This is a genomic window from Rhodanobacter ginsengisoli (assembly GCF_042657065.1).
Lineage (GTDB): Bacteria > Pseudomonadota > Gammaproteobacteria > Xanthomonadales > Rhodanobacteraceae > Rhodanobacter > Rhodanobacter ginsengisoli.
This window is the reverse complement of sequence record NZ_JBHSNF010000001.1, coordinates 1,729,507-1,953,626: the sequence shown is the minus strand read 5'-3', so window position 1 is coordinate 1,953,626 and position 224,120 is coordinate 1,729,507. Positions and strand designations below refer to the sequence as shown.

208 protein-coding genes, 6 tRNA genes, 1 other RNA gene, 1 pseudogene and 2 riboswitches are annotated in these 224,120 nt (G+C 65.7%); of the genes and pseudogenes, 104 read left to right on the top strand and 112 right to left on the bottom strand.

The annotated features are described in order from the left end of the window. Nucleotides 1-71: 71 nt before the first annotated feature. Together ACFPPA_RS09060 and ACFPPA_RS09055 are read right to left on the bottom strand one after the other, a co-directional pair. On the bottom strand, nucleotides 72-2,459 hold the full coding sequence (locus ACFPPA_RS09060) for a 3-hydroxyacyl-CoA dehydrogenase/enoyl-CoA hydratase family protein (protein WP_377319385.1): 2,388 nt from the start codon (nucleotides 2,457-2,459) through the stop codon (nucleotides 72-74). 72 nt (nucleotides 2,460-2,531) lie between these two features. Further along, nucleotides 2,532-3,146 (bottom strand): TetR/AcrR family transcriptional regulator, encoded by a 615-nt coding sequence (locus ACFPPA_RS09055; protein ID WP_377319384.1) that lies wholly within the window; start codon nucleotides 3,144-3,146, stop codon nucleotides 2,532-2,534. Between the two features lie 235 nt (nucleotides 3,147-3,381). Here ACFPPA_RS09055 and ndk point away from each other — a divergent pair, with 235 nt between their 5' ends. From ndk to der, 7 genes are all read left to right on the top strand, one after another. Continuing rightward, nucleotides 3,382-3,807, top strand: coding sequence for a nucleoside-diphosphate kinase (gene ndk, locus ACFPPA_RS09050; RefSeq protein ID WP_377319383.1), 426 nt, complete (start codon nucleotides 3,382-3,384; stop codon nucleotides 3,805-3,807). A 28-nt stretch (nucleotides 3,808-3,835) separates the two neighbouring features. Further along, a complete protein-coding gene (gene rlmN / locus ACFPPA_RS09045; RefSeq protein WP_377319470.1) occupies nucleotides 3,836-4,966 on the top strand; it encodes a dual-specificity RNA methyltransferase RlmN in 1,131 nt (376 codons plus the stop codon). Further along, complete coding sequence (pilW, locus tag ACFPPA_RS09040) at nucleotides 4,956-5,744, top strand: type IV pilus biogenesis/stability protein PilW (protein ID WP_377319382.1); 789 nt, start codon at nucleotides 4,956-4,958, stop codon at nucleotides 5,742-5,744. Before rlmN ends, pilW begins: the two co-directional genes overlap by 11 nt. Next, complete coding sequence (locus tag ACFPPA_RS09035) at nucleotides 5,741-6,739, top strand: helix-turn-helix domain-containing protein (RefSeq protein ID WP_377319381.1); 999 nt, start codon at nucleotides 5,741-5,743, stop codon at nucleotides 6,737-6,739. Before pilW ends, ACFPPA_RS09035 begins: the two co-directional genes overlap by 4 nt. A gap of 152 nt (nucleotides 6,740-6,891) precedes the next feature. Next, nucleotides 6,892-7,542, top strand: a complete 651-nt coding sequence (locus ACFPPA_RS09030) for a YfgM family protein (RefSeq protein WP_377319380.1) — start codon at nucleotides 6,892-6,894, stop codon at nucleotides 7,540-7,542. Next, nucleotides 7,539-8,735 carry an outer membrane protein assembly factor BamB gene (bamB, locus tag ACFPPA_RS09025; protein WP_377319379.1) on the top strand — a complete coding sequence of 399 codons (1,197 nt, stop codon included), beginning with the start codon at nucleotides 7,539-7,541 and terminating at the stop codon, nucleotides 8,733-8,735. Before ACFPPA_RS09030 ends, bamB begins: the two co-directional genes overlap by 4 nt. A gap of 22 nt (nucleotides 8,736-8,757) precedes the next feature. Beyond that, a complete protein-coding gene (gene der, locus ACFPPA_RS09020; protein WP_377319378.1) occupies nucleotides 8,758-10,161 on the top strand; it encodes a ribosome biogenesis GTPase Der in 1,404 nt (467 codons plus the stop codon). A gap of 25 nt (nucleotides 10,162-10,186) precedes the next feature. Here der and ACFPPA_RS09015 read toward each other — a convergent pair whose 3' ends face one another. Further along, nucleotides 10,187-10,756: a GNAT family N-acetyltransferase gene (locus ACFPPA_RS09015; RefSeq protein ID WP_377319377.1), complete on the bottom strand. Its 570-nt coding sequence runs from the start codon at nucleotides 10,754-10,756 to the stop codon at nucleotides 10,187-10,189. Nucleotides 10,757-10,824: 68 nt separating this feature from the next. On the opposite strand from ACFPPA_RS09015, the gene folD reads away from it, so the two are divergent. From folD to tadA, 4 genes are all read left to right on the top strand, one after another. Then, nucleotides 10,825-11,694 (top strand): bifunctional methylenetetrahydrofolate dehydrogenase/methenyltetrahydrofolate cyclohydrolase FolD, encoded by an 870-nt coding sequence (gene folD / locus ACFPPA_RS09010; protein ID WP_377319376.1) that lies wholly within the window; start codon nucleotides 10,825-10,827, stop codon nucleotides 11,692-11,694. Nucleotides 11,695-11,777: 83 nt separating this feature from the next. Then, nucleotides 11,778-13,235 (top strand): IMP dehydrogenase, encoded by a 1,458-nt coding sequence (guaB, locus tag ACFPPA_RS09005; RefSeq protein ID WP_377319375.1) that lies wholly within the window; start codon nucleotides 11,778-11,780, stop codon nucleotides 13,233-13,235. Nucleotides 13,236-13,341: 106 nt separating this feature from the next. Then, the gene (gene guaA, locus ACFPPA_RS09000; protein ID WP_377319374.1) at nucleotides 13,342-14,934 is read left to right on the top strand and encodes a glutamine-hydrolyzing GMP synthase; all 1,593 of its coding nucleotides are present in this window, start codon (nucleotides 13,342-13,344) and stop codon (nucleotides 14,932-14,934) included. Nucleotides 14,935-15,012: 78 nt separating this feature from the next. Beyond that, nucleotides 15,013-15,501: a tRNA adenosine(34) deaminase TadA gene (tadA, locus tag ACFPPA_RS08995; RefSeq protein ID WP_377319373.1), complete on the top strand. Its 489-nt coding sequence runs from the start codon at nucleotides 15,013-15,015 to the stop codon at nucleotides 15,499-15,501. A 12-nt stretch (nucleotides 15,502-15,513) separates the two neighbouring features. On the opposite strand, the gene ACFPPA_RS08990 is transcribed toward tadA, so the two are convergent. After that, nucleotides 15,514-16,011, bottom strand: a complete 498-nt coding sequence (locus tag ACFPPA_RS08990) for a VOC family protein (RefSeq protein WP_377319371.1) — start codon at nucleotides 16,009-16,011, stop codon at nucleotides 15,514-15,516. Between the two features lie 283 nt (nucleotides 16,012-16,294). Between ACFPPA_RS08990 and ACFPPA_RS08985 the strand changes: the two genes are divergently transcribed. The 6 genes from ACFPPA_RS08985 to ACFPPA_RS08960 all read left to right on the top strand — a co-directional run bounded on the left by ACFPPA_RS08985 (nucleotide 16,295) and on the right by ACFPPA_RS08960 (nucleotide 22,301). Next, on the top strand, nucleotides 16,295-16,495 hold the full coding sequence (locus ACFPPA_RS08985; protein ID WP_377319369.1) for a hypothetical protein: 201 nt from the start codon (nucleotides 16,295-16,297) through the stop codon (nucleotides 16,493-16,495). Between the two features lie 532 nt (nucleotides 16,496-17,027). Next, nucleotides 17,028-17,486: a MarR family winged helix-turn-helix transcriptional regulator gene (locus tag ACFPPA_RS08980; protein WP_377319367.1), complete on the top strand. Its 459-nt coding sequence runs from the start codon at nucleotides 17,028-17,030 to the stop codon at nucleotides 17,484-17,486. 76 nt (nucleotides 17,487-17,562) lie between these two features. Beyond that, entirely contained in the window at nucleotides 17,563-19,074 is a 1,512-nt protein-coding gene (locus ACFPPA_RS08975) for an efflux transporter outer membrane subunit (RefSeq protein WP_377319365.1), read from the top strand. Next, nucleotides 19,071-20,255: an HlyD family secretion protein gene (locus ACFPPA_RS08970; protein WP_377319363.1), complete on the top strand. Its 1,185-nt coding sequence runs from the start codon at nucleotides 19,071-19,073 to the stop codon at nucleotides 20,253-20,255. The genes ACFPPA_RS08975 and ACFPPA_RS08970 overlap by 4 nt, the downstream gene beginning before the upstream one ends. Before the next feature lie 19 nt (nucleotides 20,256-20,274). Beyond that, complete coding sequence (locus ACFPPA_RS08965) at nucleotides 20,275-21,804, top strand: MFS transporter (RefSeq protein ID WP_377319361.1); 1,530 nt, start codon at nucleotides 20,275-20,277, stop codon at nucleotides 21,802-21,804. Continuing rightward, complete coding sequence (locus ACFPPA_RS08960; protein WP_377319359.1) at nucleotides 21,801-22,301, top strand: MarR family winged helix-turn-helix transcriptional regulator; 501 nt, start codon at nucleotides 21,801-21,803, stop codon at nucleotides 22,299-22,301. The genes ACFPPA_RS08965 and ACFPPA_RS08960 overlap by 4 nt, the downstream gene beginning before the upstream one ends. Nucleotides 22,302-22,323: 22 nt before the next feature. On the opposite strand, the gene ACFPPA_RS08955 is transcribed toward ACFPPA_RS08960, so the two are convergent. Beyond that, nucleotides 22,324-22,761, bottom strand: a complete 438-nt coding sequence (locus ACFPPA_RS08955; protein WP_377319357.1) for a carboxymuconolactone decarboxylase family protein — start codon at nucleotides 22,759-22,761, stop codon at nucleotides 22,324-22,326. A gap of 301 nt (nucleotides 22,762-23,062) precedes the next feature. On the opposite strand from ACFPPA_RS08955, the gene ACFPPA_RS08950 reads away from it, so the two are divergent. After that, entirely contained in the window at nucleotides 23,063-23,857 is a 795-nt protein-coding gene (locus tag ACFPPA_RS08950; protein ID WP_377319355.1) for an SDR family NAD(P)-dependent oxidoreductase, read from the top strand. Nucleotides 23,858-23,996: 139 nt separating this feature from the next. On the opposite strand, the gene ACFPPA_RS08945 is transcribed toward ACFPPA_RS08950, so the two are convergent. The 3 genes from ACFPPA_RS08945 to ACFPPA_RS08935 are packed head-to-tail and all read right to left on the bottom strand — an operon-like array spanning nucleotide 23,997 to nucleotide 27,239. Then, nucleotides 23,997-25,031: a helix-turn-helix transcriptional regulator gene (locus tag ACFPPA_RS08945; RefSeq protein WP_377319353.1), complete on the bottom strand. Its 1,035-nt coding sequence runs from the start codon at nucleotides 25,029-25,031 to the stop codon at nucleotides 23,997-23,999. A 32-nt stretch (nucleotides 25,032-25,063) separates the two neighbouring features. Beyond that, nucleotides 25,064-26,323: a patatin-like phospholipase family protein gene (locus ACFPPA_RS08940; RefSeq protein WP_377319351.1), complete on the bottom strand. Its 1,260-nt coding sequence runs from the start codon at nucleotides 26,321-26,323 to the stop codon at nucleotides 25,064-25,066. 10 nt (nucleotides 26,324-26,333) lie between these two features. Further along, entirely contained in the window at nucleotides 26,334-27,239 is a 906-nt protein-coding gene (locus ACFPPA_RS08935) for a LysR family transcriptional regulator (protein ID WP_377319349.1), read from the bottom strand. Nucleotides 27,240-27,346: 107 nt separating this feature from the next. On the opposite strand from ACFPPA_RS08935, the gene ACFPPA_RS08930 reads away from it, so the two are divergent. Further along, on the top strand, nucleotides 27,347-28,096 hold the full coding sequence (locus ACFPPA_RS08930) for an SDR family oxidoreductase (protein WP_377319347.1): 750 nt from the start codon (nucleotides 27,347-27,349) through the stop codon (nucleotides 28,094-28,096). 129 nt (nucleotides 28,097-28,225) lie between these two features. Here ACFPPA_RS08930 and ACFPPA_RS08925 read toward each other — a convergent pair whose 3' ends face one another. Next, nucleotides 28,226-29,077: a LysR family transcriptional regulator gene (locus ACFPPA_RS08925; RefSeq protein WP_377319345.1), complete on the bottom strand. Its 852-nt coding sequence runs from the start codon at nucleotides 29,075-29,077 to the stop codon at nucleotides 28,226-28,228. 128 nt (nucleotides 29,078-29,205) lie between these two features. Here ACFPPA_RS08925 and ACFPPA_RS08920 point away from each other — a divergent pair, with 128 nt between their 5' ends. From ACFPPA_RS08920 to ACFPPA_RS08910, 3 genes are all read left to right on the top strand, one after another. Next, nucleotides 29,206-30,204 carry a zinc-dependent alcohol dehydrogenase family protein gene (locus tag ACFPPA_RS08920; protein ID WP_377319343.1) on the top strand — a complete coding sequence of 333 codons (999 nt, stop codon included), beginning with the start codon at nucleotides 29,206-29,208 and terminating at the stop codon, nucleotides 30,202-30,204. Between the two features lie 175 nt (nucleotides 30,205-30,379). Beyond that, nucleotides 30,380-30,826 (top strand): Hsp20/alpha crystallin family protein, encoded by a 447-nt coding sequence (locus tag ACFPPA_RS08915; protein ID WP_377319341.1) that lies wholly within the window; start codon nucleotides 30,380-30,382, stop codon nucleotides 30,824-30,826. 35 nt (nucleotides 30,827-30,861) lie between these two features. After that, nucleotides 30,862-32,256 carry an erythromycin esterase family protein gene (locus tag ACFPPA_RS08910; RefSeq protein WP_377319339.1) on the top strand — a complete coding sequence of 465 codons (1,395 nt, stop codon included), beginning with the start codon at nucleotides 30,862-30,864 and terminating at the stop codon, nucleotides 32,254-32,256. A 21-nt stretch (nucleotides 32,257-32,277) separates the two neighbouring features. Here the strand turns inward: ACFPPA_RS08910 and ACFPPA_RS08905 are convergent, their stop codons facing one another. Further along, nucleotides 32,278-32,739 (bottom strand): host attachment protein, encoded by a 462-nt coding sequence (locus ACFPPA_RS08905; protein WP_377319337.1) that lies wholly within the window; start codon nucleotides 32,737-32,739, stop codon nucleotides 32,278-32,280. Between the two features lie 465 nt (nucleotides 32,740-33,204). Here ACFPPA_RS08905 and ACFPPA_RS08900 point away from each other — a divergent pair, with 465 nt between their 5' ends. Continuing rightward, nucleotides 33,205-33,501, top strand: a complete 297-nt coding sequence (locus ACFPPA_RS08900) for an ElaB/YgaM/YqjD family protein (protein WP_377319335.1) — start codon at nucleotides 33,205-33,207, stop codon at nucleotides 33,499-33,501. Nucleotides 33,502-33,507: 6 nt separating this feature from the next. On the opposite strand, the gene ACFPPA_RS08895 is transcribed toward ACFPPA_RS08900, so the two are convergent. Together ACFPPA_RS08895 and polX are read right to left on the bottom strand one after the other, a co-directional pair. Continuing rightward, a complete protein-coding gene (locus tag ACFPPA_RS08895; protein ID WP_377319333.1) occupies nucleotides 33,508-34,269 on the bottom strand; it encodes a phosphoribosyltransferase in 762 nt (253 codons plus the stop codon). Between the two features lie 86 nt (nucleotides 34,270-34,355). After that, entirely contained in the window at nucleotides 34,356-36,089 is a 1,734-nt protein-coding gene (polX, locus tag ACFPPA_RS08890) for a DNA polymerase/3'-5' exonuclease PolX (RefSeq protein ID WP_377319331.1), read from the bottom strand. Between the two features lie 269 nt (nucleotides 36,090-36,358). Between polX and ACFPPA_RS08885 the strand changes: the two genes are divergently transcribed. The 10 genes from ACFPPA_RS08885 to ACFPPA_RS08840 all read left to right on the top strand — a co-directional run bounded on the left by ACFPPA_RS08885 (nucleotide 36,359) and on the right by ACFPPA_RS08840 (nucleotide 45,702). Then, on the top strand, nucleotides 36,359-36,946 hold the full coding sequence (locus ACFPPA_RS08885; protein ID WP_377319329.1) for a dienelactone hydrolase family protein: 588 nt from the start codon (nucleotides 36,359-36,361) through the stop codon (nucleotides 36,944-36,946). A 293-nt stretch (nucleotides 36,947-37,239) separates the two neighbouring features. Continuing rightward, a complete protein-coding gene (locus ACFPPA_RS08880) occupies nucleotides 37,240-37,461 on the top strand; it encodes a hypothetical protein (protein WP_377319327.1) in 222 nt (73 codons plus the stop codon). A 2-nt stretch (nucleotides 37,462-37,463) separates the two neighbouring features. Beyond that, the gene (locus ACFPPA_RS08875; RefSeq protein ID WP_377319325.1) at nucleotides 37,464-38,543 is read left to right on the top strand and encodes an NAD(P)H-dependent flavin oxidoreductase; all 1,080 of its coding nucleotides are present in this window, start codon (nucleotides 37,464-37,466) and stop codon (nucleotides 38,541-38,543) included. A 53-nt stretch (nucleotides 38,544-38,596) separates the two neighbouring features. Beyond that, complete coding sequence (locus ACFPPA_RS08870) at nucleotides 38,597-39,640, top strand: LysR family transcriptional regulator (protein WP_377319323.1); 1,044 nt, start codon at nucleotides 38,597-38,599, stop codon at nucleotides 39,638-39,640. Between the two features lie 106 nt (nucleotides 39,641-39,746). After that, the gene (locus ACFPPA_RS08865) at nucleotides 39,747-40,457 is read left to right on the top strand and encodes an SDR family NAD(P)-dependent oxidoreductase (RefSeq protein WP_377319321.1); all 711 of its coding nucleotides are present in this window, start codon (nucleotides 39,747-39,749) and stop codon (nucleotides 40,455-40,457) included. A 65-nt stretch (nucleotides 40,458-40,522) separates the two neighbouring features. Continuing rightward, nucleotides 40,523-40,759: a tautomerase family protein gene (locus ACFPPA_RS08860; protein WP_377319319.1), complete on the top strand. Its 237-nt coding sequence runs from the start codon at nucleotides 40,523-40,525 to the stop codon at nucleotides 40,757-40,759. A gap of 86 nt (nucleotides 40,760-40,845) precedes the next feature. Beyond that, on the top strand, nucleotides 40,846-42,048 hold the full coding sequence (locus tag ACFPPA_RS08855) for a YbfB/YjiJ family MFS transporter (RefSeq protein ID WP_377319317.1): 1,203 nt from the start codon (nucleotides 40,846-40,848) through the stop codon (nucleotides 42,046-42,048). 140 nt (nucleotides 42,049-42,188) lie between these two features. After that, a complete protein-coding gene (locus tag ACFPPA_RS08850) occupies nucleotides 42,189-42,590 on the top strand; it encodes a VOC family protein (RefSeq protein WP_377319316.1) in 402 nt (133 codons plus the stop codon). 71 nt (nucleotides 42,591-42,661) lie between these two features. Then, nucleotides 42,662-44,308 (top strand): acetolactate synthase large subunit, encoded by a 1,647-nt coding sequence (locus tag ACFPPA_RS08845; protein WP_377319314.1) that lies wholly within the window; start codon nucleotides 42,662-42,664, stop codon nucleotides 44,306-44,308. Between the two features lie 2 nt (nucleotides 44,309-44,310). Beyond that, entirely contained in the window at nucleotides 44,311-45,702 is a 1,392-nt protein-coding gene (locus ACFPPA_RS08840) for an aldehyde dehydrogenase family protein (protein WP_377319312.1), read from the top strand. A 153-nt stretch (nucleotides 45,703-45,855) separates the two neighbouring features. Here the strand turns inward: ACFPPA_RS08840 and ACFPPA_RS08835 are convergent, their stop codons facing one another. Genes ACFPPA_RS08835 through ACFPPA_RS08820 form a run of 4 tightly spaced genes read right to left on the bottom strand, consistent with a single transcriptional unit; the run spans nucleotide 45,856 to nucleotide 50,951 of the window. Next, nucleotides 45,856-46,797 (bottom strand): aldo/keto reductase, encoded by a 942-nt coding sequence (locus tag ACFPPA_RS08835; RefSeq protein WP_377319310.1) that lies wholly within the window; start codon nucleotides 46,795-46,797, stop codon nucleotides 45,856-45,858. Between the two features lie 17 nt (nucleotides 46,798-46,814). Beyond that, the gene (locus tag ACFPPA_RS08830) at nucleotides 46,815-48,269 is read right to left on the bottom strand and encodes an efflux transporter outer membrane subunit (protein WP_377319308.1); all 1,455 of its coding nucleotides are present in this window, start codon (nucleotides 48,267-48,269) and stop codon (nucleotides 46,815-46,817) included. 16 nt (nucleotides 48,270-48,285) lie between these two features. Continuing rightward, a complete protein-coding gene (locus ACFPPA_RS08825) occupies nucleotides 48,286-49,782 on the bottom strand; it encodes a DHA2 family efflux MFS transporter permease subunit (protein WP_377319306.1) in 1,497 nt (498 codons plus the stop codon). After that, nucleotides 49,779-50,951 carry an HlyD family secretion protein gene (locus ACFPPA_RS08820; RefSeq protein ID WP_377319469.1) on the bottom strand — a complete coding sequence of 391 codons (1,173 nt, stop codon included), beginning with the start codon at nucleotides 50,949-50,951 and terminating at the stop codon, nucleotides 49,779-49,781. Before ACFPPA_RS08820 ends, ACFPPA_RS08825 begins: the two co-directional genes overlap by 4 nt. Nucleotides 50,952-51,117: 166 nt before the next feature. Between ACFPPA_RS08820 and ACFPPA_RS08815 the strand changes: the two genes are divergently transcribed. Together ACFPPA_RS08815 and mug are read left to right on the top strand one after the other, a co-directional pair. Beyond that, the gene (locus ACFPPA_RS08815) at nucleotides 51,118-51,747 is read left to right on the top strand and encodes a TetR/AcrR family transcriptional regulator (protein WP_377319304.1); all 630 of its coding nucleotides are present in this window, start codon (nucleotides 51,118-51,120) and stop codon (nucleotides 51,745-51,747) included. 59 nt (nucleotides 51,748-51,806) lie between these two features. Continuing rightward, entirely contained in the window at nucleotides 51,807-52,340 is a 534-nt protein-coding gene (gene mug, locus ACFPPA_RS08810) for a G/U mismatch-specific DNA glycosylase (RefSeq protein WP_377319302.1), read from the top strand. A 120-nt stretch (nucleotides 52,341-52,460) separates the two neighbouring features. Here mug and ACFPPA_RS08805 read toward each other — a convergent pair whose 3' ends face one another. From ACFPPA_RS08805 to ACFPPA_RS08795, 3 genes are all read right to left on the bottom strand, one after another. Beyond that, entirely contained in the window at nucleotides 52,461-52,709 is a 249-nt protein-coding gene (locus tag ACFPPA_RS08805; protein WP_377319300.1) for a hypothetical protein, read from the bottom strand. Nucleotides 52,710-53,063: 354 nt separating this feature from the next. Further along, nucleotides 53,064-54,104: an AraC family transcriptional regulator gene (locus ACFPPA_RS08800; protein ID WP_377319298.1), complete on the bottom strand. Its 1,041-nt coding sequence runs from the start codon at nucleotides 54,102-54,104 to the stop codon at nucleotides 53,064-53,066. A gap of 152 nt (nucleotides 54,105-54,256) precedes the next feature. Then, a complete protein-coding gene (locus tag ACFPPA_RS08795; protein ID WP_377319296.1) occupies nucleotides 54,257-55,174 on the bottom strand; it encodes an NADP-dependent oxidoreductase in 918 nt (305 codons plus the stop codon). A gap of 549 nt (nucleotides 55,175-55,723) precedes the next feature. Here ACFPPA_RS08795 and ACFPPA_RS08790 point away from each other — a divergent pair. The 10 genes and pseudogenes from ACFPPA_RS08790 (at nucleotide 55,724) to ACFPPA_RS08745 (ending at nucleotide 60,748) form a co-directional block, all read left to right on the top strand. Continuing rightward, complete coding sequence (locus ACFPPA_RS08790; RefSeq protein ID WP_377319294.1) at nucleotides 55,724-56,401, top strand: hypothetical protein; 678 nt, start codon at nucleotides 55,724-55,726, stop codon at nucleotides 56,399-56,401. A 43-nt stretch (nucleotides 56,402-56,444) separates the two neighbouring features. After that, nucleotides 56,445-56,969, top strand: coding sequence for a DUF2975 domain-containing protein (locus tag ACFPPA_RS08785; protein WP_377319292.1), 525 nt, complete (start codon nucleotides 56,445-56,447; stop codon nucleotides 56,967-56,969). Between the two features lies 1 nt (nucleotide 56,970). Continuing rightward, nucleotides 56,971-57,231 (top strand): helix-turn-helix domain-containing protein, encoded by a 261-nt coding sequence (locus ACFPPA_RS08780; RefSeq protein WP_377319290.1) that lies wholly within the window; start codon nucleotides 56,971-56,973, stop codon nucleotides 57,229-57,231. Beyond that, nucleotides 57,228-57,677 carry a hypothetical protein gene (locus ACFPPA_RS08775; RefSeq protein ID WP_377319288.1) on the top strand — a complete coding sequence of 150 codons (450 nt, stop codon included), beginning with the start codon at nucleotides 57,228-57,230 and terminating at the stop codon, nucleotides 57,675-57,677. Before ACFPPA_RS08780 ends, ACFPPA_RS08775 begins: the two co-directional genes overlap by 4 nt. A 169-nt stretch (nucleotides 57,678-57,846) precedes the next feature. Beyond that, nucleotides 57,847-58,206, top strand: a pseudogene (locus tag ACFPPA_RS08770) (VC1465 family Xer recombination activation factor); the annotation flags it as partial. A 364-nt stretch (nucleotides 58,207-58,570) separates the two neighbouring features. Beyond that, entirely contained in the window at nucleotides 58,571-58,867 is a 297-nt protein-coding gene (locus ACFPPA_RS08765) for a YlcI/YnfO family protein (RefSeq protein ID WP_377319286.1), read from the top strand. A gap of 85 nt (nucleotides 58,868-58,952) precedes the next feature. Continuing rightward, a complete protein-coding gene (locus tag ACFPPA_RS08760; RefSeq protein WP_377319284.1) occupies nucleotides 58,953-59,231 on the top strand; it encodes a hypothetical protein in 279 nt (92 codons plus the stop codon). After that, nucleotides 59,228-60,079: a VC1465 family Xer recombination activation factor gene (locus tag ACFPPA_RS08755; protein ID WP_377319468.1), complete on the top strand. Its 852-nt coding sequence runs from the start codon at nucleotides 59,228-59,230 to the stop codon at nucleotides 60,077-60,079. Before ACFPPA_RS08760 ends, ACFPPA_RS08755 begins: the two co-directional genes overlap by 4 nt. After that, a complete protein-coding gene (locus tag ACFPPA_RS08750) occupies nucleotides 60,076-60,387 on the top strand; it encodes an SEC-C metal-binding domain-containing protein (RefSeq protein WP_377319282.1) in 312 nt (103 codons plus the stop codon). Before ACFPPA_RS08755 ends, ACFPPA_RS08750 begins: the two co-directional genes overlap by 4 nt. 88 nt (nucleotides 60,388-60,475) lie before the next feature. Beyond that, complete coding sequence (locus tag ACFPPA_RS08745) at nucleotides 60,476-60,748, top strand: hypothetical protein (RefSeq protein ID WP_377319280.1); 273 nt, start codon at nucleotides 60,476-60,478, stop codon at nucleotides 60,746-60,748. A 174-nt stretch (nucleotides 60,749-60,922) separates the two neighbouring features. On the opposite strand, the gene ACFPPA_RS08740 is transcribed toward ACFPPA_RS08745, so the two are convergent. From ACFPPA_RS08740 to soxR, 20 genes are all read right to left on the bottom strand, one after another. Then, nucleotides 60,923-61,183 (bottom strand): acyl carrier protein, encoded by a 261-nt coding sequence (locus ACFPPA_RS08740; RefSeq protein ID WP_377319278.1) that lies wholly within the window; start codon nucleotides 61,181-61,183, stop codon nucleotides 60,923-60,925. Then, entirely contained in the window at nucleotides 61,180-62,364 is a 1,185-nt protein-coding gene (locus ACFPPA_RS08735) for a dihydrolipoamide acetyltransferase family protein (protein WP_377319276.1), read from the bottom strand. Before ACFPPA_RS08735 ends, ACFPPA_RS08740 begins: the two co-directional genes overlap by 4 nt. An 11-nt stretch (nucleotides 62,365-62,375) precedes the next feature. Next, the gene (gene pdhA / locus ACFPPA_RS08730) at nucleotides 62,376-64,469 is read right to left on the bottom strand and encodes a pyruvate dehydrogenase (acetyl-transferring) E1 component subunit alpha (RefSeq protein WP_377319274.1); all 2,094 of its coding nucleotides are present in this window, start codon (nucleotides 64,467-64,469) and stop codon (nucleotides 62,376-62,378) included. Beyond that, the gene (locus ACFPPA_RS08725; RefSeq protein WP_377319272.1) at nucleotides 64,466-66,301 is read right to left on the bottom strand and encodes an AMP-binding protein; all 1,836 of its coding nucleotides are present in this window, start codon (nucleotides 66,299-66,301) and stop codon (nucleotides 64,466-64,468) included. The genes pdhA and ACFPPA_RS08725 overlap by 4 nt, the downstream gene beginning before the upstream one ends. 123 nt (nucleotides 66,302-66,424) lie before the next feature. Continuing rightward, entirely contained in the window at nucleotides 66,425-67,474 is a 1,050-nt protein-coding gene (gene hypE / locus ACFPPA_RS08720) for a hydrogenase expression/formation protein HypE (protein ID WP_377319270.1), read from the bottom strand. Continuing rightward, complete coding sequence (gene hypD / locus ACFPPA_RS08715) at nucleotides 67,471-68,592, bottom strand: hydrogenase formation protein HypD (protein ID WP_377319268.1); 1,122 nt, start codon at nucleotides 68,590-68,592, stop codon at nucleotides 67,471-67,473. Before hypD ends, hypE begins: the two co-directional genes overlap by 4 nt. Further along, complete coding sequence (locus ACFPPA_RS08710) at nucleotides 68,589-68,828, bottom strand: HypC/HybG/HupF family hydrogenase formation chaperone (protein WP_377319266.1); 240 nt, start codon at nucleotides 68,826-68,828, stop codon at nucleotides 68,589-68,591. Before ACFPPA_RS08710 ends, hypD begins: the two co-directional genes overlap by 4 nt. Further along, nucleotides 68,828-71,149 (bottom strand): carbamoyltransferase HypF, encoded by a 2,322-nt coding sequence (hypF, locus tag ACFPPA_RS08705; RefSeq protein WP_377319264.1) that lies wholly within the window; start codon nucleotides 71,147-71,149, stop codon nucleotides 68,828-68,830. The genes ACFPPA_RS08710 and hypF overlap by 1 nt, the downstream gene beginning before the upstream one ends. Nucleotide 71,150: 1 nt before the next feature. Then, nucleotides 71,151-71,429: a hydrogenase maturation nickel metallochaperone HypA/HybF gene (locus tag ACFPPA_RS08700; RefSeq protein WP_377319262.1), complete on the bottom strand. Its 279-nt coding sequence runs from the start codon at nucleotides 71,427-71,429 to the stop codon at nucleotides 71,151-71,153. A 198-nt stretch (nucleotides 71,430-71,627) separates the two neighbouring features. Continuing rightward, complete coding sequence (locus ACFPPA_RS08695) at nucleotides 71,628-72,137, bottom strand: hydrogenase maturation protease (RefSeq protein WP_377319260.1); 510 nt, start codon at nucleotides 72,135-72,137, stop codon at nucleotides 71,628-71,630. Beyond that, nucleotides 72,134-73,423, bottom strand: coding sequence for a Ni/Fe hydrogenase subunit alpha (locus ACFPPA_RS08690; protein ID WP_377319258.1), 1,290 nt, complete (start codon nucleotides 73,421-73,423; stop codon nucleotides 72,134-72,136). Before ACFPPA_RS08690 ends, ACFPPA_RS08695 begins: the two co-directional genes overlap by 4 nt. Beyond that, a complete protein-coding gene (locus tag ACFPPA_RS08685) occupies nucleotides 73,413-74,189 on the bottom strand; it encodes an NADH-quinone oxidoreductase subunit B family protein (protein WP_377319256.1) in 777 nt (258 codons plus the stop codon). Before ACFPPA_RS08685 ends, ACFPPA_RS08690 begins: the two co-directional genes overlap by 11 nt. A 1-nt stretch (nucleotide 74,190) precedes the next feature. Beyond that, on the bottom strand, nucleotides 74,191-75,018 hold the full coding sequence (locus ACFPPA_RS08680) for an FAD/NAD(P)-binding protein (protein WP_377319254.1): 828 nt from the start codon (nucleotides 75,016-75,018) through the stop codon (nucleotides 74,191-74,193). Nucleotide 75,019: 1 nt separating this feature from the next. Next, nucleotides 75,020-75,478: a cyclic nucleotide-binding domain-containing protein gene (locus tag ACFPPA_RS08675; RefSeq protein ID WP_377319252.1), complete on the bottom strand. Its 459-nt coding sequence runs from the start codon at nucleotides 75,476-75,478 to the stop codon at nucleotides 75,020-75,022. Then, nucleotides 75,465-76,625: a 4Fe-4S dicluster domain-containing protein gene (locus tag ACFPPA_RS08670; RefSeq protein WP_377319250.1), complete on the bottom strand. Its 1,161-nt coding sequence runs from the start codon at nucleotides 76,623-76,625 to the stop codon at nucleotides 75,465-75,467. The genes ACFPPA_RS08675 and ACFPPA_RS08670 overlap by 14 nt, the downstream gene beginning before the upstream one ends. A gap of 102 nt (nucleotides 76,626-76,727) precedes the next feature. Next, on the bottom strand, nucleotides 76,728-77,093 hold the full coding sequence (locus tag ACFPPA_RS08665) for a SpoIIAA family protein (protein ID WP_377319248.1): 366 nt from the start codon (nucleotides 77,091-77,093) through the stop codon (nucleotides 76,728-76,730). Between the two features lie 55 nt (nucleotides 77,094-77,148). After that, complete coding sequence (gene ppsA, locus ACFPPA_RS08660) at nucleotides 77,149-79,563, bottom strand: phosphoenolpyruvate synthase (RefSeq protein WP_377319246.1); 2,415 nt, start codon at nucleotides 79,561-79,563, stop codon at nucleotides 77,149-77,151. Between the two features lie 558 nt (nucleotides 79,564-80,121). Beyond that, nucleotides 80,122-80,337, bottom strand: a complete 216-nt coding sequence (locus ACFPPA_RS08655) for a hypothetical protein (protein ID WP_377319244.1) — start codon at nucleotides 80,335-80,337, stop codon at nucleotides 80,122-80,124. A 12-nt stretch (nucleotides 80,338-80,349) separates the two neighbouring features. After that, entirely contained in the window at nucleotides 80,350-81,243 is an 894-nt protein-coding gene (locus tag ACFPPA_RS08650; protein ID WP_377319242.1) for an alpha/beta hydrolase, read from the bottom strand. 84 nt (nucleotides 81,244-81,327) lie between these two features. Further along, nucleotides 81,328-81,816, bottom strand: coding sequence for a redox-sensitive transcriptional activator SoxR (gene soxR / locus ACFPPA_RS08645; protein WP_377319240.1), 489 nt, complete (start codon nucleotides 81,814-81,816; stop codon nucleotides 81,328-81,330). 87 nt (nucleotides 81,817-81,903) lie between these two features. Between soxR and ACFPPA_RS08640 the strand changes: the two genes are divergently transcribed. Beyond that, nucleotides 81,904-82,242, top strand: a complete 339-nt coding sequence (locus ACFPPA_RS08640) for an antibiotic biosynthesis monooxygenase family protein (RefSeq protein ID WP_377319238.1) — start codon at nucleotides 81,904-81,906, stop codon at nucleotides 82,240-82,242. Between the two features lie 175 nt (nucleotides 82,243-82,417). On the opposite strand, the gene ACFPPA_RS08635 is transcribed toward ACFPPA_RS08640, so the two are convergent. Together ACFPPA_RS08635 and ACFPPA_RS08630 are read right to left on the bottom strand one after the other, a co-directional pair. Continuing rightward, on the bottom strand, nucleotides 82,418-82,666 hold the full coding sequence (locus tag ACFPPA_RS08635; protein ID WP_377319236.1) for a SemiSWEET transporter: 249 nt from the start codon (nucleotides 82,664-82,666) through the stop codon (nucleotides 82,418-82,420). Beyond that, nucleotides 82,666-83,109 carry a cupin domain-containing protein gene (locus tag ACFPPA_RS08630; protein ID WP_377319234.1) on the bottom strand — a complete coding sequence of 148 codons (444 nt, stop codon included), beginning with the start codon at nucleotides 83,107-83,109 and terminating at the stop codon, nucleotides 82,666-82,668. Before ACFPPA_RS08630 ends, ACFPPA_RS08635 begins: the two co-directional genes overlap by 1 nt. Before the next feature lie 302 nt (nucleotides 83,110-83,411). Here ACFPPA_RS08630 and ACFPPA_RS08625 point away from each other — a divergent pair, with 302 nt between their 5' ends. After that, nucleotides 83,412-84,317, top strand: a complete 906-nt coding sequence (locus tag ACFPPA_RS08625; protein WP_377319232.1) for a LysR family transcriptional regulator — start codon at nucleotides 83,412-83,414, stop codon at nucleotides 84,315-84,317. A gap of 237 nt (nucleotides 84,318-84,554) precedes the next feature. On the opposite strand, the gene ACFPPA_RS08620 is transcribed toward ACFPPA_RS08625, so the two are convergent. Further along, nucleotides 84,555-85,538: a zinc-dependent alcohol dehydrogenase family protein gene (locus tag ACFPPA_RS08620; RefSeq protein ID WP_377319230.1), complete on the bottom strand. Its 984-nt coding sequence runs from the start codon at nucleotides 85,536-85,538 to the stop codon at nucleotides 84,555-84,557. Nucleotides 85,539-85,606: 68 nt separating this feature from the next. Next, complete coding sequence (phbB, locus tag ACFPPA_RS08615; RefSeq protein ID WP_377319467.1) at nucleotides 85,607-86,335, bottom strand: acetoacetyl-CoA reductase; 729 nt, start codon at nucleotides 86,333-86,335, stop codon at nucleotides 85,607-85,609. A 336-nt stretch (nucleotides 86,336-86,671) separates the two neighbouring features. On the opposite strand from phbB, the gene ACFPPA_RS08610 reads away from it, so the two are divergent. Continuing rightward, on the top strand, nucleotides 86,672-87,796 hold the full coding sequence (locus ACFPPA_RS08610; protein WP_377319228.1) for an alpha/beta fold hydrolase: 1,125 nt from the start codon (nucleotides 86,672-86,674) through the stop codon (nucleotides 87,794-87,796). Between the two features lie 15 nt (nucleotides 87,797-87,811). On the opposite strand, the gene ACFPPA_RS08605 is transcribed toward ACFPPA_RS08610, so the two are convergent. The 3 genes from ACFPPA_RS08605 to ACFPPA_RS08595 form a co-directional block, all read right to left on the bottom strand. Beyond that, nucleotides 87,812-88,078 (bottom strand): DUF2249 domain-containing protein, encoded by a 267-nt coding sequence (locus tag ACFPPA_RS08605; protein WP_377319226.1) that lies wholly within the window; start codon nucleotides 88,076-88,078, stop codon nucleotides 87,812-87,814. Nucleotides 88,079-88,176: 98 nt separating this feature from the next. Beyond that, nucleotides 88,177-88,962, bottom strand: coding sequence for a hypothetical protein (locus ACFPPA_RS08600; protein ID WP_377319224.1), 786 nt, complete (start codon nucleotides 88,960-88,962; stop codon nucleotides 88,177-88,179). Further along, entirely contained in the window at nucleotides 88,946-89,173 is a 228-nt protein-coding gene (locus tag ACFPPA_RS08595) for a ribbon-helix-helix protein, CopG family (protein WP_377319222.1), read from the bottom strand. The genes ACFPPA_RS08600 and ACFPPA_RS08595 overlap by 17 nt, the downstream gene beginning before the upstream one ends. Before the next feature lie 127 nt (nucleotides 89,174-89,300). Between ACFPPA_RS08595 and hyfB the strand changes: the two genes are divergently transcribed. The 7 genes from hyfB to ACFPPA_RS08560 all read left to right on the top strand — a co-directional run bounded on the left by hyfB (nucleotide 89,301) and on the right by ACFPPA_RS08560 (nucleotide 96,918). Further along, entirely contained in the window at nucleotides 89,301-91,295 is a 1,995-nt protein-coding gene (gene hyfB / locus ACFPPA_RS08590; protein ID WP_377319220.1) for a hydrogenase 4 subunit B, read from the top strand. Further along, nucleotides 91,292-92,245, top strand: a complete 954-nt coding sequence (locus ACFPPA_RS08585; protein ID WP_377319218.1) for a respiratory chain complex I subunit 1 family protein — start codon at nucleotides 91,292-91,294, stop codon at nucleotides 92,243-92,245. Before hyfB ends, ACFPPA_RS08585 begins: the two co-directional genes overlap by 4 nt. Nucleotides 92,246-92,248: 3 nt before the next feature. Next, the gene (locus tag ACFPPA_RS08580) at nucleotides 92,249-92,914 is read left to right on the top strand and encodes a formate hydrogenlyase (protein ID WP_377319216.1); all 666 of its coding nucleotides are present in this window, start codon (nucleotides 92,249-92,251) and stop codon (nucleotides 92,912-92,914) included. A gap of 1 nt (nucleotide 92,915) precedes the next feature. Beyond that, a complete protein-coding gene (locus ACFPPA_RS08575; RefSeq protein ID WP_377319214.1) occupies nucleotides 92,916-94,367 on the top strand; it encodes a hydrogenase 4 subunit F in 1,452 nt (483 codons plus the stop codon). After that, nucleotides 94,364-95,917: a hydrogenase large subunit gene (locus ACFPPA_RS08570; RefSeq protein WP_377319212.1), complete on the top strand. Its 1,554-nt coding sequence runs from the start codon at nucleotides 94,364-94,366 to the stop codon at nucleotides 95,915-95,917. Before ACFPPA_RS08575 ends, ACFPPA_RS08570 begins: the two co-directional genes overlap by 4 nt. 6 nt (nucleotides 95,918-95,923) lie before the next feature. Next, a complete protein-coding gene (locus ACFPPA_RS08565; RefSeq protein ID WP_377319210.1) occupies nucleotides 95,924-96,436 on the top strand; it encodes an NADH-quinone oxidoreductase subunit B family protein in 513 nt (170 codons plus the stop codon). Between the two features lie 128 nt (nucleotides 96,437-96,564). Further along, complete coding sequence (locus ACFPPA_RS08560) at nucleotides 96,565-96,918, top strand: YkgJ family cysteine cluster protein (RefSeq protein WP_377319208.1); 354 nt, start codon at nucleotides 96,565-96,567, stop codon at nucleotides 96,916-96,918. 42 nt (nucleotides 96,919-96,960) lie between these two features. On the opposite strand, the gene zipA is transcribed toward ACFPPA_RS08560, so the two are convergent. From zipA to ACFPPA_RS08500, 12 genes are all read right to left on the bottom strand, one after another. Further along, nucleotides 96,961-97,935: a cell division protein ZipA gene (gene zipA, locus ACFPPA_RS08555; protein ID WP_377319206.1), complete on the bottom strand. Its 975-nt coding sequence runs from the start codon at nucleotides 97,933-97,935 to the stop codon at nucleotides 96,961-96,963. 10 nt (nucleotides 97,936-97,945) lie between these two features. Then, nucleotides 97,946-101,455, bottom strand: a complete 3,510-nt coding sequence (smc, locus tag ACFPPA_RS08550) for a chromosome segregation protein SMC (RefSeq protein ID WP_377319204.1) — start codon at nucleotides 101,453-101,455, stop codon at nucleotides 97,946-97,948. Nucleotides 101,456-101,593: 138 nt separating this feature from the next. Beyond that, nucleotides 101,594-101,857, bottom strand: coding sequence for a BolA family protein (locus ACFPPA_RS08545; RefSeq protein WP_377319202.1), 264 nt, complete (start codon nucleotides 101,855-101,857; stop codon nucleotides 101,594-101,596). A gap of 8 nt (nucleotides 101,858-101,865) precedes the next feature. After that, on the bottom strand, nucleotides 101,866-102,171 hold the full coding sequence (locus ACFPPA_RS08540) for a YciI family protein (RefSeq protein ID WP_377319200.1): 306 nt from the start codon (nucleotides 102,169-102,171) through the stop codon (nucleotides 101,866-101,868). Between the two features lie 3 nt (nucleotides 102,172-102,174). Next, complete coding sequence (lysS, locus tag ACFPPA_RS08535) at nucleotides 102,175-103,692, bottom strand: lysine--tRNA ligase (RefSeq protein WP_377319198.1); 1,518 nt, start codon at nucleotides 103,690-103,692, stop codon at nucleotides 102,175-102,177. A 106-nt stretch (nucleotides 103,693-103,798) separates the two neighbouring features. Continuing rightward, nucleotides 103,799-104,125: a hypothetical protein gene (locus ACFPPA_RS08530; protein WP_377319196.1), complete on the bottom strand. Its 327-nt coding sequence runs from the start codon at nucleotides 104,123-104,125 to the stop codon at nucleotides 103,799-103,801. 46 nt (nucleotides 104,126-104,171) lie between these two features. Beyond that, nucleotides 104,172-105,297 (bottom strand): peptide chain release factor 2 gene (prfB, locus tag ACFPPA_RS08525; RefSeq protein ID WP_377319194.1). Its coding sequence is split into 2 segments (ribosomal slippage): nucleotides 104,172-105,221 and nucleotides 105,223-105,297, totalling 1,125 coding nucleotides; the frame shifts between segments, so codons are not numbered across the junction. Between the two features lie 69 nt (nucleotides 105,298-105,366). Continuing rightward, nucleotides 105,367-107,049: an asparagine synthase B gene (asnB, locus tag ACFPPA_RS08520; RefSeq protein ID WP_377319192.1), complete on the bottom strand. Its 1,683-nt coding sequence runs from the start codon at nucleotides 107,047-107,049 to the stop codon at nucleotides 105,367-105,369. 357 nt (nucleotides 107,050-107,406) lie between these two features. Beyond that, nucleotides 107,407-107,772, bottom strand: coding sequence for a SpoIIAA family protein (locus ACFPPA_RS08515; protein ID WP_377319190.1), 366 nt, complete (start codon nucleotides 107,770-107,772; stop codon nucleotides 107,407-107,409). A gap of 65 nt (nucleotides 107,773-107,837) precedes the next feature. Next, nucleotides 107,838-109,580, bottom strand: coding sequence for a single-stranded-DNA-specific exonuclease RecJ (gene recJ / locus ACFPPA_RS08510; protein ID WP_377319188.1), 1,743 nt, complete (start codon nucleotides 109,578-109,580; stop codon nucleotides 107,838-107,840). Continuing rightward, nucleotides 109,577-110,494 (bottom strand): phosphoglycerate mutase, encoded by a 918-nt coding sequence (locus ACFPPA_RS08505; protein WP_377319186.1) that lies wholly within the window; start codon nucleotides 110,492-110,494, stop codon nucleotides 109,577-109,579. The genes recJ and ACFPPA_RS08505 overlap by 4 nt, the downstream gene beginning before the upstream one ends. An 11-nt stretch (nucleotides 110,495-110,505) precedes the next feature. Then, complete coding sequence (locus tag ACFPPA_RS08500) at nucleotides 110,506-112,455, bottom strand: ABC-F family ATP-binding cassette domain-containing protein (RefSeq protein WP_377319184.1); 1,950 nt, start codon at nucleotides 112,453-112,455, stop codon at nucleotides 110,506-110,508. Between the two features lie 204 nt (nucleotides 112,456-112,659). Between ACFPPA_RS08500 and ACFPPA_RS08495 the strand changes: the two genes are divergently transcribed. From ACFPPA_RS08495 to ACFPPA_RS08475, 5 genes are all read left to right on the top strand, one after another. Next, nucleotides 112,660-113,022, top strand: coding sequence for a hypothetical protein (locus ACFPPA_RS08495; protein ID WP_377319182.1), 363 nt, complete (start codon nucleotides 112,660-112,662; stop codon nucleotides 113,020-113,022). A 187-nt stretch (nucleotides 113,023-113,209) separates the two neighbouring features. Continuing rightward, nucleotides 113,210-114,244, top strand: coding sequence for an agmatine deiminase family protein (locus tag ACFPPA_RS08490; protein WP_377319180.1), 1,035 nt, complete (start codon nucleotides 113,210-113,212; stop codon nucleotides 114,242-114,244). 65 nt (nucleotides 114,245-114,309) lie between these two features. Beyond that, complete coding sequence (locus ACFPPA_RS08485) at nucleotides 114,310-115,200, top strand: carbon-nitrogen hydrolase (protein WP_377319178.1); 891 nt, start codon at nucleotides 114,310-114,312, stop codon at nucleotides 115,198-115,200. Nucleotides 115,201-115,278: 78 nt separating this feature from the next. Next, the gene (locus ACFPPA_RS08480; protein WP_377319176.1) at nucleotides 115,279-116,514 is read left to right on the top strand and encodes a TraB/GumN family protein; all 1,236 of its coding nucleotides are present in this window, start codon (nucleotides 115,279-115,281) and stop codon (nucleotides 116,512-116,514) included. A gap of 97 nt (nucleotides 116,515-116,611) precedes the next feature. Then, a tRNA-Leu gene (locus tag ACFPPA_RS08475) sits at nucleotides 116,612-116,698 on the top strand. A 2-nt stretch (nucleotides 116,699-116,700) separates the two neighbouring features. Here ACFPPA_RS08475 and ACFPPA_RS08470 read toward each other — a convergent pair. The 11 genes from ACFPPA_RS08470 to ACFPPA_RS08420 all read right to left on the bottom strand — a co-directional run bounded on the left by ACFPPA_RS08470 (nucleotide 116,701) and on the right by ACFPPA_RS08420 (nucleotide 128,231). Then, entirely contained in the window at nucleotides 116,701-119,568 is a 2,868-nt protein-coding gene (locus ACFPPA_RS08470) for a sensor domain-containing phosphodiesterase (RefSeq protein ID WP_377319174.1), read from the bottom strand. A gap of 280 nt (nucleotides 119,569-119,848) precedes the next feature. After that, a tRNA-Cys gene (locus tag ACFPPA_RS08465) sits at nucleotides 119,849-119,922 on the bottom strand. Nucleotides 119,923-120,003: 81 nt separating this feature from the next. Further along, a tRNA-Gly gene (locus ACFPPA_RS08460) sits at nucleotides 120,004-120,079 on the bottom strand. Nucleotides 120,080-120,224: 145 nt separating this feature from the next. Continuing rightward, nucleotides 120,225-120,300 (bottom strand) — tRNA-Gly (locus ACFPPA_RS08455). A 72-nt stretch (nucleotides 120,301-120,372) separates the two neighbouring features. Continuing rightward, nucleotides 120,373-120,984 carry a CDP-diacylglycerol--glycerol-3-phosphate 3-phosphatidyltransferase gene (gene pgsA / locus ACFPPA_RS08450; RefSeq protein WP_377319172.1) on the bottom strand — a complete coding sequence of 204 codons (612 nt, stop codon included), beginning with the start codon at nucleotides 120,982-120,984 and terminating at the stop codon, nucleotides 120,373-120,375. Nucleotides 120,985-121,056: 72 nt separating this feature from the next. Continuing rightward, nucleotides 121,057-122,898 (bottom strand): excinuclease ABC subunit UvrC, encoded by a 1,842-nt coding sequence (gene uvrC / locus ACFPPA_RS08445; protein WP_377319170.1) that lies wholly within the window; start codon nucleotides 122,896-122,898, stop codon nucleotides 121,057-121,059. 50 nt (nucleotides 122,899-122,948) lie between these two features. Then, nucleotides 122,949-123,725 carry a 3-deoxy-manno-octulosonate cytidylyltransferase gene (gene kdsB, locus ACFPPA_RS08440; protein ID WP_377319168.1) on the bottom strand — a complete coding sequence of 259 codons (777 nt, stop codon included), beginning with the start codon at nucleotides 123,723-123,725 and terminating at the stop codon, nucleotides 122,949-122,951. 63 nt (nucleotides 123,726-123,788) lie between these two features. Continuing rightward, a complete protein-coding gene (gene aroA, locus ACFPPA_RS08435; RefSeq protein ID WP_377319166.1) occupies nucleotides 123,789-125,096 on the bottom strand; it encodes a 3-phosphoshikimate 1-carboxyvinyltransferase in 1,308 nt (435 codons plus the stop codon). Between the two features lie 35 nt (nucleotides 125,097-125,131). Beyond that, entirely contained in the window at nucleotides 125,132-126,220 is a 1,089-nt protein-coding gene (pheA, locus tag ACFPPA_RS08430; protein ID WP_377319164.1) for a prephenate dehydratase, read from the bottom strand. A 74-nt stretch (nucleotides 126,221-126,294) separates the two neighbouring features. Beyond that, nucleotides 126,295-127,380, bottom strand: coding sequence for a 3-phosphoserine/phosphohydroxythreonine transaminase (gene serC, locus ACFPPA_RS08425; RefSeq protein ID WP_377319162.1), 1,086 nt, complete (start codon nucleotides 127,378-127,380; stop codon nucleotides 126,295-126,297). 83 nt (nucleotides 127,381-127,463) lie between these two features. Further along, the gene (locus tag ACFPPA_RS08420; RefSeq protein WP_377319160.1) at nucleotides 127,464-128,231 is read right to left on the bottom strand and encodes an FHA domain-containing protein; all 768 of its coding nucleotides are present in this window, start codon (nucleotides 128,229-128,231) and stop codon (nucleotides 127,464-127,466) included. Between the two features lie 262 nt (nucleotides 128,232-128,493). On the opposite strand from ACFPPA_RS08420, the gene ACFPPA_RS08415 reads away from it, so the two are divergent. Both ACFPPA_RS08415 and infA read left to right on the top strand, forming a co-directional pair. Then, nucleotides 128,494-128,769 (top strand): polyhydroxyalkanoic acid system family protein, encoded by a 276-nt coding sequence (locus ACFPPA_RS08415; RefSeq protein WP_377319158.1) that lies wholly within the window; start codon nucleotides 128,494-128,496, stop codon nucleotides 128,767-128,769. 103 nt (nucleotides 128,770-128,872) lie between these two features. After that, entirely contained in the window at nucleotides 128,873-129,091 is a 219-nt protein-coding gene (infA, locus tag ACFPPA_RS08410; protein ID WP_007081871.1) for a translation initiation factor IF-1, read from the top strand. A 112-nt stretch (nucleotides 129,092-129,203) separates the two neighbouring features. On the opposite strand, the gene clpA is transcribed toward infA, so the two are convergent. Both clpA and clpS read right to left on the bottom strand, forming a co-directional pair. After that, the gene (gene clpA / locus ACFPPA_RS08405; RefSeq protein ID WP_377319155.1) at nucleotides 129,204-131,474 is read right to left on the bottom strand and encodes an ATP-dependent Clp protease ATP-binding subunit ClpA; all 2,271 of its coding nucleotides are present in this window, start codon (nucleotides 131,472-131,474) and stop codon (nucleotides 129,204-129,206) included. Nucleotides 131,475-131,539: 65 nt separating this feature from the next. Then, nucleotides 131,540-131,872 carry an ATP-dependent Clp protease adapter ClpS gene (clpS, locus tag ACFPPA_RS08400; protein ID WP_377319153.1) on the bottom strand — a complete coding sequence of 111 codons (333 nt, stop codon included), beginning with the start codon at nucleotides 131,870-131,872 and terminating at the stop codon, nucleotides 131,540-131,542. Between the two features lie 118 nt (nucleotides 131,873-131,990). Here clpS and ACFPPA_RS08395 point away from each other — a divergent pair, with 118 nt between their 5' ends. The 3 genes from ACFPPA_RS08395 to hflD are packed head-to-tail and all read left to right on the top strand — an operon-like array spanning nucleotide 131,991 to nucleotide 134,255. Continuing rightward, nucleotides 131,991-132,482 (top strand): NUDIX hydrolase, encoded by a 492-nt coding sequence (locus tag ACFPPA_RS08395; RefSeq protein ID WP_377319151.1) that lies wholly within the window; start codon nucleotides 131,991-131,993, stop codon nucleotides 132,480-132,482. Beyond that, nucleotides 132,473-133,621, top strand: a complete 1,149-nt coding sequence (gene mnmA, locus ACFPPA_RS08390) for a tRNA 2-thiouridine(34) synthase MnmA (protein WP_377319149.1) — start codon at nucleotides 132,473-132,475, stop codon at nucleotides 133,619-133,621. The genes ACFPPA_RS08395 and mnmA overlap by 10 nt, the downstream gene beginning before the upstream one ends. Before the next feature lie 10 nt (nucleotides 133,622-133,631). After that, the gene (gene hflD, locus ACFPPA_RS08385) at nucleotides 133,632-134,255 is read left to right on the top strand and encodes a high frequency lysogenization protein HflD (RefSeq protein ID WP_377319147.1); all 624 of its coding nucleotides are present in this window, start codon (nucleotides 133,632-133,634) and stop codon (nucleotides 134,253-134,255) included. A gap of 157 nt (nucleotides 134,256-134,412) precedes the next feature. On the opposite strand, the gene ACFPPA_RS08380 is transcribed toward hflD, so the two are convergent. After that, entirely contained in the window at nucleotides 134,413-135,696 is a 1,284-nt protein-coding gene (locus ACFPPA_RS08380; RefSeq protein ID WP_377319145.1) for a porin, read from the bottom strand. A gap of 209 nt (nucleotides 135,697-135,905) precedes the next feature. Here ACFPPA_RS08380 and rnt point away from each other — a divergent pair, with 209 nt between their 5' ends. The 6 genes from rnt (at nucleotide 135,906) to phoU (ending at nucleotide 141,413) form a co-directional block, all read left to right on the top strand. After that, nucleotides 135,906-136,565 carry a ribonuclease T gene (rnt, locus tag ACFPPA_RS08375; RefSeq protein ID WP_377319143.1) on the top strand — a complete coding sequence of 220 codons (660 nt, stop codon included), beginning with the start codon at nucleotides 135,906-135,908 and terminating at the stop codon, nucleotides 136,563-136,565. 169 nt (nucleotides 136,566-136,734) lie between these two features. Beyond that, nucleotides 136,735-137,769: a phosphate ABC transporter substrate-binding protein PstS gene (gene pstS, locus ACFPPA_RS08370; RefSeq protein ID WP_377319466.1), complete on the top strand. Its 1,035-nt coding sequence runs from the start codon at nucleotides 136,735-136,737 to the stop codon at nucleotides 137,767-137,769. A gap of 156 nt (nucleotides 137,770-137,925) precedes the next feature. Then, the gene (gene pstC, locus ACFPPA_RS08365) at nucleotides 137,926-138,945 is read left to right on the top strand and encodes a phosphate ABC transporter permease subunit PstC (protein WP_377319141.1); all 1,020 of its coding nucleotides are present in this window, start codon (nucleotides 137,926-137,928) and stop codon (nucleotides 138,943-138,945) included. Beyond that, nucleotides 138,945-139,811, top strand: a complete 867-nt coding sequence (gene pstA / locus ACFPPA_RS08360) for a phosphate ABC transporter permease PstA (protein ID WP_377319139.1) — start codon at nucleotides 138,945-138,947, stop codon at nucleotides 139,809-139,811. Before pstC ends, pstA begins: the two co-directional genes overlap by 1 nt. Then, nucleotides 139,804-140,613 carry a phosphate ABC transporter ATP-binding protein PstB gene (gene pstB / locus ACFPPA_RS08355; RefSeq protein WP_377319137.1) on the top strand — a complete coding sequence of 270 codons (810 nt, stop codon included), beginning with the start codon at nucleotides 139,804-139,806 and terminating at the stop codon, nucleotides 140,611-140,613. Before pstA ends, pstB begins: the two co-directional genes overlap by 8 nt. Before the next feature lie 74 nt (nucleotides 140,614-140,687). Beyond that, a complete protein-coding gene (gene phoU, locus ACFPPA_RS08350; protein WP_377319135.1) occupies nucleotides 140,688-141,413 on the top strand; it encodes a phosphate signaling complex protein PhoU in 726 nt (241 codons plus the stop codon). A 22-nt stretch (nucleotides 141,414-141,435) separates the two neighbouring features. Here the strand turns inward: phoU and ACFPPA_RS08345 are convergent, their stop codons facing one another. From ACFPPA_RS08345 to rnr, 3 genes are read right to left on the bottom strand one after another with little or no spacing between them, the layout of a single operon-like run. Further along, a complete protein-coding gene (locus tag ACFPPA_RS08345) occupies nucleotides 141,436-141,723 on the bottom strand; it encodes a CBU_0592 family membrane protein (protein ID WP_377319133.1) in 288 nt (95 codons plus the stop codon). After that, nucleotides 141,720-142,469, bottom strand: a complete 750-nt coding sequence (rlmB, locus tag ACFPPA_RS08340) for a 23S rRNA (guanosine(2251)-2'-O)-methyltransferase RlmB (protein WP_377319131.1) — start codon at nucleotides 142,467-142,469, stop codon at nucleotides 141,720-141,722. The genes ACFPPA_RS08345 and rlmB overlap by 4 nt, the downstream gene beginning before the upstream one ends. Next, nucleotides 142,466-145,072: a ribonuclease R gene (gene rnr, locus ACFPPA_RS08335; protein ID WP_377319129.1), complete on the bottom strand. Its 2,607-nt coding sequence runs from the start codon at nucleotides 145,070-145,072 to the stop codon at nucleotides 142,466-142,468. The genes rlmB and rnr overlap by 4 nt, the downstream gene beginning before the upstream one ends. 258 nt (nucleotides 145,073-145,330) lie before the next feature. On the opposite strand from rnr, the gene ACFPPA_RS08330 reads away from it, so the two are divergent. Continuing rightward, nucleotides 145,331-145,417, top strand: a tRNA-Leu gene (locus ACFPPA_RS08330). Between the two features lie 145 nt (nucleotides 145,418-145,562). Here the strand turns inward: ACFPPA_RS08330 and ACFPPA_RS08325 are convergent. After that, nucleotides 145,563-145,970, bottom strand: a complete 408-nt coding sequence (locus ACFPPA_RS08325) for a VOC family protein (protein ID WP_377319127.1) — start codon at nucleotides 145,968-145,970, stop codon at nucleotides 145,563-145,565. Nucleotides 145,971-146,117: 147 nt separating this feature from the next. Continuing rightward, a riboswitch (glycine riboswitch) is annotated at nucleotides 146,118-146,217 on the top strand. Nucleotide 146,218: 1 nt separating this feature from the next. Then, a riboswitch (glycine riboswitch) is annotated at nucleotides 146,219-146,313 on the top strand. 46 nt (nucleotides 146,314-146,359) lie between these two features. On the opposite strand from ACFPPA_RS08325, the gene gcvP reads away from it, so the two are divergent. Both gcvP and ACFPPA_RS08315 read left to right on the top strand, forming a co-directional pair. Further along, nucleotides 146,360-149,251, top strand: coding sequence for an aminomethyl-transferring glycine dehydrogenase (gene gcvP / locus ACFPPA_RS08320; RefSeq protein WP_377319125.1), 2,892 nt, complete (start codon nucleotides 146,360-146,362; stop codon nucleotides 149,249-149,251). A 401-nt stretch (nucleotides 149,252-149,652) separates the two neighbouring features. Continuing rightward, complete coding sequence (locus tag ACFPPA_RS08315; RefSeq protein ID WP_377319123.1) at nucleotides 149,653-150,036, top strand: DUF302 domain-containing protein; 384 nt, start codon at nucleotides 149,653-149,655, stop codon at nucleotides 150,034-150,036. Between the two features lie 100 nt (nucleotides 150,037-150,136). Here ACFPPA_RS08315 and ssrA read toward each other — a convergent pair. Continuing rightward, nucleotides 150,137-150,491, bottom strand: a transfer-messenger RNA (tmRNA) gene (gene ssrA / locus ACFPPA_RS08310). A 255-nt stretch (nucleotides 150,492-150,746) separates the two neighbouring features. Between ssrA and ACFPPA_RS08305 the strand changes: the two genes are divergently transcribed. Next, on the top strand, nucleotides 150,747-151,073 hold the full coding sequence (locus ACFPPA_RS08305) for a c-type cytochrome (protein WP_377319121.1): 327 nt from the start codon (nucleotides 150,747-150,749) through the stop codon (nucleotides 151,071-151,073). A gap of 18 nt (nucleotides 151,074-151,091) precedes the next feature. Further along, nucleotides 151,092-151,445 (top strand): c-type cytochrome, encoded by a 354-nt coding sequence (locus ACFPPA_RS08300; protein WP_377319119.1) that lies wholly within the window; start codon nucleotides 151,092-151,094, stop codon nucleotides 151,443-151,445. Between the two features lie 78 nt (nucleotides 151,446-151,523). Here the strand turns inward: ACFPPA_RS08300 and ACFPPA_RS08295 are convergent, their stop codons facing one another. Continuing rightward, nucleotides 151,524-152,132: an NfuA family Fe-S biogenesis protein gene (locus ACFPPA_RS08295; RefSeq protein ID WP_377319117.1), complete on the bottom strand. Its 609-nt coding sequence runs from the start codon at nucleotides 152,130-152,132 to the stop codon at nucleotides 151,524-151,526. 164 nt (nucleotides 152,133-152,296) lie between these two features. Between ACFPPA_RS08295 and ACFPPA_RS08290 the strand changes: the two genes are divergently transcribed. After that, a complete protein-coding gene (locus ACFPPA_RS08290) occupies nucleotides 152,297-152,638 on the top strand; it encodes a 4a-hydroxytetrahydrobiopterin dehydratase (RefSeq protein ID WP_377319115.1) in 342 nt (113 codons plus the stop codon). Here ACFPPA_RS08290 and ACFPPA_RS08285 read toward each other — a convergent pair whose 3' ends face one another. After that, nucleotides 152,639-153,637, bottom strand: coding sequence for an RluA family pseudouridine synthase (locus tag ACFPPA_RS08285; protein ID WP_377319113.1), 999 nt, complete (start codon nucleotides 153,635-153,637; stop codon nucleotides 152,639-152,641). A 335-nt stretch (nucleotides 153,638-153,972) separates the two neighbouring features. On the opposite strand from ACFPPA_RS08285, the gene ACFPPA_RS08280 reads away from it, so the two are divergent. Further along, nucleotides 153,973-157,305 carry a ribonuclease E/G gene (locus ACFPPA_RS08280; protein ID WP_377319111.1) on the top strand — a complete coding sequence of 1,111 codons (3,333 nt, stop codon included), beginning with the start codon at nucleotides 153,973-153,975 and terminating at the stop codon, nucleotides 157,303-157,305. A gap of 83 nt (nucleotides 157,306-157,388) precedes the next feature. Here the strand turns inward: ACFPPA_RS08280 and ACFPPA_RS08275 are convergent, their stop codons facing one another. After that, complete coding sequence (locus ACFPPA_RS08275; protein WP_377319465.1) at nucleotides 157,389-158,042, bottom strand: response regulator; 654 nt, start codon at nucleotides 158,040-158,042, stop codon at nucleotides 157,389-157,391. Between the two features lie 180 nt (nucleotides 158,043-158,222). After that, nucleotides 158,223-158,486 (bottom strand): hypothetical protein, encoded by a 264-nt coding sequence (locus tag ACFPPA_RS08270; RefSeq protein ID WP_377319109.1) that lies wholly within the window; start codon nucleotides 158,484-158,486, stop codon nucleotides 158,223-158,225. Nucleotides 158,487-158,788: 302 nt separating this feature from the next. Between ACFPPA_RS08270 and ACFPPA_RS08265 the strand changes: the two genes are divergently transcribed. Continuing rightward, nucleotides 158,789-159,873 (top strand): IS3 family transposase gene (locus ACFPPA_RS08265; RefSeq protein ID WP_465269298.1). Its coding sequence is split into 2 segments (ribosomal slippage): nucleotides 158,789-159,047 and nucleotides 159,047-159,873, totalling 1,086 coding nucleotides; the frame shifts between segments, so codons are not numbered across the junction. A 78-nt stretch (nucleotides 159,874-159,951) separates the two neighbouring features. Then, nucleotides 159,952-161,667, top strand: a complete 1,716-nt coding sequence (locus tag ACFPPA_RS08260) for an asparagine synthase-related protein (protein ID WP_377319107.1) — start codon at nucleotides 159,952-159,954, stop codon at nucleotides 161,665-161,667. Nucleotides 161,668-161,784: 117 nt separating this feature from the next. Here ACFPPA_RS08260 and ACFPPA_RS08255 read toward each other — a convergent pair whose 3' ends face one another. The 5 genes from ACFPPA_RS08255 to ACFPPA_RS08235 form a co-directional block, all read right to left on the bottom strand. After that, complete coding sequence (locus tag ACFPPA_RS08255) at nucleotides 161,785-162,090, bottom strand: tyrosine-type recombinase/integrase (RefSeq protein ID WP_377319105.1); 306 nt, start codon at nucleotides 162,088-162,090, stop codon at nucleotides 161,785-161,787. Between the two features lie 463 nt (nucleotides 162,091-162,553). Next, nucleotides 162,554-162,802, bottom strand: coding sequence for a helix-turn-helix transcriptional regulator (locus ACFPPA_RS08250; protein ID WP_377319103.1), 249 nt, complete (start codon nucleotides 162,800-162,802; stop codon nucleotides 162,554-162,556). Between the two features lie 104 nt (nucleotides 162,803-162,906). After that, nucleotides 162,907-163,395 carry a hypothetical protein gene (locus ACFPPA_RS08245; RefSeq protein ID WP_377319101.1) on the bottom strand — a complete coding sequence of 163 codons (489 nt, stop codon included), beginning with the start codon at nucleotides 163,393-163,395 and terminating at the stop codon, nucleotides 162,907-162,909. A 245-nt stretch (nucleotides 163,396-163,640) separates the two neighbouring features. Next, the gene (locus ACFPPA_RS08240) at nucleotides 163,641-164,492 is read right to left on the bottom strand and encodes a ParB/RepB/Spo0J family partition protein (RefSeq protein ID WP_377319099.1); all 852 of its coding nucleotides are present in this window, start codon (nucleotides 164,490-164,492) and stop codon (nucleotides 163,641-163,643) included. Then, a complete protein-coding gene (locus ACFPPA_RS08235) occupies nucleotides 164,482-164,700 on the bottom strand; it encodes a hypothetical protein (RefSeq protein WP_377319097.1) in 219 nt (72 codons plus the stop codon). The genes ACFPPA_RS08240 and ACFPPA_RS08235 overlap by 11 nt, the downstream gene beginning before the upstream one ends. A 438-nt stretch (nucleotides 164,701-165,138) precedes the next feature. Here ACFPPA_RS08235 and ACFPPA_RS08230 point away from each other — a divergent pair, with 438 nt between their 5' ends. Both ACFPPA_RS08230 and ACFPPA_RS08225 read left to right on the top strand, forming a co-directional pair. Continuing rightward, nucleotides 165,139-167,928 carry a class I SAM-dependent DNA methyltransferase gene (locus tag ACFPPA_RS08230; protein ID WP_377319095.1) on the top strand — a complete coding sequence of 930 codons (2,790 nt, stop codon included), beginning with the start codon at nucleotides 165,139-165,141 and terminating at the stop codon, nucleotides 167,926-167,928. Between the two features lie 71 nt (nucleotides 167,929-167,999). After that, on the top strand, nucleotides 168,000-168,422 hold the full coding sequence (locus ACFPPA_RS08225; protein ID WP_377319093.1) for a DUF2188 domain-containing protein: 423 nt from the start codon (nucleotides 168,000-168,002) through the stop codon (nucleotides 168,420-168,422). A 122-nt stretch (nucleotides 168,423-168,544) separates the two neighbouring features. Here ACFPPA_RS08225 and ACFPPA_RS08220 read toward each other — a convergent pair whose 3' ends face one another. From ACFPPA_RS08220 to tpiA, 4 genes are all read right to left on the bottom strand, one after another. Further along, nucleotides 168,545-169,837 carry a tyrosine-type recombinase/integrase gene (locus ACFPPA_RS08220; RefSeq protein WP_377319091.1) on the bottom strand — a complete coding sequence of 431 codons (1,293 nt, stop codon included), beginning with the start codon at nucleotides 169,835-169,837 and terminating at the stop codon, nucleotides 168,545-168,547. Between the two features lie 177 nt (nucleotides 169,838-170,014). Next, nucleotides 170,015-170,099 (bottom strand) — tRNA-Leu (locus tag ACFPPA_RS08215). A gap of 12 nt (nucleotides 170,100-170,111) precedes the next feature. Beyond that, nucleotides 170,112-170,561: a preprotein translocase subunit SecG gene (gene secG, locus ACFPPA_RS08210; RefSeq protein ID WP_377319089.1), complete on the bottom strand. Its 450-nt coding sequence runs from the start codon at nucleotides 170,559-170,561 to the stop codon at nucleotides 170,112-170,114. Between the two features lie 7 nt (nucleotides 170,562-170,568). Beyond that, nucleotides 170,569-171,327 (bottom strand): triose-phosphate isomerase, encoded by a 759-nt coding sequence (tpiA, locus tag ACFPPA_RS08205; RefSeq protein WP_377319087.1) that lies wholly within the window; start codon nucleotides 171,325-171,327, stop codon nucleotides 170,569-170,571. A gap of 135 nt (nucleotides 171,328-171,462) precedes the next feature. On the opposite strand from tpiA, the gene ACFPPA_RS08200 reads away from it, so the two are divergent. Further along, on the top strand, nucleotides 171,463-172,272 hold the full coding sequence (locus ACFPPA_RS08200) for an SDR family NAD(P)-dependent oxidoreductase (RefSeq protein WP_377319085.1): 810 nt from the start codon (nucleotides 171,463-171,465) through the stop codon (nucleotides 172,270-172,272). Nucleotides 172,273-172,350: 78 nt separating this feature from the next. After that, nucleotides 172,351-173,022, top strand: a complete 672-nt coding sequence (locus tag ACFPPA_RS08195) for a DUF6445 family protein (RefSeq protein WP_377319083.1) — start codon at nucleotides 172,351-172,353, stop codon at nucleotides 173,020-173,022. Between the two features lie 5 nt (nucleotides 173,023-173,027). On the opposite strand, the gene ACFPPA_RS08190 is transcribed toward ACFPPA_RS08195, so the two are convergent. The 4 genes from ACFPPA_RS08190 to orn all read right to left on the bottom strand — a co-directional run bounded on the left by ACFPPA_RS08190 (nucleotide 173,028) and on the right by orn (nucleotide 177,015). Next, nucleotides 173,028-173,978, bottom strand: a complete 951-nt coding sequence (locus ACFPPA_RS08190; RefSeq protein WP_377319081.1) for an isopenicillin N synthase family dioxygenase — start codon at nucleotides 173,976-173,978, stop codon at nucleotides 173,028-173,030. A gap of 108 nt (nucleotides 173,979-174,086) precedes the next feature. After that, complete coding sequence (gene glmM, locus ACFPPA_RS08185) at nucleotides 174,087-175,439, bottom strand: phosphoglucosamine mutase (RefSeq protein ID WP_377319079.1); 1,353 nt, start codon at nucleotides 175,437-175,439, stop codon at nucleotides 174,087-174,089. A gap of 46 nt (nucleotides 175,440-175,485) precedes the next feature. After that, nucleotides 175,486-176,400, bottom strand: coding sequence for a dihydropteroate synthase (gene folP / locus ACFPPA_RS08180; RefSeq protein ID WP_377319077.1), 915 nt, complete (start codon nucleotides 176,398-176,400; stop codon nucleotides 175,486-175,488). Between the two features lie 48 nt (nucleotides 176,401-176,448). Next, the gene (gene orn, locus ACFPPA_RS08175) at nucleotides 176,449-177,015 is read right to left on the bottom strand and encodes an oligoribonuclease (protein ID WP_377319075.1); all 567 of its coding nucleotides are present in this window, start codon (nucleotides 177,013-177,015) and stop codon (nucleotides 176,449-176,451) included. Between the two features lie 83 nt (nucleotides 177,016-177,098). On the opposite strand from orn, the gene sbcB reads away from it, so the two are divergent. Together sbcB and ACFPPA_RS08165 are read left to right on the top strand one after the other, a co-directional pair. After that, a complete protein-coding gene (gene sbcB / locus ACFPPA_RS08170; protein ID WP_377319073.1) occupies nucleotides 177,099-178,544 on the top strand; it encodes an exodeoxyribonuclease I in 1,446 nt (481 codons plus the stop codon). A gap of 27 nt (nucleotides 178,545-178,571) precedes the next feature. Beyond that, nucleotides 178,572-179,258, top strand: coding sequence for a DUF2461 domain-containing protein (locus tag ACFPPA_RS08165; protein WP_377319071.1), 687 nt, complete (start codon nucleotides 178,572-178,574; stop codon nucleotides 179,256-179,258). Here ACFPPA_RS08165 and ACFPPA_RS08160 read toward each other — a convergent pair. Next, entirely contained in the window at nucleotides 179,255-180,556 is a 1,302-nt protein-coding gene (locus tag ACFPPA_RS08160) for an MFS transporter (protein WP_377319069.1), read from the bottom strand. The two genes, ACFPPA_RS08165 and ACFPPA_RS08160, sit on opposite strands and share 4 nt — an antisense overlap. A 309-nt stretch (nucleotides 180,557-180,865) precedes the next feature. Here ACFPPA_RS08160 and ACFPPA_RS08155 point away from each other — a divergent pair, with 309 nt between their 5' ends. Both ACFPPA_RS08155 and ACFPPA_RS08150 read left to right on the top strand, forming a co-directional pair. Then, entirely contained in the window at nucleotides 180,866-181,735 is an 870-nt protein-coding gene (locus ACFPPA_RS08155; RefSeq protein WP_377319067.1) for a hypothetical protein, read from the top strand. Between the two features lie 5 nt (nucleotides 181,736-181,740). After that, nucleotides 181,741-182,994 (top strand): DUF4785 domain-containing protein, encoded by a 1,254-nt coding sequence (locus ACFPPA_RS08150; RefSeq protein ID WP_377319065.1) that lies wholly within the window; start codon nucleotides 181,741-181,743, stop codon nucleotides 182,992-182,994. Nucleotides 182,995-183,044: 50 nt separating this feature from the next. On the opposite strand, the gene gloA2 is transcribed toward ACFPPA_RS08150, so the two are convergent. The 4 genes from gloA2 to ligA form a co-directional block, all read right to left on the bottom strand. Next, the gene (gene gloA2 / locus ACFPPA_RS08145) at nucleotides 183,045-183,443 is read right to left on the bottom strand and encodes an SMU1112c/YaeR family gloxylase I-like metalloprotein (RefSeq protein WP_377319063.1); all 399 of its coding nucleotides are present in this window, start codon (nucleotides 183,441-183,443) and stop codon (nucleotides 183,045-183,047) included. Nucleotides 183,444-183,451: 8 nt separating this feature from the next. Then, nucleotides 183,452-183,622: a LiaI-LiaF-like domain-containing protein gene (locus ACFPPA_RS08140; protein WP_377319061.1), complete on the bottom strand. Its 171-nt coding sequence runs from the start codon at nucleotides 183,620-183,622 to the stop codon at nucleotides 183,452-183,454. A 102-nt stretch (nucleotides 183,623-183,724) separates the two neighbouring features. Next, the gene (gene epmA / locus ACFPPA_RS08135) at nucleotides 183,725-184,681 is read right to left on the bottom strand and encodes an EF-P lysine aminoacylase EpmA (RefSeq protein WP_377319059.1); all 957 of its coding nucleotides are present in this window, start codon (nucleotides 184,679-184,681) and stop codon (nucleotides 183,725-183,727) included. After that, entirely contained in the window at nucleotides 184,681-187,071 is a 2,391-nt protein-coding gene (gene ligA, locus ACFPPA_RS08130; protein ID WP_377319057.1) for an NAD-dependent DNA ligase LigA, read from the bottom strand. The genes epmA and ligA overlap by 1 nt, the downstream gene beginning before the upstream one ends. Before the next feature lie 133 nt (nucleotides 187,072-187,204). Between ligA and ACFPPA_RS08125 the strand changes: the two genes are divergently transcribed. Next, on the top strand, nucleotides 187,205-187,831 hold the full coding sequence (locus ACFPPA_RS08125; protein ID WP_377319055.1) for a phosphatase PAP2 family protein: 627 nt from the start codon (nucleotides 187,205-187,207) through the stop codon (nucleotides 187,829-187,831). Between the two features lie 36 nt (nucleotides 187,832-187,867). On the opposite strand, the gene rnk is transcribed toward ACFPPA_RS08125, so the two are convergent. After that, complete coding sequence (gene rnk, locus ACFPPA_RS08120; protein ID WP_377319053.1) at nucleotides 187,868-188,278, bottom strand: nucleoside diphosphate kinase regulator; 411 nt, start codon at nucleotides 188,276-188,278, stop codon at nucleotides 187,868-187,870. A 316-nt stretch (nucleotides 188,279-188,594) separates the two neighbouring features. Between rnk and ACFPPA_RS08115 the strand changes: the two genes are divergently transcribed. From ACFPPA_RS08115 to ACFPPA_RS08100, 4 genes are all read left to right on the top strand, one after another. Next, the gene (locus ACFPPA_RS08115) at nucleotides 188,595-188,960 is read left to right on the top strand and encodes an MFS transporter (RefSeq protein ID WP_377319051.1); all 366 of its coding nucleotides are present in this window, start codon (nucleotides 188,595-188,597) and stop codon (nucleotides 188,958-188,960) included. Nucleotides 188,961-189,187: 227 nt separating this feature from the next. Next, nucleotides 189,188-190,582 (top strand): sodium:proton antiporter NhaD, encoded by a 1,395-nt coding sequence (gene nhaD, locus ACFPPA_RS08110; protein ID WP_377319049.1) that lies wholly within the window; start codon nucleotides 189,188-189,190, stop codon nucleotides 190,580-190,582. A 45-nt stretch (nucleotides 190,583-190,627) separates the two neighbouring features. Beyond that, on the top strand, nucleotides 190,628-191,836 hold the full coding sequence (locus ACFPPA_RS08105) for a cation:proton antiporter (RefSeq protein WP_377319047.1): 1,209 nt from the start codon (nucleotides 190,628-190,630) through the stop codon (nucleotides 191,834-191,836). A 117-nt stretch (nucleotides 191,837-191,953) separates the two neighbouring features. Continuing rightward, complete coding sequence (locus ACFPPA_RS08100; protein WP_377319045.1) at nucleotides 191,954-192,343, top strand: response regulator; 390 nt, start codon at nucleotides 191,954-191,956, stop codon at nucleotides 192,341-192,343. 82 nt (nucleotides 192,344-192,425) lie between these two features. Here ACFPPA_RS08100 and ACFPPA_RS08095 read toward each other — a convergent pair whose 3' ends face one another. From ACFPPA_RS08095 to ACFPPA_RS08085, 3 genes are all read right to left on the bottom strand, one after another. Beyond that, the gene (locus tag ACFPPA_RS08095) at nucleotides 192,426-193,268 is read right to left on the bottom strand and encodes a pilin (RefSeq protein ID WP_377319043.1); all 843 of its coding nucleotides are present in this window, start codon (nucleotides 193,266-193,268) and stop codon (nucleotides 192,426-192,428) included. A gap of 383 nt (nucleotides 193,269-193,651) precedes the next feature. Then, nucleotides 193,652-194,635, bottom strand: coding sequence for a malate dehydrogenase (locus ACFPPA_RS08090; protein ID WP_377319041.1), 984 nt, complete (start codon nucleotides 194,633-194,635; stop codon nucleotides 193,652-193,654). Between the two features lie 48 nt (nucleotides 194,636-194,683). Further along, the gene (locus ACFPPA_RS08085; protein ID WP_377319039.1) at nucleotides 194,684-195,883 is read right to left on the bottom strand and encodes an aminotransferase class I/II-fold pyridoxal phosphate-dependent enzyme; all 1,200 of its coding nucleotides are present in this window, start codon (nucleotides 195,881-195,883) and stop codon (nucleotides 194,684-194,686) included. 45 nt (nucleotides 195,884-195,928) lie between these two features. Between ACFPPA_RS08085 and ACFPPA_RS08080 the strand changes: the two genes are divergently transcribed. Further along, complete coding sequence (locus tag ACFPPA_RS08080; protein WP_377319037.1) at nucleotides 195,929-196,315, top strand: GlsB/YeaQ/YmgE family stress response membrane protein; 387 nt, start codon at nucleotides 195,929-195,931, stop codon at nucleotides 196,313-196,315. A gap of 64 nt (nucleotides 196,316-196,379) precedes the next feature. On the opposite strand, the gene ACFPPA_RS08075 is transcribed toward ACFPPA_RS08080, so the two are convergent. Then, a complete protein-coding gene (locus ACFPPA_RS08075) occupies nucleotides 196,380-196,889 on the bottom strand; it encodes a peptidylprolyl isomerase (RefSeq protein WP_377319035.1) in 510 nt (169 codons plus the stop codon). Between the two features lie 129 nt (nucleotides 196,890-197,018). Next, a complete protein-coding gene (locus ACFPPA_RS08070; protein WP_377319033.1) occupies nucleotides 197,019-198,869 on the bottom strand; it encodes a 3-hydroxybutyrate oligomer hydrolase family protein in 1,851 nt (616 codons plus the stop codon). 130 nt (nucleotides 198,870-198,999) lie between these two features. Between ACFPPA_RS08070 and ACFPPA_RS08065 the strand changes: the two genes are divergently transcribed. Beyond that, on the top strand, nucleotides 199,000-199,659 hold the full coding sequence (locus tag ACFPPA_RS08065; RefSeq protein WP_377319031.1) for a response regulator transcription factor: 660 nt from the start codon (nucleotides 199,000-199,002) through the stop codon (nucleotides 199,657-199,659). A gap of 48 nt (nucleotides 199,660-199,707) precedes the next feature. On the opposite strand, the gene ACFPPA_RS08060 is transcribed toward ACFPPA_RS08065, so the two are convergent. The 3 genes from ACFPPA_RS08060 to ACFPPA_RS08050 form a co-directional block, all read right to left on the bottom strand. After that, nucleotides 199,708-203,016: a hybrid sensor histidine kinase/response regulator gene (locus ACFPPA_RS08060; RefSeq protein WP_377319029.1), complete on the bottom strand. Its 3,309-nt coding sequence runs from the start codon at nucleotides 203,014-203,016 to the stop codon at nucleotides 199,708-199,710. A 214-nt stretch (nucleotides 203,017-203,230) separates the two neighbouring features. Then, complete coding sequence (locus ACFPPA_RS08055; protein ID WP_377319027.1) at nucleotides 203,231-204,271, bottom strand: extracellular catalytic domain type 2 short-chain-length polyhydroxyalkanoate depolymerase; 1,041 nt, start codon at nucleotides 204,269-204,271, stop codon at nucleotides 203,231-203,233. Between the two features lie 101 nt (nucleotides 204,272-204,372). Continuing rightward, complete coding sequence (locus tag ACFPPA_RS08050; protein WP_377319025.1) at nucleotides 204,373-206,604, bottom strand: TonB-dependent receptor; 2,232 nt, start codon at nucleotides 206,602-206,604, stop codon at nucleotides 204,373-204,375. 173 nt (nucleotides 206,605-206,777) lie between these two features. On the opposite strand from ACFPPA_RS08050, the gene ACFPPA_RS08045 reads away from it, so the two are divergent. The 3 genes from ACFPPA_RS08045 (at nucleotide 206,778) to typA (ending at nucleotide 211,121) form a co-directional block, all read left to right on the top strand. Then, nucleotides 206,778-208,175, top strand: coding sequence for a GntP family permease (locus ACFPPA_RS08045; protein WP_377319023.1), 1,398 nt, complete (start codon nucleotides 206,778-206,780; stop codon nucleotides 208,173-208,175). A 143-nt stretch (nucleotides 208,176-208,318) separates the two neighbouring features. Further along, nucleotides 208,319-209,017 carry an alpha/beta hydrolase family protein gene (locus tag ACFPPA_RS08040; protein ID WP_377319021.1) on the top strand — a complete coding sequence of 233 codons (699 nt, stop codon included), beginning with the start codon at nucleotides 208,319-208,321 and terminating at the stop codon, nucleotides 209,015-209,017. Nucleotides 209,018-209,291: 274 nt separating this feature from the next. Next, nucleotides 209,292-211,121 (top strand): translational GTPase TypA, encoded by a 1,830-nt coding sequence (typA, locus tag ACFPPA_RS08035; RefSeq protein ID WP_377319019.1) that lies wholly within the window; start codon nucleotides 209,292-209,294, stop codon nucleotides 211,119-211,121. Nucleotides 211,122-211,238: 117 nt separating this feature from the next. On the opposite strand, the gene ACFPPA_RS08030 is transcribed toward typA, so the two are convergent. Then, nucleotides 211,239-212,492: a carbohydrate porin gene (locus ACFPPA_RS08030; protein WP_377319017.1), complete on the bottom strand. Its 1,254-nt coding sequence runs from the start codon at nucleotides 212,490-212,492 to the stop codon at nucleotides 211,239-211,241. A gap of 90 nt (nucleotides 212,493-212,582) precedes the next feature. Then, nucleotides 212,583-213,527: a LysR family transcriptional regulator gene (locus ACFPPA_RS08025; RefSeq protein ID WP_377319015.1), complete on the bottom strand. Its 945-nt coding sequence runs from the start codon at nucleotides 213,525-213,527 to the stop codon at nucleotides 212,583-212,585. 240 nt (nucleotides 213,528-213,767) lie between these two features. Between ACFPPA_RS08025 and acnA the strand changes: the two genes are divergently transcribed. After that, complete coding sequence (acnA, locus tag ACFPPA_RS08020; RefSeq protein WP_377319013.1) at nucleotides 213,768-216,518, top strand: aconitate hydratase AcnA; 2,751 nt, start codon at nucleotides 213,768-213,770, stop codon at nucleotides 216,516-216,518. Between the two features lie 76 nt (nucleotides 216,519-216,594). Here acnA and ACFPPA_RS08015 read toward each other — a convergent pair whose 3' ends face one another. Beyond that, nucleotides 216,595-217,041 (bottom strand): hypothetical protein, encoded by a 447-nt coding sequence (locus tag ACFPPA_RS08015; protein WP_377319011.1) that lies wholly within the window; start codon nucleotides 217,039-217,041, stop codon nucleotides 216,595-216,597. Nucleotides 217,042-217,182: 141 nt separating this feature from the next. Here ACFPPA_RS08015 and ACFPPA_RS08010 point away from each other — a divergent pair, with 141 nt between their 5' ends. Beyond that, nucleotides 217,183-218,865, top strand: a complete 1,683-nt coding sequence (locus ACFPPA_RS08010) for an AMP-binding protein (RefSeq protein WP_377319009.1) — start codon at nucleotides 217,183-217,185, stop codon at nucleotides 218,863-218,865. A gap of 67 nt (nucleotides 218,866-218,932) precedes the next feature. Here the strand turns inward: ACFPPA_RS08010 and ACFPPA_RS08005 are convergent, their stop codons facing one another. Continuing rightward, complete coding sequence (locus ACFPPA_RS08005) at nucleotides 218,933-219,295, bottom strand: PilZ domain-containing protein (RefSeq protein WP_377319007.1); 363 nt, start codon at nucleotides 219,293-219,295, stop codon at nucleotides 218,933-218,935. Nucleotides 219,296-220,241: 946 nt separating this feature from the next. Between ACFPPA_RS08005 and ACFPPA_RS08000 the strand changes: the two genes are divergently transcribed. The 4 genes from ACFPPA_RS08000 to arsC are packed head-to-tail and all read left to right on the top strand — an operon-like array spanning nucleotide 220,242 to nucleotide 224,026. After that, nucleotides 220,242-221,177, top strand: coding sequence for a segregation and condensation protein A (locus ACFPPA_RS08000; protein WP_377319005.1), 936 nt, complete (start codon nucleotides 220,242-220,244; stop codon nucleotides 221,175-221,177). A 35-nt stretch (nucleotides 221,178-221,212) separates the two neighbouring features. Then, nucleotides 221,213-222,088 (top strand): SMC-Scp complex subunit ScpB, encoded by an 876-nt coding sequence (gene scpB, locus ACFPPA_RS07995; RefSeq protein WP_377319003.1) that lies wholly within the window; start codon nucleotides 221,213-221,215, stop codon nucleotides 222,086-222,088. Further along, complete coding sequence (locus tag ACFPPA_RS07990; protein ID WP_377319001.1) at nucleotides 222,085-223,644, top strand: pseudouridine synthase; 1,560 nt, start codon at nucleotides 222,085-222,087, stop codon at nucleotides 223,642-223,644. Before scpB ends, ACFPPA_RS07990 begins: the two co-directional genes overlap by 4 nt. 37 nt (nucleotides 223,645-223,681) lie before the next feature. Further along, nucleotides 223,682-224,026 carry an arsenate reductase (glutaredoxin) gene (gene arsC, locus ACFPPA_RS07985; protein ID WP_377318999.1) on the top strand — a complete coding sequence of 115 codons (345 nt, stop codon included), beginning with the start codon at nucleotides 223,682-223,684 and terminating at the stop codon, nucleotides 224,024-224,026. Nucleotides 224,027-224,120 lie beyond the last annotated feature (94 nt).

Below are 224,120 nucleotides of genomic sequence, written 5' to 3'. Positions count from 1 at the left end.
GAGAGTGGAGAGGAATGAGAAGTGAGTGGAGGCCACTCTGGTTTCTCACTCCTGCGCGCAGTGCGCGCTCACTAGTTCCTCAAAGGCTTGCCGGTGGTCATGGTGTGGGCGATGCGGGCCTGGGTCTTTTCGGTCTGCGCCAGCGCCACGAAATGCTTGCGCTCCAGCGCCAGCAGCCATTCCTCGTCGACGGTCGAGCCACGCTCGATCACGCCGCCGCAGAGGCAGTCGGCGATGCGGGTGGCGATGTCGATGTCGTGCGGCGAGGCGAAGTAGCCGGCCTGCAGGTTGGCCAGCGAGGCCTTGAAGGTGGCAGTGCCGACATCGCCGGCGACCGGGATGTTGCGGCCGGGCAGGGGCGGGCGATAGCCGCTCTCGGCCAGCGCGCGGGCGACCTGCTTGGCGATGTACAGCAGCTCGAAGCTGTTGAACACCACCACGTCGTTGTCGCGCAGCAGGCCCAGGTTCTTCGCCTCGAACGCACTGGCGGAAACCTTGGCCATGGCGACCGTCTCGAACACCTTCTTCAGTTCCTCGAACGGGTCGCCCGGGTTCGCCTTCGCGGCACGCACGGCCAGCTCGTGCAGGCCGCCACCGGCGGGCAGCAGACCGACGCCGGCCTCGACCAGGCCGATGTAGCTTTCCAGCGCCGCCACGGTGCGCGCCGAATGCATCTGGAACTCGCAGCCGCCGCCGAAGGCCATGCCGCGCACGGCGGAGACCACCGGCACCAGCGAGAACTTGATCGCCATGCTGGTAGCCTGGAAGTTCTCCACCATCTTCTCGAAGTCCGCGATCTTGCCTTCCTTGAGCAGGCCCAGCGCGCCCTTCAGGTCGGCGCCGGCGGAGAACGGTTCGCCGGTCTGCCAGATCACCACCGCCTTGAGCTGCTCTTCGGCGATCTTGATCGCGTGCTGGATACCGTCGAGCACGTGGTCGTTGACGGTGTTCATCTTGGTCTTGAACGACAGGATGCCGACGCCGTCGTCGCCCAGCGTCCACAACCGCACGCCTTCGTTCTCCCACACCGTGGTGCCCTGGTCGAACTTCTCGCCGATCAGCGGATCGGGGAACAGCTGGCGCTGGTACACAGGGTGCTGCGAGCGCGGCTTGTCGGTGTTGGCGCTGGCCGAGTACGAGCCGGCCTTGCCGTGCACGCCGCTGCGACCGTCGGTGACCCACGCCGGCAGCGGGGCGCTGCTCATCGCCTTGCCGCTGGCGATGTCCTCGTTGATCCAGCCGGCGACCTGCTGCCAGCCGGCGGCCTGCCAGGTCTCGAACGGACCGAGTTTCCAGCCGTAGCCCCAGCGGATCGCGAAGTCGACGTCGCGCGCGGTGTCGGCGATGTCGGCCAGGTGGTAGGCGGTGTAGTGGAACAGGTCGCGGAACGTAGCCCACAGGAACTGGGCCTGCGGGTCGCTCGACGCCCGCAGCTTGCCGAACTTCTCGGACGGGTCGCGGATCGCCAGGATCGCGGCGACCTCGTCGGACGGCTTTTGCTCGGACGGGCGGAAATCACCCTTGGCCACATCGAGTACCACGATGTCCTTGCCGACCTTCCTGTAGAAGCCACCACCGGTCTTCTGGCCCAGCGCACCCTTGTCGATCAGGCCCTGCAGCCACACCGGCGCCTTGAAGTACCGGTGCCACGGATCGTCGGGCAGGGTGTCGGCCATGGTCTTGATGACGTGCGCCATGGTGTCCAGGCCGACCACGTCGGCGGTGCGGTAGGTCGCACTCTTGGGACGGCCCAGGGCCGGACCGGTCAGCGCGTCGACGGTGTCGAAGCCGAGCTTGAACTGGTCGGTGTGGTACATCGCGGCCAGCATCGAGAACACGCCGATGCGGTTGCCGATGAAGTTCGGCGTGTCCTTGGCGATCACCACGCCCTTGCCCACGGTGGTGGTCAGGAACGCTTCCAGGCCATCGACCACGTTCCGGTCGGTGAGCCGGGTCGGGATCACCTCGACCAGGTGCATGTAGCGCGGCGGGTTGAAGAAGTGCACGCCGGTGAAGCGATGGCGCATTTCTTCCGGCAGCGCCTCGGCCAGCCCGTTGATCGACAGGCCGGAGGTGTTGGAGGCCAGTACCGCGGTGGCGGAGACGAACGGCGCGATCTTCTTGTACAGATCCAGCTTCCAGTCCATCCGCTCGGCGATCGCCTCGATCACCAGGTCGACATCCTTCAGGTGCGCGAGATCCTCGTCGTAGTTGGCCGGGATGATCGCGGCGGCCAGCGCCTTGTCGGCCAGCGGGGCCGGCGACAGCTTGGCGAGGTTGGCGATCGCCTTGAGCGCGATGCCGCTCTTCGGGCCTTCCTTCGCCGGCAGGTCGAACAGCACGGTTTCGACGCCGGCGTTGGTCAGGTGTGCGGCGATCTGCGCGCCCATGACACCGGCGCCCAGCACGGCGGCCTTGCGGATGCGTAGTGCGGGTGTAGGTGAGGATGCAGTGGTCATTGGCTTCTCCGATGATGCGATGACGAAAACGATGAACAGGACGGGACGGCCGTTACCGGCCAGTGACGAAAATCAGGGGTGACTGAGGCCGGCGACGGCGAAGCGGATCAGGTGCTGCGCGGTCTGCTCGCGGTGGGTTTCCTCGCTGACATCGCGCTTGCGCTGGATCATGCCGAAGCCGGACATCGCATGGGTCAGAGCGCCGGTGACCAGATCGATGCGCCAGTACAGCTCCTCCTTGCTCAACTGCGGCAGCAATCGGGCGAATTCGGCGGTGAACTGGCGCATCACGTGGCCGTAGTTCTCGGACAGGAACTGGCGCAGGGTGTCGTCGTGCTCGGCGAAGGCGCGGGCCAGCACGCGCATGAACAGGGCGCCGTTGCCTTCGTGGGAGAGCTCCAGCGCGGGCCGGATGTAGGCGGCCAGCACGTCTTCGAGCGTGCGGTTGCTGTCATCGGCGAGTTTCGCCAGCGCCGCCAGCCGTTGGGCGTTGAGCGCATCCAGCCGGCGCCGGAACACCTGTTCGATGAGCTTTTCCTTGGAGCCGAAGTGGTAGTTGACGGCGGCCAGGTTGACGCCGGCAGCGGCGGTCAGCTGCCGCAGCGAGGCGCCATCGAAACCACGCTGGGCGAACAGCAGCTCGGCCGCGCCGAGTATGCGTTCCTTGGTGGAGCCGGGGCTGTTCACGGGCTTGCTGATTCCCTCGGCCGGCCGGCCGGTTCAAACGATCGTTTGAGGATACGCGGACAGCTCGGCGCCCGTCAAACGATCGTTTGTTGCAAACTGCAGAATATTTGCGTATGAGTTAGAATCTGTCACACTTTCGTGAGCTAAATCCGCAATCTCTGTCAGATTTAGCCTTATTGTCCGCAAGCACCGACAAGCACTTTCCTTCAATCCGTTTTTTCCGGAGCAGACCCGTATGGCGCTGGAGCGCACCCTTTCGATCATCAAGCCCGACGCCGTCGCCAAGAACGTCATCGGTGAAATCTATGCACGTTTTGAAAAGGCCGGCCTGAAGGTCGTTGCCGCCAAGATGAAACAGCTGTCGCGCAAGGAGGCCGAAGGCTTCTATGCCGTGCATCGCGAGCGCCCGTTCTTCAACGCGCTGGTCGAGTTCATGATCTCCGGTCCGGTGATGATCTCCGCGCTGCAGGGTGAGAACGCCGTGCTGGCCCACCGTGACCTGATGGGTGCGACCAATCCGAAGGAAGCCGCTCCGGGCACGATCCGCGCCGACTTCGCCGAGTCGATCGACGCCAATGCCGTGCACGGCTCCGATGCCGTCGACACCGCCAGGGACGAGATCGCTTACTTCTTTGCCGCGACCGAAGTTCTTTCGCGCTGAGACCTGATGTTGTGAGGCACGAGTTGTGATCCAGGTTGTCAACAATCCACTAGCCAAGGTCAATCTGCTCGACTTCGATCGTCAGGGTCTGCGTGATTTCTTCACGCAGATCGGCGAGAAGCCGTATCGCGCCGAGCAGGTGATGAAGTGGATCTACCACGACCTGGAAGACAACTTCGAGAACATGACCGACGTGGGCAAGGCGCTGCGCGCCAAGCTCACCGAGGTCTGCTACATCGGCGCGCCGAAGACGCTGCTGGACAAGGCCGCCACCGACGGCACGCACAAGTGGCTGCTGGGCATGGACAGCGGCAACGCGATCGAGACGGTGTACATTCCCGAGCCGACCCGCGGCACCCTGTGCGTGTCCTCGCAGATCGGCTGCGCGTTGAACTGCAGCTTCTGCTCCACCGGCGCACAAGGCTTCAACCGCAATCTGTCCACCGCCGAGATCATCGGCCAGGTGTGGGTGGCGGCGAAATACCTGGGCAATGTCACCCATCAGAACCGTCGCATCACCAACGTGGTGATGATGGGCATGGGTGAGCCGCTGGCCAACTTCGACAACGTGGTTCGGGCGATGCGGCTGATGCGCGACGACCTGGGTTTCGGGCTGGCCGCCAAGCGCGTCACGCTGTCCACCGCCGGCATGGTGCCGCTGATCGACCAGCTGTCCGATGCCATCGACGTGTCGCTGGCCGTCTCGCTGCACGCGGCCAACGACGAGTTGCGCACCGAACTGGTGCCGATCAACAAGCGCTACCCGATTGCCGAATTGCTGGCCGCCTGCCAGCGCTGGGTCGCGCGCAAGCCGCGCACCTCGATCACCTTCGAATACACCTTGATGAAGGGCGTCAATGACCAGCCCGAGCATGCCCGTCAGCTGATCAAGCTGATGCGCAAGCTGCCAACCTGCAAGGTCAACCTGATTCCTTTCAACCCGTTCCCCGGCACCCGCTACGAGCGCTCCGACGCGAACGACATTCGCGATTTCCAGACGCAGCTGCTCAATGCCGGCGTGCTGACCATGTTGCGGCGTACCCGTGGCGACGACATCGATGCCGCCTGCGGTCAGCTGGCGGGGCAGGTGACGGATCGCACCCGGCGCAGCGCCGACCTCCGCAAACGCCAGGATGAGGAAGCATTGCATGCGATTTGACCGGGTACTGCTCTTCGGCCTGCTGCTGTCAGTGGCTGGCTGCGTCACCACGCACCATGACAGCAGTACGCTGGGCAAGCCGTTGCCGCAGACCAGCAAGGCCGACCAGGCGCAGGACGCGGCACGCATCCATACCGAGCTGGGCCAGCACTACATGGCTGCTGGCGATCTGCAGACGGCGCTGGCCAAATTGACCATGGCGCTGCAGTTCGACCCCAATTACGCACCGGCGCATACCGTCATCGCAGTGATCTACGAGCGCATCGGCGACCTGGCCAAAGCCGAGCAGCATTACCGCAAGGCGGTCGAGCTGGAGCCGTCGAAGGGTGCCTGGAACAACAATCTCGGCCAGTTCCTGTGTTCCGCCAACAAGTATGCGGAAGCGGACGTCTATTTCCGCAAGGCAGTGACCGACCCGTTCTATCCAACACCGGACTGGGCGCTGACCAATGCCGGCGTATGCCAGCTGCGCGCGCATGACAGCGCCCGCGCCGAAGCGGATTTCCGTGACGCCATCGCGCGAAATCCGAATAATCCGGAGGCACTCTTCCAACTGGCCAACTTGCTCTATCTGAACAAGGATGCGTTCCGTGCGCGGGCGTTCCTCCAGCGTTTCGATGCCTTGGGAAAGCCCACCGCCGCCTCACTCAAGCTCGGCCATGACATTGAATCCAGTATGGGCAACCGGGAAGGCGCCCTCACTTACAGCAAGCGACTGCAAAGCCAGTTCCCGGACTCGGAACAGGCGCACGCCCTCGATAACGCCGCCAGCCCATGACCTCGATCCAGCCAGAAGCGCCCACGCAAGGTTCGAATGATGCCGATCTGTTCGGGATCAATTTGCCCGAATTGGATGTGACGCCGACAGAGCCCCACGGCGCGAGTTTCGGTAGTCGGCTGCATGCGGCGCGTGAAGCTCGCGGACTGGATCTGGAGGCCTGTGCAAACACGCTGAAACTTCCTGCCCGCGTGCTGCGCCAGCTGGAACGTGACCAGTACGATGGCATTGATTCGAAGGTCTATCTGGGCAGCTACATAAGCAAATACGGGCGTTATCTCGGCATCGACCAGGCGTCGTTGCAAGTGGAGCTCGATCGCCTCAGGCAGATCGAGGCGCCACTGGTGGCGACGGGCGGTATCTCGCATTCGCGCTTCCTTCTGGATCGTTACGCTACGGCGGCCACCTACGTCGTGCTGACCCTCGTGATTGCGGTGCCGACGGTCTGGTTCGGCGTGCGCAGCACCCTGGACCGCGACCTGAGCCACCTGGCCCCGCTGGATGCAACCCCGGTAGCGCAATCGGACTCATCGGCGAGCAAGGTCGGCGAGAACATTGATCGCCAGAACGACAAGGTGGTTCCGCAGGAGTCGTCGAAGGCGGCCCCGGCTGCGGATCAGAATCAGCCGCTGATGGCCTCGATGGCACCGTTTCCGAGCATGGGCAACGACGTCGTGCCACCGTCGAAGCCTGTTGTGTCTCCTGCGACGGACAATGGCGCGGGCAATCACGCCCTGAGCCTGAGTCTCACTGCGGCCAGCTGGGTTGAAGTAACCGAAGCTGACGGTACGCGACTCGAATACGGTCTGCTGTCAGCCGGCAGCAACAAGACCTATCACAGCGACCAGCCGCTGGATGTGCGCATCGGCAATGTCAGCGGTGCGACCGTCAGCATCGATGGCCGACCGCAGGGGCTGGATGATTTCCGGCACGCCAACGTCGCGCATTTCCGCATGCAGATGCAGGACGGCAAGGCTTCCGCAGCCAGCCTCTGATCAGCATTTCCGGACGCTGCGGGAAGCCCATTTCGGTTATGCTTGCGCATTGTCCGCCCGGGAACGAGCGGGTCTGACCGATTTTCCCTTTTGTTTACCGCGCAGGGCTGTGCTTGCCCCTGCGGGTGCGCGGCCTTTTGAATGGTGACTGCATGGCATTTGAAGAATACGACAAGTACGAGCAGAGCGAACTGGTGCAGAAATGGCTGCGCGAGAATGGCGTGTCGATCGTCGTCGGCATCGCGATCGGCCTGGTCGGCATTTTCGGCTGGCAGCAGTGGCAGCGTCACCAGGCGCGCGATGAGGCCAACGCTTCACAGCTCTATCAGCAGGCGCGGATCGCACAGTTGTCCGGCAAGCCGGAGATCGCCAGCCAGCTGACCGACCAGCTGATGAAGGATTACGCCAAGTCCCCCTATGCCGTATTCGCGGTCAGCGATCGCGCCAGGCAGCAGGTACAGGACAAGCAGCTGGACAAGGCCGAAGCCTCCCTGGAATGGGCCGAAGGCCATGCCGCCGAGGCACCGCTGAAGTCACTGACCCTGTTGCGCATCGCGCAGGTGGAGCTGGCTCGCGACAACGGCAAGGCCGCACTCGCCACGCTGGATCGCATGCCGGCCGACAGCTATCAGGGGCTGACCCAGGAACTCCGCGGAGATGTGCTGGTCAAGCTTGGACGTTCAGACGACGCGCGCAAGGCCTATCAGACGGCCTTGTCGACGCTGGGCGAGGAAGCGCCGCAACGCGGCGCCTTGCAGATGAAACTCGATGATTTGGCCGCGGCCGGGAAGCAGGGTGCATGAAAAGATTTTTACTGATCACGCTGGCTTCATTGGTAACCCTTACCGGTTGCCACTCTTTCAAGAAAGATAACGTACAGCCGCCAACACCGCTGGCAAAGGACTTCAAGCCCACCGTGCAGGTCACCCGCCTGTGGCGCACCAGTGTGGGTGACGGTGCGGGTGTGAGCGGCGCACGTCTGCGCCCGACCGTGGTCGATGGCGTGCTCTACGCCGACAGTACCGATGGCAAGCTGGCCGCGATCGACGCGACCAGCGGCAAGACCCTGTGGTCGAAAAGTTCAAGCACCCATGGCTGGTTCGGCTGGGGCGACAAGCACCGCAAGGACGCCATGTATGCCGGCGGTCCCGTGGTCAAGGGAGACTTGCTGGCCGTGGGTACGCTGGACGGACACGTCTACGGCGTGAACGCGAAGGATGGCAGCCCGCTCTGGGAGACCGAGCTGGATACGGAAGTGCTGGTGTCGCCGCTGATTGTCGGCGACCTGGTGGTCGTGCGGGGTGCCGACGGTCGGATCTATGCACTGGACGCCACCACCGGCAAGCGCCACTGGGTCTATGACCAGAGTGAAGTACCGCTGTTGAGTCTGCGCGGCAACGGGCCGCTGCTGGCCGCCAATGGCGTGCTGTTCTTCGGCAGCGACGACGGCAAGTTGATCGCCTTGCGCCTGGACAACGGTGCCAAGCTGTGGGAACAGAAGCTGGCCAGTGGCGAAGGTCGCACCGAAATCGAGCGTCTGGACGATGCCGATGGCGCGATCCTGCTCGACGGCAGCACGCTCTACGCTGCTGCCTATCACGGCAATCTGATGGCGGTGGACGGTCCCAGCGGTCGTCCGCTCTGGTCGCACCCGTTCTCCAGCTACGGTTCGCTGGCGATCAACGGCAACGTGATCTTCGGGGTCGATGACGATTCGCAGGTGTGGGCGTTCGACAAGAGCGGCGGTGCCGACATGTGGAAGAACGCGGCCCTGAAATATCGCTGGCTCACCGGCCCGGCCGTGCAGGGCGATTACGTCGTGCTCGGTGACATGGAAGGCTATGTGCACTGGCTGCAGACTGGTGACGGCGCGCTGGCTGCACGCGAGCGACTGTCGAAGAAGGCGATCCGCGCCCAGCCGCTGGTGGTGGGTGACACCGTCTACGTCGAGGACGTCGATGGTCGCATCGGCGCCTATCGTCTTTCCTCGCACTGATTGCTGAAACGAAGTCCTTATCATGTTGCCCGTCGTCGCGCTGGTTGGTCGTCCGAATGTCGGTAAATCGACCCTTTTCAATGTCCTGACGCGCAGTCGCGACGCGCTGGTAGCCGACATGCCGGGCGTCACCCGTGATCGTCACTACGGCGTATGCCGCAGTGGCGAGCGGCCCTTCGTGGTGGTCGACACCGGCGGTCTGTCCGGGGTCGACGATGCGATGGACGTGCTGACCGCGAAACAGGTACGGCTGGCGATCGACGAGGCCAACGTGCTGGTGTTCGTGGTCGATGCCCGTGAAGGCCTGCTGCCGCAGGACTACGTCATTCTCAACGAGCTGCGGCGCAGCGGAAAAACCATCATTGCGGCAGTCAACAAGACTGACGGGCTGGAGGAAGACGCCGTGCTGGCGGAGTTCTCCGCCTTCGGTGTCGGAAAGATCCTGCCGCTGTCCGCGGCGCACAATCGCGGCACCGCCGATCTGATCGAGATGGTTCTGCCCCTGCTTCCGGCCGACGAAGCCAGCGCGACTGAGGCGGAAGGCGAGGACGGCAGCATCCGGGTGGCCATCGTCGGCCGTCCGAACGCGGGCAAATCGACCCTGATCAATCGCCTGCTGGGCGAGGATCGCCTGATCGTCTCCGATGTCGCCGGCACCACCCGCGATCCGATCCGGGTGCCGCTGGAGCGCGACGGCAAACGCTACACGCTGATCGACACGGCCGGCATCCGGCGCAAGGCGCGGGTCGAGGAGGCGGTCGAGAAATTCAGCGTCATCAAGACACTGCAGTCGATCGCCGCCGCCCAGGTCGTGGTGGTGATGATCGATGCCCGCGAGAATCTGGCCGATCAGGATCTCACCCTGATCGGCTATGCGATGGACGAGGGCAGGGCGCTGGTGATCGCCATCAACAAGTGGGACGGACTGGATCAATACCAGCGCGATGAATGCATGCGCGCACTCGATCGTCGGCTGGTCTTCGTCGAGTGGGCCAAGCAGGTGCATATCTCGGCGCTGCACGGTTCGGGTCTGCGCGAGCTGATGCGTGCGGTGGTGCGTGCCCATGCCTCGGCGACCAAGGTGCTGGTTTCGTCCGATCTCACCAAGACGCTGGAGAAAGCCTACGAGGGCTACCAGCCGCCACTGGTCCATGGCCACGCGCCGAAGTTGCGCTTTGCCCATCCCGGCGGCAACAACCCGCCGACCATCGTGATCCATGGCACCCGCACCAAGCACATCGCACCGGCCTATCAGCGCTACCTCGAGAACTTCTTCCGCAAGCGTTACAAGCTCGAAGGCACGCCGGTTCGCATCGCCTTCCGCGAAAGCGAGAACCCGTACGCCGGACGCAAGAAGGTGCTGACCAAGGAGCAGGAACAAAAAGCCCGGCGCCGGGTCAGCGACCTGATCAAGCGTACGCGTTGACTGCTGCCCCCGCCTGGCGGCAGGATCAGCGCAGGTCTTGCGGAACCAGGCCGTATACCGCCGCATCGTGGGCCTGCCCATGCATCCACAGACGATGGCGGGCGATGGCCTCGAACTTCGCCCCGGTCTTCTCGGCGGTTCGCCGACTGGACTGATTGTCGGGCAGCACGACGATCTCGATCCGCACCAGACCCAACTGTCCGAAGCCGAATTGGGCCAGCAGCCGTGCTGCCGCCACCGCCACGCCTTGCCGTTGGCATGACTGGCGCACCCAGTAACCGAGGTTGGCACTGCGCTGAAGCGGGTCGTACTGGCTGAAGCCGGCGCCGCCCAGCAGTTTTCCGGAGGCGACGTCGAAAATCGGGAAGGCGAAATGCTCACCGGATTGCCAGCCGGACCGGCAGTGCGCAATCCATGCGGTGGCATCCTCCGGCGCATAGTCCGCGTGGCACCACGGCAGCCATCGGCCCACGCTGGTCACCGACTCGCGCGCGGCCTCGAACAGCGCCATCGCGTCGTGATCCTGCCATGGCCGCAGGCGCAACCGGCCATCGGTCAGTTCCAGCGCCTCCCGGGGTATCGTGTCCGCAGTCATGCTTGCATGCCGTTTGTACGCATCGGGCTGAGCCGGGATAATGGTGGACTTTACAGTCAGGCATCAAGATGAGCGCACGCATCCTCGACGGCAAACGCATCGCACAGGAACTGCTGGAGCGGGTCGGCATGCGTGTGGCCGAACGGGTGGCCCTCGGCTTGCCCGCACCGGGACTGGCGGTGGTGCTGGTGGGCAGCGACGCGGCCTCTTCGGTCTATGTGCGAAACAAGCGCAAGGCCTGCCATCAGGTCGGTTTCCGTTCGTTCGATTACGACCTTCCTTCCAGCACGACCCAGGCCGAACTGTTTGCCTTGATCGATCAGCTGAATGCCGATCCGGACGTGCACGGCATCCTGGTGCAGTCGCCGCTGCCGGAATATATCGACGAGGACGCGCTGGTCGACCGCATCGATCCGGAAAAGGACGTGGACGGTTTCCAGGCGGTGAACGTGGGCCGCCTCGCGCTGCGCCGGTTCGGCCTGCGACCGTGCACACCGAAGGGCGTGATGACCCTGCTCGGCCACACCGATCGTCCGGTACGGGGCCAGCATGCGGTGGTGGTCGGCGTATCCAATCATGTCGGACGACCGTTGGCGCTCGAGCTGATGATCGCCGGTTGCACGACGACGTCGTGCCATCGCTTTACCCGTGATCTGGCCAGCTTCGTGAGTCAGGCCGACATCCTGATCGTTGCCGTCGGCAAGCCGGGGCTGGTCAGGGGTGAATGGATCAAGCCCGGCGCGGTCGTGATCGACGTCGGCATCAACCGGCTGGACGATGGCCGGCTGGTCGGCGACGTGATATTCGACACCGCGGCGGAGCGCGCCAGCTGGATCACTCCCGTGCCCGGCGGCGTCGGTCCGATGACGGTGGCCACGCTGATGGAAAACACGCTCGAGGCGGCCGAGGCGGATGCCGCGCGCCGCAAGAACGTCTGATTTTTTTCCGGCATTCAGCCGGACATCTGGCGAGCCTCACGGCAGGGCGCGTATAATTCCCTCTTTGCAGCGGGACTTATCGCATGCGTATCCTCGCCGAGGCCCTGACCTACGACGACGTCTACCTTGTTCCGGGCCACTCGATCGTGCTGCCGCGTGATGTGAATACATCGACACGGTTCACCCGCGACCTGCGCCTGAACATCCCCATCGTCTCCGCCGCGATGGACACCGTGACCGAAGCACGCCTCGCCATCACCATGGCGCAGAACGGCGGCATCGGCATCATCCACAAGAACATGACCGCCGAGCAGCAGGCGGCCGAAGTGCGCCTGGTGAAGAAGTTCGAGGCCGGCGTGATCCGCAGCCCGATCACGGTCGGTCCCGACACCTCGATCCGCGAGGTGCTGCGCCTGACCCACGCGCACAACATCTCCGGCGTGCCGGTGGTGGATGGTTCCCGGCTGGTCGGCATCGTCACCAGTCGCGACCTGCGCTTCGAGCGCAAGCTCGACGATCCGGTGCGCAACATCATGACCCGCCAGGACAAGCTGATCACGGTACGCGAGGGCGCCGGCCAGGACGACGTGCTGCAGCTGCTGCACACCCACCGGATCGAGAAGGTGCTGGTGGTCAACGACGATTTCCAGCTGCGCGGACTGATCACCGTGAAGGACATCCAGAAGGCGCGCGACAACCCGCATGCCGCCAAGGACAAGCAGGAAGCCCTGCTGGTCGGCGCCGCGGTAGGTGTCGGTGGCGATACCGAACAGCGCGTGGCTGCGCTGGTCAATGCCGGTGTCGACGTGCTGGTCGTGGATACCGCGCACGGTCATTCGCAAGGCGTGATCGATCGCGTGGCCTGGGTGAAGAAGCACTTTCCGCAGGTGCAGCTGATCGCCGGCAACATCGTCACCGGCGAGGCGGCACGGGCCCTGCTCGATGTCGGCGTGGATGCGGTCAAGGTCGGCGTGGGTCCGGGTTCGATCTGCACCACGCGCGTGGTGGCCGGTGTCGGCGTACCGCAGATCACCGCGATCGACATGGTAGCCACCGCGCTCAAGGACGAGATCCCGCTGATCGCCGACGGCGGCATCCGCTATTCCGGTGACATCCCCAAGGCGCTCGCCGCCGGCGCGTCCACCGTGATGCTGGGCTCGATGTTCGCCGGGACCGAGGAGTCGCCGGGCGAGGTCGAACTGTTCCAGGGTCGTTCGTACAAGAGCTACCGCGGCATGGGCTCGATCGGCGCGATGCAGCTCGGCTCGAAGGATCGCTATTTCCAGGAAGAGGCGGACGCAGACAAGCTGGTGCCCGAAGGCATCGAGGGCCGGGTGCCGTATCGGGGCCCGCTGCGCAACATCATCCACCAGCTGATCGGTGGTCTGCGCGCCTCGATGGGTTATCTGGGGGCGGCGACGATCGAGGACGTGCGGCACAAGGCGCAGTTCGTCAAGGTGACCTCGGCCGGCGTCACCGAAGCGCATCCGCACGACATCCAGATCACCAAGGAAGCGCCGAACTACCGGCTCAATTCGTGATCGGGGCAGGGAACGTGTGGCTCTTGACGAGCGCGATGTCAGCGCTTCGTCCATGCCGACATGCGCCCCCCGGTCACGTGTTCCCCGTTCTCCGCCCTGAGTCCCCATGACCAATATCCATAGCGACAAGATCCTGATCCTCGATTTCGGCGCGCAGTACACCCAGCTGATCGCACGCCGTATCCGCGAAATCGGCGTGTACTGCGAGATCTGGGCCTGGGATCACGACCCGGCCGAGATCGCCGCCTTCGGCGCAAAAGGCATCATCCTGTCCGGTGGCCCGGAGTCGACCACGCTGGCCGACGCGCCGGTAGCGCCGCAGCAGGTATTCGATGCCGGCGTACCGATACTCGGCATCTGCTACGGCATGCAGACCCTGGCCGCCCAGCTCGGTGGGGCCACCGAGGCCGCCGATGCACGTGAGTTCGGCCATGCCAGCGTCGATATCGTCGCGCCCAGCCGGCTGTTCGATGGCCTCAACGACCACCCCGGCGAGCACAAGCTCGATGTGTGGATGAGCCACGGCGATCACGTGGCCGCCGCACCACCGGGCTTCGTCGTCACCGGTTGTACCGCGCGCATTCCGGTCGCGGTGATGGAAAACGAGGACAAGCGCTGGTACGGCGTGCAGTTCCATCCCGAAGTGACCCACACCAAACAGGGCGGGGCGCTGCTCAAGCGCTTCATCACCGAGATATGCGGCTGCGCCACCTTGTGGACCGCGGCCAACATCATCGACGACCAGATCGCCCGGGTGCGCGAGCTGGTCGGGGACGATCACGTGCTGCTGGGCCTGTCCGGCGGTGTGGATTCGTCGGTGGTCGCGGCCTTGCTGCACCGGGCGATCGGCGACAAGCTGACTTGCGTCTTCGTCGACACCGGCCTGTTGCGCTGGAAGGAAGGCGATCAGGTGATGGCGACGATGGCCGACACCGACGAACACGGCATGGGCATCAAGGTCATCCGCGTCGACGCCGCCGAGCGCTACTTCGATGCACTTGCCGGCGTGGCCGATCCGGAAGCCAAGCGCAAGATCATCGGCGGGCTGTTCGTGGAGATCTTCGACGAGGAATCCTCGAAGCTCACCGCCGACGGCGCCGGCCACGTGAAGTGGCTGGCCCAGGGCACGATCTATCCCGACGTGATCGAGTCGGCCGGCAGCAAGACCGGCAAGGCCCACGTGATCAAGAGTCATCACAACGTCGGCGGCCTGCCGGCGCACATGAAGCTGAAGCTGGTCGAGCCGTTGCGCGAGCTGTTCAAGGACGAGGTGCGCCGGATCGGCGTGGAGCTCGGCCTGCCACGGGCGATGGTCTACCGTCATCCGTTCCCCGGGCCCGGCCTGGGCGTGCGCATCCTCGGCGAAGTGAAACGGGAATACGCCGAATTGCTGGCCAGGGCCGACGCGATCTTCATCGAGGAACTGCGCAAGGCGGACTTGTACGACAAGACCAGCCAGGCGTTCGCGGTGTTTCTGCCGGTGAAATCGGTCGGTGTCGTCGGCGATGCCCGGGCCTATGAATGGGTCATCGCACTGCGCGCGGTGGAGACCATCGATTTCATGACGGCGCATTGGGCGCATCTGCCTTACGAGTTTCTAGGCAACGTTTCCAACAGGATAATCAATGAATTACGTGGTGTTTCTCGCGTAGTTTATGATATCAGCGGCAAGCCGCCCGCCACGATCGAGTGGGAGTAACAAAATCAGGCACCTGGATGCCCCGAGCAAAGCCGGCGACTTGCCGGCTTTCTCATGTTCAGCACACACTGTATTGAAATGACTGAAGAAAATACCAAGTCGCCCGAACCGTTTTCAGCCGAAGACCAGCGGCACATGCGCCGTGCGCTGCAGCTGGCCGCGCACGCCCGCGACGCCGAGAACGAGGTGCCGGTCGGCGCCGTGCTGGTGCAGGAGGGCGAGATCGTCGGGCTGGGCTGGAATCGCAACATCACCCTGCATGACCCGACCGCCCACGCCGAGATCATGGCGTTGCGTGCGGCCGGCGAGAAGCTCGCCAACCATCGCCTTTCCGGCGCCACGCTCTACGTCACCCTGGAGCCCTGCTCGATGTGCGCGATGGCGATGATCCACGCGCGCCTGGGCCGCGTGGTCTATGCCGCGGCCGATCCCAAGACCGGCGCTGCCGGCAGCGTATTCGACACGCTTGTCGATGTGCGCCACAACCATCGCATCGAGGTCGCCGCCGGCCTGTTTGCCGAGGAGTCCGCCAACCTGTTGCGGGAGTTTTTCCGCGCCCGCCGCTGAACTTGGGCGTGCTCAGGGTCCGGCGGTGGTGACGTTGGTTTGCCAGCTGACCAGTTGCAGCCGCAGTCCCCATGGCGCGATGAAGTTCACCACGGTCTGGCCCGACTTCAAGGTCCGCGGTGCCCCGAGCACACGGACACCCTCACGCCGCAGCCACTGGGCGGCACCCGCCACGTCGTCCGAGATGAGCCGGATCGGTTCGCGGCGCCGACTCCCGCTGGAGGTGGCCGGGGCAGGGGCGGCGGACAGTTCGATGACGGAACCCGCGCCGCAGGACAGCAGCCTGGATTCGCGACTGCCCTGGTGCGAATCGCCGAGGCCCAGCCGCGGACTGATCAACTGGCAATCCAGCACGTCCCGGAAAAACGTCACCGCCTGTGCCATGTCCGGCACGACAATCCTCACGTAGTCGTCGTCCTGGATCACGGCCGCACGGCTGCTCGTGGCTGCCACGGCGGCAACCACGCCCAGCATGACAAAGGCCAGCAACGACAGGAACGACTTGTTCATGACTCGGTACCATGGATTCACTGGCGCCATGGATGGGGTTGCCGGAGTCCCGGGAAAAGTCCCCGTGGGTGACCAATAAGTTTCCCTGCGCGAACAATCGGTGCGGCCTGACGGCCATGCCGGCGGCGATCACGATCGTTCGCCCGGGGAAACGCACAGATCGCGCCAATGCCATTTACTCTCGACCCCGTGCCCCCACTCATGTGTGCTGTCAGCAGACCGGCAAGCCAGACGTGGGTCAGGCGATTGTCCCGGTCGCCCCTCATCGACCAGGATCAGCCGGATGAAACGCCATCACCATTCCCTGTTGCAACGCCGTCGCGTGGAGTTCGGAGGTGCCGACGCCGCGCGCCGCATCACGACTCCCGTTACCAGGGCCCAGCCGACCGGCCTGCAGGCCGGAGATGGCTACGACTGGTTGCGTCAGATCAAGCAATTCCAGGCAACCCGGCGCGTCATGCGCGCAAACCGCACAGGCAGCTGACCGGTCCCCGACCGACTCGCGCGAGCGCTCGTGCAGCGGCATCGACTCCAACTTCGCGTCCTCGCTTCCGCTTGGCCGCAGGACTCTTGCAGTCCCTTCATCGTCGCCGTGATATCGCGCAGGGCGATTGATCGCTCGGGCTGAATCGCTGCCGCATGTGGCGGCGGTGGCCCCCGATTTCCCGGCCATGGATCCCCTTCGACGAAAGGCCGGCAGACCATGCGAGACCGCCATGGCGCTGCCTCGGATCGCACGGCTCTTCGACGAAATGCGCTGTGCCCGGTGGCAATGCGACCCCGGCGGCACGGGCTCGTCTGGCTGGATCAATTTTGATCCATGCACGACAAATTCATGACAGACACAACAACTGTCCAGGCAGCAGGATGGGCGGCGGGCCCTTGATGGCCTTGCGTGAAGTACCGACTCCCGGACGCCATCGCGCGCAACGATTCGCTCTCCCGCACGGCAAATAAATCAGCCTTGACATATGCTGCCTAGGCAGTAATATATGCCACATCATCGGGAGATGGGCATGAAGAAATCGAAGAAAGGGACGATCGCCGTGCTGGCCACGGGTGAACTCGGCTTTCTGATCACCGGGGTGCGCAGCGCGATCCTGTCGGCGCTGGACAAGGCGCTGGAGCCGCTCGGCATTTCTGCCGCGCAGTTCGTCGTGTTCCGGAGCATTGCGGATGGGCGCGGCAGCACCATCGGTGAGCTCTGCCGCGTGCTCGGATATGACTCCGGAGCGATGACGCGGCTGCTCGATCGCATCGAGAAGAAAGATCTGATCCGTCGCGTGGCGAATCCGCAGGACCGCCGCAGCTTCCTGATCGAACTCACCGAGCGCAGCGCGCTGCTGGTGCCCCAGGCGCGGCGGCGGGTGCAGAAAGTGTTCGCACAGTTGCTCAACGGCTTTGACGAGAAGGAGGCCGCGGCGTTGAAGACGTCGCTCGAGCAGATTCTTCTCAACGCGGCGCGTATCGCCTGAGTACCCGTCATCCATTTATCAGCCCAGGCTGATTGTTCTGCGCTGATTTTTCCATCGACTCTGGAGAATCATTGCCATGCTCACCCGAGCCCACACCATGACCATGACCCTGACGCGGCATGCGCGGCACGCGGCCGGGGCACTCGCATTGACGATGCTGGCCGCCTGCGCGAGTACCGCCGGCCTGCATACGCACGCCACCGCGCTGGATGCAGATCGGCTGGAGGTTTCACGCAGCCTTTCGACGACCGCGTTGTCAGCGGAAGCATGGCCGAAGGAGGCCTGGTGGAGGGAGTTTGGCGATCCCCAGCTGGATGAGCTGATCGAGGCCGCGCTGGACGGCCAGCCGAGCCTGGGTGTCGCCGAAGCCCGGGTGCGGCAGGCACAGGCATTCGCGGGCGTGGCCGGTGCCGCGCTGTATCCGCAGGTCAATGCGAGCTTGAAGAGTACCCGCCAGCGCTTCAGCGAGCACGGCACCGTGCCTCCGCCCATCGCCGGAACCTGGCAGGACATCAACGAGATGTCACTGGGGTTGCACTACGAGCTGGACTTCTGGGGCAAGAACCGCGCGGCGGTCGATGCCGCCCTGGATCGAGCCCATGCCGCCGAAGTCGGCCTGCATGCGGCGCAACTGATGCTGACCACCTCGCTGGCGCGCACCTACCTGCGACTCGACCTTGCCTATGCCCAACGCGATCTGGCCGAGGACACGCTGAAGCTGCGCCAGCAGACGCTGGAGCTGACGCGCAGGCGGGTCGTGGCGCAGATCGATTCGCAACTCGAGCTGACCCAGGCCGAGGCAGCGTTGCCGGCGGTACGCGAGCGAATCGCCGCGATCGACGAGTCGATCGCATTGCTCGACAACCAGCTTGCGGCATTGCAGGGCAAGGGGCCGGATGCAGGACTGCTGATCAAGCGACCGCAACTGGCCGGGGTCGGTCCGGTGGCGGTGCCGGCCAATCTGCCGGCAGAACTGATCGGCCGCCGCCCCGACGTGGTGGCGAATCGCTGGCTCGTCGAGGCGGCCAGCCAGGACATCAAAGTCGCCAGGGCGCGGTTCTATCCCGACATCAGTCTCAACGCACTGGTCGGTTTGCAGAGGCTCGGCTTTGACAATTTCCTCGACGCCGGCAGCCGCGTCCTCGGTGTCGGGCCGGCGATCTCGCTGCCGATCTTCGACGGCGGCCGCCTGCGCGGCAACCTCGGCGTGCACCAGGCCGACTATGACGCGGCAGTGGAGCACTACAACGCCACTGTGATCGCGGCCGTCCATGACGTGGTCGATCAACTCGTCTCGCTGCGCTGGCTGCAGCAACGGGTGCACGAGCAGGATGAGGCGCTGCGGCTGAGCCAGCACGCCTACGACCTCGCCCGGGCACGCTATCGCAGTGGCCTGGCGAACTACCTGCAGGTGCTGTCGGCCGAGGGCCAGGTGCTGGCGGAGAAGCGACGGGTACTCGAGTCGCAGTCGCGTCAGCGCGAACTGCGACTGAACCTGATCCGCGCACTCGGCGGCGGCTATCGGCCGGCGTCGGGCCCGGCAGCCACCGCCGCCACCCGTGTACCTACTCGAGGAAGCAAGTCATGAACACCGAAACAGGCTCGCCGCAGGCGGGCACCGCACCCGTCGCAGCGACGGGGCCGCAGGCATCGCGTTCGCGCCTGGGCCAGATCCTGGGCGTGACCGTGGTGGTCATCGTGGTGATCGGTGTGGGGTTGTGGTGGCTGGTGGCCGGGCAATACCGCGAGACCACCGAAGACGCCTATGTCGACGGCAACGTGGTAGCCGTCACCGCCCAGGTCCCCGGCGTGGTCACTGCCATCGATGCGGACAATACCGATTACGTGAAGGCGGGCAGCAGCCTGGTCAAGCTCGATGACACCGATGCCCGGCTGGCCCTGGCGCGTGCCGAGGCACAGCTTGCCCGCACCGTGCGGCAGGTACGCGCGCAGTACGCCAACGTCGGACAGACCCGCGCCAACCTGCAACTGCGCGAGGTCGAGCTGTCCCGGGCGAAGGCCGATCTGGCGCGCCGGCGTGAACTCGTCTCCATCGGCGCGATCTCGGGCGAAGAGGTCAAGCATGCGGAGGAAGCAGTGCGTGCCGCCAGCGCCGCGCTCGGCATGGCCACCCAGCAGCTGGCCGGCAGCAGCGCGCTGATCGATCGCACCTCGATTGCGACCAACCCGGAGGTGCTGGCCGCATCCTCGCAGGTGCGTGATGCATGGATCGCCGTCTACCGCACCAACGTACCCGCCCCGGTCAGCGGCATGGTGACCAAGCGCAACGTGCAGTTGGGGCAGAAGATCAACCCGGGCATCTCGCTGATGTCGGTGGTGCCGCTGAATCACCTGTGGGTCGAGGCCAACTTCAAGGAATCGCAGCTGCGTCATATCCGTATCGGCCAGAAGGTGAATCTGGTGGCCGACGTCTACGGCGACGACGTGGTCTACCACGGCACCGTGGCGGGTCAGGAGGCGGGCACCGGCAGCGCGTTCTCGCTGTTGCCGGCGCAGAACGCCACCGGCAACTGGATCAAGGTGGTGCAGCGCGTGCCGATCCGCATCGCACTGGACCCGCGGCAGGTGGCGAAGCATCCGTTGCAGTTGGGCCTGTCGATGAAGGTTACCGTGTCCACCCGGCAGCGTGGCGGCAGCCGCCTGGTGACGCCGGGTTCGCAGGAACACGGCTATCGCACCGACGTGTTCGCCCACGAGCTGGCCAGCGCGGACGCCGTGGTCGACAAGATCATCGCGGCGAACCGATAGTAGCCGAGGGAGCCTTGCCATGAACACCCGCGCACCCGGCCCGTTGCTGTATGCCACGATCTTCGTGCTGACCGCGATCGAATTCCTGCAACTGAGCATGGTCGCGTTCGGCGCGGGTCCGATCATGGGCGAGGTCAGCATCACGCCGGAGGACTTCAGCCTGATCGCCGCGGTCTATGCCAGCGTGGCGATTCTGGTGATTTCGATGCAGCGCTGGTTCGTCACCCGCCTGGGCGGAAGACTTTTCATCCAGTGCGCCGCGGTGGTGTCGTTGCTCGGTGCGGTGCTGTGCGCCACCAGCCACGACTTCGCTTCGTTCCTGCTGGGCCGTGTGGTGATGGCGCTCGGCGGCGGTGCATTCTTCACGTCGGCGCGCATGATCATCCACCATGCGCTGGCCGGACCGCGCCGCTTCACCGGTATCAAGTCGCTGGCGTACGGCGTGGCGCTATGCATCGCCGCCGGGCCCTGGCTGGCGGCGCAGGCGGTGTCCAACGACACCTGGTCGGCGATCTTCTGGCTGCTGGCGATCCTCGACGGGCTGGCCTTCGTGCTCGCCAGCAGCAGCCTGACCAGTGATCTGCGCGGCTACGAGGAAGGCCGAAGCGACTGGAATCCGTGGTTGCAGGTCTTGCTGGTGGGTGGCAGTTTCGCGCTGCTCTATGCATTGCAGCGCTTCTACTACGACTTCTACGGCGATGTGCTCTACGTCGCCGCCACCCTGGTTGCCGCGCTGGTGGCGTTGCTGGCGTACGCGCATCACCAGCGAAAAAACGAGCGCCCGCTGCTGCATCTGCGCCCCATGCTGCACCTGCGTTACCTCGCCGGCGTCACGCTGTTCCTGTTCGCCTACCTGATGCTGGGCGCGAACAATTACGTGGTGCCGTCGATGCTGCTGCGGAGCCTGGGCTATTCGTGGGAAACGGTGGGCCACTTCGAAGCCCTGGGTGCGCTGGCGGCGGTTGCCACGTTCACCGTGGTCGCCCGCTTGCTGCCGAAGCACCCGGCCCCGAGGAAGTACTGGATCACCGGCTTCCTGGCGCTGGCCACTTTCGGCGTCCTGCTGGCGCGACTCGATCCGGCGGCCAGTCCGTGGCTGCACATCCTGCCGGCGCTGGCCTGCTACAACATCTTCCTGCTGACCGTGCTGCCGATCACCGCGATGCAGGCGTTCCGCCAGATGGAGGGCGACGAGACGCTGTTCTCCAATGCGCAGCAAGTGAAGAACATGCTGGCGCAGGCGGGTATCGCGCTGGGCATTTCCGTCGCCACGTTGGGACAGCAGTGGCGCGCCACCGTGCACTACAACGTGCTCAATGCGCAGGTGACGCCGGACAACCCGGTCTACCTCGCCACGATCCGGCACCTGCAGGGCGCTTTGACCCCCAGCGTCGGCCCCAGCGAAGCCGCGCGAATCGCAGTGGCCGAGGTGGCCCGGATGCTGGCCCGGCAATCGGCGCTGCTGGCGAACATCGACCACTTCCGCCTGATCGCCGTGCTGGGTGTCCTGGGCGTCGCGGTGACGCTGCTGCAGCGGGTGTTCCGATGAACCGCCGCGACGCCATCGGCAGCGACGATGAGGTGGTGCGCCATGCGCTGATCGCCGTCGAGCGGCTGCACCGGGCCTTGTGGCACTCAGTGGGACGGGAGCTTGCCGCCGACGATCTGAGCGTGGTGCAGTGGCTGCTGGTATCGGAAGTCGCGCGCGGCGAGGGCCGTACGCTGACCCATTTCGCGCGGGCCACCTCGCGCGACGCGGGCTCCTTGTCGCGCGCGATCCATCAACTGACCCAGCGAGGCCTGCTGGAGAACCGACGCAGCCATGCCGATCGCCGCAGCAGCATGATCAGCCTCACCTCGGCGGGCCGGGCCATGTACCGGCGGCTCGCGCCGCGCATCGAACGAATCGCGCAGGCGATGGACCTGGGCACGGAGGCCGCCCAACTGGACCGCATTGCCATGGCGCTGGCACATGCCGCCAGCCGCATCGGATGCGGCCAGCGGGGCGCACCTGCGACATCGTCACGCAAGGACATCTTCACCTGAGCCGCCGGCACCGCAGCCACGCTCAGGCCGGCATCTTGCGGAGGGCGATCGAGAAGCGGTTCCAGCCGTTGATCGCGACCACCAGCAGGGTCAGGTCGGTCATTTCCTCCGGGGTGAAATGCGGCTGTACCGATTCCCACACATCGTCGGGCACGTGCGTGCTGCTGACCAGGGTGACTGCTTCGGTCCATGCCAGCGCGGCACGTTCACGCTGGCTGAAGAAAGGCGTTTCGCGCCAGGCACCCACCGTGGCCAAGCGCCGCTCATCCTCGCCGGCCTTGCGCGCATCGGCGGAGTGCAGATCCATGCAGTAGGCACAACCGTTGATCTGCGAGGCACGCAGGCGCACCAGTTCGATCAGCGGTTTCTCCAGCGAACTGTTCCCGATGGGCTGCTCCAGCGCGATCATCGCCTTGATCGCTTCCGGGCTGGTCTTGCAGAAATCGAGACGGCTGTTCATGGCAGGACTCCTGCTGGCGGACCGTGGATGCACGTCAGCCTGATCGTGCCGGGCCTAGCCGGCTCGAACATTCGTGCCCCGGATGGATCGTTCGGCGCGGCAGCCATGGCGATGCCGAAGCGAAAAGCGCGAAAGGGACAAGTCAGCGCGTGTCGATGTGCCTGATCTTGGCTGCGCTGATGCAGAGGCACTCCGACGGCTGCGCCGAAGTCTCGACGCTTGAATCGTCGGCGTTGCGCCCACAGTCCTGTGAACTACTGCGCGCTCGGCGCGGGCGCGCTCCCCCTCCCAAGGAAATCCCATGCATATCGACTTGAACAGACGCCATGCGATCGTGACCGGCTCCACCGCCGGCATCGGTCTGGCGATCGCGCGCGGCCTGGCCGCTGCGGGCGCGCACGTGGTCATTACCGGCCGTACCCAGGCGCGTGTCGACGACGCCATCGCCGATATCGCCGGCCAGATCGACGGCGCGCAACTGAGCGGCGTGGCCGGTGATCTCGGTACGCGCGCGGGTGCCGAACAGCTGATTGCGGCGGTGCCGGATACCGACATCCTGGTCAACAACCTCGGCATCTTCGAGCCGAAGGGATTTTTCGATATCCCCGACGCGGACTGGCTGCGCTTCTTCGAGGTCAACGTGATGAGCGGCGTGCGGCTTGCCCGTCACTACGCGCAGGGCATGGCGAAGCGCGGCTGGGGTCGGGTGCAGTTCCTGTCCAGCGAGTCGGGTGTGCAGATTCCGGCCGAGATGGTGCACTACGGCGTGACCAAGACCGCCCAGCTCGCGGTGTCGCGCGGGCTGGCCGAGTCGCTGGCCGGCACCGGCGTCACGGTGAACGCGATCCTGCCCGGGCCGACCCGCTCCGAAGGCGTCGGCGACTTCTTCGGCAAGATCGCAGCGGAGCAGGGCGTTCCGGTGGAACAGGTCGAGCGCGAGTTCATCGCCACCCATCGGCCATCGTCGCTGATCAAGCGGCTGGCCACGGTCGACGAAGTGGCCCATATGGCCGTCTATCTCGCTTCCGAACAGGCCTCGGCCACCACCGGCGCCGCCGTGCGTGTCGACGGCGGTGTGGTGCGCTCGGTGATCTGAGGCCCGGTGATCCGGGTCCCGAGGATCTGGCGCGATCGTTCGATGCCGTCGAACATCTTCATCTCGCACGTTCGAGAAGCCCACCACCCGACCAGCCGTTGCAAGATCGCCGGATGGAAGTCGGGGAGGTTCGGCCCGCTCAGTGAGGCGGATCGTCCATCCCCGACGCGTTGAGTCCGCCATCGGTGCGCCTTGCCGGGCGAGGCTCGATCGCACCACGCCAGGCACCGGGACTCACCCCCATCTTGCAGGTGAACGTGCGCGTGAAATGGCTCTGATCGGCGAACCCCGCGGCCAGGGCTACGTCGGCCAGGGTCAGGCTGTGATCGTCACGCATCAGCTTCAGGGCCAGCTCGATACGCTGCGCAATCAGCCATTGGTGCGGCGACAGCCCGGTGCTCTTCTTGAAGGCGCGCACGAAAGCGCTGCACGACAGGTCGCAGGCCTTGGCCACCAACGCCAGGGGAATCCCGTCGACGAGATGTTCGCGCATCAATTCCGTCGCCTGGCGCTGTCTCCACGGGGCCAGGCCGCCCCGCATCGACGGACTGCGATGGCGCACGTCACCGTAGGCGCTCAACAAATGGGCGCGCAGCGCCAGCAGGACATGGTCGACGAACAGCTGGTGGTTCTCGCGCTGCGCATGCAGCGCCGGCAGCAGGCTGAGGCCGAGATGGCGGATGACCGGATCGTCGATGAACTCGCCGGGCCGATAGCGCAGATCGCTTGCCTCCCGGGTGCCCAGTTCCTCACTCAGTTCAGTCAGCGCGGTGCGCGGAACATAGAAGAAAAGCGGATGGAACGGGTCCTTTATGTACGCGATCGGGTGGCGCTCCAGATCGTAGAAGTGTGTGGTGCCCGGAACGATCGGCCGCACCGGAACCGGTCGTCCATCCAGCCACAGTGCGTGACGCTGCAAACCGCGCAATTGCAACCCGACGATATAGGACGATTCGGCGGCGATCGGTGCGGTGAAACCGTAGTCCGGGGTGTCGCAGAACACTTCGGTGACAGCCAGCGGCTGCTTGCCGGCAGTATGCGTCGTCAACGTGGGCGGATTGCTCATGCGGAACGATCGTCCCAGACGATTGCCGTAGGCTCCTTTTTGCATCGGAGATCCCTCCACGGACATTCGAGGTGTCTGCGGCGAAATATACGCCGCCGCGCTGGGCATGTTTAGCTGTCCATGCAAGTGGACAGGCAGGTTCAGCGGGCGGGATGAACGGCCGGCGCCGGGCAGGTTGGCGGTTGGTTTGCAATCGTCGGATGCACGCTCATGTTGCGCCGGATCGACTGTTCCGGTGTCAGCCAGAGCAGCCCTCGCGATGCACAATCCTCGGCATAGTCGAACAGCGTCTGCATGTGCTTCGAGTCGAAGTCGACGAAGCTTTCCTGCGGGTAGTCCACCGGAATTTCCGTCATGCGGAATTGCATGTGCATGCGCCGGGCCGCCGCGATGCTTTCCAGGATCGCGCCACGGGTCTTGTAGGTCATTTCCGCCTCGAAACTGTCCGACAGCACATCGACGGTATTGAATGGCGTCGTGCGTGGCTTCCGTGCCAACTGGCCGTTCACGATCAGGTAAAGATGGGCACCATGCAGCTCGGGGACGTCAAAGGCCCGGATCCCGACGATCAGCGGCATGGTGAATACCGACGTGGTCACGCTGCCGTCCACGTGCATCTCGTCATAGCGGGCATGGCCGTCGCTGACGTGGATGAGTACTGGAGGGAAGATCCCGGGTACGCTGGCCGACGCGATCAGCACGTCACGGAACAGCCTGCGCGCGGGCGGGCCACCCCGTTTGGCGATCTCACCCATGTCCCACAGCACGGTCTCGTGCTTGTCCAGGTCGGTCGTGGCCACGATCAGCCGGCGCCCCTTGGCGGCCTCGCTGGCGATCGCATCGATCATGGCCGGGGTAACGAAGCGATCGACCAGCTGGAACAACGGATTGCGGTGGAGCAGGCCACGCGGTGACAGCAGCCGGGCCAGGATGGTTCGGGTCGGCGAGCGCATCAGCCGGGCACTGCGCTTGCCGGTAAACGCCTGCTGCATGCGTGCATCCCAGTCCGGACCCAGAAACGCAAACGGGGCAAGCAGTGCACCGGCGCTCACCCCGGTCACCATCTCGAATTGGGGACGGGCATGGGCGCGGCTCAGCCCGGCCAGCGCACCGGCACCGTAGGCGCCGCCGGAACCGCCGCCCGATAGCGCGAGGATGTCCACCGTTCCGTCCGTCGCCGCGGCACGGATACCCTTGAAGAATGCGGTCGCCTGGGTGGTGAAGCCACGCAGGTCGGTGGTCACCAGTCTTACCGTGGGGGGAAAGCCATCCGGCGTGGCGCGGCTTATCAGCTCCGGGGGCGCGGCACGACGTGGCGCGGTCTGGCAACCGCCCAGCAGAAACAGCAGGCCGAGCAGAAGACATGCCGTCGGGCCCCGCATCGCCGATCGCCGGTTCATCGCTGTCTCCTCAACTCAGTCCTTCGACCAACCGCCTGGCCAGCCTTGGCTGGCGCAGTTGCTCCAGCCACCAGGCGAGGGCGCGACCATCGTGATCGCCGCGCCACGCGACATACAGGACATTGGGTTCGCGTGGATCGGCCATCTTCCGCTCCACCAGCTCGCCGCGCTTCAGCGAGGCTGCGATCCGCTTGCGCGGCAGCCAGCCCACGCCGAGGCCTTCGCATTGCGCGAGGATTTTCGCGCGCATGCTGGGCACGGCGAGGGTCGCCTGGCCACCGAGCAAACCATAGGCGCGACCGACGCTGCGGGAGGAGTCGGCGACGACCACCGCCCGATGGCGACTGACCACGTCCTGCGTCAGTGGCTCGCTGGCCCTGGCAAGCGGGTGGCGCGGAGAGATCGCGAATATCCAGTCCATCGCGCCCAGTTCCAGCCAGCGCAACTGCGGCATTGCCGGCGGCTCGTTGGTGGCTCCCACGACCAGGTCGGCGCGGCCCTCGCGCAGAGCCTCCCAGGTACCGCCCAGAACTTCGTGGGTGATGCGCAGGCTGACCCCGGATTGCAGCGCGTCGAAGCTGTGGATCACCGGCAGCAAGGTCTCGAATTCGAGGATTTCGTCGGTAACGATGTGCAGGCGATCTTCCCAGCCGTTGGCGACCTGCTTCACGCGCTGACTCAGTCGCGACACGTCCTGAATCAGCCGGGCGGCTTCCTGGGTCAGCAACTGGCCGGCCGGGGTGAGTTGCAGGCGATAGCGGCGGCGGTCGAACAGCAGGGCATCGAAACGCGTCTCCAGCTGACGCGCCGCATGCGAAATGGTCGAAGGTGCCTTGCCCAGCCGGGCCGCCGCGCGGGACAGGCTGCCGCTGTCCCGAATCGCTTCCAGCAAGGCCAATTCGTCATCGGACAACATGTTCGACCTCATCGTACGAGTCCGTCGAAACGATGGTACGGCAAACGGCGGGGAGGCGAGCAGGATGTCATCACTGTCTTGCATCACCCACCCATCTGGAGCACACCATGAATCGTTTCGAAGGAAAATCCGTACTCGTTACCGGCGGCAGCAGCGGCATCGGCCTGGCCGCCGCCAGGGCGTTCGCCGCCGAAGGCGCGCGCGTCGTCATCACCGGTCGCGACGGCGCGACGCTGGAACAGGCCCGGGCCAGCCTGGGGCCGAATGCCCTCGCGATACGCAACGACGCCGGCTCGGTGCCTGCCGCACGCGAGCTGGCCAAAGCGGTTGCCGCCGAAGGCATCAAGCTCGATGCCATCTTCATCAATGCCGGCTCGGCTCGTTTCGCGGCGTTCCCGGATGTCGACGAGGCGCTGTGGGACCAGGGCTTCGACACCAACGTGAAAGGTGCCTACTTCCAGTTGCAGTCGCTGCTGCCCCAGCTCAATCCCGGTGCATCGATCGTGATCAACGGTTCGATCAACGCCCATATCGGCATGCCGAACACATCCGTCTATGCGGCCAGCAAGGCCGCCCTGATCTCGCTGTCCCGCACGCTGTCGGCCGAGCTGCTGCCGCGCGGCGTGCGCGTCAACGTGGTCAGTCCCGGTCCGGTCCATACGCCGCTCTACGGCAAGCTCGGCATGGATGCGGCGACACTCGAGGCCACCGCAGCGCAGATCCAGGCACAGGTGCCGCTGGGTCGCTTCGGCACACCCGAGGAAATCGCGGCCACCGTGCTGCACCTGGCCTCGCCCGAGTCGGCTTTCATCGTCGGCACCGAAATCGTCATCGACGGTGGCATGAGCCAGCTTTGAGCCAGCCAATGCCGGGGCCGCGCAGGCGGGCACCTCGAGCCGCCACCAGCCCGGACCCCGGCAGCCGTTCATGCAGGCGCCAGCCACACAGGCTGATGGCACCGGCACAGGCCTGGGTCGGCGAATAAATCAGTTCGCGAGTCGGTCTACCAGCAGGTCCAGCAGCGCGCGCAGGCGGGCAAGTCGCTTCAGGTCGCGGTGATAACCGACCCAGGTATCGCGCGCGGGTGGCTCCTTGCCGAGGTCGATGCGCTCGAGGCCGGGGAAGCCATCGCCCAGCGATCGCGGCAGCACCGCGAGCCCGGCACCGTGAGCGCACATCTGCGCATGGATCGCCCGCGCATTGCTGCGAAAGGCCACACGGGCCTTCGGCAACGTCCGCTGCAGCCAGGCGACGTCGGGCATCTCGCTGAAGGCGGTGTCCATGGTGATCAACGCACAACCACTCCCGTCGCCGGCTTGCGGATGAGCCGAGCCTGCCTTCGTGTACAGGCCGTACGGCATGCGCAGCAGTTTGCGCGCGACCACGTCCGGCTCGTCGAATGGCTGGATGCGGAAGGCGAGGTCGGCCTCGCGACGCGACAGGCTGAAGAAGCGTGTATCGGTCAGCAGTTCGACGGTGACGCCCGGATGCATCCGGGCGAAATCCGCCAGCACCGGTGACAGGACGTAGGTGCCGAACCAGTCGGACGCGGTGAGTCGCAGCGGGCCTTCGAGATGCTGTTCCTGGCCATCCAGCTGTCGCTGGAATGCCAGCACCTCTTCCTCGATGCGCTCGGCATGACGCAGCACGGCGGCGCCTTCCTCGGTAAGCATGAAACCATCGGGAGTGCGCTGGAACAGGGTGTGGCCCACCGCCTGCTCCAGTGCGCGCAGGCGCCGGCCCATGGTCGGCTGGGTCTGCCCGACTCGACGGGCCGCCGCCCCCAGTGTTCCCTCGCGCGCGACGGCGAGGAAGACGCGCAGGTCACTCCATTCCATTCATCTCTCCGGTTGTCGAAGGGCTTGGTTGGGCCATGCATTTATGCATGAAAAACATGCATCAATTTTCATTTTCATGCAAATAGTTTTGGCCTAACGTGGCCTCCACGAATCCCGAGGAACCCACCATGAGCGCCCACCTTTCCATGCATGCCGCCGTACTCGAAAACCATGGCGAGGCCTTTCGCCTCGCCATCGTGGCCCGCCCCGTGCCGCAGGCGGGGCAGGTGCTGGTGAAGATCATGGCCAGCGCCGTCAATCCGCTGGACCTGAAGATCCGCAGTGGCGATGCCGCCCACGCCAGGCACCCGTTGCCGGCCATCCTGGGCATCGACATGGCGGGTATCGTCGAATCGGTGGGGCCGGGTGTCACGGCCTTCCGCACCGGCGACGAGGTGTATGGCATGACCGGCGGCGTGGGCGGCGTGCAGGGTTCGCTGGCCGAATACGCCGCGGTGGACGCCGCCCTGCTGGCACACAAGCCGTCCAACTTCAGCATGCGCGAAGCCGCTGCCGTGCCGCTGGCCTTCATCACGGCATGGGAGGGTCTGGTCGACCGCGTCCATCTGCACGCTGGCCAGACCGTGCTGGTGCAGGGCGCCGGCGGGGTGGGCCATATGGCCATCCAGATCGCCCGTGCGCTCGGCGCCACCGTGTTTGCCACCGACTCGGCGGCGAAAGCCCCATTCATCGCGCGACTGGGTGCCACGCCGATCGACTACAGGACCGCCACCGTCGAGGAATATGTCGCCGAGCACACCGCCGGTCGCGGCTTCGAGGTGGTCTACGACACCGCCGGCGGCGCCAGCCTGGATGCCTCGTTCAAGGCAGCCGCCCGTTTCGGCCACGTGGTCAGCGCGCTTGGCTGGGGCACGCATGCGCTGGCGCCGCTGTCCTTCCGTGCGGGCACCTATTCCGGCGTGTTCACACTGCTTCCGCTGCTCACCGGCGAAGGCCGGGCTCATCATGGGGAGATCATGCGCCACGCCGCCGAGATGGCCGAGTCGGGCCAGCTGATCCCGCAGGTGGATGATCGGCACTTCGACCTGGCCTCGGTCGGCGAGGCGCACTTGCTGCTCGGCCAGCGCGAAGCCCGCGGCAAGCTGGTGGTCGACATCAACGGTTGAGCTGGTCGGTCACCCGTCGCGGGGTTGATCTGCGTCAATAGCACGCCGGCACGCGCGAGTATGTTTTATCCAGGTCTCGCTCCCGCATCGGAGACTCGGTGTCGGTAGCGAGTTGGCGCAGCATCCCTGCCGCAAGTGGGGATGTGCGCGTGATAAGTGCTGGAGGAAATACCCCATGACCACGCTGACCCACTGGAATCCACTCAAGGCAACCTCTCGTTTCGACCCGCTGACCAGCTTCGAGGACATGTTCCGCAGCCTGGCTGCACGCCCGCAATGGCGCGATCTGGAGGCGGCGCCGGACATGCGCATCGACGTCTCCGAGGACGACAAGGCGTTCCACATCAAGGCGGAGATTCCCGGTGTCGACAAGAATGACATCGAGCTCTCGGTCGACGGCAATCAGGTATCGATCAGCGCCGAGGTCAAACGCGAAACCAGGAACAAGAAGGACGAAGCGGAAATCTATACCGAACGCTACTACGGCAAGGTCTATCGCTCCTTTACGCTGCCGGGCGAGTTCGACAGTGCGAAGGCCGAGGCCCGCTGTGACAACGGCGTGCTGTCCCTCGACCTGCCCAAGCGGCCCAACGGCAGCGCACGCAAGATCGCGGTCAGTTGAGCGGTCCGCAGTGACCCCGTCGCATTGTTCGGGTGATGGGGCGGGGTCACCAGCTTCCCCGATTACCAACGGCCACGCCACGCGGACGCCTCATGAGTGACGCATTCCTCAACCCGCTCGATGCGATCCGGTCGGAAGCCGTCCGGCTGGACGGCCTGGACCATGACTACGATGCGCTGATCGAGGCGGTCGGGGACCGTTCGTTCGTCCTGCTGGGCGAGGCGACGCATGGTACGCGCGAGTTCTATCGCATGCGGGCGCAGATCACGCGCCGGCTGATTATCGAGCGCGGTTTCGAAGCGGTGGCCGTGGAAGCGGACTGGCCCGATGCGTACCGGCTCAACCGGTTTGTACGGGGCGAGGGGCTTGAAGCCACCGCGCGGCAGGCGTTCGATGACTTCGAGCGCTTTCCGCGCTGGATGTGGTGCAATGAAGAGGTTCTGAGCTTCATCGAGTGGCTGCACGACCACAACATCGGACGGCCGGAAGATAGCCGCGTCGGCTTCTATGGCCTGGACATGTACAGCCTCTACCGCTCCGCCGAAGCGGTGATCGGCTATCTCGAAGGCGTGGATCAACAGCAGGCCTCGCTTGCGCGCAAACAATATGCCGCCCTCGACCACGTACGGGATCCACAGGGCTACGGCTATGAAGTAGCCGCGGGGCTCCGGCCCGATTGCCGGATGGCCGTGCAGGAGCGCCTGGTCCAACTGGTCCGGAATGCTCCCGAATATCTGACCCGGGACGGCCGGCGCGCTGCCGACGAGCAGTTTTTTGCGGAACGCAACGCCCATGTGGTGATGAGCGCCGAGGCCTACTATCGCGAAATGTTCGGTTCACGGGCGGACAGCTGGAACCGGCGCGACCAGCACATGACGCAGACACTGTTCTCCCTGCAGCATCACCTGCAGTCGCAGGGGCAGGCGGGCAAGATCGTCGTATGGGCGCACAACTCCCATCTCGGCGATGCCAGGGCGACGCAGATGGGGGAGGCGGGCGAATGGAATGTCGGGCAACTGGTTCGTCAGCGCGTCGGCTCGGCGGGATCGATGCTCGTCGGCTTCACCACCTACGCCGGCACCGTCACCGCGGCGCACGAATGGGATGGCCCGGCCGAGTGCCAGATCGTGCGGCCGGCACGCGCAGACAGTTACGAAGGCCTGTTCCATCGCAGCCGGCTCGATCGGTTCTATCTTTCCCTGGGCGATCCGGTGGCCCGCACGCTGCACTCGCCCATGCTCGAGCGGGCGATCGGCGTGCTCTACCGGCCGCATACCGAGTTTGCCAGTCACTATTTCGAGGCGATGTTGCCCGCGCAATTCGACGCCGTGTTCCACCTGGATGAAACCGAAGCGGTGGAACCCTTCGACGACGATAGCCACGCGCGGCATCGCGAAACGCTCTCCAGCCACCTTCCTGGCAACCCCTGAGGGCGTTCCGGCGCAACGACTTCATGACTCCGCGAGCCCCCGGGCCAGCAGGTCGCCTGGCAGTCGCGAATGCAGTTCGTGGAGCGGCAGCGCGGTCAGGTTGAGGCGGATCTCACCCACCACGCAGTCACTCAGATCCTTGCTGAAATTGCCGCGCAAGGCACCGAGAAAGCGATCCGGCGCGACCAGCACCAGTCGGTCGTACGAATGCTCCAGACGCCCACGTTCCAGGGTTTCGCCCAAGGTATGAGCAAAATGGTCGGTGCTCTTTTCGCGCAGGGAAGTGTGTGGCTCGATCGCGTGACGAACACTGCCCACGCTCTCGTTGACCCGGGGCAATCGATCCGTCGCTGCCTTGCGACCGGGCGCCCGACCATCGGGATTCGTATAGCAGGCCAGCTCACTCAGGGCCTTGTTCGCAGGCGCGACTTCGAACAGGCGCGCGCGGGTGCTGTCGGCAACCAGAACCCATGTACTCGACATGTCAACCTCCCACCCCGGATACGGGGCGTCACATGAATCGGATGGCAGCCGTGAGGCTGACGATCCGCACTCACGGTTGCAGCCGTCTCCGCGCATCATGTCCTTCCGCCCCGATCGAATCACTCGAGACACCTTCTACCTGACATGCGCGGAGGCCGGGTGCCGTGGGATCACGGCATGCCACCGGTGCATTTTCACTTTAGCGGGATCGCCGGATCCGCTGTTGATCTCCGTCAATGACATGGACGCTTGCAACCCACGCTCCGTGCGGACGGCAGGCCGTCGTGCAAGGCGGTTTCGACCCGGGGCCCGTGCCGTCGAAGACCGGCACCGGATGTTGACGTGGGTCAATGAGCGGCGTGGCTCGCGCGGCTATGTTTGCCATGGACCTGCGCCGCCTTGCATGCGGCAGCGCGGCGTGTGTGCATCGGGCTGGAACGATTCGTCCACTGGCAGGAGAAATGCATGAACCCCCTTTACAACGAGCAACTGAAAGAGGATCTGCGCGTGGTCGCGGAGGATATCGAGCAGCTTCTCGAAGATGTGGGAGAGGATGCCGGCGAGCGGAATGAAAGGCTTCGGCAGCGGCTGCATGCTGTCCGCGAGCGTCTGCAGCAAGTGCAGCAGGATGCCACTGATCGCCTGCGCCGGGCTTCGGCACAAGGCAACCGATACGTGCACGAAAATGCGTGGGGCGTCGTGGGCGTCGCGGCAACCGTGTCGTTCCTGCTGGGCATGCTGAGCACCCGGTCGCATCGCTGAAGAAAGTCACCCGGGCGATGGTGGCGCGCGTCCGGTGGCCTTGTCCCGGCGACGCAGCGCGGCGATGACTTCGGCATCCTCGACCTGCTGAAAACGCATGTAGTGGGCGCCGACGCTGGAGAAGTCGGCGGGTGCGGCGAGGCATACGACCTCATCCGCAAGCCTGGCCATTCTCGCCAGGGCGTCACCCGATGCCACGGGAACGGCACAGATCAGATGCGCCGGCGTCCGTTTGCGCACCCACGCCAGGGCGGCCGCCATCGTCGCCCCCGTGGCCAGCCCGTCGTCCACCACGATGACCACGCGGCCTTGCGGATCGATCGGCTCGCCGCCCTCGCCATACAGACGGCGCTGCTCGCGGATCCGCCTCAATTGCCGGGCAACCTCGCCGGCGAGATACGACTCGTCCGCTCCGACAGAATCGGCATACGGCGACAGTTGCACGTCGCCCGATTCATCAACGGCGCCCACCGCATACTCCGGGTTGAAGGGCGCACCGAGCTTGCGCACCAGCACCACGTCGAGGTCACCGTCCAGCGCATCGGCAAGCACGCGTCCGATGGGCACCGCACCACGAGGTATCGCCAGGATCAGCGGGTGGCGGCCACGCCAGCCACTCAGGCGATCTGCCAGAAACTGGCCTGCCTGGATACGATCGAGGAACGGCAGCAAGGACATCGGCGCACACTCCATCGAGCAATGGAAAACAGTCTGCTCCGGTCCCCGCAGGGCGTTTTGACGCAGATCAACTGAGCCGGCGCGAGTCATCGGCCACGTGCGGCACGAGGGGCGATCAGGTCAGGCCTTCCGCGACGCACCGCACGCGGGAGCTGTCGCCACCGATCGGCATCTCGTTACCGCGTACCCATGGTGCTCGCCAGTCGCTTGCGCAACTGCGGCAGGGGCAGGGCGTTGAGAACACCACCGGCCTCCAGCCATCCGCGCCGAGCCTGGTCGACGCCGAGCGACAGCCAGCGAAAGTCGTTGCGGTGATGGGCATCGCTGGAAATTGCGATCATCACGCCGGCGTTGCTGGCCTGGCGGCACTGGAAGTCGAACATGTCCAGCCGATCCGGCTGGCAGTTCAGCTCGAGGAAGCAACCACGCTCATGGGCGTGACGGATGATCCGGTCCATGTCCAGCTCGCAAGGGCCGCGCGTGCCGAACAGCCGTCCATTCGGATGGGCCAGGATGCTGAAATGAGGGTGATCCATCGCGCGCAGGATGCGTGCGGTCTGCTGCTCGCGCGGCAGGTCCAGGCGGCTGTGCACGGCACCGACCACGAGGTCCAGACGAGCCAGGGCGGCATCGGGCAGATCGAGCCGTCCGTCCGCCAGGATGTCCACCTCGATGCCCTTGAGCAGGACGATGCCGTCGAGCTTTTCGTTGAGCCGGTCGATCGCCTCGATGTGCGCCGCCAGCCGCCGTTCGTCCAGCCCATGCGCAATACCCAGGCTGTGTGAATGATCGGTAATGGCGAGGTAGCTCAGGCCTGCCGCCCGGGCGGCCACGGCCATCTGTTCGAGGCCTTCGCGACCGTCGCTGGCGGTGGTGTGGGCATGCAGGTCACCGCGAAGGTCCTTGCGCTCGACCAGCTTCGGCAGTTTCCCGTCGCGGGCAGCTTCGATCTCGCCCCGGTTTTCGCGCAGCTCCGGCGGGATGCCGGGGAGGCCGATGGAGGCATACACCGATGCCTCGGTGTCGCCGGCAATGCGCTTGCCGTCGCGGTACACGCCGTATTCGTTGATCTTCAGCTTGCGTGCCTGGGCGATCCGGCGCAGGGCCAGGTTGTGCGCCTTGGAGCCGGTGAAGTAGACCATCGCGGCGCCGAAGCTGGCGGCACCCACCACACGGAAGTCCACCTGCAGGCCGTCCTTCAGCACCACACTGGTTCGGGTGGGGCCCTGCGAAAGCACGTCGGCGACTTCCTCGAATGCGGTCAGGTAGCCGGCCAGCGCGGCCCCGGCGCCGGCCACGATCAGGATGTCCAGATCGCCGACCGTGTCGCGCCGACGGCGAAAGCTGCCGGCGACCACGACCCGGGAAACGCCCGGTGCCGCGCGCAGATAGGCTTGCAGCGCCTCGACGTGCGCGCTGACCCGTGCCAGCGGCCAGCGTCGGGCGCGCTCCAGATGCCCGGCGACGGCTTCGGCAATGCGCCGCTCACTGGCCACCCCAAAGCCGGGCAGGGCGCGGATACGCCCTTCGCGCGCGGCGCTGAGCAACTGGGTCGGCGTATGGATTCCCAGCTCGTGGTACAGCGCGTGCACCCGCTTGGGCCCCAGGCCGGAAATATGCAGCAGGTCGGTGATGCCCGGTGGAGACGTCGCACGCAGGCGATCGAGCTGGTCGCAACTGCCCCGCGCAAGGATCTCGCCGATCTTGCCAGCGAGGTCCTTGCCGATGCCCGGCAGGTCGTCCAGGTCACCACCCTGTGCCACCAGCTCGGCCATCTCCCGGGGCCAGGTGGAGACCGTGCGGGCGGCATTGCGGTAGGCACGCACGCGGAAGGTATTGGCCTGCTGCAATTCGAGCAGGTCGGCGATTTCCTCGAAAATGGCGGCGATATCGGCATTGCGACGAGTCATCGAGGGCGCTCCCGAGGCATGGATCGTCGACAGCGTATCGCCGCGCAGGAAAGGGGAGGCGATCTGGATCAAATTCCGCGCATGCGAGCAATGCAGGAACGTCGCCGGAAAATGCCCGATACTTGATCGGGGTCAGCATGCGTCATCGGGCATGCGCGATGCTTCAAGCGGTTCCGGCTTTTCGCATCTACCGGGGAGGTATCACCATGCGTGAGCATTCCAGGTCCCCATCGTCGGTCATCGAAGAGGTGCGAATACCACCGCTCGGGTTGCCGGGCCTGCTGCGCGTGCCGGCAAATGCATCCTGCATGGTGGCCTTTGCACACGGAAGCGACAGCAGCCGGCTCAGTCCGCGCAACAACTACGTCGCGGACGCGTTGGGTGAAGCGGGCATCGCCACCCTGCTTCTCGATCTTCTGACCAAGGGCGAGGCCACCAACCGGCGCAACGTCTTCGACATCGCGCTGCTGGCCGGGCGAATGGGGCTGGCGATCGACTGGTTGCTCGAACGAGGGGAAACCGGCCAACTCCCACTCGGCTTGTTCGGCGCCAGCACCGGTGCCGCGGCCGCCCTTGTGGCGGCTGCGGCGAGTTCCCAGGTCGCTGCCGTGGTTTCGCGGGGCGGCCGTCCGGACCTGGCCGGGGAGGCGCTGGTGCAAGTGCGCGCGCCGACCTTGCTGATCGTGGGCGGTCTCGACCTGGAGGTGATTGCGCTGAATCGGCAGGCGCAGGCACGCATGCATTGCGAAACAGAGCTGAGCATCGTGCCGGGGGCGACCCATCTTTTCGAGGAACCGGGAACGCTGGAGACCGTGGTGGATCTGAGCCGGGACTGGTTCCGCAGACATCTCGGATGAAGGCGCTCCGCGGTGGAGTGTTGATTCTTCCGCCTGGCGGAAGGCTGAGTGCCGTGCGGCAGGTCTTCGCCCCGGCACTCCGTGCGCCTAGAGTGGTTGCATTCGCCGCGTAGCGGCAAGTTGCTCCTAAGCTACAGGCCATCGAGCACGACGATGAACCAAGACAGCCCGAAGGTCTCGCTGATAACCGGTGTGCGTTCGGGCTTCGGGCGTGCATACTCCGATACCGCGCTCGCGGCCGGTCATCAGGTGATCGGCACGGTGCGCCGGGATGAGCACCAAACGCCGAGGCCATGGCTCCCGGACGCGCGCATACCGTGGTACACGACGTGACGGACGTCGAGGCGATCGATATCGAGGCCGAGCAGCCGCCGGTGCACCTGCGGCCTGGCAGCGCCGCACTCGACGTCGTGCGCAGGCATCTGGCCGACCTGGATGAGCAGATCACCGCCTGGGAGCCGCTCAGTCGATCCACCGACTTCCCGGCCCCCGCTTCCTTGCCGCAGGAGAGCTGATCATGGCGACACGCGACCACCCGGGATGGCTCGAGCTGCTCGGCATCCGGCTCCCGATCATCCAGGCGCCGATGGCCGGGGTGTCGTCGCCGGCCATGGCGGCCGTGGCGACCGAAAGCGGGGGCCTGGGCTCGCTCGGCGTCGGCGCCATGAACGCGGACGCGGCACGGAAGGAGCTTCACCGGTTTCGTGAACTGAGCGCCGGCCCGCTCAATGTGAATGTCTTTGTCCACCGGCCCGCACGGGTGGATCGGGCCAGGGAAGCAGGCTGGCTCGAACGGCTGCGTCCGGAGTTCGAGCGCTGGGGCGCCAGCGCGCCCGCAACGCTGCAGGAGCCGTACCGCTCCTTTCTGGTCGACGACGCCATGCTGGCCATGCTCGTCGAGGAGAAGCCGAAGGTGGTGAGCTTCCATTTCGGCCTGCCTCATCGACGCCAGGTCGACGCGCTGCACGACGCCGGCATCGTCTTGCTGGCGACGGCGACGAATGTGGCGGAGGCCGAGGCGATCGAGGCCGCGGGCATCGATGCCATCGTCGCCCAGGGCTACGAGGCCGGCGGTCATCGGGGTATGTTCGATCCCGACGCCGAAGACAGTCGCCTGGGCACCCTGGCCTTGACGCGCCTGCTGGTGCGAACCGTGGGCCTGCCGGTGATCGCCGCCGGAGGCATCATGGACGGCGCCGGTATCGCCGCCGCCCTGGCGCTCGGCGCCGGCGCGGCCCAATTGGGAACGGCCTTCATCGCCACTGACGAGTCACTGGCGGACGCCGGCTTTCGCGAGCGCCTGTTCAGCGATGCAGCCCGTTGCACCACGATGACGCGGGTGATCTCCGGGCGCCCGGCACGAAGCCTCGCCAGCGCGTTCACCCAATGGGGCGCGGACGTGCCCGATGACAACGTGCCCGATTATCCGATTGCCTACGACGCCGGCAAGGCGTTGAACCGGGCAGGGAAGGCCGCCGGGCAAACCGGCTACGGCGCGCACTGGGCCGGGCAGGGAGCGCCACTGGCGCGAGCCCTTTCCACCCGCACCTTGATGCAGGCACTGGAAGCCGAATTGATCGAGGCGTCGAAGCATTGAACAACGCCCGGAGAGACCGCGCGCAGACAGTGCCCCGATGAGGTGCTATCGACGTGATCTGCGGCCCGGTGGTCAAATTGACCATCGGTACTCACCGTCGACCGCTTACCCGCGAGGCATGCGCTATGGACCGTCTTGATGCCATGAAAGTCTTCATCGCGGCGCTCGATGAAGGCAGCCTCGCCGGCGCCAGTCGCAAGACCGGTCGCTCCGCCGCCGCGGTAAGCCGGGCCGTCGCCTTTCTGGAGGCCCGGGTAGGCGTGCCGCTGCTGCACCGGACCACCCGATCGATCAGGCTGAGCGAAGCAGGGGAGCGCTATGCACTGGCATGCAGGAAGATTCTGGCCGACCTGGAGGAAGCAGACCGGCAGGCCGCGGGCGAACGGTCGGTGCCGCGGGGCACGCTGACGATCACCTCGACCGTGTTCGCCGGGGTGGAGATCCTGCGACCGATCGTCGATGCCTTCATGGATGAATATCCGACGGTCACCGTGCGGATGCACATGCTGGAACGACCGGTCAACCTGATCGATGAAGGCATGGACCTGGCACTGCGCATTACCCATCTGGCCGATTCCACACTGGTCGCGCATCGCATCGGGGAAGTCCGCAAAGTCGTCGTGGCGTCGCCGAAGTACCTGGCGACGCAGCCGCGCATCGTGGAGCTCGCCGACCTGGCCAAGCAGCGGATCATCGCCATGGCACACATGGGACTGGACTCGTGGAGCTTTCCTCCGCTGGAAGGGTCATCGGTGCCGCGTTCCGTTTCGTTCACGCCGCGCCTGGTGATCGACAACATACAGGCTGCTGTGGCATCGGCGGTCGAAGGGCATGGCGTGACGCGGTTGTTTTCCTATCACGTCGCCCGGGAGATCGAGCAGGGATTGCTGCGCATCGTGCTTGCCGATGCGGAGCCCGCACCCACGCCGGTCCATCTGGTGTCGCCGTATGGCCGCCTCGCCGTGCCGAAGGTCCGCGCCTTCGTGGACTTCGCGCTGCCGCGCCTGCGCTCGCAGTTTGCGGACCTGGTGACGAATGCCGAGACGCCCGCCAATCCTCCGATTCCGTCGCCACGCGGAAGGATGTCTGCCGAATAGCAGGGATTCGCACATCCGCGATGCGCGCCTAGATTGTGGGCTGTCGGAGCCGCCGAACACTTCGGCGGTTCTCGGACTTCCCCCACATCTTCGAGGTATTCACATCATGAGCACTCAGCGGAAAGTTGCAATCATCACCGGCGCGTCCCAGGGCATCGGCGCGGGCCTGGTCAAGGCCTTCCTCGATCGCGATTATCGCGTTGTCGCCAACTCGCGCTCGATCCAGCCGTCGAACAACCCCGACGTGCTGACGGTCGCCGGCGACATTTCGGATCGCTCGGTAGCCGAGCGCATCGTCAAGGAGGCCGTTGCGCGCTTCGGCCGCGTCGATACGCTGGTGAACAACGCCGGCATCTTCACGGCCAAGCCGTTCACCGCCTTCACCGTCGAGGACTACGCCCAGAATCTGGCCGTCAACCTCAACGGCTTCTTCCACGTCACCCAGTTCGCGATCGCCGAGATGGAGAAGCAGGGCAGCGGCCACGTCGTCAGCATCACCACCACCCTGGCCGAGTACGCGATCGACGGCGTGCCGTCGGTGTTGGCGTCGCTGACCAAGGGCGGCCTGAACGCCGCCACCAAGTCACTGGCCATCGAGTACGCCAAGCGCGGCATCCGCGTCAACGCCGTGGCGCCGGGCGTGATCAAGACCCCGATGCACGGGCCGGAAACCCATGCCGCGCTTGCCTCGCTGCATCCGGTCGGCCGCATGGGCGAGATCAGCGACATCGTCGGCGGCGTGCTGTATCTGGAGTCCGCCGGTTTCGTGACGGGCGAGATCCTGCACGTCGATGGTGGCCAGATCGCCGGTCACTGAGTTCCCAAGCAAAGCCGAGGCGGGCGGCTCGCCGCTCGCCCTCGGCCCCCATCGAGGACACGATCATGCCTTACGTAAACATCCAGATTACCCGTGAGGGAACCGCTCCGGGCCGCGATGCGGCGACCGCCGAGGAGAAGGCCGCGCTCATCAAGGGCGTCAGCGAGCTCCTGCTGAACGTACTCAACAAACCCGTGACGTCGACCTTCGTGGTCATCGACGAAGTCGACACCGACAACTGGGGCTGGGGCGGGCTCCCCGCACTCGAATACCGCAGACAGCTGGCGGGCGCGAAGAAGTAGCGGCTCCAGCGTCGGCCGCCCCGCGGCCAGGTCCCATACCTCGACAGGCCCGGCAGGGTTCGCTCCGCCGGGCTGGGAGATCTCACGTGTCGACATCCATGGACATGCATCCGGTTTCGCCCTGGCGGGTCACCCTGGCAGGCTTCTGCGCGAGCCTGGTCGGCATCGGTTTCGCGCGCTTCGCCTATACCCCCTTGCTGCCCGCACTGGTGAGCGCCCACTGGTTCGCCGCCTCCAGCGCGGCCTATCTGGGAGCGGCGAACCTTGCCGGCTACCTGGCGGGAGCCGTGGCCGCCCGGCCTATGGCGCGAGCCACAAGTCCCCGCGCGGCGATCAACGGGATGATGCTGCTTGCCTCGCTTGCTCTGGCGGCCTGCGCGTGGCCGTTGTCGTTCGCCTGGTTCTTCGTATGGCGCTTCGCCTCCGGGCTGGCCGGTGGCGTGCTGATGGTGCTGGCGGCGACGACCGTGTTGCACCACATCCCACCGCACCGCCGCGGCCTGGCCAGCGGCGTCATCTTCATGGGGGTCGGTGCCGGCATCGCGGCCTCCGGCACGGTGGTGCCGCTGTTGATCCGCCAGGGCCTCGCGGCGACCTGGCTGGGACTCGGCGGCCTGTCGCTGGTGCTGACCGCGATGACGTGGAGAAGCTGGCCCCACGGCGCCGCACAGGAGACCTCTCTGGCCGACGCCGCTCCGGACGCAGCCGGCCAGTCCACGGCGCTTCGCGCGCTGTATGTCGAATACGCATTGAACGCGGTCGGACTGGTGCCACACATGCTGTTCCTGGTCGACTTCGTCGCACGAGGCCTGCATCAGGGCGTGCAGGTCGGGTCCGGCTACTGGGTGCTGTTCGGGTTGGGTGCGCTGATCGGGCCGGTGCTTGCCGGGCATCTGGCCGATCGCATCGGCTTCGGTCGTGCGCTGCGCCTGGCGTTCCTGGTCGAAGCGGCGGCCGTGGCGTTGCCGGCGCTGGGGCAGGGCGCGAGCGCACTGATGCTGTCCAGCGTCGTGGTGGGCGCCTTCACGCCGGGCATCGTGCCGCTCGCACTTGGCCGCATCCACGAGCTGCTGCCCCACCATCCCGCGCAGCAACGCGCCGCGTGGAGCCGGGCAACCACGAGCTTCGCCGTCCTGCAGGCCACGGCGGCCTACGGGATGTCCTACCTGTTCGGAAGGGATGGCAGCTACACGCTGCTGTTCACGCTTGGCAGTCTGGCGCTGGTGGCGGCATTTGCGGTGGACGCTGCGCGTGGATGGCGGTACCGCACAAAAGGCATCGCGCAGTAGCGCGGCATTCTTCCGGTATGCGCAACAGTGTCTGCCGGACGTCAGCTATTCGTTTGGTCTCACCGGCGGCGTAATGTTGTCGGCGATTCCGGCCGGGCATGCGGTCCGGTCATCATGCAGGAGTACGGTCCGTGGCAGACATGAATCCCTACACCCTCGGTGTCGACCACGTCGGCCTCACGGTGAGCGACATCGAGCGCTCCCGCCGCTTTTTCGTCGAGTGCCTGGGATGGAAGGTGGTGGGCGAGAATCCCGCGTACCCGGCCGTCTTCGTCTCCGACGGCACGACGCGGGTGACCCTGTGGCAGGCCGATGGCGACCACGTCGCGTTCGACCGGCGCCGGAACGTCGGTTTGCATCATCTGGCCCTGAAGATCGCAGACCTCGATGTGCTTTCGGAACTCCACGCGCGCGTCTCGGCCTGGCCGGATGTGGTGGTCGAGTTCGCGCCCGAGCCGGTGGGCAAGGGGCCCAGGGTGCACTGCATGGTTCGGGAGCCCGGCGGCGTCCGTATCGAGCTGGTCTGTACGCCCTCGGGCTGACGGTTCATGCCGGGATCACCGGCGGCTGGCATGAAGCATGCCGGGTCGCCTGGCTATGGTGGAGATAGGTCATGTTGAAAGCTTCGGATCTGTTCGTCGCCGCGCTCGAGAACGAGGGCGTGGAGCGCATCTTCGGCATCCCCGGCGAGGAAAACCTCGACCTGGTCGAGTCCATTCGCCGGTCGTCGATCCAGCTGGTGCTGACCCGGCACGAGCAGGCCGCAGCTTTCATGGCAGCGACCTACGGCCGGCTCACCGGCAAGCCGGGGGTGTGCATCACCACGCTCGGGCCCGGTGCGCTGAACCTGGCGACGGGGGCGGGATACGCGCTGCTCGGCGCCATGCCGATGATCATGATCACCGGCCAGAAGGCGATCCGCTCATCGAGGCAGGCGCGGTTCCAGATCGTCGACGTGATCGCCACGATGAAGCCGCTGACCAAGCTGTCGCGGCAGATCGTCTCGCCCACCATGATTCCCGCCATGGTGCGCGAGGCGTTCCGCGTCGCCGCGGAGGAGCGGCCCGGGCCGGTGCTGCTGGAACTGCCCGAAGACATCGCCGCGGAGTCCTGCGAAGAGACCGCGCTGATTCCCGCCCATCCCATCGAGCTCCCCGTCGCGAGCACGGAGTCCATCGAACGCGCGGCGCGGCTGATCATGCAGGCGCAGGCCCCGCTGCTGATGCTGGGCGCGGCAGCGTCGCGTCCGCGCTCCTCGTCCGATCTCGCCACGTTCGTCCTGCGCACCGGCATCCCGTACTTCACCACGCAGATGGGCAAGGGCACGGTACCCGGCGGCAGCGAGCTCTACATGGGCACCGCGGCGCTTTCCGAGCGGGACTATGTGCACGAGGCGATCGAGCGGGCGGACCTGATCGTCACCATCGGTCACGACACGGTCGAGAAGCCGCCGTTCCTGATGGGTGCCAAAGGGCCGAAGGTCGTGCACATCGGCTATGAGCCCGCGCATGTCGAGCAGGTCTATTTCCCCCAGGCCGAGGTGGTCGGCGACCTGGGGCCGTCGCTGCGGCAACTGGCCGATCGCGTCGAAGGAAACATCCCCAACGCGCAGGCGCTTCTGCCACTGCGCGAGGGCATCCTGAGCCGGATTGCTGCACGTGCCACCGAGGACCGCTTCACGCCGCAGCGCCTGGTGCACGACGTGCGCGAGGTCATGCCGGCCGACGGCATCCTCGCCCTCGACAACGGCATGTACAAGATCTGGTTCGCGCGCAACTACCGCACGCAGGTCGCCAACACGCTCCTGCTCGACAACGCACTGGCGACCATGGGCGCGGGCCTGCCCTCGGCCATCATGGCCGCGAATTTGTATCCGGGGCGCCGCGTCATGGCCGTCTGCGGCGACGGCGGATTCATGATGAACAGCCAGGAGCTGGAGACCGCCGTCCGGCTCAAGCTCGACCTGGTGGTGCTGATCATCGAGGACCGGGCGTTCGGCATGATCCGCTGGAAGCAGGCGGTCGATGCGTTTCCCGATTACGGCATGACCTTCGACAACCCGGACTTCGTGACCTATGCGAAGGCTTATGGCGCGACCGGGACCCGGGTGGAGTCGGTCGGCGAACTGCGCCCCACGCTGGAAAAGGCTTTCACCGATGGCGGTGTGCAGCTCGTCGTGGTGCCCATCGACTATTCGGAAAACAAGCGCGTGCTGGTCGACGAGTTGCAGCAGCGCTTGCCCATCCAGAAGGAGGCCTGACCATGACACGTCCACTGCAGGTAGTGCAGGCATTCGACCGCGCGGTCATGGCCGAGATAGCCGTCGACGATGCTGCCGCCCTCGAAGCCAGGCTCGCCACGGCCAGCCGCATGCTGCGCAACCGCGACGCATGGCTGAAACCCCATCAACGCAGTGCCGTGCTGCTGCGCACGGCCGGATTGCTGCAGGCACGGCAGGGCCATTTCGCCCGGCTGATCGCCCAGGAAGGCGGCAAGCCGCTGGCGGATGCGACGGTGGAGGTGATCCGGGCCGTCGACGGATTGCGCAATGCGGCCGAAGCAATCCGCACCTTCGCGGGTCGCGAGATTCCGATGGGCCTGACGCCCGCCAGCGAAGGACGCTGGGCATTCACCACCAAGGAACCGATCGGGGTGGTCGCCGCCATCTCCGCCTTCAATCATCCGCTGAACCTCATCGTTCACCAGGTGGCACCGGCGATCGCCGTCGGTTGTCCGGTCATCGTGAAGCCGGCCGCCGTCACCCCGTTGTCCTGCCTCGGTCTGGTGGATCTGCTGCGCGAGGCCGGGCTCGACGAGGCGTGGTGCCAGACCTTCATCACCGACGACAACGCGCTGGCCGAGCGTCTGGCCACCGATCCGAGGGTGGCCTTCCTGAGTTTCATCGGCTCGGCCAAGGTCGGCTGGTACCTGCGCAGCAGGCTGCCTGCCGGGACGCGCTGCGCGCTTGAGCATGGCGGCGCCGCGCCGGTCATCGTCGATCGCAGCGCGCCGCTCGATGCCATCATCGAGCCTATCGTGAAGGGCGGTTACTACCACGCCGGCCAGGTCTGCGTTTCCACCCAGCGCATCTTCGTTCACGCGGACATCGCGGACGGCTTCATCGAGCGACTGGCCGCCCGTGTCCAGGCGCTGCGGGTGGGCGATCCGTTGATCGAGCACACCGAGATGGGCCCGCTGATCGCTCCGCGCGAGGCAGATCGCGTGCTGTCGTGGACGGAGGAGGCGGTGTCTGCCGGCGCGAAGATCGTGGGCGGCGGACGCCTGTCCGAGACCACGCTCGCTCCCGCCGTGCTGCTCGATGCGCCGACGGAGGCGAAGGTGTCGCAGCTCGAGATATTCGGTCCGGTCACCTGCGTCTACCGCTACCGGGATCTCGACCAGGCGATCGACGCCGCCAACGCGCTGCCCTTCGCGTTCCAGGCCAGCGTGTTCTCCTCGGATATCGCCCCGGCGATGCGCGCCGCCCGGCGCCTGGATGCGTCCACGGTGCTGGTCAACGACCACACGGCGTTCCGCACCGACTGGATGCCGTTCGCCGGTCGCCGGCAATCGGGTTACGGCGTTGGCGGCATCCCGTATTCGATGGAAGACATGTCCCAGGACAAGATGGTCGTCCTGCGCTACGAGGGTTAGCCCACCGACTCCGCCTACCGTGGCGGTCCTTGCCCGACGGCTTGCCCGCGCGGCAGCCGGGGCGTTCAGCCCTTCTTCTGCCGGATGTGCAGTCCGGAACCTGACACCGATGCGGCCCCGATGGCCGCATCGGTGGCCGCATCGGTGGCCGCATCAGCCGGCCTTGGGAACGAATCCCGGTACGCCGGTATCGACCACGGCATTGAGCCGGAACGTCGTCTCGATGCCGCTGCGCATTTCCTGCATGGCGTCTTCGGGCAACGGCGAGATCGCGAAGTTCTCCCGGATGTGCTCGGGGTTGGTCGACGTGGTCAGGAAGGCACCGCCACGCTGCACGGCCCAGGCCAGGGCGACCTGGGCTGGCGTCCTGCCGAGCCGATGCGCGATGGCCTTGATCACCGGGTCGTCGGTGACGCGCGGTTCCATGCCGTGGCCCAGCGGGGCGAACGCGAGCAACACGATGCCGTGGGCCTGGCAGAACTCCAGCAGCTCCCACTCGGGCAGGTAGGGATGGCATTCCACCTGCACCACGGCAGGCATGATCCGGGCCACCGCCACGATCTCCTTCAGCCGCTCCAGGCGGATGTCGGAAAGACCGATGAAGCGACACTTGCCCTCGTCGACGAGCCGCTCCATCGCCCGCCATGTCTCCACCAGCGTCACTTCCCGGTCGTACGCGGGCTGGCCGTCCTCGTCGGTCGGATACTGTTCGTCGCCGGGCCGGAAGGCGTAGGGCGTGTGGACGAGGTAGCCATCCACGTAGTCGAGCTGCAGGCGCTTGAGGCTCGCCTCGAGCGCGGGGCCGACCCGCTCCGGCCGGTGATTGTTGTTCCACAGTTTGGTGGTGACGAACAGATCCTCGCGCTTCACCGTGCCGGCATCGAAGGCTTCGCGCATCGCCTGGCCGACGACGTCCTCGTTGCGATAGAGCTCGGCGCAGTCGAGATGGCGAAAGCCGGTCTCCAGCGCCACCCGGATCGCCTTTCGGGCAGCGACGGGGTCGCGGATCAGGGTGCCGAATCCGACCGCGGGCAGCGTTCCGGTTCCGTTGGCCAACGGGAGGGTGGTCTCATAAAGATGTTCTGCAGTTTGCATGTCGGTTCTCCAGGTCATCATTCGTTGCCACGGGCTATCTTGCGCGCAAAAGCGCCATCGGAATGGCCGCCCAGCGCGACGAAGAGCTGTGCCGTATCGAGGTACTGCGCCGTCTTTGCGCGGAGCTGCCCGATCAATGCGCGCTGGTAGGCTCGCTGGGCGTCGAGTACCTGCAACAGCCCGGTCTCGCCCGCCCGGTAGCCCGCCTGGCCGATCCCCAGGCCGGTTCCGGCGGCGTTCAATGCGCGCTGCTGCGCCGAGTATTCCTCGTTGTCGTGGTTGATCGCCTGCAACAGGTCGGCCACCTGACCCAGCGAGCGGATCACCGTTTGCCGGTAGATCGCGAAGCTGGCCTGGTAGGCGTCGACGGCGCCGCGGCGGTTCGCCTTGAGGGTACCGCCGTGGAAGAGCGGTGCGGTCAACGCCCCGGCGACACCCCAAAGCATGCCTGCGCCCGGTCCGGCCCGGCTCACCGACGCGGAGAGCTGCAGGTGCGGATAGAGGTCCGCGGTGGCCACGCCGATCGCGGCACTCGCCGCGTGGAGTTCGGCCTCGGCCTCGAGGATGTCCGGGCGTCGACGCGCGAGCTCGGAGGGCAAGGTGAGGGGAAGATCGGCCGGCAGCACGAAATCGGACAGTACGAAGTCCGGCGGCGTCCAGTCGGCGGGACCTTTCCCCGCAAGCACGGACAGCGCGTGCCGTGCCGTATCCCGCTGCTGCGCCAGCGGCGGCAGCAACGTCTGGTCCTGCGCGAGCTGATTCAGGACGAGCGCGACGTCCACCCGGGTCGCGCTGCCGTAGCGCTCGGCGGAGCGGACCAGCTCGAGGTTCCTGCGGTCGTCGGCCAGCAGCTCGTCCAGCGCGTCCATCTGCGCCCGCGCGGAGGCGAGCAGGATGGCTTGGCGGGCGACATCGCCGGTCACGGTCAGGTAGGCGGCATCGAATCGATGGCGCTGGAGCTCGGCCAGCGCAGCCTGCTCCTCGATCCGCCGCCGGTTACCTCCGAAGAGGTCGAAATCGAAGCTGACCTGCGGGCCGACCGCGTACTGGGTGGTGGTGGTTCCACGCCCTGTGCGTTGACGCCCGCCCTGGGCTGCGACATCCACCTGGGGCAGCAACGCACCACCGGCCGCGGCGACGGCTTCGTTCGCCTGGGCGATCGTCGCATCCGCAGCGTCGAGGTCCAGGTTGCCGGCGACCGCCTGGCGCATGACCTGGTCCAGCTTCGGCGAGCCGAACATCGCCCACCAATCGTCCGTGGGCGCGCGATCCGCGTCGATGCGCTGCGCGCTTTCCGGCACGCCGGGCGCGGTGAGCGCCCGCTCGGCCTGCAGGTCGTAGTGGCGCGAAGCGGGTGCGGCCGGTCGCGAGAAGTCGGGGCCGACCATGCAGGCTGACAGGAGCAGGGCCGGTGCGGCAAACAGGGCCGTCCGGGCGACGCGCCGGGAAAGGGATGATCCAAACGGTTTCATGCGCGGCTCCGGCCTGTCAGAGGCGTTGGCGGGGTTTGCGGAGGAACAGGACGAGCGGGCTGGCCGCGAGCATGACCAGCATCAGCAGCTTGAACTGGCCGATCACCGCGATCAGTGCCGCCTGGCCGGTGACCATCTCGTTGATCGCGCCGAGTGCCGGCCCCGCGAGCGGGCCGGTCGCCTGTGCGGCGACGCCGTAGGGCCGCAGATGCCTGGCGAGCGCCAGGTGCATGGCCTGGGTGTTGTTGTAGAAGTAGATCTGCACGATCGCGACGCCGATCGTGCTGCCATAGAGCCGCGACAGGTTGAACAGCACCGTGCCCTCGGCACGGAACGTCGGGTCCAGCGTGCCGAAGGCTTCCCGCGTGAGCGCGGGCATCATCATGCCCAGGCCCGCACCCTGCAGCGCACCTGCGACCATCACCGGCATGCCATCCATCAGCGGCGAGTAACCGAGCATGCGCCAGTTGGCATAGATCACCAGCGCCATGCCGACGGCCACCAGCAGCCGGTTGTCGATCACCCGCGGCGCACGCCAGGTCAGCATCAACGCGCCGATCAGCGCGGCACCGCGCGGAATCGTGAGGTAGCCGGCGGTGTCGGCGGGGTAGCCGAGCAGTTCCTCCAGCATCGGCGAGGTCAGCGCCAGCGTCGGCAGCAGCACGAAGCCGAACGCGAAGAAGATGATCGCGCTGAGCCCGAAATTGCGGTCCCGGAACAGCGCCTTGTTGAGGAAGTGCTCCCGCCGCGTCAGCGCGTGCACGATGTACAGGTAGAAGCCCAGCGCCGAGACGACGGCTTCCACCCGGATCTCGGTCGAGGCGAACCATTCCAGGCGCTCGCCGCGATCGAGCAGCATCTGCAGCCCCGCGACGCCCAGGGTGAAGGTCGCCAGGCCGAAGAAGTCGAATGGCGGCCCCTTGGCGAATTTCTTCTCGCGCAGGCACAGCCCCATGGCCGGCAGGATGAACGCGACCATCGGCAGGCTGAACCAGAACAGCGCATGCCAGCCGCAGGTCTCGCTGAGCCAGCCGCCGATGCCCGGCCCGCTGAGGATGCCGAGCAGCGAGGTCACGCTCCACACCATGCCGATCCGCCCGTGCCGCAATGGCGGCAGCTCGTCGAGCAGGATCGCCATGGACAGGGGCGCGAGCATTCCGCCCGCGGCCCCCTGGAAAATGCGCGCGGCCACGAATTGCAGCGGTGTCGTCGCCAGCGTGTCGAGCACCAGCGCCACGCCGAAGAGCGCAATGGACGTCTGGAACACGGTCTTGCGCCCGAACCGGGCGGCCAGCCAGTGCATCAGCGGCATGACGATGGCGCTGGCCGCGATGTAGGAGGTGAACACCCAGCCGATCTCGTCGTCGGTCATCGACAGGCCGCCCTGGATGTGCAGCACCGCGGCATTCGGCAGCGAAATGTTGACCGCCTGCATATAGGTCGAGAGCAGGGCGGCGGCGACGATGGCGCGATGGCCAACCGACGTCGTGCCCGGGGCAGGGGACGTGCTCACAGGCGTGCGTCCGCGACGGTCCCGACTGGAGTCCGTTGCGCCCCGGTATCCACCCGCGCGGTCACGCTGATGCCGGAATAGAGCGGCCAGCGCGCGTCGGGGGCATCGAGCTCGAGGCGGACCGGCAGGCGCTGGACCACCTTCACCCAGTTGCCGGTGGCGTTCTCCGGCGGCAGGACCGAGAGATCCGACCCGGTGCCGGGACTCATGCTGACCACATGGGCATGGAAGGGGTGCCCGGGATAGGCGTCCACGGCCACGGTCGCCGGCTGCCCCGGGCGCATCCGGGTCAGGCCGGTCTCGCGGAAATTGGCTTCGATCCAGACGTCGCGGCTGGAGATCATCGAAAACACCGGCGCCCCGCCGTGGACGAAGTCGCCCACCTGGAGGTCGTCGACCTTGGTCACGATGCCGTCATCGGGCGCGACGACGTTCGTGTAGGACAGGTCCAGTCGCGCGCGATCCAGCTGTGCCCGGGCTTCACGTACCGTCGGATGCTGATCCACGTCGATGTCCGGATCGCCATCCAGCCCGGCCACGGTCCGCGCGACTTGCTGCTGCACCGAGGCGAGGTGCTGCCGGGCGACCTTGAAGTCCGTCTCGGCGCGCTCATAGGCGGCGCGGGAGGCGAAGTTCGATGCGAGCAGTCCTTTCTTGCGCGCGAATTCGCGCCGGTCGAAATCGGCTGCATCGCGGGCGGAGAGGGAGTCGGCCAGTTGCTGCCGATAGGTCGCCTTCAGCGCGCGGATCTGCAGGCGCGCACTGGCCAGCCGCGCCTGGGCCTGGGCCACGGTGATCCGGTACGGTTGCGGATCGACGCGGAACAGCAATTGGCCTTTGCGGACCCGCTGGTTGTCCTTCACCCGGATCTCCACCACCTGGCCGGACACCCGGGCATTGATCGAATCCCTCGCCGCGCGAACGAACGCATCGTCCGTCGTGACGTAGCGTGCGCCGGCGAGGAACCAGATGGCACCGCCCAACGCCAGCACCACCGGCAGGGCAAGCATCAATGGCCGGCGCAGCCTTTCCCTTGCCGTGCGGGTCGCGGCCGCAGGCCCGTGCCCTGTGTCCGGGGCCTTCGTGTTGTCGTCGACTTCCTGATGCATGGTCTGAATCCGGTATCTCGAGTGAGTGACGCCGTCGCCGGCGCGGTTGTGGGGCGGCATCGCCACTGTGGGTGTCCTGCTTGCGCCGTGGCGCCTTGAACTGCGCGAGAGCCGGCGGCTTGCAGCGGCGCCTGGCGCGGGTGTCCTTCGTGCTGGACCGGGCGTCCGTTGAATTTTGTACTGTGTCGTATAATATTCACGTCATCGACGGTGTTCAAGGGTTTTTATGCAAAACGGAACAAAAAAAGACGAGAGCGCCCGCAAGCCCCGCGGGCGACCGCGTGCCTACGAGCCGGTGGCGGCGCTGCAACAGGCGACCGACGCTTTCTGGAAGACCGGCTATGCCGGCACCTCCCTCGACGACATCGCCGCGGCCACCGGCATGAACCGGCCCAGCCTGCGGGCCGCATTCGGCGACAAGCGCGCCATCTACCTGAAGGCGCTTAACGCCTACTGGGAGCACAAGCTCGCCGCGATGCGGGAGGTACTTGGGGGAGACTTGCCGCTCGACCAGGCGCTGATGAGCGTCTATGACGCTGCACTGTCAATCTATTTTTCCGGCCGCGGCCGGGCGCGTGGGTGCTTCGTGGTGGGAACCGCCGTCACCGAAGCAGTGCACGATGCGGAGACCCGCAAGGTGGTCAGCGAGGGGTTCCGCAAGCTCGATGCCGACTTCGCGGCGCGTCTGCGCCTTGCGCAGGAAACCGGCGAACTCAAGCGGTGCGCCGACCCGGAGGCACTGGCGATGCTTGCCACCGCCACGATGCAAACGATGGCCATCCGGGCGCGTGCCGGCAGCTCCCGTGAAGACCTGAGACGGTTCGCCGAAAAGGCCGTCGCCGTGATCTGCGGATAAGCGGGCCCGCCCCATGTCCGCAAGCGCTCCCGGAGCCGGCCACACCGCCACGTCGAGCCATGGCTGACGCGCTACCCGACCTCCTCGCCGAGGGCCTGGCCGTGGTGTTCTGCGGCATCAACCCGGGCCTGCAGGCGGCGGCCAGCGGGCACCACTTCGCGGGCCGCGGCAACCGCTTCTGGCAGACCCTGCATCTGGCCGGCTTTACCGACCGACGCCTGCGCCCCGAGGACGACCGCATGCTGCTGGACTACCGGTGTGGCCTGACCTCGGTGGTCGAGCGGCCCACGGCGCGCGCCGACGAACTGTCGTCCGCGGAATTTCTCGCCGCCGCCACCGTCCTCGAGCAGAAGATCGCCCGCTACCGCCCCGACTGCATCGCCTTTCTCGGCAAGGCTGCGTACGGCACGCTGTCCGGGCGAATGGCCGTTAGCTGGGGACGCCAGCCGGAAACGATCCAAGGCAGTTCGGTCTGGGTGCTGCCCAATCCGAGCGGGCGGAATCGCGCCTTCGCCCTGGCCGAGCTGGTCGGCGCCTACCGCGCGCTCCGCCTTGCCACATGCGTGTCTGTGGCGAGTTCTCCCGCCGCGTGAGCAGGAATGCCGGGCGCTGCCTCCGTCCCGTTCGGAACGTCAGGCCGGTGCAAGTGTGGACGGCAGGCCCGGATACCGCGGCGGGGCAGGGCTGCTGACATCGAACGATGGTGCCGCCGTTCAATACTTCAGGTTCAACTCCGGCACCCGCTTCCGGTGGATCTCATACAGCTCCAGGAACTCCTCTTCGGTCAGTTCGTCAGGGGCATACACCGCGACGGGGTCCCACTCATGGTCGGTCGGCTGCGGGCGCCGCGGGCCGCCACGCAGCGAGAACGGGCGGCCATCGTATTCGAGCAACTCGGGTGCTTCCTCGATGTGCTCGATCCTCGCATCATCCGGACTGACAAGAAATACGGTGAAGATCATCGGTGGCTCCCAGGGGGCTTCACGCAGGAGGGGCCGGCATCATGGGCTCGCGCGCGTTAGAAAAAAGTGCTTTCGGAGCCGCGCCGAACAAGGTGCGTGCCGCATCCGGCATCAGCCGCGCAAAGAGCGCCACGGGCGAGGCCCTCATGAGCACGCGGGCTACTGACGGGTTTGCTTTTCGAGGTGCGCCGGATAGCGTCAGCAGTGGCAGTCCGCCGTCGAATTCGCCGTGATCCTCCATCAGCGAACCGATCAGGTTGGACAGTCTTACTGGGGAACGGCTGCAGATCGCACTGGAAACCGCCGGAGTAGCACCCGTCGGACTGCAGGAAGGGGGTGGCAGCGGATGGTGAATCATGATTGACGATCGGCAGCGAGCGCCGTCGGTGGGCCGTTGGAGGTTGGGTCCGCTTTCTGCCGAGTTCGCTTGCGATACGCTGTGGGATCTTCGCCGTAGCGCTCGCGAAATCGCAAACTGAAATGGCTGCGACTGGCGAAGCCCACTGCTGTCGCGATCGATGCGATGGAACCCTTGGTCGCCGCAATCAGATCACGCGCCTTGGCAAGGCGCGCACGCGTCACGAATTCGATCGGTGTCGTGCCGGTGGTTTCCACGAACGCCTTCGCAAAAGCGGAACGACTCATACAGGCGGCGTTGGCCAATGAGGCCACCGTGTGCGTTGTCGAGGGTTGCGAGAGGATAGCGATGACGGACCGGCCCACGCCGGGCTTCAGGAGGATCGACGGTGTGCTACCTGGACGGTGCAATTGGTCGAGGTCGTGGCGAAGCAGCTCGACCAGACACGCCTTCATCAATGTATTCGCGAGAGCCTGGGATCCGGCTGTACGGAATCTGCTCTCATCGAGCATCGCTTCAAACGCGCTTCTGACAAAAACGTCATTGTCCGGCTTGGCACTTATGGGGCGAACGAGCCCATCGAACGTATCGAAGTCATTGGCAAAGCCGATCCGGATCCGGCCACACAACACGCGGATTTCGTATTCGCCTCCAGCGCATGCGTCGAGATACATGAGGTTATGGATCCCCATGTGCATGACCTCTTGGGCACTGTACGTCTGGCTGACGGACTCTTGTCCCGCCAACGTGCGCGCAAGATTCTTGGGCAGCAGGACAATACTGCCCGCCGGCGCTACCAGCGGCTCGTTGCCGTCAACGGAGAGATGCATCGTGCCCTCGAGCACATACATGATCTTCAGGTCTGAAATTGCCGGAATGACAAGTGCCGCATCCCGGGCGATCCGGCATATCGCGAAGGCCTCGGCCCGGACATCCATGGAATCAAGGAGCCGTTCTGCTAGCGACGCGGGTGGGTACGGCGAAGCCGACGAGGTCGGATCCCGCGTGAACAATTTGTCGAAATCGGAGCTTCTCATGAGAGCGCAATCATGTAGCGGGTTTCGTCGAGTGCCATTGGGTTACCACCAACCAAGGCATGACGCGACAAGAGCGATCCAAGCCGCGGATTGCGCCACTGTCAGGGCTATGTTTCGACAGGCTCGACGTCCTCGGCAAAGAACCCGATTTCTCAAGGACGAACGCGGATGACCGTCTTCCCCGCGTGCCGCTCGGTCGCGTTGAAGGTGGCGACGGCATCGTCGAGGGTCGCGATTTTGCCGATGTTCGTACGCAGCCGCCCGTCCCGCACCCGCTGGACGATCTCGGACAGTTGGGTCGGGTCGGCCTCGACGACGAAATCGATGGTGCGGCCGTCGGCGGGGCGAACATCCGTCGGTCCGACGACGGTCACGAGCGTTCCTCCGGCTCGAACCAGCGCAGCGGACCGCTTCTGGATGTCGCCGCCGATGACATCGAACACCAGATCGACTCCGCCGACGTCTTCCAGGACGTCGTTGTCAAGGTCGACGAACTCGTTCGCACCGAAGTCGAGCGCCTTCTGACGGTCGGCGGCGCGCCCGGTGCCGATGACGTAGGCGCCGGCCTCTCGTGCGAGTTGCGTCACCATCGAACCGACTGCGCCGGCTGCGCCGTGCGCCAGGACGCTCAGGCCCGCCTGAAGGCGGCCGTGCTGGAACAGCCCTTGCCACGCGGTCAGTCCCGAGATGGGCAGGCTCGCGCCCACCGTGAAGTCGACGTCACCCGGCAGCGGCGCGAGGTTGCGCGCCTCGATCGCCACATACTCGGCCAAGGTGCCGTCACGATACCAATCCGCGATGCCGAACACCCGCTGTCCCACCAACAGACCTGTCGTGCCATATCCGAGCGAAGTGACCACCCCGGCCAACTCGTGGCCGAGGACCGACGGTGTTCGATCACGATCGCGGCGATCGGTCCACGTGGAGGGCCACTCCAACTCAGTCCCAACGAATCCCGATGCGTGAATCTGAACGACAACGTCATTTATCGCTGCCTGCGGCTCGGGGCGCTCCATCAGCTTCATCCCGGCCGTTCCCGCGGCCTGGTCCGTCACCACGATCGCTTTCATTTGAAGTGTCTCCTCGCTGATTTGTCTCTTTGGTGGAGCTGTTGCAGGGATGGAAAGCCGGACGTCCGATGTCGGAAACAGAACGAATCTGTACACATGAGGCTGACCGGGCGGCCTTCCGCCGCGCGCGGGAAAAGGATGCTCCCGAGCGCGTTACCACAATATCAACGCGAACTGCTGCTTCGGCAAAGAGCCTCGAGGAGCGACCGTTGTATCCGCGATGCACGAACGGAAGGGCACGCGCTCGAAGCGAAGTGCTGCGCATGATGGCGCACGTCTGAAAGTCGTCGGGCAGGTAAGCGGAGATATTCGACATGGGTAGTCTCTCGTGGCCTCGTCCGCCAGACAACCCGACTCGATCGCATACGCGTGCGGCTTCGTCCAATTGCCGTGCGTCGTCGTCCAAAATTGCTCGCCAGGCTCCGAAGACCGCCAGGAAAGGACCATCCACCCGATCACACTGTCGATGATCTTCACCGGCACGCAAGCGCATTGATGAGCGCCGCGCGTGGGGTTTCCAATGTCAGAGACTCCATGAGGAGAAAGTCCATGCATGAGTCAAAGGGTGATCGGCGGAAGTTCCTCGCGCGAGCCGGCGTTGCGACACCTGGCGTCGGCACCGCGAGCCTGTTCGCCAGCAGAGCGATGTCGACCGCGATGGTTCGTCCGAACGACGTCGGCGTTATCCAGACCGCGCTTGCCCTAGAACACGAAGGCATCGCCGCTTACCGCATCGCGGGCAAGAGCGGATTGCTTTCGCCCGGGACCCGCAAGCTCGCGCTCGTATGGACCTGCTTCAAGTGTTTCGGCACGGTCCGTGCGGATACCGAAGCGGCTGGCCGGTTCCCCCGCCTGCGTCGCCGGAGCAACTCGGCCAACCTGGGCGATCAGGGTCGGTTATCGGGGGTAGGGGAGGGCTTCAGATCCACGCTGTGTGAAAGCAGACTTTTGCAGCGACAGATGACGTTTTACGTCTGCTGTTGGCGGGCTGACCTTGCGGTTCCGCTTGGTGCCCCGGCAAGCTGCGACAGGCAGAGACCCGACCTTGAACCGCCGTTCGCGAAACAACGTAAGGCGCTGTCGCGGGCATCTCTCCGACACGGGCTTCCAGCCATTTCAGGTACCCATTCCTTGGGCCTGGTTCCCAACCATGAGCGCGACGGCGGTCTACCGGCGCCCGCATGTTGGTTATTGATATGCGATAACTTACTTGCCGATTGGCGATAAATAAGGTATCGTTTATCAATATCTCTCATGGAGTGCACGATCGATGTCCCGGCCTTCATCTTCCGCACTGCAGATCGCCCATGTTGTCCTGCGCGCCCTGATCCTTCTGAACTGGATCTACGGGGCAATCGTCCTTGCGATCCTCGTAGGGATGTTTGCGGCCCCCCAATGGACTTTGACGGCCCTGGGCCTCCCACTCTCGGCACAATCCGGGCTGCTGCTCTTCGGCATGCGTGGGGTTGCAGCACTCGGACTCGCGGGCGTCCCGCTGAACCTCTCCATGCTCAAGCGCCTGGTGGCGATGGTCCAGACTGTTCGCGCCGGCGACCCTTTCATTGTGGCGAACGCATCCCGCCTGCAGGCGATCGCCTGGATTCTGCTCGCGCAGCAGATGCTCAGCCTCGTCATCGGCCTTGTCGGCAAAGCCGTTTCGACACCCAGACATCCGCTTCATCTCGATGCCGGATTCTCGCCCAGCGGATGGCTGGCGGTCATCCTGACCTTCGTCCTCGCGCGTGTCTTCGCGGAAGGCGCGTTGATGCGCCAGGACCTCGAAGGGACGGTGTGACATGGCCATCGCCATCAAGCTCGATGAGCTGCTCCACGAGCGGCGAATGACCCTGACCGAGCTGGCGGAGCGGGTCGACATCACGCTTGCCAACCTTTCAATTCTCAAAACCGGCAAGGCTCGCGCCATCCGCTTCTCAACACTTGAAGCCATCTGCGGCGCACTCGACTGTCAGCCCGGGGACATTCTGGAATTCGTCCCGGAGTCCATCTCCGGCTCCGAACAACTTCGCAAGGCTTCCCGGCAAAGGAGTTCAGCATGATCGCGACTGCACATGACCCCGCTACAAACGAAACTCGGCAGGCGAATGTCGCTGAAAAGGTTTCGCTTGTCCGCATCTATGTTCTGCGCGCGACCTATCTGCTGCTCGTGATAGGGCTCGGCGCGATGATCGTGCCCAACATCGTCAGCCACCCGGTGATCAGTCGGGGCGTCATCCCGAGCCTGCTCGGCGCCGTATGGGTACTGGCATTCGTCGGCATCAGATACCCTCTCGAAATGCTTCCGCTGTTGATGTTCGAGTTCGTGTGGAAGTCTCTCTGGATGCTGGCTTATGGCTTGCCGCAATGGTCTGCAGGAAAGCTGCCGCCGACTTTCACGGAGGATTTCTTCAACATCGGCATGGGCGTCATCCTTATGCCGCTCGTCATCCCATGGGGCTACGTCTACCGTCATTACGTAAAGCGGACCGGCGCACGCTGGCGCTGATCAAAGGCAGCGTCGCCTGAGCGTCAGGCCCATATGAAGCGAATTCTCGTGATTGACTCAGCGGCTCGGGAAGTCAACATTCGGCGTGAACTGAAGTGACTGACTTCCAGCCATTGCCAGGGCATGATTTAATTTTACATAATATACATTATGCGAAGTTGCCAAGGGGGTGCCGCGGGCCAGTAAGCGGCGCTCTCGCCGGGTCTGGCATGTCTCCCCGGAACAGTTCCGCGAGCTGCGGCATGCGTGCCTGCTGAGCCGCCAAGCCTGCGCCGCGTACCTCGGCGTCTCGCTGCGCACCGTCCGGTACTGGGATGCCGGCCACAACCGCGTGCCGTGGTCGGTCGTGCGCCTGCTGCGGCTGCGGCGTGCCGGGGAGCTGGGCGGTCTGCTGGACGGCTGGGAGGGCTGGACGATCTGGCGCGATCGGCTGGTCTCGCCGGATGGCCGGGTCTACGCGGAGCGCGACATGCGCCACCTGTGGTTGACCCTGACGCAAGCGGCCCTGTTCCGTGAGGGCTATGACCGGGCCACGCTCGGGGGTGTGGGGGCGCCAGCCCCTGCGGACGCCTGCGCAGCAGTGCCCTTGATCGAAGGGCCAGGGCGAAGCGCGGACACCCTGCCCGCGTCGTCGGCGATCCCTGCCCCGGCCCCTTCCTGCCAAACCGCTTTCCCCGTGGCCACCGTTTGCAGCAGCAGCAATCAGGGCGCGGGAGCCGTGTGTCCCGGCCGCGCAGCGGCCGGGGCGCGCGGTGGCCGTGCACTGGGGCTTGTCAGTAATGCAACAAGTGAGACGTCGGTACACGAAACGGCATCAGACGGCCGTCGCGCGGGGGTTGTGCTGACACCGGAAAGACACCAGAATGACGTCACTTTATCCAGTGGAGTGACCGATGGAAACGACGCGACTGACCCTGAGACTCCCCCCCGAGCTGGCCAGCCAAGCGGCGGACGTGGCCGCGCAGCAAGGGCTGACCATGAACGCGTTCATCGTGCAGGCGGTGCGGAACTGGGTGACCTATCAGGGCAAACGGCTCGGCTCCACCGGCCTGCCGTCGACTGGGCCTGTCCGGTCATCCGCCAGGGCGATCACGGCTCCACCGGTCCAGACCGTGCCCAAGGTGGGGGCGAACGATCCGTGTCCCTGCGGGAGCGGCCAGAAGTACAAGCGCTGCCACGGGCGGCCTTGAAGTGCGACACCCGGCCCGTTTCGAAGGCTGACCGGGTGCCGCGATTGCTCAACGCAACCGGGCCGAAGCCCGAAGGAATGATGCCATGAAAGGTCGCAGTGCGAAGCCATACAGCAGCAAGACCCTGCTCAACGCATGGAGGCAACTGCTGGAAGATATCAACCGGATCAAGGCCGATCCGGCATGTGATCTGGACCCCGAAGCGGTCGCCAACGTGACCGATTATCTGCTTGACAGAATCGACGCGTACAGGCCGGTTCAGCCGGCGCGCAGTACTGAAAAAGCGTGCCTGAAAATGCACCGTTTGCCACCCCGAGATAATCGGCCCGATAATCAGGCAGGATCAGGGGGCGGTAATGACTGAGACAACCGCCGGCAGTTATACATTATGCGAAATCAAGGAAGGCACGGCGCCGGGTCTGGCACATCTCCCCGGAGGGCTTCCGCGAGCTGCGTCATACCTGCCTGCTGAGTCGTCAGCGGGCCGCCGATTACCTCGGGGTCTCCGTGCGCACCATCCGGCACTGGGACGCTGGCCGTAACCGGGTGCCGTGGTCTGTCGTGCGGCTGCTGCGGATCGTGCGTTCCGGCGAGCTGGGCGGCCTTCATGATGCGTGGGACGGCTGGACGATCAACCGCCTCGGCCTTTGCTCACCCTGCGGGCGCTTGTTCACCGTCGAGTCGATGCGCCTGTGGTGGCTGACCGTCGAGCAGGCCCGGTTCTGGCGTCAGGGCTACGACGTTGCAACCCGGCCGTCGGCCGGCGAGTCAGTTCCAGCAGCCGCACCGGTGAGGGACGGCGACCCGCTCTTGATCGCGATGCCAGGTCGAAGAGCGGACACTCTGCCCGCGTCGACGGCGGTCCACGCCTCGGCCCATTCCTGCCAAACCGCTCTTGATCGCGGTGCGGACGAGCGGGCGAAAGCGGCCGCCTCCGGGCAAGCCGCAGGCGCCGGCGGCGGCCGTGCGATCCGCGAGCCTGCTTGCGCCAATGCGGTCGGACTGGCACAGTGGATCGGCGTCGATTCTGTTTCCGGGTGTACTCTTCCCCGTGACGTCATTCTGACGTCATCTTGCAGTCAGGAGACTGCGGAAACCGTCGCTAACTCCTTGATTTCTGGCTTTACACCACTCCAGCTGGGGGAAAGGTTGGTGGTGGTTGGCCCAGATACTAACAGGGGCCAAAAGCACCCCTACGGACCCCACACATGACCTCTTCGACCACCCTTCGGCTGCCCGATGGGCTCAAAAACGACGCTGAGACCTATGCCGCGGCGCTCGGTATTTCGCTCAATGCGCTGTGCTCCGTGGCGCTGCGTGACTACCTCGATGCGCGGCGGGTCGACCTGGCCTCGGTGTCTGCGGTGGCGGCCAGAGCCACCCCGGCGGCGGTGGGTCAAAAGCCTGTCTCGTCGATCGTGGCGGCTCCGGCTGTCTACGCGGAACCGGCAGGCGGGGTCTATGCACCCTGCCCCTGTCTGAGCGGCAAGAAGTGGAAGTTTTGCCACGGCGCTACCTGAGAAAAAGTGAGGCCCCCATCTGCTGGCGAGCGAGCCGGGGGCCTCGGGTGCAACAACAACCGGGGCCGAAGCCCCAAGGAATGATGACATGAAAGGTCGCAGTGCGAAGCCCTACACCAGCAAGACCCTGCTCAACGCGTGGCGGCAACTGCTCGAAGAGCTCAACCGGCAGAAGGCAGATCCGGCGTGTGATCTTGACCCTGCCGCGATGGCTGAGATAACGGATTACCTGCTTGACAGAATCGACGCCTACCGGCCTGCGGCGGGTCGAGATAATGCCGGAAAAGTTGTGCCTGAAAATGCACAGTTTGCCACCCCAGAAAATCGCCCACATAATGGCGTCACACTGGGGGCGAGATAATGGCGAGCCGAGCCGCGAAGGCTATACATTATGCGAAATATGGGATGCACCACGGTACTCGTCAGATTCGGCGAGACCGCCTTGCCACCAATACCGTTTTCAGTGGCATCGCATGCAAAGCCGCGACTTCCCCACCCGGGCCATGATCTCTCTATTCCTTCACCATGTGGTCGCTCAATGCGTGGAACCCGCTACCGATCGATCCGTGAGGTAGGCCACGGCACCGGCCAGGGTTTCGACCTTGGGATAGTCGCTCTCGGGAATCTCGACGCCGGTCAGGCGATGCAGCTCGATCACGTAGTGCAGGAAATCCATCGAGTCGAACTCGAACTGGTCACGGTAGCGGCGTGCCGGGTCGATCGGCTCGCCCTCCAGGTCCGGGGCGATCGCGTACAGCGCATCACGCACCGTTTTTTCGAAGTCCGCATTGCTCATAACTGCTCCGGTTGCTGCAGCAGGCCATCGAGGTGGTTGAGGAACTTCGCCGCGCTGCGGCCATCGCTGACGCGGTGGTCGCCACCGACGGCGACCGTCATCGTGCGGCATGCGCTCACCGTTCCCTGATGAGCCCACGCACGTTCGGCGATGCGGCCACAACCGATGATCGCGACCTGCGGCGGATAGATCACCGGTTGCAGGGCATCGGCCGTGTCGTCGCCGAGGTTGGACAGGGTTGCGGTTGCCGCTGTCATTTCCGAACTGCGCAGGCGTCCGCCACGGACCCTCGCCACCAGATCGTCGAGGCGTTCCATCACCTCGGTGAGCGTCAGCGTGTCCGCATCGAGGATCGCCGGCGCGATCAGGCCACCGCCACGCAGCGCGACGGCCACCCCGAGGTTCACTCGGGACGCCGGCTCGAACCCGTGCTCGCCATAGTGACCGTTGAGCGCCGGCACCGCCTTCAGTGCGAGGGCGCAGGCCTTGATCAGGGACGCCGCGTAGTGCACGCGCCCGGCGATCGGGCGTCGTGCATTTTCCTGCTCCAGCCAGGTCAGCAGCGGGGTCAAGTCGAGGGTCGAACTGACAAAGTAGTGCGGGATCTCCCGCCAGGAGCGTGCCATCGCCGCAGCGATGGCTTGACGCATCTGGTCCAGATCGAGGCCGGGTTTGCGGCCCGGCGCCGCGGCTCGCGACGGCGTGGCAGATGTCACCTGGACGGCCTCGACTTCACGCAGGCCGACCACACCCTCCGGCCCCGGCGTCACCGTCGCCACGTCGAGGCCGAGTTGCTGCGCACGCTTCCGGGCCGCCGGCGTGATCCGTGGCGTGGCCGGCTGTGGCGGTTCCGCTGCTGGTGTTGGTGCCGGTACGGATGCGGGAGGCGATCGCCGTGCCGGTGCGGCAGTTCCGGCCGCTGACGGCAAGGGCTTCGACGGCGCTGCACTCGGCCCCTGCCCGTCGCTGCGGATACGCGCCAGGACGGCACCCACGGGCACGCGCTGACCGACCTGCGCGTAGAGCTCGTCCAGCACGCCGTCTTCGTAGGTCTCGATTTCGATCACGCCCTTTTGCGTCTCGACCGCCGCGATCACGTCGCCGCGCCGCACCGGGTCACCCGGCTGCCTGAGCCATTCGACCAGCGTCGCCGCGTCCATGTCGGCACCCAGCGATGGCATGCGGAACTCGCTCATCGGCGTAACAGCCCGTGCACAGCGGCCACGATGCCCTCGACCTGCGGCGTGGCGGCCGTTTCCAGGTGATGGGGGTACGGGATCGGCACCTCGGCGCTGCACACGCGGGCGATCGGCGCATCCAGCTCGAAGAACGCCTGTTCACCGAGCTGGGCGGCAATCTCGCCGGCCAGGCTACCGGTGCGCCAGCCCTCGTCGACGATGACCGCACGATGCGTGCGGCGCACCGATTCGAGCAGGGTCGGCATGTCCAGCGGGCGCAGCGAGCGCAGGTCGATCACTTCGCAGTCGATGCCCTCCCCCGCCAATGCTTCGGCGGCTTCCAGGGTCTTCTTCAGGCTTCCGCCGTAGGTGATCAGGGTCGCGTCGCGGCCCGGCCGGCGTATCGCCGCATGATCGATATCGACGATCAGTGCATCTCCCGTGGGCAGCTCGTCCTGGTCGTTGTAGAGCGTGGCGTGCTCGAAGATCACCACCGGATTCGGGTCGAGCAGCGCACTGCGCAGCATGCTTCGGGCATCGGCCACGGTGGCCGGCGCCACCGCGCGGATGCCGGGCACATGTGCATACCAGCATTCCAGGCTGTGCGAATGCTGAGCGGCGAGCTGGCGGCCGGCGCCGGTGGCCATGCGGATCACCAGCGGCACCGAGAGCTGACCTCCGGACATGTGGCGCACCGTGGCCGCGTTGTTGACGATCTGGTCCAGCGCCAGCAGGCTGAAGTTGACCGTCATCACTTCGACGATCGGCCGCATGCCGCCCAGTGCCGCGCCGATGCCGGCCCCGACGAAACCGGATTCGCACAGCGGCGTATCGCGGATGCGCTGTTCGCCGAATTCGGCCAGCAGCCCCTTGGAGCAGGCATAGGCACCACCGTAGCGGCCCACGTCCTCGCCCATCAGGAACACACGCTCGTCGCGCAACAACGCCTCGCGCATGGCCTCGCGCACCGCATCGCGGTAACTGATGCGGGCATGCCCCGCTTCCGGCTCCAGCGCAAGCAGCGAACGGGACGGCGCCGCTGCGGCGTCGTTGACGCCGCCAACTGGCGGCGGTTCGGTCGCCTGCCCGTTCGGGAGCAGCCCCTCCGCCGAAAGCGAAGGGCTGGGGGCGTAGACATCATGCAGAAGCTCGCCCACCGGCTCCCACGGCGATTGCTCGGCGAAGGTGACGGCTTCGTCGATGACCCGGGCGACCTCGGCCTCGATCGCGTCCAGATCGTCCTGATGCAGCGTGCCGTTGGCGAGGGTCCATTCGGTGAAGCGCACGACCGGACCGCGTCGCTTCCATTCCTCGACCTCCGCCTTGTCGCGGTACAGCTCGGGGTCGAACATCGAGTGGGCGCGGAAGCGGTAGGTATGGCTCTCCAGGAAGCATGGCCCCTCGCCGGCACGGATGGCTTCGGCGGCCCGACGGGCGGCCACCTCGACGTCGACCACGTTCATGCCGTCGACGATCTCGGCGCGCATGCCGTAGGACTCGGCGTGGCGATGGATGTCGGTCACCGATTCGGAGCGCTCCAGTGCCGTACCCATCGCGTAGCGGTTGTTCTCGCAGACAAACAGCACCGGCAGCTTCCACAGTGCCGCCAGATTCAGCGATTCGTGGAACTCCCCTTCGGCCGCGGCCCCTTCGCCGAAGAAGCAGCAGGTCACGCGTGGCCGGCCGCTCAGCTTGTCGGCCAGGGCCAGCCCTACCGCCAGCGGCAGGCCACCGCCCACGATCGCATTGCCGCCGTAGAAGCGTTGCGCGGCGCTGAACAGGTGCATCGATCCGCCGTGGCCGCGACTGCATCCGGTGACCTTGCCATACATTTCGGCCATCACCGCCGATGCCGGCAGGCCGCGCACCAGCGCATGACCGTGTTCGCGATAGGTGGCGACGACGGCATCCTCGCTGGTCAGCGCCTGCATCACGCCGACCGCATTGGCCTCCTCGCCGATGTACAGATGCAGGAAGCCACGGATCTTCTCCTGCGTGTACAGCTCCGCGCATTTTTCCTCGAAGCGCCGGATCAGGATCATCTGCCGCATCAGTTCGCGCGCATGCTCGCGCGTCACGTGTACCTTGAGCGGTTTGGCGGTGCTCATGCGCCACCTTCCAGGGTCGACAAATCGCCTTCGGGCAGTCCCAGCTCGCGCGCCTTCAGCAGTCGCCGCATGATCTTGCCGGAACGGGTCCTGGGCAGGCTGTCGCGGAAGGCGATCTCGCGAGGTGCGACGGCCGGTCCCAGGCGCTTGCGGGCGTGTGCCAGCAGCTCCTTTCGCAGCGCCTCCCCGGCGGTATGACCGGGGCGCAGCGCGACAAACGCCTTGACCGCTTCCCGCGCGATCGGATCGGGCACACCGATCACCCCGGCCTCGATGACGGCCGGGTGCTCCATCAGCACGCTTTCCACTTCAAACGGGCCGATCAGGTGTCCCGCGGACTTGATCACATCATCGGCGCGGCCGACGAACCAGAAATAGCCGTCCTCGTCGCACCGGGCCAGGTCGCCGCTGAGGTACCAGCCACCGACGAAACACTTTGCATAGCGCTCGTCCTCCTTCAGGTAACCACGGAACATCGACGGCCAGCCCTGGCGAAGCGCCAGCTCGCCCTCGCGGCCGGCTTCCGTGATCACCTCGACGCCCTGCCCGGCACGGCGCACGACGGCCGCTTCGATGCCGGGCAACGGCCGTCCCATCGAGCCCGGCTTGATGTCCATCGAGGCGTAATTGGCGATCATGATGCCGCCGGTCTCGGTCTGCCACCAGTTGTCGTGGATTGCCAGGCCAAGCACCCGCTGGCCCCACACCACGGCCTCGGGGTTGAGCGGCTCGCCGACACTGGCAATGAAACGCAGCGCGGAGAGGTCATACCCTTTCACCAGCTCGTCGCCGGCCTTCATCAACATGCGGATCGCGGTCGGTGCGGTGTACCAGACGTCGACGTGCTGTTCCGCCAGCGTGCGATACCAGCGCTCGGCGTCGAACTCCTCCTCGTCGGCGATCAGCGTGCAGCCGACCGCGAGCGGGCCGATGATGCCGTAGGACGTCCCGGTGACCCAGCCCGGGTCGGCAGTGCACCAGTAGACGTCGTCGGGGCGAAGGTCCAGCGCCAGCATCGCGGTGGCGCGATGGGCGGTAACGCCTGCATGCACGTGCATCGCGGCCTTCGGCCGGCCGGTGGTGCCACTGGTGAAATGCAGCGTCGCGAGATCTTCCGGATCGGTGGGTCCGATGGTGTACTCGGGAGAGGCCGAGTCGAGCAGCTCCTGGAAATCCACGATGCGCCCGTCCGACGTCTCCGTTGTTTCCGGTGCGGACTGCGCCGCCGGCGCGGGCGATTCCCCCGCAGCGAGCGGCACCGCCGGCATCGGTGCGACCAGGCCATCGACCAGGATCACGTGCCGCAGGTACGGCAGCTGTCCCAGGATCGGCATGACCTTGCGCCGAAACAGCTGGGCGCTGGTCACCAGCACAGCCGGTTCGGCGATCGCCATGCGCGCGGCAATCGGCTCGGGACCGAACGCGGAAAACAACGGGCACAGCACCGCGCGATGCTTCCAGCTGCCGAACGCGGCGACGTACAACGCGGGGACGCGCCCGAGCAGCGTAAAAACGCGCTCGCCACGCTGTACGCCAAGATCGTTCAGCGCGCTGGCAAAACGGCTGCTGAGTTCGGCCAGCTCGGCATAGCTGAAGTCGCCGACGCCACCCTCCTTCGCCAGCCAGCGCAAGGCGACCCGCTCGCCGCGGCCCTCATGCACATGCCGGTCGAGCGCTTCGTACGCGATATTGATGCCGCCGCCCCCCGGCAGGCCAGCAAGCTCGTTGCGGGCCTGGTCCCAGGAGAAGGCTTTCCGCACCTGCTCGTAGTCACCGAGATTCGGTGCACCCGCCCCGCGATTCAAAACCTTGTGAATGACCGCCCATTCCACGGCAGGACTCCTGCGGGAAAGCGGCCTCCAACTTAGACCTGCGCCTGCCCGTCCGATTTGATCTCTATCAAGTCGGGCCCCGAATGGCACGGTTCCATGCAACGCGGCCACCTGATGAAGCGGCTAGCAGATCCTCGGCAACTGCTCCCCCGACAGCATGTCCAGTACCCGCGAGCCGCCGATGGTGCTCAGGCTGACCGTCGCTCCACGCGCGCCCTCCTCGACCGTTCCGATCACCGCCACCTGCTCGCCGAAGCGTCGCAGCACGTCGACGGCCTGCCCGGCAGCCGCGGCCGGCACGATGGCGACGAAACGGCCTTCGTTGGCGACATAGAGCGGATCGAGCCCGAGGATTTCGCAGGCGCCGCGTACCGGCTCCGCCACCGCGATGGCCGCCTCGTCCAGGCGGATGCCGACGCCGCCGGTGTCGGCGATCTCGATCAGCGCGGTGGCCAGGCCTCCGCGGGTCAGGTCGCGCAGGCAGTGCACCTCGATGCCGGCCTCGAACAACTGGCGCACGGCCAGCGCCACCGGCGCGCAGTCGCTGAGGATCGGCGTTTCGAAACCGAGCCCCTCGCGTGCAGCCATGACGGCCATGCCGTGGCGACCGATGTCGCCGCTCAGCACCACCACGTCGCCCGGGCGGACCCGGGTCGGGGCAACCCGCGCTGCTGCGAACAGACGCCCCACGCCCGAGGTGTTGATGTACAACCCATCGCCCTTGCCGTGTTCGACGACCTTGGTATCGCCGGTAACCAGCCGCACCCCCGCCGCCGTGGCGGCCTGCCGCATGGAGGCGATCACACGGCTCAGGTCGGCGATGGCAAAGCCCTCCTCGAGCACCAGCCCGACGCTCAGATAGAGCGGCTCGGCGCCGCACATCGCCAGGTCGTTCACCGTGCCGTTGACGGCCAGCGTGCCGATGTCGCCGCCGGGAAAGAACAGCGGCCGCACCACGTAGGAGTCGGTACTGAAAGCCAGCCGGGCACCGTCGATCTCGAACACCGCGCCGTCATGGGTGAGATCGTCCGCCGTTTCGGCGAAGGCCGGTCGGAACAGGCCGTCGATCAACCGCCGGGTCAGCAGGCCGCCACCGCCATGGGCCAGCTCGATCGCATCGCCGGTGGTCGCCGGGATCGGGCATTGCGGTGCGAACGGCGGCTTCCGGTTCATGGCGTGCCTCCCGTCGTCGTCGCCTGGAGCGCGTGCGGCCGACGGTAACGGTAATACGCCGCGCAGGCCCCCTCGGACGACACCATGGTCGCGCCCAGCGGATGCTCGGGCGTGCAGCGGGTGCCGAAGGCCGGGCAGTCCGTCGGTTTCTTCACGCCACGCAGGATCTCGCCGCTGATGCATTCGCCCACGCGTTCGGGCGGTACCGCGACGTCGGCGAAACGCCGCAATGCGTCGTAGCGCGCATACGTCGGCGCCAGGCCAAGGCCGCTGGCCGGGATGTCGCCGATGCCGCGCCAGCGCTGCGGCTGCACCGCGAACACCCGGGCGATCGCCTCGCGCGCCGCGCGATTGCCGTCGCGCCGCACCGAGCGGCTGTAGGGGTTCTCCACCTCGGCCCTGCCCTGCTCCAGCTGGCGAATGCACAGGTACAGGCCCTGCAGCAGGTCCAGCGGCTCGAAGCCGGTGACCACGATGGGGATGCCATGGCGACGCGCGATCGGTTCGTACTCGCGGTAGCCCATCACCGTGCAGACGTGCCCGGCAGCCAGGAAACCCTGCACCTGATTGTCGGGGTCACCGAGCAGGGCCTCGATCGCCGGCGGCACCAGCACATGCGAGACCAGCAGGGAAAAATTGGCCAGGCCCGCGCGTTCGGCCTGCAGCACCGCCATGGCCGTGGTCGGCGCGGTGGTCTCGAAGCCGATGGCGAGGAACACCACCTCGCGCCCGGGGTGCGCGCGTGCGATCGCCAGCGCGTCCAGCGGCGAATAGACCATGCGCACGTCGGCGCCGCGGGCCCTGGCCGCCAGCAGGCTGCCGCCCTCGCCCGGCACCCGCAGCATGTCGCCGAACGAGCAGAAGATCACCCCGGGTCGCGTCGCGATGGCGATGGCGGCATCGATGATGCCGGCCGGCGTCACGCACACCGGGCAGCCCGGTCCGTGCAGCAGCGCGATCCCGTCGGGAAGCATCTGGTCGATGCCGTGGCGCACGATCGCATGGGTCTGTCCGCCGCAGATCTCCATGATCGTCCACGGCCGCGTGGTGATGCGGGCGATCGCTTCGGCGTAGCGCCGCGCCGCGGCCGGGTCGCGGAATTCGTCGACGTATTTCACGGCAGTTCCTCCGGCACGAAGTCGGCAAGGTAGGCAAGCGTGCGCCGTGCTTCGGTTTCGTCGAGCACGGTGATCGCAAAGCCCGCGTGCACCAGTACGTAGTCGCCGGGCCGGGCCTCCGGGACGTAGGCCAGGCTGGCCACCTTGACCACGCCGGCGAAGCTGACACGGCCCTGCCGGGTCAGCGCGTCACCGTCGTCGACGCTCAGCAACTGTCCGGGCACGGCGAGGCACATCAGCGATTCTCCTCTTGCGGGAACCGGGCTGCGGCGACAGCCTGGCCGGCGGCGAGGCCGCCGTCGTTGGGCGGAATCCGGTGATGCCAGTACGGTGACAGATCCGCCTCGCGCAGCCGCGACACGGCCAGCTCGGTGAGTCGGGCATTCTGGAAACAGCCACCGGTCAGCAGCACCTGGTCGCAGCCGATCCGCGTGGCTACCGCGACGATGGCTTCGGCCAGCGCCTCGTGGAATGCCGCCGCCAGCGCCTCCACCGACACGCCTTCGCCACGGGCCGCCACTAGATCGGTCAGGGTCGGTCGCCAGTCGACCAGCAGCATGCCGTCGTTCTCGACCAGCCGCGGCAGCGCGACGGTCGCCGCGCGTTCGGCACGCGCCGCGGCGAACTCGACGGCCATCGCCGCCTCGCCCTCGAAGCTGGCCTGCTGACACAGATCGAGAATCGAGGCGACCGCATCGAACAGCCGGCCGGCACTGGAGGTCGAGGGTGCGTTGACCTTGCGCGCCAGCATCCGGGCCAGCAGCGGTCGTTCGGTCGGCGCAAACGCGGCGACCGGCGCCAGCGCGGTCATCGCCATCGCCGGCGCACCGAACAGCGCGTGCAGCACACCGAGTGCGGCACGCCGCGGCTCGCGCATCGCCGCCTCGCCGCCGGGCAGGCAGAACGGCCACAGACTGGCGACGCGGCGATGCTGCGCGCCGTCCACCCTCAGGAACTCGCCGCCCCACAACGTGCCGTCATCGCCGTAGCCGTTGCCGTCCCAGGCCACGCCGAGCACGGCACCGTCCAGGCCGTTGTCCAGCATCCCCGCCAGCACATGGGCCAGATGGTGCGGCACCCGCCGCACCGCCGGTCCCAGGCGATCGGCCAGGCGCGTGCTGTGGTAGTCGGGGTGGCGGTCGCAGGCAACGGCCTGCGCTTGCACGCGGTAGAGCCCGAGCAGGTCGTCGACGGATTGCCCGTAGGCTTCGCGGGTTTCCGCGCCGCCCAAATCGCCGATGTGCGGCCCGAGCACGATGCGCCCCTGCACGGCGACCGCGACGGCCGTTTTCTGATGCCCCCCGAGTGCCAGCAGCGGGGTGGTCGACGCGGGATCGTCGAGTGCCAGCGGTGCATGACCGCGTGCCCGCCGCAACACGCTCGGCTGGCCGGCGATGAGCCGCACCACCGAGTCGTCGACGCGGTGCCGGATCGGGCGATCGTGCACCAGGAAGCCGTCGGCGAGCCCATCGAGCCGCGCCAGCGCCTGCGTTTCGTCGACGACGATCGGCTCCTCGCCGCGGTTGCCGCTGGTGGCGACCAGCGGAAAGTCGAGTTCGTGCAGCAACAGGTGATGCAACGGCGTGTACGGCAACATGACGCCCCACTGCGGATTGCCCGGAGCGACCGCGGGCGCGATCGCGCTGGCGGTCGGTCGCGCGCGCAGCAGGACGATCGGCGCGGCGGCCGAACCCAGCAGGCGCGCCTCCTCGGCATCCACCTGCGCGATCGCCTGCGCATCGGCCAAGGTGCGCACCATCAGCGCAAACGGCTTGGCCGGACGCCGCTTGCGCTCGCGCAGCCGGCACACGGCATCGTCGTTGCGCGCATCGACCAGCAACTGGAAGCCACCCAGCCCCTTGAACGCCACGATCTCGCCGCGGCGCAAGGCATCGACGGCCTGCAGCAGCGCCCGATCCGCCATGGCCACGACGGCGCCGTGCCGGTCCCACCACGCGAGTCGTGGCCCGCAATCCGGACAGGCGTTGGTTTCGGCGTGGAAGCGGCGCGAAGCCGGATCGTCGTATTCCGCCTGACAGGCCGGGCACATGGCGAAGCGCCGCATCGTGGTGCGGTCGCGGTCGTAGGGAACCGCCTCGATGATGCTGTAGCGCGGCCCGCAGTGGGTGCAGGTGGTGAATGGGTAGCGGTAGCGGCGGTCGTCAGGATCGAGGATCTCGGCAAGACAGGCCGCACAGGTCGCCAGGTCGGGCAGGATCACCGCCGAGCATTCGCCATCGCTGGCGCTCGCGGCGATCACGAATTCGCGTTCGTCGCGCGGCGCCAGCCGGCGCAGCGCCCGTCGGTGGATCGCGGCGGGCGCAGTGATGTCGCGGTCGAGCCGGTCGAGGAAACGCTCGATCGCAGGCGCCGGCCCCTCGACCTCCAGCGTCACGCCGGCACCGGTATTGCGGACGAAACCACCCAGACCCTCCTCACGCGCCAGCCGATGCACGAACGGCCGGAATCCCACGCCCTGCACCGCGCCGCCCACGTCCAGCCGCAGCCGTTGCCGCTCTTCGGCAACCGCGGATGTCGGGTGGTGCAAGAGGTTCATCTCATCCCTCCTCGTCCGGCACGGAAAACTCCGCACTCTGCAGCATCACATGCTGGGCATGCGGGTCGGCGGGATCCCCCGAGGCGACGATGCTCAGCGCCGCCCCTTCGGCCAGCGTGCCGCGCGCCTCGTCATCGAAATGTTCGCGGAAATGCTCCGGCGAAAACTGGCTCAATGCGCCGAGCCAGACGACCACCGCACAGACGCGCCCGGCGCCCTGCTCCCGCGCCGCCTGCTCCAGGCGGCGGACCAGATCACGAACGATGCCTGTTTCATGCATGGGCGGTTGGCTCCCTGCAGTTGCGGGGCTGAATTACGCACCGGGCGTGGCGATGGCCGTGCAGTTCGCGGCACCCCCTGGCCCAGCGTCCGGTCCCCAATAACATGCCCTTGCGCATGCTGCGCAGTGCTGAGACCCCAGCCCCGGTCCGCGCGGCCGCGCTGGATCGACACCATCCGGCGGCAACGGTGCAGGCGGTCATGTGCTGGTCTCCTCGGCCACGTGCCGCCGAAGCCGTTCGACCTCGGCGACGATGTGTCTGGCTGCCTCGCCGACGGCATGCGCGACGGGCGCGCTCAACCCCGCCCCGTCATCGAAACTGGCGCCTTCGATCGCGTAGACGATGATGGTCGGCGGTGCGGTTCCCAGGGTGCGGGCCAGTTCGATCGCTTCGGCCAGGCCAAGCGCATGGCTCGAGGCGAAAGAGGCGTCGCATGGAAGGGTGTCCACCGCGGTGTCGATGCGATGAATTTTTCCGGGTGTACCCATCGGCGCGGCGGCATCCACGCAGATCAGCGCGTCGAAGCCCACGCAGTCGTCCAGCAGGGCCAGCATGTCACCACTGCGGGCGAGCACCCCGACGTCCGGCGGAAGCCGGCCGGCGAGGGCAGCGGCGACGGCCGCGCCGACACCGTCATCGCCGCGATCGGGGTGGCCGATCCCGGCGACCAGCACCTTGCACGCCCGCCTGTCGGTCGATGCGTTCATCGCCGGTGCACCGCCAGCTTGAGGAAATGGGCCGAGCAGGAAATGCACGGATCGTAGTTGCGGATGCTCTGCTCGCAGCGGTCGCGGATCACCTCGTCGGGCTGGTCCAGCACCGACGAGGCCACCGCGACCAGGTCCGCCTCGATGCTGGGCTGGTTCTGCGAGGTGGGTGGCACGATGCGCGCGGCACGGATGCTGCCGTCTGCCTCGAAATCGTAGCGATGCCAGCAGATGCCGCGCGGCGCCTCGGTGCAGCCGAAGCCGGTGCCGGCGCGGGGCTCCAACGGCACGGCGGCGAGCTCCGGCGGCTCGTAGGCGGCGATCAGGCGCAGCGCTTCCTCGCAGGCGTAGACGATCTCCAGCGCGCGCACCACGATGCTGCGGAACGGGTTGCGGCAAACCGGCCCGAGTCCCACCTCGCCGGCGAGTTGCCGCACCGCGTCCGGCAGGCGGTCGGCGTTGAGCGCATAGCGCGCCAACGGACCGACCAGGTAGGCACCGCGGCGCTTGAGCAACGAATGCAGCGCGGTCGAATGCGCCACATGGCGCTCCTCGAACTCGGTTTCGTAGTCGGCGATGTCGATGTCGATATCCCGATTCGAGACCAGCCGCCCTACGTTGAACGGGTATTCGTCGGGATGGCGCAGCGCCACGAACTCGTAGTCGCGTTCGAACTCCGGGAACGGGAACGTCGCCACCCAGCGCAGCAGGCGCTCGGCCAGGTCGCGGGCCCGCTTGAGGCTCTCGCTCACCGGCTCCAGTTCGGCACGGGAAGGCACCCGATGGAAGCCGCCGGGTTTGACGTTGACCGGGTGGATTTCGCGCCCACCCAGCACGCGCATCAGCTCGTTGCCGGCCTTCTTCAGGGCCAGGCCGTCGCGGACGATGTCGCCGTGTTCCTGCGCCATGCGGATGCCGTCGGGAAAGCCGAGGAAATCGGGAGCGTGCAGCATCACCACATGCAACGCGTGACTCTCGATCCACTCGCCGCAATAGATCAGCCGGCGCAGGTTGCGCAGCTGCCCGCCGACGCTGACGCCGAAGGCGTTCTCGATCGCGTGCACCGCGCTCATCTGGTAAGCGATCGGGCAGATCCCGCAGATGCGCGCGACGATGTCCGGCGTCTCGGCATAACCGCGGCCGCGCAGGAACGCCTCGAAGAAACGCGGCGGCTCGAAGATGCGCAGCTGTGCCGAGGTCACCCGGCCCTCGCCGATCTCCAGGTCCAGCGCGCCCTCCCCTTCGACGCGGGCAAGGTAGTCGACGCGGATCGTCTTAGTCGCCATGACGCTCGCTCTCCTTGCGGAAAGGTTCCGCCGCGGCGTTGAAGGTGCGCAGCGCAAGACGGATGTCCCGCGGCCGGGCGCCCAGTGCCTGCCACTCGCGTGCCAGCGCCGCGGTGTTGGGTGTCTCCATCGGTCCGTAGCAGCCGTAGCAGCCGCGGCGGAACGCCGGGCAGATCGCGCCGCAGCCGGCATGGGTCACCGGCCCCAGGCACGGTGTGCCCTGCACCATCACGCACACGGTGCCGCGGCGTTTGCACTCGATACATACGCTGTGCGCGGCCACCGCCGGCTTGCGCCCGGCCAGGAACGCCGAGATCACCTCCAGCAGCTGGAGCTTGTTGATCGGACAACCATGCAGCTCGAAGTCGACCGGCACGTGCGCGGAAATTGGCGTCGAGGTCGCCAACGTCTGGATATAGTCAGGCGAGGCGTAGACCGCGGCGACGAATTCGTCGACATCGGCAAAGTTGCGCAGCGCCTGGATGCCGCCCGCGGTGGCGCAGGCGCCGATCGTCACCAGGTGGCGGGACTGCCGGCGCACTTCCTGGATGCGCTCGGCATCGTGTGCCGTGGTGATCGAGCCTTCGACCAGCGACAGATCGTAGGGGCCGCTTTCGATGGCGCTCGACGCCTCGGGGAAATTGGCGATCTCGATCGCGTCGGCGAGCGCGAGCAGCTCGTCCTCGCAATCGAGCAGGGAAAGCTGGCAGCCGTCGCAGGAGGCGAATTTCCAGACCGCGAGGCGGGGGCGCTTTTGCACGGCCATCTCACACCTCCCGTGTGGCGAAGATGTCGGCGATGCGGTCGAAGCGCATCACCGGCCCGTCCTTGCAGATGAAGGTGGGACCGAACTGGCAGTGGCCGCACAAGCCGATGGCGCATTTCATATTGCGTTCCATCGATACGTGGATGCGCCCGGTGGGTACGCCGGCGTCACGCAGGGCGCTCACCGTGAAGCGCATCATCACTTCCGGTCCGCAGACCATGGCCACCGTTTCGTGCGGATCGAAAGTGGCCCGGGGGATCAGCGCCGGCACCACCCCGACGTGACCATGCCAGTCGGCATCGGCATGGTCGACGGTCACCTCGAGCTCCACGCCCGGATGCTGGCGCCAGTGCTCCAGCTCGTGCCTGTAGAGCATTTCCGCGGGATGGCGAGTGCCGAACAGGATCACGATCCGGCCATAGCGGTGGCGATGGGCCAGCACCCGCTGGATGGCCGGACGCAGCGGCGCCAGGCCCAGCCCGCCGGCCACGAAGACGATGTCGGCGCCCTCCGCCGCGGCCACCGGCCAGCCGGTGCCGAACGGGCCGCGCAGGCCGATCGACGCGCCCGGTTGAAGTCCGGCGATCGCGGCGCTGACCGCACCGACATCGCGCACGGTGTGCACAAACGCCGAAGGTTCGCCGCGATCGCTGCTGATGCTGATCGCCACCTCACCGACCCCGAACGCGTAGAGCATGTTGAACTGCCCCGGCTCGAACGGCGGACAGGCACCAGCCGGCGGCACCAGCTCCAGCGTGACCGTATCGGACAGCTCGCGCCGCACGCGTGCGACGCGATAGACCCGGGGCACGAAGCTCGCGACGCTCACCTCAGCGCTTCCCGTACACATCGAGGATCTGCAGCTGGGTGTCGTGTAGCCGCTTCACGAATACCGGCAGGAACCGTTTCATCATCTCGTAGCCGAGATGGTGGTCGGCCTCGCACTTTCCGCGCAGGCAGGCAGCGTCGATGCCCAACACCCGGGTCAGTTCCAACGCACGCGCATCGAACATCCACCGGTAGGGAGGAATCAGCCAGGATGCGCCGACGATCTCGCCCACGCCCAGGGTGGTGAAGATCATCGGCGCCCGCCCGGGCGCCGAGACTTCGAGAGCGATCCGGCCGTGGCGGATCAGGAAGAATTCGTCCGCGCTCTCACCCGCGCGAAACAGATACTGACCCGCCTCGAAACGGCGATTGCGGGCGCATCCCGCCACCAGTTGCGCATGCTCGGCAGCAAAGCCGGCAAAGAAGGGATGCTCTTTCAAGAGGGATTCAAGACTGTCCACCCTGCGCCTCCTTCCGGGTCTGGGGCGTTGCCCGGATCGCCGCCGCCTCTTCCGTGATGTCGATGCCCACCGGGCACCAGGTGATGCAGCGGCCGCAGCCGACGCATCCGGAGGTACCGAACTGGTCGATCCAGTGGGCCAGCTTGTGCGTCATCCACTGCCGATAGCGTGCACGAGGGGTGTGCCGCGCGCTGCCGCCGTGGAGGTCGGAAAAATCCATGGTGAAACAGGAGTCCCAGAGCCGCACGCGCTCGGCCGAGTCTCCGGCAAGATCGCCGTGATCCTCCACCGTCGTACAGAAACAGGTCGGGCACACCATCGTGCAGTTGCCGCAGGTCAGGCAACGATCGGCGACCTCGTCCCAGCGCGGGTGCTCCAGGTTGCCTTGCAGCAACTCCTTGATGCCCCCGGTTTCAAGGGTGCGCCCCATCCGGCTCGCGGTACGGGCGACCACGGCCTGTGCGGCGGCAAGCTGGGCGTCTTCCGCGGGCCGATACGGCAGCTGTCCAAGCAGTTCGGCACCGGCCTCGCTGCCGACCTCGACCAGGAATTCATGCTGCTCCGCGCCCAGCAACTCGGTCAGCGCCAGATCGAAGCCGGACTGCGCTTTCGGACCCGTCCGCATGGACACGCAGAAGCAGGTGCCGCCGGCCTCCCCGCAGTTGACGGCAACGATGAAGGCGTTGCGACGACGCTCCCGGTAGCCTTCGTCCGGATAGGGACCATCGCAGAAGACCTTGTCCTGCACGGCCATGGCGTGGATCTCGCACGCGCGCACGCCAATGAAAGCGAACCGGGCGGGCTCCTCGTCGCGGAGGCTGATGGTGAACCCTTCGCCGTCCCGGTGTGCCGTCCACAGCGTTTCGGCCGGCGGATGCAGGAAGCGTTTCCATGAATGCGGACCGACGGCGAAACCGAACAACGCCGGGTCGTCCCGCCGTTTCAGGCGATAGCGCCCCGCCTCCTGCTCGTCCGTCCAGCCGGCCGGCAGATCGGCCAGACCGGTGATCCGGTCGTAGACGATGGCACCATCGCGCACCGTCGGCCCCATGACCCGGTAGTGACGGGCGGCCAGCGCCTCGATCAGCCCCTGCAGGGCTGCCCGGGAGATCACCGCTGTTGCGCCAATGGCCAAGGCCTGCTCCATCCTCTCAGCTCCCATCAACTCGAACGCCGGTCCACCCTTGCTGGCGGCCCCGCCTGCGCGACGCCTGTGCCGGCAGGATCACGGCGCGGCAATCCGGCCACGCTACCGGGACGTGATCCAGTCGCGCGCACGCGCCCTTTCCGTGGTCGGAAAGATCCTCATCTCGCAGGGCATCAGGAACCCGAACGCCCGCATGGTGTTCCTGATCCAGTCGACATCGGTGACCACGGCGATCCGATCCCAGTGACGGCGATGCTGCATGCCCACCTTGATGTCCTCCCACACCGCGCCCGGCTCGATCCCGGTGAAGTCATCGTCGACCTGGTAGTAGACGCGAACCTTGTCGTGCTGCTGCAGTGCCTGTTCGACCCGCGGCATGAGGACCGCCTGGTACTCGTGTGCCGTGACGTGCCCGCGGCAGGCGAAGGCCACCACGTCGTCGGGAAAACCTTGCAGATCTTCGATCACCGGACTTCTCCTCGAATGGCCTCATGCCCCGTTACGGGACATGCGGTGTCGACGTTCATGCACGCGTCGCAACTTTGCCGGGCGCGGCGGCCTGCTCGGCAGCCACCACGTGACGCTTGACGGCAACGAAACTGTCGGGACTCACCGACATCGAGTCGATGCCACAGGTCACCAGAAACTCGGCGAATGACGGATGATCGCTGGGGGCCTGGCCGCACAGACCGACCTTGGCGCCAACGGCATGCGCTTCGTCGATGACATGCCGGATCATCCATTCGACCGCCTCGTCCTGCTCGTCGAACAGCTCGGCCAGCACCTCGGAGTCGCGATCGACGCCCAGGGTGAGCTGGGTCAGGTCGTTGCTGCCGATCGAAAAGCCATCGAAGCGCCGTGCGAATGCCCTGGCCAGGATCACGTTAGATGGGATCTCGCACATCACGTACACCTGCAGGCCGTCCTTGCCGCGTTCGAGCCCGTTGGCCGCCATCACCTCCAGCACCCGGTCCGCCTCCTTCGGCGAGCGGCAGAACGGGATCATCACGATCACGTTGTCGAACCCCAGCTGCTTGCGCAGCAGGCGGATGGCGCGGCACTCGAGGGCGAACCCGTCCCGATACTGCGGGGAGTAGTAACGCGAGGCGCCACGGAAGCCGAGCATCGGGTTCTGTTCCTTCGGCTCGAATTCGGCGCCGCCGATGAGGTTGGCGTATTCGTTGGTCTTGAAGTCGCTCATGCGCACGATCACCGGTGCCGGGTAATGCGCGGCGGCGATCCGCGCCAGGGCACGCGCGAGCCGCTCGACGAAATACGCAGTCTTGTCGGCGTAGCCCGCGGTCAGCTCCGCGATCCGGCGCTTTACCTCCTTGTCGGCAAGTGTCTCGTAGCGGACCAGCGCCATCGGGTGGATCTTGATCTGGTTGTTGATGACAAACTCCATGCGCGCCAGGCCGACGCCGTCGGCGGGCAGGCGCCACCAGCGGAAGGCGGCCGCCGGGTTGGCCATGTTGAGCATGACCTTGGTCCGCGTCGCGGGTATGCCGCGCAGGTCGATGTCCTCGGCCTCGAAATCGGCCAGGCCTTCGTAGACGAAGCCCTCCTCGCCCTCCGCGCAGGAAACCGTCACCGCCTGCCCGTCGTGCAGCACCCGGGTCGCGTTGCCGGTACCGACGACGGCCGGCAGCCCCAGCTCCCGACTGACGATCGCCGCATGCGAGGTGCGGCCGCCGTGGTCGGTCACGATCGCCGCCGCGCGCTTCATGATCGGCACCCAGTCCGGATCTGTGGTTCCGGTGACCAGAACCGCCCCGTCGACGAAACGATCGATCTCCCGGGCGCTCTCCAGCGCGCAGACGGTTCCGCCCGTCACGGCTTCGCCGACACTGAGGCCGGAGGCGAGCGTCCGGCCCTTGCGCTTGATCCGGTAGGTCTTCAGCGCGCCGGCCTCGCGCCGCGACTGCACCGTTTCCGGACGCGCCTGGACAATGAACAGCTCGCCGCTGTTGCCATCTTTGGCCCATTCCATGTCCATCGGTCGGCCGTAGTGCTCTTCGATGATGCAGGCCCAGCGCGCCAGTTGCAGGATCTCCCGTTCGTCGAGAACGAAAGCGGCGCGCTCCGCCTCGGACGTCGGCACGTTCCGGGTCGGTTGATCGCCGTCGTCCGCATAGATCATCTTGCGTGCCTTGCCGCCACGTTTCATCTCGATGATCGGCGACAGTGACGGGTTGGCCAGCAGCGGCTTGAACACCTCGTATTCATCCGGATCGACCGCCCCCTGCACGACGTTCTCGCCGAGCCCCCAGGCGGCATTGATAAGTACCACCTGCTCGAAGCCGGTCTCGGTATCGATCGAGAACATCACCCCCGCACCGCCGGTGTCCGAGCGCACCATGCGCTGGATGCCGATCGACAGCGCCACCTTCAGGTGATCGAATCCTTTGGTCTGGCGATAGCTGATGGCACGGTCGGTGAAGAGCGAGGCGTAGCAACGCCGGCACGCATCGAGCAATGCCTCCTCGCCACGAATGTGCAGGTAGGTTTCCTGCTGTCCGGCAAAGCTGGCGTCGGGCAGGTCTTCGGCGGTCGCGCTCGAGCGCACTGCCACGTCGGCCATCGCCCCGCCGGAGCGCCGGCACAGCTCGTTGTAGTCCGCGGTGATCGCCTCGGCGACTTCCTTCGGCCAGTGGCCACGCAGGAACGCGTTGCGGATGGCCTCACCGGTTTCGGCGAGCGTCGCCTTGCCGTCGCCCAGGTCGGCGAGTGCCGCGGCGATGGCCTCCCTGAGCCCGTTCTCGTCGACGAAACGCCAGTACGCGGTCGCCGTCGTGGCGAATCCGGCCGGCACGCTGATGCCCTTGCCGGCCAGACGGCCCACCATCTCGCCCAGCGAGGCGTTCTTGCCGCCGACCCGCGGCACGTCGTGCTGCCCCAGTTCCTCGAACCAGACCACCAGCGAGGCGTCAGCCTTCATCTCTTCCTCCTGCGCACCGATCCTGCACGGAGTTCAGCCACCGTCGTGCACCGGCACCGATCCGATGGCGCTTGCCTGGTTGCACGCCGCACGGAGCAAGACCGCTTCGACAAGACGGCGAGACAGTCGCGTCATGTCTCGTGTTCGCGTTCGTGCTCATCGCCACCGACGCATGCGCATGCGCATGCCGGTGACCTGCAGCGCCCTGCAGGAATGCCACATCGCCCACCCGCCAGCGCTATCCGCCGACGCGCGAGTACATCGATGCAATGTTTTTCACTGCATCATTCTAGGTTTCGCGGCAACGCGCATATTGATCAGGATCAACAAGCCAGATGATCCGGCAGTGCGAGCGTGAGCGTGCATCATGCGGTTCTCACTGAGCGTCCTGAACGCCGGTCGCCACGGTGTGGCACGCGGCCTCTGCTCCGCCGACCTCAGGAAAGATACTGTCCGCCGTTGACCGGCAGGGTCGTTCCCGTGACGAAGCCCGAGTCGTCATGGACCAGGAACGCCACCGCATGGGCGGTGACGCCCTTGCCTGCGCGACTGCGCTGCTCATGGCGCCAACGCCTCGGCCGTCTCTACGAAGGCAGCGACGCTTGCGTACAGCGAATGCCGATTGTGCTCGAGGTGCATGACATGGGTGCCATCGTCGATGCGTAGGCGCCAACGCAGCGGACTGGCGGTGAAGCGCGCCAGGAAGGCGCTGGCGCCCATGTCGCCTACGACGGCGTCGCAGCTCCCATAGACCACGAAGACCGGCAGGCGCACGTTGGTCGGGTCCTACGAATAATGCCCTCGCTGTGCCGCAACGATGTCCACGTTCGGCCCGTTGGGAATTCGAAGCTGGTCAGCTGGATCACCTTTCACGTGGGGAACCGATGCGAGGTACGCCGCGGCCCACCGGGCTTCGACCGCCGGTTCCAGCAGCGACAGCCCGTCGGGCAGCACGTTCTTGAAGTGCAGCTGGTCCAGCCGCTCGGCGGCAGTCAAGGGAAACCAGGCCCCGGTCGGGGCGTTCTCGTGCTTGCCGCCCGACACGGACACGATCGGTCCGAACAAAGTGAGTGATGCGAGCGCGGCGCTGTCGCGCGCAGCGAAGGTCGCGGCCGGAATCGTGCCCCAGGAATGGGCGATTATGTGCACTTTTGCCATGCCCATCGTACTGTGCAGGTAGTGCACGGCGACAGCGATGTCGTCGACCGCCTCGCGTGCGCCTTCCACCGGCAGGCCAGAGGCGGCCGGCGCGCGCATCGCCGACGGACGGCTCGAGTCGCCGAACCCGCGAAAGTCCAAGCCACAGGCGTAATAGCCGCGGGCGGCCATATAGGCCAACCAGGAGTCGCCGGGCACAAAGGTGTAGCCCGCAGCGAGATCCGTAGGAAAGCTGGAACCATGTACGAACAGCACGCTGCGGTGCGAAGGTCGGGGCGGCGCAATGCAGTGCAAGGCGACCCACTCCTCCGCTGCCCCTGTCGGCAGGCGGACGGTTCGCTCGGCCCCGGCGACGCCCGTGGTAGCCAGCGCCATTGTCAATAGCATCGGAAGCATGTTCGAGTTCCTCTCGATGGGGAAACGCGGTGCATGCTGCGCGATGCGCGACAAGGATGCTTCGTCATTCGGCGAAGTGTGGATGCCCGGGCCCGGTGTGCCGCCTTCCTCGCGTCTGCTGCGCATGATCCCGGGGATTAGTCGGCGGCCCAACCCGTCGCGATACGGGGAATGCAGGCATCCGGTTTGGAGAGGCCGGCGATTACGGACTCACTTGCCTCCATCCCCTTTGCGTCGACCGATCCACAGGCGTTGCGGGCCCGCCCCTTGCTCGGCAAGCTTGTCGCAGGGATTGCGCAGCCGGCAACGATCGATCGACAGGCAGCCACAGCCGATGCAGTCATCGAGCGTGTCGCGCAGCTTCTTCAGTTGCGCCATGCGCTCGTCCAGATCGGCGCGCCATGCAGCGGACAATCGCGCCCAATCGGCACGGGTCGGCGCCGCCGTGGCAGGCAAGGTCGCCAGCGCTGCAGCGATGTCGGTCAATGCAATGCCTACCCGCTGGGCCACGCGGATGAACGCCACGCGCCTCAGCACGTCTCGTGCATAGCGTCGCTGGTTGCCCTGCGTGCGATCGCTGCTGATCAGCCCCTTCGCCTCGTAGAAATGCAGGGCCGATACCGACACGCCCGCGCGACGCGCCACTTCGCCCACGGAGAGGGTTGAAGAAATTCCGGCCTGTTCCAGTCTGGTGTTCATGCATCACCTCTTGACCTCAACTTTACATGAGGTTTTACAGTGCACGTTCAGCCCGACTCGACCCACCTCTCAGCAGGAGTTTCCACCATGACCACCCCTACCCCGGCCAGCCACGCCGCATCGATCTTCCGCATCGACCGTTTCGTCGTGCCCGCCGATGCCTTGCCGGCCTTCATGGAACGATTGCGCTTCACCCAGCGGACCCTGGACACCGTACCGGGCTGCAAGCAGAACCTGCTACTGCAACGGGAGGACCGCCCGGGCGAGATCGACATCATCACCCTGGTCGAGTGGAGCAACGCGGAGGCGATCGCCGCTGCCCGGACCACCATGCAGGAAAGATACGCGGAAGAAGGCTTCGACCCTGCAGCGTTCATCCAGAAGCTTGGCGTGCAGGCCGATATGGGGGTCTATCGCAACGCCTGACGATCGCGAGCGACACTGCCTCGTCCCGGCTGTTCGTCTCGGCTGACCGGTGCGGCGAAACGGCAACCGTTTGGGCTCCTGCGGATGGCGTGGCGAAGTTTGCTGGCGACCGTGGGAAACGTGCGCCGCCCTTCTTTGGAAGAGGGGGCGCAGAGGATGCACACTCAGCCTCGCCTCATCCGTGCCGCAGCTTCAACATAAGAATCACGCAGGACAACAAGCACGTGATCGCATTGGAAAGGATGACTGGCCACGAGCCGATCAAGACGCCATAGGCCAGCCAGCACGCGGCGCCCGAGGTGAACAGCAGGTACATCGCCAGCGAGATGCCGGCCGTGTTGCGGGAACACGCGGTGCGGGTCGCCTGCGGCACGAATGAGATCGTCGTCAGAGCGGCAGCGACATAGCCGACCAGTTCGGACATCAGCCCTGCCGCTCGGCGAACTCGGTTCGCGCGCCCTGCCTCTCGAACGTCACGTTCACCGTGCGACCGATGGCGCGGGTGCGGTGCACGGTGCCCGCAGGAACCACGATGAACTGCCAGGGCGCAAGCTCGACCGTCCGGCGTTCGGCGAAGTCGATCTGCAACCGGCCATCCACAATCAGGAACAGTTCGTCCGAATCCGGGTGACGGTGCCAGCGGTACTCGCCTTCGAACACCGCCATGCGCATGCAGTCGCTGTTGAAGTCCGCGAGCACGTCGTTGACGTAGGGCTCGCTCACGGCCTTCTGCAGCCGGCCGATATCGACAACGGTCAGCTCGGCGAAGCGGGCGGTCTGAGCCGAGTATTCCTCGGCCGATGGATACTGTGAATTCATTTGAATCTCCGGTTCGACGCGCGTTCGAAACCTCAAGCCCGTATTCATCGAGGAAACAAAGGATTTGCAGAATCAGGATGCGTCGGTGCCTTTGCGCAAGAAATGTTGTACCGCCTCGCTCGTCATGTCGTCGCATCGACAGCACCCGCTGTCGAGCAGTGATTCCGCCACGCTGCGGCCTTGCTTGTTCGCGGCACCGACGACCGTGAGCAAGGGGTGGGAAGAAATGCTTGGCGTCATGGGAAGCCTCTGAAGGGGGCAATCCCACGTTGGGATGTGCTTGCGCCGGTATCCTCCGCCGCCTGCTGGCATTTTCCAAATCAATATATTTTGCCGTTACCATCCAAGCCATGGATACCAAGCGCCTGGATCTCAACCTGCTCATTACGCTGGAGACACTGCTGGTGGAGTGCAGCGTGACAAAGGCTGCGTACCGCCTGCATCTGAGTCAGCCTGCCGTGAGTGCCCAGTTGGCACGTCTGAGGCAGGTATTCGACGATCCGCTACTCATTCCGGCGCAGCGGGGGATGACACCGACGGCAAAGGCAATCGAGCTGATCGACCCGCTTCGACAAGCTCTTGACCAAGTCCGTGGCACCTTGGCGGCGCATCGCAACATCGACCCGTCCACGGCAGAGCTGACGTTCTCGGTTGCGTGCACGGATTACCTGCAGGCTGCAGTGGTCATGCCGCTCATCACGGAGCTGCAGCGGCGGGCGCCCAAGGTCCGCGTCGCGATTCGGTACCTCGACCCGCGCGAGCTGGAAGGGCAGATGGCGCGAGGCGATGTCGACCTGGCGCTCATGACGCCTCACGTGGCGCCGCCAAGTCTGAGAACGCGACATCTGTTCGACGAACGCTATGTGCTGATTGGTCGGACCCATCACCCACGACTGCGCAAGGGCATGTCTGTCAAGCAATTTGCACAGCTCGATTATGTGGTGGTTTCCCTTGGCGGCGGTGCCTTCGAGACCCCGGTGGACGACGTTCTGACTGCCCTTGGGCACAAGCGCAACGTCGTGGTGTCGGCGGCTTCATTCCTGCTGGTTCCGGAACTCGTGGCGCACTCGGATTTCGTGGCGCTCGTTCCCGAGCGGCTGGTTCACCAGCGGCAAAACATCGAGCAGTTCGAATGTCCATTCCCTGTGGAGGGTTTCCCCATTGCCATGGTCTGGCACGAACGTAGTCACGGGCACAGCGGACTGCGCTGGATTCGAGAGGTTTTGGTTGCCATGGCCAGCGAACGTCCCATTTGACTTCCCCGTCCCGGTGGCCAAGGTTGACAACATGACTTGCCATGCCCTGCCCGGTTCAATCGCGGTGAGCCGATCGCCCACGCCGAGCTTGCCGAAAGTGTCAGCCAGTTGATGCCGGGCTTCCGTCAGATGGGTCCAGTCCTCTTTTTGAAACAAATGGTTATGGATTTCAGCTTGGTCCACGGCTAGCGCTACGTCATAGACGATCACCAGCAACGAGCTTTTCCTGGCTGGCCGCTACGGGATGAGTACGGCCGCGCCGTCGAAGCGCCCGGCGCGCAAATCGGCCAGCGCCTGATTGGCCTGTTCGAGTGGATACGGCGTCGTTCGGGTGACCACGCCGATCCCGGGGGCCAGACGCAGAAAGTCGATGCCGTCCTGCCGGGTCAGATTGGCAACGGAAAGCAGCTCGCGCTCTTCCCACAACAGTTCATACGGGAAGCTGGGAATGTCACTCATGTGGATGCCGGCGCAGACGACGCGACCGCCCTTGCGCACGGCTTTCAGAGCGGTCGGTATCAGATCGCCGGCGGTGGCGAAGATGATCGCCACATCGAGCGGCTCCGGTGAGGGTTCGTCGGAGCCGCCGGCCCAGACAGCGCCAAGTTGCCTGGCAAACGCTTGCGTGCCGCTGTCGCCGGCGCGCGTGAACGCGAACACCGACCGGCCCTGCCACCGTGCGACCTGCGCCACGATATGCGCGGCGGCACCGAACCCGTACAACCCCAGCTTTTTCCCTTCGCCACCCATGACCAGCGCACGCCAGCCGATCAGGCCGGCGCACAGCAACGGGGCCAGCGATTCATCGCTCCCGGTCTCGCCCAGCGGAAACACGTAGCGCGCATCGGCAATCGCCGCGGTGGCGAAGCCGCCATCGCGCGTATAGCCGGTGAACAGCGGGGAGTCGCAAAGGTTCTCGCGGTGCTCGATGCAATAAGGGCACACGCCACAGGTGTGGCCCAACCATGGAATGCCGACCCGCTCGCCCAGCGCCAGTCCGTCGACGTCCGGCCCGATCGCATCGATGCGCCCCACGATCTCGTGACCGGGAATGATCGGCACCCGTGGATCGGGCAACTCGCCGTCAACCACATGCAGATCCGTGCGGCACACGCCGCAGGCAGTCACCCTGACGCGTACCTCGCCCGCCCCGGGCTGGCGATCCGGCAGTTCGGTCCATGCCAGCGGGCTGCCGACCGCGTTGAGTACCATGGCATGCATGCGGTTCTCCCCGAGCTTCTTGAACGCCGGTCGCCGCGGTGTGACGCGCGGCCCCTGTTCCGCCGGGCTCAGGAAAGATACTGTCCGCCGTTGACCGACAGGGTCGTTCCCGTGATGAAGCCCGAGTCGTCATGGACCAGGAACGCCACCGCATGGGCGACTTCCTCGCAGCGGGCGAGCCGGCCCACCGGAATCTGCGCCACGATGCGCTCCATCAACGCAGGGTCCACCTTGGCGACCATGTCGGTGGCGGTATAGCCCGGTGCCACCGCGTTGACGGTGACGCCCTTGCATGCCGACTCCAGCGCCAGCGCCTTGGTAAAACCGATCATGCCGGCCTTCGCTGCGGAGTAATTGGTCTGGCCGAACTGACCCTTCTGACCGTTGACGGAAGTGATATTGATGATGCGTCCCCAACCGCGCAGGCGCAGACCGTCGATGACGGCGCGGCTCATGTTGAAGCAGGACGAAAGATCATCGTCGAGCACCGTGCGCCACTGTTCCGGCGTCATCTTGTGCAGCATCGCATCCCGGGTCACTCCGGCATTGTTGACAAGAATCTCCACCGGCTGCCCGGCGTCACGCTCGACTTCCCTGACGCCCTGTTCGCAGGCGTCGAAATCGGCCACGTCCCATTTGTAGGCGGGAATACCGTGATCCCGGGTGAATGCCTGTGCGGCGGCATCGTTGCCGTGGTAGGTCACGACGGCACGATAGCCGTCGCGGCTCAGTCGCTGCGCAATGGCGGCCCCGATGCCACGCGTGCCACCGGTGATCAAAGCCAGCTTGCCCATCAGCATGTCTCCTTGGCTACGAGCATGTTCGTGAAATGGAACCCGGCGCTGAATGTTCGTTCCATGGACCCGGCCAGCGAGACGGGAGTACCGACACCGGTCTTTCCGTGACGCATCAAAGATAGAACCCGCACCGAGGCGGCTTATTGAGCTGGATCAATAATCCTCGTTGCCGGCGGCGCTAGATTGCCCGTCCCGAGGCTTCGCGACTCCCCCGCCCTCACCGCCCTCGCAAGCCGGCACCGGCTGGATGAGCGAGTGCGCAAGGAAAACCGGCAGACCGGCAGTATCCGCTGCCGTGGCGGTCGTCCCGATCCATCGCACGACAGGCATTCGAGCATGACCATGCGCAGAACAGCGGTAACCCGGCCCAATCTCAATGTTCCCTTTTTCTGGCCGGTCAATCTCGCGGCGGACATGGCCGAACAGGGACTGGACATGGTGGCGCGCAACGTCAGGTTCCTGGGCGAGGAGATGCGCATGCACGGCGGCATCAAGCCCCGGCTGGCCACGGCCCATGAGGTTTGCCTGAAACTGCGTACGCTGGATCTGTGCGATTACTCGGCGGCGAATGCAGCAGGCATGCCCACCCTGGTCGACGCGCCCTACGCGGGGCATACATCGATGATCGCCGACTACCACGAAGGCCAGAGCCTGATGCAGACCCTGCTCGGCCACGGCGTCGAACGGCTGTTCCTGACCGACTGGCATTCGGCCACGCCGGACATGAAGGATCTGGAAGTCGACCAATACCTGGCCGAACTGCTGGCCTGCGTCGACGACCTCGGCGGCCGGGTCAACCTGATCGGCCTGTGCCAGGGTGGCTGGATGGCGAGCATGCTGGCGGCACGCTATCCGCACAAGGTGGCGAGCCTCGTGCTCGCCGGCGCGCCCATCGACACGCATGCCGGCAACGGCCCGCTGGTGGGCATGGTCAGGCACAGCCCGATGGCTTTCTACGAGGATCTGGTGGCCAGCGGCGACGGGCTGATGCTGGGCAAGTACATGCTTGCCGGCTGGAAGAACATGCACCCCGGGCAACATTACGTGCAGGATCACATCGATTTGTACGAGCACATCGACGACCCGGCATGGCTTGCCAAGACCGAGGCATTCGAGCGCTGGTACGAGAACCCGCTGGACCTGCCCGGGCGCTGGTACCTCCAGGTGATCGACCAGCTCTTCAAGCGCAACCTGCTGGCCAGGGGCGATTACGTGGCGCTGGGACGCAAGCTGGACCTGAAGGCGATCACCTGCCCGCTGTACCTGCTGGCCGGCGAGGACGACGACATCACCAGCCACGAGCAGGTATTCGCCGCGGAAAGACTGATGGGCACGCCGTCCGCCCACGTCCGCAAGCAGATGGTGCCGGGTGGCCATGTCGGCCTGTTCATGGGTGCCCGCACGCTGACCGATGTCTGGCCCGGCATCGCCGCCTGGGTGGCCGGCCAGTCGGGGAGTTGACCCCGGGCGACCGCGTCACTCGGCCGGCAGGCCCGAGATGCCGAAGTCGATCACGATGCCATCCGCACCGCGCTGCCGATAGGTAACCATCAGGTGGTCACCCAGGCGGTCGCGCAGCTGGGCGATCAGCGGAATCGGGTCGTGATCATTCACGAAGCGCATCGTTTCACCGGAGCGCAGGACACCGATGGCACCGAAGATCGCCGAATGACGGAAGCGCCGCGAGACGCCACGGGCGTCGAACAGATGGACGTTGGGTTCGGTGGGGATTTCCAGGGACATGGCGGTAACAGGCATTGAGAAGGGAGCCTCGAACATACGCCGCCTGCCCTGCCGCACACTGACCTGGATCAGATGACAGCCATCGTGCACGCGAACGTTCAGCGACGCCCTGTTCTTCCGCCGAGTCCGTGGAAATGCGAGGGTGGCGCCAGTTGTGCGCGTACGACCTCGAACAGCGGGTTGGCCAGCGTCGGCTCCCGCAGATGCCGGCTGACGGCGGCCGCGGCCAGTTGTGTCACTTCCATCGGCAGCGGTGGCGCGCCCTGGGGCCAGAACGCGAGTTCCAGGGCACCCAGGCGATCCGCGCCATCCATGTGCGGCAGCATGTCTCCATAGACCGCGGAGCGCAGATCATTTTTCGCATCGCCCTGGTCGGGCGCGATCATCACCCGGACGGCACGCTGGCTGGAAGCCTTCAGGTAGGTGTCGTAGGCCGTCAGACAGCCGGAGAACAGCGAACGGTAGCGCACCGCGTCGGAGCCCTGGCGCTGGCTGACCTCATGCTCCACCACGGCGATCGCGAACCGCACCGGCAAGCGACCGATCAGGGTCGCCAGCGTGCTCTCGGCGGCACCCAGCTCACGCTGAAGCGGCCGACTGAGCTGCGGCGCCACGTCTTGCACCCAAGATGTCCCTGCCACTGCGCTGGCCATCGACAAACCGCCCCGCACGCTGCGCATCGCTGCGTGGGCTTCGCTGAGCGTTGCCCATGCAGCCGAGATCGTGGGCCAGCACAGCACCTGCACGAATACGTTTTCCACCGCCGATTCGCCCAGGAAGGCGACCTGCTCCGGACCCAGTCCGGTCAGGGTCGGTGGCGAGGCCTTTCCGGGGGCTGCGCCCCTGCGCTCCGACGTCCGGGCACTCTTATCGTGCACGGCCATGTGGCCTCCCCGACGTCGGTATCGACAATTCGGCAGGGTCGTCCTCGGGGTGCCAGGGGCGCCCCAGCCGGCGTTCGATGTACTCCCGGATCAACCGGCGCACGACCTGCGATGACGTCGCGTCTTCCCCGGCACACAGACGCTCGAAGACCGCCTTCTTGCGCGGATCGATCAGGATGGTCAGGCGGGCGGTGCGATTTTCGATTGGCATATGAGTATCATCAGCCTTACACTTTGATCAACTTCAATGATAATACGATTATCATGATAATTGCACCGGCAGCGCGAATGGGCCGCGGCATCCCATGGGTGTCGCCAGAATGAGCGGATGGGCGGGCATGTCTCCGCTCACCGCGCTGCTGGGCCTTGTCGCCGCCTGGCTGGTGGTCGGCGTGCTGGGACTTGCGCAGCCCCAGCGCATGGGCTGGGTGGCCCGCACGCTGTTTCCCCTCGGTGCGCTGATCGCGCTGGGCGTCGCGCTGATCGGGTTGTTCGCGTTGTCCGACGGATTCGCGGTGGAACACGCGGTATTGCCCCTCGGGCTGCCGGACTTGCCGTTCCATCTCCGCCTCGATGCCCTGTCGGGATTCTTCGTGTTCCTGCTCGGTGCCGTGGGCGCCGGCATATCGGTATTCGCGGCCGGCTATTTCCGTGCCGGCGAAGGCACTTCGCCGGGCCTGCTCTGCCTGCAGTACCACACGTTTCTGGCCAGCATGACGATGGTCGTCCTCGCCGACGACGCCTACCTATTCATGGTGGCGTGGGAGACGATGGCGCTCAGCTCGTACTTCCTGGTGACGACCCAGCACCGCATCCCGGAAATCCAGCGCGCCGGCTTCCTGTACCTGCTGATGGCGCACGTGGGAGCACTGGCGCTGTTGCTTTGCTTCGGCGTGTTGCATGGCGGCAGCTGGCTGATGACGTTCGACTCGATGCGTGCCGCCACGCTCTCGCCGGGCTGGGCCGGGGCGGCCTTCCTGCTGGCCTTGTTCGGTTTCGGCGCCAAGGCCGGGCTGGTGCCCCTGCACGTGTGGCTGCCGGAAGCGCACCCGGCCGCGCCATCGCCGGTGTCCGCCATGATGAGCGGACTGATGCTCAAGGTAGCGATATACGGCATGCTGCGGATCAGCTTCGACCTGCTCCACGCCGGTCCCTGGTGGTGGGGCATGCTGACCCTGGCGCTGGGACTGGGCACGGCGCTGTTCGGTGCGGTGTTCGCCGCGGTGCAGACCGACATGAAGCGGCTGCTGGCCTATTCCTCGATCGAGAACGTCGGCCTGATCTTCGCCGCCATCGGCCTGGCGCTGCTGTGCTACGCGTTCGAGATGCGCCTGCTGGCCGCGCTGGCACTCACCGCGGCGTTGTTGCACGCGCTCAATCACGCACTGTTCAAGAGCCTGCTGTTCCTCGCCACGGGATCGGTACTGCACGCCACCCACGAGCGCAGCCTGGGCAAACTCGGCGGGCTGATCCGCCGGATGCCCTGGGTCGCCACGCTGGCCCTGGTCGGCACCCTGGCCCTGGCCGGGTTGCCGCCGCTCAACGGATTCGTTTCCGAGTGGCTGCTGCTGCAGGCGTTCCTGTCGACGCCATCCATCCCGCATGCGTTCGTGAACATGATCGTGCCACTGGGGGCGGCGCTGGTGGCCCTGACCGCGGCGCTCGCCGGCTACGTGATGGTCAAGTTCTACGGCGTGATCTTTCTGGGCCAGCCGCGTGAACCATCGCTGATGCAGGCCCACGACGCCGGCTGGCTCGAACGCGCGGGACTCGCCTGGCTGGCGTTGGGGTGCATCCTCATCGGCGTATTCCCGCAATACGCGCTGGATGCCGCCGCCGCCGTGACCCGGGGGCTGGTCGGCACCGTGATCCAGCGCGGACCGGCGCCATGGTGGATCGCCCCGGTGGCACAGACGCAGGCTTCCTACAGCGGCCTGTGGCTGTTGCTGGGCATGGCCGGCGTGATCGCCGTGATGTTCGTGCTGGTGCGGCGGCTGTATCACGGCCGGGTACGCCGCACGCCGCCGTGGAATTGCGGCTACCCCGCGCTGACGCCGCGCATGCAGGACACCGCCGAAGGATTCGGCCAGCCGATCCGGCACATGTTCGGGCCGTTCTTCCGCATGGAGCGCGAGGTTCCCTCGCCGGACGACCAGGCCCCGCGCTACCGCATCCAGATCGAGGACCGGTTCTGGCACGGGCTCTATCTTCCGCTCGCGCGCGCTGTCGCCTGGCTGGCCGATGCGCTTTCCATGCTTCAGCGTGGCCGTCTGGCCATCTATCTGCTGTACAGCTTCCTGACCCTGATCGTGTTGCTGGTGTTCGTCCTGTGAACGCGCTCGCGCTTGTCAGCCAGCTGGGCGGCGCCGTGCTCGCGGTGGCGCTGGCGCCCGTGATGGCGGGCTGGATCGCGCAATGCCGGGCCTGGCTGCAGAACCGCTCGGCCCCGCCCCTGCTCCAGCCCTATCGCAGCTTGCGCAAGCTGTTCCGCAAGGATGCCGCGCTGGCCACGCATGCCTCGCCCTTGTTCCGCGCCACGCCCTACATCGTGTTTGGCACGATGGCGATGGCGGCGGCGATCATTCCCTCGGTGACGACGGACCTGCCGATGGCACGGGTGGCCGACGCGATCGCGCTGGTCGGCCTGTTCGCGACGGCCCGCGTGTTCATCGCGCTGGCCGCGATGGACATCGGCACGGTCTTCGGCAGCATGGGCGCACGACGCGAGATGATGATCGGCTTTCTCGCCGAGCCGGCGTTGCTGATGGTGCTGTTCAACGCCTTCCTGATGTTCGGCAGCACGGCGTTGCCGACCGTGGTGGAAGGTACCTTGAACGCCAGCGGGCTGACGCTGCACCCGAGCCTCGCGTTCGCCGGCGTGGCTTTCGTGATGGTGCTGCTGGCGGAAAACGCCCGCATCCCGATCGACAACCCGGCCACTCACCTCGAAGTGACCATGATCCACGAGGCGATGTTGCTGGAGTATTCGGCGCGCCACCTGGCACTGATCGAGTGGGCGTCCTGGCTGAAGTTGTTCAACTACGCGTGCATCGGCTTCGCACTGTTCGTGCCGTGGGGGATCGCCCTGCACACGTCCGGCCCGCTGCCGCTGCTGCTCGCCGTCGCCTGGCTGGTCGGCAAGCTGGCCATCGCCGGCGCGGTGCTGGCGGTGATCGAGACCGTCTCGGCCAAGTTGCGCATCTTCCGCGCACCGGAGTTCCTCAGCATGGCGTTCCTGCTGGCCGTGCTGGGCGTGCTCGTCCATCTGCTGCTGCGGTCCTGAATCATGCCTCCACTGAACCTCGCCACCCAGCTGCTGCATGTCCTCGCCGCCGGCCTGCTGATGATCTCTTTCGCCATGCTGGCCCAGCGGCGTACGCGGCGGCTGATCGTCCTGCTGGCCTGGCAGGGCGTGGTGCTGACCGCGTCCACGCTGCTGGTGGCCATCACCGCGCACTTGCCGCATCTGTACTGGTCCGCTGCACTGACCCTGATCGAAAAAGTCTTTCTGATGCCGTGGATCCTGATGCGGCTGATGCGCCGCCTGGGCATCGAGGGCGACAGCGACCCGCTGGTGAACATCCCCACGCTGATGCTGGTCGGGCTCGGCCTGGTTATCTTCGCATTCGGGCTGGCCCAGCCGATCAGCTCGCTGGCCACCACGGTCACCCGGCAGACCCTGGGGATTGCGATGGCGGTGATCCTGCTGGCCTTCCTGATGATGATTGCCCGGCACAAGGCGGTGACCCAGGTGATCGGCTTCCTGGCCATGGAGAACGGCCTGTTCTTCGCCGCCAACAGCACGACCTACGGCATGCCGATGGTGATCGAGCTGGGCATCGCGCTCGACCTGCTGGTCGGCGTGTTCATTTTCGGCATCTTCTTCTTCCAGATCCGCGAGCAGTTCGACAGCCTCGACCTGCATCAGCTCGAAGCACTCAAGGAGGACTGACGTGGAGCTTGCGCTGGTACTGGGTATCCCTCTGTTCGGCGCGATCCTGCTGGCCCTGACCGGGGCACAGCGGCGCGCGGCCGAGCTCAACGTCGCGATCAGCCTGGCGACGTTGATCGCCGCCGCGGCGCTGGTGCTCAGGATCATCGGCCAGGGCTCGATGACCGTGGCCCGCGAGCAGTTCTTCGTGGATCCGTTCAACGTGTTCCTGATCGCGCTGACCGCGCTGGTCGGCTTCACCACCGCGGTGTTCTCGCGACCCTACATGCGCATCGAACAGGAGCACGGCCGACTCAACGCGCGCCGGCTGCGGCTGTATCACAGCATGTACCAGCTGTTCATGACCGCCATGCTGGTGGCGCTGTCGACCAACAACATGGGCTTGCTGTGGGTCGCGATGGAGGCGGCGACGCTGTCGACGGTACTGCTGGTGTCGTTGTACCGCACCCGCGCCAGCATCGAGGCGGCGTGGAAATACTTCATCCTGTGCGGCGTCGGGATCGCGCTGGCGCTGTTCGGCACGATCCTGCTGTATTTCGCGGCGGAGCGGCTGCTCGGGGCCGAAGGCATGAGTGCGCTGCTGTGGACCCATCTCGATGCCGTGAAGGGGCAGCTCGATCCAACGGTGATCGGGCTGGCGTTCGTGTTCCTGCTGGTCGGCTACGGCACCAAGGTCGGTCTGGCTCCCCTGCACAACTGGCTGCCCGATGCCCACGCCGAGGGTCCCACGCCGGTCTCGGCGGTGCTGTCGGGGCTGCTGCTCAACGTGGCGATGTATGCGGTGGTCCGCTGCAAGATCCTTGCGGTCGGCGCGATGCATTCGGCGCTGCCCGGACGCATGCTCATGGGCTTCGGCCTGTTCTCGACGGTGCTGGCGGCGTTCCTGCTGTGGCGTCAGCGCGACATCAAGCGCCTGTTCGGCTACTCGTCGATCGAGCACATGGGCATCATCACGTTCGCGTTCGGCATGGGCGGACCGCTGGCAAACTTCGCCGCGCTGCTGCACATGACAGTGCACTCGTTGACCAAGTCGGCGATATTCTTCACCGCCGGCCATGCCTCGCAGATCGCGGGCACGCAGCGCATCGACGGCATCCGCGGCCTGCTGGCGGTGAGTCCCTCGGTCGGCTGGGGCCTGATGCTGGGCTCGCTGGCGATACTCGGCATGCCGCCGTTCGGCGTGTTCACCAGCGAATACCTGATCCTGATCACGGCCATGCGCGATCACCCGTGGGCGACACCCTTCCTGCTCGTCGCCCTGGCCGTGGCGTTCGCCGCGATCTTCGCCAAAGTCCAGCCGATGGTGTTCGGCGAGACCGATGCACGGCGCTTGCCGCATCCGCCCGCACTGGTGCCGGTATTCGTGCACGTGTCGATCGTGCTGATGCTCGGCGTGTACATGCCGCCTGCGCTTGCCGAGTGGTATCGCCTGGCGGCGCGGTTGATCGGATGAAGACCATGCTGCCCGACTTCCTCGACACGACCTGCGTGCCCTTGCCCTCCAACGCGTCGGCCTGCCTCGTGGTGGCTGACGCCTATCACTGGTCGTGGGCGGCCGATGCGCTGCACGCACTGGGCGCGAGCCTGCTGGCACTGTGGGGCAGCGACGATCGCGATCGTGATGAGCGCCTGCGCATCCGCGCGGCCTACCTGCTGCCCGACCGCATCGTGGTGGTCGAGCACGCGATGCCCGCCGAACGTGCGGTCTATCCTTCCCTGACATCGCGTTTCCCGGTGGCCGACCGCATGCAGCGTGCGGTGCACGACCTGCTCGGGATCCGCGCCGACGGCGGCGACACGCGCGCATGGCTGCGCCATGGTGGCTGGCCGGAGCGGGTGTTTCCGCTGCGCCGCGATGTCGGTGCGGCGCAAACCTACCCGCTGGTCAGCGCGGCGTATCCGTTCGTGCCGGTCGATGGCGATGGCGTGCATGAGGTCGCGGTGGGGCCGGTGCATGCCGGGATCATCGAACCGGGTCGCTTCCACGTCGCCGTGGTGGGTGAAAAAGTGCTGCGCCTGGAGGAACGCCTGGGCTACACGCACAAGGGCGTCGCCAAGCGCTTCGAGGCCCTGGCCCAACGCGACGGGCATCGTCTGGCGGCCCGGGTCAGCGGGGATTCGACCGTCGCGTTCGGCTGGGCATACTGCGCGGCCCTGGAGTCGCTCACCGGAACGGTGCCGTCGCCGCGCGCTGCTGCCTTGCGCGCGCTGGCGCTGGAGCGCGAGCGCATCGCCAACCATCTGGGCGATCTGGGCGGCATCGGCAACGACGCCGGGCTGGCCTTCGGACTCACCCAGTTCTCCAGCCTGAAGGAGCAGCTGCTGCGGCATAACGCGGAGGTTTTCGGGCAGCGCTACCTGTTCGATCTGGTGGTGCCCGGCGGCGTCGCCCGCGACCTGCCGGCGCACTCGATACCGACGCTGATCGAGGAGATCGCGGCGCTCGAACGCGCCGTGCGCGAGCTGCGCGGGATCTATGCCCATCACGAAGGGGTGCAGGACCGCTTTCTCGGCACCGGCCGGCTGACCCTCGAACAGGCACGAAGGCTAGGCGCCATCGGCCTGGCCGCCCGCGCCTCCGGCGTGCCACGGGACCTTCGCCTGGACCAGCCGTGGGCGCCGTATGACCAGTGTCCGCCGGTGCTGGCCACGCGCCCGGAAGGGGACGTGGCGGCGCGCGTCCAGGTACGCTTCGACGAAACCCTGGATTCGCTGCGGCTGTGCCGGCAGTTGCTGGACAGTTTGCCTCCCGGCGCCCTGGCCGTCGACGTGCCCGCAGCCCCCGCGGGTCAGTGGGGACTGGGCCTGGTCGAAGGATGGCGCGGTCCGGTCATGGTGGCGCTGGAGACGGGGCCCGAGGGCAGCATCCGGCGTTGCCATCCGCATGACCCCTCGTGGCAGAACTGGCCACTGATCGAGGTCGCGATGCTCGGCAACATCATTCCGGACTTCCCGCTCATCAACAAGTCATTCAACCTTTCCTACAGCGGCCACGACGGGTAAGCGCGCATGTTCGATATCCTTTCACGCATCCGCCGAGTCGGTCGCCTGAGCGAACCGCATCCGGCACCGGATGCTTCGGAGGCGGAGCCCACGGCGATCCAGCGCGAGCTGCATGCCGTGTTCGGGCGGGCCCTGTGCATCCGCCATGTGGATGCGGGCTCCTGCAACGGCTGCGAGCTGGAGATCCATGCGCTCGGCAATCCGTACTACAACCTGGAAGGCGCGGGCATCCGCTTTGTGGCCAGCCCCCGCCATGCCGATCTGCTGCTGGTCACCGGACCGGTCTCGGTCAACATGGAAGAAGCGCTCAAGCGGACGTATGAAGCGATGCCCGAACCCAAGTGGGTGCTCGCGGTCGGTGAATGCGGGGCTTGCGGCGGGATCTTCGGCGCCAGTTACGCCACGCGCGGTCCGATCAGCGACGTGATTCCGGTCGACGCGGTGGTCAACGGTTGCCCGCCCACCCCGCTCGCCATCCTGCGCGGCCTGCTTCAGGTCACCCGGCACCTGGCCCACTGAACCTTTCGTGGCCGGACGGCTCGATCACCCTGCCGGATATGCCCGGCAAGGCCCCTTCACCTGCGCGTCCCCTTGCCACCGGCACAGCCAGGTCCGGAAAATATGCCCATGCAAACGAGTAATGCACCGTGACCCCCAATGACCGGAAAATCGAGGCGCTGCGACAGCGCATCCCTTCCTTCAGCTGCATCGTCGGCTGCCACGATTGTTGCGGACCGGTGACGGCTTCAGCGGAGGAAGTGGCGAGACTGCCGGTCAAGACCGAGGCCGAGCACGCTGTCGCGCTCGAAAACCTGAGCTGTCCCTACCTGGGCCAGCACGGCTGCGAGGTGTACGGCGAACGTCCGCTCATTTGCCGGCTTTTCGGCACCACGCCACGGCTGCTCTGCCCCAATGGCAAGCGGCCGGTGTACATGATCGACACGAAAGTGGAACAGGATATTCATCACTTTCTTGCCAACACGCGGCAAGTGCTGTTGTGACATCCCGCGGTTGAAGCGCTCGCCGGGAAGCAAGCGCCGGACTCACCGGCCGAAGATGATTTCCTTGCCTTCGTGGTCGCGATCCCAGCCGCGCAGCTGGTCGCGGATGTGCGCGATGCGCTGTCGGCCAAGAGCATTGCGCTCCTCGTCCAGCACCTGACCATCGAGCAGTTCGGCCAGGCGCTGGGCGGTGGGCAACATCGCATCCCACGCATCCAATGCCGGCAGCGGCGCCGGCAAGGTCATGAAGAAGCTGACCCCGGGCGTATGCAGCGCATCCAGGCGGGCGAGGTCGAAGTTGCCGGGCTTGAGCATGTTGGCGACGCTGAAGATCGGCCCCAGCTCGCGCTTGCCATCGAGCAAGCGGTGGTAAATCCCCATGTCGCCGAATTCGAGACCGGCTTTTTCGGCAGCCACGACCAGATCCGGGCCACCGAAGTGGCTGCCTTCACGCGCCACCACGAACAAGGTGACGATCCGCTCCACCGGCAGTTGCGCCGGGCGCCGGCCCAGGTCCGAACGCGGTGGCGGTTTGGTCGCCGTCGGTTCGGGAGCCGCCGGTTCGGGTTTCGCGGCAGCCGGCACGGGCGCGGGCGCCGGCGCCGGCGCAGCCGCCGCCCTGTCGGAGGGTGCGCGCAACGCGTTCACGATCGAGGCCGCATGACTGACCAGCCCGGTCTTCGGCTTCGCTGCGGCGTGCTCACCGGACAGCGTGGCGCCAAGACGCTCGAGTTCCTCGCGCAAGCCCATCTCGAGCTCGCCCTGCTGCGGCTGCACGGTGTCCGGCCGGCTGCCCTCAGCGCTGTTGAAGAACGGATCGTCGGCGAGGCTGGAGCCCCCGACCGTGGGCTCGCGGCGCTCGCCGCCATGCGAGCCGGATGCCGTGCGGCGTTTGCCCTGCTCTTTCTTCGGCTGACCGAACAACCAGATCAGCGCCAGCACGATCACGCCGACAATCAGCAACGGAATGCCGACGGCAGGGTTCCAGGCAAGGGCGGACACGGGTTGCAGGGTCATCATGAAGTCCTCAGGCAGCGCCTGCCAGTTTAGCCGCTTCGGCCAGGTCCACCTGCACCAGTCGCGACACGCCCGGCTCGCGCATGGTCACGCCGCAAAGCTGGGTGGCCGCTTCCATGGTGGCCTTGTTGTGGCTGATGAAGATGAATTGCACTTTTTCGCTCATCTCGCGCACCAGGCTGGAGAAGCGTCCCACGTTCGCCTCGTCCAGCGGCGCGTCGACCTCGTCGAGCAGGCAGAACGGCGCCGGATTGAGGCCGAAGATCGCGAACACCAGCGACACCGCGGTAAGTGCCTTCTCGCCGCCGGACAGCAGGGTGATGTTGGAGACGCGCTTGCCCGGCGGGCGCGCCATGATCGACACGCCGGTATTGAGCAAATCGTCGCCGGTCAGCTCCAGATAGGCGTGGCCGCCGCCGAACAGGCGCGGGAACAGCTCCTGCACGCCGGCGTTGACCTTGTCGAAGGTTTCCTTGAAGCGCTGGCGGGTTTCGCGGTCGATCTTCTTGATCGCCCCTTCCAGCGTGTCCATGGCACTGACCAGGTCGGCCAGCTGGTTGTCGAGGTAGGTCTTGCGCTCGCTCTGCTCGGCGTGTTCCTGGATCGCGGCCAGGTTGACCGGTTCCAGCCGGGCGATCTTCTGGCCGAGGTCACCCAGCTGCTGGCGCCACTGGCTGGCGTCGACATGCTCGGGCAGTTCGGCCAACAGCGGCTCCAGTTCCAGCCCGGAGGCCCTGATCGCCTCGGCCAGTTGCTCGGCACGCAGCTGCAGGGCCTGCGCGGCGAGGCGTTTCTCGGACAGGCCTTCGCGCAGGACCGACAAGCCCTGCTCCGCCAGATGGCGCTGCTGTTCGAGCTTGCGGAATTCGAGGTCGCAATCCTCCAGTGCGCGGCGCGCCTCGACCATCTGCTTGTCGACCAGCAGCCGCTGCTCGAGATAGGTCTGCCGTTCGGCCTCGAGTTCGGCGATCGGATCGGAGCCGGCGGCGAGCTGTTCGCTGATCTCGTTGCGGCGTGCCTCGATCTGGCGCAGTTGGGCGTCCATGCGGCCCAGCGCCTGTTCCAGCGAGGCCAGCGAGGAACGCTTGGATTCCAGCGACAGGGCCAGCGAGTGCGACTGGTCGGCCGCCTCGCGCGCGTTCATGCGTGCTTCCTCGCGCGCTTCCAGCAGCGCGCGGCGTTCATTCTCCAGCTCGCGGCGCTGATCTTCCAGATCGCCCATCAGGCCCACGGACTCGTCCAGGCGCGCACGCGCCTCGCGGGTCTGGCCCTGTAATTCGTCGATCTGGGTGGCGAGGTCAGCCAGCTCGCCGTTGACCTTCTCGGCGCGGGCGCGGGCGGTCTCCAGCTTGCCGCGGTGACTCTGCAGCTGGCCGGCCAGCTCGGACTGGCGACGATGCGCGTTGTACAGCTCGCGCTGGGCGTCGTCGCGGGCGCGCTCGGTCTCGAACTTGCTGGTGCGCAAGGTCTCCAGCTGTTCGCCGGCTTCCTCGAGCTGCGCTTCCAGCGTGGCGATCTGCTCGCCGAGTGCGCGCAGCTCGCGCTCGCGCGCCAGCACGCCGACCTGACTGCCCTGCGCGCGACGCACGCGTGCCCAACCCGGACCCAACCATTCGCCGCTGGGCGTGATCACCGACTGGTACGGCGCCAGCGCCGACAACGATGCCACCCGCTGGTGGGCGCCATCGAGCGAGTCGGCAGTCAGCACATGACCGAGGATGGCCATGGCGGCAGCCGGCCCGCGCACATGGGCGGCCAGGGTGCCGGCCGTGCCGACGCCGCCCTCGGCGGCATCCAGCAAGGCGACGTCGGCGTTGTCGAGGGCACCGAACTCGGCGGCCAGCGCATGCGAGCCCTCCACCAGCACGCTGTCCAGGAAGCCGCTCAGGGCGGTTTCCACGGCGGTTTCCCAGCCTGCTTCCACCTGCAGCGATTCGCCGAGGCGGCGCGACCGGCTCAGCCCCAGCCGGTCCAGCCAGGCACTGGCGGCACTTTCATCCTGGCCCAGCGCGGCATGCTGCAGCGCTTCCAGCGAGGCATGCCGACCACGGGCCGTCTGCAGTTGCGAGCGTGCCTCGTTCAATGCCGACTGCAGCTGGCGCTCCTGTTCCTGCACCTTCTCGTGGCTGCTCTTGTGCTGGTCCAGCAGCACACCGAGGGTCTCGACCCGCTCGCGCTGGGTGTCGTGTTCGCTGTGCAACTGCTCGCCGGCGGCGTCGAGCGCGGCCACGTCGGTGGCCTTCTGCTCGGCTTCCAGCACCTCGCGGCGCCGCGACAGGTCGATGCCCTGGCGATCGAGATAGTTGAGCTTGGTGCGCTCGACCTCGGCCGCGCGGTTCGACTCGCCGGCGTTGCGGGTGTGGCTGTCCCAGCGCTGCTGCCAGTCGGCCAGCTTCGCTTCGGTGTCGCGCTGGGCCTCGGCGGTGTCTTCCTGCATCTGCTGCAGGGCTTCGAGCTTCGGCTCGCCTTCGGCCAGCGCCATCCGCAACGTCTCGATCTGCTCGCTATCGGTGGCGATGTGCGCGGCCAGTTCCGCATGCTCGCGCTCGGTGTCGCCATGGGCACGCTGCAGGCGATCGGCATTTTCGCGGTTGTGCCGGACCTGCTGCTCGACCCGGGCGATCTCGGCGCCGACCTTGTACACCTCGGCCTGCACCGCGTTCAGGTGCTCGCTGGCGTCGGTGTGGCGTTCGCGCACACTCTCCAGCTGTGCCTCGATCTGGCGCTGGCCGGCCAGCTGTTTCTCGATCTCGACCTCGGCTGCGGACAGATCCGCACCCTCGCCGTCGTGCTGGCTCTTCAGGCCGCGGTATTCCAGCGCACGCAGTTCGGCTTCCTTGCGCGTCTGCTCTTCCTTCAGCGCCTTCCAGCGCTCGGCGGCGCGGGCCTGGCGGTTGAGATGCTCGAGCTGCTTGTCGACCTCGTCGCGGACGTCGCGCACACGGTCGAGATTCTCGCGGGTGGCCTTGATCCGGCTCTCGGTCTCCTTGCGCCGCTCCTTGTACTTGGAGATGCCGGCGGCCTCCTCCAGATGCGTGCGCAGCTCTTCCGGATGCGCCTCGATGATCTGGCTGATCATGCCCTGCTCGATGATCGAGTAGCTGCGCGGGCCCAGGCCGGTACCGAGGAACAAGTCGGTGATGTCGCGCCGGCGGCAACGCCCGCCGTTGAGGTAATACGCCGACTGGCCGTCGCGGGTGACCTGGCGCTTCACCGAAATTTCGGCGTACTGGCCGTACTCGCCCTGGATCGAGCCGTCGGAGTTGTCGAAGATCAGCTCGACCGTGGCCTGCCCCACCGGCTTGCGCGTGTTGGAGCCGGAGAAGATCACGTCGGTCAGCGAATCGCCACGCAGCCGGCTGGCCGCGCTCTCGCCCATCACCCAGCGGATCGCGTCGATGATGTTGGACTTGCCGCAACCGTTCGGACCGACCACGCCGATCATGTTGCTGGGCAAATGCAGGGTGGTCGGGTCCACGAAGGACTTGAAACCGGCGAGTTTGATCGTGCTCAGGCGCATGCGGTCATCAATGGGTCATCGGTAAACGCCCGCGGTTTGGGGCGACAAGGCACTGTGCCAAACGCGGGGCACGGCTGCAATGCGTTTCGTTTCAAAAATTTACTTGAGGAATGCACAATATATATTTGATAAATATCGTTATTCATCGGGACGAGCATCGATCGACAAGGCGTGAATGCCGTGATTCATCAGGCCGTCCAGCGCGGCATAGATCATCCGGTGACGCTTGATCGGCACGCAACCGGTGAACGCGGCACTGACGATACGCACGTGGAAATGACCCTTGCCCTCACCCGCATGACCCGCATGCTTGTGGCCTTCGTCCAGCACCTCCAGCTCGGTCGGTGCAAAGGCAGCCTGCAGGCGCTGGCGGATCTGCTCGATGACTGGTTGCACTGTCATCGCGGCACTCACCCGGCCGGCAGGGTCTTGCGGAACGGACGCACGCTGACCTCGGCATACACGCCGGCGGCGACGTAGGGATCGGCGCCAGCCCAGCTTTCCGCTTCCGCCTGGCCGGGAAATTCGGCAATGATCAGGCTGCCGCTGAAACCGGCCGGACCCGGGTCTTCCGATGCAATCGACGGAAACGGCCCGGCCAGCAACAGGCGGCCCTCGTCCTGCATCTGCTGCAGGCGCGCCAGATGGGCGGGACGCGAGGCCTTGCGTGCTTCCAGTGAGTTCGGCACGTCATTGGCAATGATCGCAAACCACATGGCTCAGGCCTCCGGTCGCATATAGGGGAACAGCAGCACGTCGCGGATCGAGGACGAGTCGGTCAGCAGCATCACCAGCCGGTCGATGCCGATACCGAGACCGCCGGTGGGCGGCAGGCCCACTTCCAGGGCGCGGATGTAGTCGGCGTCGAAATGCATCGCCTCGTCGTCACCGGCATCCTTGGCATCGACCTGGGCCCGGAACCGGGCGGCCTGGTCTTCCGGGTCGTTCAACTCGGAGAAACCGTTCGCCAGCTCCTTGCCGTTCACGAACAGTTCGAAGCGGTCGGTGATGCCAGGGTCGGTGTCGCTCTCGCGCGCCAGCGGCGACACCTCGACCGGGTGGGCGGTGATGAAGGTGGGCTGGATCAGGGTGTGCTCGACCGTCTTCTCGAAGATTTCCAGCAGCAACTTGCCCCAGCCATAGCCCGGCTTGACCTGCGCGCCGATCCGCCTGGCGTGCGCGGCCATCGCCTCGCGGTCGCGCAGTTCCTCGCGCTTGATCTCGGGGTTGTGTTCCAGCACCGCGTCTTCCATGTGCCAGCGACGGAACGCCGGGCCCACGTCGATCGCCACCCCATCCCAGCTCAACTCGGTAGTACCCAGGACGGTCTTTGCGGTATCGCGGATCAGCCCTTCGGTGAGATCCATGATCTCGTGATAAGTGGCGTAGGCTTGGTACAGCTCCAGCATGGTGAACTCGGGGTTGTGCCGGGTCGACACGCCCTCGTTGCGGAAATTGCGGTTGATCTCGTAGACGCGATCGAAGCCGCCGACCACCAGCCGCTTCAGGTACAGCTCCGGCGCCACGCGCAGGTACAGCTCCATGTCGAGCGCGTTGTGATGGGTCACGAACGGCTTGGCCGTGGCGCCGCCGGGGATGACGTGCATCATCGGCGTTTCCACTTCCATGAAGCGGCGCGCTGGCGCTTCCAGCCACTGGCGCATGTAGCCGATGATCTTCGAGCGCAGCGCGAAGGTACGGCGCGCCTGCTCGGTGACGATCAGGTCGACGTAGCGCTGGCGATAACGCTGTTCCACGTCGGCCAGGCCATGGAACTTGTCCGGCAGCGGACGCAGGCTCTTGGTCAGCAGCCGCAACTGGTCGACGCGGACGGAAAGCTCACCGGTCTTGGTGCGCATCAGCACGCCTTCGGCGCCCACGATGTCGCCCGCGTCCCAACCCTTGAACGCCTCGTACGTCTCGCCCAGCGTGCCCTGGTGGATGAACAGCTGGATGCGGCCACTGAAGTCCTGCATCTGCACGAAACTGACCTTGCCCTGCACCCGCTTGAGCACGATGCGCCCGGCCACCTTCACCCGGCGCGCAGCGGCTTCTATGACCTCGGCCGTGCAAGCCTCCTTGTCGGCGAACTCCACCTGCAGGTCGCCCACGAAGCTGTCGACCTTGAAGTCGTTCGGAAACGCGATGCCCTGCCCGCGCAGCGCGTGCAATTTCTCGCGCCGCTCCGCGATCAGCTTGTTCTCGTCGATGGGGAGGGTGTCGGCCGTTTCACTCATGGGGATTCCGTTACGTCCGCCGCTCGTGCCGAGCGGCGGACGTTTCTCTGTTTATGGTTGGGTTGCGGTTGAAGCAGGAGTTTTTCCTTTCGACCCACACCGTCCGTCAGTTGCCGTCGTTGAATACCTTCTTGAACGCATGCTTGGTGGCATCCCAACCCTCGCGCGCGCCGTGGCCGACGGCAATGCCGGCTTTCTTCGCGCCGTGCCCGATGCCGATGCCGGCCTCCTTCGCGCCATGCCCGACCGAGACAGCGACGTGCTTGGTCGCGTGACCGACGTCGCGGGCGCCGTTACCGACACTGTGGCCGACGCTCTTGGCATCCTGCTTGACGCTCTGGCCGGATGAGCTCTGCTGCGCGCCAGCCGTGCCGCTGAACGCCGCAACTGCAGCAAATGCGACGAGGATTCCGCAGATCTTCTTGCTGTTCATGCCGTGGCTCCTTACAGGTGATCGGGCTGATTCAACGCATCCATATTCACGCATCGCTGCGTTTGGAACCCGCTTCGAGGCCGGACTTCAGGCTGGCCTCGATGAACTCGTCGAGGTCGCCGTCCAGCACCTTCTGCGTGTCGGTGCGCTCGATCCCGGTGCGCAAATCCTTGATCCGGCTCTGGTCGAGCACGTAGTTGCGGATCTGGCTGCCCCAGCCGATGTCGGACTTGGTCGCTTCCAGCGCATCGCGTTCGACGTTGCGCTTCTGCACTTCCAGTTCGTACAGCTTGGCCGCCAGCATCTTCATCGCGGTGGCGCGGTTCGCGTGCTGGCTGCGGCCGGTCTGGCAGGCCACCACGGTATTGGTCGGGATATGCGTGATGCGCACCGCCGACTCGGTCTTGTTGACGTGCTGGCCGCCGGCGCCCGAGGAACGGTACACATCGGTGCGCAGGTCGGCCGGATTGATGTCGATCTCGATGTCGTCGTCGACTTCCGGCGACACGAACACCGAGGTGAAGCTGGTATGCCGGCGGTTGTCCGAATCGAACGGGCTCTTGCGCACCAGCCGGTGCACGCCGATCTCGGTCTTCAGCCAGCCGTAGGCGTAGTCGCCCTCGACCCGGAACGTCGCCGACTTGATCCCGGCCACGTCGCCGCCGGAAACTTCCATCAGCTCGGTCTTCCAGCCACGCGACTCGCACCAGCGCAGGTACATGCGCAACAGCATCTCGGCCCAGTCCTGCGCCTCGGTGCCACCGGCGCCGGCCTGGATGTCGACGAACGCGTTGGTCGCATCCATCTTGCCGGAGAACATCCGCTGGAACTCCAGCTTGCCTACCTGCGCCTCGAGCCTGACCAGGTCGTCGATTACCGACTGCGCGGTGTCGTCGTCGCTGTCCGCCATCGCCATTTCCAGCAACTCGCTGGCATCGGTCAGACTCGCCACGAGCGTATCGATGCCGTCGACGATGGTGTGCAGGCGGGCGCGTTCCCGACCCAGCTCCTGCGCGCGGGCGGGGTCGTCCCACACCGTGGGGCTTTCCAGTTCGCGGGTTACTTCTTCCAGCTTTTCGCTTTTGGTGGCGTAGTCAAAGATACCCCCTAAGCGACTCGACGCGGGCCCGGAGGTCCGCGATCTGCGCAAGGATCGGATTGGTTTCGATCATGTGGTGTGCCAGTGAAGTTGCGGGCGCCCTGGGGCGCCGTCAGTAAAGCTGTACAGGATAGCAAACCGCTCAGGCCAGTGCGTTGTCGTGCACGCCGCGGACCGCCCGACCGGAGGGATCGGCCGCGTTGGCGAAGGCCGGATCCCAGGCCAGCGCCGCCGGCGAGGAGCAGGCGATCGACTTGCCGCCGGGAACGGTGGCGGCGCAGGCCTCGCCGGGGAAATGCTGCTCGAAGATGCGCCGGTAGAAGTACGCTTCCTTGGTCGCCGGCGTGTTGAACGGATAACGCGCCGCCGCCGCGGCGAACTCGCGGTCGCTGACCTGCTGTTCGGCGTGCGCCTTCAGGCCGTCGATCCAGCCGTAGCCCACGCCGTCGCTGAACTGCTCCTTCTGCCGCCACAGGATCGCGTCCGGCAACGCCCCATCGAACGCCTCGCGCAGCACCGCCTTCTCGATCCGCCCTTTGCCCGCCATCTTGTATTTCGCGTCCAGGCCCATCGCCACGTCGATGAATTCCAGGTCCAGGAACGGCACCCGTGCCTCCACGCCCCAGGCCATCATCGCCTTGTTCGCGCGCAGGCAGTCGTAGCTGTGCAGCGCATCCAGCTTGCGCACGGTTTCCTCGTGGAAGGCCTCGGCCGACGGTGCCTTGTGGAAGTACAGGTAACCGCCGAACAATTCGTCCGAACCCTCGCCCGAGAGCACCATCTTCACCCCCATCGCCTTGATCCGCCGTGCCAGCAGGTACATCGGCGTGGCGGCGCGGATGGTGGTGACGTCATAGGTTTCGATATGCCGGATCACCTCGGGCAAGGCATCCAGCCCTTCCCAGAACGTGTAGACGAAACCGTGGTGCACGGTGCCCAGCGCATCGGCGGCGACCTGGGCGGCGGCCAGGTCCGGCGAGCCGTCCAGCCCGATCGCGAACGAGTGCAGTCGCGGCCACCAGGCCTCGCTGCGGTCGTCGTCCTCGACCCGCTCGCGCGCGAACTGCGCCGCACAGGCGGCGACCAGCGAGGAATCCAGCCCGCCGGAAAGCAGCACGCCGTAGGGAACGTCGGTCATCAACTGGCGATGCACGGCCTGCTCGAACGCCAGGCGCAACGCCGGCGGGGCCACTTCCCGGCCCTGCACCTGCCCGTACTCGCGCCACGGCTTGTGGTAATAGCGCTGCAATGTGCCGCTGACGCTGTCGTACACATGACCGGGCGGGAACGAGGTCACGTCGGCACACAGGCCGACCAATGCCTTCATTTCCGAGGCCACGCACAACCGGCCCTGCGCATCATGGCCCCAGTACAGCGGGCATACGCCGATCGGGTCGCGGGCGATCAGGTAACGACCGGCCTCGCCGTCCCACAGCGCAAACGCGAAGATGCCATTGAGTCGTGACACGCCCTGCTCGATGAAGCCGTCCGCGCCGAGGTCGCGATACAGCGCGTTGATCACCTCGCAGTCCGAGCCGGTGGTGAAGTCGTAGGCGCTGCCGGCGCGCAGCTCGCGGTGGTTGTAGATCTCGCCGTTGACCGCCAGCGCCAGGGCATCGTCGCGGGAACGCAGCGGCTGCGCGCCGCTGGCCGGATCGACGATCGCCAGCCGCTCGTGCACCAGGATAACGCCGGCGTCGACGTATACGCCACTCCAGTCCGGCCCCCGGTGGCGCTGGCGCTGTGACAGGTCGAGCGCCAGCCGCCGCAATGCGACCAGGTCATCGCCGGGTTGCAGGTCGAATATTCCGAAAATTGCACACATGCTCGCTGTCCTTTGATGGGTTACCGGCCTGGTTGAAAAGTCCGGCCATGGAAGACCGGTTTTGCTGCTCGCGATCGGATTTGCGTGAAACGAAAAGCAGAAGGCCCGCACTGGGCGGGCCTTCGTCGCGTGATTCGTGGAGACTTGCTGCTACGCGCGGGCCCGCCAGTGGTTGGCGTTATTGTTCGCGCGATTATTGTTGCCGGCCAGCAGGATGCCCCGCGCACTGGGCACGGAGGGGTTCTGGAAGCGGACGGCGACGGAATGCATGGGCCAACTTGAACAGATCGGGCAGGCGTTGGCAAGTGCGCCTGACGACGGCATGACGGTCCGCTGGCTGGACGCGGCCGGCACGGACTACTTCTCGGTCAGCCAGCGCGTGGCTTCGTCCAGCTCGGCATTGTGGAACAGCCGGAACTGGGCCGGGACGGCAAAGCCGAATGCGGTCGCCGCCGTGCGCAGCCAGCCGACGTCGGTCACCAGGGCGATGCGCTCCCAGCTGCTGAAATGACGCATGCCCAGCTTGGCGTCGTCCCACATCGCTCCGGGGTCGAAGCCGGTGAAATCCTCGGCGGTGACGTACAGCATGCGCAACTTGCGATTGAGCGCGAACGCGGCCTCGACATCCGGCACGATGACGTTTTCGTAGTCGGCCGCCGTCACCTGGCCATGGGCGCGGAAGCCCACCGTTCCAGCAGGCAATCCTTCGATCTGTGCGATCACGAGCGTTCTCCTTGGTGGGTGGATGCCAGTCTGGGTCACGCCGCGTGAAAAACGTGCAAGTGCGCTCAGGCCGGTTCGATGTGCCGCAGCAGCAGCCGCGGCGTCTCGCGGCCCTGCCAGTCGTTGATGGTCAGTTCGTAGGCGGCGCGCAATCGTGGCGGTGGCGGCTGGCCATGATACGCGTTGAACATCACCGCCTCATGCAATGCGCCGTCACGGGGGTCGCGCAGTTGCAGGCGCAGGTGGCGTTCGCCCATCACCTTCCAGCTGGCGCAATCGAACAGGTTGTCGAACAGCGGCTCGGGGAACGCCTGCCCCCACGGGCCGGCCTGGCGCAGCTGCCGGGCCAGCGCCAGCGAAGCGGCACCGGGCGGCAGTTCGCCATCGGTATACAGCACGGCCTGCAGCCGCTCGGGCTCGATCAGTTCGCGCGCGATCGCATCGAACGCGGCCGCGAAACGCGGGTAGTCGATGGCCTTGAGGCTGAGCCCGGCCGCCATCGCATGGCCGCCGAAACGTTCGATCAAGCCCGGCTGGCGTGCGTCGATCGCGGCCAGCGCGTCGCGGATGTGGAAGCCGGAGATGGAGCGCGCCGAGCCACGCAGGCTGTCCGTGTCGTCCTCGCTGGCCGGCGCGAACGCGATCACCGGCCGGTGCAGCCGATCCTTCAGCTTGGACGCCACCAGCCCGATCACGCCGGCATGCCACGACGGCTCGTACAACGCCACGCCGATCGCCTCGATGTCGGTCAGGCCGACCACCATTCGCTCGGCCTCGGCCACCATCGAGGCCTGCAGGTCGCGGCGCTCCAGGTTGATCGCGCTGAGCTGCTCGGCGTAGCGACGGGCCTGGCCGACGTCATCGGTGAGCAGGCATTCCACGCCCAGGCGCATGTCCTCCAGTCTCCCTGCCGCGTTCAGACGCGGGCCGACGGCGAAGCCGAGATCGCTGGCACACAGCGTCGCCAGGCTGCGCTTGCCGGATTCGACCAAGGCGGTGATGCCGGCGCAGGCGCGGCCGCCGCGGATCCGCTGCAACCCCGCCTCGACCAGCACCCGGTTGTTGAAATCCAGCGGCACCAGATCCGCCACGGTACCCAGCGCCACCAGATCGAGCAGTGCCGAAAGATCAGGGCGCACGCTCTTTTGAACAGCCGCCTCGTGACCCTCGCGATCAGGATGATCGCTGGGATACATCCGGGCACGCAGCGCGAGCAGCAGGTAGAACATCACCCCCACCCCGGCCAGCATCTTGCTCGGGAACGGGTCGCCGGCCAGGTTCGGGTTGACCATCGCGTCGCAGGCCGGCAGTTGCTCACCGGGCAGATGGTGATCGGTGACGATCACCCGGATGCCGCGGGCCTTCGCCGCGGCCACGCCGGCCACGCTGGCCACGCCGTTGTCGACGGTGACGATCAGTTGCGGCGTGGGTTGCAGCGATTCGACCAGGGCGGGACTGAGTCCGTAGCCGTGCACGAAGCGGTTTGGTATCGCGTAGCTCACCCGCCTGGCACCGAGCAGGCGCAGGCCACGCACGGCCACGGCGGTGCCGGTGGCGCCATCGCAGTCGTAGTCGCCGGCGATCAGGATCGTCCAGTCGCCGCGGATCGCCTCGACCAGCAGATCGATGGCCTGGTTCATCCCCCCGAGGGTTTGCGGCGACAGCATGCGTGCCAGCCGGTGTTCGACCTGCGCCGGGGTCAGCACGCCGCGCGCGGCGTAGACCTGTTGCAGTACCGGATGGACGGAGGCCGGCCAGCCCTCGGGCGTGCCCTTGCGCTCGCGCCGGCGCAACTGCAGCGCGCTCAACGCCCTGCCCCGCGCCAGAGCCGCCAGCGATGCCAGGGCCGGTGCTGCCAGCGTTCGCCGCTACCGAAGTGAAGCGTGACCGGATGGCGGCCCAGCAGCGGCTGCAGCGTCGGCCACCAGTTCGCGGCGATCTCGCCGGCGGGCAGATCCTGCAGATCGATCAGCCAGCCCGGCGTGGCCGCGGCAACGGTTTCCACGCTGCGGGGGTGCTGGGCCAAGCCGGCGCGCCAGGCCAGTGCGCGCAACAGCAGGTCGTCGCCGGTCACGCCGTGCAGCGCGCTGCCCAGTGGGCTCGGCAGCGTGCCGCCGCCCCATAGCCATAGGCTGTTGACCGGCGCCAGTCCGCGCGCGCGTCGTTGCGCATTCGCCGGATGCCGATGCAGCAGCACCTGGATGTCGTTGAGCAGGATGCGCCAGCGACGCCCTTCGGCACCTTGCGGCAGGTGCTGCGACAGATCCTCGCCCAGCGCCTGTTCCGGCGCGGCGAAGACAGGCAATGCCACATCGGCCGGCAAGCGCAGATGCCAGCGATCGGGCGTGGAAACAAGCAGGCGCATCCCGGCCTCGTCAAACACCGGCTGCAGCACGGCGGCAAGCGCCTGCGCCTCGTCCATGTCCAACTGCAGCTGGCCGCAGGCCAGCAGGCGCACGCCGGTCATGTCCGGCTGCACCCACGCTGGATCGGCCGAAAGCCAGACCGCTCCGGCCGCGTCGCCGGCGAGAAACTCGCGGGTGATCGCCGCCGCCGGCAGGCCGGCATCGACACCGGGAAAGTACTCGGCAAGACCACCCAGGTAGCCGACGCCGCCATCGTCGAGTCGGTCGGCGCGCACCAGCCATGCCCGCAGCGGATGGCCCGGCTCGAAGTGCGCCAGCGCAGGCAGCCATAGTTGCAGCGTTTGCTCCGGCTTCATCCTTCGCAGTCCTAGGCTTCCAGTTGCTCGACCAGCTCCAGCCACTCCGTTTCCAGCGCTTCCTTTTCGCGCCGCAGTTCGGTCTGGCGCTGGCCCAGCCGCATCATCTCGCTGGTGGATCCGCTGTAGGTCGCCGGGTCGGCCAGCTGGGCCTCCAGCGCGGTCAGTTCGTTGTCGATGCTGGCGGTGCGGGTCTCGATCCGCTTCACGCGCTGGCGCGAGCCCTTTTCGCTCTCGCGCTGGGCAGCGGCCTGCCGGCGCCGCTCTTCGGGCGACACCTCCGGCTCGACCTTCACCACCTTCACCACCGGCTTGAGCGCCGCCGCCCCGGCCTTCGCCGCCTTCTTGTTGGCCGCGCCGCGGGTTTTCAGCCAGCGCGCGTAGTCGTCCAGGTCGCCGTCGAAGTTTTCCACCATGCCATCGGCCACGCGCCAGAAGCTGTCGCAGACCATGCCGAGCAGGTGGCGATCGTGCGAGACCAGCACCAGCGCACCATCGAAGTCGGCCAGTGCATCGGCCAGCGCCTCGCGCATGTCCAGATCGAGATGGTTGGTCGGTTCATCCAGCAGCAGCAGGTTCGGCTTGTCCCATGCAATCAGTGCCAGTGCCAGGCGCGCCCGCTCACCACCGGAGAACCCATCGACCGATTCGAATGCCCGCTCGCCGGCAAAATTCCAGGTGCCGAGAAAGTCGCGCATGACCTGGGTGGCCACACCCGGCGCCTTGTCCTGCAGATGGTCCAGCGCACTGGCGCCCTCGCGCAGGCTTTCCACCGTGTGCTGGGCGAAATAGCCGATCTTCAGATCCTTGTGCGCCTTGCGCTCACCGCTGAACGGCTCGAGTTCACCCACCAGGGTCTTCACCAGGGTGGACTTGCCCGCGCCATTCGGGCCAAGCAGGCCGATACGCTCACCCGCCTCCAGGCTGAAGCGGACGTCGGCAAGGATGATGTTCGCCACCTCGGCATCCCCCCCGCGGGTGGATGGATCGGCGAGATAGCCGGCCGTGATGTCCTCCAGCTGCAGCATCGAATCGGGCAGCCGCCCCGGCACTGGAAACTGGAAGCTGAAGGGCCGCTCGGCACGCACCGCCTCGGTACCGACCATCTTCTCCAGCCGCTTCATCCGCGACTGCGCCTGTTTGGCCTTGCTGGCCTTGGCCTTGAAGCGATCGACGAAGGACTGCAGGTGCGCCCGCTCGGCCTGCGCCCGCTCGTGCGAGATCTGCTGCTGGCGCAACTGTTCGGCGCGCAGGCGCTCGAACGCACTGTAGTTGCCGCTGTACAGGATCGCCTTGCCGTCGTTGAGATGCAGCGTGTGGGTGATGACGCCATCGAGGAACTCGCGATCGTGCGAGATGATCAGCAACGTGCCCTGGTAGCGGCGCAGCCATTCCTCCAGCCACAACACGGCGTCGAGATCGAGATGGTTGGTCGGCTCGTCCAGCAGCAGCAGGTCGGACGGACACATCAGCGCCCGCGCCAGGTTCAGCCGGCCGCGCCAACCGCCGGAGAACTCCTGCACCGCGCGTTCGTGGGTTTCCGGCGGAAAGCCCAGGCCGTGCATCAGACGGCCGGCGCGGGCGCGGCCATCGTAGCCATGCAGCTCCTCGATCCGCTGGTGTGCCCTGGCCATCGCATCCATGTCGCCGCACTCTCCCGCCTCGGCCTCGGCCTGCAGTGCCGCGGCCAGTTCCTCGTCGCCACCGAGCACGTAGTCGATCGCCGCGTCCGGCAACGCCGGGGTTTCCTGCGCCACCGAGGCCAGCCGCAGCTTGGCCGGCATGTCCAGTTCGCCGGCGTCGCTCTCCAGCTTGCCCTGCAAGGCGGCGAACAGGCTGGATTTGCCGCAGCCGTTGCGACCGATCACACCCAGCCGCCAGCCGCTCTGGATCACCAGGTCGATGTCGGAGAGCAGCAGTCGGGTACCGCGGCGCAAGGCGAAATGTCGAAACGAAATCATGAAAAACAGTATCCGGACCGGGCAGGCATTCGCCCGCAGCCGCCCATGATAGCCGTGATGGCGTTATTCTCGATGAACCAGCCGGTCCTGCCCGTGCGCTGGCCGAATGCCGAACCCATCGCAATCGGCGCAGGTCGGCATGGCGTAGCATGACCGGTTCTGCTACAACGACGCCGCATACAGCCTTGTATGGAGAGGGGAACCATGGTCAAGTTCACGAGCAGTTTGCCGGTCATCGCCATGATGGTCGCCGTCGCCGGTTTCGGTTTGTCACAGCCGATCCACGCCGCACAGTCAAAGCATGGCGACAGCCTGCTGATCCATCGTGTGCAGCAGGAAAAAACCATGAACCTGCCCCGTCGCGGGCTCAGCATGAGCCAGGTCGAGAAGACCTGGGGTGCGCCGCAGCGCAAGTTGTCGCCGCGCGGCGGCGACACCAGGAAGCACCCGCAGATCAATCGCTGGGAATACCCGGGCTTCATCGTGTATTTCGAACACAGCCACGTGATCCACTCGGTACTCAATACGCCGGCCGGCAACAACACCCATCCCGCCGCCGTCAACTGACCGCGCGCACCCGGACTGACGCGGCCCGTGGCGACGCGGGCCGCGTTTTCATTGGCGCACATCCCTGTGCGCAACCTCCGGCGGGCGTGCAAGACGCCAGCCCTGCCGTTTTGTCGTTGCGCTATCGCTTAAAATGCGCGACCGGGTGCCAGTGCAGGCGCCACACTACACGCACGAGAATTCCGTCATGACCGACCAATCCTTGCGCCTGCCGGCGGAATGGGAACCGCAGGCCGCGGTGCTGATCGCGTGGCCGCATGCCGGCACCGACTGGGCCGACCGACTGGCATCGGTGGAATCCACCTACGTGGCGCTCGCCGCCGCGGTCACCCGTTTCCAGCAACTGATCGTCGTGGTTGCCGACGAGACCTTGCGCGCCCGCGTCGACAGCCTGCTGAAGCAGGCCGGCGTCGATCCCGGTCGTGTCCGCTTCGTGCAACTGTCCTACGACGATACCTGGCTGCGCGATTCCGGGCCGATCACGCTGAAGGACGGGCATGGCGCATTCCAGCTGACCGATTTCCGCTTCACCGGCTGGGGCGGCAAGTTCGGCGCCGCGCAGGACGATGCACTGGTGGCCGGACTGGTGCAGGCCGGTGTGTTCGGCACGGCGACGCACAAGCGCATCGACTGGGCGCTGGAAGGCGGCGGCATCGAAAGCGATGGCGCAGGCACCGTACTGACCACCTGGCGCTGCCTGGTGCAGCGTCATCCGGACCAGTCGCGCGATGACATGAGCGCGATCCTGCGCGACAGCCTGCACGCTTCCCGCGTGCTGTGGCTGGACTATGGCTACCTCGAAGGCGACGACACCGACGCGCATATCGACACGCTGGCGCGTTTTGCGCCCGACGATCGCATCGTCTACCAGGCCTGCGCCGATGCCAGCGATCCGCACCATGACGAACTGCAACGCATGGCGACCGAACTGGCCGCACTGCGTACACCCGATGGTCGTCCGTATCGGCTTTATCCGTTGCCCTGGGCCCGGCCCATCCTCGATGAAGGCCGGCGGCTGGCGGCTTCGTATGCCAACTACCTGATCGTCAACGGCGCGGTGCTGGTACCGGCCTATGACGACCCGGCCGATGACGAGGCGGCCCGCATCATCGGCAGCGCCCATCCCGGTCGCGAGATCGTACAGGTACCCTGCCGCCCGCTGATCTGGCAGAACGGCAGCCTGCACTGCATCACCATGCAGTTGCCGGCGGGCCTGACTTGAGTTTCACCCGCATCGGCTAAACTTCCCGGCCTGCCACATCAGGCCACCGCCGAGGACTCAAGCCGATGACCCGCAAGACCCTGAAGGTCGCGCTGCTGCAGGAAACCGACCGCGGCAGCCGCGACGCCAATCTCGACGCCATCGAGGCCGGCCTGCGCGAAGCCGCGGCCGCGGGCGTCGAACTGGTGCTGCTGCAGGAACTGCACAACGGCCCGTACTTCTGCCAGCACGAGTCGGTCGAGGTGTTCGACCAGGCCGAGAGCATTCCCGGCCCGGGCACGGCACGCATCGGCAAGCTGGCCGAGGAACTGCAGCTGGTGGTGGTCGCCTCGCTGTTCGAGCGCCGCGCCGCCGGGCTGTATCACAACACCGCGGTGGTGTTCGATCGTTCGGCCGCGATCGCGGGAAAGTACCGCAAGATGCACATCCCGGACGATCCGGCATTCTACGAAAAGTTCTATTTCACCCCCGGCGACCTGGGTTTCGAACCGATCGATACCTCGGTCGGCCGGCTCGGCGTGCTGGTGTGCTGGGATCAGTGGTATCCGGAAGCGGCGCGCCTGATGGCGCTGGCCGGCGCCGAGCTGCTGCTCTATCCCACCGCGATCGGCTGGGATCCGAACGACGACCAGGCCGAGAAGGATCGCCAGCGCGATGCGTGGATCACCGTGCAGCGCGGCCATGCCGTGGCCAATGGCCTGCCGCTGCTGTCGTGCAACCGCACCGGCCTCGAAGCCGATCCCTCCGGGGTGGGTGCCGGCATCCAGTTCTGGGGGTCGAGCTTTGTCGCCGGGCCGCAAGGGGAATTCCTGGCCCAGGCCGGCCACGGCCAGCGTCAGTTGCTGCTGGCCGACATCGACCTGGCGCGCAGCGAGCATGTACGCCGGATCTGGCCGTTCCTGCGCGATCGCCGCATCGATGCCTATGCCGACCTGCTCAGGCGCTTTCGTGACTGACGGCGTGCCGCTTGCTTGTTCCACACGGGTGGCGTCCCCATGCTTGGACCATCCCCCAACGACCGGCGTGCTGATCGCATGAGTGTTACCGAAACCGAAGCTTCCCCATTGCCCGCCTTGCAGGGGCAGCCGATCGAGCGCGTGCAACGTGATGGCGTGGAATACGTGATGCTCGGCACCGCGCATGTCTCGCGCAGCAGCATGGAGGCGGTCGAGGCCTTGCTCGCCCACGAGCACTTCGACGCGGTCGCGGTGGAACTCTGCGACAGCCGCGCGCAGAGCATGCGCGACCCGGAAGCGTTCAAGCAGATGGATCTGTTCAAGGTGATCCGTCAGGGCAAGGCCGGCATGGTCGCCGCCAGCCTGGTGCTGTCCACGTTCCAGAAACGCCTGGCCGACCAGTCCGGGATCCTGCCTGGCGCCGAGATGAAGGCCGCGATGGACGGCGCCGAACAACGCGGCATGCCGCTGTGGCTGATCGATCGCGAAGTCGGTACCACGCTGAAGCGGGCCTGGCGCAGCGTGGGCTTCTGGCAGCGCTTCGGCCTGCTTGGCGGCCTGCTGGCCAGCGTGTTCGAGCGCGACGAAATCGAACAGGCCGAAGTCGAGCGACTGAAACAGGGCGACCTGCTGGAAAGTGCCTTCAGTGAATTCGCCAGCGAATCGAAGCCGCTGTACGAAAGCCTGATCGGCGAACGCGACGCCTTCATGGCCGCGCGCCTGCGCGAGGAGGCCGCCTGGAGCGGCGGCGGCACGGAGGGTCGCCGGGTCCTGGTGGTCATCGGTGCCGGCCACCTCAAGGGTCTGTCCACGCAGCTGCGCGAGCAGCAGGATGACCCGGCCGTCACGGTCGCCACGCTCGCCAGTTCGCCGCCGAAGTCGCAGTGGCCGAAGTGGCTGGCCGCAGGGCTGGTGCTGCTGGTGTTCGCCGCGATCGCCTGGGCATTTCACCGCAACGCGGCGCTCGGCACGAATGCCTTGCTCGCGTGGGTGTTGTTCACCGGAGGCTTCGCCGCGCTCGGCGCGGTGATCGCCGGCGGCCATCCGCTGAGCATCACCGCCGCCTTCATCGCCGCGCCGATCAAGCCCTTTCGCCCCGGCATCCCCGCCGGCGGCATCAGCGCCATGACCGAAGCCTGGGTACGGCACCCGCGGGTGGTCGACTTCGACAGCCTGCGCGACGACATCGTGCACTGGAGTGGCTGGTGGACCAACCGGGTGGCACGCACCCTGCTCAACTTCTTCCTGGTCAGCGCAGGCACGATCGTCGGCGAGTACAGCGCCGGCATCCATATTTTCAGAAGCCTGATCTGAGGCCGCCTTCCCTGCCTGCCGGCAACGGCTGGCAACGTCGCGCATGCTACGATTCGCACCGCTCACGGGCGTGCCCGCGACGCACTTCGATGCCCCTGCCTGGGTGGCGAAACTGGTAGACGCAAGGGACTTAAAATCCCTCAGCCGCAAGGCTATGCGGGTTCGATTCCCGCCCCAGGCACCAGATCAATTGATATTTGGCTGCCGGCGTTCAAGTACCACCGGCGCCGCCAGTCGCCATGAGGCCGGATACACCCAGTTCTCCACCCAGGCCGGGATGGCCGTCGCCAGCATCGGTTCGGCGATGACATGACCCTGCAGCTGTCCGCATCCCAGCGAGATCAGCAGCACCCCCTGTTCCTCCGTCTCGACGCCTTCGGCGATCACGGCAATCTTCAGCAGGCGTGCCGTGGTGAGGATTCCCGCCGCGATCGCGATGTTTCGCGGTTCCACCAGGATGTCGCGCACGAAACTCTGGTCGATCTTCAACGTCCCCACATCCATCTGCTGGACATGGCTGAGCGACGCGTTGCCGGTTCCGAAATCGTCCAGACTCACGTTGATGCCCCGCGCGCGACATTCGTCGATGACCTGACGGGCCCCGGTGGGATCGACCAGTGGACCGGTCTCCGTGATCTCGATGCACAAGAGAGTGGCATCGACCTCCGGATGGGCGGCAAGCGCCTCGTCGATATCCGCGATGAACTCCTGTTGCATCAGGTGACGCGTGCTGATGTTGACCGCCACGGACAGCCGCACCCCCTTGTTCAGCCAGGCTGCGCTGGCCCGCAAGGCCCGGTCCAGAACATAGCGGCCTATCGGGCGCGCAAGCTTCGCGTCGTCGAGGGCATGATGGAACAGCGCGGGCGACAGCAGGCCGAGCGCCGCATCGTGCATGCGCAGCAGGGCCTCTGCACCGACCACCCGCCAGTCACCGGACGCCGTATCGAGGGCGACGATCGGGTGAAAACGCAGCGTCATGCGTCCATCTTCCAGCGCGGCCGCCACGCGCGCCTTCATCGAACGCTGCTCGATGTTGACGAGCGCCATTGCCGACGAATAGACCTGCTCGCGGTCGCGTCCCTGATCCTTGGCGTCGTACATGGCGAGATCGGCATGCCCGAGAAGGGTTTCCGCATCGGCGGCATCCTGCGGATAGAACGTCCAGCCGAGACTGGCGGACAGGTGCAGTACCTTGTCTTCCCACGGCATCGGGTAACGCAGTGTCTCCAGGATGCTTGCACTGGTCAGGCGCGCGTCATGCTCACTGTTGGCATGCGTCAGCAGCAGTGCAAACTTGTCTCCGCCGAGCCGGGCGACGACATCGCCGTCGCGCAGCACAGCGGCGATCCGTCGCGCGACCCGCCCAAGGACCTCGTCTCCGGCCGCATGGCCGAACTGGTCGTTGATGTGCTTGAAATCGTCCAGGTCGAGTACCCCTACGGCCAGTCGCACCTGGTGCCGGCGCGCCTGGCCGCGGCCCTGCTCCAGCAGCTCGAGGAACAACCGCCGATTGGGAAGCGCGGTCAGCGGATCATAGTAAGCCAGTCGCTCGACTTCGGCCTCCTGCGCCTTGCGTTCGGTGATGTCGATGTATTGCCAGACCCGACCATGCGGCCGGTCATCGAACGTGATCGGCGCGAAGCTGCGCAGATAGGTTCGGCCCCGGTCGAGCGCGACTTCCTCGAGCTCCACCGGCGCGGCATCCAGGAGGATGCTGCGTATCCGCTCGAGCTCCTGATCGGGGTTCGCAAAAACTTCGAGGATCCTCTCGTGCAGCATCGTCGAGGACATCCCGACAAGCTGGTCCGGCGTTTCGGCAAGCTCGAACAGCCGGCAGAACGTCGCATTGCAGAACTGCACGCGCTCGTTGTCCAGCACCAGAATGCCCGCATACCTGCTTGCCAGAATGGCCTGGAAACGGCGCAGGCTGAGCTTGAGCTCCTGTTCCGCCAGGAACTGTGCCTTGCCGGCGCGCAGCCGTTCGAGTCCCAGGCTCAGTTCCTGCGCCATCTCATCGAAGATCCGGAGCTCCGCGCCGGAGAACGCATCCTCCGAGCTTGCACCGATCACGATCACCCCGCCGATCTGGCCACGCAAGCGCAGGGGAAGCCCGAGCAACGCCCTCAGTTCCAGCTGGCGCGCATGCACTGCCCAACCTTGCGCACCGCCTTCGCGGGGCAGCTTCACTCGTGCTTCCCCCGACTTGATCACGGCCGCGCTCACACTGGTGGAAATGTCGAGATCGGCGAGCTGGATTTCGAGCGCCTGGTAAGTCTCGGCACCGCGTCCCGCATGGGCGCGCGCCTTCAGCGTCTGTGTCGAACCACCCTGCTCCAGCAAGCCCATCCAGCACACCGGGTAGCCGCCCGTTTCCACCACCACCCGACAGGCCTGGTTGAACAACTCTTCCTCGTTGCCCGCGTGGGTGGCGACCTTGAGGGTCTCGCTCAGGATCCTCAATGCCAGCTGACTGCGCTCGGCAGCGAGGAGGCTGCGGTCGAGCCGGGTACGTTGCACGTCACCCTCGAGCGCATGGCCGACACTGAGCGCCACCCTCTCGAGCAGTTGCAGCAGCTCGGGCGCAAAAAACGCGGGGTCGCGCGCGCGCAGAATCAGGGCCGCGTGCACCTTGCCGAAGCAACGCACCGGCACCGCCGCCGAGGCGCGGATACCATGCCGCGCATAAGCGGGACGCAAGGCTTCGCGGCCCGGCGCCTCGACGATATTCGGCTCGACTTCGATCTTGCCCTCCCAGAAACGGGGGCGGGCAATGGCCAGGGACACCAACTCCGGATAGATGTCCTCCTGTCCTTCCGGCACCGGATCGGGTGCACGCCGTCTCAGAACGCCTGCTTCGTGATCTATTTCCCCGACCAGAACCCGCATCGCACCGAGATGTCGCTCGAAAATATCCATGACTCCGGCATACAGCGCCTGAGGACGGGGCATCGCCGCCACCAGGTCTCCGATGTCGGCCAGCGCGGCATAGAAGTGCTCGACCGATACTCCCGGAGATTCACTTGTGGCAGGGCCGATGGGGGTCGAAGACATGAAGAATCTCGCTGCGGTCTCGGCGGGAACGCCCTGATCTGCTCCGTACACGCAGCATCATGCAACGGTGGCGAATCCCGCGCCAGAGCCCTGCCAGCGTGACGAGCCGGAACTCGGCCTGCACGAGCGGCACTGCATGGCTGCGGAGTGAAAAAGGTCGGCATGTCCGTGGAACGGTTCCGGCCGCGCCATGGGCTTGCGCGCCGTCGATGCCACGGGATCTGGCAACAAAAACCCGCCGGCGGCGGGTCCTGATGGCTGGGTTGCAGCCGTTTCGCAATGGAGGCCTAGGTCGGAATCGAACCGGCGTACGCGGCTTTGCAGGCCGCTGCATGACCACTCTGCCACCAGGCCATTGCTGTTGCACCACGACCATGATGATCGCAGATTTCTCAAAAAACAAAACCCCGGTGAACCGAGGTTTTGCGGAAAACCTGGAGCGGGAAACGAGACTCGAACTCGCGACCCCGACCTTGGCAAGGTCGTGCTCTACCAACTGAGCTATTCCCGCATCAGAGCCGCGAATGATAGCAGACTGAAACCGCTTGTGAATAGTTTCAACCACGTTGCAGCAGGGTTTTTTTACCAGCCCGCCGCAGGCAACGCCATCGCGGAAACGACAAAGCCCCGAACGGGTCGGGGCTTTGTCTGCAAACTGGAGCGGGAAACGAGACTCGAACTCGCGACCCCGACCTTGGCAAGGTCGTGCTCTACCAACTGAGCTATTCCCGCATCGGAGCCGCGCATTCTAATACGTGAATCCGGATCGTCAAGCCCGCATCGAACCGATCCGCGGCACGATGGTCATGCATCGTCGCCGCGGCGCGGTCGCATGGGCGTATCTCCGCGCAGGATCGGCCATGCGGCGCGCAGGTAGTACAGCCCCGACCAGATCGTCAGCACGCCGGCAATCACCAGCAGCCCCTCGCCGATGTGATACAGGCGCAGCGCGGTGGCTTCCTTCTCGTGCTGCACGATCAGCACCACCAGCGCGACCATCTGCATCACCGTCTTGAGCTTGCCGACGAAGGCGACCTTGACCGTGGCACTCATGCCGATCTCGGCCATCCATTCACGCAACGCCGACACGCTGATCTCGCGCCCGACGATGACGGCCGCGGTGATCGCCATCAGGATGCCCGACCAGCCGCTGCTGGGATGCGACTGCACCAGCAGGAACAAGGTCACCGCCACCATCAGCTTGTCGGCAACCGGGTCGAGAAAGGCACCGAACGCCGAGGTCAGGTTCATCCGCCGCGCCAGGTAGCCGTCCAGCCAGTCGGTGAAGGCGGCCAGCACGAACACGATCGCGGCGGTGATGTTGTGACCGGGAAACGGCAGGTAGAACACGGCGACCATCACCGGCAGCAAGGCAACGCGAAAAAGTGTCAGCCAGGTCGGCAGGTTGATACGCATGATTCATTCCGGTGATTTGCTGCAGTTTCGCACGTCACCGGACTTCTGCCGAGTGAAGGCTGTCGCAATCATTCAGCCGTGCAGGCTGGCGTAGATGCGTTCGGCCAGGCCGCGGTCGATCCCCTTGACCTGCATCAGCTCCTCGACACCGGCACTTTCCACGCCCTGCAGGCCACCGAACGCCTTGAGCAGGGCCGATCGTCGACGGGCGCCGATGCCCGGCACGTCCTCGAGCACACTGCGCTCGCGCGCCTTCTCGCGACGCTTGCGATGACCGCTGATGGCGAAACGGTGAGCCTCGTCGCGCACCGCGGCGACCAGGTGCAGCGCAGGCGACGACGAACCGGGATGCAGTTCGCGCCCGGGCTTTCCGCTTTCCAGGCGGGCCAGCACCAGGGTTTCCTCGCCCGCCCGCCGACCGGGCCCCTTGGCCACGCCGACCACCTCGATGCCGACGACGCCGAGTTGCTGCAGGACGTCCAGCGCCTGCGCCACCTGCCCGCTGCCGCCATCGATCAGCAGCACATCGGGGCGCGCGCCCTCCCCCTCGGCGACCTTGCGAAAGCGCCGGGTGAGCGCCTGATGCATCGCGGCGTAGTCATCACCCGGGGTGATGCCGGCAATATTGAAACGCCGGTAATGCGACTTCTCCGGGCCTTCCGGCCCGAACACCACGCACGAGGCCACCGTCAGCTCGCCCATCGTGTGGCTGATGTCGAAGCACTCGATGCGTCGCGGCGGCGATGCCAGCCCCAGCACTTTCTGCAGGTCGTCGAAACGGGCCCCCAGCGTCTGCCGGCTGGCCAGGCGGGCGGTCAGCGAGGCGCGGGCATTGCGCTCGGCCATCTGCAGGAATTGCGCCCGCTCGCCGCGCACGCTCGACTTCAGCTCGACCGCGCGGCCCGCGTGCTCGCTCAGCAGCTCGGCCAGGATCTGCTGGTCGCCCAGCGTCTCGCCCAGGATCAGTTCACGCGGCACCGGCCGGTCCAGGTAGTACTGCGCGATGAACTGGGTCAGCACATCCGCCGGCTCGGCATCGAACGGCAGGCGTGGAAAGAAATCGCGGGTCCCCAGGCTGATCCCGTTGCGGAAGAACAACACGCTGACGCAGGCCAGCCCCGCCTCGATGCAGCAGGCGATCACATCCATGTCGGCGCTCGCCCCCTGCACATGATGCTGCGCCTGCAACTGGCGCAAGGCAGCCACCTGGTCTCGCAGCTTCGCCGCGCGCTCGAACTGCAGTGCCTTGCTCGCCTGCTCCATCGCCTCGGCGAGTTCATCGATCACCGCGTTGCTGCGTCCTTCGAGGAACATCTCGGCGTGGCGCACGTCGGCGCGGTAGTCGTCCACGCTGACCAGTTGCACGCACGGCGCCGTGCAGCGGCCGATCTGGTGCTGCAGGCAGGGCCGCGAGCGGTTGCGGAAGAAGCTGTCCTCGCACTGGCGCACCTTGAACAGCTTCTGCATCAGGCTGAGGCTTTCGCGCACGGCATAGGTGCTGGGATAGGGCCCGAAATAGCGTCCCGGCTGATTGCGCGCACCCCGATGAAACGCCAGTCGCGGGTAATCCTCGCCGCCGGACAGGTAGATGTACGGGTAACTCTTGTCGTCGCGCAGCAGGATGTTGTAGCGCGGCTTGAGCGACTTGATCAGCTGCGATTCCAGCAGCAGCGCCTCGCCCTCGGTGCGCGTCACGGTAATCTCGACACGGGCGATCTGCGCCACCATCGCGGCGATGCGCGGCTCCATCCGCGGCTTCAGGAAATAGCTGCCGACCCGCTTTCTGAGATTGCCGGCCTTGCCGACGTAGAGCAACTCCCCGTCCGCGTCGATATGACGGTAGACGCCAGGCGAGGAAGTGAGCGTGCGGACGAAGGCCTTGCCATCGAAGGGGGGCGGTTGCGCTGACTGCATGCGCACATTCTAGCGGGTGCCCGGCGGGCCGGAGCCATCCGGCGGACGGTTCAGTGCTGCGTGCGCAGCCACTGTTCGGCACGCTCGAGGTCGGCCTCGGTATCGATCCCCGGCGGGAACGGTTCGGGACTCAGCCGCACCGCGATCGGGTGGCCATGTTCGAGTACGCGCAACTGCTCCAGCGACTCGGTCTGCTCCAGCGGTGTGCGCGGCAGGCGGGCATAGCGGGCCAGGAATTCGGCCCGATAGGCGTAGATGCCGATGTGCCGCAGAAACGGCGAGCCCGAGGGCAGCGCGTGCCGATCGGCGGCAAACCCGTCGCGTGCCCACGGCAGCGGCGCCCGGCTGAAATACATGGCGCGACCATTGACCGCCCGCACCAGTTTCACCACATTCGGATCGAACAGCTCCTCCGCATCGATGATCGGGGTGGCCAGGGTCGCCATCGGGGCATCGTCCCCGGCCAGCGCCTGCGCCACCGCACGGATACCGGCGGTGGGCGCGAACGGCTCGTCGCCCTGCAGGTTCACCACGATGGCATCGCCGGCCCAACCGTAAAGCCCGGCGCATTCGGCCAGCCGGTCGCTACCCGACGCGTGGTCGCTGCGGGTCATGCAGATATCCACACCCAACCCGGCCAGTGCATCGGCAATGCGCTGGTCGTCCACCGCCACCACCACCTGGCTGGCGCCCGCCTGCAAAGCGCGCTGAGCCACCCGCACCACCATCGGCACGCCACCGATCTCGCGCAGCGGCTTGGCCGGCAGACGGGTCGAGCCGTACCGGGCAGGAATGGCGACGATGAACGAAGGTATGGCGTTGGACATCGGTAATCCTTCAACCGCGCGGCAACGGCTGGCCGCAACGATACATGCACACGGAGGGACGGGTCAGTCGGCGACCTGCAAGGCAAAACCGCAACCGTTCGCCAGCTCGGGAAAGCCCGGGAACGACGTGGCGACGTGACGGCAGTCGTTGATGCGTACCGGCCCGGTCGCGACCAGCCCGGCAACGGCGAAGCTCATGGCGATACGATGATCGGTGAGGCTCTCCACCGTACCGGCGCCGATCGCTCCGCCCTGGATGACCGCACCATCCGGGGTTTCCTCGATCGCCGTACCGAGCATGCGCAAGCCTGCCGCCATGGTGGTGATGCGATCGGACTCCTTCACGCGCAGCTCGGCCGCACCGCATACCCGCGTGCGACCGCTGGCTACGGCGGCGGCGATGAACAGCACGGGAAACTCGTCGATCATGTCCGGCACCAGCGCCTCGGGGAGGTCGATGCCGTGCAGCGGCGCATGGCGGACCAGCAGATCGCCGACCGGCTCGCCGCCACTTTCGCGCGGGTGCTCCACCACGATGTCCGCACCCATCAGACGCAGCGCCTGCAGCAGTCCGGTGCGGCGCGGGTTTAGACCGACCGCCGGCAGCCGCAGTTCGGAACCCGGCACGATGCTGGCGGCCACCAGGAAGAACGCCGCCGAGGAAAAATCCGCGGGCACGTCGACATCCGTGGCACGCAGCGCATACCCGCCGGCCAGCCGGGCGCGACCCGGGGAAAACGTGATCGGCCAGCCGAACGCGGCCAGCATGCGCTCGGTGTAATCGCGGGTCGGATGCGGCTCGATGATTTCGGTGTCACCGGCGGCGTACAGGCCCGCCAGCAGCAAGGCGGATTTCACCTGGGCACTGGCCACCGGCAGTTCGTAGCGGATGCCGTGCAGCGCCTTGCCACCATGCACGTGGAGCGGCGGCAGGCCTTCGCGGCTGTCGATATGCGCGCCCATCTGCGCCAGCGGCTCGGTGACCCGGCGCATCGGACGCTTCGACAGCGAGGCATCGCCCACCAGAATGCTGTCGAACGTCTGGCCGGCCAGCAAGCCGGTCAGCAAGCGCATGCCGGTACCGGCGTTGCCGCAATCGAGCTCTTGCGGAGATCCGCGCAGGCCATGCAGCCCGACGCCATGCACCACGCGTTCACCGACCGCCGGCGTCTCGACGCGTACACCGAGTTGCGCCAGCACGGCGGCCGTGGCGCGGGTGTCCTCACCCTCGAGGAATCCGCGGATGCGCGAATCCCCTTCGGCAATCGCGGCCAGCATCAGGGCGCGGTGCGAAACCGATTTGTCACCGGGTATCCGCAGGCTGCCGCGCAGCGGCCCGCCCGCGCGACTGCACCAGTCAAGACGATTCAAGCGATCTTCTCCATGCCCGATCTACTCCGCGCCACTCAGGGCAACGCCACCGGGTAGGAACCCAGCACACGGATGGTCGCGGCGGACTCGCCGATGTCGTGAACCGCCGCCTGCAGCGCGTCGTCGTCGATATGGCCGGAGACATCGATGAAGAACGCATATTGCCACTTGCCGGTATGCGCCGGCCGCGACTCGATCCGGTTCAGGCTGATGCCGTGTTTGGCGAACGGGCTGAGCACGTCGTAGAGAGCCCCGGGCTTGTCGTTGACGGTGATCAGCAGGGACGTGCGATCGTTGCCTGACGGTGGAAACAGCGAACGGCCGATCACCAGGAAGCGCGTGGTGTTGTCGGCGCGATCCTCGATGCCGGTGGCCAGGGTCTTCAGCCCGTAGATCTTGCCCGCGGTCTCGCCGGCGATCGCCGCCGCATCGTCGGCATGCCGGGCCACCCGGGCCGCCTCGGCATTGCTGCCTACCGCAATGCACTCGACGCCCGGCAGGTTGATGCGCAACCAGGTCTTGCACTGCTGCAGCGATTGCGCGTGCGCGTAGACCCGTTTGACGTCTTCCAGCTTGCCGGCCTGCGAATGCAGGCACTGGTGCACGCGCAGTTCCACTTCCCCGCAGATGGTGGCGTCGGAGGTCAGGAACATGTCCAGGGTGACCTGGATCATGCCCTGCCCCGAATTCTCCACCGGCACCACGCCGAAATCGGCATGCCCGGCGGCGACTTCCTGGAATACTTCCTCGATGCTGCCCAGCGGCAGGCCGTAGGCGGCATGACCGAAATGCTTGCGCACGGCCTGTTCGCTGAACGTGCCTTCCGGCCCCATGAAACCGATCTTCAGCGGATCTTCCTGCGCCAGGCACGACGACATGATTTCGCGGAACAGCCGCACCATCTCGGTATCCGACAATGGACCGTGATTGCGATCCACCACCATCCGCAGCACGTGGGCCTCGCGCTCTGGACGATAATAGTCGATCGCCGAAAGCCCCGAGCCCTTCACCTTCGCGACCGTCTGCGCATGATTCGCACGCTCGGAAATAAGCTGCTGGATCTGCCGGTCTATGCTGTCGATGCGCTCGCGCATTTCGCTGAGCGATGTTTTCGGGTCGGTCATGCTTTAGCCGCCTAAATGTAAAGAAGTCCGTTGACGAACCGACATCTTGCCTGAAAAGCTTGGCGCGTGGTCGATCAACCGTGCCGCTGCGCGAAGTCCCGCATGAACGCGGCCAATGCCTGTACCGCGTCCAGCGGCACCGCGTTGTACAGCGAGGCGCGCATGCCGCCCAGCGCCTTGTGCCCCTTCAGGGCGAGCAGGCCGGCGGCCTCGGACTCCTCGAGGAAGACGACATCCAGTGCCTTGTCATGCAGGGTGAAAGGGACGTTCATGCGCGATCGGGCGGACAACTCGATCGGGTTGCGGTAATAGCCGCCCGAACCGTCGATGGTCCGGTACAGCAGGTCGGCCTTCGCCCGATTGTGTTCGGCCATGGCGGTGAGCCCGCCCTGGGCCAGCAGCCACTGGAAGGTCAGCCCGGCCAGATACCAGCCCCACGTATTCGGCGTATTGAGCATCGAATCGTTGGCGGCCTGCTCGGCGTAGCGGAAGATCCGCGCCATCGGCCGGCCCGCCCGCTGCAACAGGTCGCGGCGAACGATCATCACCACCAGGCCGGACGGACCGATGTTCTTCTGCGCGCCGGCATAGATCAGCCCGAAACGGCTGATATCCAGCGGCCCGGACAGGATGTTCGAGGACATGTCGGCCACCAGCGGCACCGCCCCGACCTCGGGTATGTCGTGAAACTCGACACCGTGGATGGTCTCGTTCGGTGTGTAGTGCACATAGGCCGCGCGCGCATCGAGCCGCCAGCCGTCGCGCGGTGGCAATCGCAGGTAGTCGTCGGCCCGGCCGCTGGCCGCCACGTTCACCCGCACATAAGGTGCAGCCTCGCTGACGGCCTTTTCACTCCAGTGCCCACTGACGATGTAGTCGGCACAGTCACCCTCGGCGGCCAGGTTCATCGGGATCTGCGCGAACTGCTGGGTGGCGCCGCCCTGCAGGAACAGCACGGCGTAATCCGCGGGAATCGCCAGCAGGGTGCGCAGGTCCGCTTCGGCCTGTGCGGCCATGTCGATGAAACGCTTGCCCCGGTGGGACTGCTCCATCACCGAGGCACCGCTGCCGTTCCAGTCCAGCAGCTCGCGCTGGGCGCGTTCGAGTACCGCCTGCGGCATCGCTGCCGGACCGGCGCTGAAATTCCAGACTCTGCTCACGTGCGCTTGCATCCCGTCGAGGTGTTCCGCGCATTATGGCGCGGCGCAGCATGAGCCCGTCAACTGGCCGCCAGGGCGGATCTTCAGAAGCGGATCAGCAAGGCCAGGGCGATGCCCAGGGCCAGCACCGCCGCCGTCACGATCAACCACCAGACCTCGCCCGTCGGGCCGGCCACCTCTTCCGGCAGATGCGTCGCCGGGGACCCGGACATGACGATCTCCGGCTCCGCTTCCATCCCCGGCGCATCGACCACGAAGCGGTGCATCGCCACGCCGATCTGATCGCCGGGCTGCAGCGCCACGTTCTCCACGACGACACCGTTGACCCGCAGGGGATGGCGCGCCGAGGGCTGCAGCGATTCCAGCAGCAGCTGGCCGCCCTCCCAGCCGATGCGCAGCGACACCACGTCGCCCTGCGGCAGTTCCAGCGGGCAGCGCCCCTGCAGCCCGAGTTCCAGGCTGTCCCGCAACGGCAGCACGCGCCCGGACAACGGTCCGGAGACGGCACGCAAAGCCACGGTACAGCGCCCCTGCTCCGGCACGTTCAGCACGGCACGCCGGGCGGGATCCTGGTCGGCGCGCAGCAGCATGCGGCAATCGCCGACGCTGACGACATCGCCTGCACGCAGCAACGCACGCTCGTGCACCGGCCGCGCGTTGACGTAGATGCGGTCGGCCGACGGCAATACCTGCAGTACCCAGCCACGGCGATCGTGCTGGATCTTCAAATGGTGTGGTGCCGCCTGGCTGGCCGCCAGCACGAGGTCATTGTCGGGGGCGCTGCCGATACGCAATTGCTCCTGTGTCCAGTGAAAATCCTCACGGGCCGCCTTGGGAAATTCGATGCGCATGGGTGAACCAGTCGAAGGGCCGCGAAACTCTAGCATCCTGCCGGGCCTTGGTGGTCGGGGCGAGCATTCGGCCGCACGATGACAGCTTTTCGACGGTTTGCCGGCCCGTCGTGGTTCCATGGGCCGAGAAGCGGCAGAAAGATGGACCGCACGGACGGATTCGCGGCCCGGCCGACCGAAGCCCGAGAGGATGCTGGCATGCAGTCCATCATGCTCCCGCATCTGGCTGGCATTAAGATGGACATTTGCTCCGGAGCCCGTCATGCCCAGTATCGATATTCGCCGCCCCCATCAGTTGTCGATCCCCGAAGCCCGCGCCGTGGTCGACAAGGTGGCTGCGCGCATGCACGAGAAATTCGGCATGGACGGGCAATGGCAAGGGGATACCCTGCGGTTTTCACGCCCGGGCGTCAGCGGCACCATCGCGGTCGACAGCGATGCCATCCAGGTCAAGGCCGAGCTGGGCCTGATGCTGGCGCCACTGAAAGGCATGGTCGAGCAGGAAATACGGCGCAAGCTGGATGAACATTTCGCCTGAACGGCCTGTTCCCGACCCGCAGCGATTCTTTAACCCATCGTCTATCCGTGGCATACTCGACGGCTTACGCAGCCATGACGGCTGCGCGTGAACCCCGGAACACATGGCCAAAGACGACGTCATCGAAATGGAAGGCACGGTCCAGGAGACCCTGCCCAACACCATGTTTCGCGTGCAACTTGAGAATGGGCACGTAGTTATTGCCCATATCTCCGGCCGCATGCGCAAGCACTACATCCGCATCCTCACCGGCGACAAGGTCAAGATCGAAATGACCCCGTACGACCTGAGCAAGGGGCGTATCACGTACCGCATGAAGTAGTGCGGTGACGCCGATGGCTGTCGCGCTTGCGCACAGCAACCCGGCAGGGGGATGAAGCAAAGGCGGCGCATTGATTGCGCCGCCTTTGCTTTGCCTCGCATTTGACCGGAGCTTACCCGACCACGGCCGGCAATTTTTCCGCCGCCTCGCAATCGACCTTCAGCTCGCCATCCAGCACGCTCAGACGGACCACGCCACCGTCGGCCAGCTTGCCGAACAGCAGCTCGTCGGCCAGGGCGCGCTTCACCTTCTCCTGGATCACCCGCGCCATCGGCCGTGCGCCCATCTGCGGATCGAAGCCGTGCTCGGCCAGCCAGCGACGGGCATGGGTGTCCACGTCCAGCGTCACGTGCTTCTCGGTCAGCTGGCTTTCCAGCTCGATCAGGAACTTGTCGACCACGCGCAGGATGTGCTCGAAATCGAGCGCGCCGAACTGGATGATCGCATCCAGCCGGTTGCGGAACTCCGGCGTGAAGATCCGGCGGATCACCTCCATCGCGTCCGACTCGTGCTTCTGCTCGATGAAGCCCATGCTCCGCCGCGAAGCGATCGCCGCACCCGCGTTGGTGGTCATCACCACCACCACGTTCTTGAAGTTCGCCTCGCGACCGTTGGTATCGGTCAGCACGCCGCGATCCATCACCTGCAGCAGGATGTTGAATACATCCGGATGCGCCTTCTCGATCTCGTCCAGCAGCAACACCGCGTGCGGATGCTTGGTCACCGCCTCGGTCAGCAGACCACCCTGGTCGAAGCCGACGTAGCCCGGAGGGGCACCCACCAGCCGCGATACCGAGTGACCTTCCATGTATTCGGACATGTCGAAGCGGATCATCTCGATGCCCAGCTGCATTGCCAGTTGCTTGGTCACCTCGGTCTTGCCCACGCCGGTGGGGCCGGCGAGCAGGAAGCAACCGATCGGCTTGGACGGGTCGGCCAGCCCCGAACGGGCCATCTTGATCGACGCGGCAAGCGCTTCGATCGCGGGATCCTGGCCGAACACGACCATCTTCAGATTGCGCTCGAGATTGCGCAGCACGTCCCGATCCGATGCCGACACCTGCTTGGCAGGGATCCGCGCCATCTTGGCGATGATGTACTCGACCTCGCTGACGTCGACCGTGCCGGTGCGCTGGTCCTCGGGCAGCAGCCGCTGACGCGCGCCGGCCTCGTCGATCACGTCGATCGCCTTGTCCGGCAGCAAGCGGTCGGGTATGTGCTTGACCGACAGGTCCACCGCCGCCTTCAACGCCTCGTTGGTATACGCCACATGGTGATGCTCCTCGAAGCGCGAGCGCAGGCCCTTGAGGATCTCGATGCTGTCGGCCACGGTTGGCTCGACCACGTCGATCTTCTGGAAGCGACGGGCCAGCGCGCGATCCTTCTCGAACACGCCGCGGTATTCCTGGAACGTGGTCGAACCGATGCAGCGCAACTCGCCCGATGCCAGCATCGGCTTGATCAGGTTCGATGCGTCCATGGTGCCGCCGGAGGCCGAACCGGCACCGATGATGGTATGGATCTCGTCGATGAACAGGATCGCGCCCGGTTGCTTCTTCAGCTGGGCGATCACGCCCTTCAGGCGCTTCTCGAAATCGCCACGGTATTTCGTGCCGGCGACCAGGGCCCCCAGATCCAGCGACCAGATCGTGGCGTCCTCCAGCACCTCGGGCACCTCGCCGTCGACGATGCGCTTGGCCAGGCCCTCGGCCAGCGCAGTCTTGCCCACGCCGGCCTCGCCCACGTACAGCGGGTTGTTCTTGCGCCGGCGGCAAAGCACCTGGATGGTGCGCTCGATCTCGTCGGTGCGACCGATCAGCGGATCGATCTTGCCTTCCAGCGCCAGTTCGTTGAGGTTGCTGGCGAACTCGTGCAGCGGATTGCCTTTCGGCTCGCCGCCCTCCTCGCCATCGCGCTCGCTGCCGGACACGCCGGCGGCGGGCTCGTCGCCGATCTTGGCGATGCCATGCGAGATGTAATTGACCACATCGAGCCGGGTGATTTCCTGCTGGTGCATGAAATACACGGCATGCGAGTCCTTCTCGCCGAAGATGGCGACCAGCACGTTCGCGCCGGTGACCTCCTTCCGCCCCGAGGATTGCACGTGGTACACGGCGCGCTGCAGCACCCGCTGGAAACCCAGCGTCGGCTGCGTATCGCGCTCGTCGCCGGTCGGCAGCACCGGCACGGTCTCGTTGATGATGCGGGACAGTTCCGCCGACAGTCTCGGCAGATCGACCCCGCAGGCTCTCAGCGCACCCAGCGCCGACTGGTTTTCGGTCAATGCGAGCAACAGGTGCTCGACCGTCATGAACTCATGGCGTTGTTCACGGGCCTGCTTGTAGCAATGGCCGATGGTTACTTCCAGATCCTTGCTGAACATCCGGATCGTCTCCGCTTGTATGTTGAGCGGCCTTCAACGCCGCGATGAGCACAAAATGGGGGCGTTCAGAGCTTTTCCATAGTGCACAACAACGGGTGCTGATGGGAACGTGAATATTCGTTGACGTGCGTAACCTTGGTTTCGGCCACCTCGCGAGTGAAAACCCCGCACACACCCCGTCCACGGGTATGCACGTGCAGCATCACCTGAACCGCCTGCTCCTGATCCAGGTTGAAAAAGCCGCGCAGCACCTCCACCACGAAGTCCATCGGGGTGAAGTCGTCATTCAGCAGCAGCACCTGGAACAGCGGTGGCTTGGCCACTTCGGGCTTGGCCACTTCCAGCGCCAGCCCCCGGCTGCCGTCATGCTCATGCTCATGTTCGTTTTCTTGGGCCATGATTTCTTGGGGTGTGATCTCTGGTACGAAGTATACGCCGCAGTGGATGCACCTCCACGCTACGGTCCGCTACAACAGGTAATGGCACAATGTCCGTTTTTCCAGTCCCCACCGACCCATGGCCGATCCCGTTTCCAAATCCGAAATCTGGCGCCCGCACGTCACCGTGGCCTGCGTAGTGGCCGATGGCGACCGCTATCTGATGGTCGAGGAAGAGGTCGCCGGCCAGCTTGCCTACAACCAGCCGGCCGGTCATCTCGACGACGGCGAGAGCCTGGCGGCCGCTGCCGTGCGCGAGACGCTGGAGGAAACCGGCTGGACGGTGGAGTTGCAGCATCTGCTCGGCGTGCATCAGTGGCGCAGTACCGAGCACGGCGACGCGGTCATCCGTTTCAGCTTCGCTGCCCGGGCGCTCAGCCATGACCCGGACCGCCCGCTGGATACCGGCATCCGCCGCGCACTATGGCTCAGCCGTGCCGAAATCGCCGAGCTGGGCGTACGCCTGCGCAGCCCGATGGTGCTGCTCAGCATCGACGACTGGCTGGCCGGACGCCGGCTGCCGCTGGAAAGCCTGAGCTATCTGCCGGATGAGGGCGTCGCATGCGAGTGATGCTCGGCATCTCCGGCGGCGTCGATTCGTCGGTGGCCGCGCTGCTGCTGCAACGGGCCGGCCATGAGGTCGAGGGCCTGTTCATGCAGAACTGGGAGGAGGACGACCGCTCCGGCCCCTGCACCACCGACGCCGATCGCAAGGACGCCGTGGCCGTCTGCGGGCGCCTGGGCATCCCGTTCCATGCGCGCAACTTCGCCGGCGAGTACTGGGACGGCGTGTTCGAGCATTTCCTGGCCGAATACCGCGCCGGGCGCACGCCGAACCCGGACGTGCTGTGCAACCGCGAGATCAAGTTCAAGACCTTCCTGGACGAGGCCCGTGCGCTGGGCGCCGAGAAGATCGCCACCGGCCACTACGCCCGCGTCGACTGCGTGGACGGTCGATACCGGCTGCTGCGCGCGGTGGACAGCGCCAAGGACCAGAGCTACTTCCTGCATGCGCTGGGTCAGCAGCAGCTGGCCGCCACGCTGTTCCCGCTCGGCGGGCTCGAGAAGCCGCGGGTGCGCGAGATGGCCCGCGAAGCGGGCCTGCCGACCCATGCGAAAAAGGATTCCACCGGCATCTGCTTCATCGGCGAACGCGATTTCCGTGGCTTTCTGGCGCAGTACATCCCCGCCCGTCCGGGCGAGATGCGCACGCCCGGGGGCGAGTTGATCGGCGAGCATCAGGGCGTGATGTATTACACCCTGGGCCAACGCAACGGGCTGGGCATCGGCGGTCGTCACGGAGCCAGCGGCGAAGCCTGGTTCGTGGTCGGCAAGGATGTCTCCGCCAATGTCCTGTACGTCGCCCAGGGCGGCGAGAACCGCTGGCTGCATTCGCGTCGCCTGCAGACCGAAACACCGAACTGGATTGCCGGTGCGCCACCCGCCGCGGAGTTTCGCTGCACTGCCCGTACCCGCTATCGCCAGGGCGATCAGGCCTGCCTGGTCAGCGTACGTGGCGACGGCCTTGAGGTACGCTTCGACGAGCCACAGCGTGCCGTGACACCGGGGCAATCGGTGGTCTTCTATGCTGACGACGTCTGCCTCGGCGGCGCCGTGATCAGCATGACCGATGCCGCCTATGGCGGTCTGCTGCCGGCGTTCACTCCCTCCCCCCTCCCCCTTGCAAGAGAATCGCAGCCCCGTGTTTGAAACCTTCGGCATGAATGAAGAGCGCGTGCTTGGCCTGGCCGGCCTGTTCCAGGCCTGCTCGCTGGCGCAGCAGCTCGCCAATGAGGGGCGCTGTGACGAAGGCGCCATGGAAGCCAGCCTGGCCAGCGTGTTTCGCGTCGATGCGCCTTCGGTGGTCGGCGTCTTCGGCAATGTCTCCAACGTTCGGCTCGGCTTGCGCAACCTGATCGCCCAGCTCGACGAGAGCGATCGCGACATGTCGGTGACCCGCATGGTGGTGACCGTGATGCGCCTGGAGCGCAGCCTGTCCGGGCGGCCGGAACTGCTCGAGCAACTGCGGCAGGGCATCGTCGCCGCACAGCGCCAGGTCGAACACTTCGGTCGCGATTCGAGCCAGGTCACCAGCCGCCTGGCCGAGTTGTATGCATCGACCCTGTCTCCCCTGCGCCCACGGGTGATGGTGAGCGGCAACCCGCAGCAGTTGCAGCAGCCGACCGTGGTCGAGAAGGTGCGCGCCAATCTGCTGGCCGCGGTGCGCTCGGCGGTGCTGTGGCGGCAGGTCGGTGGGCGCCAATGGCAGCTGCTGCTGTACCGACGCCAGTGCAGCATGCTGGCACGCGGCCTGCTGACCGGCGCCACTCTCGACAACCGCTGAAACCCCTTGTGCGGCCAGGGTTTCCGGCGTTGGAACCAGCAAAAAGCAAACGGCGGGCATATGCCCGCCGTTTTCCGTCCCTGGGTAGAACTCCCTTACGATAACCGGTCCGACTGCCGTCCTGATGGCCGCAGTATGCCGCGGCCATGTGACAGTTTTAGAACGCCACCTGACCGAAGATGCCCACTTCGTCGGTCTTCACGTTCTGCACGTGCGGCGGAATCGGGGTATTCACCGACTTGTCGCCCTTCTCATGCTTGTAGACGAGAGCCAGCTGGAAACCCTTGTTCACCTGGTACTGAACACCTGCGTTGTAGTAGGTGTCCTTGGCGCTGCGATCCTGATCCTTGCTCAGCTTGGCGTTGTCGTAGCGGGCGAACAGGCTGATGTTGTCGGCCACGTTCACGCTGCCCCAGAAGGAATAGCCATCGGCCTTGTCGGTCAGCGGGCTCAGCACGTTGTTCCAGTTCTTGGCAGTGAAGTATTCACCACCCAGACGGAATGCCTTGCTGGAATAAGCCACCAGAACATCGCCCCGCTGTGCCGTATGCACCGCGCTCACGTTCTGCATTTCCTGGCCGCGATCGCCGGTATAGCCGCCTACCGCGACCACCATGCCTTCGAACGGCACGAAGCCCACGCGACCTTCGACGTCCACGTTCTTGCTGCGGCTGGGGTTCTTGTAGCCGTTGCCGTTCACCACCGATACGGCGTAGTTGAGCGACTTGCTGGCACCGATGTCACCGCCCAGGTGCAGGCCCCAATCGGCCGAGTTGGCGAAGTGGTTGCGATCGGTGATGGTCGGCTCGACGTAGCGGAAGCCGTAGTAGTTCTCGACGAAGGGAATCCACGGCATGTCGGCCGAACCGACGCGGAACACCGCCGCCTGGTTGAACTTGGCCTGCACGTAGGCCTTCTTCACGAACAGGTTGGTCTCGCCGTCATTGCTGACGTAGTTAAAATCGGTGGTCAGGTTGGCCGACCAGATATCGTCGAACTGATGGTTGACGCTGAAATAGAAGCGCTTCACGTCGACGCCGGTACCGGAGGCGTTGGTCTTGCCGGTATCGCTGTTCTTCTGGCTGATGTTGCTGAAGTCGAAGTACATCTTGCCCGAAATCGACGTGTCGTTGACGAGCTTCTCCAGCTTGGCGAGCTGCTTGTCGCTGGCCGCCGTCACGCTGGTCGCCTTCTCGACCGCCTGGCCGGTGCTGACGTTGATGTCCGACTGCGCATCGGTGCGCTGCTCGAGCGAATCGACCTTCGCCTGCAACTGGGCCAGCTGAGCCTTCAACAGCTCCACTTCGCTGTTGACCACGGCGTTGTTCTGGGCCGTCGCCTGCGACTTGTGGGTCTTGTGCTGTGCCGGAGCGGCGGCAACCGTGAAGCTGGTTACGCCGAGGCCGGCGGCAATCGCCACCGCAATCAATTTGGAACGCATGTCATTCTCCGCAATGGTGGTAGGAAACATCTCAACCGCCCCCTCGATCCGATGGCCGGCTAGCGATTAGTTAACAAGTCTGCGCAGAAATCTTTACGGCCAGATGCACGTTTCATGACAGATTGAAGACAGCGCCACACCGATGCGACTACCCCTCAATACCTCCGCTCCCCCGCCATGCCATGCACCACGGCTGATATGCTGCGTCGATGGAAATAGTGAGCAACAACACCGCTGCCCGCATGGCAGATCGGTTCCGCGGGTTCCTGCCGGTGGTGGTGGACGTCGAAACCGGTGGCTTCGACGCCGAGCACGACGCCCTGCTGGAAATCGCAGCGATCCCCCTGGTCATGGATACCGATGGCTTTCTGCAGTTGCAGCCCGTGGTCTCGACACACGTGGAGCCGTTTCCCGGTGCGAACCTGGACCCGCGCTCGCTGGAAATCACCGGCATCGACCCGGACAACCCGCTGCGCGGCGCACTGCCCGAGCGCTTGGCGCTGGATCACATCTTCCATGCCGTGCGCGAGGCAGTACGCCGGGCCGGATGCCAGCGCGCGATCCTGGTCGGCCACAATGCCGCATTCGATCTGGGCTTTCTCAACCAGGCCGTGCGCCGCTGCGGGCACAAGCGCAACCCGTTCCACCCGTTCAGCTGTTTCGACACGGTCAGCTTCGGCGGCCTGGCCTATGGCCAGACCGTATTGAGCAAGGCGGTACTGGCCGCCGGTCAGCCATTCGACAGTCGTGAAGCCCATTCCGCGGTGTATGACGCCGAGCGCACCGCCGAGTTGTTCTGCGGCGTGGTCAACCGCTGGCGCCAGCTCGAACTGATCGAAGTGGCCTACAAATCGCTCGGGCAGGCGTAAAGCTTCGCCGGATCATCCAGTTACCGTCGATCCTGGCGGCGTGGAGCGAGCGCAAGATGACAATCCTTGCCGACTGTCATCTTGCTGAAACATTCATTTCATCCAATGGCAACACCGAACGCTTGTAATAGAGCGGTCTCATCCAACTTCCCTCCAAGGAGCTACCGTGTTGACCTCTCGCAAATCCCCGCTTCGATTCGCTGCCGTTGCCGCGATTGCCGTGGCATCGAGCTTCGGTGCCGCCGCTGCACAGGCCACCGACATCACCGGCGCCGGCTCCAGCTTTGTCTATCCGGTCATGTCCAAATGGTCGGCGGCGTATGCCGAGAAGACCGGCAACCACCTGAACTACCAGTCGGTCGGTTCGGGCGCCGGCATCGCGCAGATCAAGGAAGGCACCATCGACTTCGGCGCCTCCGACGCGCCGATGAAGGCCGAGGACCTCGCGAAGTACGGCCTGGGCCAGTTCCCGATCGTGGTCGGCGGCATTGTGCCGGTGGTCAACATCGCCGGCGTGCAGCCGGGCCAGATCAAGCTGGACGGCACCACCCTGGCCGACATCTTCCTGGGCAAGATCAACAACTGGAACGATCCGAAGATCGCCGCGCTGAATGCCGGCCTGAGCCTGCCTGCCGGCAAGATCACGGTGGTGCATCGCTCGGACGGTTCGGGCACCACGTTCAACTTCACCAACTACCTGTCCAAGGTCAACCCGGAGTGGGCCAGCAAGGTCAAGTTCGGCACAGCGGTTGAATGGCCGGCCGGCGTGGGCGGCAAGGGCAACGAAGGTGTTTCGCAGTACGTGAAGCAGATCAAGGGTTCGATCGGCTATGTCGAATACGCCTATGCGGTGAAGAACAAGATCACCTGGGTCGACATGAAGAACTCCACCGGCAAGGTGATTTCGCCGAGCGCCGACAGCTTCGCCGCTGCCGCTGCCACCGCCGACTGGGCCAGCGCCAAGGACTTCAACCTGATCATGACCAATGCGCCGGGTGCCGACGCGTGGCCGATCACAGCCACCACCTGGATGATCATGTACAAGACGCCGAAGAATGCCGCGAACAGCAAGGCAGCGTTCGACTTCTTCAAGTGGTCGCTGGAAAATGGTCAGCAGGCTGCCGCCGCACTCGACTATGTGCCGCTGCCGCCGGCGCTGGTCAGCCGGATCGAGGCCTACTGGGCTTCCGAGTTCAAGCATTGATCATGCGGCGGTCCGGATCCGGTTCGCCGAATCTGGACCGCCCGCAGATTGGACCCATGCGCCGCCCTTCGCGAGAAGGGCGGCTTTTGGCTGAAAGTGTGGTATCGAAGCAACCCTGACAATCAATTCGCCAGCCCATCGAGGACGACATCCCACATGTCAGCCCTACCCGGCACCATCGACGCCGAGCTCATCCTGGACAAACGCAGCCGCCGCGACGCGCGCAACGAGCGGTGGTTCCGCTGGTTGCTCAAGGCCTGTGCCCTGCTGGTGCTGGCTTCCCTGCTCGGTGCCGCCGGTGCCACGCTGTGGGGGGGCCGCGAGGCGTTCTCGACCTTCGGCTGGCACTTCCTGGTCAGCTCCGAATGGGATCCGGGCAATGACGTCTACGGCGCGCTGGTTCCGGTCTACGGCACCATCGCCACGTCGCTGATCGCGCTGCTGATCGCGGTGCCGGTCAGCTTCGGCATCTCGCTCTACCTGTCCGAGGTTGCCCCGGCCTGGCTGCGCACCCCGGTGGCCTCGGCGATCGAATTGCTCGCCGGCATTCCCTCGATCATCTACGGCATGTGGGGACTGTTCATCTTCGCGCCGTTCTTTTCCGCACACCTCAAGCCGTGGCTGACCAGTTACCTGGGCAACCAGCCCGACGATGGCAAGGTTTCCTGGGTTGCCCAGCACGTGCCGTTGATCGGCAAGCTGTTCGGTAGCAGCTACCCGTTCGGCGCCAGCATCCTGGTCGCCGGCATCGTGCTGGCGATCATGATCATCCCGTTCATTTCCTCGGTGATGCGCGAGGTGTTCCTGACCGTGCCGACCCGGCTGAAGGAGTCGGCCTACGCGCTCGGTTCGAGCACCTGGGAGGTGTCCTGGGACATCGTGCTGCCGTATACCCGCTCGGCGGTGATCGGCGGCATTTTCCTGGGCCTGGGCCGCGCGCTGGGCGAGACCATGGCGGTAACCTTCGTGCTCGGCAATTCGATGCACTTCTCGGCATCCCTGCTCGATCCCGGCACCTCGATCGCCTCGACCATCGCCAACCAGTTCAGCGAAGCGGCCGGCCTGCAGAAATCCGCGCTGATGGCGCTGGCCTTCCTGCTCTTCGTGGTCACCTTCATCGTGTTGCTGATCGCCCGATTGATGCTGCGCCGTCTGGCCAGCAAGGAAGGCAGCTGATGGGTTCGCTGTATCTGCGTCGTCGCATCGTCAACTGGCTGGCGATGTTCCTCAGCGCCATTGCCACCCTGATCGGACTGACCTTTCTGGCCTGGATCCTGTGGGAAACCCTGCGCCAGGGCATCAGTGCGCTGGATCTGAAGCTGTTCACCAAGATCACCGCCTACGGCGGCGACGGCGGGCTGTCCAACGCGATGGTCGGCAGCCTGATCATCAACTTCACCGGCATCGCGATCGCCACGCCGATCGGCGTGCTGGCCGGCACCTGGCTGGCCGAATACGCCAACCGAACCAAGCTGGGCGAGACGATACGCTTCCTCAACGACATTCTGCTGTCGGCACCGTCGATCGTGATGGGTCTGTTCGTCTACACCATCATCGTGCTGCCGAGCACCCTGCTGACCCATGGCTCGACCTCGTTCTCCGGTTTCGCCGGCGGCGTGGCGCTAGCCCTGATCGCGCTGCCGGTGATCGTGCGCACCACCGACGAGATGCTGCGACTGGTGCCCTCGACCTTGCGCGAGGCAGCGCTGTCGCTGGGTGTGCCGCAATGGAAGCTGACCCTGCAGATCCTGATCCGCGCGGCCCGTTCGGGCATCATCACCGGCGTGCTGCTGGCGCTGGCGCGGATCAGCGGCGAAACGGCACCGCTGCTGTTCACCGCGTTCGGCAACAACTACATGACGGTCAATCCGATCGAGAAGATGTCCAGCCTGCCGCAGATCATCTACCAGTATGCCAACGACCCGGGTGAATCGCTGCACGCACTGGCCTGGGCCGGCGCCTTCGTGATCACCATGTTCGTGCTGCTGCTCAGCCTCGCCTCCCGCTTGATCCTTTCCCGCACCAAGGTGTCCCATGACTGATTCCGCCGTCGCCATGAACCCGGCGCAAGCAGCAGCCCCCCCGGCTGTCGAGCCCAAGCTCAAGGTCCGTGACCTGCGCTTCTACTACGACGGATTCGAGGCGCTGAAAGGCATCAGCATGGATATCCCGGAGAAGCAGGTGACCGCGATCATCGGGCCATCCGGTTGCGGCAAGTCGACCCTGCTGCGGATCTTCAACCGCATCTACGCGATCTACCCCAAGCTGGAGGCGAAGGGCTCGATCGAGCTGGACGGCGAGAACATCCTCGATCCGCGCTATTCGATGAACCGGCTGCGTGGCAAGATCGGCATGGTGTTCCAGAAGCCGGTGCCGTTCCCGATGACCATCTTCGAGAACGTGGCCTACGGCATCCGCCACCATGAAAAGCTGTCCCGGGCTGCGATGGAAGCACGCGTCGAGCAGGCACTGCGCAGCGCTGCGTTGTGGGACGAGGTGAAGGACAAGCTCAAGCAGAATGCGCTCGGCCTCTCCGGCGGCCAGCAGCAGCGCCTGTGCATCGCCCGCGCGATCGCATTGAAGCCCGAAGTCCTGCTGCTCGACGAGCCGACCTCCGCGCTCGATCCGATCGCCACCGGTCGCATCGAGCAACTGGTGGAGGAGCTGAAGAGCGAGTTCACCATCGTCATCGTCACCCACAACATGCAGCAGGCCGCGCGCGTCTCGGATCTCACCGCCTTCATGTACATGGGCGAGATGATCGAGTTCGACGAAACCGAGAAAATCTTCACCAAGCCGAGCAAGAAGCAGACCGAGGACTACATCACCGGTCGATTTGGCTGATCGGTTCCCTCTCCCGTATGGGGAGAGCTGCCACGTGGCCATATACTCCCTATCTCAAGCGCGAGAACCACGACATGAGCGGTACCGACAAAGATCACATCATCAAGAGCTACGACAGCGAACTGGCCCGGCTCACCGGCGAAATCGTGCGCATGGGCGAGCTGTCGGTGACCCAGCTCGAAGCCGCCATCGACGTGCTCGACCGGCGTGATGAACGCGCCGCGCAGCGGGTGGTCGGCAACGATGATGCGATCGACCAGCTGGAGCAGGAAATCAGCCACGACGTAGTGCGCCTGCTGGCGTTGCGCGCACCGATGGCGGGTGACTTGCGCAACGTGTTCGCCGCACTGCGCATCGCCGCCGACATCGAGCGCATCGGTGATTACGCCGCCAACGTGGCCAAGCGCTCGATCCCGCTGTCGATGATGGCGCCGGTCGCTCCCGTCGGTGGCCTGGGCTACCTGGCGGAACTGGCCGCAACCAGTGTGCGCGAGGTGCTGCTGGCCTACCGCGATCGTGATGCCGAAAAGGCCTACCAGGTGTGGAAGGGCGACGTGGTGCTGGACGAAGCCTATACCGGCTACTTCCGCCAGCTGCTCACCTACATGATGGAAGATCCGCGCAACATCACGCCATGCACGCATCTGCTGTTCATGGCCAAGAACATCGAGCGGATCGGCGACCACGCCACCAACATCGCCGAGAACGTATGGTTCCAGGTCACCGGCGAACCGCTGAACAAGCAGCGCAGCAAGGGCGACCTCACTTCCAGCCCGCAGATGACCAAGCTCGGCGAATAAGAGCGGCACGCCCGCGGCGCGGTTACTCGTCGTCGGGCCGCCTCGCGGCGCGCGACTCCCGGCGTACCCGCACACCACGCAGCACGCCATAGATGCCGATGGCGGCCCACGCAGCCTCCATCACGAAGGCCGGGGCATTGAAGCGGCCGAACAGCAGCGACAGCATCACGCCCAGGGCACCGAGGATGTTCATCGACTGGTAGGCCAGGCCGTTGCCGTGCAGCTTGTGTGCCTGCAACAGCAGGAACGCCAGCAGCACCAGCAGCACGCCGATGTAGCCGGCCCAGTCGTGCCAGAAGATCGTGGTCATGGCTTCTTCGCGCCCCGCTGCCGCAGCGCCTCGAACAGCACCACACCGGTGGCGACCGAGACGTTGAGGCTCTCCATCGTGCCCGGCATCGGGATCTTCGCCACGAAATCGCACAGCTCGCGGGTGAGCCGGCGGATACCCTCGCCTTCGCTGCCCAGCACGATCGCCACCGGCCCACGGAAATCCACGCCGTAGACCGACGTGTCGGTATCGCCGGCCAGGCCGGTGATCCACACGCCGGCGTCTTTCAGCTCGCGCAGCGTGCGGGCCAGGTTGGTCACCGCGATCAGCGGCACCCGATCGGCCCCGCCGGCCGAGGCACGGCGCACCACCGGCGTCAGCCCGACCGCGCGATCCTTCGGTACGATCACCGCGGTCACCTTCGCCGCGGCCGCACTGCGCAGGCAGGCGCCCAGATTATGCGGATCGGTGACGCCATCGAGCACCAGCACCAGCGTATCGCTGCCGTCACGTTCGAGCAGGCCGGCCAGGTCATTCTCATGCGCCGCCGGTGCAGCCTCGTAGCGCGCCACCACACCCTGGTGGCGCGCCTCGCCGGCATGCCGGTCCAGCTCCTCGCGTGGACGATGCTGCACCGGGATCTTCAGCTTCTTCGCCCGCTCGGCCAGCTCCAGCACGCGCGCGTTGCGCTGGCCGTTCTCGACCAGCACCTCACGCACACGCTCCGCGTCATTGCTCAACGCACCTTCGACCGGGTTGATCCCGACGATCCAACTCTCACTCATGACTGGCCTTTCGGTTTCGGTTTCGATCGACGCCTGGGGTTCTTCTTCTTCGGTGCGCCCGTGGCGGCCGGCGCCGCAGCGTGCCCGGCGGAATGGCCGCCACCGTCATTCTTGCGCGGATGACGGGCAGACGACGAACCGGCCGACTTGCCGGCGTTCGGCGTACGTCCCGAACGCTGCTCACCCGCATGCTGACGCCTTGAACCCTGTGAAGCAGACGGCGGATTATCGCGCGATGCGGTCGGCTTGTGGGGTGCCGGTGCCGGTGCCGGCGCCTCCACCACGACATCCTTGCGCCCGAACGCGCGACCGATCGCCTTGGCTGCCCGGCCGAACATGCCCGGCGCCTTGTCGGCGGCGGCCTTCTTCGGCAACGAGTAGCGCTCGCCGCTGGCGGCATAGTCGTAGGCTTTCTTGCCGCTGCTCGGCGGCGTGTCGCTGGGGCGTGGCGAGACCAGCCGGAAGTCGATCTTGCGATCCTCCAGGCTGGCACGCAGCACCTGGATGCGCACGTGATCACCGAGGCGGAACTGCACGCCGGTGCGCTCGCCCTTGAGCAGTTTGCGGATGGCGTCGAAGTGATAGTAATCGTTGGCCAGCTGGCTGATGTGGACCAGGCCGGACACCTTCGATTCGTCCAGCTCCACGAACAGGCCGAACGAGGTGACGCCGGTGACCAGGCCTTCGAACTCGCTGCCGATGTGCTTCTCCATCCACGCGCACTTGAAGCGCTCGTCGACGTCGCGCTCGGCTTCCTCGGCACGCCGCTCGCGCAGCGAGCAGTGGATCGCCATCGCCGCCATCTCGGCCGGACTGTAGCTGTAGTCGGCCGGCTTGCGCCCTGTCAGCGCGAAGCGGATCGCACGGTGCACCAGCAAGTCCGGATAGCGGCGGATCGGCGAGGTGAAGTGGGCATATGCCTGCAACGCCAGGCCGAAGTGGCCGCGGTTGTCCGGCTGGTACGCAGCCATGCTCTGCGAGCGCAGCAGCACGTTCTGGATCAGCTCGCGCTCGGGCCGGTCCTTGACCATGCGCAGGACCTCGGAGAAATCGGCCGGGGTCACTTCGTCCACCGGCGGCATGCGCAGCTTGAACTCGCGCAGGAACTGCTGCAGGTCCTCGTACTTCTCCGCCGGCGGCGGCTCATGCGCACGGAACAGCGCCGGGATCTTCTTCTTCTCCAGGAACAGCGCCGCCTGCACATTGGCGGCAATCATGCATTCCTCGATCAGCTTGTGCGCGTCGTTGCGCTCGGTCGCGCCCATCGACTCGACGCCGCCGGTCTGGTCGAGGCGGAACTTCACTTCCGGCGTCTCGAAGTCGATCGCACCGCGGCGCCTGCGCTGCTGCGCCATCGCCTTGTACAGCGCGTGCAGGTTCTCCAGTTGCGGCAGCACGTCGGACACTTCGTGGCGTGCATCCTTGTCCTGCAGGCCAACCACCTGCCACACCTTGTCGTAGGTGAGTCGCGCATGCGAAAGCATCACCGCATCGTAGAACTTCGACTTGGTCACGGCGCCTTCGGCATCGACCACCATGTCGCACACCATGCACAGCCGCTCGACCTTCGGCATCAGCGAGCAGATCCCGTTGGACAGCGTCTCCGGCAGCATCGGCACCACGAAGCCCGGGAAGTAGGTCGAGGTACTGCGCTCGTAGCCCTCCTTGTCCAGCGCACTGCCGACTGATACGTAATGCGAGACATCGGCGATCGCCACGATCAGGCGCCAGCCGCCGCCGCGCTTCGGTTCGGCATAGACCGCATCGTCGAAATCGCGTGCGTCGGCGCCGTCGATCGTCACCAGCGGCAACTGCCGCAGATCGACGCGCCCCTCGCGCTCGGCCGCGCTCACCTGGGGTTCCACCTGGGCCGCCTCAGCCTGCACCTCCGGCGGGAATTCATGCGGCAGGTCGTAGCTGGCGATCGCCATCTCCACCACCAGCGATGGCTGCAGCCGATCGCCCAGCACCGCACGGATCGCACCCAGCGGGCCACGATGCTGGGTCGGCGGCTCGATGATCTCGACCACCACGATCTGCCCGGCCGTCGCGCCCTGTTCCTGGCCCGCGGGAATCAGGATGTCCTGGTTCATGCGGCGATCGTCCGGCGCCACCACGGTCACGCCGTTCTCGACCACCACCCGACCGACCAGCCGCGGCGAACGCCGCTCCAGCACTTCGGCAATGGCGCCCTGCTTGCGGCCGCGACGGTCGATGCCGACCACACTGGCCAGCACGCGATCGCCGTGCATCACCGTGCGCATCTGCTGCGGAGACAGATACAGATCCTCACCACCGTCATCCGGGCGCAGGAAGCCATAGCCCTCGGCATTGGCCAGCACCCGGCCGGCGATCAGGTCCAGCTTCTGGGTCGGCGCGTAGCCGCCACGACGACCCAGCAGCAGCTGGCCGTCGCGCACCATCGCCCCGAGGCGCTTGCGCAGCGCATCGAGATCGCCCTCGTCGTGAATCTCCAGCGCCTCGGCAATGCGCGCCTCGGTCAGCAGTTCGGCACGCTCCTCGAGCAGGGCAAGGATCGCCTCGCGGCTCGGAATCGGGCGCGCATACCGCTGCGCCTCGCGTTCGGCATGCGGATCGCGCACGGCGCCTGCGGCGGCCTGGTGGCGCTTGCCCGTTGCAGCGGCGTCACGCGGCGCCCGCTTGGCGGGCCTCTTCGCGGAACGCGAGTCCGGCGGATTGCCGTCATGGGGGGGAGTCTTTCTGGTCACTCAATGTCCTTGTGATGATTGCGCCGCGCAGGATGCCACGTCGCAGTGGGTGGATGTGAAAAAGTGTTGACAAGCTACCGACAGATGCCTACATTACGCGGCTCACGCAGCTCGCAGAGCGGTGTGACACCTGCCCAGGTGGCGGAATTGGTAGACGCACTAGCTTCAGGTGCTAGCGGGGGCAACTCCGTGGAGGTTCGAGTCCTCTCCTGGGCACCAATTGTAAACGAAGGCCGCCTAACAAGGCGGCTTTCGTCTTTTCCAAGCTTGACCAAAGTCAGGAAGGCCGCCCAACAAGGCGGCTTTCGTCTTTTTCGGGTTCGACTTTCCGGGGCCCGGCCTATCCCGCTAGCGGCCCGGAGACTCAGGCCAGCGGCGGTCCCTTCAGCTCGATCATGTTGCCCTGCGGGTCGTACAGGTAGATCGACGGTCCTTCGCCCTGGGCACCGTAGCGCGAACCCAGTTCGCCGATGCGCACGCCATGCGCCTTCAGGTGCGCCAGGATCGCTGCCTCATCGTAATCCTCCACGCGCAGGCACAGGTGATCCATGTTGTGCCCTTCGCGACCGGGCGCGGCGCCCCCCAGGCGACCGAGTCTGCCCTCCATGCTCACCAGGTCGATCAGCGACGCGCCGGCGCGCAACTGCACCAGGCCGATCTCGTCCTGGCGGCGCTCCTCGCGACAACCCAGCACCTCGCAGTAGAAGCGCTGCATGGCGGCCAGGTCGATGGCGCGCAGCACCACATGGTCGATTTCACCGATACGTATCATGACGGCTCTCACCGGTCGGAAACGGGCGGCCAAGCATAACGCGCTGGCCTCGAACGGCCACCCGGGATGAATCCTTGCCGTCATCCGTTCGCCGCATGCTGCAAGGCTGCCGACACTGCCCTGCCCGCCCTGTATAATCGCCGGGGTAAACGCATGGTGGGAGAAGCGCGCGCGCCCCGATCGGGTGCAACCGCTGCCGAAGACGCAACGCCCGTAATCGCTCAGGCCCCCATACCACCATGTGCGAACACTCTGGAGAGACCGGTTGAATCCGGCGCCGAAGGGGCACGAAGTACGGCAGCTAAGCGCCGGCTTCCAAACTCTCAGGCAAAAGGACAGAGGGGCGCCCCACGTGCGGCACGGCACGCAAGTCTTCGGATGCCCCAGTCATGAGCCAGAAAAACACGCCTTCCCTGCGCGAGCTTGAGTATCACCACGCGTTCATCGAGCGCCACATCGGCCCCAACGATGCGGAGATCGCGCAGATGCTGCGCGTGATCGGCCACGATTCGCTCGATGCGATGACCGACGCGATCGTGCCGTCCAGCATCAAGTCGCCCGCGCCGCTGGCACTGCCGCAGGCGATCACCGAGGTCGAGGCGCTGGCCAGGATCCGCACCATCGCGGACAAGAACCAGGTGTTCAGGACCTTCATCGGCCAGGGCTATTACGGCACCCACACGCCGAACGTGATCCTGCGCAACATCCTGGAGAACCCCGCCTGGTACACCGCGTACACGCCTTACCAGGCAGAGATCTCGCAGGGCCGGATGGAAGCGCTGATCAACTTCCAGACGCTGTGCGCCGACCTCACCGGGATGGAGATCGCCAACGCCTCGCTGCTGGACGAAGCCACCGCCGCCGCCGAGGCGATGACCCTGGCCAAGCGCTCGTGCAAGTCCCGGAGCAACGTGTTCTTCGTCTCCAGCGGCGTGCACCCGCAGACGCTGGAAGTGGTCAGGACCCGCGCCGAGGCGCTGGGCATCGAGCTGCACATCGGCGCTGACGCCGAGGCCGCCACGCTGGACAGCTTCGGCGTGCTGCTGCAGTACCCCGACACCTTCGGCCAGATTCACGACTACCGGGCGCTGGCCGACGCCGCCCACGCGCGCGGTGCGCTGGTGGCGGTCGCCACCGACCTGCTCGCGCTGACCCTGATCGCCGCACCCGGCGAATGGGGCGCGGACATCGTGGTCGGCAATACCCAGCGCTTCGGCGTGCCGTTCGGCAACGGCGGCCCGCATGCCGCCTTCATGGCCTGTCGCGATGCGTACAAGCGCTCGATGCCGGGTCGGCTGATCGGCGTCTCGCTGGATGCCGAGGGCAAGACCGCCTACCGGCTCACCCTGCAGACCCGCGAGCAGCACATCCGTCGCGAGAAGGCGACTTCCAACATCTGCACCGCGCAGGTGTTGCTGGCGGTGATGGCCAGCATGTACGCGGTCTACCACGGCCCCGATGGCCTGACCCGGATCGCCCGCCGCACCCATCGTCTCGCCGCGATCCTGGCCGGTGCACTGAACAAGGCCGGCGTCACCGTGGCCGGCGATTTCTTCGACACCCTGCACGTCAGCGGCGTCGATGCCGATGCGATCCACGCCAAGGCCCAGTCGCGACGCATCAACCTGCGCCAGATCCACGGCACCTGCGTGGGCATCAGCCTCGACGAGACCACCACCCGCGAGGACGTGATCGCTCTGGCGGCGTTGTTCAACGTGCAGATCGACGACATCGACGCACTCGATGCCGCCACCGCCGACGCCCTGCCCGCCGCACTGCTTCGCCGCAGCGAGTTCCTCACCCATCCGGTGTTCAACACCTATCACAGCGAGCACGAGCTGCTGCGCTACATGCGCGCGCTGGCCGACAAGGACCTGGCGATGGATCGCACGATGATCCCGCTGGGCTCGTGCACCATGAAGCTCAACGCCACCGCCGAGATGATCCCGGTGACCTGGCCGGAGTTCGGCAATATCCATCCGCTGGCACCGACCACGCAGACCGCCGGCTACAGGGAGCTGATCGACAGCCTCGAGGCGATGCTGGTCGAGTGCACCGGCTACGACGCGGTGAGCCTGCAGCCGAATTCCGGTGCGCAGGGCGAATACGCCGGCCTGCTGGCGATCCGCGCGTATCACCGCTCGCGTGGCGAGGCGCATCGCAATATCTGCCTGATCCCCGAATCCGCCCACGGCACCAACCCGGCCTCGGCTCAGTTGTGCGGCATGCAGGTGGTGGTGACCAAGTGCGACGCCAACGGCAATGTCGACGTCGAGGACATCCGTCGCGCCGCCGAGCAGTATTCCGAGCGCCTCGCCGCGTTGATGATCACCTACCCGTCCACCCACGGCGTGTTCGAGGAAGACGTGGTGGCGATCTGCGAGATCGTGCACGCGCATGGCGGCCAGGTCTATACCGACGGCGCCAACATGAACGCCCTGGTCGGCGTGGCCAAGCCCGGCAAATGGGGCTCCGACGTGTCGCACCTGAACCTGCACAAGACCTTCTGCATCCCGCATGGCGGTGGCGGCCCGGGCGTCGGCCCGTGTGCGGTGAAATCGCATCTGGCGCCGTTCCTGCCCAAGACCCTGGGCGGCGAAGGCGAAGTCGGCATGGTCAGCGCGGCCAGTTACGGTAGTGCATCGATCCTGCCGATCTCGTGGATGTACATCACCCTCATGGGCCAGCAGGGCCTGCGCAAGGCCAGCCAGGTCGCCCTGCTCAACGCCAATTACATCTCCAGGCGGCTGGCACCGCATTACGCGACGTTGTACACCGGCCGCAATGGCCTGGTCGCACACGAATGCATCCTCGACCTGCGCCCGCTCAAGGACGCCACCGGCATCGGTGCCGAGGACGTGGCCAAGCGCCTGATCGACTTCGGTTTCCACGCCCCGACCCTGAGCTTTCCGGTCGCCGGCACGCTGATGGTCGAGCCGACCGAAAGCGAGAGCCTGCACGAACTGGATCGCTTCATCGACGCGATGATCCAGATCCGCGAGGAGATCCGCGCGATCGAGGAAGGCAAGCTCGACCGCGAGGACAACCCGCTCAAGCACGCCCCGCACACCGCCACCATGGTCTCCGCCAGCGAGTGGACCCACGCCTACCCGCGCGAACTGGCCGCGTTCCCGCTGCCCAGCCTGAAGCTGCAGAAGTACTGGTCGCCGGTGGCCCGCGTGGACAACATCTACGGCGACAAGAACGTGTTCTGCAGCTGCGTCCCGGTGGAAGCGTTCAAGGGTGAGATCGAGGCGTTCAGCGAACCAAACGTGGGCTGACCTCGACTGGCCCGAGCCTGATGAAGAGGCCCCGCCACGCGGGGCCTTTTTTCGGGCAGACCACGGCGGGAGTCGCGGCGACATTGCGCGATCTGCACGACCTCAGCCGGAGGACCATGACCGGCGGCAACCCTCAATCGGCGATCTTGCCACTCCTGGCCTGAGCGGCCGAGCGGAGCCATCAGCCGCGCGCGTGAAGTGCGTCCGCGCGAGCTCGAAATGGCGCTGACCTGCCAGGCTCGTCGCGTCGTGGGCGCAGGCCTTGCTCCGGTCATCGAATTCCCCGCCAGCGGCTCGGCCCGGGCTGGCTGACTCGCGCCCCAGGCGTCCCCCCTGCACAAACCCCATGCGCCACTCGCAGTACCCTCCCCGCACTCAGCCAGACCCACCGGAGACCAGCCATGCTGTACAAGAAACAGACCATGAAATCCGTCGACCGCGCGTTCGAGGATGTGCAGGCCGCGCTGAAGGCCGGTGGCTTCGGCATGCTGCACTACTACGACTTCCGCAAGACGCTGGCCGACAAGGGCTTCGACCTGCCGAACGAGTGCCTGGTGCTGGAGGTGTGCAACCCGCGCCAGGCCGCCGAGGTACTGGCGATCGACATGTCGCTGAACATGGCACTGCCGTGCCGGCTGTCGATCTTCGAGGAGCACGGCAAGACCTACCTCGGCATGGTGCCGCCGACCGCGCAGCTGTCGCTGATCTCGAAGGACGCGCGGATTGCCGAAGCTGCGCGCGAAGTGGAGCTGGCGCTGAAGCAGATCATCGACGCGGCGGCGTGAGCCGCTGGCTGCGCGCCTGAGACGAACGGACACAAAAAAGGCCGGCACCTTCGCTTGCGCTGGGTTGCCGACCTTCGTTGGTGCTGCGTGCTGCGTTGAATGGTGGAGGTGGCGGGAGTCGAACCCGCGTCCGAGAGTGTTAAATGCCCAGATCTACATGCTTAGCCCAACGTTCGATCTCGTTCCGCGACAAGCACGATGGGCAAGGCGCACCGCGGAACCAGCCTGATTGATTTGACCTAGAACCGCCAGGCGGCAGCGTTCGGCGATCTCGTGATAATGACCCTACACCGACAAGCACGAGCACAAGTGGGTTCGGGGCTTACGCCTTAAGCGGCGAGAGCGTAGTTGTCGTCGTTGGCAACTAGAAGTTTGCTGCTGGATTTACGAGGAAAGCTGCCCCCTCGGCATGCACCAAGTCATCGCACTACCCCCGTCGAAGCCAGGACACCCCCGGGGAAACTGTGTATGACTGATCCAGTATATGGGGCCGATGGCCACAACGGCAATGTCGCCGGGCAATTCCTTTTGCGCGCCATCCGGCGCCCGTTCAGCAACCGTATCGATCGCACCGTGATGGTCGATCGGCACCGATGCGCCTGCCAGGCTGGCACGGTGCGAGCTGTGAGTGTTGTTCAGGCGCGGAAGCAACGTCTATACTCCCGGACTTCTATGACCCTGTACCCGCCGTACTCGTGGGAATGAACTCGATGACTCGATTGCAAATGCTTGGCCTGGCTGTGGCCACTGCCCTCTTCGCCACTGCCAGCGTCCATGCTGAAGGTGACAAGGCTGCCGGACGCAAACTGATCTACACCTGCGCCGGATGCCATGGGGTGCCTGGTTACACCAATGCGTATCCGCAATATCCGGTGCCGAAGATCGCCGGCCAGAACGAGCAGTACATCATCAACGCGCTGCATGGCTACCAGGCTGGCGATCGCAAGCATCCGACCATGGGTGCGCAGGCGCAGAGCCTGTCCGATACCGACATCCAGAATATCGCCGCCTATCTCTCCAGCCTCGCTGCCAAGTAGTTGCCAAGGACTTTCCGCATGAAACGTGCGCTTACCCTGATGTCATTCGGCGCCGTGCTGGCGTTCGCTTCCACCCAGTTGCTGGCCACCGGCAGTATCGAAAACGGCAAGCAGAAGGCGGCCACCTGCTTCGCCTGCCATGGCACCGACGGCAATGCGGTCGACCCGCAATACCCGCGCCTGGCCGGCCAGTACAACCTGTACCTGCAGCAGGCGCTGCACGAGTACAAGGACGGCCAGCGCGACAACCCGATCATGAAAGGCATGGTGGCCACCCTTTCCAGCCAGGATATCGAGGACGTGGCTGCGTATTTTTCCAGCCTGCCGACCAAGCTGGATACGTTGCAGGGTCATATCCAGGGCGACAAGTAAGCCCGCGTCCCGGCTCATCCGACACGTACAAAGGCCCGCTCTCGCGGGCCTTTGCATTCGGGCCCGGACGACGTCGGCTCAGGCGATGGCCGACTTGCCCTCGGCCTTGCTGTAGTAGGGTTTTTCACCACCGGCATGATCGGTGGCATCACGCACCGCAGTGATTTCCGGCACACGCTCGCGCAAGGTCTTTTCCACCCCCTGCTTGAGGGTGACGTCGACCATGCCGCAGCCATGGCAGCCTCCGCCGAACTGCAGCAGCACCGCGCCGTCGGCATCGATTTCCAGCAGGCTGACCTTGCCGCCGTGCGAGGCCAGCTTCGGGTTGATCTCCGCTTCCAGCACATAGCGCACGCGTGCGATCAGGCCCGCTTCGGCACCGGGCACGTCGCCCTTGATCTTCGGCGCGCGGATGTTCAGCTGACCGCCGGTGGCGTTCGGCTCGAAGTCGATGGTGGCGTTGTCCAGCCAGCTGGCGCTGTCGCCGTCGATGTGGAACAGGAAGCCGGCGCATTCGATCGTCCATTCACCGCCGGCCAGGTCGGTCGGCTCGCAGAACTCCAACTCGCAATTGGCCGCTGGCGTACCGGGTTGGGTGACCCGCAGGCGGATGCTGAGGCCGTCGATGCCCTGCTGGGAAAGGAGTCGCAGGAAATGTTGCTGCGCGCGTTCGGAAATGTCGATCATGCCTGCTCCAGTGAAGCCTTGTCGGTGGCCGGCGCACCGCGCCGGCGAAACAGCACCATTTTAGTCCTGTTTCGGATTCCCTGCTCGGATTCGCTGCGCTTTGACTTTTTCCGCTCAAGCTTCGACGCTTCGCATCCTGACTTTCAGCCTGCACGGATACCCGCATGAACGCCAACGACCTGTCGACCAAGCATTGCCAGCCACGCAAGGGGCCGGAGAACGCGCTGAATCCCTCGCAGGTAGCGGAACTTCTGCAGCGGCTGCCGGGCTGGGAACTGCACAACGACGGCAAGGCGATCGTCAAGGATTTCAGGTTTTCCGACTTCCACCACACGCTGGGCTTCATCAACGCGGTGGGTTTCATGGCCAACCATGAGGACCATCACCCGGATATCGAAGCCGGCTACGGCCACTGCCAGGTGCTGTGGTCGACCCACGACGTGGGCGGCCTGTCGCTGAACGACTTCATCTGCGCGGCGCGGGTCGAAGCCTTGCTGGCGCGTTGATCAGAAATCGGTGCGCGACTTGTCGCGCGAATAGACCAGCCGCTTGCCCTTGACGGCAAGCACGTCGAGAAAGGTCTTCAGGTCATCCGGCAGCGGCGTGGAAAAACTGTAGGAGCGGTCCTCGAGCTCGAAACTCATGTGCGCGGCGTGCAGGAACATCCGGTTCAGCCCCATCTCGCGGAAACGCTTGTTCATTTCCTTGTCGCCGTATTTCGGGTCGCCCGCCAGCGGGTGACCGATATGTGCCGCATGCACGCGGATCTGGTGGGTACGACCGGTGCCCAGGGTGGCCTGCATCAGGCGGGCGCCGGGGTATTGCTCCATCTCGCGGAAGAAGGTCAGCGAGGGCTTGCCGTTGTCTGCCACCCGCACCATCCGTTCACCGCCCTGCATCACGGATTTCAGCAGCGGCGCGTTGACGTCGAACTTGGCCTTGGACGGATGGCCCAGCATCAGACACAGGTATTGCTTGCTCACCGTGCCTGCGCGGATCTCGGCCTGCAGGCCGATGAGGCCGGCCCGGGTCTTCGCGAACACCAGCACGCCGCTGGTATCGCGGTCGAGCCGGTGCACCAGCTCCAGGTGCTCCTGCGGTCGTGCCGTGCGCAACAGCTCGATCGCGCCATGGCTGACTCCGCTGCCGCCGTGACTGGCCACGCCGGCGGGCTTGTCGATGACCAGGAAGTGCTTGTCCTCGAAAATGACCGCGTCGGCCACCTCGGCTACCTGACCCCCCGGAGGCCCCTGACGATCGGGCCGTTCAGCCACCCGGACCGGCGGAATGCGCAGCGTATCACCGTCAACGAGACGGGTATCCGGCTTGGCCCGCTTGCCGTTCACACGCACCTGACCGGTGCGCAACAGCCGGTAAATCATGCTCTTGGGCACGCCCTTGAGCATGGTCACCAGCGCATTGTCGATGCGCTGGCCATCGCGCTCGGGGCCGATCACGACTTGACGTACACCCTGAGGTGCGTCGGGGGAAGTTGCCGTCTGCATTGAAAAAAACCTGCTGTAATAGGATACTCGGCGGGCGCTGGTTTCTGCCCATCGATGTCTGGATCGGGTGGAGCGCCCGCCCGTGACGTCGGCGAGGATTGCGCCGGTTGCCTTTGGGGAACCGGTCGCGGCTCCCTTTCATCGTAACGGTTTGGGCTGCTGTTTGTCCGATGCCATGAGGTATCGGGGCAGCAGGCGCAGCTGACCGAATCATCCCCGACACCGGTAACGGTGCCGTTTTTTTGCCGCTTAACCGCAGCGGCGCGATCCCCGGCAGGCCGCCATTGTGGCGCCACCGTGGCTCGCGACGCGTGGCCAAGCCGAGGATTACCACCATGAAACGTATGTTGATCAACGCGACTCAGCGTGAAGAGTTGCGCGTGGCCATTGTCGATGGCCAGACCCTGTATGACCTGGACATCGAGATCCCTTCGCGGGAACAGAAGAAGTCCAACATCTACAAGGGACGCATCACCCGTGTCGAGGCTTCGCTGGAAGCCTGCTTCGTCGAATACGGCGCCGAACGCCACGGCTTCCTGCCGCTGAAGGAAATCTCCCGCGAGTACTTCACGGCGGGCCTGGACCCGCACAAGGCGAGCATCCGCGAACTGGTCAAGGAAGGTCAGGAAGTCGTCGTGCAGGTGGAGAAGGAGGAGCGTGGCAACAAGGGCGCCGCCCTGACCACCTTCATCAGCCTGGCCGGCCGCTACATGGTGCTGATGCCGAACAACCCGAAGGCCGGTGGCGTTTCCCGCCGCATCGAGGGTGAGGACCGGCAGGCACTGAAGGAGGCGCTGGACCACGTCACCGTACCCGATGACGTCGGCCTGATCGTGCGCACCGCCGGCCTCGGCCGCGATGCCGAAGAGCTGCAGTGGGATCTGGATTACCTGCTGCAGTTGTGGAAGTCGATCTCCGAGGCGGCCAGCAAGCAGAAGGCGCCGTTCCTCATCTACCAGGAATCGAAGCTGTTCATCCGCGCCCTGCGCGACTACCTGCGCAGCGACATCGGCGAGATCCTGATCGACGACGAGCCGCTGTTCAACGACGCCCGCGACTTCATGCAGCAGGTGATGCCGAACGCGCTGCGCAAGCTCAAGCTGTACCGCGACGACACCCCGCTGTTCACCCGCTACCAGATCGAGACCCAGATCGAGAGCGCGTTCGATCGTCAGGTACGGCTGCCCTCCGGCGGCTCGATCGTGATCGACCAGACCGAGGCGCTCACCGCGATCGACGTCAACTCCTCCAAGGCCACCAAAGGCAGCGACATCGAGGAGACCGCGTTCAACACCAATTGCGAGGCGGCGGTGGAAATCGCCCGCCAGGCGCGCATCCGTGATGCGGGCGGCCTGATCGTGATCGACTTCATCGACATGGACAGCCCGAAGCACCAGCGGGAAGTGGAGGATCGCCTGAAGGACGCGCTGAAGCTCGATCGCGCCCGTGTGCAGATCGGCCGCATCTCGCGCTTCGGCCTGCTCGAGATGTCGCGTCAGCGCCTGCGCCCGAGCCTGGGCGAAGCGACCCAGATCGTCTGCCCGCGCTGCGAGGGACATGGTCACATCCGCGGCGTGGAATCGCTGTCGCTGTCGACCCTGCGCCTGATCGAAGAGCACGCGATGAAGGACAACACCGGCCAGGTGCTGGTACAGGCACCGTCCAGCGTCGTCAATTTCCTGCTCAACGAGAAGCGCGCCAGCGTGGTCGAGATCGAACTGCGCCACAAGGTGCACGTGATGATCGTGGCCGACGAGAAGCTGGAAACCCCACATATCGAAATCCAGCGCATTCGCGAAGCGGACATGGGTGAGCACAGCAAGCCCAGCTACGAGCGACTGACCACGGTGGAAACCGCCGAATTGCCGAAGATGGGCCAGACCCTGGGCAGCGGCGAGCAGCCCGCGGTAAGCGGCGTCGTGCCGTCCAGCCCGGCCCCGGTGCGTGAGGAACTCGCCGAACAGCCGGTTGCCGTTGCACAGCCCGCGCGCCGCCAGGCGCCGGCATCCCGTCCGGCCGCGGCACCCGCGCCTTCGGGCGGCATCATCACGCGTCTGCTCGGCTGGTTCCGCAGCACCGAGGCGACCGCCCCCGCGCCCGCGCCCCAGCGCGCCGAGGGTCACGACGTCGGCAGCCGTGCTCGTCGCGACGAGCGCAGCGGTCGGGGCAACAGCGTCGGCTCCAGCGCATCGTCGGCACGTCAGCCGCGGCGCGATTCCACATCGCAGGGATCGCCGAAATCCGGCGCCCAGCAGCAAGCCCGCAGCAATCGCCAGCGCAACAACGAGGCGCAGCCGCGTCAGGCACCGCAGGCACAAACGCAGAACGCCCGGGCAGAACGTCAGCCCAGGCCGGCCGCGAGCGAAGCCACTACTACTCCACGGCCCGAGCGCAAGCCGCAGCCGCCGAAGACCGAGCGCCAGCCGCGTGCCGAGCGCCCCGCCGCGGCACCGCTGGACGACGACGCCAAGGAAGCCGCACTGCTGGCTGCGCCACTGGTCGAGTCGACCGCGCCGGAATCGGCGGATGACGCACCGGATACCGACGGCAGCCAGTCGCGTCGTCGGCGTGGTCGCCGCGGTGGCCGTCGCCGGCGCCGTCATGACGAGGCTGCTCCGAACGGCAGCAACCCCGACATCACCCAGGCGCAGGCACTGGATGACGAGGATCGTGACGAATCCAGCAGCGCTCCCACCGCCCGGCCAGCCCACAACGAGGCACCGCGTGAAGCGGCGGCTGTTGCTGCCGTGGTGGCCGCCCGCCCGTCAACCGACAGCACGCGAGACGGGCATGCGCCGGCAACTACTCCGGAAGTGCGCCCGGCGACGGTCGCACCATCGATTGAAAAGCCTGCCGCCGTCGACGCGGGCGACATTCCCACGGACAAACCGTCGAAGCCGATGGCCAGCCGGGATTCTGCCGCCATCCCGGCAGCCACGCCCAGCGTGACGACCTTCAACCTGCCCACCCTGCCACCGATCCCCGACCAGGTGAATTCGGAGGCATCCGTGGCCAGTGACGAACCGGAATCGGTCATGGCTGCTCCGGCTCCGGCTCCGGCTCCGGCTCCGGCTCCGGCTCCGGCTCCGGCTCCGGCTCCGGCTCCGGCTCCGGCTCCGGCTCCGGCTCCGGCTCCGGCTCCGGCTCCGACGCCGATCAGCAAACCGCAGCCCGCGGTGGTCGAGGTCGCCCGTGCTGTGGAAACACCCATCGCGAAATCCGCTGTGGTCGATGCTGTTGCGCCGGCGCCGGTTGCACCCGCAGTCGTTCCTGCGACCGTAGCCGTGCCTGCAGCGACACCTGTGGCATCCGTGCCTGCGCCGACACCGGCACCGCAGCCCGTGCAGCAGTCAGTCGACGCCCCGGTTCCGCCGGTAGTGCGTCCCGCACCGGCGAGCGCAGCCGTGGTGGTTGCACCGGCTCCGCAGGACATCAGGCCCGCAGGTACCCCAGCGCCGACGGCGCCGGTGGTCGAGCCGGAAAGCGCTGCCACCACGGAGCCGGTACCGCCGATGACCTCGTTGCCGCAGCCGAAGCAGGGTGACCTGCTGACGACCCAGCCGGCACCTGCGACCCGCCAGGCCACACCGGCGCCGGAACGCGAGGAAGTAGCCCGGCCGACGCCCCCGTTGGTCGAGCGGACGCCAGGTAGCGACTCGTTCAACTGAGTCCCTCTCTACCCAGGGCATGAAAAAACCGGACGAAAGTCCGGTTTTTTTTTACCCTATCGCGACCGCCATGGCCGCTGCGATCAGTTGCCTACATGATGGTTCGGCGTATCGATGAGGCCGTGGACCGTCATCAGGTGGGCCAGGCCGAGCACGTGGTCCACGTGCAGCTTCTCCATCAACCGCTGTTTGTAGGTGGAAACGGTTTTCGGACTCAGGTTGAGCTGCTCACCGATGATCGTCAGCGGCTTGCCGCGTACCAGCATCATCGCCACCTCCAGTTCGCGACTGGACAGCACATCGAATGGAGAGGCGCTACCGTCCAGCGTGGCCAGCGCGAGCTGTTGCGCTACCGCGGGCGCCAGATAACGCCGACCGCCGGCCACCTGGCGTACGGCAGACACCAGCTCGTCGGCACTGCAACCCTTGGTCAGGTAACCAAGCGCACCGGCATCGAGCAGACGCTTGGGAAAGCGTGCGTCATCGACGACCGTCACGATGACGATATGCGTGGACAGTTTCGACCGGCACACGCGTTCGGTGAGCTCGATGCCGCTCATGCCCGGCATGTGCACGTCGACCAGAGCGATGTCGGGCGTGAGGGTCCGGATCAGGCGCAGGCCTTCCTCGGCGCTGCCGGCCTCGCCACTGACGGTGATATCCGACTGCTGTTGCAAGATCATCCGAAAGCCGGTCCGAACCAGCTCATGATCGTCCACCAGGACAACATTGATCACGTGACGCCCTCCTTGGTTGGGCTGCATGAAATTAGGCTGCATGACGCCCCATTGCAAGCAATTCGACGCTGGTGTGCGCAACACCGCATGCTTCGTTGCAGCAAGTTGCAGCCCGCAACTTGCCGGACGCTTCAAACGTATATCCAGGCGTCGCCGGGAATCGTCATCCCGCTGGAAAATTCACGCGACCAGAGCCTCGTTCGCACGCTCGTCCCCAACGCCCGTATAGCATGCAAGCACGATCGCGAAATGCATGCCCGGCATTTCCACGCAGGTCGGTCGCTGCAGCCGCAGGTACTCGTCGCGCGCCACGTCCCGGGCCAGCCTGATCGCCTGCACCAGCGACAGATCGCTGAACAGGGTCACTCCACAACGACGGATACTCCATTCGCCGGAGATATCCCGGTCGCCGGCAAGCGATGGCCTGAGTGAAATCGTCACCATGGCAGTTTCCCCACCCGCAATGAAGGCTGTAGCGTAGCGAAGTGTGGTCCCCCCACCTCCTCGCCGGCATCAGTAGCAGGCAAGATGTCACGTCGTCGACTTTCGATATGTCGGCTGGCGCCTACAAGCGCTGTGCGGGATTCACCGCCCACGACCGGCGCCATCCTTCTTTGCCGCCGGTGTCGTCACAAGGTCACCCGCCCGCATTCCTGCACAAGATACAGCCAGAAATACCCGACGCCCCCCGGTTTTGAGTAGCACGGCAGTTTGGAGTCCAATCCCCCATCCGAAGGAGATTGGACGTGAAGAAGCGCTTTTCCGAAGAGCAGATCATCGGCTTCCTGCGCGAGGCGGAAGCCGGTATGCCGGTGAAGGAGCTGTGCCGCAAGCACGGCTTCAGCGAGGCCTCGTACTACCTGTGGCGCAGCAAGTTCGGCGACATGAGCGTGCCGGACGCCAAGCGCCTGAAGGAGCTGGAGACGGAGAACGGTCGGCTGAAGAAGCTGCTGGCCGAGCAGATGCTTGAGAACGAGGTCATCAAGGACGCTCTGCGAAAAAAGTGGTGAGCGCACCGGCTCGACGCGAGCTGGTGCGACAGATGGTCGACAAGGGATTGAGCGAGCGGCGCTCGCTGGCCATTGCCGGCATGAGCGCCCGCGCGTATCGCTATGCGCCGCGCCCGGATCACAACGGGGAGCTGCGGCAACGGATCCTGGCCCTGGCGCAACGGCACAAGCGCTACGGCGTGGGGATGCTCCATCTGAAGCTGCGGCAGGCGTGGCTGTTGGTGAACTACAAACGCGTGGAACGGCTGTATCAGGAAGCGAAGCTGCAGGTGCGGCGGCGCAAACGGAAGAAAGTGCCTGTCGGTGAGAGGCAGCCACTCGCCCGGCCAAAGGCCGCCAACGAGGTTTGGTCGATGGACTTCGTGTTCGATCGCACGGCCGAAGGTCGCGTCCTCAAGTGCCTGACGGTCGTCGATGACGCCACGCACGAGGCGGTCGTCATCGAGGTCGAGCGAGCGATCTCCGGCCAGGGTGTGACGCGGGTGATGGATCGCCTGGCACTCAGTCGCGGCCTTCCGCGGGTGATTCGCAGCGACAACGGCAAAGAGTTCTGCGGCAAGGCGATGGTCACTTGGGCGCACGAGCGTGGTGTGCAACTGCGTCTGATCGAACCAGGCAAGCCGAACCAGAACGCCTGCATCGAATCGTTCAACGGCCGCCTGCGCGACGAATGCCTCAACGAGCACGGGTGCTACAGTTTGCTGCATGCACGCGCCGAGATCGAAAGCTGGCGACGGGAGTACAACGAGGAACGACCAAAGAAGGCGCTAGGTGGACTGACACCCGCCTCCTACGCCAAGCTGCTTCACGAGAAGCAGTAAAGTAGCCCCGGACTCTAAATCGTCCCGCTGCTGAAAGCGTGGACGTCGGAGAGGCACAAGTAAGAACGGAAATTTAACATGACTGGTTTTGTAGGTGTATACGCAAAAACAGAGGCATATGTCATTCCGGAGCATCACAAATCGGAAATGCGGAAAGTGTTGTCCCGCACAAAGTCTGACAATGTGGATTTGTTCGATAGTCCAAAATTTTGCCTGGCAAGCTATGACATAGGGGCATATGAATCACCCAGCTTGCTTCTGTCAGAAGATGGCTCTGTAACAAAAATCGCTGGCCGCGCATATGTAAACGAAAATACTGACAGTGGAAGATTACATGATTCCCGCGCTCTAACAGAAGCATTGCGATGCAACGATCAAAAGGCGCTAATTTCTGCCAGAGGCAGTTTCTGCGGAATCGTCTACTTCAAACCTCAACATCGCGCCTATCTCTTCACTGATATGATGGGCGTGCGGCCTATTTATTTAGCTGATTGCGGACCCTATCTTGCATTCTCGACTTCGTTCCGGGCTCTTACAACGTTGTCATTCGTTTATAACCACGTTGATGAAATAGGTGCAATGCAGCAAGGGCGCATGGGGTATTCAACGGGTGCGAGAACTTCAATCTCCAATGTAAGCGTCACTGTCAGTGGCGAACTGATTTCTCTAGATGGATCTAAGGTCAGCCGTTCCAGGTACTATAAAATAGAAGATACTGCTGAATCCATGGCAACAGAGTCTGAACTTGCTGATGTTTTTTATCGTAGCTTCATTAATTCTGTCAAGTTGAGATGTGAGACTGAAAATCGCCATCGATCTTTGCTGAGCGGCGGTCTGGATTCCAGGTTGATCGTATCCGCACTTCGAATAATAGGCGTAGAAGTAGATACATTTTGCATGGCCTCTACAGGACAACAGGATTATTTATTCTCAAAGCTTTTCGCTGATGTTGTCGGTTCAACGCATAGGTTTATTTATGAAAAAGATGGATTCCGTCATCAAGCAAACAGACTGAAGCAGTACACCAGCTACCAAAAGTCACTTGGGAACCATAGCGATGCTCATCTATTATGGTCCGGTGACGGCGGAAGTGTAGGCCTGGGATTCGTCTATCTTGACCAGGACCTAGATAATATACAGACAGAAGACTCACTCCAAGCGGCCCTCCACGAGCTAGCAGAAATAAAAGGAAACGGATTATCAAGTAAGCTCATGAACAAATCGCTTTACGAAGATTTTCGAGTAAAATATGTCGATGAAATGTTTCAAGCAATGATGATCAGTCCGAATGAATCTGTGGACAGGAATCTTCGCTTTTACTACCTTCTTAACGATCAGAGATGCCATCTTCACCAAAGCATTGAGGATATCGATCTACACAGAGTCGAATTCGTCCTACCCTTCTTTGACGCCGAACTTATAAAAGTCATGGCGTCTATTCCTTATCACATGGGACGCCAGCATCGCTTCTATACAACTGTCATGGGTAATTTTCCTGCTTCCGTCAGCACTATTCCTTGGCAAGCCTATCCTAACCACGACCCTTGTCCACTACCGATTCCGGATGATCTAATCCGTCAATGGGACGAAGCAGATGATGTTACGAGAGCATCAACACGTTCGCGTGCTGCGGAGATTATTATCAGAGCACTTGGCCCACATTTTCCAGCACTATATTCAAGACCACGTATTCTGATGCTCGCGCTTTTTGAATGCATGGGACTTTCACATCGAAGCTATGCGTTTGGACCATTTCTGACGTTGGCGCGTGCCATCGACTTGGAAACGAAGTAAGCATGAGCGATCGTATATACGTATATAGATGTTTATAACAAGCATGGGTCCTGCCCCGTTTTTATTTGCTGCCAGACGTATCCAGCGACCTACCGCTGATCTGCACCAGCGATATGCTCAGCACCGGAGTTGGCGCTTCAACATCCCGCCTTGCGAGGGATCGGAACAACCTTCGCGCCATTGCGCACAGTCGGCCCACGCTTGCATCATTCGGGTGCGCTCCTCCAGGTACTGCGCCGCATGCGTGTATGCCTCACGGACCTTGTTAGTTTCCGCGTGCTCCAGCTGACGCTCGATCGGGTCGGACTTCCAGCCCATCTCATGCAAGCCGGTCGCAGCCATGCTGCGGAACCCGTGGCCGGTCATCTCCTCGCTAGAGTATCCAAGCCGTCGCAGTGCCGCGTTGATGGTGTTTTCGCTCATGGGCCGGCTGGCTGTACGCAAACCGGGGAACACAAAGCACTCCCCACCTGTTAGCGGGCGCGGCTCGCGCATGATCGTCACGGCTTGATGGCTTGGCCTTGCGGATGACAACGTCTGACAGGGGCATTTGGGGGGTAACACTTGCTGGCCGGCAGCCGTTTTGCTGTCCGCACCCCCAACTGCACCCCCACCAATAGGGGGTATTCCACCGCACGGGACTGGGCAACCCTGCACACTACAGACACAAAAAAACCCGCAACACGCGGGTTTCGTTGTGTTTTTTGGACTCTATCGGACGTCCTCAAACGGTGTAATGGTGCCAAGAGGAGACCCGGAACAAGCCATAAGTAATTGAATTTGCGTAATACAAAGCGAGGAAAGTCTCGCTTCATACACAACTTCATACATAAACGATCACGCTTGCTCGCTTCAGAACAGCTCCACCGCAATCGACCGCCGTCGACTAAGCAGCCTCAGGCAGCGATGCTAGTCCCTGTTTGGGCATCGAACCAGCGCGCGCTTGCGCTCTTTCGTTGATCCACTGTTCCACCTCGGCACGCAGCCAACCGACTGCGGCAGCGCCGAGCTTGAACTGCTGGGGAAACGTGCCTGCTTTCATCATGCGATACACGCTGGGGCGAGACAGGCCGATGGCGTTGAGCACCTCGGGCAAGCGAATAATGGCAGGCAGCATATGTGAGTCCTCATTCATTGGATTCATTCCTTCACGCGCACGGAGCGGCCAACGCTTCAACCGCTCGCGCATGTCTGTGGTGGGGTGGGGATGACGGGGGTACGGGGGGTCTGCGCGGATCGTCAGATCGTCATATGCCCCTGCGGAAATTTGCGGTGAAACATTCGGCCCTCCTCGGCCGCCTCTGGGGCACGGCGCAGGGCGCTCGCGTGGGTCGGTTCATGCTGGGCTGACTTCTGCGGGTGCAGCCAGTCCACAGCCATCCATGCGCAGCCCTTCTTCACCAGAAGGTTCTCCGGCAGAAGGTTCAAGTGGTCACCATCGGCGTATCTCACGACCTGCCCTTTACCAGCTTGGACGACCAAGCGAGCAATGGTGACGGAGCGCGGCCTGCCCCTCGGGTTGTACGTGCGTGCCTGCACGTACCAGCGAATTCGGTCAGTACATGTATATGCCCAGCATGGTGAATATCCGGCAGCCAGCACACGCTCCAGGTCTTCGACGAGTATCTTGGCGCGTTGATTCGTGCCCGACAGTGCGACGTGGGCGATGGGACGGCCGTCGTGGTCGATGGTGAAGATGGTTGCGGCTCGTTGTTTCTGCTTATTCATGCGTCTGTTCCTTTCAATGGGGAATAGCCGCCCGTCACCGTCTGCGGGGCAGGCAGTGAAAGGGACTGGATGAGTGGTGGGTGTGTAGGTGCCGGGTGTCTGCTACAGACAGGCAGCGGGTGTCCTTCGGAGTCCTTGCCGCTGCCGTGGCCGGTGCCGGCTGTGTCTACATGGATGGGGTCATTTCAGACAACTGGTGCCCGTCTGAAGCCGTTTCGATGCTGTCTGCTACAGACAGTCGACCATCAGTAATCCGGGTTTGGGTCGGGGTCGGCTATGTCGGCAAGGAAGGCCAGCGTGTCGGCATTGCACGCCGCAAGCTTCGCTTCATTCGCCAGTATTTCCAGTGCCAGCGCCGCCTCTGTGGTGGTGAGCTTTTCCAAGACTGCGCCGATCTTCTTTGCGGCCTTCTCGGCTGCGTGTCGCGTCAGCTGTTCCATGGACATCTTCTCCTTCATGTCATACCAGCCGCCGCCACCTTCGCGGACGTAGCGCCAACGGGGGAACCCGGTACCGGGGTCAAGTGCTTCAGTGTTCCATCCTTTCAAGTTCACCTTCGGCAGCTTGCGGAGCATGGTGCGCACTGTGTCTTTGCCGATGCCGAATCGACCCGCGACAGTCCGGAAGGATTCACATGTGGGCAGACCTTTGGCCCCTCTGTGTGTCACTGCGGCCAGGTATTGCCATGCTGCATCAAGCCGCTGTTCTTTGTGCATCTCCAGCGCCCTCTCTGCGCAGTTGACCAGCTTGGAGACCAGCACGGCCTCCGTCTGCGCCATGGGCAGGACGCGAGCCGGTATGGTTTCCCGTTGTGCAAGCCGGTATGCCTTCAGTCGGTGGTGCCCGTCGACCACGTAAGTGACGCCGCCGACATCGGCCACCAGCACAGGCTCCAGTTCGATGTTGCGGGCTGCCTCCAGCGCAAGACGCATGGTGCCGGTGTGCTCCTCGCTGCGTCTCTCAACCTTCGTCTGTTCTCTGAAGGGCACCATGCGGGCCTCTCGGGGCTGTAATGCTTCGTCGGTCTTGAGTGCCTTCAGTGGCAGGTGTTGGACCTCGGCAGCCTGAAGCCGCTGAAGTGCCCGCTCAACGTCCATCGCCCAGCGCCTTCACCTCCGGGTGCGTGTGAATCAGGTACTTCAGAACCTCGGCGTTCCCTGTGTCCCTGCGAAGGAAGCTCTCCAGCCTCCGCTGAAACCCCTTCAGGCGGTCGAAGGTGGGCACGTCAAAGGCAATCGTGCGGATGTTCAGCGGCTCGCTCAGTGCGATGGCTGCGGCGAGCGCTACGGGGTCTAAGTCGATCATGCGATGTCTCTCTGGTCGATGGTGGTGGGTTCGCCCGAATGACGGGCACGGCAAGGCGCCCAAGGTGCCCTCTGCGGCTCCTCGGGTTTCCTGTGGGGTGGTGAAGGCTGACGGGGTCTCCTCCGTGATGATGACCACTAAATTCTGCGGTCCTGCCGGTCGGCGGTTTCCCTTCTTGTGGATGACTACTTAATTGCGCCCGGTCGAAGGAGACAGGCCCCTTCCTCTCAGATGACGACTAAATGAGATGGCCTGAGCGCAGCCGGGGCGGCTCCTTTCGGATGACTGCTTAATCTCATCCGGTCTCGTCGGCGCACGCGGCGTTCCTTCTGGTGATGATGACGACTTAATTATTCCGGCCCGCTTGGCCTACTCGGCGCCGTCCGGCAGAAGCCTCCGGCGATGTCGTATCCTTCCAGCAGCTAACGAGGGAATGTCATGCCGCTGAGTTGGAACGAGATCAAGGACCGTGCGCTGACGTTCTCGCGCGAATGGATCAACGAAAGCTCTGAAGACGCCGAAGCCAAGAGCTTCTGGGATGGGTTCTTCAACGTGTTCGGTCTGCCGCGTCGCCGCGTCGCCACCTTCGAGCGCAAGGTGAAGAAGATCGACGGCCGGGATGGCTACATCGACCTGCTGTGGAAGGGCGTGCTGCTGGTCGAACACAAGTCACGCGGCAAGAACCTTGATCGCGCCCACCAGCAAGCCAGAGACTACTTCCACGGCCTCACCGATGCCGAGCTGCCGAAGTACCTGCTGGTCTCCGACTTCGCCCGGTTCCGCCTGTACGACCTCGAAACCAGCGAGGAGCCGATTGAGTTCCCGTTGAAAGACCTGCACAAGCATGTGCGGCGCTTCGGCTTCATCGCAGGCTATCAGGCGCACTCGTTCAAGGAAGAAGACCCGGTCAACGTGCAGGCCGCCGAGCGCATGGGCAAGCTGCACGACGCGCTCAAGGCGGCCGGCTACGACGGTCACGCGCTGGAGGTGCTGCTGGTGCGGCTGCTGTTCTGCCTGTTCGCAGATGACACGGGCATCTTCCCGCCGCACACGTTCCACGAGCTGCTGGCGCAGCGCACGTCAGACGACGGCGCCAACCTCGGCCCATGGCTGGCCCAGCTGTTCCAGACGCTGAATACCGACATTGACCGGCGCCAGAAGACGCTGGACGTTCAGCTGACCGAATTCCCATATGTCAACGGCAAGCTGTTTGCCGAACCGCTGCCGCTGGCCGCATTCGACGCGAAGATGCGCGGCCTGCTGTTGGATGCCTCGCTGCTGGACTGGAGCCGCATATCCCCGGCTATCTTCGGCTCCATGTTCCAGTCGGTCATGGATGCCAAGGCCCGGCGCAACCTCGGCGCGCACTACACCAGCGAAAAGAACATCCTCAAGCTGATCGGCCCGCTGTTCCTTGACGACCTGAAAGCCGAGCTGGCGCGCATTGGTCACACCGAAGGCAAGCTCAAGGCGTTCCACAGCAAGCTCGCCGGCCTGCGGTTTCTCGACCCGGCCTGCGGCTGCGGCAACTTCCTCGTCATCGCGTACCGGGAGCTGCGCCTGCTGGAGCTTGAGGTGCTGCGGCGCCTGCATCCCGAAGGCGCCTCCTCGCGCTCCCTGTGGGTTACCGAAGAAGTCCAGGTGGACGTGGATCAGTTCTACGGCATCGAGATTGAGGAGTTTCCCGCGCAGATCGCCCAGGTCGCCATGTGGCTCATGGATCACCAGATGAACATGCAGGTCAGCGAGGCGTTCGGCAACTACTTCGCCCGCCTGCCACTGAAGAAGTCGCCGACCGTGGTCAATGGGAATGCGCTGCGGATCGACTGGAACGACGTGGTGCCGAAGGATCGGCTGAATTACATCCTCGGCAATCCGCCGTTCATCGGGCACCACTTGCAGACAGCTGAGCAGAAGGCCGACATGCTGGCATCTATCGGCGACGCCAAAGCCGTTGGTGTGCTCGACTTCGTTACTGCGTGGTACGCCAAGGCAGCCGACATGATCTCCGGCACAGCCATTGCTGTGGCCTTTGTTTCCACCAACTCAATCACCCAAGGCGAGCAGGTCGGCATCCTCTGGCGTGCGCTCACCAAGCATCGACAGCTGAATATCAACTTCGCACACCGGACGTTCCGCTGGAGCAATGAAGCGCGCGGCAAGGCGGCTGTGTACTGCGTCATCATCGGCTTCGCGGAGCAGCCGAGCGCCACCCGAACAATCTATGAATACGAGAGCGTGGGCGGCGATCCTCACCCGATGACCGTGGGCTTCATCAATGCCTATCTTGTCGATGCTCCTTGGGTGCTACTCGAAAACCGCAGCCGCAATCCCTTCGGCAAGCCGGAGATGATGTACGGCAGCAAGCCGACGGACGATGGCAATTTTCTGCTTACCGATGATGAAAAGGTGGCCTTTCTTCTTGCGGAGCCGGGTGCCGCGCAGTTCATCAAACCGTTCATCAGCGCACACGAGTATCTACACGGCGAAAAGCGATGGGTGCTGTGGCTGGTTGATGCCGAACCTTCGGCAATTCGCGCACTGCCGAAAGTCCAGGAGCGCGTGCAGGCGGTCGCGGCCTTTCGTCGGGCAAGCAAGGCTGCATCAACCCGAGACTATGCCTATCCCACGCTGTTTCGTCAGGTGACGCAGCCAGCCACAAGCTATGTTCTGATCCCCGGCCACACGTCCGAAAACCGGGCATTCATTCCGTTCGGCTTCTTCGACAAAGACGCCATCGTCGGGAACAGTTGCTTTGCCTTGCCCGCAGCGAGCTTGAGCGACTTCGGCGTTATCCAGTCCCGGATGCACATGGCGTGGGTGCGCTATACCTGCGGCCGACTCGAAAGCCGTTATCGTTACTCAAAAGACATCGTCTACAACAACTTCCCGTGGCCCGACTCGCCCGACGACAAACACCGCGAAACTATCGAAGCCGCAGCACAAGCCGTGCTCGACGCGCGTGCCGCCTTCCCGAACAGCACACTGGCCGACCTGTACGACCCGGTCACCATGCCGCCCGCACTGGTCAAGGCACATCAGTCGCTGGATCGCGCCGTCGATGCCGCCTACGTGGCCGCCGAGAAGCTGGCCGGCCGCAAGCCCCCCAAGCTCGGGACCGATGCCGAGCGCGTGGCGTTCCTGTTCGAGCGCTACCAGCAGTTGACCTCGCTGCTACCTGCAGCCAAGCCGAAGCGTGCCGTGCGCAAGCGGGCTGCGCGGGCGTAGCGTTCGATATATCGCCCGTGCGAGCGATGGTTCCATTTACGCAATTACCAACATATTGGGTTGACTCGCACATGAGTGCACTATATTTTGGGATCGAGCGCACAAAAAACCACTTGCCGGCTGGAACCGAACAAGTGGTTGGTGCTCTCAAAACCCACGGCGCGAAGTGCGCGCAGGTTCCAAGTGGACTCACCGCTGACGATATCTGCACGTGCAACGAAGTGTCAATAAAATGCGTGCTTGCCGAGCTTGGCCGCCGTGGAATCTCAATCCTGTTTGGAGATATTCCAATGAGTAAGACAGAGTTGTTCGTGGAGCGTCGCCCGCAAGGTGACTATGCGGTTCGGCGCCCGAATTCTGAGCGGGCAAGTGACGTACTGCCCACCCAGCGTCAGGCGATCGAGCGCGCCAGGGAACTGGGGGCCGAAAAGCCTCTGGTCGAACGTGTGAGGCATACGAATGTGGGCAAGCCAGATCAATGGCGTAAGCCCTGACGCACAAGCTGCCTGACTGCAAGTAAATGGCCCGGTGTTCTGAAGAGCACCGGGCTTTATCTTTGTCTCAGGAAAACGACAGATCAGGACGGACGCAGGGCAAACATGTGGCCCTGACGCTCTCAAGCCTTGCGCTTGAACTCGACCACATTGCCGCCCTTCACCTTGTCCAGATAGTCAGCCCACGCCTGCATCACCTCGCGGCGCTGCTCCTTGAACTTCACCCGAGCATACGCCGCCTGCACTTCGTCCTTCGGCGCATGTGCCAGTTGCGCCTCCAGTACGTCGACGTCGATGCCCAACCGCTCGCGGCCCAGCGTGCGCAGTGAGGCCCTGAATCCGTGCGTGGTGTGCTCGCCCTGAAACCCCATGCCCCGCAAAGCGCCGCTGAGAGAGTCGCGCGAGACGTGAGGTGAGTTCTGGCGCGCCTGCGGCGGAAACACATACTCACCTTCACCGCTGCGCAGATGCATTTCCCGCAAGACCTCCAACGCCTGCGTCGGCAGCGAGGTGCTGAAGTCCTGCCCGGTCTTCATGCGGTTGCTGCCATCGGGGTTCTTGCCGGGGATATTCCAGTACCCGGCCCCCAGGTCAATCTCCGACCACCGCGCACTGGCAACCACGCCGGATCGCATCACGGTCAGCGCCGCCAAGGTCAGGGCCGCGCGCACCACGCGGTTCTCGTGGGCATCAATGCCGCGCATGACGGCCCCCAGCTTGTTTTCGTCATCGGTCACGGCTGGCATGTGGCCACTGCGGATGGTCGGCAGAATCCTTGCCAACCGCAGCGCGCTCTCGTCTGACCGCAGACCCTCGTGGATCGCATGCTCAACGATGCTGCCCACATGCTGCCGCGCCTTCCGGGCCAGTTGCGGCACAGTTGCGGCCATTTCGACCAGTATCGGCCGCACGTCTTTGGTCTCCAGCGTGCGCATATCCGCGTCACCCAGCTTCGGGATCAGGTACGAATCCACCACCAGTCGCGCCTTGCGATACGTCTCGGCGGCCCAGCCGATCCGCTTCTCGGCCAACCAGCGGCCCGAAACGGCCCGGAAGGTAGCCCGCTCGGCTTCCGCCAACGCCAGCGCCTCGGCTTCCTGTTCGGCGTCGCCGACTACTGCCTCAAGCTGGCGGGCCTTTCTGGTGCCGGCCGTGGCAATGCCCTGCTTCGCGTCCCGCTGAATTTCCAAAGCGCGCACGCGAGCATCCGCAAGGGTGAGTGCGGGATAGTGGCCGATGGTCGCAGGGGTGTGCGTGGACTTGCCGGGAAGGCGGTAGCGCACCACCCACGTCTTCAGGCCCGCCGCACTCACCATCAGGAACAGGCCATTGCCATCGGGAAGGGTGTACGGCTTGGCCTTCGGCTTGGCTTTGGCGATCTGCAACTCAGTCAGGGGCTTGGCAAGACGGGGCATGGCTTGAGACCTTCTTGTGTATGAATTTGCGTATGTATGGTTGAAACATACACAAGTTCATACGTAAAAGTCCAAGCTACCCTGAGATGGTTTGAGACCTCAAGAAACAAAAAACCCCGCAGCTATGCGGGGTTTCGTGTGTTTCAGAGACTTGAGGAGACTCCCTGAAACGTCCATTGGTGCCCAAGAGGGGACTCGAACCCCTACGACTTGCGTCGCTACCACCTCAAGGTAGTGCGTCTACCAGTTCCGCCACCTGGGCAGGTGTGTTGCTTCAGTGCTTCTTTGTCGGCTCTGTGGCTGCCGGAACCTCGCCCTGACCCGGGGTCGGAACGGAGGTGGATGCCGGAGCCTCGTTGCCCTTCGTGACTGCAGGTACAGCGGACGGGACTTCCGAACCGGCCGGCACCGTGGGAGTCACGTTTGCGGCCGCGGGCTTCTCCGCCACACCGGCCATGACACCCAGGTCACCGGCGCTGGTTTGCGGTGCGCCATGGGCATGCAGATAGATACCCATGCCCAGGCTGAGCAGGAAGAACAGCGCAGCAAGGACGCCGGTGGCGCGGGTAAGAAAGGTGGACGATCCGCGCGCGCCGAAAACCGTGGCCGACGCACCGCCGCCGAAACCGGAGCCCGCATCGGCACCTGCCCCGTTCTGCAGCAGGATCAGCACGATCATCGCCGCAGCGATCAGGATGTAAAACACGCTGAAAATGACGAACATAGATTTTCTATTGAGCCTGTAGCGCCGCGGCGCAGATTCCAAGGAAGTCGGATGCGGCCAGGGAAGCACCGCCGATCAGTCCACCGTCCACGTCCGCTTGCGCGAACAATTCCGCGGCATTTGCCGCTTTGACACTACCGCCGTAAAGCAGTCGGGTCAGACGGGCAATTGTAACATCTTCCTTTTCCAGTTGGCTACGAATGAAGGCATGCACCTGTTGCACCTGTTCCGGCGTGGCGGTGCGTCCGGTACCGATCGCCCAGACCGGCTCATAGGCAATCACCGCAGTGTCGAAACTGGCGATGCCGTTGTGTCCCAGCACGGCCTGCAGCTGGCGGGTGATCACCAGCTCGGTCTGACCGGCCTCGCGCTGCTCCAGTGTCTCTCCCACGCAAAGGATCGGGGTGAGACCTCCGGCCAGCGCCGCGGCGAACTTGCGCGCCACCAGGTCGTCGCTTTCGCCGTGGTACTGGCGCCGCTCGGAATGCCCCGCCAGTACCCAGCTGGCACCGACATCCGCCAGCATCGCGGCGGATACCTCACCGGTATAGGCGCCCTGCCCGCCATGTTCGCTGACGTCCTGCGCACCGATCGCCAGTCCGGTATCGGCGTGCTGCCGGGCCAGCTCGGCCAGATAGGGGAACGGCGGAAACACGGCGACGTCGATCGCGGCCGGCTTGTCCGCAACGATGTCGTTGACCAGCGCTGTGGCCATCGAACGGCTGCCATGCATTTTCCAGTTGCCGGCGACAAGTTTCTTGCGCATGGTCTGCTTCCGCTGCGATCCAAACCGCAAGCTTAGCGAGGGGTCGGGGTATCGGCAAACCCGACTTCCACCGGCCCACTGGCGCGAACCCGTCGCCACGGTCAAGAATGACGGTCCGCCCGCTGGAACCGCCCGATGACACTGCAACGCCCGCTCAGCCTGATCACTGGCGCCTCGTCGGGCATCGGTGCCGAATTTGCCCGGCAACTCGCTGCACGGGGTCACGATCTGGTGCTGACCGCGCGTCGCACCGATCGCCTGGAAACCCTGGCCGGCGAGCTGCGCGAGCAACACGGCAGCCAGGTCAGCGTGCTGCCGCATGACCTCGCCGATCCGTCCGCGCCGAAGTGGTTGCATGACACGCTGGAACAGCGCGGCCTGCAGGTCGACTGGCTGATCAACAACGCCGGCTATGGCGTCCCCGGCACGTTCGAGGCCAACGACTGGTCGGTCCACGCCGACTTTCTGCAGGTGTTGCTGACTGCACCGACCGAACTGGCGTGGCGGCTGCTGCCCGGCATGCGCCGGCGCGGCCATGGCCGCGTCGTCAATGTCGCCTCGCTGGCCGGACACGTCCCGGCACCGGCCGGACATACCCTGTACGCGGCCAGCAAGGCCTACCTGATCAAGTTCTCGCAGGCGCTGGCACTGGAGAACCAGCCGCACGGCGTGAACGTGTGTGCGTTGTGCCCGGGCTTCACCTGGTCGGAATTCCACGATGTCACACGTACCCGCGACAAGATGGACAAGCTGCCCGGCTTCATGTGGCTGAGTGCCAGGGAAGTGGTGCGCCAGGGTATCGTCGCGGTCGAACGCGGCGATGCCGTGCATATTCCCGGCCGGGTCAATCGCTTCATCAAGACCTTCGTGCAACTGCTGCCGGACCGGCTGGCGCTTTGGCTCTCCGCGCGGGAATCGAAACGCTACCGGAATACCGGGATCTAGCCGCGCGCCGCAGCCCGCGGACTTGCGCGCGGGGTTCGGCTACCGTGGGTCGCAACCTCGCCATCGGCTACTGTGCACATGTCCCTGTTTCCGACCCAGATGCGTCCACTGCCTTACCACAAGCCCCGGCAGGGCCGCGATTACTGGGTCGTCGACGACGTGCTGCCGAATGCGGACGAAGTGCGCGCCCGCTGCCTGGCCAAGACCGACTGGGAACGGGGCTACCCGTATACCGGCGAAGTGTGGCCCGGCATGCGCGCCATGCCTGCCCTGCTCGATGATGAGCTGGCCACGCTGGACGCCAGGGTGTGCCAGCTGACCGGCGCGAAGAAGGTCTGGGTCGAACAGACCGAGGCCGGCACCCGTCTCAACCACAATTGCGTGCAGGTGGTCGGCTCGGTCGAGGGCGCGGTCAAGCCGCACACCGACTCCTCGAATCTGTGCCGCTACGCGGGCGTGCTCTATCTCAATCCCGCGGTTCCCGAGCAATGCGGCACCAGCTTCTATCGTCAGCGCATGCCCGGCGGTCAGCTTGGCGGCAACATCGTGCTGCCGCCGCATCGCAACCTGGCCGAGGCGCTGGGTAACCGTTTCGTGCAACCCAATGCCTTCGTCGAGGATGTGCGGGTGGCGCACCGCGTCAACCGGCTGCTGGTCTACAAGGCCAACCTGATCCACAGCGCCAGCGCGTACTGGGGACTGGAGACGGCGACCAAGCGCATGACCGCCGTGTTTTTCTGGATGGCCTGAGCAGATCAGGCGATCAGCTTGATCTCGCGCAGCCGCTGCAGCAGGTATTCGTGCGAGCTGATCGAGGTGTCGTAGCGCCGCGGATTGTCCGGCGTGATGCATGAATCGAGCGGATCGAGCAACACGTCCGGATTCGGATGCAGGAAGAACGGTACCGAGTAGCGCGGCTTGCGCGCATTCTCGTTCTGCGGGTTGACCACCCGGTGCGAGGTGGACGGATACACGTGGTTGCTCAGCCGCTGCAGCATGTCGCCGATGTTCACCACGATGGCATCGCCCTCGGTGGTGATCGGCAGCCACTCGCCGTGGCTCAACACTTCCAGCCCCTCGGCGCTGGCCCCGACCAGCAGGGTGATGAAGTTGATGTCCTCGTGCGCGCCGGCACGCACGTTCGGGATGTTGTCCAGGGTGCCGCCCTCGTCAATGATGGGCGGGTAGTGGATCGGGCGCAGGATCGAATTGCCGACGTCGGTCTTGTCCTCGAAGAAGTTCTCCGGCTGGTGGATGTGCAGGGCCAGTGCACGCAGTACCTGCGTGCCGAGCTGATCCAGCGCCTCGTACAGGCCGTAACCGTACTGCCGGAACTCCGGCACCTCGGCAGGCCACAGGTTCGGCGGCATCACGTCGGCGAACCTGGAGTCGCGCGGAATCTCGCGGCCGATATGCCAGAACTCCTTCAGGTCCGCGTACTGGCTGTCCTTGGCGGTCTCGACCTTGAACGGCGTGTAGCCGCGCGCACCGCCGCTGCCGGCGACGTGGTACTTCATCTTGGTTTCGGTCGGCAGCGCGAAGAAACGCTGGAACACATCGTAGGAACCGTCGATCAGTTCGCGCGGAATGCCGTGCCCGCTGATGCAGCAGAAACCGAATTCGCGGTACGCCGCGCCCAGCTCGGCGACGAAGGCCGCGCGGTCGGTGTCGTAACGACGGATGTCGAGGGTTGGAACGTTCTTCATGGCAAGTCCACAGGTTGGCGTGCGGTCGATTTCATCCCACCACCGCAGGGGCGGGGCACGTCGGGCCAATCCATGGCGACCTGGGCAAGCTTCAGCGCTGCGGCAGGCTCACGACAGTGAGGCCGCCGATTTTACGGCCTCGGCCAGCCCGCTGGCCAACTGCTGTACCTCGGCGGCATCGGCCGCCTCCACGGTCACGCGTACCACCGGCTCGGTGCCCGAGGCGCGCAGGAACACCCGGCCCCGCCCATCCAGCACACGCTGCGCCTTGGCCAGCGCATCGCATACAAGCGTGCTGTCGAGCACGTCGCGGGCGTCCTCGACGCGCACGTTGAGCATCACCTGCGGAAGCTTCTGCAGGCCCTGCCGGGCCTGCGCGAGATCCTGCCCCGAGGCGGCCAGCGCCTCCAGCACCGCCAGTGCGGCGACGATGCCGTCACCGGTCGTGGCACGGTCCAGGCACAGGATGTGACCGGAGGTCTCCCCGCCCAGGATGCCGCCATGCTGCTTGAGCTGCTGCAGCACGTAGCGGTCACCCACGTTGGCGCGGATCAGCGGTATGCCGAGCGCCGCCAGTGCCTGCTCCAGGCCATAGTTGCTCATCAACGTGCCGACCACCGGCCCCTTCAGCCTGCCGTCGGCATGCATCCGGCGCGCCAGCACGTAAAGAATGTCGTCGCCGTCGGCCAGCACGCCGTTGCGGTCGACCAGTTGCACGCGGTCGCCGTCGCCGTCGAACGCGATGCCGAGGTCGGCGCGATGTTCCAGCACCGCGCGCTGCAGCGCTGCCGGGTGGGTGGAGCCGACGTCGCGATTGATGTTGAATCCGTCCGGCTGGTCGCCGATCGCGAACACTTGCGCACCCAGCTCGGCGAACACCTTCGGCGCCACCTGGTAGGTCGCGCCGTTGGCGCAGTCCAGCACCAGCTTCAGGCCCAGCAGACTGAAATCGCCGGCCACGGTGGACTTGCAGAACTCGGCGTAGCGCGCCACGGCGTCGTCGACGCGACGCGCCTTGCCCAGTTGCTCCGACGGCACGGTCACGAAGGGTGCATCGACCTCACGCTCGATCGCCTGCTCGATCTCGTCGGACAGCTTCTCGCCGCTGGCGGAGAAGAACTTGATGCCGTTGTCGTAATGCGGGTTGTGCGAAGCGCTGATCACGATGCCGGCCTCGGCTCTCAGCGAACGGGTGAGGAACGCCACCGCCGGGGTCGGCATCGGGCCCATCATGCGCACGTCGACACCGGCCGCGACCAGGCCGGCTTCCAGCGCCGACTCGAACATGTAGCCGGACACCCGGGTGTCCTTGCCGATCAGCACCCCGCGCCGACCGGTGCCCTGCTTGGCCAGCACGGCGCCCAGCGCCCGCCCCAGCCGCAGCATGAATTCGGCATTGATCGGCCATTGGCCGACCGGGCCGCGGATACCGTCGGTGCCGAAATACTTGCGTTGATTCATGGTCGTTCCTCGTCAGACCGCCGCGTCGTCGCGGTGGCCATGAAAATCAGTCGTCATCGGGCCAGCGCGGCGCGGCCGGACGGTCGTCGCGGCGTGGTACCCCGTCGGCGGCATGTACCGCCTGCCATACCGCCAGTGCATCCACGGTGACCGCCACGTCGTGCACACGCACCATGCGCGCGCCACGCTGAACCGCGATCAGCGCCGCCGCCGCCGAGCCGGCCGCGCGATCGGACGGCGCGGTCCTGCCGGTCAGCGTGCCGATCATGCTCTTTCGCGACAGCCCGACATACACGCCACTGCCCAGGTTGGCGAAACGCTCCAGCGCGCAGAGCAGCGCAAGGTTGTGCTCCAGCGTCTTGCCGAAGCCGAAACCGGGATCGAGCATCACCTTGCGCCGGTCGATGCCGGCCATCTCGCAGGCGAACAGCCGGTCGGTGAGAAACCGGTGCACCTCGCCGACCACGTCGTCGTACTGCGGATCGGACTGCATGCCGCGCGGTTCGCCCTGCATGTGCATCAGGCACACCGGCACGCCGAGTTCGGCCGCCGCGTTCATCGCACCGTCGCGGCGCAGCGCATACACGTCGTTGATCATGCCGGCGCCGGCTGCCACCGCCGCGCGCATCACTTCCGGCTTGGAGGTGTCGATCGCGATCGGCAGGGTGGTCCGCGCGATCAGCTGCTCGATCACCGGCAGCACGCGACGCAGTTCCTCGTCCAGCGGCACTTCGGCCGCGCCGGGGCGGGTCGACTCGCCGCCGATGTCGAGCATGTCCGCGCCCTCCTCCGCCATGCGCAGGCCATGCGCCACGGCCGCCTCCACGCCGGCATGGGCGCCGCCGTCGGAAAACGAATCGGGGGTGAGGTTGAGGATGCCGACCACGCGCGGGCGATCCAGCCGCAGCGGGCGTCCGGCGCAATCGAGCACCGTGGCAAACAGATCGTTCGACATGCTCATGTCCTCACTGGCTCAATGCTTCGGGGGATCGGGATACGGTCGAGCCGGTCAGGCCCCGACCTTGCCGCCGAGCTCGCCCATGAAGCTGCGATAGTGGCGCAGCTCCGCGATCGAGTCGCGGATGTCCGACAGCGCCGTGTGCGCGGATTCCTTGCCCACGCTCTTGGCGATCTCGGGCGCCCAGCGCCGTGCCAGTTCCTTCAGCGTGGACACGTCGAGGTTGCGATAGTGGAAGTACCGCTCGAGCCGCGGCATCTGCCGATGCATGAAACGGCGGTCCTGGCAGATCGAATTGCCGCACATCGGCGACTTGCCCGGCGGCACCCAGGCGCGCAGGAAATCCACCGTGGCCTGCTCGGCCATCGCATGATCGGTCTGCGAAATCAGCACCTGCCGCCACAATCCCGATTTGTGGTGCTGGTTGGTGTTCCAGCTGTCCATCGACTCCAATTGGTCGATTTCGTGGCGTATCGCGAATACCGGACCCTCGGCCAGTACGTTGAGATCCTTGTCGGTCACCACCGTGGCGATCTCCAGGATCGAGTCGTTGTCGGTGTCGAGGCCTGTCATCTCCAGATCGATCCAGATCAGGTTTTCTTCGTGGGCTTGGCTCATGAGCTCTCCTTGTGGGCAGGAGTTTATCAGTCTTGCCGGCCGACTCATGCCGGGCGGGCTTTTGGGCATGCGATCATCGCGCCATGCATACCTTCTTCTGGCACGACTACGAGACCTTCGGCGCCGACTCGCGGCGCGACCGGCCGGTGCAGTTCGCCGGCGTCCGCACCACGCTGGAGCTGGAGATCATCGGCGAGCCGGTGATGTTCTACGGCAAGCCGCCCGTGGAAATGCCGCCGCACCCGGATGCCTGCATGATCACCGGCATCACCCCGCAGCTGGCCCGGCGCGAGGGCGTCAACGAGGCCGAATTCGCCGCCCGCGTGCACGAGCAGCTGGCCACCCCGGGCACCTGCGGGGTGGGTTACAACTCGCTGCGCTTCGATGACGAATTCACCCGGCAGATGCTGTATCGCAATTTCTACGAGCCGTATGGCCGCGAATGGGAGAACGGCAATTCCCGCTGGGACCTGATCGACCTGGTGCGCATGTGCCAGGCGCTGCGGCCGGAGGGCATCGTCTGGCCGATCCGCGAGGACGGCTCGCCCAGCTTCAAGCTGGAACACCTGGCCAGCGCCAACCGCCTCAGCCAGGAGCGCGCCCACGATGCGCTGTCCGACGTCTACGCACTGATCGACCTGGCCCGGCTGATCCGGGTGCGCCAGCCGCGCCTGTGGGACTGGTACTACGCGCTGCGGCGCAAGCAGAAAGTGTTCGAGATGCTCGACGTGGTGGCGATGACGCCGGTGGTGCATGTCTCCTCGCGCTATCCGGCCAGCCGCCATTGCCTGGCCGTGATCGCGCCGCTGGCGGCGCATCCGGGTCGTGCCGGCGAAATCATCGTGTACGACCTGGCCACCGACCCGACCGAGTGGCTGGCCCTGGACGAGGACGACATCGCCGACCGCATCTTCACCGCGCGGGCCGACCTGCCCGACGGAGTCGAGCGCATCCCGCTGCGCACCGTGCGCGCGAACCATGCGCCCGCGCTGGCGCCGCTTTCGGTCCTCCAGGGCGTCGACCAGGAGCGCCTGCAACTGGACCTGCCGCGCTGCCTGGCGCATCGAGACCGGCTGCTCGCCGTCGACGGCCTGGCCGAAAAGCTGCGCCGGGTGTTCCAGCGCGCCGCCGAGCTGCCGCCGCCGGAAGATCCCGAGCTGGCGCTCTACGGCGGCGGTTTCCTGCCGGACGCGGACAAGCGCCTGCTCACCCAGGTACGCGCCACGCCACCGGATCAGCTCGGCTCGCGGGCGTTTCCGTTCCGCGACCCGCGCTACCCGGAACTGCTGTTCCGCTACCGCGCGCGCAACTGGCCGGACACCCTCGACGGCGAGGAACGCGCACGCTGGGACAGCTTTCGCCGGGCCCGGCTGACCAGGCACACGGCCCTGACCGGGCTGACCCTCGACGAGTACTTCAACCGCCTCGATGAACTGCGCGACGATCCGCAGGCGCAGCATCAGCTGGTCCTGCTCGATCAGCTGCAGGCCTGGGGCGAATACCTCGCCGCCAGCATCGACGCGGCCTGACCCCCTTCCCGCCACCTCACCGAAACCATGTCCCAGACCTACTTCACTCCCGCCAGCTTCCGCTTCCTGCGCGCGCTCGACCGCAACAACAGCCGCGAATGGTTCCATGCCCACAAGGACGACTACGAGCGCCACGTGCGCGAGCCGTTCCTGCAGCTGATCACCGACCTGCAGGCACCGCTGGCGAAGATCAGCCCGCACTACCGCGCCGACCCGCGCAAGAACGGCGGCTCGCTGTTCCGCATCCACCGCGACACGCGCTTCTCCCACAACAAGCTGCCGTACAAGCCCTGGCAGGGCTCGCGCTTCTTCCACGAGCGCCGCCACGAGATCCCGGCGCCGTCGTTCTACGTGCACCTCCAGCCCGGCGACTGCTTCGCCGGCGGCGGCATGTGGCATCCCGAGCCGGACGCGCTGAAGCACATCCGCGGCTTCCTCGCCGACAACCCGGCCGCGTGGAAGAAGGCCACGCAAAGCAAGGCGTTCCGCGAACGCTTCACCTTCTTGGGCGAGTCGCTGAGCCGTCCACCGCGCGGCTTCGATCCAGATCACGAGCTGATCGAGGACCTCAAGCGCAAGGACTTCGCCGCCGGCGAGAACTTCGACGACGCGCTGGCCTGCTCCGCCGAACTGCTGCCGTGGGTGGTGGAGAACTTCAAGCGCGTCGCACCGCTGGTCGATTACCTGTGCGCGGCGCAGGAACTGGACTTCTAGACCCGTGCCCGGCGCTTCGTCGTCATCAGGAAGATCGCCACGCCGATGCCGATGCACGCCGTCAGCGCCACATAGTGCGCTGGCGCGAGCACGCCCATGCGCTTGACCAGCAAGCCGATCAATGGCGGCGTCAGCCCACCGAACAACGCGTACGCCACGTTGTAGGAAAACGACAGCCCGGAGAAGCGCACCGCCGGCGGGAACGACACCACCATCAGCGCCGGTATCACGCCTGAGACGCCGGTGCTGAATCCGGCCAGCGCATACAGCACGATGAAATGTGTCGCACCGGCCTGCAGGTCGAGATACAGGGCATAGGTGGCCAGCAGCAGGCCGATCGCGCCCACCAGCAAGGCCTGTGCGTAACCGATGCGATCCGCCAGCAGGCCGTAGCAGATGCAACCGATGGCCAGCGCGAACGAGGCGATGTTGTTGCCGAGGAAGGCGCGCGCCGGCTCGATACGGAACACCGACTGCAGCAGCGAGGGCGTCATCAGGATCACCACCATGATCGCGGCGGTCAGCATCCAGGTCACCAGCATCGATCGCAGCACGGCGGGCAGGTGCCGCGCGAACACCTGGCGCAACGGCAAGCCGCTGACCAGCTCCTTGCGTGCATGCATCGCCTCGAACACCGGCGTTTCGCTGAGCCAGCGGCGCAGCCACACCGCAAGGAAGCCGAACACGCCGCCGATCAGAAACGGCAGACGCCAACCGTAGTCGAGTACCTGCGCCGGCGTCATGCCGCGATTGATCGCCGCGGCCACCAGTGAACCGATCAGGATGCCGACCGTGAGACCCGAGGTCAGGCTGGCGCAGGCAAAGCCGACCCGCTGAGGCGGCACATGCTCGGCCACGAACACCCACGCCCCCGGCACCTCGCCACCGACCGCGATGCCCTGCATCACCCGCAGCAGCAGCAACAGCAGCGGCGCCAGCATGCCGATCCGTGCGTAGACCGGCAGCAATCCGATCGCCAGTGTTGGCACGGCCATCAGGAACACGCTGAGCATGAACATTCGCTTGCGCCCCAGCGTGTCGCCGTAGTGCGCCATCACGATGCCGCCCAGCGGCCGCGCCAGGTAACCGGCCGCGAAGATGCCGTACACCTGCAGCTGTGCCAGCCATGCCGGAGTGGCCGGCGGAAAGAACAGATGGCTCAACGGGATCGCGAAGAACACGAAGACGACGAAGTCGTAGAACTCCAGCGCACCACCCAGCGCGGACAAGGAGAGCGTTCGGACGTCACGGCGACGCAGTCCGTCAACGACGGGGCTGGCAGGTCTCGAGGCGATCATCGTCAGGGGCATCCTGGCTGTTTTGCAAGCCCGTCACCTTACCCGAAAGCCTGGTCCGATCCGCCGGATCTGCCGCGTTTCACCCACCGACGTGCAATCTGTGCGCTGCGTCAATCGCATGGCCGCAGGAACCTGCTAGTGTCCATACGCCGTCGCATGGTCAAGGGGAGTCGTGCGGCTTCAAACGATGCCCGAAAGGCATCATCCAGAGTCGACCTGCCTGCATGAACGGGTGGTAGTCGTTCCCGTTGCTGCATCCCGAGTCGGCTTCCTGCGGCGCTTCGCCGCCTGCTATGGGGAGAGACATACGTGCAACGGATCAAACGCACTTTGTTGTTGCTATCACTGGCCGTGGCTTGTTCCACGGCGCATGCCGCAGTCACCGGCGTGGCCCTGGTTCACGGAACCGGCAACCAGACCGACGCCTACAACGATTACTGGCAGGCCGGCATGGTCGAGGGCGTGCGCAACGGCCTCACCGACCGCAACAACCTGCTGGTGGTCAACTGCGACTTCACCCGGTACATGTGGGATGACCGCGCCGCCGGCTGCCTTGCCGGCCAGCTCACCAGCTTCATCCAGAACCGCCACCTCGACCGCCTGATCGTGATCACGCACTCCAACGGCGGCAACGTGATGCGCTGGATCCTGTCCAACCCGACCTGGGATGCACGCTATCCCAACATCATCCAGCACCTGGTCAAGGTCGACGCGATCGCTCCCTCCAGTGCCGGCACGCCACTGGCCGATGCGGTGATCGCGGGCAACGTGTTCGAGTCCGCCCTGGGCTGGCTGCTCGGCTACCAGAACGACGCGGTGCGCCAGCAGCAGGTGGGCTGGATGGCGACCTACAACCAGCAGTACCTGCTCGGCACCGCGGGTCGGCCGGCGCTGCCGGTACCGTTCCGCGACGTGGTCGGCACGGATGTGGTCTCCGGCTTCTGGACCAGCCAGGCCTACTGCGGCGGCTACAGCAGCAGCGTGGGTCTGGAGATCACCCAGAACTGGCTGAGCAGCTGCTCGGACGGCTTCATCGAATGTTCCAGCGGTACGGCGGCAGGCACGCTGTGGTTCAAGGACACCCAGCGCACCAGCGGTGGCTCGGTGCTCAACCACAACCAGAGCCGGCGCGCCTGCTTCGGGCTGGAATCCATTCTCGCCAACGACATCAAGGGATGATCACCATGAAACCAGGGATTCCCGCCAGCGCCCTGCTGGCCATCTGCACCGCCCTGCCCGCGTTCGCCGGCACCCATGTGCTGCTGCCGGCGCAATCCGGCGACATGCTGCCGTCGACCCTGCTGGCACGTGCCGTTGCGGCCCGGCCCGACCCGACCATGGCCTCCGCGCCGCCGATGCACGTGGAGCGCCGGCCGGTCAGCATCAGCTGGGCGCTGCCGCACGACGCCAGTTTGCAGAGCGTGCCGCAGCCGTTCACCCGCAGCAGCCGCGAATACTGGATCGACGTCTCGGCCAGCGAGTTGCAGCAAGGCATCCGGCTGCCGCTGAGCGCGCCGGGGGCGATCATCCGGCTCAGTCCAAGCGACCCGCAAGGCGGTCACCTGCAACCGGGCAACGTGAGGTTGCAGCTGGGTCATCAGTCGATGACCCTGGATCGGGCCGCCAGCACGCTGGCCGACGCGCAATCGATGCGGGCTGCCGGCATGGACGTGCCACAGGCGTCGACGGTGCTGAAGCTGCGGCCCGAACTGGGCAGCGGTCTGGCCACCCTGCAGGCACCGGCAGCCAGCGGACGCTATGTGGTGCACGTGTTCGAACCGCAAAGTCCGTTCACCGTCACCGCGCGGGCCGATCGTGACGACCTGCTGCTGGGCGGCGACGTGCATGTGCGCGTCGCGATGCAGGAGGCGGACAAGGACGCGCCGCTGATCGCCGTGGGCGGTTTTCTGCGCGCGCCCGATGGCAGCACCACCCTGCTCGACTACCGGCGCCAGGACGACGGCAGCTTCACCACCGACGCCCGGCCCCGGAACATCCCCGCCACCCCGGGTTTGTGGGAAGTGCACAGCTTCACCGCGGGCACCGATGCCGCCGGCAATGAAGTGCGCCGCGACACCACCACGGTGTTTGCCGCGGCGGTGCCCACGGCCCGCTTCAGCGGTATCGCCGAAACGGCCCGGGCGGGCGATCGCGGCATCGACATCGCGCTGGGCGTGACCGCGCAAAGCGCCAGCCGGTTTGCCGCGTCCGCCGTGCTGTATGGGCGTGCTGCCGATGGGTCGATGGTGCCGGCGGCGTTCGCGCAATCGGCAGCGATGTTGCGCAGGGGTGACGGCCAGCTGGTGCTGCATTACGACCGGGCCAGCCTCAAGGGCATCGGCGCGCCGTACGAGCTGCATGACCTGCGCCTGCAGGATCAACCGGCGCTGGGTCTGGTCGAACGACGGGCGCTGGCGATGCGTTTCGACACGCCGTAGTTCGCACCCTCGGCCCGCGCCCGTCCAGGGCGCGGGTCGAATCTCGCCCTTCACTGCGCGGAGGCGACCTCGTACAACTCGATCGGCAGGCCATCGGGGTCGGCGAAAAAGGTAAACCGGCAATCGGTGTATTCATCCACGCGGATCGGCTCGCAGGCGACTCCGCGCGCTTCCAGTTCGACCACGGCCGCGGCCACATCCGGAACCGCGAAAGCCAGGTGCCGCAACCCCAGCGCTTCGGGCCGCGAGGGCCGCGGCGGCGGATGCGGAAACGAGAACAGCTCCAGTTGCACCCCGGGCGAAACCTGCAGATCCAGCTTCCACGAATCGCGTTCGCGCCGGTACACCTCGCGCAGGATCGGCAGCCCCAGCGTCTCGCTGTAGAACGCCCTGGAGCGCGGGTAATCCGAGCAGATCAACGCCACATGGTGGATTGCCGACAGGCGCATGCCGCTGGTCAGCTGCGCGGCGAACGGTTCTTGAACAGCATGCTGATCCCGAGCAGGACCAGCACCAGCGGCCACCAGGTCGCGAACAGCTCGCCCAGATGCAGGTTGAAACCAAAATTGCGCATCAGGAACAGGATGCCGATCACGATCAGGATGATGCCGGATACGCTGCCTTTCATCGGGAGCTCTTGTCAGGAATGGAGTGCGGTCACTGTGCGCAGTGCGGCGCACCGAGTCAATCGGCGCGCCGTCCGCAGCAGCGGAACGACGAGGAAGGAAATTCAGGCCTCGGCGAACGGAAACGCCAGCACGTCGGCGATCGCATCGGTGTCGGCCAGGCACATCAGCAGGCGCTCCACGCCGAGCGCCACGCCGGCACAGTCCGGCATCGCATCGAGCACGGCGAGCAGCCGCTGGTCGAGCGGCACTTCGCGCAGCCCGCGCTGGCGGCGCACCTCGTTGTCGCGTTCGAAGCGGGCACGCTGCTCACCGGCATCGTTCAGCTCGTGGTAGCCGTTGGCCAGTTCGTGCGGACCCAGGTACAGCTCGAAGCGCTCGGCCAGCGGCGGGTCGCCGGCGCGGATCTTCGCCAGTGCGCACTGACTGGCCGGGTAATCGTGGATCACCGTGATGCGCTCGCGCGCGAACGCCGGTTGCAGCCGGTGCGTGATCAGCAGGTCGAGCCAGTCGTCGCGCCCCAGACCCTGAGGACCGATGCCGAACTCGGCCAGCGGCGCCTGCAATTCGTCGAGCGGGGCATGCAGCGGGTCGATGCCCAGTTCATCCAGGAACAGCTGCCGATAGCTGGTGATCGTCACTTCGGCACGGCGGCCGAGCATGCCCAGCGCCGCCTCGACCAGTTCGATGGTCTCGCCCATCAGCCGGCGATGATCCCAGCCGAGCCGATACCACTCCAGCATGCTGAACTCGGGATTGTGCCGGCCGCCGGCCTCGCCGTTGCGGAACACCCGGCCCAGCTCGTAGCAATCGCCGACACCGCCGGCGAGCAGCCGCTTCAACGGAAACTCCGGCGAGGTGCGCAGCCAGCGCTCGCGGGCGCCGGCATCGACATGGCCATGGAACCCGGTGCTGAAACTCTCGATGTTCGGGTCGGTGTTGCCGGCGGCCGAGAGGATCGGCGTCTCCACTTCCAGCACATCGCGCCCGGCGAAAAAACCACGGATCAACGCATACAGGCGTGCGCGAAGCTGCAGTGCGGCTATCCGGTCCGCGCCCATCAGGCCGCCTCGTGTTCGTGCAGCAGGGCCAGCAACTGCGCTTCATCCCATATCGCCACACCCAGCTCCTTCGCCTTGTCCAGCTTGGAACCGGCGGCCTCACCGGCGACGACGAAACTGGTCTTCTTCGACACCGAGCCGGAGACCTTGGCGCCAAGCGCCTCCAGCCGCTCGCCGGCCTCGTCGCGACTGAGCGAGTCGAGCGTGCCGGTAAGCACGACGGTCTGTCCGGCCAGCGGCAGCCGGTCCGCCACCGCCGTCGCCGGAATGGCCTCGAACAGACGCTGCATGGCGGCCTCCGCTTCGCGCAGGCCGGCCAGTGCCTGCGGGTCGGCGAGGCAGGCCTCCAGGCCGGCTACCGCGGCCTGCGGCAGACCGGCGGTGCTCCAGTGCGCCGCCCCGCCCGCCTGCAACTGCGCGAGCGTGGGGAAATGCCGGGCCAGCAGCTTGCTGCTCTTGGGGCCGAGCTTGCTGATGTTGGCCATGTCCAGCAGCACGCCCAGGTTCAGCCGGTCGCGCAGCAGCGGCGATGGCGCGGTCTCGTCCTGCAGCACGATGCCGGCGGCGAGCAGTGCATCGACCACGCGCTGATTGCCTTCCTGGGCGAAGAATTCCGCAATCGAGGTGGCCACTTCGGCACCGACATCCGGCAGTACGCGCAACACTGGCGCCGGCATGCTGCGCACGAAGTCGAGCCGGCCCAGCCAGCTCGCCAGCGTCTTCGCCGTGCTCTCGCCGATGTGCATGATGCCGAGCGCGAACAGGAAACGTGCCAGGGTGGTCTGCTTGCTGGCCTCGATGCCCGCCACCAGGTTCTCGGCCCATTTGGTCGCCACCTTGCCCGCCTTCACCGTCTCGGGCGTGGTGCCGTCGCGCTCGTCGATGCGTCGCTTCATCTCGACCAGGTCGTCCACGCCCAGGACATACAGATCGGCCGGCGTGCGCACGATGTCGAGCTCCACCAGCGCCTCGGCGAAGCGCTCGCCCAGGCCTTCGATGTCCATCGCACGACGCGAGGCGAAATGGATCAACGCCTCCTTGCGCTGGGCCGCGCAGATCAGGCCGCCGGAACAGCGCCAGGCCGCCGCGCCCTCATCGCGAACCAGGCTCGATCCGCACACCGGGCAATGCGTCGGCATGACCCAGGGCACGGTTCCGGCCGGACGCTGGTCCTCGATCACCCGCACCACCTCCGGGATCACGTCGCCGGCGCGGCGCACGATCACGGTGTCGCCGATACGCACGTCGAGTCGGGCGATCTGGTCGGCATTGTGCAGCGTGGCGTAGGTCACCGTGACGCCACCGACCTGCACCGGCTCCATTCGCGCACGCGGCGTGGCCGCGCCGGTACGGCCGATCTGCACCTCGATGTCGAGCAGGCGGGTGGTCTGCTCCTGCGCCGGGAACTTGTGCGCCAGCGCCCAGCGCGGCGCCCGCGAGACGAAGCCCATCTCGCGCTGGCCGGCGTAGTCGTCCAGCTTGTAGACCACGCCGTCGATGTCGTACGGCAGCGCATCACGCCTGGCCCCGATGCGCCGGAAATACGCCATCAGTCCATCGAAGCCGCGCGCGGTATCCACTTCGGGCGACACCGGGAAGCCCCATTCGCGCAGCTGCCGCAAGGTGGCGGAGTGCGTCGGCGGCAGGTCGCCGCCCTCGACCACGCCGACGGCGTAGGCAAAGAAGCTCAGCCGCCGTTTCGCGGTGATCGCCGGATCGAGCTGGCGCAGGGAACCGGCGGCGCCATTGCGCGGGTTGGCCAGCGGCTTCTCGTCGTGCTTGCGCGCGTACTCGTTGAACGCCTCGAAATCCTTGCGCAGCATGACCACCTCGCCACGTACCTCCAGCACCTCGGGCCAGCCTTTCCCGCGCAGCTTCAGCGGAATCGCCCGCACGGTGCGCAGATTCGCGGTGACGTCCTCGCCGGTCTCGCCGTCCCCGCGGGTGGCGCCCTGCACGAACAAGCCATGTTCATAGCGCAGGCTGATCGCCAGCCCATCCAGTTTCGGCTCGACCGAGAATATCGGCTCGCGCCGGTCCAGCGTCTGCTCGATCCGCCGCTCGAACTCGGCCACTTCGCGAAAGCGTTCGCGCTCGCTTTCACCTTCCTGCTCGAACGCGTTGCCCAGCGACAGCATCGGGATCGCGTGGCGCACCTCGGCAAAGCCGCCGCTCGCCCGGGCACCGACCTTGCGGGTCGGCGAATCGCTGGTGGCCAGTTCGGGATATTCCGCTTCCAGCGCTTCCAGCTCGCGCATCAGGCGGTCGTAGTCGAAGTCGGTGATGCCCGGGTCGTCGAGCACGTAATAGCGGTAGTTGGCCTGCTCGATCTGCGCCCGCAGCGCGGCGGCACGGGAGCGGATCTCGGCAGGGGCTGGTCGTTCGGTCATGGAGGAGTTCCTTGGCTACGGCCCAGTTTACCGACAGCGGCGCATTCCAGCCGCCAACGTAAGCGAAATGAAAGCAGACCGGGATAGCTTTCCCGCTACACGAAGAATCTGTCCGCGGTGGGAGGGCAAGATCATGCGCGTATTGCGATATCTGGCAGTCGTGGCGGCCATCGCCACGTCCGGCACCGCCATGGCCAGCGGCGGACCGCTGGGAATCGACCATCGCCTGCACTATGACAACAGCGGCATCTGGAAGCGCAGCAACCAGAATGCGCTGATGTACGGCACGATCCTCACGGTGGCCGGTGGCGCACTGGCATTCGGCGACAACGACAAGCTGGGCGACACGTTCTGGCGATCGGTGGATGCCATGGTGATCGCCGGGGTCGGCGCGCAGGCGATGAAGTACACCTTCCAGCGCGAGCGGCCGTCACAGACCTCGGACCCCAACCGCTTCTTCCAGGGGAGCCACGCGCAGAGTTTCCCCAGCGGCGAGGTCACCGCGATCTCGGCGGCGGTGACGCCGTTCATCGTCAACTACGGCCATGACCATCCCGCCGTCTATGCGCTGGCCCTGCTGCCGGCCTACGACGCCGTGGCCCGCATGAAGACCCGCGGCCACTGGCAGAGCGACGTGCTGGTGGGTGCGGCACTGGGCACCGGCGTGGGCATCTGGGCCGCGCGTCGCCACTCGCCGTTGATCATCGGCTGGCTGCCGGGCGGCTTCCAGGTCGGCTTTGTGCACCACTTCAAACCTTGACGGTACGGGCCTTGCTTGTGCGGGCCTTGCCGATGCTCAGCGCGGCGGCTGCCCCGCCGGGTCCGCCGGCTGGTTGATCTCGAGCACGCGTACGCGGCGCTTGTGGCCATCCGGCATCGGCCAGTCGATCTGCTGGCCGCGCGACAGCCCGAGCAGGGCGCTGCCTACCGGCGCCAGGATCGACACCGTGCCGGGCGCACCGGCTGCCGCCGGATACACCAGGGTCAGGGTGAGATTGCCGCCGCTGCCCTCCTCCTCGAACGTCACGGTGGAGTTCATCGTCACGGTATGCGCCGGCATCGCCACCGGCTCGACCACATCCGCACGGTCGAGCTGGGCGCGCAGCGCGGCGAAGCTCCCCGCCTGAGCCGAGGGCTGGCGTTCGAGCAGCGCTTCGATGCGCTCCATGTCGGTGCGGGATACGGTGATCGGCGGCTGGCTGCTCATGAGCTCGTTCCTGGTGCTGGCGGCTCCTGCCGCGCAAAAGCTCGCGCCGGAACGAAAACGTCCCGGCGCGAGTGATCGGTAATGGGCCGCCACAACGGGGTGAATCGTGGCTTGCGATGAAACACCGCTGACTCTGCAGAGTCCGTTCGCGAAAAGCAAGCTGTCACAGCAGTTATCATGCCTGAAGATGCCTCTCCCAGCCGTCGCGAGTCCCCCGTCACCGCCGCCGTGCCCAGCTCGACGACGGTGTCCGTCGACCCGTCCGGAGCATCTTCGCGCGAGCGCTTCCGCGGCCTGCCGTGGCTGGTCACCGCTGATGGCGGGCCTGATGATGGTGCCGCAGGCGACGGGGTCGATAGCCGCCAAATGGGCGATCAACCGCTTGCTGGTCCGCCTGGGCTATCGCCGCCTGCTGCTCGGCAACACGCTGATCGTGGCGTTGCTGCTGACGACGTTCGCCCTGCCCGGCCCGGGCACGCTGGTGCGGGCGATCGCCACGCTGACGTTCTGCTACGGCATCTTCACCGGCCTGCAGTACACCGCGATGAACACGCTGATCTATCACGACGCGGGCATCGAGCATGCCTCGATGCTCTCGTCGATGGCTTCGACCGCGCAGTACCTGGCGATGAGTTTCGGCATCGCGCTGTCCACCCTGCTGATGGGCGCCACGCTGCAGTGACACGCCCACGAGGATACGTCATCGCGTTCCGCTGGACCGTGCTGCTGCTGGCCCTGATAACCGCAGTGGCCGGCCGCGTTTTCAGCCCGCTGCCCCGGGTTGCAGGCCGCCGCTCGGGTGCAACCGCAGGGCTCTGGATGCCGGTAGCCTCTGGCCTGTGCAGCGCCCCGGGCTGATACCCTATGCGGCGCGTCGTTCGACGCTGCCATGTCACCAGAGGATTCTTCATGCGAAGGCTGATCGCCCTGGCCGCACTGCTTGCCAGCGTCCCGGTATGTGCGTCCGAATCCGGCGCCGACATCAATTTCCATCTTGCCGCCCATCCGGTGGGCTGGATCGCGCTGGCGCTGTTCGTGCTGGCCTACGTCGGGGTGATCCTGGAGGAGCGCATCCATGTCGCCAAATCCAAGCCGGTAGTGCTGGCCGCCGCGTTGATCTGGGGCCTGATCGCGTGGAAGACCGGTGGCACCGGCGGAACCCAGGATGCCAGGCATGCCTTCGAGGCGATGTTTCTGGAGTACGCGGAGATCTTCTTCTTCCTGGTGGTGGCGATGACCTATGTCACCGCCATGGGCGAGCGCGGCGTGTTCGAAGCGCTGCGTACCCAGCTGACCAAGCGCAACTTCAGTTATCGCTCGCTGTTCTGGATCACCGGCCTGCTGGCGTTCTTCCTGTCGCCGATGCTGGACAACCTGACCACCGCGCTGGTGATGTCGGCCGTGATTCTGGCGGTCGGCGCCGGCAACGCGCGATTCACCACGATCGCCCTGATCAACCTGGTCGTCGCCGCCAACGCCGGCGGTGCATGGAGCGCGTTCGGCGACATCACCACGCTGATGGTATGGCAGGCCAACAAGGCGCAGTTCTTCGACTTCTTCCATATCTTCCTGCCCTCGCTGGTCAACTGGCTGGTGCCGGCCGTGGCGATGTTCTTCGCGCTGCCGAAGGGACGTCCCGAACCCGCCGAGGGCAGCAACCCGATCAAGCCGGGTGGCATCAGCATCTGCCTCACGTTCGGGCTGACCATCGCGATCACCGTGGTCGGTCGGCAGTGGCTGGGCATGCCCGCCGCCTACGGCATGCTGACCGGTCTGGCGCTGCTGAACCTGCTGGCCACCCGCATCGACTACAGCCAGCGCCGCTATGCGCTGGCCCAGGGCATGGAACCGCAGACCTACTCGATCTTCCGGATTATCGCCAACGCCGAGTGGGACACTCTGCTGTTCTTCTACGGCGTGTTCGCCTGCGTCGGCGGTCTCGCCGCACTGGGCTACCTGGAACTGGCTTCGGTGCACATGTACGGCAGCCTCGGCTTCACTCTCGCCAACTCGATCATGGGCCTGCTCTCGGCGATCGTGGACAACATCCCGATCATGTTCGCCGTGCTGAAGATGAATCCGCCGATGGATCACGGCCAGTGGCTGCTGATCACGCTCACCGCCGGCGTGGGCGGCAGCCTGCTGTCGGTCGGTTCGGCGGCCGGCGTCGCCTTGATGGGCGCCTCGCGCGGGCAATACACCTTCATGAGCCATCTGCGCTGGAGCTGGGCGATCGGGCTGGGTTATGTCGCCAGCATCGCCCTGCACATGTGGATGAACGCACACCTGTTCGGCGGCAGCTGACCGCCGCGCGCCATCCCGGCGGGACAACCGGAGCAACTCGAGCCCATGCATCATGCCAGCGACATCCTGCTCACCCTGTTCATCATCTTCATCGCCGCCCAGCTCGGCGCGGAGATCGCGCAGCGGCTGAAGCTGCCCGGCGTGGTCGGCGAGATCGCGGCCGGCTGCGTGGTCGGCCCGTCGCTGCTGGGCTGGATCTCGCCCGAGCAGATCGTGCCGGGCACGCCGCTGGATGTGCTGGCCGAGATCGGCGTGGTGCTGCTGCTGTTCTCGGTCGGCCTGGAGACGCGCCTGGACGATCTGAAGAAGGTCGGCAGGAGCGCCTTCCTGGTCGGCGTGCTGGGCGTGGTCGTGCCGTTCGGCGCCGGCGCCCTGTGGGCCCATGGCGAAGGATTCGAATGGGTCAAGTCGCTGTTCGTGGCGGCCGCCTTCGTGGCCACCTCGGCCGGCATCACCGCCCGCGTGCTGCAGGAACTGGGCGTGCTGCAGCGAACCGAAAGCCGGGTGATCCTCGGTGCCGCGGTAATCGACGACATCCTCGCCATGCTGCTGCTCGGCATCGTCTCCTCGCTGCAGGGCGGTGGCTCGCTGAACGTGCAGTCGCTGCTGCTGACCCTCGGTGGCGCGGTGGGCTTTGTCGCGATCATCGGCTGGGGCGGCACCCGGATGATGCGGCGGCAATCGGGCTGGCTGGAAGCACCGATCAGTCCGCATTCGGCACTGACCCTGGTGCTGGCGCTGTGCCTGGGGCTGGCCTGGCTGTCCACCCGCTTTGGCCTGGCCGCGATCATCGGCGCCTTCCTGGCCGGCATGATCGCCTCGGAGACGCGCCAGCGCGACGAGCTGGAACACCAGACCCTGCCGCTGCTGTCGTTCCTCACCCCGTTCTTCTTCGTGGTGACCGGCGCCAAGATCAATCTGGCCGAACTGGCCAGTGCCGACGCGCTGTTGATGCTGGCCGTGGTTACCGTCATCGCGATCGTGTCCAAACTGGCCGGCGGTTTCCTCGGCGCGCTGTCGCTGGGCCGTCGCAGCGCGACCATCGTCGGCTTCGGCATGGTGCCGCGCGGCGAGGTCGGCGTGGTGATCGCCAGCCTCGGCCTGGCCGCCGGTGTCTTCAGCGAGCGGATCTACGCGATCATCGTGGCGATGTCCCTGCTCACCGCGATGGTGACACCGCCGGTGCTGGCGTGGTTGCTGAAACGCCAGCGCGATGCGGACAGCGCCGGGACGGGAGTCGACACGGGCGGCTGAGCCATCGTGTTACCGGACCGGGGCTTCGACGGTTCCGGCCGACGTGAGCGCACCCTTTCCTGCGGGACTGGGGATATGCTCTCACTCTCAAGCCGACAAGGCTTCCAGGAGTCATGCGTGGATACAAACAAGACCGTACTCATCGTCGATGACGATGTCCTGGTGCTGGAGTCCATCGACCTGCTGGTATCGATGGCCGAAGGTTTCCAGAGCATTCGCGCGTTGGGGTCGGCGGGAGCGGCAAGCCACCTGGAGCATGCCCATATCGATGTCATCGTCGCCGATGTCATCCTGGCCGGCAGCATGACCGGCATCGACGTCTGCCGGAAGGCGATCGAGCATCACCCCGAGGTCGCCATCGTGGTGATTACCGCGGACAACGAAGTGAATCGCTCGGATCTTCCCGAACGCTGGGTCTTCCTGCGCAAGCCGTTTGGTGGGGAACAGTTGCTGGAGGCCATGGACAAGGCCATGGCCAAGGCGCGGAGCGAGCAACCCGGCGCCTGAAACCCGCTGCCAGGCTTCGGCACCGGCCGTAGCGGGAAGGCAGACCGCAGCTGCCGCCGAGGCGGCAGCTCGGCTCAGACCATCAGTTCCAGGGACATTTCCTGCTCGTGCCCGGGTGCTTCCTGCACTGCTTCGGCAGCTGTTTGCAGATGGGCTGGCTCATGTCGGTCTTGCAGCTGCCCAGCGAAGGTGTTGGCGATGTACCGCCGCCCTGGCCGGCGCCACCGTTGCCGGCGCTGCCCGAACCACCGCTCGGGGGGCTGCTGGGCGTGCCACCCGAACCGCCACCGGAACCGCCACCCGACGTGCCACCGCCAGCTGGCGGCGTGGTCGGCGGAGTGCTCGGCGGCGTGCTCGGTGGGGTGCTCGGTGGGGTGCTCGGTGGGGTGCTCGGTGGGGTGCTTGGCGGAGTGCTTGGCGGAGTGCCGGTGGAACCTCCCGCAGTGCCCGAACCCGAGCTGCCGCCCGTCGCAGCTCCCGAACCGGGGGCCGTCGCCGCAGGGGTCGCCGCCAGGTTGCCACCGGTCGCCGCCGTCGGCTGATCGCGACATGTCTGCGGTACATCCGAATATTTGCCCGCCGCCAGCCCGCAGTGCCAGCTGACGCTGCCGGAAAAAGTCGGCGTCAACTGCAGGATCGGGTCGATGGTGGCGCCGGTGTTCTGCGTGGTTGCCACGATCACGCCATCCGGGTGGATCACGATCGAGGCACAGTTCCGGGTAGGACTGAAGGTGAACGTGGTCGATTGCATCGATACCGCCAGCTTGGCCGGGCCGATCAGGCTGAGGCACTCGGAGACCCGGCTGCGGGTCGTATAGGTGCCGTAGGCCGGTATCGCGATGGCCGAAAGGATGGCAATGATCGCCACGACCACCATCATTTCGATCAGCGTCATGCCTTTCGAGTTGAAATTCAGCTTCATCATTCGTTTGCAGTCCCGGATCAGGAAATGACGGGCCGCTCCCGTCACGGGGACATACGCAACATCCATGCCAGCTCGCACACCGCTTGCCGCGGTAATTTCCGGATGACGCTCTCCGCGTGTACAGGCCGCTGAGCGGCACCTGACCACGGAAAGCGTCAGGCAACGATCCCTGCAGATATCGTCCACTGGCTGCAGATCCACGCCAGTGATCCGGGAACGGTCTCGAAAGATCGCCGACTCGACCACGAGCCCTCAAGGCGCCGGATCGGCGGCACCCGCGCAGATTGCCGCTCCATGAAAAAGGGCCGGCAAAAGCCGGCCCTTTTTCTGCCCCCTGCATCACCGGCCATCATGGCCGGCATGGGATCAGTTCATCCAGGTCTTCACTTGGCGAACAGGTGCTCGACACCCGCGCGCTCCTCGCGCAGTTCCTTTTCGGTGGCGTCCATGCGAGCGCGCGAGAACGCGTTGATCGCCAGGCCCTGCACGATCGTGTACTTGCCGTCCTTCACCGTCACCGGATAACCGTAGATCACGCCCGGCGCGATGTCGTAGGAGCCGTCGGACGGAATCCCCATCGAGGCCCAGTCGCCTTCGGCCGTGCCCTGCGCCCAGGTGCGCATGTGGTCGATCGCGGCCGACGCGGCGGATGCGGCCGACGAGGCGCCGCGTGCCTTGATGATCGCCGCACCGCGCTGCTGCACGGTAGGAATGAAGTCGGCTTCGTACCAGGTCTGGTCCACCAGCGACATCGCGGCCTTGCCGTTGACGGTGGCGTGGTGCAGGTCCGGATACTGGGTCGAGCTGTGGTTGCCCCAGATCGTCATTTTCTTGATGTCGGTGGTATGCGCGCCGGTCTTCTCGGCCAGCTGCGACAGTGCGCGGTTGTGGTCCAGGCGGACCATCGCGGTGAAGCAGCCCGGATCCAGATCCGGCGCGTTCTGCTGCGCGATCAGCGCGTTGGTGTTGGCCGGGTTGCCGACCACCAGCACCTTCACGTCGCGGCTGGCGTGGTCGTTCAGCGCCTTGCCCTGCGGGCCGAAGATCGCACCGTTCGCTTCCAGCAGATCCTTGCGCTCCATGCCCGGGCCGCGCGGACGGGCGCCGACCAGCAGCGCGTAGTCGACATCCTTGAATGCCACGTTGAGGTCATCGGTGGCGACCACGCCGGCGAGGGTCGGAAACGCACAGTCGTTGAGCTCCATCACGACACCCTGCAGCGCCGGCAAGGCCGGGGTGATTTCCAGCAGGTGCAGGATCACCGGCTGGTCCGGACCCAGCATGTCGCCGGCGGCAATGCGGAACAACAGGGCATAACCGATCTGGCCGGCGGCACCGGTAACGGCAACTCGAACGGGGGCTTTCATGGGGTTGGCTCCTTGGATGAAATATTCAATGGGGTTCGCAGCCGATCGTCAGACCAGCTCGGCGAAGAACTGCTGGATCCGCTGCAGGCCCGGCGCCAGTTGCGCCGTCGGGCAGGTATACGAAATGCGCATCGCGCGCGGCTCGCCGAAGGCCGAACCCGGCACGCAGGCGACCCCCTTGGCTTCCAGCAGCGCGGCGCAGAACTCGACGTCGTTGCCGATGCTCACGCCGTCGTGGCGCTTGCCGAACGCCACGGAAATATCCGGGAACGCGTAGAACGCGCCCTGCGGTCGCGGGCAGACCACGCCGGGAATCGCCCTCAGCGCGGCAACCACCGTGTCGCGCTTGCCGGCAAACTCGGCGCACTTTGCCTGCGGGATGTCCTGCGGCCCGCTGAACGCCGCCACCGCCGCCGCCGTGATCACTTCCGGCAGACTGGTGATGTGGTTGGAGTTGAGCGTGGTGACCGCCCTGGCCACCACTTCGGGGCCGGCGATCAGGCCGACCCGCCAGCCCGGCATGCCGTAGGTCTTGGACACCGAGTCGACGAAGATCAGCCGCTCGCGCAGCTCCGGCCGGGCGAACACGAAATTGTGGTAGCCGATGCCGTCGAACACCATCGAGTTGTAGATGTCGTCGGTGACGATCCATGTGTCCGGATACTTCGCCAGCACCCCGGCCAGTCCGGCGATTTCCTCGTCGGTGTAGACCATGCCGGTCGGGTTGGACGGGTTGTTGAACAGGAACACCTTCGGCTTGCGCGCCAGCGCCGCATCGAGCTGGGCCGGCGTGAGCTTGTAGTTCTGCTCCGCACCACAATGCATCACGTTCGTGCGGGCCCCGACGATATCCGCGATATCGCGGTAGGTGGTCCAGTACGGCGCGGCGAAACAGATCTCGTCGCCCTCGTCGAGCAGCGCCTCGGCCAGGTTGTACAGCACCTGCTTGGCGCCGATGCCGATCGACAGGTTCAGCCGCGTGTAGCCGCTGAAACCCAGGGCCTCGATATGCTGCAGGAACGCATCCAGCAGGGCCTCGGCACCGCGGTTGCTGCCGTACTGGCCCGAGTCGTGCGACAGCGATTCGCGCGCGGCGGCGTAGACATGCTCGCCGGGCAGGAAATTCGGCACGCCGATCGAGAAACTGATGATGTCGCGGCCGGCGGCCTTGAGCTGTTTTGCCTTCTCGGCAATGACCATGATCGCGCTGGGCTTGGCACGGCCGACACGCTGGGCGAGCTGGGGCATGGGTCTCTCACGCAGGGGGGAGGAAGCAAAGGCGGCAATTTTACCATGCCGCCGGACGCCTGCGCCCGGCGGCATGGGCAGACCGTCGGGCGGATCGCTGCAGCGCCTGCACGAACCATGCATGATGTCCCCGTCCGGCTGATGAACGACGTGACTTCACCCGCAAAGGAGATCCGCATGCACTGGTTATGGGTATTCTTGATTGGTCTGGTGGTGGGCCTGGTGGCCAAACTGCTGACGCCGGGCCGCGACCCGGGCGGCTTCATCGTCACCGCGTTGATCGGCATTGCCGGTTCGCTGCTGGCCACCTGGGCCGGGCAGAACGTGTTCGGCTGGTATCAGCAGGGGCAATCCGCCGGCTTCATTGCCTCGGTGATCGGCGCGGTGGTGTTGCTGCTGATCTATCACCTGCTCCGGCGCAGGTCGACCTGACCTTCCGCCACAAAAAAACCGCCGGCTGCAAACCGGCGGTTTCCAGCGCCGCGGAATCGCGAACTCAGCCGCGCTGATCGAGCACTTCGTTCCAGTCCTTCACCCGATCGGACTGCGACGCCAGCAGCGCGTCGACATCGCCTTCCACGGTGACCTTCTCGATCGTGTCGCCCTGCTGGATCGCATTGACGACATCCATGTCGACCGCATCGACCACTTCGCCGAACACGCTGTGCTTGCCGTCCAGCCACGGGGTCGGGCCGTGGGTGATGAAGAACTGGCTGCCATTGGTGCGCGGGCCGGCGTTGGCCATCGACAGCACGCCCGGCTTGTCGTGACGCAGCGACGGGTTGAACTCGTCCTCGAACTTGTAGCCCGGACCGCCGCGACCGCTGCCCTCGGGGCAACCACCCTGCACCATGAAGTCGGCGATCACGCGATGGAACGACAGCCCGTCGTAATAACCGCGCCGGGCCAGGTTGACGAAGTTGGCGACCGTGATCGGCGCCTTGTCTTCATGCAGACGCAGGTGGATCGGGCCGCGGTTGGTGCTGAAAGTGACATTGATGGTCATCGCAAAATCCTAGGTTTGAAAGCTGCACCGTGCCACGACACGGGCATGGGGCCGTCAAGAATAACCCAGCGCCGCGGGTGACGCAGGTGCCGACGCGGTGCAACCCCGCATGCTGCGACCTGCGGATGGCTAGGGCAGCCCCAGCGTGCCGGCATCGAGTGCACCGGCACCCCGCGGCCGTGCCGCCGGGGTCGGCAGGTCGGTCGGCCAGGCCGCGCCGCCGTACAGGTGCGCCCACAACCGATCCAGCGCCATATAGCCGTAGGGCAGCAGCGGCAGGTGCCGGTCACCGAACCCGGGCAAAACCAGGAACGCGTCGAAGTGCTGCGCGTACGGCACCTTCCAGTAGATCGGCCGGCGTCCCTGTTCGCGCAGCCACGCCACATACGGTTCGGAGCTGAAGGCGGTCGGCAACAATCCGTCGCTGGCGCCATGGATCACCCACAGCGGCAGGTCGCTGCGCGGCAGCTTCGCCGCCGTGGCGGCGATCGAGGCGTGCAGGGCCTGCGACTCGTGGTCGTCGCCGGTCCACAGCGCGCGCAGGCATTCGTTGCCGATCAGGGTCGGATCGGCCGACACATTCACGCCACCGAACAGGCCGACGCCGTTACCCGGCGGGATGCCCGACGCATCCGCCCACCATCCGGCCCGTGCCAGCGGATCGGTCTCCCCGGGCAGCGCTCCCGCCCCGGTCGCCGCGTAGTGGAACCCGCAGGGCATGTCGGTGGCGCCACGACGCAGGTAGGACGAGGCATAGCCCGCCGTGATCACCCGCCAAAGGTCGAACGCAGTGGTGCTGGCCGCCGTGCTCATCGCCTCGTCGGTCCAGTCACGGGCACGCAGATACTGGTAGGCCTGCTCCGCCTGCCCGTCCACGGTGTTGCCGCTCAACTTGCCTTGCGCGCGCAGGCTGGCGCAGCGCGCCAGCCAGGCCGCCGGCAGCTGGCGATTCGCCCCGCGCGCGAACGGCGCGTCGGCGAAGCGTTCGCTGCTCAGCGCACACGGCAGCCAGATCGCCGCCTCGGTGGCATAGTCGTACATCGCCCGGCCGCCCTCGGCCGCGTAGACATTCGGCTCCAGCGCCACCACGCCGGCGAAGAAACCCTCGTGGTCCAGCCCCGCCGCCTGCAGCACCGCGCCGCCGCCGTTGGAAAGGCCGGTGGCGATGATCTTCGTGTTCTGCGGCGTGAACGGCGCCTCGCCGGGGTACGCGCGATCGAGCATGGCCAGCCCGAACCGGGCCGCCTGGATCACGTGCCGGCCCCAGTCCGCTTCCGGGTTGTCGCCGGAATGCATCTGCTTGACCGCGATGCCGGCCGTGACCGGCGCCGGTGCCGGCTGGAATTCCAGCGCCGCCTCGCCGCGCTTCGCGCGACGGCCGTCCAGCGCCACGCCACTGTTGTCCGCGTAATCGTAGTAGCCGGCACCGGTACCCTTGTCGGTGTAGGCCACCGCGCAACCGTGCGGCAGGCCCCACGCGCCGGCCAGCGCGATCGCACCATAGATGCCGCGCGAGCCGGACGAGGCGGTCACCACGAGGCAGCGCTTGCGCCTGTCGAAATGATCGGGCAGCTGCAGCAGCACCCGATGCGGTGCGCGCGCACCGGGAATGCGCGCGAACATCTGGTATTCGCGCCCCGGCACATCCGGTACGCCGCCGTAGACCGTGCCGTAGCCGCCCAGCGGACCGAGGTCGGCGATGCCCTTCCAGCTGGTCTGGATCGCCCGGCGGCGCAACTCGTCTGCGGTCGGATCCTGCGGATGGGCAAACGGCGTGGGTTCGCCGGCCAGGCCAGCCAACCCCAGCCCCGCACTGAGCAGGTCGTCATGACCGCGATGTTCCGTTACCCGCACTTCGCCGATATCGAGTTCACGCATTGCAGAGTCCTTTCCCACCGGGTTGCCGGCACAAGCGAACAGCATGCCCGAAAGCAGCAGGGTCATGCACGGCAGGATCGAACGGCGGGCGATTTTTTTCATCCGGCCACCATAACAAGCGCAGCGGTAGCCGCCATCGTACGAAAGTCCAGCGTCGCTGCTGACGACCCGGATCGGCAGGCGTGATCGCGGCAACTCGACGGCGGCGCCGCGGCCAGCTAAGTTCGACGGCATGACGAGCCTGCTGATCGCCGACGACCACCCGCTGTTCCGCGCCGCGCTGCGCCAGGCCGCCGTGCAGAGCCTGCCCGACTGCCGCGTCAGCGAGGCGGCCGACCTGGCCGGCGTGCTGGCCGCGCTGCAGGCCGAGCCCGACACCGACCTGGTGCTGCTCGATCTGCACATGCCCGGCAGCCAGGGTCTCACCGGCCTCGCCGCCTTGCGCGGCCAGCATCCCGGCGTCGCCGTGCTGGTGGTCTCGGCCCACGACGAACCACGCATCGTGCGTCGCGTGCTCGATCACGGCGCGTCCGGCTTCATCCCCAAGAGCGCCAGCCCCGCCGAGATCGGCGAGGCGATCGGCCGCGTGCTCGACTGCGGTACGTGGCTGCCACCCGCTCTCGCCGACGCCGTCGCCGCCCTGCCCGCCAACCCCGACGACACCGATCTGGCCAGTCGCCTGGCCCGCCTTACCGAACAGCAATCGCGCGTACTGGGCCTGCTGGCCGAAGGCCTGTTGAACAAGCAGATCGCCGACCGCCTGTCGATCCAGGAGCGCACGGTGAAGGCACACGTCACCGCGATCTTCGAGAAGCTCGGGGTACGCAACCGGACCCAGGCGGGCATGGTGTTGCGCTCGCTGGAACTGGGCGAGCCGGCGCGGGTCGGCTGAACAGATCAGCGGATCTCCTGCGCGCCGACACGGCGCCGCATCCCGATATCAGACCCGCTCCGTTCCAGCCACCACACGCTGCAGCACCTGGCGCAACGCCAGCGGTTTCAGTGGCTTGTACAACACGCCGATGCCCGCATCGAGCAGGCGCTGGCGCAGTTCGCCATCGCGATCGGCGGTCAGCATCACGGTCGGCACGTCGGCGTGCAGCGTCTGCAACTGCTGCCACACCTCCAGCCCGGTCTGGCCACCGTCCAGATGAAAGTCGAGGATGTGCAGGTCCGCCCGCCACGGCGCGGCCAGCGCCTGCTCGGCGTTGCGCGCGGCGTGTACCAGCCAGCCCCAGCCCGTCAGCAGATGGCTTAGCGCGGCCAGCGCGGCCGGCTCGTTGTCCAGCACCAGTGCGCGACCGGCGGGCAGTCGTTGCGGCGCGTCCGCCAACGGCGGCAGTCGCACGGCGGTACGGGCCAGCGGCAAGCCGAGATGGAACACGCTGCCGTGGCCGGGCCATGAGCGCAGCCCCAGCGGATGACCGAGCAAGCCGGCCATGCGCTGGGCGATCGACAGCCCCAGACCGAGTCCCTGCCCACCTGCGGCACTGCCGCGGCGGAACTCCTGGAAAATCAGCTGCTGTTCGTCCAGCGCGATGCCCGGTCCGCTATCCCACACCTCCACCCGCAGCTGCGGGCCGTTCCGTCGCACGCCCAGTAACACGCGCCCGTGCTCGGCGTAACGCAACGCGTTGGACAGGAAGTTCTGCAGCACCCGGCGCAGCAGTTGCGGATCGGAGCGTACCCACGCGCGCGTGCCGACCACGTCCAGTCGCACGCCGCGATCGAGCGCGATGGCGCGGAACTCGGCAGCCAGGGGATCGAGTACCTCGGCCAGGGGGAACGCCCGCGGTTGCGGGTGCAGCCGGCCGCCTTCGAGCCGGGCCACGTCGAGCAGGCCGCTGAGCAGGCCTTCGGTGGCGGCCAGCGCACCGTTCAGATGCTGCGCGGTGGCGGTGTCGCCACCGTGTTCGGTCAACGCATGCGCAAACAGCTGCGCCGCGTGCAGCGGCTGCATCAGATCGTGGGTGACCGCGGCGAGGAAGCGGCTCTTCGCCTCGTTCGCCGCCTGCGCTTCTGCCGAGGCGGCGGTGAGCGCACTGGTGCGTTCCTCCACCCGCAGCTCCAGCGTTTCGTTGACCCGCTTCAACGCGTTCTCGGCCTGACGGAATGCGGTGACGTCGGTGAAGGTGGCGACGAAGCCGCCCCCCGGCATCGGGTTGCCGCGGATCTCCACGATGGTGCCGTCGGGGAAGCGCCGCTCGGACAGGTGACGGGTGCCCGCGCGCATGTGGGTGAGCCGGCGTTGCACGCGCCGCTCGCTGTCGCCGGGGCCGATGATGCCGCGGTCGACGTTGTAGCGAGTCAGCTCGGCCACCGGCCGGCCCACCTGCAGCAGTTCGGCCGGATAATCGAACAGGCGCGCATACGGGCTGTTCCACGCCACCAGCTGCAGCTCCGCGTCGACCACGCAGATGCCCTGGCTCATGTTTTCCAGCGCCGCCTCCAGCACGCGCTGGTTGAAGCGCAGGTCCTGCGCCGCCTCGCCCACGATGGCGACGACGGTATCCAGGTCCTCGCGGCCCTGCCGGTGCACTACCTCCAGCAGCAGTCGCGCCGAAGCGGCGCCGATCACCGCGGCCAGCTCATGCTCGACCTCGGCCACCCGCAGGCTGCCCGACGGCCCGGCCGACGGCGCCGCGTCGAACAGGTGATCGACCCGCTCGAGCGGCAGGAATCGCGTGGCCAGCGCGCGCAGTTCGGTCACCCCGACATGGCCCACGCTCACCGCCCGCGCGGCGCGGCCGTAACGCGAGCCGGCAACCGCCTGCATCACCGCGACATTTGCTACCAGGCTCACCGTGACCGCCCGACCCAGCCGGTTCCAGTCACCCAGCCCGAACAGGCTGTCCGGCGCCAACCAGTGCAGTGCGAACGGGCCGTCGTGCAGCCACGGCAGACTCGGAGGCAGCAGCACCGGCAGCACCGCATACAGCCACACCAGGGTGCCCACCGCCAGTCCGGCGATGACCGCACGTGAACCGATCTGCGGCCGATACACCGCCGCCAGCAAGGCCGGCGTCAGCCCGGCCAGCGCGGAGAACGAGATCGAGCCGATGTCGGCCAGTGCCTCGTTGCGCGCCAGCACGCGGCTGTAGGTCCAGGCCAGCAGCAGCACGACGAGGATCGCCACCCGCCGATAATTCAGCAGCTCGCCGCGCAGGTCGCCGTGCTCGTCGCGACCCCAGCCCGCGCGCACCCGCAGCGGCGCGATGAAGTGGTTGACCACCATCAGGCTCAGGGTCAGCGTGGCGATCACCACCATGCTGGTGGCGGCGCTCAAGCCGCCCAGAAACGCGACCAGCGCCAGCCCGTGTTCGCCGCGCGCCAGCGGCAGCGCCAGCACGTACATGTCCGACGACACCCCGCTCGGCCCCAGCAGCGCGTCGCCCATCCGCGCCAGCGGCAGGATCGGCAGCGAGATCAGCAACAGGTACAGCGGGAACAGCCAGCGCGCGGTGCGCAGGTGGCCGTCGTCGCGGCATTCCACCACCCCGGCGTAGAACTGGTGCGGCAGGGTGAACATCGCCAGCGCGCCGAGCAGGATCAGTGCGGGGAAGCCGCCGCTGTCGGGCGGCGGCGGCACGTTCACTAGCACCCCCGCCGGCAGCGCGGTGAACAGCAGGCTGCCCAGCGCCAGCATCGCGCCCAGCTTGAACAGCGATTCGAACGCCATCGCCAGTACCAGCCCGCGGTTGTGCGCCATGGTCGACGCGCGCCGGGTGCCGAACAACATCGCGAACAGTGCCATCAGCAGCGCCACGTACAGCGCGCTGTCCTGCCACGGCGCGGACTCGCTCAGCTGGCCCAGGCTGAGGATGCCGTAACTCATCGCCACCGCCTTCAGCTGCAGCGCGATGTACGGCACGATGCCGATCACCATCACCGCGGTGACCATCGCCGCCAGCCCCGGATGCCGCCCCAGCCGCACCGCGATCAGGTCGGCCAGCGAACCGGCGTTGTACTCGCGCACCAGTTGCACTAGCCGGCGCAGGAAACGGATCGCGAACACGTACATCAGGATCGCCCCGACAAAGGTCGGCGGCAGCCACCAGCCCGAACGACTGGCCTGGGTGACGGTGCCGTAGAACGTCCACGAGGTGCAGTGGATCGCCAGCGACAGCGCATACACGATCGCCCAGCGCTTCTCGAAAATGTGCGGCCGCCGCTCTCCCAGCAACGCCACGCCGAACAGCAGTCCCAACCAGCACAGCGCGGCGAACGCGATCAGGCCGGCGCTCAGCACGGGAGGCTCCGCTGGAAGCCATGGAGCGGGTGATCCGCTTCATCCCGACCTTGCAGGAGCGACTTCGGTCGCGATGCCCTTGCTTCGACATGGTGTATTCGAAAGCTCTTTGCTTCATGGGTAAACAAGAGCAAGAGCATCGCGACTGAAGTCGCTCCCACAGTCGCGTCGGCAGTTGCCGGTGGGCTGAAGCAACTCTGATGGCGCGCAGCCATCAATGCCCCGCCGGCAACCCCAACGCCCGTACCGCGTTCACCAGCCAGCGCAACTGCACGCCGTGGCGAGTGTCGTAGTCGGCTCCGGAATATCCCCACCAGTCCCAGCATGCTTGCGGATTCAAGGGCGCGAAACTCGCGCGAGTCTGAGGATATAGCACGGCCACGTCATAGGCATCGGCCCAGCGATTGAAGCCCGCGTCCTTCACGAACGCCTCGCCCACCGCGTCGGCGTCCTGCCTGCAGCCATGGAACGCGACCATCAGGCCGCAGCGCTTGCCGGCGGCGCAGGCCGGCGGCAGGTAGACGTAGCCGGTATCGGCGAGAAATGCATCCGCACCACCCGGGCGCAGCGCATCCTGGTCGAACGTGCGCAGCTGACCCTGCGCGTCGCGCGCCACGGCCCTGGCCGGCTTGCCGAACATCTGCGCGAAGATCGCGCCGGCCGCGTCGAAGCCGCAGTGGCCCAGATACGGCGACACCGACTTGCCGCAGTCGTCGCCGGCGGCGGCGACCGGCAGGTTGTGTGCGAAGTCGCGGGCGCCATCGTCGTGGATCTGCATGCCGGCGAGTCCCGGCGTGCCGGCGCTCAGCTTCGTGTAGAAATGTGCGGCTGCCTCGGCCACGGCGGGCGCTACCGTGGTATCGGCACGGCCGTGCAACAGATAGACATGGGCCCCCGCAAGATTTTTCAATGCACCGATCTCGCCGCTGGCCGCGCGCTTGCCGGCGCGTGCCACCAGCGCATCGACGTCCGGCGCCGGCACGCCCTTCATGCAGGTACCCAGCGCCAGTTGCAGCTGGCCGTCGGCGCAGCCGTAAGGACCACCCGCCACCAGGGCCGCATCGGGAAACAGTTCGGGATAGGCCAGCTGCGCCTGGGTGGCCATGTAGGCGCCCGAGGACAGGCCGACCACCGCGACCCGTGAAGGGTCCAGCCTGAGCCGCGGCAATGACGCGTTGTCGCCTGCGGCACAGGCCACGCTGCTGCCGAAGAACAGCGCCAGGCAGAGCGCTCGCAAACAGGTTTTCGGGTGCATCGGCAGACTCCGGCATGCATGATTCGGCGGCGCAGGAGTCACCACGCATCCCGCCGTCGCAGTGACGGCGGGATGGTCGCGGCCCTGTGCCCCGGGGCTGGTCAGAAAGTGTAGCGTGCGGTCAGCGTGACCATCCGCGGCGCGCCGTAGAACCCGGTCACGATGCCCAGCGAGCCGATGTTGTAGCCGGTGGTGCGATACGACTTGTTGGCCAGGTTGGTGCCCTGCAGGCTCAGCGTCCACGGCTGGTCGATCTGCCAGATCACGCCGGCGTTCCACAGGCCGTAGGCCGACTGCGCGATCAGCGGCGACAACGACGTCTCCGGATACACCATGCCCTGGTAGGTATAGTTGACCCGGGCGGTGAGGCTGCCGCCGTTGCCCAGCGACTGGGTATTCTCCAGCGACAGGCCGCCGGACCACTTCGGCGCATTGGTGAATTTCTGCTGGTCGGCGACGTTGACGCCCCCGGTGAGGAACTCGGTGTACTTGGTGTGCAGATAGGCGAACTGCCCGCTGAGGGTCCAGTCCTCGGCCGGCTTCCAGGCAAACTCTTCCTCGAGCCCGTCGATGTGGCCCTTGCCGGCGTTGGTGAAATCGCCGAAGAAGCCCTGGCTGCCGTTCGGCAGCGTGTAGGAGCTGAACACCGACAGCTGAATGTTCGAGTACACGTTGTGGAAGAGCGCCGTGTTCATCATCAGCGCGTCGTCGAAGAAGGTCATCTTGCTGCCCAGTTCGAACGACTGCACCTTCTCGTCGTTGATCGGCCGGCACGAACTCGGGATGGCGACGCAGTTCGCGCGGATGTTGTAGCCGCCGGAGTGGAAGCCTTCGCTGTAGCTGCCGTACAACTTGATCTGGTCGCTCGCGCTCCAGGACAACGAGACTTTCGGCGACACGTTGTTGGACGCATGCGAGCCGCTGAAGTCGGCCACGGTGGAGGTCGGCGTCTGGAACGTGGCGTCGGCATAGCCGTAGTTCTGGATCAGCGCGGTCTTGGTCTCGTGGGTGTAGCGCATGCCCACATCGAGGCTCCACTGCGGACTGATGTCCCAGGTGAAGTCACCGTAGCCGGCGTAGCTCTCGGTGCCGGTGCTGCCGCCGGTGCTGCCATACAGCGAGTAGCCCAGCGTGCTGTAGGGCGGCGAGCCGAGGAAGATGTTGTGGATCTGGCCGGCCGCCGTGCCCTTGAAGTAGAACAGCCCGAACACGCCGTGCAGCACGCCGCCGGCGTCGTAGTTCGCCTGCAGTTCCTGGGTGAACTGGTGATCCTTGTACTTCGCGGTGACGTCGGCGATCTTTTCCGGCAGGGTGTCGAAATCGATGTAGGTGTCGGTCGAGGATTTGCGATAGGCGGTGATCGACTTCAGCGTCCAGTCCTGGTCGACGATCCAGTTCAAGGTCAGCGCGGCACCGCTCATGTCGGTGTGGTTGAGCTGGGCCAGTCCGCCGCGGGTGTCGAAATCGCTGGACAGCGGCGCGTAGGCCGGATCGAACTTGTTCGCGATCAGCATCTTCGCGCCGCGCGGATTGGAATTGTCGCGGAGGCCGTCGACCGACAGCTGGGCATTGAAGCTCGCCGAGGGGAAGAAGCCGAGCGTGGCACGGGCCGCATTGGTGTTCTTGTTGCCGTTGCGGCTGTTGCTGGTGAGGTTCTTGCCGAAGCCGTCGTTGTGCTCGCTGGCCGCGGCCACGCGCCCGCGCCACACCCCGTCCGTGCTGGCGCCGCCGAGACTGGCCTTGACGTCCTTCTCGCCATGCGTGCCGACGGTGGCCTCGACCGAACCTTCGGTCTTCCTCGGTAGCGGGTTGGAAACGTACTTGATCGCACCGCCGATGGTGTTCTTGCCGTACAGGCTGCCCTGCGGGCCGCGCAGCACCTCGATCCGGTTGACGTCGAACACGTCCAGCAAGGCGCCCTGCGGCCGCGCCATGTAGACATCGTCCAGATAGATGCCCACGCCCGGATCGAAGCCCCAGGTCGGGTCGGCCTGGCCGACACCGCGGATATAGGCGGTCAGGGTGGTGTTGGAACCGCGCGCCGCGTAGATCTGCAGCGAGGGGACCTTGCCCTGCAGGTCGCCCAGGTTCTGCACGTTCTGCTTGAACAGCGTGGCGCCGGTGAACGCGCTCACCGCGATCGGCACGTCCTGCAGGGTTTCCTCGCGCTTGCGTGCGGTGACCGTCACCTGACCGAGTTGCTTGGCATTGGCCGGCTTGGTTGCATCGGTGCTGGCCGCGGCATCGCCGGCTTGCTGTGCATACAGCGGCAGGGCACAGATCAGGCCGGTGGCCGCCAGACCCATCGCCAGACTCAGAGACGTGCGCTTCATGTTTTCCCCTTCCCTATAGTCGCAACCATCGACGATGGACGCTGATGCAGCCAAGAGTAGGCAGCCGGCGACACCCGCACACTTGTACCTTCGTACAGTGCCCGCGCCGGAGGCACGCGCGGATACTCGGGCCTTCGTCGATTCCGACCAAGACCACATGGGGAACCGCAGGGATGGCATTTCTGATCGTGCTGGCCGCGTTGTGCTTTCTGATGTTTGCGGCGTACCGCGGCTACAGCGTGATCCTGTTCGCGCCGATCGCCGCGCTGGGTGCGGTGTTGCTGACCGAGCCGGCGCTGGTCGCGCCGATCTTCACCGGCCTGTTCATGGACAAGATGGTCGGTTTCCTCAAGCTGTACTTCCCGGTATTCATGCTCGGCGCGCTGTTCGGCAAGCTGATCGAGCTGTCGGGATTTTCCAAGGCGATCGTGGCGGCCACCATCAACCTGGTCGGGCGCAGCCGCGCGATCCTGTCGATCGTGCTGGTCTGCGCGCTGCTGACCTACGGCGGCGTCTCGCTGTTCGTGGTGGTGTTCGCGGTCTACCCGTTTGCGGCCGAACTGTTCCGTGCCAGCGACATCCCGAAGCGGCTGATCCCCGGCACGATCGCGCTGGGTGCGTTCACCTTCACCATGGATTCGCTGCCCGGCACGCCGCAGATCCAGAACATCATCCCGACCTCGTTCTTCGGCACCACCGCCTGGGCCGCGCCATGGCTGGGCACGATCGGCGCGGTGTTCATCCTGATCGCGGGGCTGAGCTACCTCGAGTGGTGCCGGCGCCGGGCGGCCCGTGCCGGTGAGGGCTATGGCGACAACCTGGTCAACGAGCCAGTACCGTTCGAGCATGGCAGGCTGGCGCATCCGCTGGTCGCGCTGCTGCCGCTGCTGCTGGTCGGCGTGGGCAACAAGCTGCTGACCGACCTGATCCCGCGCGCCTACGGCACGACCCAGTCGTTCGTGCCGGCGGTGGTCGGCAACGCCGCGCCGGTGGTGCAGCAGGTGTCGAAGATCGCCGCGATCTGGGCGGTCGAGGGCGCGCTGCTGCTGGGCATCTTGTGCGTGCTGCTGACTGCGTGGCGGCCGGTGACGGCACGCTTCGCCGAAGGCAGCAGAGCCGCAGTCGGTGGCGCGCTGCTGGCGTCGATGAATACCGCTTCCGAATATGGCTTCGGCGCCGTGATCGCCGCCCTGCCCGGCTTCAAGCTGGTCGCCGACGCCCTGCATTCGATTCCGAACCCGCTGCTGAACGAGGCGGTCACGGTCACCGCCCTGGCCGGCATCACCGGCTCGGCGTCGGGCGGCATGAGCATCGCGCTGGGGGCGATGGCCGATACCTTCATCCACAACGCGCAGGCCGCCGCCATTCCGATGGAAGTGCTGCACCGGGTCGCCGCGATGGCTTCCGGCGGCATGGACACGTTGCCGCACAACGGCGCGGTGATCACCCTGCTGGCAGTCACCGGGCTGACCCACCGGCAGGCCTACAAGGACATCTTCGCGATCACCGTGATCAAGACCCTGGCGGTGCTGGTGGTGATCGCCGCGTACTACCTCACCGGCCTGGTCTAGCAGCCAAAAACGACGCCACTCCCCCGACCGGCCCGGTGCCGGTTGACGACGTCGCTCCCGATCCGGAGTCGCCTGCCCTGCGCACGCGACTCCTCCCGGTTCCGCGCAAGCGGAACCGTCGTGAAGCGAAGGAGTGATGAACGATGTCGATCAAGATGCACGTCCCGGGGCTGCTGGCCCTTCTGCTGTTGCTGGGCACGACGTCCGCGCGCGCCACCTGCCATGACACCGTGGTGCTGGTGCATGGCAACACCGGCAGTCCTGCCGATTTCCAGAACACCTACGACCTGCTGCGCCAGCGCGGCTGGAGTGACGCACAGATCGTCGCGCCGGCCTGGGGCAACGCGCTCTGTGCCGCCTGCAACGACCACAACGGCAGCGAGGAGACGCCGGTACGCAATGCGATCAGCAGTGCGATCGCCAGCTCGTGCAGCGGGCACATCGACGTGATCGGCCATTCGATGGGCGTGACCCTGGCCATGCGCGAGATCGACAAGCTCGATGTCTCCGCCAAGGTGGACGTGTTCATCGGCATCGCCGGCGCCGTGCACGGGCTGTGGTCGTGCGGCATGTATCCGTTCAACGTCGCCGCCAGCACCTGCGGCTATTACGGGCTCTCGGTGCACAGCCCGTTCCTGCTGGGCATCGCCGGCCATCGATTCGGCACGCACATGTACTCGATGAAATCATGGGTGGACGAGATCAACTGTTACGCCAGCTGCATCGTCGATGGCGTGCACACCTCGACCATCGCGGGCGAGGATTACAGCTTCGACTACCCCTACGGCCACTATCAGCTGCTCTGGTACACCGCCACCGACCAGGTGAACCTGCTGCAGTGACCCACGCAACCGGCGCCGCGGCACGCGCGCGCCGGTTTGCCGGGGCGGCGTCCCGGCCACTCGCCATCGTCCGCCGAACCGCCCCGATCCGTTGCGCGCAGCCCGTCGCGGCGTGCGCCCCGCCATGCCGCTGCCCCGGGACAGGCCCCGGCTGGCGGCAGCATGAACGGATGTCGCCGCGATGCAGCAAGTTGTCACATAAATCCGTATAATCCTCGGGTTAATCCTTCTGATAACCCACGTGGTGGCTGCAAGCGCCACCCGAGTGCTTTCCATGTCCATTGAAAATCTGCGCAATATCGCCATCGTCGCCCACGTCGATCACGGCAAGACCACCCTCGTCGACTGCCTGCTGAAGCAGTCCGGCACGCTGGCCGAGCGAACGGTGCTGACCGAGCGCGTAATGGACTCGAACGACCAGGAGAAGGAGCGTGGCATCACGATCCTGGCCAAGAACACCGCGATCACCTGGAACGGCAACCGGATCAACATCGTCGACACCCCGGGCCATGCCGACTTCGGTGGCGAGGTGGAGCGCGTGCTGTCGATGGTCGACTCGGTGCTGATCCTGGTCGACGCGATGGACGGCCCGATGCCGCAGACCCGCTTCGTGACGCAGAAAGCGTTCGACATGGGCTTCAAGCCGATCGTGGTGGTCAACAAGATCGACCGCCCGGGCGCGCGCCCGGACTGGGTCATCGACCAGGTGTTCGACCTGTTCGACCGCCTGGGCGGCACCAACGAGCAGCTCGACTTCCCGATCGTCTACGCCTCGGCGCTGCACGGTTATGCCAGCCTGGAAGATACCGCCCGCGAAGGCGACATGACCCCGCTGTACGAAGCGATCATGAAGCACGTGTCGCCGCCGGAGGTCGACCCGGTCGGCCCGTTCCAGATGCGCATCAGCCAGCTCGACTACAACAGCTATGTCGGCCTGATCGGCATCGGCCGCATCCAGCGCGGCAAGGTGCGCACCAACATGCCGGTCAGCATCGTCGACCGCCACGGCAAGAAGCGCCAGGGCAAGGTGCTGCAGGTGCTGGGCTTCATGGGCCTGGAGCGCCGCGAGGTCGAGGAAGCCGAGGCCGGCGACATCGTCGCCATCTCGGGCATCCAGGACCTGAGCATCTCCGATACCGTCTGCGCGCTGGACACGCCGGAAGCGCTGGAGCCGCTGACCGTCGACGAGCCGACCATCAGCATGACCTTCCAGGTCAACAACTCGCCGTTTGCCGGCAACAAGGACAAGAGTGGCGGCAAGTTCATCACCAGCCGTCAGATCCGCGAGCGTCTCGAGCGCGAGACCCTGCACAACGTGGCGCTGAAGGTCGAGGAAGGTTCCGACCCGGACAAGTTCACCGTCTCCGGCCGTGGCGAGCTGCACCTGTCGGTGCTGATCGAGAACATGCGCCGCGAAGGCTACGAGCTCGCCGTGTCGCGCCCGGAAGTGATCATCAAGGAAATCGACGGCCAGAAGCAGGAGCCGATCGAGCAGTTGGTGGTCGATGTGGAGGAAGTGCACCAGGGCGGCGTGATGGAGCGCCTGGGCATGCGCAAGGGCCAGCTCAAGAACATGGAGCCGGACGGCAAGGGCCGCGTGCGGCTGGACTACGAGATCCCGGCGCGTGGCCTGATCGGCTTCCAGACCGAGTTCCGTACCCTGACCCAGGGCGGCGGCCTGCTGTTCCACGTGTTCGACCATTACGGCCCGAAGGCGGAAGGCGCGATCGCCAAGCGCCAGAACGGCGTGATGATCTCCAACGCGACCGGCTCCACCCCCGCCTACTCGCTCGGGCCGCTGCAGGATCGCGGCAAGCTGTTCGCCGCCGAAGGCGACGAAGTGTATGAAGGCCAGCTGGTCGGCATCCACGCCAAGGACAACGACCTCACGGTCAACGTGATCAAGGGCAAGCCGCTGACCAACATGCGTGCCTCGGGCAAGGACGACGCGATCCAGCTGTCGCCCGCGATCAAGTTCTCGCTGGAGCAGGCACTGGAGTTCATCGAGGACGACGAGCTGGTCGAGATCACTCCGAAGGAGATCCGCCTGCGCAAGAAGCACCTGACCGAGAACGATCGCAAGCAGGCTTCGCGCAAGGGCTGAGTTGTCGGCACACCCGAAAAAGGCCGCCCCCGGGCGGCCTTTTTTTGTGGTCCCGCTGACAACACCCGGGAACGTGAGACAACCGACATGGGACGCAAAGCTTGCGTCGGCAACCCGCTAGATCCCCGTCGACACCTCGAAGCGCAGGGTGAACACCCACGCGTTCGGGATACTGCGATCGGTTCCGGGATGGATCACGTACTGCAGGTCCGGCTGCACGGCGAGCCTCGGGGTGATCTGGGCGAGATAGCTCAGCTCCACCGTACGCTCGGCATGCGTGGCTGGCGAACCCGGTGCCTGCTGTCGTCGATATGGCGAACCGTTGCGTGCGATCGCCAGGGCTACGCCGAACTCATCAGCACCGCGACCACGCAGGGGCCCGGCCACGACCAGGCCGGCACCGAGGTATTTTCCGAAACGGAACACGTCGGCATCGCCCCAGCCCAGTTGGGCGAACGCGGACAGGGCACGATCCGGATCGGAAGGGTCACGCGCCACGACGCGGTCGCCGACGGCGTAGAAGCCGGACGCCCCGCGTTGATTCCGCGGCGGCAAGGCCGGATCGAGTCGATCGAACAGGGTGGTGTAGTGCCACGCGCCGAACGCGAGTTTGCCCCGATAGGCCGGCAGCATCGCATTGCGCCCGATGCGCGTGCGCGGGTCGTTCGCCATCCCGGCACCGGGTCGGTCGAGCAGCGCCAGTTCGGCCACATAAAGCAGGCCGTCGTCCTGCCTGAAAGCACCCAGGCGCTGGTCGGTCCGGATCAGCGGCACGCCATCCAGCACCGCGGCACGCAGCACCACCCTGGCTGCCGGCTTCCAGGCCACGCGGACGCCCAGCGAGGTGCGCGGAAAGATCGACGGACCCTCGATGCCGCTCTGCGCGAATTCGGGCCCGATGCCGAAGGCACTGTTGAGGAACAACCCGCCCGATTGCAGGCGATAAAACTCACTATTGAGATCGTACAACCCGGCCAGTAGCGAGACGCCCGACGGGTCGAAATTGTGCTCCAACCAGAGCTCTTCGATCTGCGCACCGGGCGGTGCGGACAGATTGCTGACCCCCAGCGCGTCTCCCACGAACCGGTCGGGCTGGCCGCCATGGATCCACAGCGCGTCGACGAAGGCACTGGTATCGGCCCATCCCAGGGCACGCTGGAGATCCACCAGGCTGCGCAGATGCAGGTTGCCGACATAGGTGGAGGAACGGCCGCGGCCCCCGTGCAGATCGAAGATGGTCGCACCGTCATAAGACAGGGAGGTGGTCGTTGCGCCTCCTGCATCGATTGCGCCTGGCGCGTCGCCCGCGTTGGCGCAGTCCATCGTCAGCGCCGTGGCCAGGCCCAGCAGAACGATGAGGAAACCCTTCATGCGCACACCACCTGACCCCTCCAGCAAGGAAGTCGCCGATCGTCTATCCGCGCGAAGCATCGGCACCCGGGTCTGCCACCTGGAGAGGCGTCAGGCCGTCTTCGGCTTCGCCCCCATCACCCGCAGGCCCGGACGCTGGCGCGCCAGCTTGCGCAGCAACTCGGCGAAAGCCTGAAGATCATCGTGCCAGGGCGAGGCATCGCGCCAGTACAGCGCGATCTCCCGCCCGCTCGCCTGCCCCTTCAACCCGGCCAGCACGATGTTCGGCATCGAGGCCAGCCGTTCGTGCGCGAGTGCCGGCACCAGCGCATAGCCGCCGCGCAAACTGACCAGCGCGGCTAGGCTTTCCAGGCTCACGTCCTGCACATGGCCATGCTCGCTGCCATCGCATGCGAGGCCATCGGCATGACTCTCCGCCATCAGGGTCGCCTCGGCCGGATCGAGCTGAGCCAGTGCAATGCTGGATTTTCCCGCCAGCGGATGATCCGCCCGCAGCATCAGCTGCCACGGTTCGCTGAACAGCGGGCGCACCGCAATGCCGCTGACCGCCGGGGCCGGTGGCGCCAGCACCGCGTCGAGTTCGCCTTCCTGCAGGCGGCGCAGCAGACCGCGCGGCTTGCCCTCGGAGATATCCAGCCGTGCACCCGGGAAATGCTGCGGGAACGGTGCGATGAGGTGCGGCAGCAGATACGGCCCCAGTGACGCCGGCACGCCCAGGCGCAGCTCGCCGCCGAAGGCGACGTCGCCGGCGCGGGCCAGCTGCTGCAGGTGTTCGGCCGACGCCAGCACCGCGTCGATCTGCTGCAACAGCCGCTGCCCGCCGGCGGTCGGCACGATGCGCCGACCGCCGCGCTCGAACAGCGGCGTTCCCAGCGCCAACTCCACCTTCTGTACCTGATGCGACAGGCCGGACGGGCTGATGTGCATCGCCCGTGCCGCGCGGTTGAAACTGCCATGGCGCTGCACCGCCTGCACCAGCGCGAGGTCGCGCAGCGAGACGGCGGCGAGGGTCATCGAAATCATCGAATGCTGCATGTCATTAAAGGCGTTTGTGCATGGTGGATATCGAGGGCATGCTGTTCGGTGAACTACAGACGACTGCATGTGCGAAGTCTAACCGCCAGGGCCAATCGGCGGAGATCCGATGATGCGCCACAGGCGGCGTGCACGCCGTGGTTACCCTGTTTAGGCGATAATTGCGTTTTTGCCGTTCCGGCGAACCCCATCGCCATCGTTCGAATATCCCAGCCGCAGGATTCAGCCAGGAGCTCCCCCATGAAAGATACCTTTTCCGTACGCGACACCCTCGACGTCAACGGCAAGAGCTACGCGTTTGCCAGCCTGACCAAGCTGGGCGAGCGCTTCGACCTGAAGCGGCTGCCGTACTCGCTGAAGATCCTGCTGGAGAACCTGCTGCGCCATGAGGACGGCGTGGACGTGACCTCGAAGGAAATCGAGGCGATTGCTAAGTGGGACGCCAAGGCCGAGCCGGAGACCGAGATCGCCTTCATGCCGGCACGCGTGGTGCTGCAGGATTTCACCGGCGTGCCCTGCGTGGTCGACCTGGCCGCGATGCGCGACGCCGTGGTGAAGCTCGGCGGCGACGCCACCCAGATCAACCCGCTGGCCCCGGCCGAGCTGGTCATCGACCACTCGGTGCAGGTCGACGCCTACGGTTCGGAATCGGCGCTGGAGAAGAACGTCGAGATCGAGTTCGAGCGCAACCAGGAGCGTTACTCGTTCCTGCGCTGGGGCCAGAAGGCCTTCAACAATTTCAAGGTGGTGCCGCCGCGCACCGGCATCGTGCACCAGGTGAACCTGGAGCACCTGGCCCGCGTGGTGTTCACCAATGAGCAGGACGGCCAGAGCTGGGCCTATCCGGATACCGTGTTCGGTACCGACTCGCACACCACGATGATCAACGGTATCGGCGTGCTGGGCTGGGGCGTGGGCGGCATCGAGGCCGAGGCCGCGATGCTGGGCCAGCCGTCGTCGATGCTGATTCCGCAGGTCGTGGGCTTCAAGCTCAAGGGCAGGATGCCCGAAGGCGTCACCGCCACCGACCTCGTGCTGACCGTCACGCAGATGCTGCGCAAGCTCGGCGTGGTCGGCAAGTTCGTCGAGTTCTTCGGCGACGGCCTGAAGCACCTGCCGCTGGCCGATCGCGCCACCATCGCCAACATGGCACCGGAATACGGCGCCACCTGCGGCATCTTCCCGATCGACCAGGAAGCGCTGAACTACATGCAGCTGTCCGGCCGCAGCGCCGAACAGATCGCGCTGGTCGAGGCGTATGCCAGGGCCCAGGGCATGTGGCATGACGAAAACTCGGTGGAGCCGACCTTCACGACCACCATGGAGCTCGACCTGGCCGATGTGCGCCCGTCGCTGGCCGGTCCCAAGCGTCCGCAGGATCGGGTACTGCTGGAAGCCGTGCAGAAGAGCTTCCACGACGTGGTCGGCGCGCTCACCGCCAACCGCAAGCCGAAGAGCCTCGCCGTCGACAACTTCGCCAGCGAAGGCGGCGCCACCGCGATCGGCAACGAAGCGAACACGATCAGCAACGGCAGCGTGGAGGTCGAGAAGGACGGCGAGAATTTCCGGGTCGGCGACGGCTCGGTGGTGATCGCGGCGATCACCTCGTGCACCAACACCTCCAATCCGGCGGTGATGCTGGCGGCGGGCCTGCTGGCCAAGAAGGCCGCCGCGCGCGGACTCAAGGCCCAGCCGTGGGTGAAGACCTCGATCGGACCGGGCTCGCTGGTGGTCAGCGACTACCTGAAGAAGACCGGCCTGCTGGAAGAACTCGAGAAGATCGGCTTCTACATCGTCGGCTACGGCTGCACCACCTGCATCGGCAACTCCGGCCCGCTGCCGGCCGAGATCAGCCATGCGATCAGCGAGGGCGACCTCGCCGTGGCCTCGGTGCTGTCCGGCAACCGCAACTTCGAGGGTCGCGTGCATCCGGAAGTGAAGATGAACTACCTGGCCTCGCCGCCGCTGGTGGTCGCCTACGCGCTGGCCGGTACGCTGGACATCGACCTGACCACCGAGCCGCTGGGCACCGGCAGCGACGGGAAGCCGGTGTACCTGAAGGACATCTGGCCGTCCAACAAGGAAATTTCCGACACCATCGCCGGAGCGATCAACCCGGCGATGTTCGAGAAGAACTACGCCGACGTGTTCAAGGGCGACAGCCGCTGGAACCAGATCGCCTCGCCGGACGGTGCGCTGTTCCAGTGGGATGATTCCACCTACATCAAGAACCCGCCCTACTTCGACGGCATGACCGCCGAGCCGGGCACGATCGAGGACATCCACGGCGCCAGCGTACTGGGCCTGTTCGGCGACTCGATCACCACCGATCACATCTCGCCGGCCGGCTCGATCAAGAAGGACAGCCCGGCCGGGGCGTTCCTGATCAGCAAGGGCGTCGAGCCGAAGAACTTCAATTCCTTCGGCTCGCGTCGCGGCAACGACGACGTGATGGTGCGCGGCACGTTTGCCAACATCCGCATCAAGAACCTGATGCTGGACAACGTCGAAGGCGGTTACACCCGTCACGTGCCGTCGGGCGAACAGATGGCCATCTATGACGCCGCGATGAAGTACAAGGCCAGCGGCACCCCGCTGGTCGTGCTGGCCGGCAAGGAGTACGGCACCGGTTCGTCACGCGACTGGGCGGCCAAGGGCACCCTGCTGCTGGGCGTCAAGGCGGTGATCGCCGAGAGCTTCGAGCGCATCCACCGTTCCAACCTGGTCGGCATGGGCGTGCTGCCCTGCACGTTCAAGAGCGGTGAGAGCGCGAAGTCGCTGGGCCTGACCGGCAGCGAAAGCTTCGACATCACGGGTCTGGACGACGGCAATGCGAAGGAGGCCACGGTGACCGCCACGTCCCCCGACGGCAGCAAGAAGCAGTTCAGCGTGAACGTGATGCTGTTGACCCCGAAAGAGCGCCTGTTCTTCCGCCACGGCGGCATCCTGCAATACGTGCTGCGTCAGCTGGCCAGCAAGAAAGCCGCCTGAGTTTCAGCCTGACTTGCGCAAGACAGAAACCGCCCCGGCCTCCGGGGCGGTTTGCTGTTGCGGCACCCGTGACTTTTCACATCGCATGCGTCCAGCTCGCCGTGTAGCAGCGCCATTTGCCCTCCTCGTTGCGCCAGGCCGATTCGACCCGATAGAGACCCAGCTGGTCGGGTAGCAGATGGCTGCCGCTGGTCAGGGTCACGGTGAAGGTGGCCACCATCCGCGTGCCGCGATGTTCGATTCCGATCGGCCCCAGCGTCACGCCGACATGCTCGCCACGCAGTGCGAAGAGTCGGATCAGGTTGCCCAATGAACGGCGATCCAGCTCGCCGGCATTGCCATCGAAGTCGTCGCTCAGTGGCGCCACCACGTCACTGGCGGCACCCGCTTCGGCCGCCGTCGCCACGGCGGCGATCGCCTCGCGCACCTGCACCTCATCGGGCCGGTGTCGGCAGGCGGCCAGGCTCACCGCGCACACCACCAACGCAGTCAGCAGACCAGCGGATTTTTTCCATCGCAACATGTCGGCAACTCGCTGCAGTGTGGCTTGCCGCTATACGCGGGCGTATGCTCCAATGAGCCGGCATATGGCTCATGCTTAAGGCTGCAAGCATCCGCAGGCCATCATCGATCATGATCCACGATAAGAACAGGGAACCCAAGCATGAGCAATGAACGTCCGTGGCTGGCTCACTATCCGGCAGGCGTGGCCGAGCAGATCGACGTCGACAAATATGCTTCGGTGACAGCGGTTCTGGATGAGGCGTTCGAACGTTTTCGCGACAAGCCGGCATTCGCCAATTTCGGCCGCAAGCTCAGCTACGGACAGATCGACGAGATGAGTCGCCAGTTCGCCGGCTATCTGACCGGCGAGCTCAAACTCGGCAAGGGCGATCGCATCGCGATCATGATGCCTAACGTGCTGCAGTATCCGATTGCCCTGTTCGGCGCGCTGCGCGCCGGCCTGGTGGTGGTCAACACCAACCCGATGTACACGGCGCGCGAACTCAGGCATCAGCTGGAGGATGCCGGTGCGAAGGCGATCGTGGTGCTCGACAACTTTGCCGCCACCCTGCAGCAGGTGCTTACCGAAACCTCGGTGCAACACGTCATCACCACCGGCCTCGGCGACCTGCTGGGTTTCCCGAAAGGCCCGTTGATCAACTTCGTGATCAAGCACGTCAAGAAGATGGTGCCGGCCTTCGACCTGCCGCAGGCCGTGCGCTTTCGCGAGGCGCTGGCCCGTGGTGCCCGACATCAGCTGCCGGCGGTAACACTGGGCCACGACGACATCGCGTTCCTGCAATACACCGGCGGCACCACCGGCGTGGCCAAGGGCGCGATGCTGACCCACGGCAACATGGTGGCGAACATGTTGCAGGCGGATGCATGGATCAGCGCAAACACCAAGCCCGGTGAGGAAGTCATCATCACCGCGTTGCCGCTGTATCACATCTTTTCGCTGTGCGCGAACGGCCTGGTCTTCACCCGCCTGGGCGGACTGAACTGGCTGATCACCAATCCGCGCGACATGCCCGGTTTCGTCAAGGAACTGAAGCAATCCGGCTTCACCGCGCTCACCGGCGTCAATACGCTGTTCAACGGCCTGCTCAATACGCCGGGTTTCGCGGAACTGGATTTCTCACGCCTGCACCTGACCCTGGGCGGTGGCATGGCGGTGCAACGTGCGGTCGCCGAGCGCTGGAAGAAGGTCACCGGCTGTACCCTGGCCGAAGCCTACGGACTGACCGAAACCTCGCCCGCCGTGTGTATCAATCCGCCGGACCTGAAGGAATACAACGGATCGATCGGCCTGCCGGTGCCTTCCACCGACGTCGCCATCTGGTCCGAGGAGGGCAAGCCGCTGCCGGTTGGCGAAGTGGGCGAGTTGATGGTGCGTGGCCCGCAGGTGATGAAGGGCTACTGGCAGCGCCCCGACGAGACTGCCAAGGTGCTGGGTGACGATCGCTGGTTGCATACCGGCGACATCGCCAGGATGGACGAGAACGGCTATTTCTATATCGTGGATCGCAAGAAGGACATGATTCTGGTGTCCGGCTTCAACGTGTATCCGAATGAGGTCGAGGATGCGGTGATGGAGCACCCCGGCGTACTCGAGGTAGCGGCCGTGGGCGTGCAGGACGAGCATTCCGGCGAAGTGGTGAAGTTGTTCGTGGTACGCAAGGATCCGAATCTCACCGAAGACGAGCTCAGGCAGTTCTGTCGCGACAAGCTGACCGGCTACAAGCGACCGAAGCTGATCGAGTTCCGCAACGAGCTGCCCAAGAGCAACGTCGGCAAGATCCTGCGCCGCGAATTGCGCGACGAAGTGAAGGCACCCGCCTGAGGTTTCGCCCCACACGAAAACGCCCGCAGCGTGCGGGCGTTTTTGTTTAGCGCGCTGGCAGTATCGCTCAGCCGTCCTTCCAGTACTCGAGGATGTCGGCATAACCACCCAGCAGGTTCCATAGCGGGACCTGCTTGTCCTCGGGAATGCGGCTGTAGGAAAAGCCGATGTGATGATCGGAGATGCGCGCCACAACGGCCTCCAGATGGATATGCAGGTTGTGCCCGAAAATCATGTCGAGTACCCAACTCTGGCCAAGCTCGCCAGACCAGCCCAGCGGACGGCGCAGCAAGGCACCGGTAGCTGAGATATCGACCAGTTCGGTCGGGTGCGATTCGCCGTTGTGGCTCATCAACACCGTCGTCTCGATCTGCATACGCGCCGGACGCAGCTTTTCCGGCGCCTCTTGTCCATTCTTGTCGGTTGCCATCAGTTTCACCGTCCGTTTGCGCTTGCGTCTGCCTCGGGCATCGACGCGATTTACAACATCATCCTGAAACCTTTCCACGACACCATGTACCGGTACCGCAGCACCTTTCCCTCGCCTGGTCCGTGTGCATCAGTCGCTTGCACACCGCTTGGCTGCGACGGTCAGCCGATCCCAAGCAATCGTCATGCCATTGCATGGCACCTGTCCGAATTCCGAGGACATTCTCATGCGGGCAGGCTTGCCCATGTGACGTGGAAGCATGGAAATTGCCCGCTCGGCGAGCCTGATCGCCGCTGATCGGAATCCCATCCGTGGCATCTCCAGCCGACAGCCGTGACGGCCCTGCCCCATATCGTCACATTCGGTCACATGCCGCCCTGCCCTGAAGCCTTTGGAACATTGGCCCGGCAGGTCAGTCCGCTATTGTGCCGCTAAGGACATCGGCATGAAACCGGCTGGCGCGCAGAAACCGACGCTACGGCAATCGGCCCGCGGCGCGACGCATGCCCGTGCAAGGTTGGCACTGCTGGACTTGCCATCGGCTTGCCGCTACTCTCTATACACGTGCGGACGCTTGGAAAATGTTTGCCGGTCTCATCCGGCAACCCATGGTCCCCATCGAAGCTCTCAGACCGACCAGTGAACAGTCAGTGGCATCGATTCTCGCCACCTTCTGACTTGTGCCGTTACCGTGGCTGACAACCCGGATCTGGCGTGCAATGGCCGCTAGCGACCTGGCTGACCGAACCACCGCCGAGTGGCTTCATCATGCCCATCGTGAGAGTGCTGCCGCGCCACGGCTTGAAGATGTGAAAACGCAGTATCCCGGAACGCCGCCTCACCGCCGCGTTCGAGTACGGACATTCACGATGTGCGGGAAAGTGAATGATTCCGATCATGTTGAACGCACTGCCAGCCGCTGAAGGCGGCCCCATGACATGCATTGATGAGCACTGAGCCAGTCGAGCCACAGAGCCAGATCTCCGCACCGCAGGATGCGTTTGCGTCGGTACCGCAACAGCAGGAAATGCCGCTGGCGATCGTGCGCGGCGAGCCGATGCTGCAGATGCCACAGGATCTGTACATCCCGCCGGATGCGCTGGAAGTGATCCTGGAGTCGTTCGAAGGTCCACTGGATCTGTTGCTGTACCTGATACGCCGGCAGAATCTGGACATCCTGGACATCCCGGTTGCCGAGATCACCCGGCAGTACATGACCTACATCGAGCTGATGCGCGATGTGATGCGGCTGGAACTGGCCGCCGAATACCTGCTGATGGCCGCGATCCTGGCCGAGATCAAGTCACGGCTGCTGTTGCCGCGACCGCCGATCGAGGAAGGACTGGAAGAGGATCCCCGGGCCGAGCTGGTACGGCGCTTGCAGGAGTACGAGCGGTTCAAGCGGGCGGCCGAGGATATCGAGGCCCTGCCCCGGCTCGAACGCGACAGCGTGGTGGTGCACGCCGAAGTGGGCGAACGCAACGTGATCAAGTTGCCGCCGCCGCTGGAGCTGACCGAATTGCTGCTGGCGCTGAAGGACGTGATGCATCGGGCCGAGCTGTTCGGGCACCACGCGATCAAGCGCGAGGCGCTCAGCGTACGCCAGCGCATGGGTGACTTGCTGAGCCGGCTGGACGACAGCAGCTTCCATCGCTTCGAGAGCCTGTTCGACATCAGCGAAGGACGCCCCGGCATCGTGGTGACCTTCCTGGCCATGCTGGAGCTGGCCAAGGAAATGCTGGTGGAGATTGTCCAGGAGGAGCCGCTGGCGCCGATCTACGTGAAGGCGAAGGCGAGCCACTCCGAAGAATACGCCGAGCTGCCGGCGGCGGACGACATGCAGACCGGCGAATCGGCATTGATCGAGTCGTCCGGCGAATGAACCACACCCACTGAATCGGCATCCGACCCAAGGCCATGCAGATCGAGCAACTCAAACCCATCATCGAGGCGGCACTGCTGGCCTCCACCCAGCCGATGACCGTGCATCAGCTCGGCGACCTGTTCAACGAGGCCGATGACGTCAGCCCCGAGCAGATCGCCAGGTCGCTGGAAGCGCTGGCTGGCGACTGCGACGGCCGCGGCATCGAACTGAAGCAGGTGGCCTCCGGGTTCCGTTATCAGGTGCGCCAGGATGTGCATCCATGGATCACGCGGATGTGGACCGAACGTCCCAGCCGATATTCCCGCGCATTGCTGGAGACACTGGCGCTGATCGCCTACCGCCAGCCGATCACCCGCCCCGAGATCGAACAGATCCGCGGTGTGGTGGTGTCCTCCAACATCATCAAGACCATGGAGGAGCGCGAGTGGATCCGGGTGGTCGGCTACCGCGACGTGCCCGGCAAGCCGGCCCTGTTCGGCACCACCCGCGCCTTTCTCGACTACTTCAATCTGAAATCGCTGGACCAGTTGCCGCCGCTGTCGGAAATTCGCGACATGGAGGATCCGCAGCTGCGCTTCGAACCCGAACCGCTGCCGGCCCGCATCGTGCGCGACCTGCCGATCGATCCGGACGAGGAGACCCCGGCCGACACCGAGCCGGCATCCGAAGCCGGCGACGGTGCGACCGACCCCGAACACGCTGCACCCGCGGACGCCGCGGAGGCAGACAGCAACCACATCACGGTCGACGTTGACACGTCCACCACCTCACCCGGGTTCGACGGGACCGGCCCGGAAACGAGCCCACCCGCCGAGATCCCGACGACCACTGCCGATGAGGCAGCGAACCCCGCCGCGACGGTCGAATCCGACCCCGCCGAGCAAGATACCGAGGAGTACCGCGCATGACTGCGCCGCAAAAATCCGTTTTATCCCTGAAGCGCGAACCGCGCACCGACAGCGACGCCCCCGCACTGGAGGAGCGTCTGCACAAAGTGCTCGCCAATGCCGGCCTTGGCTCGCGTCGCATGCTCGAACAGCGTATCCAGTCCGGCGAAGTCGAACTGAATGGCGCACCCGCCGAGATCGGCATGAGCGTGAAAGCCGGTGACCGCGTGGTCATGGACGGCAAGCAGTTCGTCGTCGCCACCGACAGCCGTGACGAGACCGAGGTGCTGGTCTATCACAAGCCCGAGGGCGTGCTGACCACCCGCGACGACCCCGAAGGCCGCCCCACCGTGTTCGAACAGCTGCCGCGCCTGAAGGGCGCGCGCTGGGTCGCGGTGGGCCGGCTGGACATCAACACGACCGGCCTGTTGCTGCTGACCACCGACGGCGAGCTGGCCAACGCGCTGATGCACCCGAAGAGCGGCCTCGAGCGCGAATACCTGTGCCGTGTGCATGGCGAAGTGCCCGACGAGATCATCGAGCGCCTGAAAGCCGGCGTGGAACTGGACGACGGCCCGGCCCGCTTCGACGAGATCGCCGTGATCAGCTGCGGCGGTAGCCACAGCTGGTTCCGCGTGGTGATCCGCGAGGGCCGCAATCGCGAAGTGCGCCGCCTGTGGGACTCGCAGGGTTTCCTGGTCAGTCGGCTCAAGCGCATCCGCTACGGCAAGATCGAACTGCCGCGCAACCTGCGGCGTGGCGAATGCGAGTCGCTCGATGCCGAGGCGGTCAAGCAGCTGCGCCAGACCACCGGCCTGGGAGCGCCGCAACCGGTGCTGACCCTGAGTCCGGTGCTGCACCAGCGCCGCGCCAATCGCAGCGTCACCGAATACCGTCCCGAACGTGGTGCCGGCACCGCCTGGACCGGCGGTCAGGACGAGGCACGCGAGTTGCGCGCGTACGACCGCATCCGCGAGGAACCGACGCGCGGCCGCAAGCCACCGCGTCGCGACGGCAAGGAAGTCAACGGCAACGTCGCCCGCCCGGAACGTGGTGCCGGCGGCGGACGCGGTCGACGCGTGGCTCCGGGGCAGGAACTGCCGTCGGTACGCACCTGGTTTGCGGGTGAGAACCGCGACGGCAGCAGCCGCCCGGGTGCCCCGCGCGGCAACACGGGCGCCGGCGCCGGCAATCGCCGCCCTGCCGGCGGCAAGCCGTTTGGCGCACGTCCGGGTGGTGAAGGCCGCCCGGCCGGCGCTCCGTACAGCGGCTTTGGCGGCGAGTCACGCGGCGCCGCCAGCGGCAACCGTTCGCCGGCTGGCCGCCCGGCCCATGCGGGTCGCCCGCAGGGTCAGGGTCAAGGCCAGGGCAATCGCCCGGCACATGGCAACCAGGCGCGTCCGCAGGGTCAGGCTGCCGGTCGGCCGCAGGGCCAGGGCGGCAATCGCCCGCAGGGAGCCGGCCGGCCGCAGGGTCAGGGTGGCAACCGCTCGCAAGGTGGTGCCCGCCCGCAAGGCCACGGCGGCGGACGCCCGCCGGGCCGGGGCGGTGGCGGCAACCGCTCGGGCAATCGGTGAGCATGGGCTCGTGCTGACCCTCCCAGGCTGTTGAGCGATGTTGCGTATCTATCACAACAACCGCTGCTCCAAATCACGCGCCGCGTTGGCGCTGCTGGAGCAGCACGGCGCCGAGGTCGAGGTGATCAACTACCTCGACACGCCACCCAGCGCGGCCGAACTGGCCGTGTTGCTGCAACAGCTGGGCATGCATGCACGCGAACTGCTGCGCCGCGGCGAGGCGGAGTATCAGGCACTCGGACTGGCTGATCCGGCGCTCGATGACGACGCCTTGATCGCGGCGATGGTGGCGCACCCGAAGCTGATCGAACGTCCGATCGTGGTAGCCCACGGCAAGGCGGTGATCGGTCGTCCACCGGAAGCGGTGCTGGCGCTACTGTGATCCACACCGGCCTGTCTGAAGAAGCCGCCCACGGGCGGCTTTCTTTTTCATCATCCAGCCAGCGCAGACAGGGACAGGAAATGCACCGGACTTC

What these genes read in the sequence shown, in the direction of transcription:
- ACFPPA_RS09060 (WP_377319385.1), bottom strand. Translation starts at nt 2,459, where the DNA reads ATGACCACTGCATCCTCACCTACACCCGCACTACGCATCCGCAAGGCC.
- ndk (WP_377319383.1), top strand. Translation starts at nt 3,382, where the DNA reads ATGGCGCTGGAGCGCACCCTTTCGATCATCAAGCCCGACGCCGTCGCC.
- pilW (WP_377319382.1), top strand. Translation starts at nt 4,956, where the DNA reads ATGCGATTTGACCGGGTACTGCTCTTCGGCCTGCTGCTGTCAGTGGCT.
- ACFPPA_RS09035 (WP_377319381.1), top strand. Translation starts at nt 5,741, where the DNA reads ATGACCTCGATCCAGCCAGAAGCGCCCACGCAAGGTTCGAATGATGCC.
- ACFPPA_RS09030 (WP_377319380.1), top strand. Translation starts at nt 6,892, where the DNA reads ATGGCATTTGAAGAATACGACAAGTACGAGCAGAGCGAACTGGTGCAG.
- bamB (WP_377319379.1), top strand. Translation starts at nt 7,539, where the DNA reads ATGAAAAGATTTTTACTGATCACGCTGGCTTCATTGGTAACCCTTACC.
- der (WP_377319378.1), top strand. Translation starts at nt 8,758, where the DNA reads ATGTTGCCCGTCGTCGCGCTGGTTGGTCGTCCGAATGTCGGTAAATCG.
- ACFPPA_RS09015 (WP_377319377.1), bottom strand. Translation starts at nt 10,756, where the DNA reads ATGACTGCGGACACGATACCCCGGGAGGCGCTGGAACTGACCGATGGC.
- folD (WP_377319376.1), top strand. Translation starts at nt 10,825, where the DNA reads ATGAGCGCACGCATCCTCGACGGCAAACGCATCGCACAGGAACTGCTG.
- guaB (WP_377319375.1), top strand. Translation starts at nt 11,778, where the DNA reads ATGCGTATCCTCGCCGAGGCCCTGACCTACGACGACGTCTACCTTGTT.
- guaA (WP_377319374.1), top strand. Translation starts at nt 13,342, where the DNA reads ATGACCAATATCCATAGCGACAAGATCCTGATCCTCGATTTCGGCGCG.
- tadA (WP_377319373.1), top strand. Translation starts at nt 15,013, where the DNA reads ATGACTGAAGAAAATACCAAGTCGCCCGAACCGTTTTCAGCCGAAGAC.
- ACFPPA_RS08990 (WP_377319371.1), bottom strand. Translation starts at nt 16,011, where the DNA reads ATGAACAAGTCGTTCCTGTCGTTGCTGGCCTTTGTCATGCTGGGCGTG.
- ACFPPA_RS08985 (WP_377319369.1), top strand. Translation starts at nt 16,295, where the DNA reads ATGAAACGCCATCACCATTCCCTGTTGCAACGCCGTCGCGTGGAGTTC.
- ACFPPA_RS08980 (WP_377319367.1), top strand. Translation starts at nt 17,028, where the DNA reads ATGAAGAAATCGAAGAAAGGGACGATCGCCGTGCTGGCCACGGGTGAA.
- ACFPPA_RS08975 (WP_377319365.1), top strand. Translation starts at nt 17,563, where the DNA reads ATGCTCACCCGAGCCCACACCATGACCATGACCCTGACGCGGCATGCG.
- ACFPPA_RS08970 (WP_377319363.1), top strand. Translation starts at nt 19,071, where the DNA reads ATGAACACCGAAACAGGCTCGCCGCAGGCGGGCACCGCACCCGTCGCA.
- ACFPPA_RS08965 (WP_377319361.1), top strand. Translation starts at nt 20,275, where the DNA reads ATGAACACCCGCGCACCCGGCCCGTTGCTGTATGCCACGATCTTCGTG.
- ACFPPA_RS08960 (WP_377319359.1), top strand. Translation starts at nt 21,801, where the DNA reads ATGAACCGCCGCGACGCCATCGGCAGCGACGATGAGGTGGTGCGCCAT.
- ACFPPA_RS08955 (WP_377319357.1), bottom strand. Translation starts at nt 22,761, where the DNA reads ATGAACAGCCGTCTCGATTTCTGCAAGACCAGCCCGGAAGCGATCAAG.
- ACFPPA_RS08950 (WP_377319355.1), top strand. Translation starts at nt 23,063, where the DNA reads ATGCATATCGACTTGAACAGACGCCATGCGATCGTGACCGGCTCCACC.
- ACFPPA_RS08945 (WP_377319353.1), bottom strand. Translation starts at nt 25,031, where the DNA reads ATGCCCAGCGCGGCGGCGTATATTTCGCCGCAGACACCTCGAATGTCC.
- ACFPPA_RS08940 (WP_377319351.1), bottom strand. Translation starts at nt 26,323, where the DNA reads ATGAACCGGCGATCGGCGATGCGGGGCCCGACGGCATGTCTTCTGCTC.
- ACFPPA_RS08935 (WP_377319349.1), bottom strand. Translation starts at nt 27,239, where the DNA reads ATGTTGTCCGATGACGAATTGGCCTTGCTGGAAGCGATTCGGGACAGC.
- ACFPPA_RS08930 (WP_377319347.1), top strand. Translation starts at nt 27,347, where the DNA reads ATGAATCGTTTCGAAGGAAAATCCGTACTCGTTACCGGCGGCAGCAGC.
- ACFPPA_RS08925 (WP_377319345.1), bottom strand. Translation starts at nt 29,077, where the DNA reads ATGGAATGGAGTGACCTGCGCGTCTTCCTCGCCGTCGCGCGCGAGGGA.
- ACFPPA_RS08920 (WP_377319343.1), top strand. Translation starts at nt 29,206, where the DNA reads ATGAGCGCCCACCTTTCCATGCATGCCGCCGTACTCGAAAACCATGGC.
- ACFPPA_RS08915 (WP_377319341.1), top strand. Translation starts at nt 30,380, where the DNA reads ATGACCACGCTGACCCACTGGAATCCACTCAAGGCAACCTCTCGTTTC.
- ACFPPA_RS08910 (WP_377319339.1), top strand. Translation starts at nt 30,862, where the DNA reads ATGGGGCGGGGTCACCAGCTTCCCCGATTACCAACGGCCACGCCACGC.
- ACFPPA_RS08905 (WP_377319337.1), bottom strand. Translation starts at nt 32,739, where the DNA reads ATGTCGAGTACATGGGTTCTGGTTGCCGACAGCACCCGCGCGCGCCTG.
- ACFPPA_RS08900 (WP_377319335.1), top strand. Translation starts at nt 33,205, where the DNA reads ATGAACCCCCTTTACAACGAGCAACTGAAAGAGGATCTGCGCGTGGTC.
- ACFPPA_RS08895 (WP_377319333.1), bottom strand. Translation starts at nt 34,269, where the DNA reads ATGACTCGCGCCGGCTCAGTTGATCTGCGTCAAAACGCCCTGCGGGGA.
- polX (WP_377319331.1), bottom strand. Translation starts at nt 36,089, where the DNA reads ATGACTCGTCGCAATGCCGATATCGCCGCCATTTTCGAGGAAATCGCC.
- ACFPPA_RS08880 (WP_377319327.1), top strand. Translation starts at nt 37,240, where the DNA reads ATGGCTCCCGGACGCGCGCATACCGTGGTACACGACGTGACGGACGTC.
- ACFPPA_RS08875 (WP_377319325.1), top strand. Translation starts at nt 37,464, where the DNA reads ATGGCGACACGCGACCACCCGGGATGGCTCGAGCTGCTCGGCATCCGG.
- ACFPPA_RS08865 (WP_377319321.1), top strand. Translation starts at nt 39,747, where the DNA reads ATGAGCACTCAGCGGAAAGTTGCAATCATCACCGGCGCGTCCCAGGGC.
- ACFPPA_RS08860 (WP_377319319.1), top strand. Translation starts at nt 40,523, where the DNA reads ATGCCTTACGTAAACATCCAGATTACCCGTGAGGGAACCGCTCCGGGC.
- ACFPPA_RS08850 (WP_377319316.1), top strand. Translation starts at nt 42,189, where the DNA reads ATGAATCCCTACACCCTCGGTGTCGACCACGTCGGCCTCACGGTGAGC.
- ACFPPA_RS08845 (WP_377319314.1), top strand. Translation starts at nt 42,662, where the DNA reads ATGTTGAAAGCTTCGGATCTGTTCGTCGCCGCGCTCGAGAACGAGGGC.
- ACFPPA_RS08840 (WP_377319312.1), top strand. Translation starts at nt 44,311, where the DNA reads ATGACACGTCCACTGCAGGTAGTGCAGGCATTCGACCGCGCGGTCATG.
- ACFPPA_RS08835 (WP_377319310.1), bottom strand. Translation starts at nt 46,797, where the DNA reads ATGCAAACTGCAGAACATCTTTATGAGACCACCCTCCCGTTGGCCAAC.
- ACFPPA_RS08830 (WP_377319308.1), bottom strand. Translation starts at nt 48,269, where the DNA reads ATGAAACCGTTTGGATCATCCCTTTCCCGGCGCGTCGCCCGGACGGCC.
- ACFPPA_RS08820 (WP_377319469.1), bottom strand. Translation starts at nt 50,951, where the DNA reads ATGCCGCCCCACAACCGCGCCGGCGACGGCGTCACTCACTCGAGATAC.
- ACFPPA_RS08815 (WP_377319304.1), top strand. Translation starts at nt 51,118, where the DNA reads ATGCAAAACGGAACAAAAAAAGACGAGAGCGCCCGCAAGCCCCGCGGG.
- mug (WP_377319302.1), top strand. Translation starts at nt 51,807, where the DNA reads ATGGCTGACGCGCTACCCGACCTCCTCGCCGAGGGCCTGGCCGTGGTG.
- ACFPPA_RS08805 (WP_377319300.1), bottom strand. Translation starts at nt 52,709, where the DNA reads ATGATCTTCACCGTATTTCTTGTCAGTCCGGATGATGCGAGGATCGAG.
- ACFPPA_RS08800 (WP_377319298.1), bottom strand. Translation starts at nt 54,104, where the DNA reads ATGAGAAGCTCCGATTTCGACAAATTGTTCACGCGGGATCCGACCTCG.
- ACFPPA_RS08795 (WP_377319296.1), bottom strand. Translation starts at nt 55,174, where the DNA reads ATGAAAGCGATCGTGGTGACGGACCAGGCCGCGGGAACGGCCGGGATG.
- ACFPPA_RS08790 (WP_377319294.1), top strand. Translation starts at nt 55,724, where the DNA reads ATGCATGAGTCAAAGGGTGATCGGCGGAAGTTCCTCGCGCGAGCCGGC.
- ACFPPA_RS08785 (WP_377319292.1), top strand. Translation starts at nt 56,445, where the DNA reads ATGTCCCGGCCTTCATCTTCCGCACTGCAGATCGCCCATGTTGTCCTG.
- ACFPPA_RS08780 (WP_377319290.1), top strand. Translation starts at nt 56,971, where the DNA reads ATGGCCATCGCCATCAAGCTCGATGAGCTGCTCCACGAGCGGCGAATG.
- ACFPPA_RS08775 (WP_377319288.1), top strand. Translation starts at nt 57,228, where the DNA reads ATGATCGCGACTGCACATGACCCCGCTACAAACGAAACTCGGCAGGCG.
- ACFPPA_RS08765 (WP_377319286.1), top strand. Translation starts at nt 58,571, where the DNA reads ATGGAAACGACGCGACTGACCCTGAGACTCCCCCCCGAGCTGGCCAGC.
- ACFPPA_RS08760 (WP_377319284.1), top strand. Translation starts at nt 58,953, where the DNA reads ATGAAAGGTCGCAGTGCGAAGCCATACAGCAGCAAGACCCTGCTCAAC.
- ACFPPA_RS08750 (WP_377319282.1), top strand. Translation starts at nt 60,076, where the DNA reads ATGACCTCTTCGACCACCCTTCGGCTGCCCGATGGGCTCAAAAACGAC.
- ACFPPA_RS08745 (WP_377319280.1), top strand. Translation starts at nt 60,476, where the DNA reads ATGAAAGGTCGCAGTGCGAAGCCCTACACCAGCAAGACCCTGCTCAAC.
- ACFPPA_RS08740 (WP_377319278.1), bottom strand. Translation starts at nt 61,183, where the DNA reads ATGAGCAATGCGGACTTCGAAAAAACGGTGCGTGATGCGCTGTACGCG.
- ACFPPA_RS08735 (WP_377319276.1), bottom strand. Translation starts at nt 62,364, where the DNA reads ATGCCATCGCTGGGTGCCGACATGGACGCGGCGACGCTGGTCGAATGG.
- pdhA (WP_377319274.1), bottom strand. Translation starts at nt 64,469, where the DNA reads ATGAGCACCGCCAAACCGCTCAAGGTACACGTGACGCGCGAGCATGCG.
- hypE (WP_377319270.1), bottom strand. Translation starts at nt 67,474, where the DNA reads ATGAACCGGAAGCCGCCGTTCGCACCGCAATGCCCGATCCCGGCGACC.
- ACFPPA_RS08710 (WP_377319266.1), bottom strand. Translation starts at nt 68,828, where the DNA reads ATGTGCCTCGCCGTGCCCGGACAGTTGCTGAGCGTCGACGACGGTGAC.
- hypF (WP_377319264.1), bottom strand. Translation starts at nt 71,149, where the DNA reads ATGAACCTCTTGCACCACCCGACATCCGCGGTTGCCGAAGAGCGGCAA.
- ACFPPA_RS08700 (WP_377319262.1), bottom strand. Translation starts at nt 71,429, where the DNA reads ATGCATGAAACAGGCATCGTTCGTGATCTGGTCCGCCGCCTGGAGCAG.
- ACFPPA_RS08695 (WP_377319260.1), bottom strand. Translation starts at nt 72,137, where the DNA reads ATGAACGCATCGACCGACAGGCGGGCGTGCAAGGTGCTGGTCGCCGGG.
- ACFPPA_RS08690 (WP_377319258.1), bottom strand. Translation starts at nt 73,423, where the DNA reads ATGGCGACTAAGACGATCCGCGTCGACTACCTTGCCCGCGTCGAAGGG.
- ACFPPA_RS08685 (WP_377319256.1), bottom strand. Translation starts at nt 74,189, where the DNA reads ATGGCCGTGCAAAAGCGCCCCCGCCTCGCGGTCTGGAAATTCGCCTCC.
- ACFPPA_RS08670 (WP_377319250.1), bottom strand. Translation starts at nt 76,625, where the DNA reads ATGGAGCAGGCCTTGGCCATTGGCGCAACAGCGGTGATCTCCCGGGCA.
- ppsA (WP_377319246.1), bottom strand. Translation starts at nt 79,563, where the DNA reads ATGAAGGCTGACGCCTCGCTGGTGGTCTGGTTCGAGGAACTGGGGCAG.
- ACFPPA_RS08650 (WP_377319242.1), bottom strand. Translation starts at nt 81,243, where the DNA reads ATGCGCAGCAGACGCGAGGAAGGCGGCACACCGGGCCCGGGCATCCAC.
- soxR (WP_377319240.1), bottom strand. Translation starts at nt 81,816, where the DNA reads ATGAACACCAGACTGGAACAGGCCGGAATTTCTTCAACCCTCTCCGTG.
- ACFPPA_RS08640 (WP_377319238.1), top strand. Translation starts at nt 81,904, where the DNA reads ATGACCACCCCTACCCCGGCCAGCCACGCCGCATCGATCTTCCGCATC.
- ACFPPA_RS08635 (WP_377319236.1), bottom strand. Translation starts at nt 82,666, where the DNA reads ATGTCCGAACTGGTCGGCTATGTCGCTGCCGCTCTGACGACGATCTCA.
- ACFPPA_RS08630 (WP_377319234.1), bottom strand. Translation starts at nt 83,109, where the DNA reads ATGAATACGGGCTTGAGGTTTCGAACGCGCGTCGAACCGGAGATTCAA.
- ACFPPA_RS08625 (WP_377319232.1), top strand. Translation starts at nt 83,412, where the DNA reads ATGGATACCAAGCGCCTGGATCTCAACCTGCTCATTACGCTGGAGACA.
- ACFPPA_RS08620 (WP_377319230.1), bottom strand. Translation starts at nt 85,538, where the DNA reads ATGCATGCCATGGTACTCAACGCGGTCGGCAGCCCGCTGGCATGGACC.
- ACFPPA_RS08610 (WP_377319228.1), top strand. Translation starts at nt 86,672, where the DNA reads ATGACCATGCGCAGAACAGCGGTAACCCGGCCCAATCTCAATGTTCCC.
- ACFPPA_RS08605 (WP_377319226.1), bottom strand. Translation starts at nt 88,078, where the DNA reads ATGTCCCTGGAAATCCCCACCGAACCCAACGTCCATCTGTTCGACGCC.
- ACFPPA_RS08600 (WP_377319224.1), bottom strand. Translation starts at nt 88,962, where the DNA reads ATGGCCGTGCACGATAAGAGTGCCCGGACGTCGGAGCGCAGGGGCGCA.
- ACFPPA_RS08595 (WP_377319222.1), bottom strand. Translation starts at nt 89,173, where the DNA reads ATGCCAATCGAAAATCGCACCGCCCGCCTGACCATCCTGATCGATCCG.
- hyfB (WP_377319220.1), top strand. Translation starts at nt 89,301, where the DNA reads ATGTCTCCGCTCACCGCGCTGCTGGGCCTTGTCGCCGCCTGGCTGGTG.
- ACFPPA_RS08580 (WP_377319216.1), top strand. Translation starts at nt 92,249, where the DNA reads ATGCCTCCACTGAACCTCGCCACCCAGCTGCTGCATGTCCTCGCCGCC.
- ACFPPA_RS08570 (WP_377319212.1), top strand. Translation starts at nt 94,364, where the DNA reads ATGAAGACCATGCTGCCCGACTTCCTCGACACGACCTGCGTGCCCTTG.
- ACFPPA_RS08565 (WP_377319210.1), top strand. Translation starts at nt 95,924, where the DNA reads ATGTTCGATATCCTTTCACGCATCCGCCGAGTCGGTCGCCTGAGCGAA.
- zipA (WP_377319206.1), bottom strand. Translation starts at nt 97,935, where the DNA reads ATGACCCTGCAACCCGTGTCCGCCCTTGCCTGGAACCCTGCCGTCGGC.
- smc (WP_377319204.1), bottom strand. Translation starts at nt 101,455, where the DNA reads ATGCGCCTGAGCACGATCAAACTCGCCGGTTTCAAGTCCTTCGTGGAC.
- ACFPPA_RS08545 (WP_377319202.1), bottom strand. Translation starts at nt 101,857, where the DNA reads ATGACAGTGCAACCAGTCATCGAGCAGATCCGCCAGCGCCTGCAGGCT.
- ACFPPA_RS08540 (WP_377319200.1), bottom strand. Translation starts at nt 102,171, where the DNA reads ATGTGGTTTGCGATCATTGCCAATGACGTGCCGAACTCACTGGAAGCA.
- lysS (WP_377319198.1), bottom strand. Translation starts at nt 103,692, where the DNA reads ATGAGTGAAACGGCCGACACCCTCCCCATCGACGAGAACAAGCTGATC.
- ACFPPA_RS08530 (WP_377319196.1), bottom strand. Translation starts at nt 104,125, where the DNA reads ATGAACAGCAAGAAGATCTGCGGAATCCTCGTCGCATTTGCTGCAGTT.
- asnB (WP_377319192.1), bottom strand. Translation starts at nt 107,049, where the DNA reads ATGTGTGCAATTTTCGGAATATTCGACCTGCAACCCGGCGATGACCTG.
- ACFPPA_RS08505 (WP_377319186.1), bottom strand. Translation starts at nt 110,494, where the DNA reads ATGAAGCCGGAGCAAACGCTGCAACTATGGCTGCCTGCGCTGGCGCAC.
- ACFPPA_RS08500 (WP_377319184.1), bottom strand. Translation starts at nt 112,455, where the DNA reads ATGATTTCGTTTCGACATTTCGCCTTGCGCCGCGGTACCCGACTGCTG.
- ACFPPA_RS08495 (WP_377319182.1), top strand. Translation starts at nt 112,660, where the DNA reads ATGGTCAAGTTCACGAGCAGTTTGCCGGTCATCGCCATGATGGTCGCC.
- ACFPPA_RS08490 (WP_377319180.1), top strand. Translation starts at nt 113,210, where the DNA reads ATGACCGACCAATCCTTGCGCCTGCCGGCGGAATGGGAACCGCAGGCC.
- ACFPPA_RS08485 (WP_377319178.1), top strand. Translation starts at nt 114,310, where the DNA reads ATGACCCGCAAGACCCTGAAGGTCGCGCTGCTGCAGGAAACCGACCGC.
- ACFPPA_RS08480 (WP_377319176.1), top strand. Translation starts at nt 115,279, where the DNA reads ATGAGTGTTACCGAAACCGAAGCTTCCCCATTGCCCGCCTTGCAGGGG.
- ACFPPA_RS08470 (WP_377319174.1), bottom strand. Translation starts at nt 119,568, where the DNA reads ATGTCTTCGACCCCCATCGGCCCTGCCACAAGTGAATCTCCGGGAGTA.
- pgsA (WP_377319172.1), bottom strand. Translation starts at nt 120,984, where the DNA reads ATGCGTATCAACCTGCCGACCTGGCTGACACTTTTTCGCGTTGCCTTG.
- uvrC (WP_377319170.1), bottom strand. Translation starts at nt 122,898, where the DNA reads ATGCAGTCAGCGCAACCGCCCCCCTTCGATGGCAAGGCCTTCGTCCGC.
- kdsB (WP_377319168.1), bottom strand. Translation starts at nt 123,725, where the DNA reads ATGTCCAACGCCATACCTTCGTTCATCGTCGCCATTCCTGCCCGGTAC.
- pheA (WP_377319164.1), bottom strand. Translation starts at nt 126,220, where the DNA reads ATGACCGACCCGAAAACATCGCTCAGCGAAATGCGCGAGCGCATCGAC.
- ACFPPA_RS08420 (WP_377319160.1), bottom strand. Translation starts at nt 128,231, where the DNA reads ATGCGCATCGAATTTCCCAAGGCGGCCCGTGAGGATTTTCACTGGACA.
- ACFPPA_RS08415 (WP_377319158.1), top strand. Translation starts at nt 128,494, where the DNA reads ATGCCCAGTATCGATATTCGCCGCCCCCATCAGTTGTCGATCCCCGAA.
- infA (WP_007081871.1), top strand. Translation starts at nt 128,873, where the DNA reads ATGGCCAAAGACGACGTCATCGAAATGGAAGGCACGGTCCAGGAGACC.
- clpA (WP_377319155.1), bottom strand. Translation starts at nt 131,474, where the DNA reads ATGTTCAGCAAGGATCTGGAAGTAACCATCGGCCATTGCTACAAGCAG.
- clpS (WP_377319153.1), bottom strand. Translation starts at nt 131,872, where the DNA reads ATGGCCCAAGAAAACGAACATGAGCATGAGCATGACGGCAGCCGGGGG.
- ACFPPA_RS08395 (WP_377319151.1), top strand. Translation starts at nt 131,991, where the DNA reads ATGGCCGATCCCGTTTCCAAATCCGAAATCTGGCGCCCGCACGTCACC.
- mnmA (WP_377319149.1), top strand. Translation starts at nt 132,473, where the DNA reads ATGCGAGTGATGCTCGGCATCTCCGGCGGCGTCGATTCGTCGGTGGCC.
- hflD (WP_377319147.1), top strand. Translation starts at nt 133,632, where the DNA reads ATGAATGAAGAGCGCGTGCTTGGCCTGGCCGGCCTGTTCCAGGCCTGC.
- ACFPPA_RS08380 (WP_377319145.1), bottom strand. Translation starts at nt 135,696, where the DNA reads ATGCGTTCCAAATTGATTGCGGTGGCGATTGCCGCCGGCCTCGGCGTA.
- rnt (WP_377319143.1), top strand. Translation starts at nt 135,906, where the DNA reads ATGGAAATAGTGAGCAACAACACCGCTGCCCGCATGGCAGATCGGTTC.
- pstC (WP_377319141.1), top strand. Translation starts at nt 137,926, where the DNA reads ATGTCAGCCCTACCCGGCACCATCGACGCCGAGCTCATCCTGGACAAA.
- pstA (WP_377319139.1), top strand. Translation starts at nt 138,945, where the DNA reads ATGGGTTCGCTGTATCTGCGTCGTCGCATCGTCAACTGGCTGGCGATG.
- pstB (WP_377319137.1), top strand. Translation starts at nt 139,804, where the DNA reads ATGACTGATTCCGCCGTCGCCATGAACCCGGCGCAAGCAGCAGCCCCC.
- phoU (WP_377319135.1), top strand. Translation starts at nt 140,688, where the DNA reads ATGAGCGGTACCGACAAAGATCACATCATCAAGAGCTACGACAGCGAA.
- ACFPPA_RS08345 (WP_377319133.1), bottom strand. Translation starts at nt 141,723, where the DNA reads ATGACCACGATCTTCTGGCACGACTGGGCCGGCTACATCGGCGTGCTG.
- rlmB (WP_377319131.1), bottom strand. Translation starts at nt 142,469, where the DNA reads ATGAGTGAGAGTTGGATCGTCGGGATCAACCCGGTCGAAGGTGCGTTG.
- ACFPPA_RS08325 (WP_377319127.1), bottom strand. Translation starts at nt 145,970, where the DNA reads ATGATACGTATCGGTGAAATCGACCATGTGGTGCTGCGCGCCATCGAC.
- gcvP (WP_377319125.1), top strand. Translation starts at nt 146,360, where the DNA reads ATGAGCCAGAAAAACACGCCTTCCCTGCGCGAGCTTGAGTATCACCAC.
- ACFPPA_RS08315 (WP_377319123.1), top strand. Translation starts at nt 149,653, where the DNA reads ATGCTGTACAAGAAACAGACCATGAAATCCGTCGACCGCGCGTTCGAG.
- ACFPPA_RS08305 (WP_377319121.1), top strand. Translation starts at nt 150,747, where the DNA reads ATGACTCGATTGCAAATGCTTGGCCTGGCTGTGGCCACTGCCCTCTTC.
- ACFPPA_RS08300 (WP_377319119.1), top strand. Translation starts at nt 151,092, where the DNA reads ATGAAACGTGCGCTTACCCTGATGTCATTCGGCGCCGTGCTGGCGTTC.
- ACFPPA_RS08295 (WP_377319117.1), bottom strand. Translation starts at nt 152,132, where the DNA reads ATGATCGACATTTCCGAACGCGCGCAGCAACATTTCCTGCGACTCCTT.
- ACFPPA_RS08290 (WP_377319115.1), top strand. Translation starts at nt 152,297, where the DNA reads ATGAACGCCAACGACCTGTCGACCAAGCATTGCCAGCCACGCAAGGGG.
- ACFPPA_RS08285 (WP_377319113.1), bottom strand. Translation starts at nt 153,637, where the DNA reads ATGCAGACGGCAACTTCCCCCGACGCACCTCAGGGTGTACGTCAAGTC.
- ACFPPA_RS08280 (WP_377319111.1), top strand. Translation starts at nt 153,973, where the DNA reads ATGAAACGTATGTTGATCAACGCGACTCAGCGTGAAGAGTTGCGCGTG.
- ACFPPA_RS08270 (WP_377319109.1), bottom strand. Translation starts at nt 158,486, where the DNA reads ATGGTGACGATTTCACTCAGGCCATCGCTTGCCGGCGACCGGGATATC.
- ACFPPA_RS08260 (WP_377319107.1), top strand. Translation starts at nt 159,952, where the DNA reads ATGACTGGTTTTGTAGGTGTATACGCAAAAACAGAGGCATATGTCATT.
- ACFPPA_RS08255 (WP_377319105.1), bottom strand. Translation starts at nt 162,090, where the DNA reads ATGAGCGAAAACACCATCAACGCGGCACTGCGACGGCTTGGATACTCT.
- ACFPPA_RS08250 (WP_377319103.1), bottom strand. Translation starts at nt 162,802, where the DNA reads ATGAATGAGGACTCACATATGCTGCCTGCCATTATTCGCTTGCCCGAG.
- ACFPPA_RS08245 (WP_377319101.1), bottom strand. Translation starts at nt 163,395, where the DNA reads ATGAATAAGCAGAAACAACGAGCCGCAACCATCTTCACCATCGACCAC.
- ACFPPA_RS08240 (WP_377319099.1), bottom strand. Translation starts at nt 164,492, where the DNA reads ATGGACGTTGAGCGGGCACTTCAGCGGCTTCAGGCTGCCGAGGTCCAA.
- ACFPPA_RS08235 (WP_377319097.1), bottom strand. Translation starts at nt 164,700, where the DNA reads ATGATCGACTTAGACCCCGTAGCGCTCGCCGCAGCCATCGCACTGAGC.
- ACFPPA_RS08230 (WP_377319095.1), top strand. Translation starts at nt 165,139, where the DNA reads ATGCCGCTGAGTTGGAACGAGATCAAGGACCGTGCGCTGACGTTCTCG.
- ACFPPA_RS08225 (WP_377319093.1), top strand. Translation starts at nt 168,000, where the DNA reads ATGAGTGCACTATATTTTGGGATCGAGCGCACAAAAAACCACTTGCCG.
- ACFPPA_RS08220 (WP_377319091.1), bottom strand. Translation starts at nt 169,837, where the DNA reads ATGCCCCGTCTTGCCAAGCCCCTGACTGAGTTGCAGATCGCCAAAGCC.
- secG (WP_377319089.1), bottom strand. Translation starts at nt 170,561, where the DNA reads ATGTTCGTCATTTTCAGCGTGTTTTACATCCTGATCGCTGCGGCGATG.
- tpiA (WP_377319087.1), bottom strand. Translation starts at nt 171,327, where the DNA reads ATGCGCAAGAAACTTGTCGCCGGCAACTGGAAAATGCATGGCAGCCGT.
- ACFPPA_RS08200 (WP_377319085.1), top strand. Translation starts at nt 171,463, where the DNA reads ATGACACTGCAACGCCCGCTCAGCCTGATCACTGGCGCCTCGTCGGGC.
- ACFPPA_RS08195 (WP_377319083.1), top strand. Translation starts at nt 172,351, where the DNA reads ATGTCCCTGTTTCCGACCCAGATGCGTCCACTGCCTTACCACAAGCCC.
- ACFPPA_RS08190 (WP_377319081.1), bottom strand. Translation starts at nt 173,978, where the DNA reads ATGAAGAACGTTCCAACCCTCGACATCCGTCGTTACGACACCGACCGC.
- glmM (WP_377319079.1), bottom strand. Translation starts at nt 175,439, where the DNA reads ATGAATCAACGCAAGTATTTCGGCACCGACGGTATCCGCGGCCCGGTC.
- folP (WP_377319077.1), bottom strand. Translation starts at nt 176,400, where the DNA reads ATGAGCATGTCGAACGATCTGTTTGCCACGGTGCTCGATTGCGCCGGA.
- orn (WP_377319075.1), bottom strand. Translation starts at nt 177,015, where the DNA reads ATGAGCCAAGCCCACGAAGAAAACCTGATCTGGATCGATCTGGAGATG.
- sbcB (WP_377319073.1), top strand. Translation starts at nt 177,099, where the DNA reads ATGCATACCTTCTTCTGGCACGACTACGAGACCTTCGGCGCCGACTCG.
- ACFPPA_RS08165 (WP_377319071.1), top strand. Translation starts at nt 178,572, where the DNA reads ATGTCCCAGACCTACTTCACTCCCGCCAGCTTCCGCTTCCTGCGCGCG.
- ACFPPA_RS08160 (WP_377319069.1), bottom strand. Translation starts at nt 180,556, where the DNA reads ATGATCGCCTCGAGACCTGCCAGCCCCGTCGTTGACGGACTGCGTCGC.
- ACFPPA_RS08150 (WP_377319065.1), top strand. Translation starts at nt 181,741, where the DNA reads ATGAAACCAGGGATTCCCGCCAGCGCCCTGCTGGCCATCTGCACCGCC.
- gloA2 (WP_377319063.1), bottom strand. Translation starts at nt 183,443, where the DNA reads ATGCGCCTGTCGGCAATCCACCATGTGGCGTTGATCTGCTCGGATTAC.
- ACFPPA_RS08140 (WP_377319061.1), bottom strand. Translation starts at nt 183,622, where the DNA reads ATGAAAGGCAGCGTATCCGGCATCATCCTGATCGTGATCGGCATCCTG.
- epmA (WP_377319059.1), bottom strand. Translation starts at nt 184,681, where the DNA reads ATGGGCGCGGACCGGATAGCCGCACTGCAGCTTCGCGCACGCCTGTAT.
- ligA (WP_377319057.1), bottom strand. Translation starts at nt 187,071, where the DNA reads ATGACCGAACGACCAGCCCCTGCCGAGATCCGCTCCCGTGCCGCCGCG.
- ACFPPA_RS08125 (WP_377319055.1), top strand. Translation starts at nt 187,205, where the DNA reads ATGCGCGTATTGCGATATCTGGCAGTCGTGGCGGCCATCGCCACGTCC.
- rnk (WP_377319053.1), bottom strand. Translation starts at nt 188,278, where the DNA reads ATGAGCAGCCAGCCGCCGATCACCGTATCCCGCACCGACATGGAGCGC.
- ACFPPA_RS08115 (WP_377319051.1), top strand. Translation starts at nt 188,595, where the DNA reads ATGGCGGGCCTGATGATGGTGCCGCAGGCGACGGGGTCGATAGCCGCC.
- nhaD (WP_377319049.1), top strand. Translation starts at nt 189,188, where the DNA reads ATGCGAAGGCTGATCGCCCTGGCCGCACTGCTTGCCAGCGTCCCGGTA.
- ACFPPA_RS08105 (WP_377319047.1), top strand. Translation starts at nt 190,628, where the DNA reads ATGCATCATGCCAGCGACATCCTGCTCACCCTGTTCATCATCTTCATC.
- ACFPPA_RS08095 (WP_377319043.1), bottom strand. Translation starts at nt 193,268, where the DNA reads ATGATGAAGCTGAATTTCAACTCGAAAGGCATGACGCTGATCGAAATG.
- ACFPPA_RS08090 (WP_377319041.1), bottom strand. Translation starts at nt 194,635, where the DNA reads ATGAAAGCCCCCGTTCGAGTTGCCGTTACCGGTGCCGCCGGCCAGATC.
- ACFPPA_RS08085 (WP_377319039.1), bottom strand. Translation starts at nt 195,883, where the DNA reads ATGCCCCAGCTCGCCCAGCGTGTCGGCCGTGCCAAGCCCAGCGCGATC.
- ACFPPA_RS08080 (WP_377319037.1), top strand. Translation starts at nt 195,929, where the DNA reads ATGCCGCCGGACGCCTGCGCCCGGCGGCATGGGCAGACCGTCGGGCGG.
- ACFPPA_RS08075 (WP_377319035.1), bottom strand. Translation starts at nt 196,889, where the DNA reads ATGACCATCAATGTCACTTTCAGCACCAACCGCGGCCCGATCCACCTG.
- ACFPPA_RS08070 (WP_377319033.1), bottom strand. Translation starts at nt 198,869, where the DNA reads ATGAAAAAAATCGCCCGCCGTTCGATCCTGCCGTGCATGACCCTGCTG.
- ACFPPA_RS08065 (WP_377319031.1), top strand. Translation starts at nt 199,000, where the DNA reads ATGACGAGCCTGCTGATCGCCGACGACCACCCGCTGTTCCGCGCCGCG.
- ACFPPA_RS08055 (WP_377319027.1), bottom strand. Translation starts at nt 204,271, where the DNA reads ATGCACCCGAAAACCTGTTTGCGAGCGCTCTGCCTGGCGCTGTTCTTC.
- ACFPPA_RS08050 (WP_377319025.1), bottom strand. Translation starts at nt 206,604, where the DNA reads ATGAAGCGCACGTCTCTGAGTCTGGCGATGGGTCTGGCGGCCACCGGC.
- ACFPPA_RS08045 (WP_377319023.1), top strand. Translation starts at nt 206,778, where the DNA reads ATGGCATTTCTGATCGTGCTGGCCGCGTTGTGCTTTCTGATGTTTGCG.
- ACFPPA_RS08040 (WP_377319021.1), top strand. Translation starts at nt 208,319, where the DNA reads ATGTCGATCAAGATGCACGTCCCGGGGCTGCTGGCCCTTCTGCTGTTG.
- typA (WP_377319019.1), top strand. Translation starts at nt 209,292, where the DNA reads ATGTCCATTGAAAATCTGCGCAATATCGCCATCGTCGCCCACGTCGAT.
- ACFPPA_RS08030 (WP_377319017.1), bottom strand. Translation starts at nt 212,492, where the DNA reads ATGAAGGGTTTCCTCATCGTTCTGCTGGGCCTGGCCACGGCGCTGACG.
- ACFPPA_RS08025 (WP_377319015.1), bottom strand. Translation starts at nt 213,527, where the DNA reads ATGCAGCATTCGATGATTTCGATGACCCTCGCCGCCGTCTCGCTGCGC.
- acnA (WP_377319013.1), top strand. Translation starts at nt 213,768, where the DNA reads ATGAAAGATACCTTTTCCGTACGCGACACCCTCGACGTCAACGGCAAG.
- ACFPPA_RS08015 (WP_377319011.1), bottom strand. Translation starts at nt 217,041, where the DNA reads ATGTTGCGATGGAAAAAATCCGCTGGTCTGCTGACTGCGTTGGTGGTG.
- ACFPPA_RS08010 (WP_377319009.1), top strand. Translation starts at nt 217,183, where the DNA reads ATGAGCAATGAACGTCCGTGGCTGGCTCACTATCCGGCAGGCGTGGCC.
- ACFPPA_RS08005 (WP_377319007.1), bottom strand. Translation starts at nt 219,295, where the DNA reads ATGGCAACCGACAAGAATGGACAAGAGGCGCCGGAAAAGCTGCGTCCG.
- ACFPPA_RS08000 (WP_377319005.1), top strand. Translation starts at nt 220,242, where the DNA reads ATGAGCACTGAGCCAGTCGAGCCACAGAGCCAGATCTCCGCACCGCAG.
- scpB (WP_377319003.1), top strand. Translation starts at nt 221,213, where the DNA reads ATGCAGATCGAGCAACTCAAACCCATCATCGAGGCGGCACTGCTGGCC.
- ACFPPA_RS07990 (WP_377319001.1), top strand. Translation starts at nt 222,085, where the DNA reads ATGACTGCGCCGCAAAAATCCGTTTTATCCCTGAAGCGCGAACCGCGC.
- arsC (WP_377318999.1), top strand. Translation starts at nt 223,682, where the DNA reads ATGTTGCGTATCTATCACAACAACCGCTGCTCCAAATCACGCGCCGCG.